This window comes from Deinococcus sp. KSM4-11, from assembly GCF_004801415.1.
Lineage (GTDB): Bacteria > Deinococcota > Deinococci > Deinococcales > Deinococcaceae > Deinococcus.
On record NZ_SSNX01000001.1, the window covers coordinates 221825 to 445793 of the forward strand.

The following is a 223969-nucleotide window of genomic DNA, read 5'->3' on the forward strand; positions in this document are numbered from 1 at the left end:
TGATCCACCCGCGCCAGGATGAAGGGGTCGCCGTACGCGGCGCGGCCGATCATGGCGCCGTCGGCCCAGGCCAGCGCGTCCTGCGCGGCATCCAGGCTCAGGAGGCCGCCGTTCAGGATGACCGTCAGGTGCGGGAAGTCGGCCTTCAATTGCCGCACCACGTCGTGCCGCAGCGGAGGAATCTCGCGGTTCTCCTTGGGCGACAGGCCCGAGAGCCACGCCTTGCGCGCGTGCACGATGAAGGTGTCGCAGCCGGCCGCCTCGACCGTCCGCACGAAGGCCGTCAGGTGGTCGTAGCTGTCCAGATCGTCGATGCCGATGCGGTGCTTGACCGTGACCGGCAGGGTGGTCGCGCCGCGCATCGCCTCCACCGCGCGGGCCACCACGTCGGGCGTACCCATCAGGCAGGCGCCGAACCTGCCGCTGCTCACGCGGTCGCTGGGGCAGCCGCAGTTCAGGTTCACCTCGTCGTACCCCATGCCCTGTGCAATGCGGGCGCACTCGGCCAGCGCGGCTGCGTCGCTGCCGCCCAGTTGCAGGGCCACCGGATGCTCCACGGCGTCGAAGCCCAGGTGCCGTTCCCGGTCGCCGTGAATGATCGCGCCGGTCGTGACCATCTCGGTGTACAGCAGCGCCCGGCGCGTCAGCGTGCGGTGGAACACGCGGCAGTGCCGATCCGTCCAGTCCATCATCGGCGCGACGGACAGCCGGTGGGGCGGCAGTGGCGTGGGCAGGAGGGAAGCGGCCATCAGCCGCACAGTGTAGGGCACGCCCCGCCTGCGGAACGTGCCCTGGTCGCAGCACTCAGCCGCCCTGGCGGTCGTCGTCGTTCGGATCGGTTCCGAAGCTGGTGCCGGTGTCCATGACCGGGCGGTCGCCATCCACGCCCGGCACTGCGTTTCCGTCCCCCGCCGTGGACGAGCCGACGGGCGTGTCGGTCGAGCCGGTCTCGGAGTCGTCATAGTATCCGGCGCGGTCGCTCATCCCGTTGCCGGCGTCTGGCGGCAGGCCGCCCTGCTCATCGTGATTTTTGGTCATGCCTGAACCCTACGCGCCGCGGGTTCCCTGTCGGGAAGCGGCGGCTTCATCAACGGTTACGGCTCCTCCAGCCCCGTCGGAACGCTGCCGCCCAGCGCCACCCAGGCTTCCAGCAGGTCGTCCGGCGCGGGCGCGTGCAGATGCAGCATGTCGCGCGTGACCGGGTGCGGAATATCGAGGAACTGCGCGTGGAGCGCGTGCCGGGGCATGATCTCGCTGCTGCGTCCGTAGACGGGGTCACCCAGCAGCGGCGATCCGAGATGCAGCAGGTGCACGCGGATCTGGTGCGTCCGGCCCGTGCGGGGCTGCGCACGGACGAGCGCCAGCGTGCGGCCATGCCCGTCCTTATGCGCGGTCAACGGCGTGAACAGGGTCTGCGCGTCGCGGGATTGACTGCCGCCCACCGTCATGCGCTGGCGCTGCACGGGATGCCTCCCGATGGGTGCGTCGACCTGTACGGGCGCGTCGGCCTTCCAGGTGCCGGCGGCAATCGCCAGGTAGGTCTTGCGGGTGTCGCGGTTCTTGAAGGCGGCGGCCAGCCGGGCGTGTGCCTGCACGGTCTTGGCCACCACGATCACGCCGCTGGTGTCCCGGTCCAGCCGGTGGACGATGCCGGGCCGGAAGCCGTCCGGGCCGTCGAAGCCCTCCTGTTCGGGCAGGGTCGTGCGGCCCAGCAGGGCGTTCACCAGGGTGCCGGTGCTCACGCCGGGAGCGGGGTGGGTGATCATTCCGGCGGGCTTGTTCACGGCGATCAGGTGCTCGTCCTCGAACAGGATCTCCAGCGGCACGTCCTCCGGGGCGACGTGAGAGTCAGGAGGAGCGGGAACCTGCACGCTCAACGGTTCGCCGCCCCGCAGCTTCGAACTGGGTTTCAGGGCAGGTACGCCGCCCACCAGCACGAAGCCCCCCGCGATCCATCCGGCCACCTGCGAGCGGCTCTGCCCGCTTAGCGCCGACAGCACCGCGTCCAGACGGCCGGGCGTGGCCGTGAACGTCAGCGGGGCGGAGGCATCGGTCATCCGGGCAGTGTACCCGCTGCTCCGCGTGGTTTCCCGGCCTGCGCGTGCCGCCGCACGGCCACCGTATACGCCTCGTCCAGCAGGGGCCGCAACGTGGCCACGGTCGCCTCACTGGGGCTCAGCACGCACACCCACGACATCGGCGCGTACATCGGGTGCGGCAGCAGCGTGTCCAGCACCGTGAAATCATGCTCGGTGTCCACCAAGCCATCCGCGCCGGACCGGGGGTGCGGCCCGAAGTGTGCCCTGTACGTCTCGGGCCGCACCCCCATGTTCAGACGGTACACGCCCGGCCGGGATAGGTTCGACACCTGATCGTGGGCGTCATCCGGCACCACCGTCACGAAGGGCTGCTTCCGCTCAGGCGGCAGGCGACCGTCCGGGTCGTACATCACAAACACCGTGCCGCCATGTTCCAGGAACTCGGCGCCCGGGTAGAGGTGGCGGAGGTGTGCCAGCAATTCGGCCTGATCCATAGCGGCTCCTCGAATGCCAGGGACAGCGTCCTGGATGGGAAGAAGGGACGTGAGGTTCTGCGCCGACGGCTCTATCGTCCATGAGTGAAGTGAGAGAAACCCGGGGCAGAAGCTTCATCCGGTCTTTAAGGAGTGGCCTCCGTCAGTGCGATCAACGCTTCCGCCAGCTCCGTCACCGTTCGCCGGGAGGTATCGAATTCCACATCTGCGCCACGGCGCAGCAGCGGCTCAACGTCCCGCAGGAAGCCGAGGATGTCCGCCCGCTCCTCCGGGGTCTTCCCATATGGATTGGTTGTCCGGCCTGCCACGCGCGCCAGGATCACCTCTGCCGGAGCACTGAGCAGCACGACCTGCTCGAACCGTGGGTAGAACGTTCCCTGGTTCGCCACGCAGCCGCTCACGAACAGTGGCCGGGTGCGCGGGCGTTCCAGCAGTTCCGCCATCCGGTCTTCCCGCCACAGCCAGCCCGCGTCCTCGGAGCCCGGCAGGGCACCCCACACGCACCAGTCGTCCACGTCCGTCTCGACGACCTCGTATCCTCGGTGCTGCAAGACCACCAGCACAGAGGATTTGCCCGTGCCGGACATGCCGGTGATCAGGAGGCGCGGGGCCATCACGGGCGGCCGAACTCCACGGCGCGGATGGCGAGCCCTCCGTCCCCAGCACCGACGACCACCGTCATGCCCTCGCTGGCGATATTCCCCCCGATGGGCACGTAGTACCAGCCCAGGTCGCCGGGCCGCGCGTCCGGCAGGAGGGTCGGGTTCATGAACATCGGCCGTTCGATGCGACCCTCCTCCCAGTCGAGCGGCACGCAGGCCTCGAACTGCCCGGCCAGTTCTTTCACGCTCAGCGTGTTTCGCACCTCCGGCGTGAGCATGGCGTGGGCCTCCCCGTACTGGCGGTCGAGCAGCAGGGAGGCGAAGCGCACGGCCAGCGCCTCGGCCGGTGGGGAAGAGGTCGTCATGGCACCAGTCTGCCGTGCATCAGCGCAGCCAGTCTCCGCCGACTTCCTCGACCTTCTTGCCCTCCAAGTCATCCACCTCGTCCTTGCGGGTGGCCCACGCGGGGAAGGGGTAGTTGATGAGCACGGGGTTGGGCACGTCCGGCTGCGACACGAGCATGGTGCCGGGTTGCAGGATGCCGGCGCGGGCGCGGAAGCTCTGCGGCAGGAAGCGGTATTCGGGCCGCTCCGCTTCGGCCAGATCGAGCCGCCCGACCACCCGGATGGCGGCGTTCGACACGATGCGGCGTTCGACCTCGCTGGCGGTCTGCTGCGCGCCGATCAGGATGATGCCCAGGCTGCGCCCGCGTTCCGCGATCTCCAGCAGGATGTCCTTGATGGGGCTGCTGTCGTCGCGCGGGGCGTACTTGTTCAACTCGTCCAGCACCACGAACACGGTGTCCTGCCGCCCGTATTTCTCCTTGTGCTCGAACACCTCGCGCAGCAGCACGCCCACCACGAACATCTGGGCCGGGCCGGACAGGTTGTGGATGTCCACCACGCTCAGTTGCGCGCCACGCAGCAGGTTCGGGCGGAACCGCTCGGCCTCAGCGGGCGTCAGGTCACCCCGGACGAGCGGGTTCAGGTGCTTCTGGACGCCCCGCAGCCGCCGCGTGAAGGCCCGCAGCGTGCCCGGCGACTGCTTGAGCACCCACTTCGGGTCGCCCTCGCCCTCCCGGTCTTCGAGCAGTTTGAATTCCATATAGCTGATGAGCTGCTCGAAGGTGCGCAGCGTGACGCCGCCCATCTCTGTGAAGCTCAGTTCCTCCAGCGGCCCGCTTCCCAGTTCGGCGCCGTCCTCGGGCGTCCAGTCCTCGACCGTCAGGCCCGGCCCGGTCTGCCCCTGCGCCAGCCGCGCGAGTTTCTCCTCGACGTTCCCGATCACGAAGCCCAGGTTCAGGCTGCTGCCCGCGTCGCTGAACACGAAGGGCAGCATGCGGCGTTCGCAGAATTCCCGCAGCGTGAACACGAAGGGGGTGACGCCCGCCGAGCGCTGATCCGTGTGCGGCGTGATCGCGCCGCTGACCGAACCGGGGCGCGGCGGCGCCAGGAACTGCGTGTCCCGGAACGGCGTGCGCGGCAAGTCCATGATGGTGTAGCGGTCGGCCGCGAGGCCCTTTTCCGTCTGGGCCGTGCGTTCCTTCTCGTCCAGCTTCCGGTTGGGCTTGTCGAGGAACATGAGGTCCTCGCCCTTCACGTTGAAGATGATGGCCTTGCCGCCCGCGCTGCCGGTCATCTGTCCGCCGCTGGCCTGCGCCACTCGGTCCATGACCCCGCTGCGGAAGATCGAGTGCAGCAGGAACAGCGCGTAACTGGTCTTGGTGGCCACCCCGGAAATCCCCGAGATGTTGATGTGCCCGCCGCTCTCGCCGTTCACGAAGCGGAAGTTCAGCGGCAGCGCCTGCCCGTCAGCCAGCAGCCCGACGGGGAAGGCGGCCTCCTGCATCTTGTCCGCGCTCAGGGCCATCTTCAGGTCATTGCCGCGCGCGTGTCGCACGAGGTCGCCCGGCTGTGGCGGAATGAAGTGCTCGGGATCGACCCGCGTGACCAGCACCCGCGCGGCGTAGCTGACGCTGGCGGGCAGCACGCCCGCGACCACATCTTCCACGTCCGACTCGAAGGTCACGCCCTCGTGCCGTTTGCGGACGTTGTCCACCAGACCGTAGAAGGTCACGGCCTTCCCGTCGGGACGCAGAGTCCGGACGGTCACCAGATCGTCGAGCTGCACGCTCGCGCCGCTGCTCACCGCGAACCAGAAGACAGTGGGGGTCACGTCCTCGGTGCCCAGCACCATGCCGATCCGGGGCGATGGGGCCGCAGTCACGGTTGCCCGCCGCTGGGGGCCGGGGGTCGCCACCGCCGGTTTGGTGCTCTGTGCGTCACGCCACCGCCTCCGGCCCGAAGGTCTGCGCGATGTGCGCGCGGATGCGGCGGGTGACGAGCTCCGGGCTGCCCATGGCGCGGCCCATGGCGTGTTCCAGGGCCGCGGTCGGGATCAGGTTCTGCGGCGCGCGGGGGTCTTTGTGGGCCTTGCTGCCCAGTTTCAGCAGCAGCGCGCCGGACAGGCTGGCGACCGCGCGCACCGCCGGCGGGAGGAAGTCCGGTTCCTCCGGCGCGTACATCTCCAGCCGCATCACGCCGCTCATGGGGTGCTGGTAGAAGGCCGCCTCGCACAGCCGGACATACCACGTGAAGCGCGTGGTCTTTCCAGTCTCGGACGTCAGGTGCATGATCGGCGTCCGCTCGCCGGGCTTCAGCGCGCTCAGCAGGCCCACGCGATCTGCCGGAAGGTACTGCGTCTGCATGGTCTTGACATAGCCGACCACCGCGCCGCCCAGATTCACGCCGCTGCGGCGCAGGGTGCCGTCCTGCAGGGTCAGGGTGCTCAGCGGCTCACGGGGGTCGTGCTCGTCGAGGGGCACGGCGGAGGCGTAGCGGTGAGACAGTTCCTGCTCGGCGTCGAGCATGAGGGCCTGCACCTTGTGCTGCGGCGCGAGCGGATCGGCCGAGGCGGCGGCCACCGGGGGGTAGTGCAGGCGCCCGGTGTGCGGGTCGCGCGGCGAGAGGTCGCACGGGTCGAGGCGCAGGCCCGGCGCGTGCGCCAGCACCCGCGAGGCCAGCACGTCACTCAGCTCGGCGGCCCGCGAGCCGTGCGGGCAGAGGTTCACGGCGCCCACCACGAAGGCCCCGAAGCCGCCCACTCCTGCCTCACCCCGCTGATCCTCGATGAACACGCGCGATTCCATGCGGGGTTTGCCGTCCACGACGTACACGGTGTGCAGTCGCTCCGGAATAGGGCGGGGCGGGATGGCGGCCCAGCGTTCGGTCTCGATGTCGATCAGTTGCCCGTCGAAGGCATTCAGGCCCAGCTGCCCGCCCTCGAAATCCACGGGCCAGGGGTCAAGGCGGATTTTCACCCGGACATTCTAGAGCGGCGTCTCCGTGGTCGCCCGACAGGGTGGCTGCAAAGACAACAACCCGCCGTGTGGGGCGGGTTGGCCGGGGGGGCTGGTGGGGTCAGCTGTGGTAGCCGCTCAGGAACCGCAGGCGCTCCTCGTCGGTCAGGGTCAGGCAGCGGTACGCGGGTGTCAGGAGGCCGTCGTCGCGCATCTCGCCGATCAACTTGCTCACGCTCTCCCGGGTAGCGCCGGTGCCCTCGGCGATCAGTTCGTGCGTGGCCCGGACGTACCGGACGCCGTCGGCGTGCTGGCCGCCCAGGGTGGAATCCGCGAGGTTCAGCAGGTACCGCGCGATGCGTTCGCGCAGGTCGCCGTCCTGAATGTGTACGCCGTCGGTCATCATGCGCTGGAGCTGTGCCGACAGACTGCGGGTCACGTCCCACACGTCGGCGGGGCTGAGGTGCTGTGGGTGGATGGGCGTCAGCACGGCGTCGGTGAGGGCCACGACCTGATGCGCCCGTGTCTGACCATGCAGCGTCTCCTCACCAAAGACATCACCGGGATGGATGTGGCGAACCGTCAGGTTGCGGCCCTGGGGCGTGAGCCGGACGGCGCGCATCAGTCCGGATTCGAGGCGGTACAGGCTGGGGGCGCTGTCGCCGGCGTAGTACAGGGTCTGGCCCCGGCGGACGGTGCGGGTGGCGTCGGTGTGGTGGGGGTGGGCGGGGGCCGTGGGGCTCGTATACGTCATATCCGCTCCTGATCCGGTGGGTCCGTGGCTGGACGCCGGTCACCGCCCCAGGGGACGGGTCGCTTGTAGATGCGACTGTATAACCTTTGTACAACCCTGGTCAACCTGTGAGAGCAAGCCTGAACACTGCCTCAAGGTTCTGGAGCGGGCCCTTCAGCTGAAGACGTCCAGGCCGTCCAGCACGACACTCGCGTGTGCCTCGACGGTCAGTGCGTGATCGCGGTTGTACCCGCCGGCCATCATTGTCACCACCGGCACATCGGCCTTCCGTGCCCACGTCAGCACCGCCCGATTCCGCTCGCGCACGCCGTCCAGGGTCAGGGCGAACCGCCCGAACCGGTCGCCCGCCAGCACGTCCACGCCCGCCAGATACAGCAGCAGGTCCGGCCGGAAGGCGTCCAGCGCCGGGAGGGCCTGGCCGCGCAGCACGGCCAGGTACGCCGCGTCCGTCACGCCGTCGCCCAGGCCCAGGTCGAGCGAACTGTGCTCCTTGCGGAAGGGATAGTTGCGCTCGCCGTGGATGCTGAGCGTGAAGGCCCGGGACTCGGCCCCCAGCAGCGCCGCCGTGCCGTTGCCCTGGTGCACGTCCAGGTCGAGCACCGCGACCCGCCGTGCCAGTCCACCGTTCAGCGCCATGCGGGTCAGGAGCGCCGCGTCGTTCACCAGACAGAGGCCCTCGGCGCGGTCGCGGAAGGCGTGGTGCGTGCCGCCCGCCAGATTCGCGCCCCAGCCCACCCGCCGCGCATCGTGCAGCGCGGCCAGCGATCCGCCCGCCGCCCGGCGTGCCCGCTCGACCACGCCCGGCGACCACGGCAGCCCGAAGGCGCGTTCCTCGGCCCGCGTCACCTCGCCCCGCCGCCAGCGCCGCAGCCACAGCGGATCGTGCACCCGCCCGGCGTCCGCCCAGGGCAGCGCGGGCGTGTCCAGCACCGGCAGCAGAGGAGACAGCCGATCCCGAACGCCGGCGTACTTGTAAGACGGAAACCGGTGGCCTTCCGGCAGAGGGAAGTCGTACGCGGCGGGCGTGTACGCACGGAACCGTCCGGTGGGCGCAGTCATCCGCCGAGTCTGCCCGGAGACGTGGCCTCCGAGAGCGTGCCCGCCGACAAAGGGCCGCTCAGCTGTCCTCACGCAGGGCCCGCAGAATCCAGAAGCCGGCCACGTCCAGCACCGCCAGGAACAGCAGCGAGCCGATCCCGGCCAGCCAGTCGCCCCGCCCCGACTGCATGACCATGCTGAAGATCCCTCCCAGGTTCACGCTCACCAGCACCAGGATCAGTAGGCCCATGATCACGTCCGTCCCTCCCCCGGAACCGCGCTCACACGTTTTCGCATGGTCTCACTGTACTGGGCCGGATCGGCCCGGTGGCAGGTGAAAGGTCCACGCTGGCGTGCTGGAACGCTGCGCGCAGAGGGCCGTGCCCGCCGATCATGCCCCGGTCATGGCCGGTGTGGACACTTGTCCCAGGATGCGGCCCCGTTCCCGGAGCCTCGGGGAGCGGCCGTGTCGGAAGGAGGGAAGTCATCGGGGATCCGCCACAGCTGATCAGACCGGGGGCCATCCGGGCCTGCCCCCGCCGTTCCCACCCCGTGCCGGTCGCCCGGCCCTAACGGCCCGGCCGTCACCGCCGGGCAGGCGGTCGGCCCAGCGTCTCCACCCACGCCTGCAGGACTGCGCCAGCCGAGCACGGATCGGCCGTGCGGGCCTGCCCCATTCCCTGAAGGAGCGCACCATGACGAACTCTCGACGCAGGAACAACGCCGACCAGCCGGGCGAGACGCGCGGCGAATTCCGCTCCGGCCCGCTGGCCGGCACGGCGATCATGACCGGCCCGCACGTCCCGCAACGCGGCCTGCCGTGGGCCGATGTGGACGGCCAGGCGATCTTCGAGGGGGACATCGTCCTCGGCAGCGCCGCCGACCTGGCCGCCGCGCAGGGCGACGAGGGCACCGGACGGGCCGAGTCGATCGGGATCACCGGCCAGAGCTTCCGCTGGCCCGGCGGACGCATTCCCTACGAGATCGACCCGGCCATGCCCAACCAGCAGCGCGTGACGGACGCGATCGCGCACTGGCACGCGCACACCTCGATCCGCTTCGCGCCGAAGGCGGCGTCGGACATGAACTTCGTGCACTTCACGGGCGGCAACGGGTGCTCGTCCATGGTCGGCATGCGGGGCGGGCGGCAGGACATCACGCTCGGCAACGGCTGTTCGGCCGGGAACGCCATCCACGAGATCGGGCACACCGTGGGCCTGTGGCACGAGCAGAGCCGCGAGGATCGCGACACCTTCATCACCATCAACTTTGCGAACGTCGATCCCAGCACGCAGCACAACTTCACGCAGCACATCCAGGACGGCGACGACCTCGGCGCGTATGACTACGGCTCGATCATGCACTACCCGGCCGACGCCTTCAGCATCAATGGGCAGCCCACCATCGTGCCGCGCCAGCCCCTCCCGGCCGGGGTGGTCATGGGGCAGCGCACGGGCCTGTCGACCGGGGACATCGCGGGCGTGCGCGCCATGTACCCGCAGGTCAAGCCCATCAAAGAAGGCATCAAGGATATCCGCAAGGATCCCATCAAGGACATCCGCAAAGAGCCGGTCAAGGAGGGCCTCAAGGACATCCGCAAGGATCCCATCAAGGACGCTCCTAAGGACGGCATCAAGGAACCCATCAAGGACCCGATCCGGGACACCATCAAGGAGATCCGCAAAGACCCGGTCAAGGACGGGCACAAGGATCCGATCCGCGACACCATCAAGGAAATCCGCAAGGATCCCATCCGGGACACCATCAAGGAAGTCCGCAAGGATCCGATCTTCGACCGCATGCCCAAGGGCCCGGCCGCCGATCCCATCGGGCCGCCCGTGGGGCCGGTGCTGCCCGGCCGTGACCTGGGCGCAGGCGCGGGCATGACGCCCTTCGTGCTTGCCACGCCCAGCCGCGTGCCGAATTACGGCCAGATGGACGCCTTCACCCAGCAGGCCGACGAGCAGGCCCAGCTCCTGAGCGACTACGACATGGCCGCGCAGCAGCTGCAGGAACTCGAGGAGATGCTGGCCGAGGCTGAGGCCCACTACGCGCAGGTGCTCGAGGCGTACGAGGCCGCCGTGCAGACCGTGCAGACCCTCGGGCAGGGCTGAAGCGTGATCGCGGTCGTCTCCTACCCGGGCGAGGAGCACACGGACGACGTCGTGGCCCGCCTGCACCGCGCCGGGCGGGATGTGGTGCGCCTCGACCTCGCGGATTTCCCGGCCGCGTCGGGCCTGAGCTGCTCGTGGGAGCCGGGCGCGCCCGACGCGTACCGCGTGCACACCGCCGCCGGCGAGGTGAACCTGGCGGACGCCCGCGCCGGGTGGTGGCGGCGCGTGCGCGCCCACACCCTCGACCCGCTGGTGCAGGATCCGGACGCCGTGGCCTTCGCGCTGTCCGAGACGAACGAGGCGGTCAGCGGCATGCTCGACGCCCTGGGCTGCCCGTGGATGAACCCCCGCGAGGCCGACGCCGCCGCGCACCACAAGCCGCTGCAGTGGTCGGTGGCCCGGCAGGTCGGCCTGACCCTGCCGCGCACCCTGGTCACCACCCGCCCCGACGACGCCCGGGCGTTCATCCAGGATCTCGGGGTGGGGAAGGTGGTGTTCAAGGCCTTCATCGCCATCCTCGAGGCGTGGCGGGAGACGCGGCTGGTCGAGCGGCAGGATCTGGATCAGCTCGACTCGGTGCGCTTCGCGCCGGTCATCTTCCAGGAGTACGTGCCGGGCGTGGACCTGCGCATCATCGCGGTCGGCGACCGGCTGTACACGGCGGAACTCGATGCGCAGGACACCTCGTACCCGGTGGACATGCGCATGGTGATCGGCGAGGCGAAGGTCAGGTCCGCCGAGCTGCCCCGCGCGCTCGAAGACCGCCTGCTGGAGCTGCAGCGCCGCCTGGGCCTGGTGTACGGCGCGATCGACATGCGCCGCACGCCGGACGGCGAGTACGTGTTCTTCGAGGTGAACCCCGCCGGGCAGTGGATGTTCGTCGAGGAGCGCACAGGCCTGCCGATCAGCCAGGCGGTCGCGGATCACCTGACCGTCATGGCCGATACAGGCGCGCCGGAGGTCGTGCGCCGGTGAGCGGCACCCTGCGCGGGCACCTGCTGCTGCCGGCCGGGCCGCTGCCGGCGCAGGCCGCGCGGGTGCGCGTGGAACTGCGGGACGTGGGCGTGCAGGACGCGCCCGCCCCGCTGCTCGCCGCCGCGCAGTGGCAGAACGTGGATCTCGCGGGTGGACGGGTCGCGTACCGCGTGCCGGACGTGCCGGACCTGACCGGCCGGCAGGTGGCGGTGCAGGTGCACGTGGATCTCGACGGCAGCGGGCAGATCACGCCCGGCGACCTGCTGACCACCCGGCACGTGCCCGTCACGGACCTGCGCGCGGACGTGGACGTGCCCCTCACGCGGGTGTAGGCAGCCCGACAGCGCCTGACCTGCCGACTCCACCGGTCGCGTGTCACGGTGGGCGGACGCGTCGGGCGCCCACACTCACGTCCCCTGTTTCCGGGCAGACTGAGGGCCATGCCATCCGCCCTGCGGTTCCTGCTGCTTCCCCTGCTGGCCGTCGGCCTGAGCAGTTGCCTGCCCATCTCGGTCGGCCCACGCAGCCTCGCGCTCACGGCCATTGCCGACGACGCCCCCTGGACGATCCAGGACCTGCTCACGGCCGGCCGCGTGCCCCGGCACCTGCTGCGCTCCCTGCCGGATACCCTGGAACTCGCCCCGTTGGGAAGCGTGATCGTGGCGTGTCAGACCCGCGGCTCTCTATGGGGCCTGTGTAGCCACGTGACGCGCAAGGTCGGCCCGAACCTGCTCAGCGAGGAACCCGGCCCGCCCGGCAGCACGTCCCGCACCCGTCCCGTGAACAGCCTGCTGGGCCGTGACGTGGTGTTCGTGCTGGACACCGGCGTCCAGCCCGGCCAGCTTCTGGCGCTGCAGGCCCGCGCCGACGCCCTGACCGGCAGCGCCTATCTGCTCAACGGCGAGACCGACGGCTTCGACTGCGTGACCTACCAGAACGCCCTGCAACGCGCCCTGGGCCTCCCGGACGTCGGGCCCCTCAATCCCCGCTGGAATGCCCATCTACCCGGCGATGTCCTGGCCGTCCCGACCAACCACCTGCTCTGGGTGGGCGTGCGTGACCTGGGGGCCGTGCATGGCCTGGGCACGGCGGCCACCACCGGCGGTGCAGACCAGCACTGACCGGTCGTCCGGCAACGCGAAGCCACACGTCCGCAGCGGCCCACATCACACGATGGGCCGCTGCGGACAGACACGAGGAGTGGACGGGAGTTCAGCCGAGAACCGGGAGCAAGCGGGTTTTCAACGACACCTCCATGGGGGGGTGAACAGAGTATGTGGGGAGGTGCCCCAGCGGCGCTGTGAGAGACCTGACCGCCGTGCCCCACGTTCGGGGGCCCTGACGGGGGGGTGCTACCCTCCGGGGCGTGATCGACCGTTACCTGACCCCCGAGATGAAGGCCCTGTGGAGCGAGGCCAGCAAGTACCGCGCGTGGCTGAAGGTCGAACTGGCCGCCATGGACGCCCAGGCGAACCACGGCGAGGTGCCCCGCCGCGCCCACACGGCCCTGGTGCAGCAGAGCCAGGACGATCCGCTGGACGACGCCTTCGCCGAGAAGGTCGCGGAGATCGAGGCCGTGACCCGCCACGACATCGTGGCCTTCACCCGCGCCCTGACCGACCGCTACGGCGACGAGGCCCGCTTCATCCACCACGGCCTGACCAGCACCGACGTCGTCGACACCGCCCAGAACCTGCTGCTCGACGAGGCGCTGGGCCTGATCGTCACGGACGTGCAGGGGCTGCGCGAGGTGTGCCGCGCCCAGGCCGTCGCGTACCGGCACACGCCTACGGTGGGCCGCACACACGGTATCCACGCCGAGCCCATGACCTTCGGGCTGAAGTTCCTGAACTGGATGGCGACCCTCGACCGCGACCTGGAACGGCTGAACGCCGCCCGCAAGCGCGTGCAGGTCGTCATGCTGTCGGGCAGCGTGGGCACCTACGCGCACGTGTCCCCCAAAGTCGAGGAGGAGGTCGCCGCCGCGTGGGGCTGGCAGGCCGCCCCGATCACCAACCAGACGCTCGCCCGCGATCGGCATGCCGAGGTGCTGAGCGCCCTGGCCATTCTGGGCACCACCCTGGAACGCATTTCCGTGGAAATCCGCCACCTGCAGCGCAGCGAGGTGCGCGAGGCCATGGAACCCTTCGGCAAGGGCCAGACCGGCTCCTCGTCCATGCCGCACAAGAAAAACCCCATCCTGACCGAGAACGTGACCGGTTTTGCCCGGCTGCTGCGCGGCTTCCTGACCACCGGTCTGGAGAACGTGGCCCTGTGGCACGAGCGCGACATCAGCCATTCGAGCGCCGAGCGCGTCATCCTGCCCGATGCCACGGCCGCCGCCAGTTACGCCACCCGCCGCCTGACTGGCGTCCTGCGCGACCTGGTCGTGTTCCCCGAGCGGATGATGAAGAACCTGAACGACCTGGGCGGCCTGGTGTTCAGCCAGCGCGTCCTGCACGCCCTGATCGACGAGCAGGGCATGAGCCGCGAGGCCGCGTACGGCCTGGTGCAGCGCAACGCCCTGAGAAGCTGGGAAACCGGCGAGGGCCTGCGCGACCTGCTGAAGGCCGATCCCGAGAATCCGCTGGACGATGCCCACCTCGACGCCGCCTTCGATCTGCAGTGGTACCTGCGCCACGTGGACGACATCTACGCGCGGTTCGGACTGTAGGGTCTCGGAACACATACGATGACGCGCATGGACGCCGTCGCCGTGCCCGACACCGTTCGCGCCTATGGCGGTAGTCTCGGAGAATTTGGCCTCGGCTGGCTGAACGCGCTTCCCGGCACCGTCGACGGGCTCTGCCAGGACTGGGGCCTGCGCCGGGAAGCGGCCCTGCCCGGTGGGAGCCGTTCCTACGTCTGCCGCGTCACGACCACGGGCGGGCAGTCGGCTGTCCTCAAGGTCGCGCTGCCTGAACCCATGCTGAGCACGCAGATGGCCACCCTGATCGCCGCGCGCGGCCAGGGCTACGTGGAGGTGCTCGCCCACGACCTCCAGCGCGGAGCCCTCCTCATGGAAGCCCTGGGGGCACCGCTGGACGAGGACAGCGCAGACGTTCACAACGCGCTGACCATCACCGCCGGAACCCTTGCCCGTGCCTGGAAAGTGCCTGCCGAGTCCGTTGCCAGTCCGGGCGGTTCGACAGAACATAAGGCCGCTGGCCTGACGGCGCTGATCCACGGGTGCGTCCCTTACGCGCCTTCCATCACCGCCCCGGACGTGGTCACCCAGGCCCTCCGATATGCCGCCGAGCGCCTGGACGATCGTGATCCTGCGCGGCAGGTTCTCGTTCATGGCGATGCCCACCTCGGCAACCTGCTGCCGGTGTCCGGCCGTCGGCCCGGTGCCGAGACCGGCTACGTCTTCGTCGATCCCGAGGGCTTCCGGTGCGAACCGGAGTACGACCTCGGTGTCGCGGTGCGTGGCTGGAATGCCCGGCTGCTGGCCGCTGCCGACGCGCGGACGGAGGTGCGCTCGTGGTGCGACCTGCTGGCGCGCGCCACCGGCACCGACGCGCAAGCCATCTGGCAGTGGGCGTACCTGGAGCGCGTCACGAGCGGCCTGTACCTGGCCCGGCACGGCCTGCCCGAGCTGGCGGTTCCGTTTCTGACGGTTGCCGGGAGATTGCTGGAAGCCTGACCTCGCGCGCTGTCGCGCTGTCCGATCCGTCGGGCAGCGCCGGTGGTCGTGGTTTAGGGACGCTCAGGTGTCTCCCAGGTTCGGATTCAGGGAAGGGAAAGCGGCATTCATGCGTCAAGGGCGGGATCCCTTATCCTGCGCGTATGGGATTTGTCATCAGACTCCTGGTCAATGCGCTGGCCCTGTACCTGCTCACGCGGGTGTACGGCGGCGTGAGCTTCGCCCCCGGCGCCGACGTGGTCAGCATCCTGATCGCGGCGCTGGTCATGGGGATCGTGAATGCGCTGATCCGGCCGGTGTTGCTGCTGCTGTCACTGCCCGTGAACGTGCTCACGCTGGGCCTGTTCACGCTGGTGGTGAACGGCGTGGTGCTGTACCTCGTGGCGGCGGTCACCGCCCTGAACGTGAACGGCTTCGGTGCGGCAGTCATCGGCGCGCTGATCCTCACCATCATCTCGTGGGTGCTGGACGCCATCGTGGGTGCGGCCGGGCTGGAGGGTCGGGACGGGTGACCGGTGGACCGGCCGCGCCGCAGCAGGAAACGCTGACCTCCGACGCGGCGACGCCGCCCCTGTACCTCGATCCGCTGCTGCTGCGCGCGGCGCTGAGCGGCCGGGGCGTGGTGGGGTTCGTGCCGACCATGGGCTACCTGCACGAGGGGCACGCGACCCTGATCCGACAGGCGCGCCGGGCATGCGACGTGGTGGTGCTGAGCATCTTCGTAAATCCGTTGCAGTTCGGGCCGAAGGAAGACCTCGCCAAGTACCCGCGTGACCTGGAACGGGACCTGCACGTGGCAGCTGAGGCTGGAGTGGACGCGGTGTTCTACCCGGAGGTCGGGACAATGTACCCGCCGGGCTTCGACACGCGGGTGGTGGTGTCCGGCGTGAGTGAGCCGCTGGATGGCGCCTCCCGGCCGGGGCATTTCGTGGGCGTGGCCACCGTGGTGCTGAAACTCCTGAATCTGGTGCGTCCGGACCGGGTGTTCCTGGGAGAGAAGGACTGGCAGCAGCTGGCGGTGCTGCGGCGCATGGTCACGGACTTGAACGTGCCGGTGGAAGTCGTGGGCGTGCCGACCGTGCGCGAGCCGTCCGGGCTGGCCATGAGCAGCCGCAACTCGTATCTGAGCGCCCCCCAGAAACAGCGTGCGGTGGTGCTGGTTCAGGCCCTGCGGGCCGTGCAGGCGGCGTACGCGGGCGGGGAGCGCCGGACGTCCGCCCTGCGCCAGGCGGGACTGGACGTGCTGGCGCACGAGCCCGACGCCGAGGTGGAGTACCTGGACGTGGTGGGCGGTGACCTGCGGGCCCCTGATTCCCTGGTCCGTGACACGGCGGAAAGGAACCGTGTGGACAATGATCCCATGACCCGCGTGCTCGTGGCCGCCCGCATGTACGGCGTGCGCCTGATCGACAACCTGCCCTTGGACGTGGGGACTGCCCCTGGAGGCGACGCATGACCCTGGACGAACTGCTCCGCGAGATGGTGACCCGCCGCGCCTCGGACGTGCACCTCCAGGCGGGCAGTCCACCGATGGGCCGCGTGGATGGGCAGCTGGTGCCTTTCGGCTCGCAGGCGCTGATGCCGCCCGACACGCTGGCCCTGGCCCAGGCGTTGATGCCGGCCGAGCAGTGGGACGATTTCGAGTACCGGCACGAGCTGGACCTGGCGTACTCGGTCTCGGGGCTGGGCCGATTCCGTTGTAACGTGTTCCGCCAGCGCGGCGCGGTCGGGATCGTCATGCGGATCGTCTCGGACGCCATTCCGGGCTTCGAATCCCTGGGCCTTCCGGCCGACCTGATGCGCAGCCTCGCGGACTCGCCGCGCGGCCTGATCCTGGTGACCGGCCCGACCGGGAGCGGCAAGAGCACCACGCTGGCCTCCCTGCTCGACCACATCAACCGGACGTTCGCTTACAACGTGATCACGGTGGAAGACCCCATCGAGATCCTGCACAAGAACAAGAAGAGCATTGTGGTGCAGCGCGAGATCGGCAGCGACACCCGCGACTTTCGCTCGGCGCTGAAGTACGCCATGCGTCAGGATCCGGACGTGATCATGATCGGCGAGATGCGCGACAAGGAGACCGTCGAGGCCGCGCTCTCGGCCGCGCAGACCGGCCACCTCGTGCTCTCGACCCTGCACACGCAGGACGCCGTGAGAAGCGTCAACCGCATCATCGATTTCTTCCCGCCCTACGAGCGCGACCAGATCCGCATCCACCTGTCCGAATCGCTGGTCGGCATCATCAGCCAGCGGCTCCTGAAGCGCTCGGACGGTGTGGGGCGGGTGCTGGCGCTGGAGATCATGCTGAACACGCCCCTGGTGCAGGATTACATCAAGGACGAGGAGAAGACGCCGCTGATCAAGGACGCCCTGATCGAGGACAACATTCGTGGCATGCACACCTTCGACCAGCACCTCGTGCAGCTGTACCGCAACCACCTGATCACCATGGACGAGGCCCTCGCGTCGGCCACCAGCCCGCACGAACTGAAGCTCATGGTCACGCGCAGCGGCATCGCCTTCTGAACGGCCCCCGCCCGCCTCTCCAGATTGTCCAGCCTGATTCCAACCTGCGTGTTATGGCGTGGTAAACTTCGCACTGTCAGACAGGCGTCAGTGGAAGTCCGGGTTTCTCGTTCACGTACCCCGGTTGCCCGATCCGCTCCACCCCGCGTGGAGCCCATTCACGGGCAAGAGTAGGGGCGAAGAGGCAGGCGAAAGAGCATGGCAGAAGTCATTCTGGAGCACATCAACAAGCGTTACGGCACCAAGCACCACGCGGTGAAGGACTTCAACCTTCACATTGCCGACCGGGAACTGATGGTGTTCGTCGGGCCGTCCGGCTGTGGCAAGTCCACCACCCTGCGCATGATCGCGGGCCTGGAGGACATCAGCGACGGCATCCTGAAGATCGGGGATCGCGTCGTGAACGACGTGCCGCCCAAAGACCGCGACATCGCCATGGTCTTCCAGAACTACGCGCTGTACCCGCACATGAACGTGTACGAGAACATGGCCTTCGGCCTGAAGCTCCGCAAGACCCCCAAGGAAGAGATCGACCGCCGCGTCCGTGACGCCGCGAAGATCCTCCAGATCGAGCACCTGCTGGGCCGCAAGCCCAAGGAGCTCTCCGGCGGGCAGCGCCAGCGCGTGGCCATGGGCCGCGCCATCGTGCGCGAACCGAAAGTGTTCCTGATGGACGAGCCGCTCTCGAACCTGGACGCCAAGCTGCGCGTCGAGATGCGCTCCCAGATCTCCCAGCTGCACCGCCGCCTGGGCGCCACGATCGTGTACGTGACGCACGACCAGGTGGAAGCCATGACGCTCGGCAACCGCATCGTCGTCATGCGCGACGGCGTGATCATGCAGGTCGACACGCCCATGAACCTCTACGATTTCCCGCAGAACAAATTCGTGGCCGGATTCATCGGCAGCCCCAGCATGAACTTCCTGACGGGCCGCGTGCAGAACGGCAACGTCGTGGTGGGTGACGGACAGGTCGCGCCGATGGGTCGCCTTGGCCAGAGCCTGAAGGCCTACGAGGGCAAGGACGTCGTCCTGGGCATCCGCCCCGAGCATGTCGGCCTGCCCGGCATTTCTGACCTGCCCGTCGGCACCAACCAGCTCAAAGGCACGGTCGTGGTGGTCGAGCCGCTCGGCGCGCAGACCGACCTGATCATCAACGTGGCCGGTCAGGATATGACCGTGAAGGTCGAAGGTCAGGCGCTCGTGCAGCCTGGCGACCACATCGACATCCTGCTCGACCAGACCCGCCTGCATGCCTTCGATCCGGCCACCGAGCTGGCCATCGACCGGGGCACGCCGGCCGGAACCCGTGGGCAGGCCGACACGCCCGGCCTGGGCTACGAGTACGCCAGCACCGCTGTCAGCGCGGACTGAACCCAGCTTCGCCGCACGCCGCCCCCGTGGGCGGCGTTTTCATGTGGCATGCAAGATCGCCGGTTTACCCTGCGGTCGCCCTTTACCGTGCCCGGACAGGCCGCTAGACTCCTCGGCATCCACTGCAGGCCAAGAAAGAACCAGCCCCAAGGAGCTTCCATGAACAAAGTGATACTGACCCTGACCGCCCTCGCGCTGCTCGCCACGACCGCCCAGGCCCGCACCTGGGACGACATCAAGAAATCCGGCACCATCAAGATCGCCACCGAGGGCGCGTTCCCGCCCTTCAACCTGCTCAAGGGCAAGGAACTCACGGGCTTCGAAGTCGACCTTGCCAACCAGCTCGCCAAAGATCTGGGCGTGAAGGTCGAGTGGATCACGCAGCCCTTCGACAATTTGCTGATCGGCCTGGGCCAGGATCGCTACGATTTCGTGATCGCCAGCCACGGCATCACGCCCGAGCGACAGAAAGCTGTGGATTTCGCCAACCCGCACTACTGCACGGGCGGCGCCATCGTCACCAAGCCCGGCGGTCCCATGACGGCCGCCGCGCTAAAGGGCAAGTCGGTGGCCGTGCAGGTCGGCACCACGTACCTGGAGAACGTGAGCAAGGTGCCGGGCGTGGGCGCCGTCAAGACCTTCCCCAAGGACACGGATGCACAGGCCGCGCTGATGGCGGGCCGCGTGGACGCCTGGGTGGGCGACAAGTTCACCGGGATCGACCTCGTGAAGGCGCAGAAGGGCAAGCTGGTGCAGGGCGCGCTGCTGTTCAACGAGCGGATCGGCATGGCCGTCAAGAAGGGCAACAGCTCCCTGCTGACGCAGCTCAATACGGCCCTGGCCCAGAGCATGAAGGACGGTACCTACGCCAAGCTCAGCAAGAGCTACTTCGGCGAGGACGTGCGCTGCAAGTAAGCGCCCCCTGACCCGGCGGGACGGCTCCAGTGGGGTCGTCCCGTTGCCATGGGCCGGGCTGGCGCCGTTCGGCCTGCCCACCGGGTCGCCGGTGTGGCATCATCCACCAAATGTCCATGCGATCACTGTCCGCATCCGGCCACCGGTCTCCGTGGGATCAGGCGTGACCGCCACGAAACCGGCCCGACCCCCCGGCGGGGGCTCGCTGCTGCTGTGGCTGGTCGGCGCGGTGCTGGCCTTTCTGGCGCTGTTCTTCGTGATCACCGTGATCCTGCGGCAGATGCCCGATCCCATCGGGCCGCGCGCCGACCTGTTCGTCGAGGGCGCGCAGATGACCCTGAAACTCACGGTCGTGAGCGGGTTCATCGGCCTGATCGTGGGGATGATCGCGGGCATCCAGAAGACGAGCGCCAGCCTGTGGGTGCGCGCCCCGGCGAACTTCTTCGTGTGGCTGGTGCGCGGCACGCCGCTGCTGGTGCAGATCCTGTTCGTGTACAACGCCCTGCCGCCCCTGCTGGCCGCGATCGGCATCAAGGTGCAGCTCGACGAGTTCTGGTCCGCCGTGATCGCCCTGGCCCTGAACGTCGGCGCGTACAACGCCGAGGTGATCCGCGCGGGCATCCTGGCCATTCCGCGCGGCCAGACGGAGGCGGCCCGCAGCCTGGGCCTGAGCGGCGCGCAGACCATGCGCACGGTCGTGCTGCCGCAGGCCCTGCGGATCGTGGTGCCTCCGCTGGTGAACAACCTCGTGGCGCTGCTGAAGGATTCCTCGCTGGCCTCGAGCATCGCGCTGCTGGAACTCACGCTGGCGGGCTCCCGCGTGTCTTCGGAGAGCTTCCAGCCGATCCCGGTGCTGACCACGGTGGCGATCGTGTACCTGGCCCTGACGAGCGTCATGACGATCTTCACGGACCAGCTCGAACGCCGCGTGAAGATCGCCACGCGCTGAGCCCTACCAGCCCCTGCGAAATTTGCCCGCGCTGGACGTCCAGTGCAAGGTCAGGGGGCGCGTCACCGCTTCCGGCAGGAGCCCGGACAGCAGGCAGGCCTGCTGCGCGGCGCGCGGCGCGACGGCCACGGCGGACAGCGTGCCGCCCTGCCGAGACGGAAGGTAGCTGACGTTCAGGGTCACGCCCCTGAGGCAGGCGGGCACTGGGCCGAGGTAGAAGTCCGTGTCCCGGATCAGGGGGATCACGGTGGCGTCCTTCACGGGTTTCAGGGTGCTTCCATCAAGCCAGCTGAAGGCCGTTCGGGTCTGACAACTGCCGGACGCGCACCACTCGCGGTTCACGACCAGCAGCGTGCGAGCGCCTGCACGGTACGTGGCGGCACGCAGGGTAGTAAAGACACTGCCGGCGGTGGTGGCCGAGTGACCGCGCCAGTCCAGGTAGCCGGCGCGGGTGTCCGTGACCTGGAGGCTGAACAGGTTCTGGAAGGCCGTCCAGTCCAGGTGTTCCCGGGCGGCGTAGGCGAGCAGCGACGTCTCGCCGGACACGGGCGTGAAGGCGTTCTTGAAGCTCCGCAGGCCGCCAAGGAGAGCGCTGTCCGGAGCTGGCGCGGGAGGGAGGGCACGGACACTGGGAACACCGCTCAGCAGCAGGGCCAGCAGGGCAGGGGCAGGGCGGAGCACATCGCCCGGTGTAGCACGCGGTATCTCACCGTTTTCTGATCGTCTGCCGGAGCCCGGACGCGGGTGTAGGGCGGTGTACTATCCTCAGACTGTCTGGAATCACTTCCACCGTCCGCGTCCTTTTCGCCCCCGTTCCCGGAGGTTCCCCATGACCATCTCCCGTTCCAGTGGCGTCCTGCTGCACCCCACCAGCCTTCCCGGCCCGTATGGCATCGGGGAACTGGGCGCGCAGACCCGCACCTTCATCGACTGGCTCACTGCCGCCGGCCAGAAGTACTGGCAGGTCATGCCGCTGGGGCCGACCGGCTATGGCGACAGCCCGTACCAGGCGTTCTCGGCCTTCGCCGGCAACCCCTACCTGATCGACCTGACCGAACTGCGTGCCGAGGGCCTGCTGCACGACGCGGATTTCCTGGCCGTACCGGACTTCAATCCGGGCAAGGTGGATTTCGGACAGCAGTTCATCTGGCGCAACCAGATGCTGGAACGCGCCTTTGCCCACTTCGCGTTCGGCGAGGGTGCGCGTCCCGAACTCGCCGAGGAGTTCGAGGCCTTCAAGGTCGCGGAGGCCTCGTGGCTCGACGATTACGCGCTGTTCATGGCCCTCAAGCGGCTGTACGGGGGCCTCCCATGGAACGCATGGGAGCCGGCGGTGCGCGACCGTGAGCCGCAGGCGCTGGCCACGGCCGCCGAGTCGCTGGGACAGGCGCTGGATCGTGTGAAGTTCACGCAGTTCCTGTTCTTCCGGCAGTGGAACGCGGCCCGCGCCTACGCGCACGATCGGGGCATCCAGATCATCGGGGACATCCCGATCTTCGTGGCGATGGACTCCAGCGACGCCTGGGCCAACCGCGCGCAGTTCTACTTCGACGACCAGGGCCAGCCGACCGTGGTGGCCGGGGTGCCGCCGGACTACTTCAGCGAGACCGGGCAGCTGTGGGGCAATCCGCTGTACCACTGGGACGTCATGCGTGAGGACGGGTACGCGTGGTGGATCGAGCGCTTCAAGGGCAGCCTGAAGCTGTACGACGTGATCCGCATCGACCACTTCCGGGGCTTCGCCGCGTACTGGGAAATTCCCTTCCCCGCCGAGACCGCCATCCACGGCCGCTGGGTGCCCGCCCCCGGCCATGAGATGTTCGAGGCCGTCCGCACGGCGCTGGGCGTCCTCCCGATCATCGCCGAGGATCTGGGCGTGATCACGCCGGACGTGGAGGCCCTGCGGGACGACTTCGAGTTCCCCGGCATGGCGGTTCTGCAGTTCGCGTTCGGCGGCGGGGACTTCAGCGTGAACGACTTCCTGCCGCACAACCTGCGTGAGAACCAGATCGTGTACACCGGTACCCACGACAACGACACCACGCGCGGCTGGTGGGCACACGCCGACGAGCAGGAGAAACACAACTTCCGCACCTACACGAACTCCGACCCCACCGAGGAGACCTTCGCGCCCCTCCTGACCCGGATTGCCTTCGAGACGCGCGCGAACCTCGCCGTGGTGCCCCTCCAGGACATCTTCAACCTGGGCACCGACGCCCGCATGAACCTGCCCGGCACGACCGGCGACCACAACTGGACATGGCGCTACAACGCCGCCGACCTGCGGCCGGATCTGGCGACCAGCCTGCGGAAGCTGACCGAGGAGACCCGCCGGGCGTAACAGACCGGGAGGCGGCCAGCCCGCTCGGGCGTGCTGCCTGCATTACCCTCAGTCCATGAAGCTCTACACGAAGACCGGCGACGGCGGCACCACGGGCCTGTACGGCGCAGACCGGGTCAGCAAGGCGAACATCCGCGTCGAGGCCTACGGCACGGTGGATGAACTGAACTCGGCCATCGGCCTCGCACGTGCGCACAACACGCGCAGCCACAAGCCCGATCCCGCCCTCGACGCTGACCTGGAGTACCTCCAGAACGCGCTGTTCGACGTGGGTGCCGACCTTGCCACCCGCAGCGGCACCACCTACGAGTCGAAGATCACACGCCTGGACGGGCAGGACGTGACCTTCGTCGAGGCCATGATCGACCGCTACCAGGAGGCCGCTCCACCCTTCACAGGCTTCGTCCATCCGGGGGGCACGCCCGCCGCCGCCGCGCTGCACGTGGCGCGCACGGTGGCCCGCCGCGCCGAACGCGAGGTGATCCGCCTGCTGCACGAGGAAGACGCCAACGCGCAGGTGCAGGTCTACCTCAACCGCCTCTCGGACCTGCTGTTCGTGATGGCCCGCGCCGCGAACCAGGCGGCCGGGATCGAGGAACACGCGTGGCTCGTGAAGGGTCGCCGGTAGGGGAGGACTTCTCAGAGAGCGATCATGGCAACAGTTTTGTAATCGCTCCTTTCTCTCACTTCATCCGCTTTGCCCTGACGACCTCTGTTCCTGTTGGACACCCGATGAGCCTTTGCGGATGACAGCGGCAATCACACGTGCCCCACGCCGCGCCTCCTCCACTGTCAGGGCACCGAAGCCCAGAACCAGCGCTTGCGGACAATCTGGGGTCAGGGCGTAGGTGTCCAGCGTCGTGACATGGACTCCCCGTCCGGCCAGGGCCGCCGCGGCCTCCTGCGCGTCCAGATCGCCGTGCAGGTGCAAGCACACGTGCAGGCCCGCCTCGATGCCGCCCAGGGTGGCGAGCGGCGCCAGAGGCGCCAGTTCCTGCGTGAGGGCCTCCCGCACCTGGGCGTGCCAGCGCCGCGCCCGGCGGATGTGCCGGTCGATGTGCCCGCCCGTGAGGAGCCACGTCACGGCCTGTTGCATAGGGAGCGGATGCCCGAAGTCGAGCAACGTGCGGGCGCGCACCAGGGCCGGAATCAGGGCCAGAGGGGCCGTCAGGAAGCCGGTGCGCACGCCCGGCATCAGCACCTTGCTCAGGCTGCCCAGGTACAGCACGCGCCCGCCTCCCGCGTCCAGACTGGCCAGGGTCGGCAGGGGTGGAGCGTCGTAGCGGAATTCGCCGTCGTAATCGTCCTCGACGATCAGGGCGTCGTGGCGTCTGGCCCACTCCAGCAGCGCCAGCCGGCGGGGCAGGCTCATCCGGCCGCCCAGCGGGAACTGGTGGCTGGGCGTCACAAACACCAGCCGCGCCGGGGGCGAATCCGGGCCGATCCTCAGGCCGCCCTCGTCCACCGGTATCGGAATAACCGTGTGCCCGGCGTCGAGCAGCACCTGCCGCGCCGCGCGGTAGCCGGGCTCCTCGAACACCACCGCCGAGCCGGGCGGCAGCAGGGCGCGCACGATCAGATTCAGGGCGTGCAGCGTGCCAGCCGTGACGACCACGGCGTCCGGCGTCACGGCCAGGCCACGCTGCCGGGCCACGAAGGCGGCCAGGGCCACCCGCAGGTCACGCTCCCCCGCCGGATCGCCGTACTGACCGCCCACGGGAAGGCGTGCGGCGACCGCCCATGCCTGCCGCCACGCCCGCAGATCGAGCATGCGGGTGGTCGTCACGCCCGACTGGAAGACCACGCCGTCCGACGGCAGCGGCCCGTCGACTGGCGGGGCCAGGAACGATGTGACCCAGGGGGGTGGGCGTATCACCTGTCCCTGAGGAGCCTGCGCGGCGCCGTCCGGCACCAGCGTGCCCCGGCCCACGCTGGCCTCCAGCGTGCCGTCCGCGACCAGGGTGGCGTACGCGTCCGCGACCACGCCCCGCGTGACGCCCAGCGACGCGGCCAGCGTGCGCGTGCCGGGCAACGCCGATCCTCCCGGCAGGGTGCCGGACAGCACCGCCGCGCGGAGCCGCCCGCTCAGCTGCGCGTGCAAGGATTCGCCTGTGCCGCGTTCCAGCGTCACCGGGAAGGGCAGGCCGTCGATCCGCGCGCCACGAAGTGGACTGCTTGAAAGATGCCGAAGTGGAGCTGTCTCGGAGTCCACCATGCGGCTAGTGTACGACCATGACCGATCTGCGCTCCCTTCGCCCGGTGGCCATCGCGGACGCTGCCCTGGCCCTGCCCGCGCTGCGGGCACTGCGACCGCATTCGCCCGCGACCGCGAGCGCCGAGGGCCTGCAGACCCATCTTCGCGCCGTGGAGCCCGAGGGGTATCGGCTGACCGGAGCCTTCGAGGCGGGCCGCCCGGAGGCCGCCGCGATTGCCGGCTACCGCGTCATCACGAACCTGTGGGAGGGCCGCACCCTCTACCTCGACGACCTGAGCACCGTCCCAGACGCGCGTGGGCGCGGGCACGCCGGGGCGCTGCTGGACTGGCTGGACGTCGAGGCCCGCCGCCTGGACTGCGTGGCGCTGCATCTGGACTCCGGCACCGGAGCGACTCGCTTCGCAGCGCACCGGCTGTACCACGCACACGGCCTGACCATCAGCGCCCACCACTTCAGCAAGGCGCTGGGGAGCGGGGAGCCGACATGACCCGGATCGTCGGCCTCCTGATCTTCGACGACATCGAGGTGCTCGATCTGGGCGGCCCCTTCGAGGTGTTGAGCGTCGCCTCGCGCCTCGCCGTGCGGAGTGGCGAAGACGCGCCGTTCCAGCCGCTGCTGATCGCCCGTGACCTCCAGCCCGTCTCGGCGCGGGGCGGGCTGCGCGTGCTGCCGCAGTTCACGCTGACGGATCACCCGCCGCTGGACGTGCTGCTCGTGCCGGGCGGTGTGGTGGATGCCGTGCAGGCCGACCCGCTGGTCGTGGCGTGGGTACGGGCCCAGGCCGCCAGGGCGGAACTGACGGCCTCGGTCTGTACAGGTGCCTTCGTGCTCGCCCAGGCCGGCGTGCTGGACGACCGCCGTGTGACCACCCACTGGGAGGATCAGGCCGATCTGGCGCGGCAGTTTCCCGCCCTGACCGTCGTGCCGGACGTGTCCTGGGTGGATACGGGCGACGTGGTGACCTCGGGCGGGATCAGCGCGGGCATCGACATGACATTGCATCTCGTCGAGCGGCTGCACTCCCGCGCCCTGGCCGAGCGCACAGCCCGGCAGATGGCCTATTCCTGGATGGATGGCAGGTGGAACGAGGCGGGCGCATGACGGATCACTATGATCCCGCCGTCCGAGACCCGTCGCTCAGCCGCCGACCCCAGAACCGCCGGGACGACGCGTGGATTCAGGCGCTCCTCCTGCGCGTCCGGATCGGGCGGGTGGCGACCGTGTGGCAGTCGGCAGACGGGCACGCCACGCTGTTCATCACGCCGCTGGCCTTCGCGTACCGCCCGCAGGAGCACGATCTCGTGTACCACACGAACATCACCGGACGCCTGCGGGCCAACACGGGTCAGGGCCACCCGGCGACCTTCGAGGCGTCCGAGATCGGTGGGCTACTGCCCAGCTCGTCTCCCCTGGAACTGTCCGTGCAGTACCGCAGCGTGATCGTGTTCGGCACCGCCCACCTCATCGACGATGTAGACGGCAAGCGCAGGGCGCTCACCACGCTGTCGGAACGCCTCTTCCCGGACCTGACGGTGGGCCGCGAGACCCGGCCGATCCTGGACAGTGATCTGGCCCGCACGTCCGTGTACTCGCTGAAGATCGAGCGCTGGAGCGGCAAGGAGAACTGGCCGGCCGCCGCCCTTCAGGACGACGGCTGGCGCGCGCTGACGCCCGAGCAGGCGCGGCTGCGCCCCGCGCAGGAGGTTCACCCATGAGCAAGCGACACGTCCCCCACCACGGAGTCCAGGCATGACCCGCCGCGACGCCCTGGACATGTTCCTGCTCTCGGCCTTCTGGGGTGTGTCGTTTCTGCTGATCCGCTACTCGGGCGAGGTGTTCCCGCCCGTGTGGGTGGCGCTGCTCCGGTCGGTGTGCGGAGCGCTGGTGCTGTTCGCGGCCCTGCGGCTGGGCCGTCATTCGCTGCCCCCAGTGCGGCTGTGGCGGCCGCTGCTGCTGGTGGCCCTGTTCAACAACGTCCTGCCGTGGACGTTCTTCGCGTGGGGCGAGCAGACGGTCAGCTCCAACATCGCTGCGATCATCAACGCGACCACGCCGCTGTTTGCCCTGCTGATCGGCCTGACCCTGCGCGAATCGCGGCTGCGCAGTCCCATAATTGCCGGAGTATTCCTGGGTCTGGGGGGCGTGGCGCTCACCGTGTCGGGTGGGCTGGGTGGCGGGCACGCCACCGTGCAGGGCGCGATCGTGCTGCTGATCGCCTCGCTCGGGTACGCGGTCGCCACGACCATCGCCAAGCGCACGCTGGCGGGCCTCGATTCGGTGGGATTGGCGACCACGCAACTCGGTCTGAGTGCCCTGATGCTGCTGCCCATCGCGCTCGGCGGAGCGCACCCGGCCACGCTGACGACCCGTGCGGTGGTGTCCGTGATCTTCCTGGGCGTGGTCGGCAGCGGTCTGGCGTACCTGCTGTATTACGGCCTGCTGGCGCGCGTGTCGCCCACCCAGCTCACGGCCGTCACGTACGCGCTGCCCGTGTGGGGCCTGGGCTGGGCCGCGCTGGCCGGAGAACCCGTGGGCGTGATCTCCCTGGTGGGCGTGATCGTGGTGCTGGCGGGGCTGGGGCTGATCAATCTGCCGCCCCGCCGGCCCCGGCCCGCGCCGTCCACCTGAGATCGGCCGGGCTGGACACCGGCCATGACGCGCAGAACCCGAACGCCTACACTGGACGGACGACCTGAGGAGGACTTCCCTATGACAACCCCAGAGGCAGCAACCCAGAGCAAGTGGCTGGACGCCGAACTGAAGTACGACAGCGGCGTGTACAACAAGCACCATGTGGTCATGACACGCGGTCTGAGCGCCACCGTGTGGGACGAGACCGGACGTTCGTACATCGACTGCGTGGCGGGCTACGGCGTGGCGAACATCGGGCACAGCCACCCGGACGTGGTGAAGGCCATCAAGGATCAGGCCGACCGGCTGATCGTGATGCCCCAGACCCTGCCGAACGACAAACGTGCCGAGTTCCTGACCGAATTGGTCGGCGTGCTGCCGCAGGGCCTCGACCGCGTGTTCCTGTGCAACAGCGGCACGGAGGCGATGGAGGCGGCCAAGAAGTTCGCCATCACGGGCACCGGCCGCAAGCGGTTCGTGTCGTTCCGGCGGGGCTTCTCCGGACGGTCGCTGGGCGCGCTGGCCTTCACGTGGGAACCCAAGTACCGCGAGCCCTTCGGCGACGCCGTGGACAACAAGAACGTGGACTTCGTGACCTACGGGAATATCGAGGAATTGCGCGCCGCCATCACCGACCAGACGGCCGCCGTGATCATGGAACCCGTGCAGGGCGAGGGGGGGGTGCGTCCGGCCAGCATCGAGTTCATGCAGGAGGCCCGCCGCCTGACCAAGGAGAAGGGCGCGCTCCTGATCCTCGACGAGATCCAGACGGGTTTCTGCCGCACCGGCAAGTTCTTCGCCTGCGAGCACTCCGGCGTGATCCCGGACGCCATGACGCTCGCCAAGGCCATGGCCGGCGGCCTGCCCGTCGGCGCACTGGCCATGACCGCCGAGGTCGCCGACCGCATGCCCGCTGGTGGGCACGGCACGACCTTCGGCGGGAACCCCCTGACCATGGCGGCGGGCGTGGCCGCGATCCGCGCCATGAAGCGCGAGGGCATGGCCGAACAGGCCCGCGAGAAGGGCGCGTACTTCATGGAGAAACTGCGCGCCATCCAGAGCCCCAAGATCCGCGAGGTGCGCGGCCTGGGCCTGATGATCGGCGTGGAGCTCAAGGAGAAGAGCGCGCCATACATTCACGCGCTGGAACACGATGAGGGCGTCCTGAGCCTCCAGGCGACGCCGCTGGTCGTGCGGTTCCTGCCGCCCATCACCATCAGCAGGGAGCAGATTGACACGGTCGTCGCGGCCTTCGAGCGTGTCCTCGGCAGCGTCAATCCTCGCGCCGAGCGGCAGGCCGAACTCGCGCAGGGTGCAGAAGACAAGCAGACCGAGTAAGTGCAGGATGGGTAGGGCGGCCGGGCGGGGGATACCCACCGGCCGCCCTACCCGTCGGGCACCCCCACACCGCCCGGACTGTGATGACCTGTGACCCATTCGCGCGCGTTATTCCCTACACTGAAGGGGATGAAGGTCTGGATTGGGGGAGCTCTGGGAGTCGCGCTGCTGGGTACGGCGCTGGCGATGGGTGTGGCGTCGCAACCGAGCGGGACGCTCGCGCCGGGCCTGCACGTGGGCGGCGTGGATGTGGGCGGAATGACCCGGGCGCAGGCGCTGGCGGCCGTCGCGCAACAGGCCCCAGCGGCGCCGCAGGTGACCGTCACGGCCGGCACCAGCACGTGGACGCTGCCCGCAGAGCAGCTCGGCTGGCACGCCGACGCGGAGGCCAGCCTGAAACCCGCCGAACTGGCCAGCGCGGGTCGGGGCATCATCGAGCGCCTCCAGGCCCTGGTCGGTCAGGCGAAGATGCAGGACTTCCCGCTCGTGACCACCGTGAACGCCGACCGGGCGCATTCCACCCTGAGCACCCTGGTGCGCGGCGTGGGCGTGTCACCCCGGAATGCCAGCGTGATCTTCGACAAGACCACCAAGCGCTACGCCGTGAAGCCCGACACGGCCGGGCAGCAGCCCGATGTGGACGCCGCCGTGAGTGCCTACACGGCCGCGCCCGTCAGCACGACGTTGAACATCCCGCTGCGGGTGCAGGCGGCCGAGCGCCCGGCGGCCCTGGTGCAGCCCCTGGTCGACCAGGGCAACGCGCTGGTGCGGCCATTCAAGGTACAACTGGCCGGCACCACCCGCACGGGCATCCTGAGTGCCCTGCAGGTCGCGAACCTGTACTGGGTTCGCCCGGACGGCATTGAGGCCGACGAGTCTGCCATGAAGGTCGCCTTCGGACAGCTGACGGGCTACATCGACCTGCCCGCGCAGGACGCCCGCTACGCGCTCAAGGGGACGCAGCTCGTCAAGGTGCCCGAGAAGGCCGGTACCGTGACGGATCGCCCCGCCGCGTACGCTGCGTTCAAGGCGGCGGTGCTGGACAGCACGAAGGCGCAGCTCCTGCTGCCCAGCAAGGCCAGCACCCCGACCCTGACGCTGGCGCAGCTGCCGGATCCTGGCAAGCTGGAGCTGATCACGGTCGGCAAGAGCACGTACTACCACTCCAGCGTGGCGCGGCGCACGAACGTCGCGAACGCCGCCGCGAAGATCAATGGCGCGGTCGTTCCGGCCGGCGAGGTCTTCAGTTTCCTGAACACCCTGGGCGGCATCAGTGCCGGGAACGGCTTCGTCAGCGGTCTGATCATCAGCGGCGGTCGCACGGTGGACGGCCTGGGCGGCGGGGTCTGCCAGGTCAGCACGACCACCTTCCGCGCGCTGTACCAGGCCGGCCTGCCCGTGGTGGAGCGCAACCAGCATTCCTACCGCGTGGGCTACTACGAGCCGCAGGTGGGCTTCGAGGCCGCCGTGTACGATCCGGGCGTCGACCTGAAATTCAGGAACGACACGGGCGCCCCCATCCTGATCAAGACCGTGAACGACAACGCGCGCAGCACGCTTCAGGTTCAGGTCTGGGGCATCAAACCCGCGCGTAGCGTGTACATCAGCCCGGCGACCATCCTGGCGCGCACGCCCCACCCACCCGCGCAGTACATCGTGAACCCGAAGCTGCGTCCCGGCGCCATGAATCAGGTGGACTGGGCCGCCGACGGCTTCAACCTGTACATCACCCGCACCATTAAGGACGGCGCCGGAGTACGCACCGACGTGACCAAGACGATCTACAAACCCTGGCGCGCCGTGTACGAGATCGGCCCCAGGGGCTGAGCCGATCTGAACATGGTCACCTAGCGCTCGCCCCGCGCGATCCGGCGCTGCGGTGAGTCCTCGGACAGTTGCATCAGTTCGATCAGGTGCCCGTCGGCATCGCGGATCCAGGCCTGGAGGTTGTGATCCTTGCCCACCTGCGGCTCGATCAGGATCGGCACGCCCCCGGCCCGCAGCGCCTCGACGTCGCCCCGCAGATCATCACTGCGCAGGCACAGGTGAAAGTACCCGGTGGGCGGCCCGAAGCTGCTGGACGGTGAAGCGTCGTCCTGGGCCGGAGCGGGAGCACCGTCTTCGGCGGGGAACAGCTCGATGAAGCGGTCACCACCCACATGCAGGTACACGAGCATCAGCGTGCCGTCGTCGTGGTGGATCCGGAAGGCCTCGTGAATGCCCAGGCGGGCGTAGAAGGCGAGGCTGGCGTCCAGGTCGTGTACCAGGAAGGCGAGATGCGCGAGATCCGTGATCATGAGACTCCCGAGGTGCTGGGGTGCAGGCGTGAGGTCGAGCGCGCCGGTTCGATCTGCTGTGGCCGCAGGGTTCGGCAAGGGAAGCCCTTGAACGGATCGTTCAGCCTCCAGGCACCATGGGAACCCTGGAATCGGTCGGTGCAGCCAGCGCGCGTGTGGTCAGGGAAAGGCCAGGTGGGGCCGTGGAGCCACGCACGATCAGTTCGGTGGTGAACAGGGGGGGCTGGGGCGGCGTCCCCCCTTCGGCGAGCTGCACGAGCAGATGCACGGCCGCCGCGCCGATCTCGTGCAGGGGCTGGCGTACGGTGGTGAGCTGAGGGTTGCTCTCGCTGGCGATGGGCAGGCCGTCGAAGCCCACCACCGAGAGGTCGTCCGGCACCCGCAGGCCCAGATCCTGCGCCACGTGGATCGCGCCGACGGCCATGGCGTCGCAGGCGGCGAAGATCGCGGTAGGCGGCCGTGTCAGGTGCAGCAGGCGCCGGGTGGCGGCCTCGCCGCTGGCCTTGGTGTAGTCCCCCTGCTGCACGTAGCCGCGCGGCACCCGCAGGCCCGCCGCGTGCATGGCGTCGTGGTAGGCGCGCAGGCGCTCCTGACCGTCGTCCCGCGCGGTGTCCCTGGTGGGGCGTCCGGTCGTGGGATCCGGGAGGTGTGCGCCCAGGCCGGTGATGGTGGCGATCCGCGTGTGGCCCAGGCCGAGCAGATGGGTCATGGCCTGCCGCGCCCCTCCGTAGTTGTCGACGCCGAGCGGACGCCCGCTCGGCCCGTCGACACTGACCACGTGTTCGGGGAGTTCGGCGGGCGAGAGCCGGGTGTGGTGGTCGGGCTGGATCAGGAGTGCGCCCACCGCCAGTCGGCTCATCACCGACAGGTCGGAGGAGGGCCGTTGACCGGCCATCAGCACCACCAAGTCGTAGGCGAGCGTGTCGGCGGCCTCAGCGGCGCCCATCAGCACCTCGCTGACATACGGCAGGTTCAGCTGCCGGGTGACGACGCTGAGCATCCGGCCCCGCCCGCCGGCCAGCGCGCGGGCCATCGGGTTGACACGGTAGCCGGTCTCCTCGATGGCGTCCAGTACGCGCTGGCGGGTCTGCGGGCGGACGTTGGGTTTGTTGTTGATGACGTTCGAGACGGTCATGGCCGAGACCCGTGCCTGATGGGCGACGTCCGCGATGGTGATGGGTCTGTGCGCCTGGGTCATGAGCAGCCTGTGACAACGGTCATGGGTGAACGCCCCTTTACTTTCTGGAGTTTATAGCGTTACACTACCCCTGCACTTACAATCCGTCAACTGGACTTGCGTCCTCAGATCCGCTCCAGCACGTCGTTTTTCGTCTTCCATCACGGTTTTTAGCGCTATAGCGATGGCGCTGTTCCGGAGGTCACCATGAAGAAAGCCCTGACGCTCACCGCCCTGGTCTCGACCCTGCTGCTCAGCACCGCCTATGCGCAGAAGACCTTCACCGTGGTACGGCCCACGCAGTGGGGGGCACAGAACATGAACCCCTTCGCGCCGAACGATCAGCGCCTGGGGGCCACCGCCTCCACCATTTACGAGTCGCTGTTCTTCGTGAACATGCTCGACGGGAAGGTGACCGAGGTGCTGGGCACCAAGTATGCCTGGAGCAAGGACAACCGCACCCTGACCATCACCACCCGTTCTGGCGCGAAGTGGACGGATGGCACGCCCTTCACCGCCAAGGACGCCGCCTTCACCTTCAACTACATCAAGCAGTACCCGGCGCTTGACCTCTCTGCGCTGTGGAAGAACGGACTGGCTTCGGCCAAGGCAACCAACGACACCACGCTGGTGCTGACCTTCAACAAGACCAACACGCCGATCTTCACGGATCTTGCCGGCCAGCTGATCGTGCCCGAGCACATCTGGAGCAAGATTACGGCCCCCATCACCGAACAGAACGCCAAGCCCGTGGGTACCGGGCCCTTCGTCTTCGACCAGTACAGCCAGCAGGCCGTGCGCGTCGTGAAGAATCCCAACTACTGGATGAAGGATAAGCCGTACATCGACGCGGTCGTGTGGGTCGCCACCAACAGCAACGACGCCGCGCAGCTGAAACTGATGAAGGGCGAGGCGGACTTCGGCTACATCGGCCTGTCCGATCCCGTCGGCGGCTTCCAGAAGAAGGGCGCAAACAATGCGTTCTACTGGCCGGTCGACAACGGCAACTACCTGTACTTCAACACCACCAAGGCCCCCTTCAACGACGCGGCCTTCCGCCGGGGCCTCTCGCAGGCGGTCAACACCGCTGACGTGGCCCTCAAGGCCTACTCGGGTGTGGCCAAGGGCTCGCACAGCAGCGGCATCATTCCCGCGCAGCTCAAGTCCTGGCTGCCGGCCGGCCTCAGCTCGATGAAGTTCGACCCCGCCGCCGCCGATAAGGCCCTCACGGACGCCGGTTACAAGAAGGACGGCAATGGCACCCGCCTGGGCAAGGACGGCAAGGCCCTGCCCACCTTCAAGATCCTGGTGGGGGCCGGCTGGACTGACTACATCACCATGGCGACGACCATCAGCGAGAACCTGAAAAAGGTCGGCATCGCCACCAGCGTGGATCAGCAGCAGTGGAGCAGCTACTCCGGCGGCCTGCAATCGGCCACCTACGACATGGGCATCAGCTGGGGCTGGGGCAACGGCCCGACGCCCTACCTGCTGTACTACAAGAGCTTCGACCCGGACTTCAGCGCGCCGGTCGGCAAGACCGCGCCCTCGAACCTGGCGCACTACACCAACCCGGTCATCACCAAAGCGCTCGAAACCTACCGCAGCAGCAGCGACATGGCCGTGCAGAAAAAGGCCATCGGGGACATCGCGAAGATCGTCATGCAGGACATGCCCTTCTTGCCGTTGACCGACCGCAGCGAGTTCGCCGACTTCAACACCAGCAAGTTCACGGGCTTCCCCAGCGCGGAAAACCCGTATAACTACGGCAACCCCGATGATTCTATCGGCGCGCGCCTGATGTACCTGAACGTCAAGCCCAAGTAAGGCGGCTGCGCAGCTCGCGCGCAGCGGCGGTCTCACGGTCAAACGGTCTAACCGCAAAAGCGTGTCTCTGACAATCTTTGTGCGGTTAGGCCTTCGACTTTAGACCCTCAGCAAGAGGTTTCTAATGGCGTACATCCTGCGAAAACTGGGCTTCCTGGTGTTCACCCTGTGGGTGGCCGCCACCCTCAACTTCATCCTGCCGCGCCTCGTGCCGGGCGACCCGGTCGGGGCCATGCTCGCCAAGTACCAGGGCAAACTCGACCCGTCGGCCGTGGACGCGCTCAAGATCGCCTATGGCCTGAACGACCAGGGCAGCGTGTTCAGCCAGTACGTGAAGTACCTGGGCAACCTGATCCATGGTGACTTCGGGCGCTCGATCAGCCAGTTCCCCACGCCGGTTCTCGACATCGTGAAGATGGCCGCGCCCTGGACGATCGGGCTGGTCGGCGTGACCACCATCCTGTCGTTCCTGCTGGGCAGCTCACTGGGCTTGTACAGCGCGTGGCGCCGCGGCAAGCCGCTGGCCGACGCCATGCCGCCCATTGCGCTGTTCCTGAACTCCATGCCGTACATGTGGTTCGGGCTGGTGCTGTTGTACCTGCTGGCCTTCAAGAACAGCATCTTTCCGCTGGGCAACGCCCTCGATCCATTCATGAAGACCTTCACGCCCGAGTGGTGGAGCAGCATGCTGCGGCATGCCATCCTGCCAGCGCTGACCATCCTGATCACCTCGGCGGGCGGCTGGCTGATCACCATGCGCAACAACGTCATGAGTGTCATGGGCGAGGACTACATCGCCTTCGCGCGCGCCAAGGGCCTCTCGGAGCGGCGGCTGCTGAACCGCTACGTGCTGCGCAACGCCCTGCTGCCCAGCTTCACGGCCTTCGGGATGGCCATCGGCTTCGTCATCGGCGGCTCCATCCTGACTGAGGTCGTGTTCTCGTACCCCGGCCTGGGCTTGCAGTTGAACAACGCCGTGCAGACGCTGGACTACCCCCTGATGCAGGCGCTCTTCCTGTTCATCGCGTTGGCTGTGCTGATCGCCAACTTCATCGTGGACATGCTCTACGTCTACATCGATCCCCGCGTGCGTGACGGGAAGGCCGGATGAACGGCGTGTGGACGATCCTGCGGCGGTCGCCGCGGGCCGCCGCGGGGGCCGGAATCCTGCTGGTGATGTTCCTGATGGCGCTGTTCGCCCCCCTCCTGACGCCCTACTCGCCCACGTCGCAGGACTTCAGCACGTGGATCGCGCCGGGCCGCGAGCACCTGCTCGGCACCACCGCGCTCGGGCAGGACGTGTGGGCGCAGATCCTGTACGGTGCGAGAAAGACCCTGCTGATCGGCCTGATGGCGGGCCTGATCGCCACCATGATCGGCACCACCATCGGCGTGGCGGGGGCCTACTTCGGCGGCCGGGTGGAGGACGTCCTGAACGTCATCACCAACGTGTTCCTGGTGCTGCCTGGGCTGCCGCTCCTGATCATCGTGAGCGCCTTCGTGCGGGGCGCGGGGGTGTGGTCGATCATCTTCGTGATCGCCTTCACCGGCTGGGCGTGGGGAGCGCGGGTGCTGCGCTCACAGGCGCTGGCCATCCGCAACCGTGACTTCGTCCAGGCGGCCATCGTGTCGGGCGAACGTCCCGGCCGCATCATCTTTGCGGAGATGCTGCCGAACATGGCGGGCCTGATTGCCGCGAACTTCTTCTCCACCGCCCTGTACGCGGTGCTCTCGGAAGCGGGCCTGTCGTTCCTGGGCTTCGGCGACGTGAGCAGCGTCACCTGGGGCACCATGCTGTACTGGGCGCAGGCGCGCGGTGCGCTGCTCCAGGGCGCGTGGTGGTGGATCGCCGCGCCGGGCCTGCTGATCGCGCTCCTGGGCACGGCCTTCGCGCTGCTGAACTTCGGCATCGACGAGGTCACCAATCCCAAGATCGTGCACTCGATCCGGGCCACCCGCGTGCTGCGGCGCGGCCGGAAGTCGGGCGCGGCCCCCTCCGTGGCTCCTGGCGGGGTGGCTCCACTGATGAGCATCGCCCACCTGGACGCCGGGTACGTGACTCCGCGCGGCAACGTGCGTGCGGTGCGGGACGTGAGCCTGGACGTGGCCCCGGGCGAATTCGTCGGGCTGGCCGGCGAATCGGGGTGTGGCAAATCGACCCTCGCCTTCGCCGCGACCCGCCTGCTCGACGCGCCCGGCGCGGTCTTCGGGGGCGAGGCCCGGCTGGCTGGAACAGACCTGCTGGAACTCTCCAACGAGGAGCTGCGCAAGGTGCGCTGGAAGGACTACTCGATGGTCTTCCAGGCCAGCATGAACATCCTCAACCCGGTCATCAAGATCCGTGAGCAGGTGTACGACGCCATGCAGGCACACGGCATCACGGATCCGGCGGCGCTGGACGCCCGCGCCCGCGAACTGTTCCGGCTGGTGGGCATCCGCGAGGGCTACCTGGACGCCTACCCGCACCAGCTTTCGGGCGGCATGAAGCAGCGCGTGATCATCGCCATCGCGCTGGCGCTGGAGCCCAAGCTCGTCGTGATGGACGAGCCGACCACGGCGCTCGACGTGGTGGTGCAGCGCCAGATCCTTCAGGAGATCGACGCGGTGCGGCGGCGGCTGGGCATCAGCATCATCTTCATCACGCACGACCTCTCGCTGCTGGTCGAGATGAGCGACCGCATCGCCATCATGTACGCGGGCGAGATCATCGAGGAGGCGCCGGCCAAGGCGCTGTACGCCGATCCCAAGCACCCGTACACGGCCCGGCTGATGAACGCCTTCCCGGAACTGGAGGGCCCGAACGAGCGCCGTGAGGGCATTCCGGGGCGGCCGCCCCCACTGACTCTGGAACAGCGGGGCTGTCCGTTCTTCGACCGCTGCCCCAGCCGCATGCCCGGCCGCTGCGACGAGCACAAGCCGGCCAGCGTGGAGATCCTGCCGGGGCACCGCGTGGCGTGCTTCCTGCACTCGCCGCTGATCAAGGAAGGAGACGTGGCCCATGCCGCCGATTGAAGCTGGAAGCGCGCCCCTGGCCCTGGAGCTGGAGAACCTGAGCAAGGTGTTCACGGTGGGCCGCAGCGGCACGAAAGTGCCGGCCGTGAGCGACGTGTCGCTGACCATCGCGCGGGGCGAGGTGCTCGGCCTGGTGGGCGAGTCCGGCTCCGGCAAGAGCACCATCGCCCGGCTGATCTGCCGCCTGCACGACCCGACCGCCGGCAGCATGCGCATGGACGGCAAGGAGATCCCGCTGCACCTGCGCGGCCAGACCCTGCGCACCTTCCGGCGCAACGTGCAGATGATCTTCCAGGATCCCTTCGCGAGCCTGAACCCGCTGCACACCATCGGGTACATCGTGGGGCGGCCGCTCCAGATCCATGGCATGGCGCGCGGCCGCGACCTGCCGGTGCGGATTAACGCCCTGCTCGATCGGGTTGGCCTGTCGCCCGGCGCGGACTACGCGGCGAAAAAGCCCCACGAGCTGTCGGGTGGGCAGCGTCAGCGCGTGGTCGTCGCCCGCGCCCTGGCCGCCAATCCCACCCTGATCCTGGCCGATGAGCCCACCAGTGCCCTGGACGTGTCGATCCGCTTGGACATCATGAACCTGCTGATCGACCTGACGGAGCAGGAGGGGTTGAGCATGCTGTTCATCACCCACGACCTGGCCGGGGCGCGCTACATGAGTGATCGGGTCGCCGTGATGTACGCCGGTTACCTCGTGGAGATCGGCCCGGCGGCGGACGTGATCGGTTCCCCGCAGATGCCGTACACGCAGCTCCTGAAGAGTGCGGCCCCGAAACCATCGGGCAACCTCGCGGCGGGGCCGCTCGACGCGCGCGGCGAGATTCCGGATCTCAAGAACCTGCCGCCCGGCTGTCCCTTCGAGCCACGTTGCCCGCACGCCCGCGCGGCGTGCCGTGACGGCCTGCCGAAGATGTACGAGGTCGGCCCCGGACACCACGCGCGCTGCATCCTGCACGATCCGGCGCTGGCCGCCTCGCCGCCACTACGCCCGGACCTTGCGCTGAACTGAGCTGACACTGATCTGGCCATCCGTCCGGCGGGGTGAACCGGAGACGTGTATCATCCCGACGGATCTGAACCGATTCAGTCTGCAGCGATCGACCCTGCACCCTGTCCCGAGGTACTCCGCATGACCGACACCCCGAACACCCCCGCCCCGGCCGTCGATCTCGACGCGCTGCTCGACCAGCTCACACTGGACGAACAGGTGTCCCTGCTGGCCGGCGCGGACTTCTGGCGCACTGTGCCCATCCCGCGCCTGAACATTCCGCCGCTGAAGGTCAGCGACGGCCCGGCCGGCGTGCGCGGCGGCGGCCCCCTGGTCGGCGGCATGAAGACCGCCGCGTATCCGGTGGGAATCGCCCTGGGCAGCACGTGGAACCCGGCGCTGGTGCGCGAGGTCGGCGCGTCTCTGGCCAGAGAGGCGCTGGACAAGGGCGCGGGCGTGCTGCTCGCCCCGACCATCAACGTGTTCCGCAGCAGTCTGAACGGCCGCAACTTCGAGAACTACGCCGAAGACCCCATCCTGACCGGCACGCTCGCCACCGCCTACGTGCATGGCCTCCAGGACAATGGCGTGGCCGCCACGCCCAAGCATTACGCTGGGAACGAGAGCGAGTACCAGCGCAATTCGATCTCCAGCAACATCCCCGCGCGGGCCATGCGGGAACTGTACCTGCGGCCCTTCGAGATGGTGGTCAAAGCGGCCCGGCCCTGGGCGATCATGACCGCGTACAACAAGCTGGACGGCACCTTCTGCTCCGAGCACCCCTGGCTGCTCCAGACGGTGCTGCGCGGAGAATGGGGCTTCGACGGCCTGGTCATGAGCGACTGGGGCGGCACCCACAGCGCCGGCCCCAGCGTCCGCGCCGGGCTCGACTTGGAGATGCCCGGCCCCGCCCGCGCCCGCTCCGGCCTGCTGGAGGAAGCGCAGCATGACCCGGCCACCGCTGCCGCCGTGAAGGAACGCGCCCGCGAGGTGCTCAGGCTGATCGAACGCACCGGCACCTTCGCAACCCCCCGCGACGTGCGCGACGAGGCCGAGAAGGACACCGAGTACCCGGACACCCGCGCCCTGATCCGCCGCGCCGGGGCCGAGGGCATGGTGCTGCTGAAAAACACCGGCATCCTGCCGCTCCCGGCGGGCAAGACGATCGCGGTGGTCGGGCCGAACGCGGCGAAGGCCCAGGTCATGGGCGGCGGCAGCGCCCAGATGAACGCGCACCGCCAGGTCTCCCCGCTGGACGGCCTGCGCGAGGCCCAGGGGGCCGGGTCAATCTCCACCGCCGTCGGCTGTGACAACGACAAGTTCCTGCCGGTACCGCAGGTGCCGGTGCAGATCGAGTACCGCGCGCAGGACGGCGGGGACGTGATTGCCCGCGAGGAGAAGGGACAGGCGGAGGTCATGTGGTTCTCGTACCCCGAGGGCGTGAACCCCATGGAGTTCCACGGCACGCTCACGCTGACCGTGCAGGCCCCACAGGACGCCGAATACGAGTTCAGCCTGGCCAGCGCGGGCCTGAGCCGCCTGACGGTGGACGGCCAGGAGGTGGTGGACAACTGGACGGCGTGGACGCAGGGCGAGACCTACTTCGGCTTCGGCTCGGACGAGGTGCGCGGGCGCCGCACCCTGAGTGCCGGTGCCCACCAGCTCAGAGTTGAGTACGCCACCAAGCCGGCGGGCGAGGGCGTGCTGTTCGCGGGCTTCAACGCCGTGCGCGTGGGCTTCCGGGCAGAGCCGGACGCGGACAGCGTGTCCCAGGCCGCCGCTCTGGCCGCGCAGGCCGACTACGCCGTGGTGTGCATCGGCACCAACGGCGACTGGGAGACCGAGGGCGTCGACCGCTGGGGCCTGGATCTGCCGGGTCGCCAGAACGAGCTGGTGGAGGCCGTGCTGGCGGCCAATCCCAACACCATCGTGCTGCTCCAGACGGGCGGACCGGTCACCATGCCGTGGCTGGGCGGCGTACCCGCCGTGCTCCAGGCGTGGTTCCCCGGTCAGGAAGCCGGGCACGCCATCGCGGACGTGCTGTATGGACGCGCGGAACCCGGCGGCCGCCTGCCCCAGACCTTCCCCATGAGCCTCAAGGACGACCCCACGCACCCTCTGAACCCGGACGTGCAGTATCCGGGCGAAGGCGGACGCGTGGAGTACCTGGAGGGCCTGTACACCGGGTACCGTCACGTGGATCAGTCGGGCCTCGCTCCGCTGTTCCCCTTCGGCTTCGGGCTGAGCTACACGACCTTCGACGTGTCGAATCCTCGGCTCAGCGCCGCGACCATCGGAGCGGGGGAGAGCGTGACCGCCAGCGTGCAGGTGAAGAACACCGGTTCCCGCGCCGGCAGTACGGTCGTGCAGCTGTACGTGCATGACCGGGTCAGCCGGCTCGACCGCCCCGCGAAGGAACTCAAGGCCTACGCCAAGGTTCAGCTCGCGCCCGGCCAGATCGAAACCGTCACCCTGCCTCTGGGCATGCGCGACCTCGCCTACTATGACGACGCCGCGCACGCCTGGATCGCGGAGGCCGGCGACTTCGACGTCTTGATCGGGCAGAGCAGCGCCGACCTGCCCCACACCCTCCGCCTCTCGCTCAGCACCGACTGGAAGGAACCCACGTCATGACCCCAGGAACCCTCTCTGTTCAGCTCTACACTTTCCGTGACGCCTACGCCGCCGATGCGGAGGGCACCATCGCCCGCATCGCCGGGCTGGGCTTCAAGTACATCGAACCCTTCGGCATCGGCAACCACGGCCTGAGCAATGCCGACAAGGTCGCGGGCGCGCAGAAGCTCCGGGCGCTGCTGGACGCCAACGGCATCCAGGCCCCCACCGCGCACACGGCCGCCCCGATGGGTGAGAACGCCGACGCCGTCCTCGACGCGATCCAGGCCCTGGGCACCACGCTGCCGGTGATTTCCTGGCCGGGCGAGGTGCCGGGCTTCGAGCGCAATGTGATGGACACCCAGGATGGCACGGAGCGCTTCGCAGACGCGCTGAACGAGGCGTCCCGCCACGCCCAGTCGCGTGGCCTGAGCCTCGGGTACCACAACCACTGGTGGGAGTGGGAGCAGTTCGGCGGGCAGTACGCCTACGACCTGCTGCTCGCGCGCCTGGATCCGGCCGTGTTCCTGGAAATCGACACGTACTGGGCCCACACCGGCGGGCAGGACATGCCGGCCCTGATCCGGCGCCTGGGAGACCGCGTGAAGGCCCTGCACCTCAAGGACGGCCCCGCCACGCCCGAGGCCGACCAGACGCCCCTGGGCACCGGCCAGGTCGATTACGCTGCCGCCGTCGCCGCCGCTCCGTCCGTCCGCTGGCACGTGCTGGAGATGGATCGCACGGCCGGTGACGTCTTCGCCGAAGTGGGCCAGAGCGCCCAGAAACTCATTCAGGAGGGCCTCTCCACATGGCAGTAACCCCGCAAGTGATCGGCATTATCGGAACCGGGAACATCAGCGCCGCCTATCTCAAGATCGCCCGAGACCTGAACCTCTTCAGGGTGAAAGCGGTTTCGGATATGGACGCCGCCCGCGCCGCCAGCGTGGCCGCCGAGTACGGCATCCAGGCCATGACGCTCGACGAGTTGCTGGCCGACCCGGAGATCGTGGCGGTCGTGAACCTCACGCCGCCCGGCGCGCACGCTGCCGTGTCTCTGGCCGCCCTGAACGCCGGGAAGCACGTGTACTCCGAAAAACCCCTGGCTGTGGAGCGCGAGGACGGGCAGGCCATCATGGATCTGGCCAAGGCCAAGGGCCTGCGGGTCGGCTGCGCGCCGGACACCGTGCTCGGCGCGGGTATCCAGACGGCCCGTGAGGTCATCGACGCCGGACGCATCGGGCGGCCCGTCTCTGCCACCGCGTTCTTCATGGGCAGCGGTCCGGAATCCTGGCATCCCAACCCGGACTTCTTCTACCAGCCCGGCGCCGGCCCACTGTTTGACATGGGGCCGTACTACCTGACCGCGCTGGTGACGCTGCTCGGCGGCGTGCAGAAGGTCAGCGCCACGGCCACCAAGGCCTTCGAGCAGCGGCCCATCACCAGCCAGCCGCGCGCCGGCGAGTTCATCACCGTGAACACGCCCACGCATGTCGCCGCGAACCTCACGCTGGACGGCGGCGCCGTCGCCACGCTGATCACCTCCTTCGACGTGCCCGGCAGCGAGGTGCCGCGCATCGAGATCCACGGTACGACCGGCACCCTCAGCGTGCCCGACCCGAACACCTTCGGCGGCCCCCTCAAGATCCGCATGAACGGCGAGAAGGAATGGACGGAGATCCCCCTCACGCGGCCCTTCGCCGAGAACTCGCGCGGCATCGGCCTGGCGGACATGCTCAACGCCCAGGCGACGGGTGGCGCGCACCGGGCCAGCGGTGACCTCGCCTTTCACGTGCTGGACGTCATGCACACCATCCTCGAATCCGCCGAGGCCGAACGGACCCTGACGCCCCGCACACATGTGGAGCGGCCCGCCGGACTGGACGTCCAGCCCGTGTGGTACACGGCGCCCCAGTCCGTCTGAAGCTGCCGCAGGCTTGACTCGACCGGGGGGTTTTGCTCCCCGGTTTATCCTGAAGCCCGACCCCATCCCCGAGCCCCCAGGAGGTACACATGCCCCGTCCCGTTACCCTGTTCACCGGCCAGTGGGCCGACCTGCCGTTAACCGAACTCGCGCCCCTGGCAAAGAAGATGGGCTACGACGGCCTGGAACTCGCCTGCTGGGGCGACCACTTCGACGTGCAGGCCGCCCTGAAAGACGACGACTACGTGAAGCAGAAGCGTGAACTGCTCGACTCGCACGGTCTGGAGTGCCTCGCGATCAGCAACCACCTCGTGGGGCAGGCCGTGTGCGATCCCATCGACGCCCGGCACCAATCCATCGTGCCCGCGCACGTGTGGGGCGATGGTGACCCTGAGGGGGTGCGCCAGCGCGCCGCACAGGAGATCATCGACACCGGCCACGCCGCCGCGAAATTTGGCGTGAAGACCGTCAACGGCTTCACCGGCTCCAGCGTGTGGCACAGCCTGTATGCCTTCCCGCCCACCGATCAGGCGTACTGGAACGCGGGCTTCGAGGACTTCGCCCGCCGCTGGACGCCCATCCTCGATGCCTTCGACGCGGACGACATCAACTTCGCGCTGGAGGTTCACCCGACCGAGATCGCCTTCGACCTTGCCACGTCGCAGCGTGCCCTAGACGCTGTGAACGGGCACAAGCGCTTCGGCTTCAATTACGACCCCAGCCACCTCGGGTACCAGCACGTGGATTACGTGCGCTTTATCCGCACCTTCGCCGACCGGATCTTCCACGTGCACATGAAGGACGTGTGGTGGGGCCACGGCAGCGGTGAGGTGGGCGTGTTCGGCGGCCACACCGACTTCGGGGATGCCCGGCGCTACTGGGACTTCCGATCTGTCGGGCGCGGCGACATCCGCTTCGAGGATGTGATCGTTGCCCTGAACGACATCGGTTACAGCGGGCCGCTGAGCATCGAGTGGGAGGACTCGCGGATGGATCGTGTCCACGGCGCGACCGAGAGCGCTGCCTATGTCCGCAAGCTCGATTTCCCCGGTTCAAACGTGGCCTTCGACGCCGCGTTCGCGAAGGACAAGTAATGCCGCGGCCCCTGAAACTCGGCATGGTCGGCGGCGGACAGGGCGCGTTCATCGGCGGCGTTCACCGCACGGCGGCCCGGCTGGACGGCCAGTACGAACTCGTCGCGGGCGCGCTGTCCAGCACGCCTGAGAAGGCGCTGGCGTCCGGCCGTGACCTGGGCCTGCCGGAAGACCGGAGTTACCCGAGCTGGGAAGCCATGCTGGAGGGCGAACTCGCCCGGCCGCAGGGCGACCGGATCGACGCGGTGAGCATCGTCACGCCCAACCACATGCACTACCCGGTGGCGCGGGCCTTCGCCGCGGCCGGGATTCACGTCATCTGCGACAAGCCGCTGGTACATACGAGTGAACAGGCCACCGACCTGCTGAACGTCGTGAAGGAGAGCGGCGTGGTCTTCGCGGTGACCTACAACTACACGGGCTATCCCCTGATCCGCCACGCCCGCGACATGATCCGCGCCGGGACGCTGGGCGAGATCCGCAAGGTGGTCGTCGAGTACCACCAGGGCTGGCTGGCCACGAACCTCGAAGCGCAGGACAGCAAGCAGGCCGACTGGCGCACCGATCCGGCCCGCAGCGGCATGGCGGGCGCGGTCGGCGACATCGGCTCGCACGCCGAGAACCTGGCGGCCACGGTCACCGGCCTGGAACTGGAGTCCATCTGCGCCGACCTGACCACCTTCGTTCCCGGCCGCCGTCTCGATGACGATGGCAGCGTTCTCCTGCGTTTTCAGGGCGGGGCACGTGGGGTGCTGCTGTGCTCTCAGGTCGAGGTCGGCGAGGAGAATGACCTGCGCCTGCGCGTGTACGGCACGCAGGGCGGCCTGAGCTGGAGCCAGGAGAACCCCAACCGCATGGAGTACACGCCGCTGGACGGCCCCCGGCAGGTGCTGACGCGCGGCCAGGGCTACCTGAGTCCCGCCGCGCAGGCCGCCACACGCATTCCCAGCGGCCACCCCGAGGCCTTCCTGGAAGCCTTCGCCAACGTCTACACCGGCGCCGCCGAAGCCATCCGCGCGAAGCAGGAGGGCCGCGACCCCGATCCGCTGGTCGCCATCTACCCCAGTCTGGAAGACGGCGCACGCGGCGTGCACTTCATCGAGAAGACTGTGGAGAGCGCCCACAGCGACCAGAAGTGGACGGACGCGCGGTGGAGTGCGCCGGGCTGACCTGCAGGAAAGTCCCTCGACCCCGCGGCCTCACGCCGGCGGGGTCGATTCTTCTTCGAGCATCCACTGGACGGCGGCCTCGACATGAATGCGCGTGGTATCGAAGACCGGCACCGTCACGTCGTCCTGGCCGACCAGCAGCATGATCTCCGTGCAGCCGAGGATGATGGCCTGTGCGCCACGCTGCACCAGCCCGGCCATGATCCGGCGGTAGGTCGCGCGCGACGCCGGGCGGACGTCGTTTTTACACAGCTCGTCGAAAATGATCCGGTGGGTTTCGGCCCGCTCGTCGGCCTCCGGCACCATGACGCCCAGTCCGTAGTTCTCCTCCAGTCGCCCCGTGTAGAAGGCCTGCTCCATCGTGAAGGCGGTCGCCAGCAGGCCCACGCGGGTCAGGCCCGCCGCACGGATGCGCTCGCCGGTGGCGTCCGCGATGTGCAGCAGCGGAATGTCGACCGCCGTCTGAATGGTGTCGGCCACGCGGTGCATGGTGTTCGTGGCGATGATCAGGCCCTGTGCCCCGACCCGCTCCAGCCCGCGTGCGGCATCGGCCAGCAGGGCGCCGGCGGCGTCCCACTCGCCCGTCCGTTGCAGGATCGCCACCTCCTCGAAATCCACCGAGTGCAGCAGCAGCCGCGCCGAATGCAGGCCGCCCTGCTGGGCCGCCACCTCCTCGTTCAGCAGGCGGTAGTACTCGGCCGTGCTCGTCCAGCTCATGCCTCCGAGGATGCCCAGCAGCTTCACAGATTCCTCCTCGGCTTCATGGATTCCAGCCGCCAGGGCACCAGACGTTCCAGCAGCTCCACCAGTGCCGCCTCCATGAATTCGTAGTCATCGGGAATGCCAAGCGTCAGGATCCGGTCGTCCGGCAAGGCTCCCCGGAATCGCTGGCGCAGGATGTCCCGGTGCCGTTTCTCCATGCACATGGCCACGTCCGCCCAGTCCAGCAGGTCACGGCTGACCGGCGTTTCCGCGTCCCGGTTCGTCCCCGCCGACGTGACCTCCCAGCCATCCACGCTCCGAAAGACCGCCTCGGCTGTAGGACTGCGGAGTTTGTTCTGCGCGCAGACGAACACCACCCGCAGAGGCCGGGTCAAGGCAACACCTGCGTGAAGTGCTCCACGGTCGGAAACGGATCATAGAAGTGGTGCAGCAATGTCCTCCACTCCTGATACCCCGCACTGCCCCGGAAGCCGACCGTGTGATCTTCCAGCGTCTGCCACCACACCAGCAGCACGTACTTGTGGTCATCCTCCACACACCGCTGAAGCTCGTGCCGAATATAGCCCTTCATGCCCGCAATGATGCCCTGAGCCTGAGCGAACGCGGCCTCGAAGTCGGCCGTCTGTCCGGCTCGGATCTGGAGCATGGCGAGTTCGAGAATCAAGGAACGTCCTTACGGACGCAGATCATCAGTCCAGTAGCGCAGTCGAGTGCAGCGCAGTGGAGGTCAGGTCGAGTGTTCAGGTTGGCCCGGAGCGCGTCGACCGTCTCCTGATGTCCATCTGGCCAATTTGGCTGGGGGACCAGATCGTCAATGACATAGATGCCACCCGGCCCGAGGAGGGCAAGTGCTTCGTCCAACAGCCAGAACTTGCCGGGCCACGTGTCCGCGAAGATCAGATCGAACTTCTGCCCGTGGTGGGCATGAATCCAGGCCGTGCCGTCCTGCACGGTGAAGGTTACGCGGGCGTCCTGAGCCACCGCGGATTGAGCGGCGGCGCTGAGCGTCACGTCCAGTTCCACCGTTTCCAGCGTGGCCTCCGTGTCCATCCCGGCCAGCAGGTGCGCGGTACCGAAGCCCAGGCCAGTGCCGAGCTCCAGAATCCGGCCGCGTGGCTTGCTGGCGGCCAGCGTGCGGAGCAGCGAGCCGGTGACCGCATCGCAACTGGCGTCGAACCCGAGCTGGACGGCCATCTGACGAAAAGGGGCGGTGTCGATCATCGTCCATCTCCTGCGTTCAGGGCGAGGGGTGGGAACCTGCGCTCCCACCCCTCGCCCTGTCATCCATTTAGATCCGGCCTGGCGCGAACTCGCCCTGCCGTCTCTCAGCACCCATACCGGCCACGACCATGTTCTGAATCCTGATCCACGCGCGCGCACTGGCCTCTACGACGTCGGTGGCGACCCCGGTGCCATGGAGAAGCGTCTCCCCGTGCCGCGCGCTGATGCTGACCTCCCCCAGGGCGTCGCCGCCGCCCGTGACGGCCTGGATGCGGTAGGTCTCCAGGGTGGGCGTGATGCCGGTGATCTTGTTGATCGCCTGGAAGGCCGCCTCGACCGGGCCATCGCCGTGCGCGGTGGCGTCCACGGTGCCGTCCGGGGTCTGCAACCGCACGAAGGCCACGGGCGTCATGTTCATGCCGGACGTGATCTGGAAGCCCTCCAGCGTGAAGGTCTGCGGCACGTCGCTGCGGGCCTCGACCAGGGCGCGCAGGTCGTCGGCGTAGATCTGGCCCTTGCGGTCGGCCAGGTCCTTGAAGCGCGCGAACAGCGACTGCACCTTGTCGTCGGGCATGTCCGTGAAGCCCAGGTCGTTCAGGGCCTTGCGGAAGGCGGCGCGGCCGGAGTGCTTGCCCATGACCAGCACGGCGGCCTCGCGGCCGACCAGTTCGGCGTTCATGATCTCGTAGGTCTCGCGGGCCTTGATCACGCCGTCCTGGTGGATGCCGGATTCGTGCGCGAAGGCGTTGTCGCCCACGATGGCCTTGTTGGGCTGCACCGGCATGCCGCTCAGGCGGCTGATCATGCGTGACGCGCGGTAGATCTCGCGGGTGCGGATGCCGGTCTCGAAGCCGTACACGTCGCGGCGGGTGTGGAAGGCCATCACGATCTCTTCCAGGCTGGCGTTCCCGGCGCGCTCCCCGATGCCGTTCACGGTGCATTCGATCTGCCGCGCTCCGCCCTCGGCGGCGGCGATGGAGTTGGCCACCGCCATGCCCAGGTCGTCGTGACAGTGGCTGCTCAGGATGATGTGGCCGGGCAGCTCCCCCTTCAGGAACGCGAACAGCTCCCGCATCTCCTTTGGCGTGGTGTAGCCCACGGTGTCCGGCACGTTGATGGTGGTCGCTCCGGCCTCCACCGCCGCCTTGAAGATCCGTACCAGGAACGGCCACTCGCTGCGCGTGGCGTCCTCCGCGCTGAATTCCACGTCGTCCACGAAGGAGCGGGCCAGCGTGACGGCCTGCACGGCGCGCTCGACGACGGCGTCCGGTTCCAGGTTCAGCTTCTTCTGCATGTGGATGGGGCTGGTGGCGATAAAGGTATGGATGCGCGGCTTCTCGGCGGCCTCCACGGCCTTCGCGGCGGCCTCGATGTCCGCTCGGCCCGCCCGCGCCAGCCCCGCGATGATCGGGCCGCGCACCTCGCGCGCAATGCGGCTCACACCCTCCAGATCGCCGGGCGAGGCGATGGGAAAGCCGGCCTCGATCACGTCCACGCCCAGCCGCGCCAGCTGGTGGGCGATCTCCAGTTTCTGCGAGTGGTTCAGGGCCACGCCGGGGGACTGCTCGCCGTCGCGCAGGGTCGTGTCGAAGATGCGGATGCGGTCATTCTGGGCTTGCTGCGTCATGTGGGGCTCCTGTGCAGGGTGGGAAAGAAGCGGCAAACGAAAAAACCCCGGAGGGCGTTCCTCCGGGGGTTCAGGCCACGTTCGCTTAGCCGTTCACTCCACCGGAGGACGGGTAAGAAGAAGCGAGCCGAAACTGAACATGGCCGGAGTGTAAGCGCGGCCGGGGGCGGAGTGCAAGCATTGTCTAACTCGGGGCGGGAACCGTTGCCCTCCACGGAACGTAACCCTGGTCATGATTCCAGATCTGCCCACGCCGCCCGAAGAGGATAGAGTCGCGCGCAGCGGCCTGCGCTACCGCATCATCGGGAAGGTGCAGCCCACCGTGATCCTCGACCTCGACGCCCGTCACGGTGTGTTCACGGACGCGGGCGGCCTGTCGTGGATGACGCCCACGCCCACCATCAGCATGACCACGAACATGCAGGGCGGCCTGCTGGGCGGCCTCACGCGGGCCTTCAGCGGCGGCACCGTGTTCCTGATCCACCTGAACACCTCCTCGCGCAGGCAGGCGGCGTTCTGCGCGGATTTTCCGGGCCGGATCGTGCCGCTGGAACTCGATGCGGGCGAGAGCATCATCACGCACAAGCACGCCTTTTTGTGCGCCGAGAGCAGCGTGAACCTCGCCGTGACCTTCACCCGGCGCCTGGGGGCCGGCCTGGTCGGCGGGGACGGCTTCGTGCTCCAGAAACTCACCGGCCCCGGCCTGGCCTTCGTCGAGATGGACGGTGACGCCATCGAATACCGCCTCAGCCCTGGCGACACCATGCTCGTTGAACCCGGTCACGTCGCCATGTTCGACCCGAGCGTGGAGTTCAGCATCGAGATGATGAAGGGCATCCGTAACCTGCTGTTCAGCGGCGAGAGCCTGTTCTTCGCCAAGCTGACCGGCCCCGGCCGCGTGTGGCTGAACTCCATGACGGTGTCCAAGGTCGCTCACCGCGTCGGCGAGTACCTGCCCGGCAAGAGCTGAGCGCACAGGGCGGGGGCCAGGCGCCGGGTTCCCCCGAAGCACCTGGCCCCCGCGCGTGTTTAGACTTCCAGCGCCTTCTTGGTGATGAACGGCATCTGGTCGCGCAGTTCCTTGCCCACCACTTCCAGCGTGTGCGTCCGCATCTTGCCGCGCTGCTCGTTCATGTACGGGAAGCCCGCCTCGGCATCGTCGATGAAGCGCTTGGCGAACGCGCCGCTCTGGATGTCGCCCAGCACGCGGCCCATCTCTGCCTTGGTCTCCTCGGTGATGATGCGCGGCCCCGTCACGTAATCCCCAAATTCGGCCGTGTTGGAAATGCTGTGGCGCATGCCCTCGAAGCCCTTCTCGTAGATCAGATCCACGATCAGCTTGACCTCGTGCAGCGTCTCGAAGTACGCGATCTCCGGCTGGTACCCGGCCTCCACCAGCGTCTCGAAGCCCGCCTGGATCAGGTGCGTCACGCCGCCGCACAGCACGCTCTGCTCGCCAAACAGGTCGGTCTCGGTCTCTTCCTTGAAGGTCGTTTCCAGCACGCCGGCCTTCGTGCACCCGATGCCACGGGCGTACGCCAGGGCGATCTCGCGCGCCTTGCCGCTCGCGTCCTGCTGCACGGCGAAGATGCCGGGCATGCCCGCGCCGTCCACGTACACGCGCCGCAGCATGTGGCCCGGGCCTTTCGGCGCGACCAGGAACACGTCCACGCCCGCCGGGGGCTTGATCCGCCCGAAGTGCACGTTGAAGCCGTGCCCGAACGCGAGCGCCTTGCCGTCCGTGAGGTGCGGCGCGATGCTCTGCTCGTAGGTCTTCGGCTGCTGCTCGTCCGGGATCAGGAGCATGACCACGTCGGCTTCCTTCGTGGCGTCCTCGATGCTCGCCACGCGCAGGCCCGCCTGCTCGGCCTTGGCCTTGCTCGACGACCCGTCGCGCAGGCCCACGACCACGTTGAAGCCGCTGTCCCGCAGGTTCTGCGCGTGTGCGTGCGCCTGGCTGCCATAGCCGATGATCGCGATCAGCTTGTTCTCGAGGATGTCGGTGCTGACGTCACGGTCGTAGTACATTTTTGCTGCCATTCGTGGATTCTCCTACAGAGCGGTGAGTTCAGGGGGAATGTGGGCTAGGGGAGGGCGTGGGGAGTGAACTCACGACGGTCGAAGTACTCGACGTAGAGTTCGGGGTTCCGAAACGTCACTTCGCAGTAGTAATACTCGGAATCACGCAGATATCCGTGAGCCTTCAGGTCAGTGCCGTCGTAGGAGAATCCGGCCAGCACGCCGATCTCCCCGGCCCAGTCCATGCTTTGGATAAGGGGTTCGGCCTTGGCATCCGCTGCCTTGTGGAAAGTGAATGCGATGCTCTCCCAGTTCCTGACATCCAGGCGTACCCCGGTCAATCTGATGTTGCCGTCTATGAACATCTCGCTGATCCCGAGGAGCCAGCGTCTGGCTGTCAGATCCATCGACGACACCAGCACGGGAACGTCGGGAGAGACATCAAGAGCTGACATCATTGAGGGTTCCAGAACCCACATCAAATAGTTGCCGGACTGGGATTTTTCGGCCATTCAGAACAGGTTCGGCACGTGCCGCGCGCGTTCTTCCCTGGCCTCGACGCCTTCCATCACGGGTTTCAGCGCCTCGGTTTCGCCCTCGTGGTAGACGTGGCTGGGCACGTCGGCGTTGCTGCCGCGCGTCAGGGCAATGCGGCCGGTGCGCATGGTCTCCAGAATCCCAAACGGCCGCATCTGCTCGATGAAGGCCGTCAGTTTGCCTTCGTCGCCGGTGACTTCGAAGGTCAGGGCGTGGCGGCCGACGTCCACGATGCGGCTTCGGAAGTCCTCGGCGATCTGCCGGACTTCCACGCGGCTTTCCGGCGTGATGGCGACCTTCACGAGCACCAGTTCACGGTCCACGAACTTCTCCAGGCTGTGGTCGATGATCTTCACGACGTCGTGCAGTTTCTCGAGTTGCTTGATGGCCTGCTCGACCACGCCCCGGTCGCCGTGGACGACGATGGTCATGCGCGACACGCCGGGGTGTTCGGTGCTGCCGACCGATAGGCTCTTGATGTTGTAGCCGCGCCGTCCGAACAGGGCGGTGATGCGCGTCAGGACACGGGGTTCGTCGCGGACGAGCAGCGAGAGGAGCTGATCCTGGGCGTGCGTCATGCTTTGTTGGCCTCCTCGGCGGCGTGTTCCATGGCGTCACTCAGGTCCGGGGTACGCCCCGGTTCGGTCTCGATCAGTTCGTACAGCGCGGCTCCGGCGGGCACCATGGGGAACACGCCGTGCTCGTGCGGCACGACGACCTCCAGCAGGGCGGATTTCGGGTCATTCAGCCACGCGTCGATCGCGCCGGGCAGGTCGTCCATGCTGGTGGCGCGGTAGCCGGGCACGTCGTAGGCGTCCGCGAGCTTGATGAAGTCCGGGTTGCTGTCGCCCAGCCAGACCTCGCTGTAGCGCTTCTCGTGGAACATCTCTTGCCACTGGCGCACCATGCCCAGGAAGGAGTTGTTGATGATGCAGATCTTGACGTTGCGGATGTCGTACATCTTCAGCGTCGCGAGTTCCTGGGAGGTCATCTGGAAACCGCCGTCTCCGGCGATGACCACGGAACGCACGCCGGGTTCCGCCATGGCCGCGCCGATGGCCGCCGGGAAGCCGAAGCCCATGGTGCCCAGCCCGCCGGAGTTGATCCAGCGCCGGGGTCGCTCGAAGCGGGCGAGCTGCGCGGCGAGCATCTGGTGCTGCCCCACGTCGGAGGACAGGATGTCGTTCCCGTCCAGGCGATCCACGACCGCCTTCACGGCGTAGCCCGCTCCCCACGTCTCCGGCGTGACCGTCCGCGACGTCCACTCGGCCAGCGTGGCCTTCCACTCGGGCGTCAGAATCTTCTCGGCGCCCCTGGTCAGCATGGCGGCGGCCACCTTCGCATCGCCGCGCACCGGCACGTGCGTCCGGATGATCTTCCCGATCTCGGCAGCGTCGAGTTCCACGTGAATGATGCTGGCGTTCGGGGCGAAGCCGTTCACACGGCCCGTCACCCGGTCATCGAAGCGCAGGCCGATGCCCAGCAGCACGTCCGCCTCGCTGATCGCGCGGTTCGCGGCCACGCTGCCGTGCATGCCCGGCATGCCCAGCCACAGCGGATCGCTGGCGGGGAAAGCTCCCAGGCCCATCAGGGTCGTGGTCACGGGCAGCTGCCACGCGCGTGCCAGGGCGGTGATCTCGGGAGCCGCGTCGAGTCCGCCGCCGCCCACCATCATCAGCGGTTTTTTAGCGCCGCGCAGCAGTTCCTTGGCCCGCTCGATCGCCTCGGCACTGGGCGCTGGGATTTCCGGCCGGGCGTGCGGTGCGGGAATTTCCCCGTGGAACGCTGCGAGCTGGATGTCCTTCGGGATGTCCACCAGCACCGGCCCCGGCCGCCCGCTGCGCGCGATCCGGATGGCCTCCGCGACGATCCGGGGCAGGTCCTCGACCTCGCGCACCACGTAGTTGTGCTTCGTGATGGGCAGCGTGATCCCCGTGATGTCCGCCTCCTGGAAGGCGTCGGTGCCCATCAGGTGCCGGGCGACGTTCCCGGTGATCGCCAGCAGCGGCACGGAGTCCAGCATCGCGTCCGCGAGGCCCGTCACGAGGTTCGTCGCGCCCGGCCCGCTGGTCGCCATGCACACGCCGATCTCACCGGTCGCCTTCGCCCAGCCCTCGGCCGCGTGCGCCGCGCCCTGCTCGTGCCGCGTGAGCACATGCCTCACTTCCGGGTAGAAGGTCAACGCGTCGTAGACCGGCATGATCGCCCCGCCGGGGTAGCCGAACACGGTCGAGATCCCGTGGTTCGCCAGGGTCGCCCACAGCGCCTTCGCGCCGGTCATGTCGCCGCGATCCGGTCCGTTCAGTTGGTCTGCACCTTCTTTGCCCATGCTGCTCAGCCTCCTATGAAAAACCCCCGCTCCGTGATCGGGCGGGGGATGCGGCAGACGGCGGTACTCAGCCTCGGCATTCCCCGATGCTTACAAGTACCACCACAATGCGCGCGCTCATGCCGGGTAGCTTACGGCGCGCGGACGGGAAATGGCAAGGCGGGTCTAGACGGGCCGAGGGCGGGCTCAGCAACTGCTCCGGCCGCAGGTGCCCGCCGCAAGCCGAAGTAGCGGGTAACAGACAACCCCCGCCACTCGGACGGGGGTCTTGAGTCAGGCCTTACTCAGCCGCGGAATTCGCGGTCGGCGAAGTCCTCGCGGGGACGGCTGGATGTCTGGCCCCGGTCGTTGCCGCCCCGGCCCTGGCTGCTGCGGTTGCCGCCGCCCTGGCTGCCGCCACCGTCGCGGCTCCAGCGGCCCTGGCCGCCACCGCCCTGGCCGCCGCCCCGGTTGCCCCGGTAGCCGCCCTCGTCACGGCCGCTGCGGCCGCCGCCCTGGTAGCTGCCACCCTGGCGTTCACGGGTGGGCGCTTCGAACAGTTCCGGAAGTTCCTGCGCGACTTCGATCTGGATCTCGCCTTCCAGGGGGTTGGCGGCGATCAGCTTGGCGATGAACTCGCTGGGTACGTCGGCGACGGTGCCGCCGCGCCACTGGCGCACCTTGCCCAGGCGGCGGGTGTCGACGTCGCCGACGCGGGCCAGCAGGGCCACGGTACGGGCCACGCCCAGGCGCTCGCCGTGCAGGATGATGGTGGTCAGACCTTCCTCGCCGCTCAGCAGGCTGGCGGCCTTCATGGGCTCGGTCACGCCGCTGATCTTCGCCAGGGCGCGGGACAGGGCTTCGAGGCCCAGTTCGCTGAAAAGACGCTCGGCCTCGGCCTGGAAGCCGCTCGCGGCGTCACTGTCGACCTTGCGCACCATGTCGGCGCTGGCCTTGGCGCTGGCCGAAGCGACTTCCTTCGGCGTGGGCAGGCCGCGCTCGGTGAAGCGCACGCCCGTGATGCGTTCCAGGCCCGCCACATCGCGCTGCTCGCGATCCGAGTACATGATCACGGCGGTGCCGGTGCGGCCCGCACGGCCCGTGCGGCCCGAGCGGTGCACGTAGGAGTCGGGATCCTGCGGCAGGTGGTACTGCACGACCAGATCGACCTCGGGAATGTCCAGGCCACGCGCGGCCACGTCGGTGGCCACCAGCACGCCCACGCGGCCGCTGCGGAAGGCGCCGAGGGCGCGTTCACGCTGCGTCTGCGCCAGGTCGCCGTGCAGCGCTTCGGCTTCCAGGCCGCGATGGATCAGTTCGTTGGCCAGTTCGTCCGCTTCACGCTTGGTGCGCGTGAACACGATGGCCTTTTCCGGGTTGTAGACGGTCAGCAGGTCGGCCAGCACGCGGGTTCGGCTGCGGCCCACCTTGATCTTCAGATGCTCCACGGTCTGCGCGGTCTGGTTGCGATCCTCGCCCACCACGTCCACCAGCACGGGGTCGTTCATGTACTTCTTGCTCAGGCGGCGCACGTCCCCGCTCAGCGTGGCGCTGAACAGCATCGTCTGGCGCTCTTCGGGCGTCTTCTGCAGGATCGTCTCGATGGCCTCGGCGAAGCCCACGGACAGCATCTCGTCGGCTTCATCCAGCACGGCGAACTTGACTTCGGTCAGGTCGAGGTTGCCGCGTTCCAGGTGGTCGATCAGGCGGCCGGGGGTGCCGACCACGATGTCCACGCCGCGGCGCAGCGCGCTTTCCTGCGGGCCGTAGGAGGCGCCGCCGTACACGGTCACGGTGACGAGTTCGCCGCCGCTCTTGGAGAACTCGTCCGCAACCTGCTTGGCGAGTTCGCGAGTCGGGGCGACGATGATGGCGCGGGGCAGACGACCACGTTCGCGGCTGGGCGCTAGCGCCTGGATGATCGGCAGCGCGAAGGCCAGGGTCTTGCCGGTGCCGGTGCGGGCCCGGCCGATCAGATCCTTGCCGGCCAGCGTCTGGGGCAGGCTCTCGACCTGGATGGAAGTGGCTTCCGTAATGCCGCGTTCAGCGAGGCGCGCCGCAAGTTCGGGCGCGATCAGTTGATCAAAATTCATTTGTAGTCCTTTTGGGAAAGTCCCCTGCGAACTACAAACGCCTTTGTCGCGAAAGCTCGTCCTGAGTGTGGGGCACTCTCCGGCCGCCGGGTGACTCCCGGTCGGCGCACAAGGAAGAAGCTTACAGGAAAGGTGGACGGAGTGCAAGTGGCAGACGGAATGGTGAGGCCACCCGATCCATTCCCGTCACGTTCTGACAACTAGCCCGGATCCGTGCCGTCCTGCTAGAATGCCCCGTTTCAGAACGTAGGGCGCAGTGTGTCTTACGCAACAGTCATAACCCGCCTGTGAGGCTGCATGCCGTCCGGGACAGGAAAAAAGGAGTATCGACCTTGCAGAGCAACCTGATCGTCCGTGGCGCGAAGGAACACAACCTCAAGGACATCACCGTGGAACTGCCACGCGACCAGTTCGTGGTGATCACGGGCGTGTCCGGCAGCGGCAAGAGTACCCTGGCCTTCGACACCATCTATGCCGAGGGCCAGCGCCGGTATGTCGAGTCGCTGAGCGCCTACGCCCGGCAGTTCCTGGGTCTGATGGAAAAGCCCGACGTGGAGAGCATCACGGGCCTGTCGCCGGCCATCTCCATCGACCAGAAGACCACAAGCCACAACCCGCGCAGCACGGTCGGCACCGTCACGGAAATCCACGATTACCTCAGGTTGCTGTACGCCCGCGTCGGCACGCCGTACTGCCCGATCTGCGGCCGCAAGATCGAGAAGCAGAGTCCCAGCGAGATCACGGATCGCCTGCTCGCGGGCTTCCTCGACAAGCGCGCGATCCTGCTCGCGCCGGTCGTGCGCGGCCGCAAGGGTGAGTACCGCAAGCTGTTCGGCGACCTGCGCCGTGAGGGCTTCGCGCGGGTGCGCGTGGACGGCACGCTGTACGAGCTGGAGGAAGCCGAGAAGCTGAAGCTGGAGAAGTTCGAGAAGCACGATGTGGACGTGGTCATCGACCGCGTGACGCTGCGCGAGAGTGACCGCAGCCGCGTGGCCGAGAGCGTGGAACTTGGACTGCGCCGGGGCGAGGGCCTGCTGCGCGTGCTGATGCCGGACGGCGCGGAGGACGGCAGCGCGCACGAGGAACTGTACTCGGAGAAATTCGCCTGCCCGGAACACGGCAGCGTGCTGGAGGAACTCGAACCGCGCAGCTTCAGCTTCAACAACCCGTACGGCGCGTGCCCGGACTGTGCGGGCCTGGGCAGCAAGCAGGAGTTCAGCCCGGAACTCGTGATCGACGAGCGGCTGAGCATCGCCGAGGGCGCCATCCTGCCGTGGAGCAAGAAGGGCACGGGCGGCGGCGTGTACTACTGGGACAAGCTCAAGGCCCTCTCGGAGCACCTGGAGTTCGACCTGAAGGCCCCGTGGCGCGACCTGAGCGCGAAGGCCCAGAAGGCCGTGCTGCACGGGCCGGGCCAGCCCTTCGAGGTCGTGTACCGGCGGGGCGGCAAGGAGACCATGCGTTTCATGACCGAGTTCGAGGGCGTCATCACGAACCTGGAGCGCCGCTACGCGGACACCGAGTCCGAGTTCATGCGCGAGAAGCTGGAAGAACTGATGGAACTGCGGCCCTGCCCGACCTGCGGCGGCACCCGCTACAAGCCGGAGATTCTGGCGGTGCGGGTGGGCGGCCTGAACATCTCGCAGGCCAGCGGCATGAGCGTGCTGGAAGCCGACGCGTACTTCCAGCAGCTTCAGGACAGCACGCTGGATCACGTGACCATCGAGCCGTTCCTGGCCGGACACCTGGGCGGCGAGGCAAAGGCCCACGCGCCCCGCAAGTACGAGTACGCCCTGAACGACTTCGGCACGGCCGTGTCCGCACCGATCCTCAAGGCGATCCGCACGCGCCTGAAGTTCCTGGTGGATGTGGGTCTGGACTACCTCTCCCTCGACCGCACCGCGAACACGCTGTCCGGCGGCGAGGCGCAGCGCATCCGCCTCGCCACGCAGGTCGGCTCGGGCCTGACCGGCGTGCTGTACGTGCTGGACGAGCCGTCCATCGGCCTGCACCCCAAGGACAACCACCGCCTGATCGGCACCCTCAAGCACCTGCGCGACCTGGGCAACACCCTGATCGTCGTGGAGCACGACGAGGACACCATGATGGAGGCCGACTACCTCGTGGATATGGGGCCGGGCGCCGGGGTGCACGGCGGTGAGGTGGTCGCAGTCGGCACGCCGGAGCAGGTCAAGCACGACAAGAACAGCCTGACCGGCAAGTACCTGCGCGGCGAGCTGAAGATCGAGGTGCCCGCCGAGCGCCGCCGGGGCAACGGCAAGAAACTGAAGGTCATCGGGGCGCGCGAGCACAACCTTCAGAACGTGGACATCGAGATTCCGCTGGGCACCATGACCGTCGTGACCGGCCCGTCGGGCAGCGGCAAGAGCACGCTGATCCACGACATCCTGCACGCCACGCTGGCGAAGGAACTCAACGGCGCCAAGACCACGCCCGGCAAGTACGACCGCATCGAGGGCATGGAGCACCTCGACAAGGTCATCGAGATCGACCAGAGTCCCATCGGGCGCACGCCGCGCAGCAACCCGGCCACCTACACCGGCGTCTTCACCGAGATCCGCGACCTGTTCACCCGCACGCCCGAGGCCAGACGCCGTGGCTACCTCGCGGGCCGCTTCTCGTTCAACGTGAAGGGTGGCCGCTGCGAGCACTGCAAGGGCGACGGCGTCATGAAGATCGAGATGAACTTCCTCCCGGACATTTACGTGCCGTGCGAGGTCTGCAAGGGCGCGCGCTACAACCGCGAGACGCTGGAGGTGAAGTACAACGGCAAGACCATTGCCGACGTGCTCGACCTGACGGTGGAGGACGCCAACACCTTCTTCGAGGCGATTCCGCCGATCCAGCGCAAGATGCAGCTGCTGCTCGACGTGGGCCTGGGCTACATGCGGATCGGGCAGCCCAGCACCACGCTCTCGGGCGGCGAGGCGCAGCGGATCAAGCTCGCCACGGAACTCTCCAAGCGCGCGACCGGCAAAACCATCTACATCCTCGACGAACCCACGACCGGCCTGCACTTCGAGGACGTCCGCAAGCTCATGGAAGTGCTGCAACGCCTCGTCGAGGGCGGGAACACCCTGGTCATCATCGAGCACAACCTGGATGTCATGAAGACCGGCGACCACATCATCGACCTCGGCCCTGAGGGCGGCGTGCGTGGCGGACTGGTCGTCGCCACGGGCACGCCTGAGGAGATGGCCGCGCACCCCACCAGTCACACCGGGGAATACCTGCGCAAGGTGCCGGGCATCGTGCCTCAGGGGCAGACTGTGGAACGGGAACTGGTCGGGGCCGCCCCCGCGCGGAAAGGACGTGCTAAGAAGGGAGCAGCATGACCGAGCTTCCGGAGCCGACCCCCACGCCACCAGCCGACGCCAGCGTGGCGTCCGTGGAGTCCCAGGCTCCGGCTCCCCAGCCACAGCCCCTCAGGCGCCGCCGCATCCGCACGCCCGCCGAACTGCGGCACCGTGGGCAGTTCCTGCACTTCCTGCGCATCTTCGGCGGCCTGATGACGCTGTTCGCCCTGGCGTACTTCATGTGGACGCCGGGCGAGTGGCCCACCATGCTGCTCGTGTGGGTGCTGCTGACCTTGCTGGCGGACGAGTTCGGCGGGTGGTTCGGGTACATCGGCCTGGTGCTCGGCGGCCTGGGGTACTTCAGTCCGGATCAACCTGCGGCGCAGTGGCTGGTGATCCTCCCGCTGGTCGGAGGGGCGCTGTTCGCCGTGCTGCTCATCAAGCACTCGGGCGGGCCGTTCGTGCTGCCCTTCGCGGCCGTGCTGTATACCGGCGTGCTCCTGGGTGTCGCCCGCTATGGCCTGAAGGTCGACCCGCAGCTCAACCTGCCCGCCAACGCGACCTTCCAGCGCACGGCGCTGCTCGCCATGGCGGTGGGCCTGGGCATCAGCTTCGTGCGGCAGTTGACCGGCATCATCTACCGCGCAGTCATCCGGCGGCAGGCGCGGCTGGACGCCGAGCAGATTCCCGCCTGACCTCACCGGCAGTCGGCCGTCGTCATGCCGGGTCGCTGGGACATCCTTCTCTGCCCGTTCATATCCGGGCGGTACACTCGATGCCACCATGACCAGACTTCAGGGAACCAACTCCAACCGCACCGTGCTGGTGATCGGCACGCTGGTCGCCGTGGCGCTGATCGCCCTGGCCCTCTTCGCCGTGCGCGGCAAACCGGCCCCCGGTGCGGGCCTCGCGCCGAACTTCAACCTCGATGGCGTGGCCTTTGCCGGGCAGGCCGGCGCCCCCGTCTCGGTCGTCGTGGTCGAGGACTTCAAGTGCCCCATCTGCAAGAACTTCGAGGACACCATCGCCCCGGAGTTGAAAACCAAGTACATCGACACCGGCAAGGCCAAGATGTACTCGCTGGTCTGGCCGTTCCTGGCCACCACGCGTGGTCTGGCCACCGACGATTCCAAGCTCGCCGGGCAGGCGGCCCGCTGCGTGTACGACCAGAGCGGCAACGACGGCTTCAATGCCTACAAGGCCATTCTGTTCCGGGCCCAGGGCGACGAATCCACCGTGTGGGCCACCAAGTCCCGCCTGAAAGACCTCGCCAGTAACGTCGAGGGCCTCGATCAGGCCAAGTTTGCCACCTGCCTGGATACCGACACCACCGCCGCGCGTGTGGACGCCGACCGGCAGCAGGTCGAGAAGGCCGGCGTGAACCACACGCCCACCGTGTTCGTGAACGGCAAGGAAGTCATGGGCGGCGGCCAGAGCTCGTACCAGCTCGCGGACGTCAGCGCGGCCATCGACGCCGCCAGCAAGTAAGACCATGACCCGAGACAACCGCCTGTACCTCGCGTGGGTGATTGCCCTGATCGCCACCCTGGGCAGCCTGTATTTCAGCGAGGTGCGTGGCTTCAGGCCCTGCATCCTGTGCTGGTACCAGCGTGTGTGCATGTACCCGCAGGCCCTGCTGCTCGGCATCGCCGCCCTGACCGGCGATCTGGGCATCCGCCGCTACGCGCTGCCGCTGTCGGGCATCGGGTGGCTGGTCGCGCTGTACCAGAACCTCGAAACCTGGGGCGTGGTGCCCACCCTCAGGGGGTGCACAGCCGATCCCAGCGCGTCGTGTGGGACGCCCTGGCCCGTGTGGGGCGCGAGTTCTCCACTGAACACGGTCATCACCATTCCGGTGCTGGCCCTGATTGCCTTCACGCTGATCATCGCCCTGCTGAGTTGGCGGCGCCCCCGGACGCTGTAGACGCCACGGAGATCAGGCACCAACGTTTCGCCGAGCAGGTCAAATCGACGGAAACCGACGACGTACCACAGGCCGACCGCCGCCGGTCGCGGATCATTCTCCGGACGATACGGGTGTGGATTCGCGGGGAGGCAGAGCGGGCAGGGGGGCGCCCAGCGCGCCGCTCAGGCTGCGGCCCTGGTAGGCCGTGCTGGTCAGCCAGTAGCGTTGCACCCAGCGTTTCCCGAGGGTGGCGATCGGTACGGCGATGATCGCGCCCAGCGCCCCGCCAAGGCTCAGGCCGACCAGCAACGCCACCAGGATCGCGGCCGGACTGAGGGCCACGGTGCGGCCCATGATCAACGGCCCGAGCACGTTGCCCTGCAACTGGTTGATCACGAAGTACACGGCCGCGACCAGGCCGACCACGACGCCGCCCTGCGGCAGCGCCTGCAACATGGCCACGGCTGCCGCCAGCACGATCCCGACGTACGGGATCAGGCTCACCAGGCCGCTCAGCAGGCCCAGGGCCAGGGCATTCGGAACCTTCAGGATCAGCAGGCCCACGTAGGCCAGCGCGGCGGCGGCCAGCATCAGCAGCAGTTGTCCGCGCATATATCCGCCGAAACTCTCGCTGACGTCCTCCGAGAGCTGGTACACAGTCGGCTGCCACACGCGGGGAAACAGGTGCAGCACGCTCAGGCCCACGCGGGCGTAATCGAACATGAAGTACAGCGCCAGGGTCACGATGAACCCCACCTGTCCCAGGTACCCGATCACGTTCGAGAGGGTGTTCAGGACGTCCGGGCCGCTGCTCAGCACCCGGTCGAGGATCGGGCCGGCGTTCTGCGTGAGGTTGGTCGTCTGCTCGCCGATGTACTTGTCGACGCTCGCCTTGAGGCCCTGCGCGCCGGGGATCTTGTCCAGGCGGTCGAGCGCACTGAACAGCACCTTCTCCAGGTTCTGCGCAATCTGCGGAATGCCGTTGATCAGCCCCGTGATCTGTGAACTCACCGCCGTGACCAGGAAGGCCAGCAGGGCCAGGGTCACGATCAGCAGCAGCATCACGCCGATCGGTCGGCCGATCCGGTGCCGTTCGAGCCACAGCAGCACCGGCTGCGCCAGGAAGGCCAGGGCGTAGGCGCTGAGCACCATGAAGATCACGCCGGCCAGCAGGCCCGATCCCCACACCAGCAGCCGCCACGCCACCCACGCCATTGCCACGTACGCCACGAGGCGCACCACCGGCCGCGCCCACATCAGGCGCAGCAGATGACGGACGTCACGGGCCTCCCACCAGCTGACGGGGTCGCGCTGCGGCCGTGGGGACGCATCGGGCAGGTCGGGCGTAGGGGTCACCACCACATCCTGCCACCAATTCTGGGGGGGTGACATGCCCGCTTTCAGGGCATGAGCCTGAGGTGAAGACTGGTGTCACCGCGGTGCCGCACTCCGCTGGAGGGTCTGCGAAACCTGGCGGTGCCCGCCCTCAGGCGGCGCTGGGCAGGGGGGTGGGCGGCTCGGTGCGGCTCCCGGCCCTCTGCCAGAAGTACACGGCGGCGATCAAGGCAAGGGCTCCCAGGTTGTACAGAATGTTCGTGGGGATGATCAGGATGAAGGAGGCGACCAGCAGCAGCAGCATCTGCACTGGGTTCGTCTTGCGGTGCAGAAAGCGCAGCGTGGCGGCGCTGAACGCCACCAGCCCGATGAACGCGAACACCACCATGAAGATCGCGTCACCAACGGGCACTCCGCCCAGGCGGCCGTCCTGGATCAGCAGCAACTGCGGGTTGAAGAACATCATGTAGGCCAGCAGGGCCGTGCGCAACTCGTACTGAAAGGCCTGGATGCCTGTGGCCACAGGATTTCCGCCGCTGATGGCCGCCGCCGCGAAGGCAGCGAGGGCCACTGGAGGCGTGCTGTCGGCCATGATGCCGAAGTAGAACACGAACATGTGGGCGGGCAGCAGCTGCGCCGGGTTCCCGGTGTCGAAGCCGGCGACCTTCACGATGATTGGGACGATCAGCGCGCTCATCAGGATGTAGTTCGCGGTGGTGGGCAGCCCCATCCCCAGGATCAGGGCGATCAGCTGCGCCATGAACAGCACGACCAGCATCTTCAGGAAGGGGTTCGTGAACACAGCCGACACGCTCTCCACGATGTCCGCCAGCCCGAAGCCCAGCCCCGTGATGGTCACGATCCCCACGATGATCCCGGCCGCGCCCGTGGCGACGGCGATCCCGACCATACTGCGCGCCGCGCCCTCGAAGGCCTCCACGATCTTCCGCAAGCCGTCCAGCGCGCCCTGCCCAGCGCTGCGGCCGCTTCGGCGGGCCAGCCAGATCTCCTGCATGACCATCATCACGAGCATCATGTACACCGTGTACAGGGCGATGCGCTCCGGCGTGGCCTCGGGGTTCATGGTCAGGGTGCCCAGCAGGTACCCGAGCGGGATCAGGTAGTACCAGCCGGACAGGAGCGTTTTGCGGACGCGCGGCAGCTCGTTGCGGGGCAGGCCCTTCAGGCCGAGTTTCAGGGCTTCGATGTGCGTCACGACCAGCAGCGCGCCGTAGCACAGAAACGCGGGGATGGCCGCTGCGGCAATCAGGGCGCGGTAGTCGATGTTCAGGTTCTGCGCCATGATGAACGCCGCTGCGCCCATCACCGGCGGCATCAGCTGCCCGTTGCTGCTGCTCGCCACCTCGATGGCGCCGGCCTTTTCGGCCGAGTACCCGACGCGTTTCATGGTGCCGATGGTGATGTTCCCACCGGTCACTACGTTGCTGATCGCGGAGCCGGAGATGATGCCGTTCAGTGCGCTGGACAGCACGCTCGCCTTTGCGGGACCCCCCCGGAAGCCGCCCAGCAGACCCTGCGCCACGTTCATGAACCAGTCTCCGGCGCCCAGTTTGTCGAACACGGCGCCGAACAGCACGAACAGGAACACGATCTGTGCCGACACGCCCAGCCCCGTGCCGAAGATGCCCTCGGTGTTCGCGAACAGCTGCCCAACCACCTGTGGCCACGTCGCTCCGGCGTGCAGCTGCAGCTGTGGGCCCAGATCGCCGTGGATCAGGCCTTTGGGACCGGTCAGGGCGTACGTGATGAACACGATCGCCACTACCGGCATGGCAATCCCGATGGTGCGCCACGCGGTCAGCAGTAGCAGCACGATCATGGCGCTGCCTACCCAGACGTCCGGAGTGGTCAGCACTCCGCCCTGGATATTGGCGATATCTGGGTACTGCCGGATCAGGTACGCCGCCGTGAGGGTCGCCCCGATGCCCAGAATCCAGTCGACCCACGGCACGCGCGTCTGCGGGTGACCCGGTGTCTTGCGGAATGGGAACACCAGATAGGCCAGCGCGAACGCGAACCCCAGGTGCGTGGCGCGCAGGGTCACGGTGTCTACATTGCCCACCTGCGTGGCGTACATCTGGTACAGGCACCATGCGACCGCCAGCAGCGTGACCAGCAGCGCCTGCCAGCCGAACAGCTTTCGGCCCCCGGTCTCGGCGGCCTCCACGATCTCGAGGGCGCGCTTCTCGCCCTCGGTCATCTCGTGGCCCGGCGGGCTCAGCGTGGCATCGGAACTGATCGGACGGGTCGGGTCACTCATGCTGTCCTCACTATGAACAAAGGGCGGCGGGGGCCAGCCGCACGCAGCGGACTGACCCCCGGTCTGTCAGGCGAACCTGGGGGCTTACTTGACGTTCAGGCCCTTTTCCTTGTAGTACTTCAGCGCGCCGGGGTGCAGCGGCGCCGGTAGCCCCTTGACGGCCTTGGCCAGCGTGAAGTTCGCCGCCAGGCTCGGGTGGATGGCCTTCAGCGCCGCCTCGTTGTCGAACATGGCCTTCATGGCCTTGTACACGGTATCGTCGCTGGCGTTCGTGGTCGTCACCAGGGTCGCCTGCACGGCCACGCTCGGCACGGTCGCGCCCACCCCCTTGTACTGCCCGCCGGGAATGTTGTAGCGCACGTAGAAGGGGTATTTCTTGATCAGGCTGGCTGCCTGGTTCCCCGCCACCGGCACCAGGCTCACGGGCAGCGTCTGCGCGATCTGCGCGATCACGCTCGCGCCCAGGCCACCGGTGAAGAACAGCGCGTCGGCGCGCTTGTCCTGCATCAGCGAGATGCCCTGCGCCGGCGACACGCGCAGCGCTTGCCCCAGATCTTCGAAGGTCACGCCGTAGGCCTCCAGTACCTGCTTTGCCGTCTGCTCGGTGCCGGAACCCAGGTCGCCAATGACCACGCGCTTGCCTTTCAGGTCGGCCACGGATTTGATGTTGCTGTCCTTCAGGGCCACCAGGTGCAGCACCTCGGGATACAGCATGGCCATCACGCGCAGCTTGGCGTTCGCCTTGCCCTCAAAGGCCGGGAGGCCCGTGCCCTTGTACGCGTAGTACGTGATGTCGTTCTGCACCAGCGCGGCGTCCAGCTCGCCCGTGCCCAGCGCGTTGACGTTGAACACGCTGCCGCCTGTGCTGCGGGCATTGGCGCGTACCCCACTGCCACTGTCGTTGATCAGCTTGGCCATGCCGGTCGCCACCGGGAAGTACACGCCGGTCGTGCTGCCGGAACCGATGGTGAGGAAGGTGCTGCCCTGCGCGAGGGCCAGCGCGGCGGTGGCCAGGGCGCCGACGGCCAGGAACTGCTTCGTGGTCTTCTTCATGTGAATCCTCCTGAGGACAGCACGTGAACCGTGCTGGGTGGGGTTGAGGGGAACGCACGACATGTTAACACACGGATGAAATCCTATTTTTGTCCCGCCCAGCCGTCCCTGCTCCCTCCTGGCTGCCCACGCGTTACAGTGACGTCATGACGTCCGAGCGATCCGTCCGCGCCAGCGATTCCGCCCCGATCATCGTGGCCCAGGACGTCCAGAAGCACTTCGGCACCTTTCACGCCCTGCGCGGCGTGACCATGAGCGTCCGCCCCGGCGAGGTCGTCGTCGTGATCGGCCCGTCCGGCAGCGGCAAGAGCACTTTCATCCGCACCCTGAATGCCCTCGACCCGCACGACGGCGGCACCATCAACGTGGACGGCATCCCCCTCAACGGCCAGGGCAACATGGACGCCATCCGGCGCGAGGTCGGCATGGTCTTCCAGAGCTTCAACCTCTTTCCCCACCTGACCGTGCTGGAGAACATCACCCTGGCCCCCACCCGGGTGCGCCGCACCAGCCGGGCTGACGCCCAGGCCCGCGGTCTGGAACTCCTGCGCCGCGTGGGCATCGAGGAACAGGCGTACAAATATCCCGCGCAACTGTCAGGGGGGCAGCAGCAGCGCGTGGCGATTGCCCGCGCCCTGGCCATGGATCCCAAGATCATGCTCTTCGACGAGCCCACCAGCGCCCTCGACCCCGAGATGATCAAGGAAGTGCTGGACGTCATGAAGGAACTGGCCCGCTCGGGCATGACCATGCTGGTCGTGACCCACGAGATGGGGTTTGCCCGCGAGGTCGCCGACCGCCTGCTGTTCTTCGATCAGGGCAACATCGTCGAGGACACCACCCCCGAGGAGTTCTACGCCAACCCCAAGCACGAACGGGCCAAGCAGTTCCTGAGCAAGATCCTGGGTCACTGATCTGGGAGCCCGCACCCACCCGGGCGATGCTCGACCCCAGTGCCCGGCGGTCGCGCACCGGCTCAGGCGTCGCGCCGCAGCTTGCCACACCGCCACCACGCCGCGGCGCTGAACAGGGCGCTCAGGACGAACACCGGGGTATAGCCGGCAGCATCGGCGATCAGGCCGCCCAGCACGGGCAGGAACAGGGCGCCACCGACCAGGGTGTTCAGGGTACCGATGTACCGGCTGCGTTCGCCGGGCGGCGCGATGTTCAGCAGGTGGTTGGTGTGCCCCAGGTTGAAGCCTTGCGCGGCCACTGACGTCAGGATGAACACGCCCAGGTACGCCCAGGTGCCCAGGTGGAGCGCCCCGACCACGATGGCGTACAGGGGAGCGATGCCGTAGAAGAAGGTGGCGTAACGGATGATACGGCGTGAGCCCTTGCGCTCCGCGACGCGTTGCCACACGACGTTCGATAGTGGGGCGGCGCCGGTCAGGGCCATCACGAAGATACCGAGCGTGGCGGGCGGAAAGTGCAGGCTGCGCAGGGCGTTCGCGGCGTAGAACGGATCGCTCATGCTGCCGCCCGCGAGGAGCAGCCGGACGATCAGGAACGCCCGGAAGTGCGGATCACGCAGCGTCTGGGGAATGGCTTTCAGCTCCCCCCGCACGCCCTGCGGTTCCTGCGGAGGATCCGGCGGTTCGTCCACCCGGCCGAGCACGCTGTACCCGAAGGTGTAGGCGATGGTCGCCAGCGCGAAGATCAGGGCGTAGTCGTAGGGGAACTGCAGCGAGGAGCCGAGGATCAGCCGGACGATCAGCCCGGCCCCGAAAGCAAGCAGGCCGCCGTACAGGTTGCGCGTGCCGAAGAAGCGGGCGCGCCGGTCGCTGGCCACGGTCTTGCTGACCACTTCCAGGAACGGCAGGCCCGACACGCCGGACGCCAGCGAGTTCACCAGCATGGCGAGCACGAAGAGCGTGAGGCACAGCGCGGGCCTGTCGGCGAGCAGGCCCGCGACCAGCACCATGGCCAGGTACGCACCGGTGCGGGCTCCGGCGGCCGAGCGGTAGACCGGCAACTTGTACGGCAGGGCCCGCACGCGCGCGGCGACCAGCAATTGCGGCAGCATCCACCCGCCGGCCGCGATCGACGGCAGCAGTCCGATCACCCAGTTCGGCGCGCCCAGGCGGGACGCGAAGCCCGCCACGACCACGGGCACGTTCAGGAAGCCGTCGCCGAGCGAGGCGCCCCAGCCGTTCAGGATGCCCAATTTCTCGTTGCGGCTCCAGTTCATGCGCGGCATCGCGGGCATTATCCGCCCTGGTCGCGCGGGCGGTTCGGCGTGGCTGGACAACGCCTCCTGCGCTGGCCGGAACCCGACCGGGAAAACTGCTCTACGCTGCTCGGCATGAGGATCCGCATCAAGGAGGTCGCCGAGCGCGCGGGAGTGAGTGCGTCCACGGTCTCCAAGGTGCTGTCCGGGCACGACGTGTATGCCGTGCGCGCCGAGACGGCCCAGCGGGTCCGGCAGGTGGCCCGTGACCTCGGGTACGTGCCGGATGTGGCCGCGCGGAACCTGCGCACACGCCGCACCGGGCAACTGGGCGTGGTGCTGGAGGCCGTGGGTGCCTCGGAACCGGATGAGCTGCTGGGGGATCCGTCGGTGAGCAGCGCAGTGCGACGCACCTTCGACGGCGCGATCATGGCGGGCCTGAGCGGCGCGGCCCGGGAGCTGGGGGTGCCCGCGCTGGTGGTGTATCCCGGGGGCGGACACGCCCTGCACACCTTCCTGGACGGCCGGGTGGACGGTCTGCTGGTGGGCTGCGATCCGCTGCGTGGACACGGGTTGCTGGCCAGCCTGGCGCAGGCGACTTTGCCGGTGGTCGCGCTGTGGACCCAGCGGGTGCCGGAGAGTGTCGGTGCGGTCGATGTGGATCATGCGGGCGGCGCGGCGCTGGCGACCGCGCACCTGATTGGGCTGGGGCACACCCGGATCGTGTTCTACGGCGGTGGCATCCGCAGTGGAGTCGAGCATTTCGCGCGCCGTCAGGAGGGCTATGCCCGGGCGATGGCGTCGGCGGGACTGCCGGCGCTGGCCGCCCTGCACGATGGCCCGAGCCTGCTCCACGCGGTGCGGGAGGGTGTGAGCGCCGTCGTGGCCGAGACGGATCTGGGGGCCGCCGCCGCGTACCGGGCCCTGCGGTCGGCGGGGCTGCGCGTGCCGGACGACGTGTCCCTGATCGGTTTCGACGACATCCAGGGCGCGGAATATATCGCCGGTGGCCTGAGCACCGTGTACCACCCGGCCGCCGAGATGGCGGCGGAGGGCGTGCAGGCGCTGATGCGCAGGCTGTCGGGAGAAGCCCCACGTCAGCAGCTGATTCCGGCCCGGCTGGTGCTGCGCCGCAGCACGGCGGCTCCGAGGCGTGCCACCGACACGTCCTGACCGGCGCCGCCATCTGGGCTTGCACGCCTGAGGCGGGCATGTAATGATGCCGGTACAGAAATCGATTTCCTTTCCGGTTCCAGGTTCTCTCAGCGCATGGGGGATTCGCGCCTCGGCCCGGTCAGGCGTGCGGCCCAGCTCGGGCCAGATGCCCGGCGGGCACAGTTTTAAGGAGTCCCATGAAACGACTTGGCATGCTCATGACCACCGTGCTCGGCGTCGCGCTGCTCGGCAGCCCCGCCCACGCCCAGAAACCCGTCGTGGTCGGGGTCAGCTGGTCGAACTTCCAGGAGGAACGCTGGAAGACCGACGAGGCCGCCATCAAGGCCCAGCTCGACAAGCAGGGCGCGAAGTACCTGAGCGCCGACGCCCAGAGCAGCAACGAGAAGCAGCTGTCCGATATCGAGAGCCTGATCACGCGCGGCGCGACCGTCCTGATCGTCCTCGCCCAGGACAGCGAAGCCGTGCTGCCTGGCATCGCCAAGGCCAAGGCCGAGGGCATTCCCGTGATCTCCTACGACCGCCTGATCGAGGATCCGTGGGCCTTCTACATCTCCTTCGACAACAAGGAAGTCGGCCGACTGCAGGCGCGCATGATCCTGGCCGCCCAGCCCAAGGGCAACTACGCCTTCATCAAGGGCAGTCCCACGGATCCCAACGCGCAGCTGCTGTACGACGGCCAGCTGGAAGTCCTGGCCAGCGCCATCAAGTCCGGCGCGATCAAGAACGTGGGCAACCAGTTCACGGAAGGCTGGAAGCCGGAAGTCGCGCAGCGCAACATGGAGCAGATCCTGACCGCCAACGCCAACAAGGTCGACGCCGTGGTCGCCTCGAACGACGGCACCGCCGGCGGCTCGGTGGCGGCGCTCGCCAGCGTGGGCCTTGCGGGCAAGGTGCCCGTCTCCGGCCAGGACGCCGACAAGGCCGCGCTGAACCGCATCGCGCTGGGGCAGCAGACCGGCACCGTGTGGAAGGACTCGCGCACGCTGGGCACCGAGGCCGCCAAGATCGCCGTGATGCTCTCGGGCGGCATGAAAGTCTCGGCCATTCCCGGCGCGAAGGTGTTCAACGGCGGGCCGCGCAAGGTGGCGGTCAGTTCCACGCTGCTCAAGCCGGTCGTGATCACCAAGGCCAACCTGGGCACCCTGATCACCGCCAAGTGGGCCACCAAGGACGAGATCTGCAAGGGGGTCACCGGCGCGGCCGCCCCGACTGCCTGCCGCTGAACGTCGCCTGATCCGCCGAACCGGGGCCTGCAGCGTTCGCTGCCCGCGCCCCGGTTCGCGCGTGCCGCCTGACCCGCCCGCCTTTTCCCTGGAGCGTCCGCATGCAGAGTGTTCGGTCTACCCCCCGCCTTCCTCTCCTGACCCGGCTCGGCCTCGATGGCCGGCTGGTGTTCATGGTGCTGGCCATCGCCGTCATCTGGCTCACCTTCCACCTGTTCACCGACGGCATCTTCATCAGCGCCCGCAACCTCTGGAACCTCTCGGTGCAGACCGCCTCGGTGGGCGTCATGGTGAGCGGAATGGTGCTGGTCATCGTGATGCGCAACATCGACCTGTCCATCGGCTCGATCCTGGGCTTCACCGGCATGTTCATGGCCGTCGTGAATACCCGCCTCATCACGGCCGATACGTGGTGGGGCACGCTGCTCACGCTGCTGCTGGGCCTGCTGCTCGGCGCGGTGGTAGGGGCGCTGCAGGGCACCTGGGTCGCGCGGCTGGGCGTGCCCTCCTTCATCGTCACGCTGGGCGGCCTGCTGATCTTCCGGGGCGGCGCGTGGCTGCTCACGAGCGGCCAGACCGTCGCGCCGCTCACCGAGTCGTACCAGGTGCTGGGCGGCGGGCTGAACGGCGCCATCGGCGGGCCGGCGAGCTGGGGCGTGGGCCTGCTGCTGATGGCCGCCATCGTGGCGTCGGATCTGTACACGCGTCGGCAGCGCGAGAACCGCGGGCTCCCCAACCGCAGCCTGCCGCTGCAACTGCTGTTCACGGGCGGCAGCCTGCTCGTGGTGCTGGGCTTCGTGCTGGTCATGAACGGCTACCCGGATCCCCGCTCTGGCGCGCCGCGCGGGATGCCCGTGCCGGTGCTGATCATGCTGGTGGTCACGGCCATCATGATGTGGGTCGTGCGCTCCACGCGTTTCGGCCGCTACGTGTACGCCTACGGTGGCAATCCGGAGGCCGCGCGGCTCGCGGGGATCAACACCGAACGGCTGACCATCACGGTCTTCGCGCTGATGGGCACGCTGGCTGCGCTGGCCGGCGCGATCCAGACGGCCCGCCTGAACGCCGGGACGAACTCCACCGGCACGCTGGCCGAACTGAGCGTGATCGCGGCGGCCGTGATCGGCGGCACCTCGCTCTCGGGCGGCACAGGCAGCATTCCCGGCGCGTTCCTGGGCGCGCTGCTGATGGCCAGCCTGATCAACGGCATGCTGCTCCTCGACCTGTCGAGTGCGTGGCAGAACGTGGTGCAGGGACTGGTACTGATGGTCGCCGTGACCATCGACGTGATCGCGCAGAAGAGGAGGACGCGGTGAGCGCCCAGACTGTCCCGGTTCCCCTGATCGAGACGCGCGGCCTCTCGAAAGCCTTCGGCGGCGTGCATGCCCTGGAGGACGTGGATGTGCAGCTCTACGCCGGCGAGGTGCTGGGCCTGCTCGGGCACAACGGGGCGGGCAAGTCCACCCTGATCAAGATGCTCTCCGGCGCGTACACGCCAGACAGCGGGCAGGTGCTCATGAACGGTGAGGAGGTGCGCCTGAGTTCCCCGCGCGCCGCGCAGAACCTCGGCATCGAGACCATCTACCAGAACCTCGCGCTGGCCGACAACCTGGACGTGGCCGCCAACATCTTCCTGGGCCGGGAGCTGATGCGGGGCTCCGTGCTCGACGAGGACACCATGGAGCTGGAAGCGCGCCGGGTGCTCGACCGCCTGAAGGTGAACCTGCCGGATCTCAAAAAGCCCGTGTTCAACCTGTCCGGGGGGCAGCGGCAGTGCATCGCCATCAGCCGCGCCATCTACTTCAAGGCGAAGGTGCTGATCATGGACGAACCGACTGCCGCGCTCGGCCCGCAGGAGACGGCGCAGGTGAACGAACTGATCGGGTCACTCCGGCAGGAGGGCGTGGGGATCTTCTTGATCAGCCACGACCTGCACGACGTGTTCGACCTCGCTGACCGCGTGACGGTCATGAAGAACGGCCGCGTGGTCGGCAGCTCGCCCACCGACCAGATCACGCAGGACGAGGTGCTGGAGATGATCATCGCCGGGAAAGTGCCTATGCGGCGCTGACCTCGGGACGCCTGACCGGAACGCGCCGCCGATGGCCTTCGCATCGGCGGCGCGTTTCTGCTGCTTCTCAGGCTCCCGGCAAGCGCAGGATGCCCTCCAGGGCCACGTACGCGTCTGGGCGCGCCAGGAACACCAGCTCGTCTTCGTCGGTCAGGCGCAGTTCCGGACGGGGAAGGCGCACGGTGCCGTCCCGGACGATACCGATCACCTCGACGCCCGGCGGGAGGCTCAGCAGGTGCAGCCGCGCGCCGCGCCACGAGGGCGGCACGCCCCGGCGGTACAGTTCCCGGTCGGAGGTGGCCTCCGGCTCGCTGTCGGTGGGCGCGTCGAAGGGCGTGGCGGGCGTGTCCGGAGCGCGGCGCGGAATGAAGCGCACGGTGTCGGGCAGCAGGGCCGGGCCACCCGCGTGCACGCCGCTGTCGCGCCGGGACGTGATCTGTGTGGGCAGCAGGCCGGACACGCCGCTCAGGCCGTGGGCGAGCCCGCTGGCGAGCAGGGCGACCGGCAGCAGCGCCTCGCCGCCCCACGCGACGCCCAGCAGCGCGGCGGCCAGCGGGACGTTCAGGGTGACGGTCAGGAACGCCACCGCCCCGACCAGGGTGGACGTGGCCGTGTCGATGCCGAGCACGCTGCCCAGTCCCGCGCCGAGCAGCCCGCCCACGCCGACCGACGGCAGGATGCCGCCCCCGAAGGCGACGGCGGTGCCCAGGGCCAGCAGCGCCCAGCGCCACGCGCCCTGTTGCAGTCCCTCCGGCCCCGTGAAGCCAGAGACGGCCAGCTGGACGAAGCCGCTGCCGTCCCCAAGCACGCTGGGCGTGACGTACCACGCGACGGCGGCTGTGATCAGGCCGAACGCCGCGCCCAGCAGCGGCCGCCACCAGCCGCCCGTCAGGCGCGTGGGCCACAGCCGCCCGGCGAGCAGGAGCAGCCAGCCGGCCAGCGTGACCAGCGCCGCGACCAGCACGAAGGCCGGCACCTGCGCCGCCGCCGGCACCTGCACGCCCTGCAGGCTCAGCAGCGGCGCGAAGCCGTACGCGAGGCCGTACACGGCGCTGCCGGCCACGGCGGCCAGCACGCAGGGCATCAGAACCTCGAACTCGAACTCGAAGCGTCGGTAGAGCACCTCGACCACGAACACGGCGGCGGCCAGCGGAGCGTGCAGCACCGCGCCCAGGGCCGCCGCCGCGCCAGCCAGCGTCAGGGCGCGCAACTCCACCGCGTCCAGGCGGGTCACGCGCTGCATGAGGCGGGTGCCGAGTTGCCCGGTCATGGTGAAGGCCGAGTCCCGCCCGACCAGCAGGCCCGAGCCGTAGCCCAGGATGGTGCCGACCAGAGTCCGCAGCTGGGTGGTGATGCCCGGCCACTGCCCGCGCGCGTGGTAGCCGCCGACCAGCTGCGTGAGCGGGCCGCCGGGCATCGCGGGAATCAACCACGCGTAGGCTGCGCCGACGACTGGTAGGGCCAGCAGGCCCCAGGGCAGGGCGGTGCCGAAGGCGATCAGCAGGCCGCCCTCGCCGGGGGTGCCCGGAGGCGAGTACCCGGTCAGGGCCGCGCCCAGGCCCATGACGCTGTCCAGCAGGGCGCGCAGCAGGATGCTCAGCCCCCCGACCAGGCCGCCGAGCAGCACGCTCAGCACGACCAGCCGCCCTGTCTCCAGGCGGGTCATGACGGCGCGGGGCAGAGGAGAACGCATCCCGGCATGCTAGAGCAAAGTGAGCGTCGGCCCGCGTGCCACGCGCATGAAGACCTCCTAAAGCCCCGTGACGTCCAAACACCGGATCAGGGGCGCGTAAGATACAACTCGCTTCGCCGGGACGCGGGTCGCCGTGGCACGCGGTTTCCGGCGTGAAAGGAGCATGCTCATGGCTTACGAACTGCCCAAACTGCCCTACGCCTACGACGCCCTGGAACCCCACATCGACGCGCGCACCATGGAGATTCACCACACCAAGCACCACCAGACCTACGTGGACAACGCCAACAAGGCCCTGGAAGGCACGGACATGGCCGACATGCCGGCCGAGGAACTGATCACCAAGCTCGATCAGGTGCCGGCCGACAAGAAGAACGTGCTGCGCAACAATGCCGGTGGGCACGTCAACCACTCGATGTTCTGGCAGGTGCTCGGCCCCCAGGGCAGCGGCCAGCCCAGCGGTGACCTGCTCCAGGCCATCACGGACGCCTTCGGCAGCTTCGACGCCTTCAAGGAGAAGTTTGAGGACGCCGCCAAGACCCGCTTCGGCAGCGGCTGGGCGTGGCTGGTCGTGAAGGACGGCAAGCTGGCCGTGGTCAGCACCGCCAACCAGGACAACCCCACCATGGGCGAGGCCGTGGCCGGCGTGAGCGGCACCCCAATCCTGGGCGTGGACGTGTGGGAGCACGCGTACTATCTGAACTACCAGAACAAGCGCCCGGATTACCTCAAGGCCTTCTGGAACGTCGTGAACTGGGCAGAAGTCCAGAAGCGCTACGACGCCGCGAAGTAACCCTGGAGTGGGTGACCCCCGGTTGCGGCCGGGGGTTTGTCGTTGGCCGGGTCAATCCACGCGGGTGACGTGCGCGATCACCGGGCCGTCGGCCTTCAGGGTCACGCTGGGGCTCAGGCCCGTGGGGCCGCCGTCCGGCACGTCGAAGCTCAGGTCGCGCAGCAGCAGCGCCGACATCAGCGTGGCTTCCAGCAGCGCGAGATGGTTGCCGATACACATGCGGGCCCCCGCCCCGAAGGGCATGAAGGCGTCGGGCGTGCGGGTGCCGTTCAGCCAGCGTTCCGGGTCGAAGTTGTCCGGACGCCGCCAGGCCAGCGGACTGCGCTGCATCAGGAAGATGTTGACCGAGACGCTGGCGCCCGCAGGCAGGGAATAGCCGGCCACCGTGACCGGCTCCGTCGCCTGACGCGGCACGATCCACGCGGGCGGATACAGGCGCAGCGCTTCCTGAATGCAGGCGTTCAGATAGGGGAGGGCCGGGGCATCCGCCGCGTCCGGGTCGCGCCCGCCCAGCACGGCGCGCACCTCGGCCCGTGCCCGCTCCTGCACGTCCGGGTGGCGGGCGAACTCCAGCAGCAGAAAGGTCAGCAGGGTCGCGGTCGTCTCGTGGCCTGCCAGGAACAGGGTCATGACCTCGTCGCGGATCTCACGGTCGTTCAGGCCGCCCTGGCCGTCCTCGTCGCGGGCCGAGAGCAGCAGGCCCAGCAGGTCGTGTCCGGGCTCCGGGGCCGCGCGGCGCTGCGCGATGATGCGGGCCACGATCCGGTCGAGCGCTGCGCCGGATGCCTGGGCCCGGCGGTTCGCGGGCGTGGGCCACTCGGTCGGGACATCTATGAATGCCCTCACGCGCTGCGTGGTGCGGTCCAGCAGCGGGGGGAGTTCGCGTTCCACCACCGCGAGCTCGGCGTCGCTCAGACCCGTGCCGAACAGGACGGCCGCGATGGCGCGCAGGGTCACACGCAGCATCTCGCCCCCGACCTCAACCGGCTGACCGCGGTCGGCGGACTGGTGCAGGCGCCCGATCGTGGGCTGTGTGGCCTCCACGATGGAGCTTGCCATGCCACTCAGGGCAGAGCGGTGAAACGCGGGCTGCATCAGGCGGCGGTGCGTGCGCCACTCCTGCCCCTCGGCGGTCAACAGGCCGGAGCCCAGGAAGTCCTGCATCTTCTGGATGCCACGGCCCTTGCGGAACGAGCTGGCCTTTTCGACGAGTACCTCGCGGGCGGCGGCCGGGTCGCAGACCATCAGCACGTCGCGTGGCCCGATCCGCAGGGTCAGCACGTCGCCGTACGCGGTGCGCAGGTGCCGCATGTAGCCCAGGGGATCGGCGCGCAGGGCGCTCGCCTGCCCCAGCGGCGAGCGGGTGCGCGGGCCGGGAGGCCGGGCAGGCGGAGTGGGACGCATGATCAGCATGGTGCACTCTGGTAACCCTCAGCACAACCTAACGACCGTTTGTTAGACTCCTGGGAACAATGACCCAGCCCGACTCCAGCACCGCCCCGGTGCCCGTCTCTCCATCCGCCTGGTCGGCCGCCCTGGCCCGCCTCGCCGCCGACCGGGCTGCCGTCCATGCTGGCGGCGGATCCAGAGCGCAGCAGCGCCAGCACGACAAGAACCGCCTGACCGCCCGCGAACGCATCCGGCAGCTCATCGACGACGGCACGCCCTTCGACGAACTGATGACCTTCGCCGGCTGGGAGATGTACCAGGACGTCGGCGGGTGCCCGTCGGGCGGCACCATCACCGGCATCGGCCAGATCGGAGGTCGCCCGTGGATGGTGATCGCCAACGACGCCACCGTGAAGGCCGGGGCGTTCTTCCCGATCACCGCCAAGAAGGTGATCCGGGCGCAGACCATCGCCCTGGAGAATCACCTGCCGGTGGTGTACCTCGTTGACAGCGCGGGCGTGTACCTGCCCATGCAGGACGAGATTTTCCCCGACCAAGACGACTTCGGCCGCGTCTTTTACCTCAACGCCCGCATGAGCGCCAGAGGGATTCCCCAGATCGCCGCGATCATGGGTAACTGCGTCGCAGGCGGCGCGTATCTGCCCGTCATGTGCGACACGCTGATCATGACCGAGGGCTCGGGTCTGTACCTCGCCGGCCCCGCCCTGGTGAGGGCCGCCATCGGACAGGTCGTGGACTCGGAAGACCTGGGGGGAGCGGGGATGCACGCCAGCATCGCCGGCACCGTCGACTACCGGGAACCGGACGACGAGCACGCCCTGCGCCGTCTTCGCGCGCTGGCTGACCTGTACGCGCAGGGCGACCTCGCGCCCTTCGCGCGCCGCCGCAAAGCCGCCGAGTCCGCCCCGGAACGCGACCTGACCGATCTCGTGGGCTTCTACGGCAGCCAGACCTACGACGCGCGCGACCTCATCACCGCGCTGGTCGACGGTGGAGAATTCCACGAGTTCAAACCCGAGTACGGCGAGACCATCGTCTGTGGCTTTGCCCGCGTGGGCGGCTATCCGGTGGCCTTCGTCGCCAACCAGCGCACCGTCATCCGCAAGAAACTCAAGGCGGGCGGCGAACCCGGCCTGCGCACCCGCATCGAGGTCGGCGGCGTCATCTACGGCGACAGCGCCGACAAGGCCGCCCGATTCATCATGGACGCCAACCAGGCGGGCGTGCCGCTGGTGTTCCTGAGCGACGTGACCGGCTTTATGGTCGGCCGCGACAGCGAACAGGAGGGCATCATCCGGCGCGGCGCGAAACTCGTGAATGCTGTGTCCAACAGCGTCGTGCCCAAGATCACGATCATCACCGGCGGCAGTTTCGGGGCCGGGAATTACGCCATGAACGGCAAGGCCTACGCCCCACGCTTCCTGTTCGCGTGGCCCAGCGCCAAGTACGCCGTCATGAGCGGCAACGCCGCCGCCAAGACCCTGCTCGACATCCAGCTCGCCGCCCTGAAACGCAGCGGAACCGAGCCCGACGACGAGGATCTCCTGCGCCTCTACGACGAGGTGAAGGCCAAGTACGACACCGAACTCGACCCCCGCTACGCGGCCGCCCGCCTGTGGGTGGACGAGATCATCGAACCGAACGACACCCGCGCGCGCCTGATCCGTGCCCTCGACGCCTGCGCCCAGAACCCGACCCAGGAGGAGTTCCGGGTCGGCGTCTTTCAGGTGTGAGGCCGTCCAGGCACCCGACCGTCTGACCTACCGCACCCCCGTTCGCCCTCCCGTCGGCCCGTTCGACGAATTGACATTTCCCAGGAGTTTCCATGACCAGCACCCTGAACCGCCCCGACGCCAGCAATCCCAATACGCAGCCCATGAACGACGACCAGCGCACGATCATCAGCGCCCTGAAGAGCTTCCTGAAGAACAAGGTGGAGCCCGGCGCCGCCGAACGTGACCAGACCAGCGAATTTCCCATGCAGATCGTCCGGGAACTGGGCGAGATGGGCATCATGGGCGCGCAGACGCCCGAGGAATACGGCGGCTCGGGCCTGGACACCGCGACCTTCGCCCTGATCATCGAGGAGGTGGCAGCGGTGGACGGCAGCCTGTGCCTGACGGTCGCCAGCCACAACAGCCTGTGCCAGGGCCACATCCTGATCGGCGGCACCGAGGAGCAGAAGCGGAAGTTCCTGCCGGATCTCGCCAGCGCGAAGAAACTCGGTGCGTGGGGCCTCACGGAACCCGGCAGCGGCAGCGACAGCGGCGGCATGCAGTCCCGCGCCGCCCAGCAGGCGGACGGCAGCTGGGTGCTGAACGGCAGCAAGAACTTCATCACCCAGGGCAGCGTGGGCGGCACCTACGTCGTCCTGGCCCGCACCGACCCCGCCCGCGACGGAAAGGGCAAGAACGACGGCATCAGCGCCTTCGTGTTCAACCGCGACGAGGTGCAGGGCTTCTCGATTGGCCGCAAGGAAGACAAGCTCGGCCTGCGCAGCAGCGACACCGCGCAACTGATCTTCGAGGACATCCACCTGCCCGCTGATGCCCTGCTCGGCGAGCGTGGCAACGCCTTCAAGGACGTCATGAAGGTGCTCGACGGTGGCCGCGTCGGCATCGCCGCCATGGGCCTCGGCCTGGGCCGCGCCGCCTTCGAGTACGCCACCCGCTACACCCTGGAACGCCAGCAGTTCGGCAAGCCCATCGCCCACAACCAAGACATCAGCTTCCGCCTCGCGGACATGGACATGAAGCTGGAAGCTGCGCGGCTGCTGATCCGCAAGGCCGCCGACCTCAAGGACGCCGGCATGCCCTTCACCGTGCCCGTCGCCCGCGCCAAGCTGTACGCCACCACGGTGGGCGTCGAAGCCTGCGACGAGGCCATCCAGATGCTCGGTGGCTACGGCTACATCAAGGAATACCCCGTGGAACGCTACTGGCGCGACAACCGCCTGACACGGATCGGCGAGGGCACCGACGAGGTGCAGCGCCTCGTGATCAGCCGGGATGTGCTCAGGCGCTTCGCGGACTGAGCGAGGGTAGTCCTAACTTCCTGGGCTGTTCCGACCTGCTGCGGAGGTCATCCACGCCTTCATGCGCGGGTGACCTCCGCAGCGGAGACTGAGGTGTGAGTCTCAAGTTCGTGGTGTTGGCGCTGATGCTTCTGGGAAGCGGCCTCGCCCGTGCGGCGTCGGCCCCGGTCATCGATGACCGCTATCTCATCCACTTCAGCGCGGAGCGGACGCGCCTGACCCTGGCGTATATCCGGCAGCACTATGACCCGCAGGCCACGTCGATCCGCATCAAGCCCGTCATGGTCGTGATTCACTGGACGGCCTCGCCTACGCTGGCGGCGGCGCTCGCGGAACTCACGCCCGACACGCTCATGGGCCGGGCGGACATCCGCAGCGGTGGGGCGCTGAACGTGGGCGCGCACTACCTGGTGGATCGGGACGGCACCATCTACCGCCTGATTGATGACACGCTGCTGGCGCGGCATGTGATCGGTCTGAACCGCTCCGCCATCGGCATTGAAAACGTGGGTTCGAACAACCTGACCGCCGCGCAACTCCGGGCGGATGCGCGGCTGGTCGCGTCTCTGAACGGCGAGTACGCCCTAGAGTATCTGATCGGGCATTTCGAGTACGGCCGCTTCAAAGGATCGGCCCTGTGGGAGGAAAAGCAGGCGGGGTACTTCACGCGCAAGACCGATCCGGGGGCGGCGTTCATGGCGGCCCTGCGGGCGAACCTCGCCGGGCAGGGGGTCATGCTGAAATCAACCCCGTGAGCGCTGGGGTATCGTTGCCGCAGGATGGGAAGCCGCCTGGACGCCCTGGTGCTGGACGTATGCGGATCGGACGATCACCCGCTCGCGGTTCGCCTGCGCGCGTGGCTGGCGGGGTCGCGGGCGTTTGGGCCGTTCGTGGAGGCGAACCTGAGCAAGGTGCGCCGCAAAGTCCGGCAGGCCAGTGGAATGGAGGAGCTGGCCGATGTGGCCGCCGAACTCGCCGTGGCCGCGTGGCTGCTGCGCGAACGGCGCTGGACGCTGGAGTACGAACCGCTCGCGGCGACAGGCGGGCGCGGGCCGGATTTCCGGGTGGCCGCGCCGGACGGCACGGGGGCGTTCTACGTGGAGGTCGCCCGCCTGCGCCCGGCCAGAGAGGGTATTGGAAGTCCATTGCCGGTGCGGCTGGCGCGGGTGCTGGCCGACAAGGTGGGCCAGCTGCCCGCCGGAGCAGTTAACGTTCTGGCGGTCGCCCTACCGGCTGGTGAGGCGGGTCGGGATCTGTTGACGGGCGCGCTGCACCTGCTCGACGAGGCGGCGGCGGGATTGCAGCCAGGCCTCGATGGGCGGGCCTTCGCGCGGGGGCGCTTCCGTCTGGGTGCTGTGCTCCTGGCGCACCTGGAGGGCGAGCCGCAGACGGAACTCGCTGCGCTGCCCGGGGCGCGGCATCCAATCCCTACAGAACTCGCACGACGGGTTCGGGCCCTGCCCTGAATTAATCCAGTGCCCGCCGCAAAAAGTCCCGCACGACGCTCAGGAACTCGTCTGGCTGCTCCACGAAGGGCATATGACCGCTGTGTTCGAACACGTGGACTTCGCCGGCGGGTGCGCGGCCGGCCACGAGTTCGCTCGCTTCGGGTGGGCACGTGCGGTCGTGCCGTCCGGCGAGCGCCAGCAGCGGCTGGGTGACCGCGCCCAGGCGATCCTCGACCTCGATCCCGCCGTATCCGGCCACGCTGAACTGGCGCAGCACGTCCGGAGCGTAACGCGGGTGCATGGCCTCCACGTGGGCCTCGTACTCCGCAATCCGGGGGTCGAGGGGATCACCGAAGTGCCAGGGCATCTGTTCGTGCATCAGGCGGGCGAAGTCCGCTTCCGTACGGACATTCGCCTCATCGGCCCAGGAGGCGCGCACCTGTTCGCGCAGCGCCAGCGGCTCGAAGGTCTCCAGTTTCGTGGGAATGCTCTCCAGCCAGCGGGCCGAGCCCACACCGCAGCACGCGATCGTGGCTGCCGCCGCGCCGGGGAAATCGGCGGCGTGTTGCAGGGCGACGAAGGCCCCGTACGAATGGCCGAGCAACGCGTACCTCCCGGCGTTCAGGGCCCGGGCCACGCTGGACACATCCGCCGCCATCTGAGCGAGCGTCCACGTGGCCTGCGGCACGTCCCGGTCGCTCTGTCCCTGGGCGCGCTGGTCGAGGATCACGAGTTGCACCGTGTCCGCCAAGCCATCCAGGTACGTGCCGAACTCCGTGTGATCCAGGCCAGGGCCACCGTGCAGCACGATCAGCGGCGGCCGGGAGGCGTCGCCCACGATGCGGGCGTACAGGCGGGTGTCGGGAAGATCCAGCAGCCGGAATTCGGTGGAGGGCATGGGCGCAGGCTACTGCCCCTTGCGGTCAGCGGTACGCCCCGATCCGCTCCACCAGCAGCGCGAAGAAGCCGTCGGCATCCACCTGGGTCATCACGTCGGCGTTCGGGGCGTGTCCGGTCACGTTCCACACGTCTGCCACGGTGCGGCCCGCGCTGGGGCCGTCCGTCAGGTCGATCTCGACGTGCATGGGCCGGGTCTCGAACAGCTCGGGGCGCAGCAGCCACGCCACGGTCAGCGGATCGTGTAGCGCGCCGCCGTCCCAGCCGTAGCGTTCCAGGTGGTGATCGGCGAAGAAGGCCAGCAGGTCTGCCACGAAGGCGCCGACCGGCGTGCCCAGATCGCGGAACGCCTGGACGCGTGCCGGGTTCGCGATGGCCTGATGGCTGGCGTTCAGGCCGATCATGGTGAGGGGCACGCCGCTGGTAAAGACGATGTGCGCCGCGTGCGGGTCGGCCAGGGCGTTGAACTCGGCGGCGGGCGTCCAGTTGCCCGTGTCGGTGCTCCCGCCCATCCACACGATCCGCGCGATCTTCCCGGCGATGTCCGGCGCGAGCCGCAGGGCCAGCGCGATGTTCGTCAGGGGGCCGGTGGGCACCAGCGTGACTGGCTGCGGGTGCGTTCGGACGGTGCGGATGATGAACTCCACGGCGTGTCCATCCTCGGTGCCCCTGGTGGGCGCGGGCAGATGTGGGCCGTCCATACCGCTCGCGCCGTGCACCGCCTCGGCGCTGATGCGGGCCTGCACGAGGGGCCGGTCAGCCCCGGCGTACACGGGCACGTCCTTGCGGCTCAGTTCCCGCGTGATCAGCGCGTTCTGGGTGGTGCGATCCAGGCCCACGTTCCCGAACACGCTGGTGATGCCCAGCACCTGCAGTTCGGGGCTGGCCAGCGCCAGCAGGAAGTTCACGACATCGTCATGGCCGGGATCGCCGTCCAGAATGACCGGCAGCGGGGCGTCTGGATGGGGCATGGCGGTCATTGTGGCAGGCACGGGCCGATTGATGAACCCAGCGTAAGATTGGTGCCATCTCTGTCAGGATTCCAGGCGTACACTTTTGCTATGAAGGGCCTGCGCGAATTCATTGACTGGCTCCGGGAGGCCCTCCAGGGAACTCCCGAACCGCGGCTGGTTCCCATCCCCGTGCGCGTGCGTGACCGGCGCTAACGGCTGCAACGACTAACTCCTTCTTGCCCACCCTGACCGGGTGGGTGTTTTCCGGCGCCGCACGGTGAGACGTGCCCCGGAACGCCGCGCGGGTGGCGCGCTATGCTCTGCGTCGTGCATGGCCGAGAGGGGATGAAGGAACTCAGACGCCTGACGGCGGATCGGCCGGAGGTCGAGCGAAGCGGCATCGAGCGTGCCTACGAATTCGCGAAGCACGCCCACCACGGCGTGAAACGCCGCAGCGGTGAGCCGTACATCACGCACCCGGTCGCGGTCGCGGTGGTGCTGGCCCAGCTCGGCATGGACACCGATTCGATCATGGCCGGACTGCTCCACGACACGGTCGAGGACGTCGAGGACGTCACCTTCGAGGGCATCGAGGAACATTTCGGGCCGGACGTGCGCCGCATCGTGGAGGGCGAGACGAAGGTCAGCAAGCTCTCCAAGCAGGGCTCGCAGGCGGCCGAGGTCAGCGACGCCGGACGCGACCTGCAGGCCGAGAACCTGCGCCAGATGCTGATCGCCATGACCGACGACATCCGCATCATCGTGGTGAAGCTCGCGGATCGGCTGCACAACATGCGGACGCTGGGCGCCATGAAACCCGAAAAGCAGGTGCGGATCGCGCGGGAGACGATGGAGGTCTTCGCGCCGCTCGCGCACCGCCTGGGGATCGGGCAGATCAAGTGGGAACTGGAAGACCTGAGTTTCCAGTACCTGTACCCGGACGAGTACGAGGAACTCCTCAAGCGGCTGCGCACCCGGCAGGACGAGCGGCAGACCCTGATCGAACAGGCGGTCGAGCAACTGAACGAAGCGCTGCTGGACGACCTGGAGCTGCCGGAGTGGGTGCTGGACATCGACATCGCAGGACGCAGCAAGCACCTGTGGAGCATCCACACGAAAATGCAGCGCGAGGGCAAGGGCCTGGAGCAGATCTTCGACCTGCTGGCCATCCGCGTGATCCTGACCCCCAAAGACCTGATCGTGCCGCCGGGCACCGACGAGAAACGCCGCGAGCGGGCCATCGAGACGCGCGAGAAGCGCATCTGCTACCACACGGTCAGCATCGTGCACTCGGCCTGGACGCCGCTTCCAGGCCGCTTCAAGGACTACATCGCCGTGCCCAAACCCAACGGCTACCAGTCGCTACACACCACCGTGATCTCGCAGAGCGGGCAGCCGATCGAGGTGCAGATCCGCTCGCGGCGTATGCACGAGGTCGCCGAGTACGGCATCGCCGCGCACTGGATGTACAAGCAGGGCTCGCAACTGGCTCAGAAGGACCGTGAGAACTGGATCGCGCAGCTCCGGGAACTCCAGAACGAGATCAACGACGCCTCGGACTACATGGACGCCGTGAAGTCCGATATCCTCTCGCAGCGCGTGCGGGTCTTCACGCCCAAGGGCATGGCCATCAGCCTGCCGCTGGGCAGCACGCCGGTCGATTTCGCGTACCACATCCATTCGCGTATCGGCGAGACGACCATCGGGGCGCGCGTGAACGGCAGCATCGTGCCACTGTCGTACCGGCTGGGCAACGGCGACATGGTCGAGATCGTGACCAGCAAGAACGGGCACCCCAGCAAGGACTGGCTGAACTTCACGGTCACCCGCAGCGCCCGCACGAAGATCCGGCATCACTTCCGCACGCAGGAACGCGCCGAGGCGCTCAAGAAGGGCCACGACCTGCTGGAACGGCACCTGCGCAAGCGTCAGCTGCCGGTGCGGCAGCTCATGCGCACCAAGCTGCTGGAGGAAGCGGCCCAGAAACTCCTGGGCACCCGCAATCCCGACGACCTGTATTTCGCGCTGAGCGCCGGGAAGATCATGCCCGCCACGGTCGGCCGGGTGCTGTCGCCCAGTCTGGCCAGCGAGCAGGGCACCGCGCCGGCCAAACGCGCCGCGAAACCGCGCCCCACGCCCGATACCGGCGGCGTGTACGTCGAGGGCTTCACCACCACCACCAAACTCAGCAACTGCTGCTCGCCCATCCGTGGCGACCAGATCATGGGCTACCTGACGCGTGGCCGGGGCGTGAGCGTGCACCGCATCGATTGCCCGAACATGATCCGACTGCTCAAGGATGAACCGGAACGCTGCGTGGCCGCGTCCTGGGACGCCGAGACGCCCGGCAGCACCCTGGTCGACGTGGACGTGATCGGCCCGGACCGCTCCGGCCTGCTGGCCGACGTGCTGGGCGTGCTCAGCAGCCAGAAACGCAGTCCACTGAAGGTCGAGGCAAAGGTGGGCGTGGACCACGTGGCGCATATCCTGCTGCGCCTCGCCGTGACCGGCAACGCCGATCTCGCCACCGTCCGCACGGCCCTGCTGCGGGTGGAGGGCGTGACGGACATGGTGCGCCTGGGCCGAGATGGCCGTGCCCGCAGCGGGAGCAGCGCGTGATGCCATGTCTCTGACCCTGCTGCCGGATCTGGGCGACCTGCTCAGGGTGCACCCGCAGTACAACGCAGGCACCGTCGTCGAACTGCTGGCGTTCCTGGGTGCGCGCGAGGTGCTGTGGGCGACCTCCGACGATCCGGACCATCCCCTGCGCGACGCGCTGCCCGCGGCGGGCGTCAGTATTCGGGAGGGCTTCATGGTCGACTGGGCGTGGGCGGATGCGGAACACGCGCAGTTGCAGGCGTTCCTGAACCAGTACCCGCAGGGCCGCGAGCGGTGGCGGGATGCGGGCCGGGCGGAGCACGCGTTCGCCGAGCGGCTGACGGCGCCCATGACCGCCGCCACTCTTCTGGCCGCAGAGACGATGGCTGCCGCAAGGGAGTACCACGGGCAGATCCGCGCGGCGTTGGACGAAGGCCCGGGAACGCGCTGGCGCGAGCGCCGTCTGGCCACCCTGGCCGAGACCCTGGCCAGCGAGCAGGGCGTGGCGCTGCTTCCCCTGGACGACGTGCCCGGCCTGCTGCCGCTGCTGCCGGATGCCTCCCTGCCGGACGTCTCCGCGTTCATGCCCGGCGAGACCAGCCGCCTGCGGGCGCTCGCAGACCGCGCGTGGAGGCTCGCCGAGGACGATGATCTGAACGCCCTGCTGGCCGCCCTGGCCCGCGAGAGCGGCGACCGGATCACCCCACGTGCGGAACTGGACGCCGCCTCCGCCAGTATCTACCTCGCGGTGGGGGATCTCCAGACGTCACGTGACCTGCTGGAACGCGCCGCGCACGGCCTCACGGACGACCAGCCGCGCAGCCTGAGCGGCCTGACCCTGGCCCGGCTGGGGCAGGTGCGTGACGCCCTGGGCGACCGCGAACTGGCCGTCCGCACCTACCGGGCGGTGCTGGCCCTGGGTTACGCGCCGCAGGTGGCGCTGGAGACCGCGCATGCGGGCCTGAACGAAGCGTTCGCGCTGAACCTGGACGGGTAGGTCACCGCACCCGCTCGACCCAGTCTGCCCTGACGTCCAGCGTCTCGGCGTGCAGCAGGTGCGGCTCACCCGCCAGGGTCACGTTCAGCGGGTCGGTCAGGGTGTTCTCCCGGATGACGGCCTCCGCGCGGCGCAGCGGCCACGCCTGGTGGTGAATCCGCCCCCGGTAGACCCGCCCGGCCGGATCCGCCGAGTACAGGTACAGGCGGTTGGTCAGCCAGTCCTCCAGGCTGCCTGGAAGGGCGGTAATTGGCTCGCCCACCGGCCGGTATGCTCCGGCGAAGCGGCCGGGCGGCGCTCCCCGGTGCGTGCGGAGGCTGGCGTACCGGGTCACGCCCTGCTCGTGGGAGGCCCACATTCGCGCGTCGAAGTACGGCAGGTGGAACAGGGCGCGGGCCAGCCGCACGGCCAGCGGACTGGCAGCGTCCAGCGAGTAGAACCACACGCCCCCGATGCCTCCCGCCGTCACGTACGTCCGGAGGTTCAGTTCCGGGAAAGTGCTCACGCCCGGCACATCCGGCACGCCACGTGGCGATACGCCCGTCATGGTGAAGGGCACCACGCCCAGCCACGCCAGTCCGTTCCGCGTGTCGAGTTCCAGGCCCCTGGGCAGGGTGGGAGCCAGGTGCTCGGGCGGAACCGGCCAGTGCATGAAGCAAAGATCGTGCCACGTCATGCGCAGCACCCACGGTCGCCGGTCGCTCATGGCTCAAGGGTACGGGCAGCCCCGAAGGGCATACGGGCAGCGCGCCGACGGTATGACGTTCAGGTCAACCTTTCGTGAACGCGGTTGAGGTCGGGTCGTACACGATGAAACGAGGATTACCGCCCTGGGCGGCGCGCCACGCGAGGATGGCAGTGTGGGGGCCGCGGTTCACCGCACCTGGCTGAACGTCCGTGACGCCGTGAATGGTCGCGAGGGTCGGATGGTCGTGTCTGAGACCGAGCGCGGAGAGGACGCTGTCTTCCAGAACTACCAGGACGTCCTGAATGAGTCGGAAAGGCCCACCGACCTCCGGGCCTTCGTTCAGGCGCAGGATGCAATGTTCAAGGCCAGCCACGACCTCAATCACGAGATGAACACCCACTGACCGAGTAACCTATCCGCTGAACCAAACGCACTGGCGGCCGGGAGGAGATGTTCCCGGCCGCCGCTTCTTCGCAGGCTATTCGCGCTTACGACGGCGCAGGCGTTCCAGGGCGGATTCCAGGCTCAGGCGCATGCGTTCCAGGGCCTGCGACAGGTCGCCAATCTCGTCGTTGCGTTCCAGCGACACCGAGCGCGACAGGTCGCCCATGCTGATCGCGTCGGCCGATTTCACGAGCTGCTCGATGGGCTGCACGATGGCCCGCGCCGCACGGTTTGCCAGGTAGGACGCGATCGCCAAGCTGAACAGGGAGGTCACGATCACCAGCAGGATGGTGTTGCGGAGGTTGGCGCTGAACACGTCGTTCTTCAGACCGACCGTGACCCGGTGGATCAGCTCGCCCTTCTCGGCGCCGACCGGCATGGCCGTGGGCTGCCCGATGGCATTCCCGACCACGGACAGGCGGGTCACGACGTACGTGCCTCCGCCCAGCCGCATGACCCCGCCGTTGGGGTGCCCGGTCGTCCAGGTGGCGACGCTCTTGTTCCATGTGTCGTTCACCTTGAGGTCCTTGGAGCGCAGGTAGGTCACGCCGCCGGGTTTCTCGATCCGAACGAAGGCCACGTTGGGGTCTTTCAGCACCGTGTCCAGCTGCATGTACGCGAGGCTCTCGCTGCCCGTGGTCAGCGTGGTGCCCAGGGTGGCCGCGAGAGTGCGGGCCTGATCCTGCACTACCTGACTCTGCAATCTGGGCAGCAGGGCGCTCAGGAGCAGCAGAGTCACGGCTGCGGCCAGCACGAGTGGCAGCAGCGTGGCCAGCAGCAGCCGCCGCGACAGCGGCACGCGGGCTCCCCGCGCGGCCGCCCGGTCGTCGGCAGCGACTGGCATCATGACAGGGACGACCTCCTCGGCCTTCACGTCGGGCACACTCGCGGGTTCGTGCATGGTCAGCGCCCCAGTGAAGTCCGACCACACGTCCACCTCGGGCGTGGGGGCCGCGACGCCGCCCAGCGCGCTCGGTGCCGGGGCGGTGAGGCGGCCGAAGGTGCCGGGTTCCAGCGTGAGCACCTCGGCCGTCGTGGCGTGCATGGCCCCGGCAGAGCCCGTTGGCGCCGGATGCACGTCCGCGAATGAGGGAAAGCCCAGATCCGCCGCCGAGTGCACGGGTTCGACCCCGAAGGCGGGTGTCGAGAGCAGCGGATTCAGGGGTTCGGCGGTGACCGGCGCGCTGGGCCACGCGGGCATTGACCCCCCGAAGGGCTCCGGGGCCAGGGGACGGCGGGTCGGGGCAAGCAGGGCGTCGTCCAGGGCCGGCGTCGCCACGTGGAACGGCGAGTGGTCCGGCACGCCCTGGAAGGATTCGTCGAGGACGCTCGTCTCGTCCCGCACGGACTCCAGGGTCACGTCGGCGCCGACCGCCTGGAACAGACCGAGCAGCAGTTCGGCGCGGGCGCGGCTGGTGGGTTTCATCAGGCGGCCGGTGCGCCGGGAAGCCAGACGACCGGCCTGCTCGGCGCTCAAGCCGAACCGCTGGGTGAGTTGGAGTTCCAGGGGTTCACGGGCCGAGTCGCCCACCGCCTGATTGATCAGAACTGTGTACTTCATGCCGCTCCCCCTGCTCGTGGTCTGTCGTGTGCGCTAAGTGTGGTGGGCGTGCCGGTCATGCCATGCCCCGTTCCCGCAGCTGCCGCGCGAACAGCTGCGCCCGGTCCTGCGTGAGTTGCGCGGCCAGGCTGGCGAGGAGCGCACTCAGGGTGGCCCGCTGTCCGAGGTCGTCGAGCACCTCGTCCACCATCACCGAGGCCAGCGGCCCTACCGCCGCCGCGAGGCACTGCGTGACGACCCGCGCGGTGGCGTCGCCAACCTGCTGCTCACGGCGGACGGCCTGGCCCACCCAGCGGTGCGCTTCGTCCACGCTGGCCTGCACGTCCGCTAGGGTGGTGTGCGCCAGCCGGGCCACCTCACCGGCCGGCCGGGAGCCGTCCACGTGGTGCATGACCCTCCACACGCGGTAGGGCATGGGGGTGGCGTCGCTGAGACCGTCGGGCCAGGTGAGGGGGTTCATAGGTTCTCCAGTCCGGCCGCTGCCCATTCAGGCCGGGCCCGCAATTCCAGGAGCGGAAGGTCGCCCAGGCGCACGCCCAGGCGGGCCAGGGCCGCGCGTAGCGCCGCCAGCAGGGCGGGACGGAATTCCTGCACCTTCAGTGAGGGATCCAGGTGCAGGTGCCCGCCGCGCAGCACGACCTCCTGCGCGAAGGGATCCAGGCAGACGTAGGTGCTGCACAGCCGCGCGCAGACCTCACGCCACGCATTTTCCAGCGGCGCGGCGCGGCTCACGGCGGCCAGCAGGGCCTGCCAGAACGCGGCCAGCTGCTCGGCACTCACGTCCTCGTAGGGAGAGCAGGTGGTGCACTGCGCGCCGGCCTTCGGCACCGTGCCGGCGATGAGCTGGCCGCCCTCCCAGTAACTGCCGTGCCCGGCCCCGACGAGGATGCCCGTGAACATGTCGCGTACCAGTGTGGCCTGCGGCGTGGGCCACGTGCCGCTCAGGGGCTGGGTGGGCCGGGCACGGCTCGACCACACGAGCTGCGCCACGCGGGGATCCTGAACGGTCAGGGTCACGCGGGCTCTGGGAAGGGCCTGCGTGGCCGTCACCCACGCGACCTCCTGCCCCCCCCAGGTGAAGCCGCCGCGCAGCTCACCGCGGATCCAGATGAAGCGGGCCCAGCTGCCCTCCTGCGAGGCGTCGAACACGCCGCTCAGGCCCTGGCCCTGGCGGGTGGCGAGGTCGATGGTGATGTCGGTCCAGGGGTAGTGGTCGGTACTCAGGCCGACGTACACGGCCTGATCCGTCGGCACGGGCAGCGGCGCGGTCATCGGGTGGGTGGGTGTGGGTCGGGTCATGAACGCGTCCAGTCGCTCGGGCAGGGCAGCGAGAAGTCGGGAATGGCAGGCGGAGTCACCCTCGGGGAACGCCCTCATGACACCGCGCAGTCTCTTACCAGCGGCTTACATGTGTACAAAAAGTCACGTCCCGCACGGCAAGGTGCGGGACGTGAAAGACGTGAATCTGCCGTTCAGCTCAGGTCGTTGAGCAGCGCCGCCACGCGCGGACGAAGGTCGCCGCGCTCCTGCGGGGCGCCCAGCTGGTGCAGGCCGCCGTGGTACGCGTCCGGATCACCGAACAGCCGCGAAAGGGCCTCGAATTCACGCTGGCTGCGCAGGCTGGCATCGTCGCGGAACATGGTCACGTACTGATCCTGGAAGGCCCAGTCGGACAGCTGGCCGTCCAGGTACGCGCGCATCAGGCGGCGGTAGGGTTCCACGCCCTCGCTTCCGGTCACGGCCGCCACGCCCTCACGCACCGGCACGTGCGCCGTGAACACCGGCGTGAGCGCCTCGGGCGTGATGTCCCAGTTGTTCACCTCGAACTGCGGCTGGCCGTCCTGGAACAGGATCAGCTGCGGGCTCTGGTGCTGGATGCCGGTCAGGTCGGCCACGTGGTTGCTCGCGGGCCGCCAGTCCACCACGCGGATGAAGCCCACCGGCAGATCATGCTTCTGGAGGAAGGTTTCCAGCACGCCGAAGCCCTGCATGGTCTTGTGGCAGGTGCCGGCCTTGAACACGGCCGCCAGCGGGTATTCCTTCAGGAAGGTATCGACGTCCTCGGGGGTGGTCAGGGGCACGAGCACCTGTTCCTGCGTCGGGGCGGCGTTCTGGGCATCGTGGGTCTGCGTCATGCCCCCAGCATACCCGCCGCTTTAGAAAACGAAGTGAGGCGGCGCACAAGTCGAGTGAAGAGGACACGTCAGTCCAGTTGCCACACGTGCACCTTCAGGTGACCTGCGCCGGGGTAGTCCTCGCCCGGCCCCAGGCTTTCCATGATCCGGCCGGAACGTCCCGCCTGTTCAAGTCCCGCGCGACACAGCCGCTCGAAGGCGCCGGACTCCACCCCCGCATGGTTCAGCAGGGCCAGCACCCGGCCGCCCGGCACGGTGACGCCCGCGGCCGACGACATCAGACCGCCATAATCGCGTTCGGCCCGCCACACCACATTTTTCCCGCGCGCGAAACTCGGCGGATCGAGGATCACCAGATCGAATTCGTCGCCCCGACGGCCCAGGCGGGTCAGCCACCCGAACACGTCGCCGTACAGGAAATCCGTGTCCGGCGCGCTCAGGCCGCTAAGGGCGTAGTTTTCCTGGCCCCACGCGAGCACCTTGCGCGACAGATCCACGTTCTTCACGCTCGCCGCGCCCCCGAGCGCCGCGTTCAGGCCGAAACCGCAGGTGTACGCGAAGGTGTTCAACACGCGCCCACCTGCGTTCGCCCGCACCCACGCGCGGGCCGGCCGGGCATCCGTGAACAGCCCCACGCTCAGGTCGGCACCTGGGCGGATCAGGAAGGGAACACCGTTCTCCATCGCGGTGACCTCGGGCCTCGCGCCGCCCCAAATCGGCTCTGGGGGCGACAGGTCATGGCGGGCCACGTTCGCCAGATGGCGCGCTTCGGGGGGACGGCGCTTCACGTACACGCCCGCCAACCCGGCCGCGTCCGCGCAGGCGGCGGCCAGCTGAACCTCGGCGGCTTCGCCCAGCGGGTCATACAGGTTCAGGATGCCCGCATCCCCGGCCACGTCCAGCGCGTACAGGCCGTCCGTCTCGGTGGTGTGCGCGGCGCGGTAGATGGTGGTGCCCTGCGCGGGCAGGTGGGCGCGGCGGACGGCCAGCGGAGCAGGATCAACGAAGGACGGTGTGCCCACTCAGGGCCGGCCGCCGAGCAGCCACCACACGCCGGCCGTGGCCAGCGCCGTGACCATCCAGAAGCGCATGACGACGTGCATTTCCGGCCAGCCGACATCCGGGTGCTCGAAGTGATGCTGGATAGGCGACATCTTGAACACCCGCTTGCCGCCGCGCGTGCGGAAGGAGATCACCTGGATGACCACGCTCAGCACGGCCACCACCGGCATGATCGCCGCGATGGGCAGCAGCCACACGTCCGCGTACAGGATGTACGCCCCGGCCGCGATGGCCCCGATCGCGTGGCTGCCCATGTCGCCCATGAAGACCCGCGCCGGGTGCGCGTTGAACCACAGGAAGCCCAGCAGCACGGCCACCAGCAGCGCCGCCGAGGGCGACAGGGCGAACAGCGGCAGCAGCACGATGATCGCGATACCCGCCAGCAGGCCGTCCAGACCATCGGCGAAATTGAAGGCGTTCACCGAGCCGACCATCACGAAGGTGATCAGGGCCATGTCCCCCCAGCGGCCCAGGCCCGGCAGCAGCTCATGGGCAGCCAGGGGCGCGGCAAAGTAGGCGAATACCACGGCCACGATGAACTGGAGCGGGAACTTCTCGCGTGCCAGCAGCTCCTTCTTACCACCCACCATGCGCGAGCGCACCTTCAGCAGGTCGTCGATGCCGCCGATCACGCCCATGGCGAGGGCGCCCAGGATGATGATCAGTTCCCGCTGGCCGCCGGCATGACCGGTGAAGTACAGCGGGAAGAACACGGCGGCCAGTGCCAGCACGAAGGGAACCCCGCCCGCCGTGGGCGTGCCTTCCTTGTGCTGGTGCGCCGGGCCGTCCACGCGGATCGGCTGGCCCCAGCCGCGGGCCTTGCTGACCCGAATGAACAGGCCCACCAGGAACCACGACAGCAGCGCGGCCATGACCGTCATGAACGGAACCTCGGGGCGATCGGTGCGGCAGTCATCTCAAGCGGCGAGGTTACCACGCCCGCCCGGCCGTCAATTCGCCAGGTACCGGATGAAGTCCCGCATGGCGTTCACACAGGAGCCGGCGCCGTCTACCGTGGCGCTGCCCGTGATGGTTCTCAGGATGCCCCGGTCACTCAGGTACAGCTGCGACACGCGGTACGTCGCTCCGTCCTGCTGGAAGTCGTAGGCGGCGAGCACACCCCACACGCCCGCCCGGTCGACCGGCTGGGTCACGACGCTGTCGAGGCGTTTGTCGAGCGACACCTGAAGCTTCAGCGCGAAGGCGCGGGCCTCCTCCGGACTGGTGAAGGTGGGGAAGGCCTGCCCGTAATGTTCCTCGCGCATCAGGCACGCCCCGGTCGAATCCGTCCAGACGTTCGCATCGCCGTTCACCGGCACCCAGCCGTGCATCGGCACGATCAGCGCCTGGGCCGCGCCGCCCAGCAGAGCCGCCAGGAGGCCCGCCCGCCGCAGGTAAGGCATGGAGGAGACGACCGGGCGGAACATACGTGCCCCACGCTAGCAGAGCCTTTCTGACAATCCTCTGCCCGTTCTCATGCGGGAGGCCGACGGTTCAGCGGCCGGCAGCCACGCGTCCCTCCAGGCCAGCCTTCACCGTCGACCACTCACTGCGCAGCACGCTGAACATCACGGAATCCCGAGCGAAGCCGTCCGGGCGGATCTGGTACTGCCGCAGGGTGCCCTCCTGCACCGCGCCGAGCTTCAGCATGGCCCTGACCGAACGGGCATTCCTGGCATCCACCTTGAACTGCACGCGGTTCGCACCCAGCACCTCGAAGGCCCGCACCATCAGCAGCAGTTTCGCGTCGGGATTGATGCCCACGCCCTGCGCGGCGGGCAACAGCATGGTGCCGATCTCCACCCAGCGGTCGCCGGGCTTCACCTCACTGAACGAGATGCGCCCCACGGCCACGCCCGTGTCGAGGCGCCGGACCGCCCAGTTCACGCGGGCCGGAATGGCATTCAGCCGCCGGATATACCCGGCCCAGGCCCCCGGCGTGTTCGCATCCGGCCCGCCGCGCGACAGGAAGCGCACGGTGTCCTCGTCCGCCCCGGCTGCCAGATCGGCCGCGTGCGCTTCTGTGAGGGCCTCCAGCGTGACCGCATGCCCGTGCAGGGTGGGAGCGTCGAGCCAGTCGGTGACGGGCTGGTCGGGGGCGGGCCGGTCGGTGAGGGGCGCTGCGTCCAACATGCCGTCCAGTGTAGGGGGCACTCCGGGAGGCTCTGCGTTACCCTCGGTGGTACGGCTCCCCGGCCGTGATCGTGGACGCGCGGTACAGGGCCTCGACCAGCACCACCATCGCCAGATCGTGCGGCAACGTCAGCTGTCCCAGACTCCACAGCGCACTGGCCGTGGCCCGCAGCTCGTCCGTATGGCCCTCCGGGCCGCCCACCGCGAAGGCCAGCTCACCGTCACCAGCGAGTGCGCGGGCCTCCAGGAAAGCCGCGAGGCCCTCCGACGTGAATTGCTGACCGCGCGGGTCGAGCAGAATGAGCGGCGCGCGGCCCGCTGCCCGGCGTACGGCTTCACTTTCCAGGGTCTGCGACTTCCCGACGACACGCGTGACCTGAAGTTTGTGGTACCGCCGCAGCCGCTTCTCGTATTCCTCCCAGCCGGCGCGGGCATACGCGAGCTTCGGTTCCCCGACGGTGATCAGGTGCAGTCGCACGCTGCGCAGCGTACTCCGGCGCACCGGGCCGCTACACTGTGCGGCATGAAGGACAGTCCACCGGCGGCGGGTTCGCTGTGAAGGGTGCGCCGTGAGGGGCAGGCCGTGAATTACGCGGCGACCCTGGCCGTACTGGTGGTACTGGCCTTCTGCTTTCCGCTGTCGGTGCGGCTGGGCGCGCAGGTGGGCGTGCCGGAGGCAGTGAGCGTGTCCATCCTGCTCGCCCTGTTGACCTTCGCGGCGGCGACCTTCCTGGTGCGCTGGCAGGTGAACCGCCACCGCCGCACCATGGAGCGGCTAGAAGCGGCGCGCGAACAGGTCCGTGCCGATCCGCAGAACCCACGCGCGTATTTTGTGGGGGGCGAACACCTGGGCATCCTGCTGCTCAGGCTGGATCGTCGGCGGGAAGCATCCGAGGTCATTGACCGCTACGCCCGGCTGGGCGGCGCGAGGGAATCCGAGATCGTGGCATTGCGCGAGGCGCTGGCCAGAGCACAGCAGCGGCAACGCCGCGCGCAGGGGAGGGAAGCATGAGGGCCTACAAGGGCGTCGTGGAGAACGGGGTGGTGGTCGTGGTGGGCGCCCGGCTGCCGGAAGGCACCATCGTGACGGTGACGGTCGGCGAGGGCGAACTGCTGCGGGCCCGGATCGCCGGGGTGCTCAAGGGGCCGCGCAAGGTTCGCATTCGCCTGAAACCCACGCCTGGCCTGGCCCTCGGGGCGCACGGCCCAGGGCATGACTGACGCGCCGACGGAACCCGACGCCGAACTGGAGCCGCGCGTGTGGCTGGTGCCCACGCCGGTCGGGAACCTGGGCGACATCACCCTGAGGGCGGTGGAGGTGCTGCGCGGTGCGGACGCGGTCGCGTGCGAGGACACCCGCCGCAGCGGCGCGCTGCTCTCGCACCTGGGCATCCGCAAGCCGCTGGTGCGGCTGGACGCGCACACCATGGGTCGTGCGGCGGCCGTGCTGGAGAAACATCCCCGCCTGGCCTACGTGTCGGACGCAGGCACGCCGGGCATCAGCGATCCGGGCGCGGAACTCGTGCAGGCAGCCATCGAAGCCGACATTCCGGTCGAGGTGCTCCCTGGCGCGACGGCCTTCGTGCCCGCGCTGGTGCTCTCGGGCCTGCCGACCGGGCGCTTCACTTTCGAGGGCTTCCTGCCGCGTTCCGGCCGCGAACGCAAGGAGCGCCTGGAGGCGGTGGCCACGCGCGCCGAGACGAGCGTCCTGTACGAGAGCCCGCACCGGCTGGCGGCCACGTTGCGCGACCTCGCGGGGGTCTGTGGCCCCGAGCGGGCGGCGAGCGTGACCCGTGAACTGTCCAAGAAGTTTGAGGAGACCGTGCGGGGAACGCTGGACGACCTGGCCGCGCATTTTGCCGGCGAGGTGAAGGGTGAGATCGTGCTCGTCGTGGACGGTCACGCTGCGTCTGTGGAGCCGGCCAGCCCGGAGGCGTACCGCGCCGAGGCCGCCGCCCTGGCGGCCGGGGGCCACGCGGCGCGAGATATACGTGACCTTCTCATGGCGCGGGGTTTGCGTAAGAATGACGCATATGCCCTGGCCCTGCAGGTCACCAGCGCGGCCAGTCCTGGCCACGAGACGTCCTAGGACGATCTGCTGGTCCGTTCGCAGGGTTCGGCCGAGCCCCACACGCCCCCAAGGGAGACGCCCATGACCGAACCCACGCCCATCCACCACCCCAACTCCGCCGGCATCAAGCGCGTCGCCGTCCTCACCAGCGGCGGCGACGCGCCCGGCATGAACGCCGCCATCCGCGCCGTCGTCCGCACCGCCACCTTCGAGGGCCTAGAGGTCGTCGGGATCCGCCGGGGCTTCTCGGGCCTGCACCGCGGCGAACTGCACCTCCTCGGTCCGCGCGACGTCGCCAACACCATCCAGCGCGGCGGCACCATCCTGCTCACCGCGCGCAGCTCCACCTGGCGAACCCCCGAAGGTCGCGAGCGCGGCGCGAAGCACCTGCGCGAGTGGGGCGTGGACGGCCTAATCGTGATCGGCGGGGACGGCAGCTTCCACGGGGGCCACTACCTCCAGCAGGAGCACGGCATTCCGGTCATCGGCGTGCCCGGCACCATCGACAACGACCTGTACGGCACGGATCACACCATCGGCTACTTCACGGCCGTCGAGACCGCGCTGGACGCCGTGGACAAGCTGCGCGACACCGGCGCCAGCCACGAACGTATCTTCGTGATTGAGGTCATGGGCCGCCACGCCGGGCACATCGCCCTGGACGTCGCCGTGGCCGGTGGGGCCGAGGAAGTGTTCATTCCCGAGGACGGCAAGCCCGTCTCGGACGCCATCGCGGTCGTGAAGGACTCGGTCGCCAAGGGCAAGCTCGGCTCAATCATCATCGTCGCCGAGGGCTACCCGGGTGGCGCGCAGGGCGTCGCCGACGCCATCCAGGCCGAGACCGGCTTTGAAATCCGCGTGAGCATCCTGGGGCACATCCAGCGCGGCGGCAGCCCCGTCAGTTCCGACCGCATCCTGGCCAGCCGCCTGGGCGAGGCGTCCGTGTACGCCCTGATGGACGGTCGCAGCGATGTGATGGTCGGCCGCGACGCCGGGGGCATCTCCTACACGCCGCTGAACCTCACCTGGGAAAAGCGCAAGGATGTCAGCCGTGACCTGTACCGCTGCGCCAAGACCCTGAGCGTCTAACGGGCAGCGTCAGGTAGGGGAGGCCAGGGCCGCAACCGCCTCGATCTCGATCAGCGCCTTGGGATTCCCCAGGCCAGCCACGAACAGGCCGCTCACGGCCGTGGGGGGGTCATGCCCGGCACGGCTGTCTGCGCGGCGGCGAACGTGGCCTGCAGGTCCTGACCGTGGACGAGGAAGATGGTCAGCTTCACCACGTCCGCCCACCCGGCCCCGCCGGCCTTCAGCGCCTCCTGCACGTTGAGGAGGGCCTGGGCCGACTGGGCGCCGATGTCTGCCCCGGCCATCGTGCCGTCCGGCCGGGTGCCGTTCTGACCGCCGACGAACAGCAGGCGTCCTGCGCCATCCACGCTCACCGCCTGGGAGAACGCCGGACTTTTCATCAGCGTGTCCGGATTCAGGTGCGTGATCTTCATAGCGTCATCGTAGGCCGCAGGGTGAACGAGGGATGACTGCCTGGTCAATGAACTGTACCCAAACGACAGCGGCCGGAACGCACTGCTCCGGCCGCTGTCGGTGCTGGGGTTCAGTCGCGTTCGACGTTGCGCAGGAACGCGGGAATATCGTAGTCCTTGGGATCGTAGCCGCCGCTACTGGCACCGCCGCGCACGGGCTTCACGAAGGTTTCCAGGCTGGGGCCGCGCAGGCCCGAGGCGATGCCGATGGTCGTGTCGTTGAAGCCGGTGGCGATCACGGTCACGCGCACCTCGTCCCCGGCGGCCTCGTCGGGCGTGATGCCGAACAGGATGTCGGGATCGTCGAAGCCGGTCGCCTCGCGGATCTTCTCGACGATTTCGTTCGCGTCGGTCATCGAAAGGTCATAGCCGCCCGTGACGTTCACCAGGATGCGCCGCGCCCCGTCGATACCGCGCTCCAGCAGCGGCGAGTGGATGGCGCTCATGGCGGCTTCCTCGGCGACCTTCTCGCCCCGGCCCGCACCGATGCCCATCAGGACGGTGCCGGAGTTGGCCAGCAGGTTGCGCACGTCCGCGAAGTCCAGGTTGATCATGCCGTCCACGTTGATGACGTCGCTGATGCCCTTCACGCCGTAATACAGCACCCGGTCGGCAATGAGGAAGGCCTCGCGGAACGAGACCTTCTTGTCCACGGCCGTGAGCAGCTTCTCGTTGTTCACGACGATCATGCCGTCCACCCGATCCGCGAGCTTGCTGATGCCTTCCTCGGCCACGCGCTGGCGCTTGGGGCCCTCGAAGCGGAAGGGCCGGGTCACGATGGCGACGGTCAGGACGCCCATCTCGCGGGCGATCTCGGCGACGACCGGCGCGCTGCCGGTACCGGTGCCGCCGCCCATCCCGGCCGTAATGAACAGCATGTCGGTGCCGTCGAGATATTCCTTGATGCGCTCGCGGTCTTCCAGCGCGGCCTTCTCGCCCACCTCGGGATCCGCCCCGGCCCCCAGGCCCCGGGTCAGGCGGTCGCCGAGCTGAATGCGGATCTCGGCGTGGCTCTTGGCGAGCACCTGCGCGTCCGTATTCCCGGCGATGAACTCGACACCCTCGAGTCCGCTTTCAATCATGCGGTTGACGGCATTGTTGCCCGCCCCGCCCAAGCCAATCACGCGAATTCTGGCCGCTTGCATCGTTTCTCCTTACATGAACTGCCTCCCCGAAGTGGGGGGCCGTTTCAACTCGGGGTAGTTTAGCGCACCTTTGAAGGAGCGGGGCGCGGCCTGCCCCTTCACGTTCCACACGGTCAGGAACGGTGATCTTCACAAGTGGTCACGTCTGAAGGTACCGGAACAGGGCACGCCCTCCTGGCTTCGCAGTGGCAGCCAGGAGGGCAGGGAGTCCGGCGTTACAGCCAGTCTTTGAACAGGTTGCGGATGCGGTCGACGAAGCCTTCACCGCTGCCCGCCTTGACCGGCTTGGGATCCGGCTGTACCGACGGCGGCAGCACCACGGGCGGCGCGACCAGCCCCTCGATCTGATCCTTGTTCGGATCGTCCTTGAAGACCGTGTGCGGCACCTTGCCATCCTGCCCGATGCCGTAGAGCACCAGGCCGACACTGGCCGCGTGGCCCGGATCGTTCACGATGTCGTTCAGGCCGCCGATGCCGCGCGGGCGACCGACGCGCACCGGAAGGCGGAAGCGGTCGCGGGCGAGTTCCGCCACGCCCCGCAGGCTGGCCGCGCCACCCGTGAGCACCACGCCCTGTGCCACGAGCTCCACGGGGCCGAGGGTGTGGTCGATCTCGTCGCGGATCAGGGAGAAGATCTCCGCGAGCCGGGGCTTGATGATGCGCGACAGCTCGAAGGCGCTGATGGCGTGCGTGCTGCCCGACGCGGTCGTGATCTCCAGCGTGAGATCCTGATCCGCGAGTTCTGGGAGGGCCGCGCCGTAACGCTTCTTGACGTTCTCGGCCTCTTCCATGGGGATCTTGAGGATCTGCGCGAGGTCTGCCGTGACGTGCTCCCCACCGATCGGAATGCACGCGGAGTGGGCGAGGTTGCCGCGCTTGAACACGCCGATGTCGGTGGTGCCGCCGCCCATGTCCACCACGATCACCGTCTGCATCTGCTCGGCGGCCTCCAGCGTGGCCAGGCCCGAGGCCAGGGCGTGCAGCACGAAGCCGCCGACCTGCAATCCGGCCTCCTGCACGCAGCGGCGCAGATTGAGCAGCGGCCCGGCCGTGCCCGCCACGATGTGCACGTCGACTTCCAGACGCACGCCGTGCATGCCGACTGGGCTCTTGATGCCCTCCTGGCCGTCCACGACGTACTCCTGCGGGAGGGTGTGGATGACTTCCAGGTTGGGATCGAGCGGCACCGCGCGGGCGTTCTCGATGGCCCGGTCGACATCGGGCTGCGCGATCTCCTGGTTGCGGCGGATGGCCGCGAGGCCGTGGGAGGTGATGGCCTTGGCGTGGTTGCCGGCGACCGACACGAACACCCGGTCGACCTTGACGCCGCTGACGCGTTCGGCCGCCTGCACGGACTGGCGGATGGCGTGGGTGGCGCGTTCCAGGTTCACGACAGAGCCGCGTTTCATGCCCTCGCTGGGTACGCTGCCCTCGCCGATGATGTCGACGTTGCCGCCCTCAGCGACCTCGCCGATGACGGTGGTGATTTTGGTGGTGCCGATGTCCAGGCCCACGATGATCGGGTTGTCCTTCATTCCTGGACGCTCACCCCCCAGGGGTAAATTGTAAGGTCTTTATTCGGGTACATGCTGATGCTCCCAGCATACTTCAGTAAGGATTCGAGGTCGCCACTCCAGAGTGATCCCGAGGGAAGTTTCACCTGCAGGCCCGCTGGCGTGTACACCACCGACCTGACATTGTACCCGGCCAGCGCCCTGAGCACCCTCAGTGCCTCGATGTGCCGATCCGGCCCCCAGCCCTGGATCAGCGGCAGGGCCGCCAGCCCCACCCCGCCCGGCATGACCGCGCCATCGGCGGCCACGGCCTGTACGCGTCCACCGGCCTGCCAGCGGGCCACGGGCCGACGCTCCACGACCGCGATCGACACGCTGTCCGGGAAGCGCCGCGTGACCACGGCCGACGCGATCCACGGTTCGGCGAGCAGCCCACCTGCCCGCCACCCACCGTAATACAGCCACCCGTACCCCGCCTGCGCGCCCGCGAGCTGCTTGATGCGTGCCGGTGACAGCTGCACGTTCCCGGTCACGCCGATCTGTCGCACCGGCAGCGCGAACCACGAGGCCGCGAGGGCGGCCCCCAGCAGCACCGCTCCAGCGATCCACGGCCAGTGGCGGCGCGTGACGCGCACTGGTTCCAGCGCCGGCGTGGTCACCGCGTTCCCTGTTCCGGCCACAGCTCGTACTCCAGTTCCAGCGGGACTGGCACCCGTTCACGGATGACGTCCAGCAGGGCATGTACGTCGGCGGCGGTCGCGCCCCCCAGATTCACGATGAAGTTCGCGTGCTCCGGCGCAATCAGGGCGTTCCCGATCCGGGTGCCCTTCAAGCCAGCCCCGTCGATCAGTTTGCCAGCGCTCACGCCACCTGGATTCTTGAAGGCGCAGCCCGGCGTTTTCATCTTCGGCTGGCCCTTGCGGGCGGTATCCGCGAGATCCATCCTCGCCAGCACGTCCTCCGGTGTGCTGCGCCGCAGCTTCAGCCGCACCCGCGTGACCACATGGTTGCGGGGAATCCCGCTGTCTCTGTAGCCCCACTTCAGATCGGCCGGCGTGACCTGGCGCACGCCGCCGGGCGTGACGATCTCGATGGTGTGCAGACCGTTGAACATCTCGCCGTAGCGGGTGCCCGCGTTCATCCATACGGCGCCGCCGACCTGGGCGGGAATGCCCACCGTGCCCTCCAGGCCCCCCAGTCCCAGCTTCTGAAGCTGCCGGATCAGGCCCGGCAGGGGCACGCCGCCACCCACCCACCCGGTGACCACATCATCGGCCGTGCTCAGTTTCGGGTCGGGCTCCAGGTCGCGCTCTGCAAGCGGCCCCACGAGCCGGATCACGCGCTCCGGCACGCCTTCGTCCGCGATCACCAGGTTGCTCCCGCCCCCGAGCACACGGTAAGGCTCGTCCATCGCCTCTGCCAGCTGCGCGAGCGATTCCACTAACCACACCTCGGCCTCGCCACCCACGCCCAGAGTCGTGTAGCGCGCCAGCGGCAGGCGCTCCACGCGCGCCCCGGTGCGGCTAGCGGCCAGCACCGTCACGCCACGACTCCTGCCAGTTCCCGCGAGAGTTTCCACACGTCGCCCGCGCCCATGGTCACGATGATATCTCCCGGCCCGGCCGTCGCGCGCAGCGTCCGGACGACCTCGTCCCGATCCGGCATGTACCGAATGCCGGTATGGCCGTTGTCCGCCATACGCTGCGAGATCAGCCGGGCATGGATGCCCTCGATGGGGGCTTCTGACGCGGCGGCGATGTCGAGCAGCAGCACCTCGTCGGCGTCCATCAGCGCGTCGGCCAGCCGCGGCCAGGACTGCTGGGTACGCAGGTAGCGGTGCGGCTGGAACACCACACGCACCCGCCGTCCCGTCTGTCGGGCCGCCTGCACCGCCGCCGCGACCTTGGTGGCGTTGTGCGCGTAATCGTCGATGACCAGCGCCCCGTTCAGCTCCCCGATGCGCTGCCAGCGCCGTCCCGGCCCCCGGAACGCCGCCAGGGCCGATGCGGCCCGCGCGAACTCCCCGCCGTGCAGGTGCGTCACCGCCAGCGCCGCCAGCGCGTTCAGGACGTTGTGCGTGCCAGGCAGTCCGACCCGCGCCTCGCCCAGCACCACTCCCCGGTACTCGACCGTGAAGTCCGTGCCCTCGGCATCCAGGCGCAGGTTCACCGCGCGGTAGTCCGCGCCCAGAGCCTGCCCGTAGCTCAGCCGCTCCGGCGCTCCGGCGCACAGTGCCTCCAGCCCCGGCCAGTCGGCGCACAGCAGCACCCGCCCGGACTGTGCCACGAAGCGCGCGAAGCCCGCGTGCTGCTCCTCCACGGTCTCCCAGTACGTCGCCTGGGCGCCGCCCACGTGATCGTCCTCGGCGTTCGTGAACACGGCCGTGGCACAGCCGAGTTCCGCGAAGGCGCGGTCGGATTCGTCCACCTCGGCCACGAAGGGGCCGCTGCCCACGCGGGCGTTGCTGCCGAACTCTGGAACGATGCCGCCCACGAAGGCCGCCGGATCCAGACCCGCGCCCAGCAGGGCCACCGCGATCATCGAGGTGGTGGTGGTCTTGCCGTGCGTGCCGATCACGCCGATGCTGTCCGGGACGCGGAGCAGCTCATCCAGCAGCGTCATGCGGGGGCGCACCTCGATGCCCGCCGACCGCGCCGCCACCAGTTCCGGATGGGTCTTGGGCACGGCCTCGGAGGCGACCAGCACGTCCACCGGCCCGAACACCGCGTCCGAAACATGGGCGGCCGCGTGACCCACCGCCACGGGAATGCCCTCGGCCTGGAGCTGCGCGGTCAGCTCGGTCGCGGAAGCGTCGCAACCGCTCACGCGCTGACCACGCGCCGCGAGGAGCCGCGCGAAGGCGCTCATGCCGATGCCGCCGATGCCCATCAGGTGGTAGTGCAGAGGGGCTGTCCCGGCAGGGCCGGAGGGGAGAGAGTGAGGGTGAGGATCAGTCATGTCGCCTTGGAGGCCACCGGCTTCAGGTTCCGCTCGACCAGGTCCGCGAAGCGCTCGGCCGCACCGGGCTGTGAGCGTTTCAGGGCCGCCGTGCGCATCGCGATCCGGGTGCCTGCTGCCGCACACTCTAACACCGCCCTGCCCAGCGCTTCCTCGACCTTTTCCTGCTCGACCACGCGGCCCGCCCCGGCGCGCTGTACGGTCATGGCGTTGTGCCACTGGTGGTTCTCGGCCGATTCCGGCAGCGGCACCATGATCAGCGGCACGCCGTGGAACGCCGCCTCCGCCAGGGTGCCCGTCCCACCTCGCGTGATCGCCAGATCGGCCGCACTCCACGCGGCCACGGCGTCCACGTAGCCGCTCACGTGGTACCAGTCCAGGTCGCGGACGCGGGGGGCGACTTCGGACATCCAGCGCGGGCCGGTCGAGTGGATGACCTGCACGCCCGCACCCAGATCCGGCCTCCCCGGCGGCTCGGTGCCTGGTTCCAGACCGAAGTCCAGGTCGATCCGCGGCGTCATGACGCCCAGTTCGTGATCCACCAGGCCCTCTCCGCCGAAGATGTTCCGCAGCGTGTCCGGCACGGCGTTGTTCAGGAACAGCGAGCCCTGCGAGCCGCCCATCACGAAGATCGTGAGTGGGCCGGCCTGCAAGCCCAGCCGGGTCAGGGCCTCGGCTCGCGCCATCCGTTCCTCGCGCACCGGCATGCCCACCAGGGTCGCCTTGCGCTGGTCGAGCCCCACCACCTCCGGGTAGGCGGTGCCCACGGCCTTCGCGCCGCGCACCGCCAGCCGCTGCGTCAGGCCCAGCCGGGCGTTCTGTTCGTGAAGCACCGTGGGAATGCCCAGCGCCTGTGCGGCCAGCACGCCCGGCAGGCTCGCGAAGCCCCCGAAGCCCACGACCACAGCGGGCCGCAGACGGGCCAGCAGTGTTCGGGCCTGCAAGACGCCTGCCCCGGCCCGCAGCAGCTCGCGCGGATCGGCACGGCCCTGTCCGCTGCGGGCCAGTTTGCCGGCCGTGACGCCCTGGAACTCCAGGCCCTGCTCGGCCGCGACACGTTGCTCCATGCCGCCCCGCTGTCCCAGGATCAGCGCGCCATGTCCCCGCGCCATCAGCGCCCGTGCGGTCGCCACCGCCGGGTAAATGTGCCCGCCCGTTCCCCCTGTTGCCAACACGACCAGACTCATCGCCGGGAAGTGTAGAGCTTCCGGCGCGGGCTGGGGTGCTGGCCCCGGGACAGGGGAGAGCCGTGTGCCCTGTAGCCCCATCCCAAAGGGGAAGCCGTGGAGCGTGCGGCTCCAGGCTTCCCCAGGTCGGTGCGGGATCAGTCGAACAGGTCGCCCAGTGCGCGGCCCACGCCGCCGCCCTGCTGGCTGCTCTCGCCGCCTAGGCCGTGCTCGAATTCCTCGTAGGGCTGCACGACTACGAAGCCGTCACCCTGGAAGACCATCTGGTAGGTTTCGCCGCCACCGCGCCCGAAGATCGAGCGCAGGCTCTGATCCATGCGGAGCTGCGGCTGGAGGTTGCCGCTCCACGCGACCGTGGCGTTCGGGTCGGTGAAGATCGGCTCGTTCGGCGTGACCCGAAGCGTCAGCGGCTTGCCGTGTGACAGGATCGCGACCAGGCCGTTGCCGGACATGCGCACGCTGAACAGCCCCCCGGCGGCGTACCCGGCGATCCGGCGCATCATGGTGATGTCGTACTGCACGCTGTCCTCGAACGCCAGCAGGTCGTTGCCGTTCACGTTGATGGTGTCGCCCTGGAGTCTCAGGATCTGGATTTCCTTGCCCTGATCGGCGAGGTACACCACGCCCCGGCCCTCAATCTTCGCCAGTGGGCTCATCTCCTGGGTCACGGCGCGCTTGAGGGCCTTCATCAGGCCACCTTCCAGGGTGCCCTCGCGCTTGAAGTTGAGGTTGCCCTTGTAGGCGATCATGGCGCCCAGCTTGCTCCACACGCGGCCGTTGACCTTGACCTCCAGCATCTTGCTGGATTCCAGTTCGAAGACGTCGCCCGGCTGGTCCCGCTCGGCGGTCTGCGCCACGAAGTCGCGGAGGGAGTAGGTGCCGTCACTTCCAGGGTGCATGTTCGTCATACAGGCCACAGTACGACGGCCGCCGCAGGAAGGTTTCCGAGGCCCCGGCGGCGTAGACAACGGGACACCCTTATCTTGACTAAACCACTCGGATTACTTGAAAATGCGCCCCCATGAAGCACCCCCTTCTGCTGTCCGCCGTGCTTGCCACCAGCGCTGCCTCCGCCCAGACCCTGACCATCACGCACGACGAGGGCAAGGCGACCGTGCCGAGCAACCCCAGACGCATCGTCGTGATGGATGAGGAATCGCTCGGCTGGATCGCCGCGCTGGGCCTCAGCGACCGCGTCGTGGGGCTGGCCAGCGCCTACCTGACCCCCAGCGACGTTGACGGCACCACCATCAAGCCGAACGTGCTGAAAGACGGCTTCTTTGGCCGCACCAGGCTGGGGAATCCCGCGTACGTCGGCGACTGGCAGAAGCCCAACCTGGAGGTCATCACGGCGCTGAAGCCCGACCTGATCGTGCGCCTGACGTGGGACGGCAACCAGAACTACGACACCCTGAGCAAGATCGCGCCCACGGTGGGTTACAAAGAGGGCGGCACCGGCTTCTGGCAGAAGGGTCTGCGCGACCTGGCCCGCGTGTTCGGCAAGCAGGTGCAGGCCGAGCAGGTGATCCGCGCCGTGGCCGAGACCAACCGCACCAACGGCCGCAAGCTGCTGGACGCCGACATCTTCCGCAAGTACCCCAAGGTGATCGTGGTCGCGCCCTTCGCGGGCGGGCAGAACTGGGTGTACACCGCCACCCGCCTGATTCCTGACCTGAAGGCCCTGGGCTTCAAGGACGGCTACAGCGCCAGCAAGACCACGCTGGGCGTCGGCGCGCAGATCAGCGACGAGGCGCTGCTGGGCCTGGACAAGCAGACCCTGGTGGTGCTGTTCCCCCCCGGCGGCAAGTACAACGGCGTGGAAGCCTTCCTGAAGACGCCCATCGGCCAGCGTCTGAGCGCCCAGAGCGTCGTGTACGTGCCCGAGGACTTCAGCGCGTACACCGGCCCGCTGGTGAGCGTGCGCAACAGCACCGACCTGACGCGCATCATCCTCGAGAAGTTGAAGTGAGCCCGGCCCTTGACCGCCGCTGATCGGCCCTCCCGTCTGCCCTTGTGCGCGGACGTCTCCCGCGCGCTGGGCGAGGATCCCATCGGCACCGCGCCGCACTGGCAGGAGGTGACGGTGCTGGAACTGGACGTGCCGGTGTGGTCGAAGGTGCGCGATGTGGCGAACTGGACGCCCCAGCACCACCGCCTGTTCGAGCGCCTGCGCGGCAAGGTCGAGGCCAGCGGTGCGGGCTTCGGCCTGCTGATGAGCGCCCCGGCCACGCGCGGGCAGCCCCTGCGCGTGAGGCACTACACGCTGGGCGCGGGCGGCTACGGGCGGCGCGACTACGCCAGCGACCTGCCGCAGGCCGAGTGGGTGCGCGGCCTGACCGACACCCTGCTCGACCCGCAGCACTTGAGCGCGTGGGAAGAACAGGCGGTGCCGCTGGGGCCGGACGTGCACGTCTGCACGCACGGCACCGTGGACGCCGCGTGCGGGCGCTACGGGGTGCCGGTCTACCACCACCTGGCAGCGGCGGGCGAGCGCGCGTGGCGCACTGGCCATTTCGGTGGGCACCGCTTCGCCGCCACCGCCGTGGAGCTGCCGAGCGGCCTGCTGTGGGCGCACCTGACGCCGGACCTGGCCGTGCAGGTGGCCCGCCGGGAGGTGCCTCCCGCCGAGGTGGCCCGGCACCTGCGGGGGTTCAGCGGCCTGCCCCCGCTGGCGCAGGTGGTGGACCGTGACCTGCTGGTGCGCCACGGCTGGGACTGGCTCGCGGCCCGCCGCTGGGCCGAGGTGGATGGGGAAGACGTCACGCTGCAGTTCGAGTGGCGCGGCGAGTGCGGCCTCGTCCGGGCCACCGTCACCCACGATCTGCTCAGCGTGCCAGGCTCCAGCCACAAGCCCGAATGGTCGGACGTCCGGCAGTACCGGCTCCAGTGGACGGCCTGACATGACGTGCTGTCCTGGACACCACCGGTCATGGCGTTGAGCCGTCCCTCCACCCTGTCCCGAGCCGTATGGCTGCCCATCACGGCGGCGCTGCTGCTGCTCGCGGCGCTGGCCTCGCTGGCGTTCGGGGCCAGTGACCTGCCCCTGGGGCACCTGCCGGGCCTGCTGCTGCACCCCGACGACAGCACTGAGAGTCTGGTGATCCACACCCTGCGGCTGCCGCGCACGCTGGTCGCCGCGCTGGCCGGGGCGGGGCTGGGCGTGTCGGGCCTGCTGCTCCAGGCGGTCACGCGCAACCCGCTGGCCGATCCCGGCATCCTGGGCGTGGAGGCGGGGGGCGCGCTGGGCATTCTGGTGATGGTCGTGTTCTTTCCGGCGGCCCCGGCGTGGCTGTTCGTGCCCGCCGCCTTCCTGGGCGGCACGCTGGCGGCGCTGGTCGCGTATGGCGTCGCCCGCTCGGTCGGCGTGACGCCGCTGCGGCTGGCGCTGGCGGGGGTGGCCGTCGCCTCGCTTGCGGGGGCCGCCACCCGCGCCATCCAGATCCTGTGGGAATCGCGCGCCCAGGGGGCGCTGTCCTCACTGGCGGGCAGTGTCGCCGGCCAGAGCTGGGCCGACGCCTCGCAGATCGCTCCCTGGGTCGTCGCTGGGCTCGTGCTCGCGCTGCTCCTCACGCCGCGCGTGAACATCCTGGCGCTGGGCGAGGACGTGGCGCGCGGCCTGGGCGCCCGCACCGAGCGCGACTCCGCCATCATCACGGGGCTGGGCGTGCTGCTGGCCGCCGCGTCGGTCAGCGTGGTCGGCCCCATCGGCTTCGTCGGGCTGGTCGTGCCCCACGCCGCCCGCGCCCTGGTCGGGCCGGATCACCGCTTTGGTCTGCCGGTGGCCGCCCTGCTGGGCGCGGCCTTCCTCGTCACCGCCGACGTGGCCGCCCGCCTGGTCGACCGCCCGGCCGAGACGCCCGTCGGGATTCTCGTGGCGGCCGTCGGAGCTCCGTTCTTCGTGTTGATCGCCCGGTGGCGGGCGAAGTGATGCCACCTGTCCGCCTGCACCCTCAAAGGAAGTCTCCATGAACAAGATCCTCAGCCTGTCCGTCCTGACGGCTCTCTCTGTCGCCGTGGCCGCCTCCGTCAGCGTGAAGCACGACCTCGGTACACTGACCTTGCCTGCTCCTGCCAAGCGCGTGGTGGCGCTGGAATATTCATTCCTGGACACGCTGGTTGCACTGGGCGTCACGCCAGTGGGTGGCTCGCTCGGCACCCAGGGCGGCGACCGGGGCGCTCCGCCGTACCTCGCGCCGCGCATGAAGGGCATCCTGGCCACGGGGAGCCGCGCCCAGCCCAGCCTGGAGGCCATCGCCGCCGCCCGGCCCGACCTGATCCTGGCCGACGCCTTCGTGCACAAGGACCTGCTGGGCCAGTTCGGGAAGCTCGCGCCCACCGCCGCGTTCCAGAGCCGCCGGGGCAGCGTGGACGACCTGAACGCCCAGACCCTTGCCATCGGGCAACTCGTGGGCCGCGAGGCCGCCGCCCGCCGGCTGCTGGCCGACCAGGCGTCGCTGAACGCCAAGGCGCGGGCCTTCACAAAGCGCGGCGCGCCAACCTTCGTCGCGGCCGTGATCACGCCCCGCACCGTCACTGTTCATACCGACGAGAGTTTCGTGGGGAGCTACCTGGAGACCCTGGGCCGCACGAACGCCCTGAAGGTCAAGGATGGGCAGACGCAGTATGAGGTCTCGCTGGAGGGCCTGGTCGCCCTGCAACCCCAGACGCTGGTACTGTTCACCGCCCCCGACGAGAAGCCGATCACCGACACGTGGCGCACGAACCCCCTGTGGCAGAAGCTGCCGGCCGTGGCGCGCGGGCGCGTGTACGTCTTCGACCGCGACAACTGGACGCGTGGACGCGGCCCCCTCGCCCTGAAGCTGATGGTGCGCGAGGCCATCGACAGCCGGTTCCTCCAGGACGCCGTGCCCGGCAGCCCATTCCGCTATTGACTGTTCCACGGTTGACTGGAGATGCACCCTTGACCGCTCTGCCCACCACACCCAGATTCACGACTGCCCGCGCCGTCGCGCTCGGGGTGCTGCTGGCCGCTGCGACCGTGGTGATCGCGGTGCTCGCCCTGGGCGTGGGCGCCGTGAAGACGCCGGTCGGCGAGGTCGTGCAGGTGATCTTCGGGCACGGCGACGCCCTGACCCGGCAGCTCGTGCTCGACCTGCGCGCGCCGCGCATCGTGGTGGCCGTGCTGGCCGGCGCGATGTTCGCCGCGTCCGGCGCGATGATGCAGGGCGTCATCCGCAATCCGCTGGCCTCGCCGGATCTCATCGGGGTGGGGGCGGGCGCGGGGCTGGCGGCCACCCTCTATCTGCTCGCGTGGCCCGGCTCTCCTCCCGGCGGCCTGCCGTGGGCGGCGCTGGTCGGCGCGTGGGTGGGCTTCGGGCTGGTGCTGCTGCTGGCGCGCGAGTGGAACGGGCAGCGGGTGAATACCCTGCACCCGGTGCGGCTGGCGCTGGTCGGGGTGGCGGTGGCCGCCGCCCTGGGCGCTGTGCAGCAGCTCGTGCTGGTGCGCGCGCCCGACGGCCTGGGCGCCGCCCTGACCTTCCTGGCGGGCAGCGTGTACGGCGCGGACGCGGCCCGCGCCGCCCGCCTGCTGCCGTGGGCGCTGGTGCTGCTGCCCGCCGCGCTGCTGCTGGCACGCACGCTGGACGTCCTGAACCTCGGCGAAGACCTTGCCACCAGCCTCGGCACCCGCGTGAACGCCGCCCGGCTGCTCAGCCTGACGGTCGCCGTCGCGCTGGCGGGCGCGGCGGTGACGGGCGCGGGCATCCTGGGGTTCGTTGGCCTGCTCGCCCCACACGTCGCGCGGCTGCTGGTGGGTGGCCGGCACGCGCGGCTGTTGCCCGTCAGCATGCTGCTGGGCGCGCTGCTGGTGCTCGCTGCCGACACGCTGGGCCGCACGCTGCTGCCCCCGCTGGAGGTGCCGGCGGGCCTGTTCACGACCCTGGTCGGCGCCCCATACTTCCTCTCACTGCTGCGGCGCAGCGCCTGAAGGCTCCATGACAGATGCAGACCACACCAGCCCCGCTCCACTCGTGACCACTGGCCTCAAGCTGGGGTACGGGCAGAGCATCATCATCCCGGATCTCGACCTGCGCGTGAGCGGCGGCCGGATCACCAGCATCATTGGCCCCAACGGCTGCGGCAAGAGCACGCTGCTGCGCGCCCTGGCGCGGCTGCTGCCCATGTCCGGCGGCCAGATCGAGCTGTACGGGCAGGCCCTGCACGCCCTGCCCAGCCGCGAGGTCGCCCGCCGACTCGCCATCCTGCCGCAGGGGCCCACCGCCCCCGAGGGCCTGAGTGTCGAGGATCTCGTGTGGTTCGGCCGCCACCCCCACCAGGGCCGCTTCCCGGTGCGCCGCCAGGAAGACCGCGAGGCGGTGCACTGGGCGCTCGACCAGACCGGCATGCGGATCTTCGCCGGACGGCCGCTCGACGCCCTCAGCGGCGGGCAGCGCCAGCGCGCGTGGATCGCCATGAGCCTCGCCCAGCAGACCGACATCCTGCTGCTGGACGAACCGACCACGTATCTCGACCTTTCCCACCAGCTCGAGGTGCTCCAGCTCGCCCAGCGCCTCAATCAGGATCAGGGCAAGACCGTCGTGATGGTGCTCCACGACCTCAACCAGGCCGTGCGCTACTCCGACGAGATCATCGCCCTGCATGCCGGACAGGTGTACGCGCAGGGGCCGGCAGCGGACATCCTGACCCACGAGTTGCTGCGCGACGTCTTTCACCTGAGGGGGCACATCCTGGCCGACCCGGATACCGGGAAGCCGCACGTGATTCCCTACGCGCTGACTCGGTAGCCCTCTCAGGCCCCGACGAGCGCTCCCAGACGCGCGAGGACTTCGCGGATGTTCTCCATGCTGGTGGCGTAGCTCAGGCGCACCTGCCCCGGCGCGCCGAAATCCGTGCCGGGCACGACCGCCACGCGCGCCTCGTCGAGTATCCGGCGGGCTGCCTCCAGCTCGTTCGGATCGATGCGGTCGGTGCCCGCCATGACGTAGAACGCGCCATGCGGGGTCGGCGTCGGCAACTCCAGGGCGTTCAGGCCTGCCACGATCACGTCCCGCCGCTCGCGGTAGGCGTTCCTCGCCATTCCGATGAAGCTCGCCGTCTCCTCGTGCTGCTCCAGCGCGGCCAGGGCGGCGTATTGACTGACGCTGCTGGCGTTGGAGGTGCTCTGAGACTGGATGGCGTTCATGGCCGCGATCACGGCCTTCGGGCCGCCCGCATAGCCAATGCGCCACCCGGTCATGGCGTAGGCCTTGCTCGCGCCGTTGACCGTCAGCGTGTGCTCCGGCGCGAAGGTTCCGATGCTGACCTGCTGCGCCCCATACACCAGATGCTCGTACATCTCGTCGGTGACGATCATCAGGCCGTGGTGCTGGGCGATGGCCGCGACCGCCTCCAGCACGTCTGGTGGGAACACCGCGCCCGTCGGGTTGCCGGGGCTGTTCAGCACGATCATGCGTGTTCTGGGCGTGACCAGCGCCTCCAGCACGCCCGGATCGAGCTGGAACCCGGACTCCGGCGTGGTCGGCACGGGTACCGGCACCGCACCCGTAAGCGCCACCATCTCCGGGTAACTCACCCAGTACGGCGCGGGAATCAGCACCTCGTCGCCGGGGTTCAGCAGCGCGAAGAAGGCATTGAACAGCGCCTGCTTGCCACCGCTGGTGACGGTCACGGCATCCGGCGCGTGGGTCAGACTGTTCTCACGGGCGAACTTCGCGCTGATCGCCTCGCGCAGTTCGGCAATCCCACTCACCGCCGTGTACTTCGTCTTGCCACTCTCAATGGCGGCGATCGCGGCAGCCTTCACGTGCGGCGGCGTGTCGAAATCCGGTTCGCCCACGCTCATCGAGATCACGTCGATGCCCTGCCGCTGGAGTTCCAGGGCGCGGCTCGACACCGCGACCGTCGAGGAGGGCTTGAGACTCAGGGACTTCTCGGACAGACGAAAGGGGCCGCTCATCCCCCGAAGGTACAGGCGACCCGGCAGGAGTGGGCCAAGAGGTTTAGAAGCGGTAGGTGATTCCGAGGTTCGCGCCGGGCAGCACCAGCCCGGTGCCCTGTCCGGCCGCAAAGGCGTACCGCAACTTACCCTCCGCAAACCAGCCCAACGAACTGGATCCGAACTGTCCTTTCAGGCCACCTACTGCGCCGACCATCAGCACGCCACCGCCGGGAACGAACGCCACCCCTGGCCCGCCGTAGACGTTCAGCGGGCCGGTTGCGCCGGAGAACAGCACATCAGCTCCCAGCAGCGTGAGCGGGCCCGGCGCGCTGGAATCGAACCACAGGGCCAGACCTGCCGTTCCCCGCACCCCAACCTTGACGTCACTGAACTGCCCCAGATCGGCGCTCAAGCCCAGTGTGGCCGTAGGCACGAGATACGCTTCCGTGCCCAAGCCGGCCCAGGCAGTGACGCCCTGTGCTGATGCGGGGGTGAGGGTGGCGACCAGAGTGAGGGCAAGTGTTCGCTTCCAAGTCATGGCCCGAGCGTACCGTCCGGTTCCAGGTCACGGAGATGCACATGCGGCGCGTGGCCCAAAGGAACCGGGAGCCACCTGCAGGCGACTCCCGGTGAGACCGACTCCGTTCTCAGTTCAGCAGGCCGATGCTGCGGGCGCGGCTCACGGCCTCGGTGCGGTCGCCCGCGTCGAGTTTGGCGTACAGGCGGGCGAGGTGGTCCTTGACGGTGTCGGGCGACACGCCCAGGTTCTTGGCGATTTCCTTGTTGCTGTAGCCCTGGGCGAGCAGCGGCAGCACCTCGGATTCGCGGGGGGTCAGGCGGGGCACGTTCACGTGCGGCAGGCGGTCGATCTCTGGGTTGGCCACGATGTCGCGCAGCTGGCGGGCCAGGCTCTCGGGATCGGTTTCTTTGCTCACGTACCCGCGGGCTCCGGCGGCGCGGGCGGCCTGCACGATGGCGGGCTCGGCGAAGGTGGTGATCAGCACCGACACGACGTGCGGGTTGCTCAGGCGCAGTCTCTCGCACACCTCGATGCCGGTCATGCCGGGCATCTTCACGTCGAGCAGCGCGGCGTCGGGTTGCAGGGTGCGGCAGGCGTCCAGGGCGGCCAGGCCGTCGGCGGCCTCGGCCACCACGTCGAAGCCCTGGTTGATCAGGGCGTACTTCAGGCCCATACGGAACAGCGGGTGATCGTCGGCGATTACGAGTCTCATGGGATGACCTCCGGGAGGACGAGGGTGAAGTGCGTGTAGGTGGCGGGCGGACGGGCGTGGCTGGGCGGTTCCGGAGGAATGTCGGGCGGGGCGCGGTCGTACTGGAGGCTGCCGCCATGTGCCTCGGCGATGCGCCGGGCGATGAACAGGCCCAGTCCGGCCGTGCCGGCGGTGTACTGCTGACCGGCGATGGTGGTGGGCTGCGTGTTGAAGGGCTGCGCGAGTTCCGAGATGGGGACGGTCAGGCCGGGGCCGTCGTCGGAGACGATGACGCCGCGCGGGGTGACGCTCAGGATGATCTCGTGCGTGGCGTAGCGCACGGCGTTCTCGGTGAGGTTGGTGATGGCGCGTTCCAGCACTTGGGCGTCCACGTCGGCTTCACCGTGGCCGTGCACTTGAACGCTCAGGCCACGGGCGTCCGCCTGGGGGTGCACGCGGCGCGCCACACCGTCGAGCAGGGCGCGCAGATCGGTGGCCTGCCGGTGCACGTTCACGTCCTCCCGCTCGAAGCGGTGGGCGTCGGCCATCTGCTGCACCAGGGCCAGCAGGCGGGTGGTTTCGGCCTGGATCTGTGCGCCCACCTCGCGCTTCTCGGCGTCTGGCAGGGGCAGCGTCGTGAGCACCCCCGTGAGGTGACCGGTGGCGATCAGCGGGGTCTTCAGGTCGTGCACCAGCGTGGCGATAAAGGCGTTGCGGCGCGTTTGCTCGACGCTCAGGCGGCCCAGCAGGTCCGCGAAGGCGGAGCGCAGCGCCAGGATCTCAGCCGGGTCGTCGGCGTGCGGCTGCGCGAAGTCACCGCGTTCCACCTCGGACTGCAGCAGGCTCAGGGATCGCAGAAGGGTGCCGCTCAGCAGGTAGCCCACGGCGGCGCACAGCCCGCCGACCACGACCATCCAGCTCACCAGACTGGCGACGGGCACGCTGGGCTGCGCCATGAAGGTCAGCACCAGGTTCGGCAGGAAGGCCAGCATGAAGATCACCAGCGTGAACTGTGAGCGCAGGGTCGCCTTCCGCGGCCGGCGGGGCGTCGTGGACGCCGCCTCGGCGGGTAGGAATACAGCGCGCGCACTCATGGGTTCAGCGTACGCAGCGGCGTCTGACAGAACCGTCACGGCTAGAAGGGCGGCCCCGCGTTTGTCAAGCCCCACCCCCGGCTGGGTGGATGGCGTGCCAGCGCGGAAAACTGACCGATGGCCCAACTGCCGGAGGACGTTCCTCACGTGTGGCGGCGCTCCAACCACCACCCCCGGCCGCGGCGCCTCACCGCGTGGCCGGGGGTGGGGAGGGGGAGTGAACCCTGCCGGGGAGGGGGTTACTCGTCGGTGCTCAGCACCGCCAGGAAGGCCTCCTGCGGCACCTCCACCGTGCCGATCTGCTTCATGCGGGCACGGCCCTTCTTCTGCTTGTTCAGCAGCTTCTTCTTGCGGGAGATGTCGCCGCCGTAGCACTTGGCCAGAACGTCCTTGCGGTAGGCCTTCACGGTCGCGCGGGCGATGATCTTCCCGCCAATGGTGGCCTGCACGGGCACCGGGAACATCTGGCGGGGGATGACCTCGGCCATCTTGTCCACGATCTTGCGGCCGATGGCGTAGGCCTTGTCCTCGTGCACGATCACGGCCAGGGCGTCCACGACCTCGTTGTTCACCATGATGTCCACCTTGCGCAGGTCGCCGTCGCGGTAGCCGGTCTGCTCGTAGTCCATGCTGGCGTACCCGCGCGAGATGGACTTCAGGCGGTCGTGGAAGTCGTACAGGATCTCGGCGAAGGGCACGTCGTACAGCAGTTCCACGCGCTTGCCCAGGTAATTCATGGTGATCATCGAGCCCCGGCGCTCCTGCAGGAGCTGCATGACCGGCCCCACGTGCTCCTCGGGCAGCATGATCGAGAGTTTGATGAACGGCTCCTCGGTGCGGCTGATGCGGTCGCGGGTGGGGAACTCGGCCGGGTTCTGCGTCTCGAACACCTCGCCGTTGGTCAGCGTCAGGCGGTAGATCACGGCGGGCGCGGTGGCGATCAGGTCGAGGTCGTACTCGCGCTCCAGGCGTTCCTGGATGATCTCGGCGTGCAGCAGGCCCAGGAAGCCGCAGCGGAAGCCGAAGCCCAGCGCCTCCGAGGTCTCCGGCTCGAAGGTGAACGCCGCATCGTTGAGCTTGAGCTTCTCCAACGCGTCGCGCATCTTGCGGTAATCCTCGGTGTCGGTCGGGTACAGGCCCGAGAACACCACCGGCTGCGCGGGCTTGAAGCCGGGAAACGGTTCGGGCGTGGGCCGGTCTTTCTGCGTGATCGTGTCGCCTACCTGCGCGTCGTGGATGTCGCGGATTCCAGCCGCGATCCAGCCGACGGACCCGGCCTCCAGCGCCTCGCCCACGACCAGCGCCGGCGTGAAGAACCCCACCCGGTCCACGTCGAAGGTCTTGCCGGAGTTCACTAGCATGATCGGCTGCCCCTTGCTCAGGGTGCCTTCCAGCACCCGCACGAACAGGATCACGCCCTGGTACGCGTCGTAGAAGGAATCGAAGATCAATGCCTTCAGGGGCGCGGCCGGATCGCCGCTCGGCGCGGGAATGCGCTCGACGATGGCCTCCAGGATTTCCGGAATGCCGATCCCCGCCTTGCCCGACGCGAACACGGCGTCCGATGCGGGAATGCCGATCACGTCCTCCAGTTCCTTGGCGGCCCCCTCAGGGTCGGCCGCGGGCAGGTCGATCTTGTTGATGACCGGGATGATCTCCAGGTTGGAGTCGATCGCCAGGTACGCGTTCACGATGGTCTGCGCCTCGACGCCCTGCGAGGCGTCTACCAGCAGCAGCACGCCCTCGCACGCGGCGAGCGAGCGGGACACCTCGTAGTTGAAGTCCACGTGTCCCGGCGTGTCGATCAGGTTGAAGGTGAAGCTCTCGCCGCTGTCTCTGGTGTACGTCAGGCGGATCGGCGTGGACTTGATGGTGATGCCGCGCTCGCGTTCGAGTTCCAGGGTATCGAGCGTCTGGTCGCGCTTGTCGCGCTCGCCCATCGCGCCCAGCCGCTCAAGGATGCGGTCGGCCAGCGTGGACTTGCCGTGGTCCACGTGGGCGATGATGGAGAAGTTCCTGACATGGTCTGGCCGAAGAGTCACGCCCCGTAGTCTAGCGGGCACCCGCTGAAATACGCAGGTGCGGCTCACCGTCGCGCGGCCGTAGCGGCGTGACCGGCCACGCGGCCAGCAGGAGCGCCAGCAGCACGACCCCGCCGCCCAGGTACCCGAGCTGCGCCAGGTGCGCGCCCGCGAAGGCCCCGCCCAGAGGAGCGCCCAGCGCCTGCCCCACGTACAGGGCGCTGGCATTCAGCGCCAGGGCCACGCCCGAGGCGTCCGGAGCGAGTTCCACGATGCGGGACTGCTGCGGCGGATTGACCATCAGCGCGCCGACGCCCCAGACGAGCACGGCCGCGCCTACCCCCCACTCGCTGCCCAGCACCAGCGGCAGCACCAGCATGGCCCCGGCGGCCAGGGCCAGCCCAAGGCGCAGCGTGCCCGGACTGCTCCAGAAGTCGGTGAGCCGCCCGCCCAGCGCGTTCCCGATTAGGCCCGCCGCGCCGAACAGCAGCAGGATCAACGTGATTCCCCCGGCGTCCAGGCCCGTCAGGCCGCGCAGCGCCGTGACGAGGTACGGATACACCGTGAACTGCCCCAGGTACAGCAGGCCCATGACTAGCAGCGTGCGGAGCAGGGCCGGGCGGCGCACCAGCGCGAACCAGGGCGTGGTGGGCGGCGTGACGGCCACGGGCCGGACGAGCGCCGCAATGCCAGCAAAGGCCAGCATGCTCAGCGCCACGACCAGCCAGAAGGCCACGCGCCATCCGAAGGTGCCGCCGATCCAGGTGCCCAGAGGCATGCCCAGCACGGTGGCCACGGGAATGCCCACGAACACCAGCGCCAGCGCCCGTCCCCGCAGGTCCGGCGTGACCAGGGCCGCCGCGACGCCCGACGCGACCGGTGTGAACAGGCTCGCGCCCACGGCGGACAGGCCGCGCGCCAGCAGCAGCAGGCCGAACGACGGCGCAAGGGCCGCCGCCAGGTTTCCCAGCGTGAACAGTCCCAGTCCCACGAGCAGTAGCGTCTTGCGGGGAACGTGGACGGTGACGCTGCCCAGCAACACGGCGCTCAGGGCGTAGGTCAGGGCGTAGGCGGTGATCACGGTGCCGGCCGAACCGAGCGGGACGTCCAGGTCGGCGGAGAGCAGGCCGAGCAGGCCGGCAATGACGAGCGCACTTGTTCCGACCGCGAAATTTCCCAGGGCGAGGATCCACAGAGACCTTGGCATGGCGTGAGCATGCGCGCTAGCTTATGGGGGTACAAGGGTTTGGTTATCCTGGTACTGCTCCTTCCCCCATGCTCCGCGAGCCTCCGAGGTGCCCATGACCACCCTTGATCCGCCTACTGCCAGCAGCCCGGCCCCACGGCGCGCGGAACTCGCGGACTTCCTGCGCTCCCGCCGCCTGCGCCTGGATCCCGAAACGGTCGGTCTGCCCCAGGGTGGCCGCCGCCGCACGCCCGGCCTGCGCCGCGAGGAAGTCGCCATGCTCGCCCAGACCAGCACCACCTGGTACACCTGGCTCGAACAGCAGCGCGATATCCGCGTCTCCGCGCCCCTCCTCGACCGGCTGGCCGACGCCCTGCGCCTCGACCCCGGCGAACGCGCCCACCTGTTCGCCCTGTCCGGCCAGCCCGCCCCGATCCGCGACGTGCCCCGCGAGGACGTGCCCCCCGCCGTGCAGCGCTTCATCCAGGGCCTGCACGACCGCCCCGCCAGCGTCCTGGGCCGCCGCTGGGATTACGTCGCCTGGAACCGCGCCGCCGAGGCCGTGTTCGGCGACATCACCCACCGCGCGCCCGAAGACCGGAATGTGCTGCGCCGCCTGTTCCTGGATCCCAGCCGCCGCAGCTTCTACACCGACTGGCCCTGCGCCGCCGCCGCCACCCTCGCGCAGTTCCGCGCCGACAGTGCCCCTCACATCGACGACCCGTGGTTCACGGAACTGATCGAGGAGATCAGTGCCCGCAGCCCCGACTTCCGCCGCCTGTGGGCCAGGCATGACGTGAAGGGCAACGCCGACGGCCTCAAGGACTTCCAGCATCCCACCGCCGGCCGCATGATCATGGAACACCTGATCCTGCGCGTTCCGGACGCCCCGCACCTGCGGATCATCGTGTACAACGCCCTTCCCGACTGGGACACGCCGGAGAAGCTGAGGCGGCTGCTCGCCGCTGACTGAGCTGTTCTCCACGTCCGACCAGCGCCCAGCGACACGCTCCGGGCCGGGGATGTCGACCGCAGTCCCTGGGCGGCAGGCCACCTGGCCGATGCCGGCTCCACCAGCTCGCCCGTACGCTGAGGCAATGACCCGCTCTCTGGCCTACTTCACAGACCTTGCCCTGCGCCGTCACGAGGGCAGCGTCGTAACCCGGGAGGGGACCCTGACCGTGATCCGTTCACCGCAGAACCAGGGGTTCTGGTGGGGCAACTTCCTGCTGATGCCCGCGCCGCCCCTGCCCGGCGACCTGGACCGCTGGGAAACGCAGTTCCAGAACCATCATTCGGCCGCCCATCACCGCGCCTTCGGTGTGGACACGCCGGACGGGAACGAGGGCGCCGCCGACGACTTCCGGGCGGCCGGCTACCAGGTCATGCACGACACGGTGCTGACCGCCGAGGTGACCCATCCGCCCCGCCGCCTGAACACGGACGCCACCTTTCGCCCGCTGGCCACGGAGGCCGACTGGGCCAGCGCCCACGCCCTGCGGATGGCCGTGAACGCCGCCGATCCGTCCGGCCACGAGGAAACCGGGTACCGCGAGTTCAGCACCCTCAAACTCGCGTCGTACCGGCGGGCGCAGGAAGCGGGCCATGGCGCGCTGCTCGGGGCGTTTGATGATACGGGCACCATGCTCTGTGGCCTGGGCATCTTTGACGCTGGTGAGGGCGTGGCCCGGTACCAGAGTGTCGAGACGCATCCCGAGGCCAGATCCCGTGGCCTGGCGGGCACGCTCGTCCATACGGCCGCCGCGTGGGCGCGCGAGCACCTGGGCACCCGCACGCTGGTCATCGTGGCCGATCCGAATTACCACGCGCAGGCGCTGTACGAGAGCGTGGGCTTCACGGCCACCGAGGTGCAGCTCGCCATTCAGAAACGTCCTGCAGGCGATTAAACCCACTTCAGCGCTTCATGCGGCTCGGGCGGCCACTCCACGGCGATGTCGTCGCCGGGCCGCACCTCGCCGCCCTGCACGATCACCCCCATGATGCCCGCCTTGAACACCGGGGTGCCGGTTCCGTCCTCGTCCAGCACGGCCCGGAGCAGTCCCGGCTGAAAGGCGTCGATCTGCGCGCAGGGATTTCTCAGGCCGGTGACCTCGACGACGGCATCCTTGCCGAGGTACAGACGGGTTCCACGTGGCAGGGCCAGCAGGTCGAGGCCGCGTGTGGTGACATTCTCGCCCAGGTCGGCCGGAGCCACGGTGAAGCCCTGACGCGCCACCTCGTCGAAGAGTTCCGCGTGGATCAGGTGCAGTTGCCGCAGGTTCGGCTGGGTCGGATCGGCCCGCACGCGCGACCGGTGCTGCACGGTCACGCCCGCGTGCGCGTCGCCCTCCACGCCCAGCCCGGCCAGCAGGCGGATCACGCGGCGGGGCTCCTTGGAAAAGCGGTGCGTGCCGTCCGAGGCCACGCCGACGACCGTCGGAGTCATGCATCCTCCTGGGATGGCGGCACGGCGAACAGGGGAGAGGGAGCTCCAAGCCGCGCCCGGATCGGGGCATACGACCGGCGGTGCACGGCGCTGACGCCCAGGTCGTTCAGGGCGGCGCGGTGGGCCGGCGCACCGTACCCTTTGTGTCCCGCGAAGCCGTAGCCGGGATACTGCGCGTCCAGTTCCAGCATGACGCGGTCGCGTTCCGTCTTGGCGAGCAGGCTGGCGGCCGCCACCGAGTAACTCAGCGCGTCGGCCCGCGGGGGGGCGCTGAGCGGCATCTCCACGCGCAACTTCAGGTAGTCGGTGACCAGCGCCTGCGGTCTGGGCTCCAGCCGCTCCAGCGCCCGGAGGGCCGCTGCGTGCGTGGCCCCCAGGATGTTCAGGCGGTCGATCTCGTCCGGCCAGGCGTGCTCCACGGCGTACGCCACCGCCACCCGCCGCACCTCCGCCGCGAACTCCTCGCGCTGCCCGGCCGTCAGCTGTTTGCTGTCCCGGAACGGGTAGTCCAGCGCGGTGCCCGGCAGGATCACCGCCGCCACGGTCACGGGTCCAGCCCACGCGCCCCGCCCGGCCTCGTCCACGCCCGCCACGCGGAAATACCCGCGCCGCCAGTGCTCCCGCTCGAACGCCCAGTCCGGCGTCACCGACGGATTCGTCATACCGGGACGGTAGCAGACGCTCCGGGTGACCGCTAGGAAGGCAGCGCGTGCCGCCGGATCCGTCCGACATCCAGGCCCCAACAAGTGAAGCCCCGCCTGTTCAGCGGGGCGGTGGAACTGGCATCACGCGGCCAAGTTGGTTGTGGGACGCCCTCACTATGAAGCGTGCGAACCTGCGCCGCATGTGAATCGATTTAGATGGCGTTCAGGGAAGCGGCCGCCTGGGCCGGAATTCACCGCTGGTGGCGAGTCCGGCCAGTCCATCTGACCGCAGCCGCCCAGTGCAGGCCGGGCATGTGATACATGGGAGGGCATGACGTCGGGCCGCAAGCAGAAGATCAAACTCAGCCGCCCTCCCGGAACCCGGCGGGGCGGCGACCCGGACGCCGGTTCTCCCGCCGGGCCGTACGCCGAGGTGCGGCCCGCCCTGCTGCCCCCAGGGCTCGACGGGTTGCGCGCCCTGACCAAACCCGGCGTGCGCGGGTTCCCCGGAATCGACGACGCCCAGGCCCTGCTGGCGCAGACGATGCGCAAGGCCCGCGTGACGGGCGACGTCCTTGACCTGACGGCCATGGGCGGCCTGCTGGCCAGCCTGCCGGGCGTGACCCTGCGGGCCGTCGAGGGCTCGGCCCCGGCGCTGGCCACCCTGAGAGCCGCTGGGCTTGACCCCATACCGGCAGTGCCGGGTGATGCCCTGACGGAACGCTGGCCGGAACGGGCCCGCACGGTGGCCCTGGTGCTCGCCGGAGACCGGGGGAACGCCTACGCACAGGCGCAAGTCGCGTGGGCACACGCCAACACCCCGCCCGGCGGCGCGCTGTACATCGCGGGCGACCGCGACAAGGGCTTCGACCGCTACGTGCGCGCGGCGGGCACGGCCTTCGGCACCGGGGAGACGATCGCCCGCGACGGTGGCATGCGCGTCGCAAAACTCATCCGGCGGCCCGGCCCCACGCCCCCCTCGCCTGAACCCGAGCGCTACGACGCGTATGGCGTGACCGTCATCGGGCTGCCCGGCGTGTTCAGCGCCGCGAAACCCGACCGGGCCACGGCGCTGCTGCTCGACCACCTGGAGCCGCTCGACCTGACCGGCCAGGCGGTGCTTGACCTGGGGTGCGGCGCGGGCCTGATCGGGGCGTGGGCGGCGCGGCGCGGGGCGCAGGTCACGCTGGCCGACGCCGACCTGCCGAGCGTCCGCAGCGCCGAGGCCACCCTGGCGGCCAGCGGCGTGGGGGGCGAGGTCATCCACTCGGACGTGGACGTGAACCTGGGCGAGCGCCGCTTCGACGTGATCCTCACCAATCCGCCCTTCCATGTGGGGCGCGGCGTGGTGCTCGACGTGGCCCGCGAGTTCATCGCGGCCGCCGCCCGCCGACTGCGGCCCGGCGGACGCCTGTATGTCGTCGCGAACGAGCCGCTGCCGTACGAGGCCGCCCTCGCCGCCGTCGGACCCGTGCGGGAACTCATACGGGACGCGGGCTTCAAGGTGCTGCTGGCCACGCGTTCCTGAACGCCCGGGCACGCCGGGAACTTCCACGCTCCGCACCTCGTATTCCTTGATCCCCGGATCGATGCTCTCCGTGCTCCGTGCACTGTGTCCTCGTCCCGGCGGAACGGAACGGGTTTGCTAGACTGACGCGTTCCGGTGCCCGGCGCGTTCCATTGCCGGACGAAACCGCTTCACATCACCCTTTCCACGCCCGACCGCAGGAGGCCGCATGGCAGAATCCACCCGAACCCGTACCAAAGTCGCGGCCACGCCCAAGGGCACCGTCGCGGCGTCCGCTGCCAGCCCGGCGGCCACCAAAGCGACCAAGCCCGTCACCAAACCCGCCAGCGCCACGGACGCTCCCGTGAAGGCCCCGGCGGCCAAGGCAGCTCCCAAGCCCACCGCGCGGGCCGCGAAGGCGAAGGCCGACCCGGCCGACGGCGTGGCTGCACCCGCCGCTCCCGCCAAGGCAGCCAAGGCGGCCTCGAAACCCGCGAAGGCCGCCGCGCCCAGCAAGGGCGGCGTTGCCGAGAAGCCCTACTACGCCCACCCCAGCATCCAGGAACTGCTCAAGAGCGGCAAGGCCGCCGGATCGCTCGCCAGCGAGGACATCGCCACCGCGCTCGCCACGGCCCTCGAGGCGAACGGCCTCGACCCGGAAAGCCCGGACGCCTTCGAGGACATGCAGCTGTACCTGGCGTCCATCAACATCGAGGTGCAGGATCTCGACGAGGACGAGGACGAGGACAGCGACGACATCGACGCGGACAGCCCGGTTCCGGCCGCCGCCGCGCAGGAAGACGACGAGGAGAAATACTTCGACGACATGCCCCGCGCGGTCAGCAACGACCCCGTGCGGCAGTACCTGCACGAGATCGGCCGCGTTCCGCTGCTGACGCTGGAAGAGGAAATCGCGCTGGCCCGCCGCATCGAGGAGGGCGAGGAAGCCCGCAAGGTGCTGGAAGAAGACCTCGACATGGACGACCGGGGCCGCCGCCGCCTGATGCGTCAGACCGAGGACGGCGCCGCCGCCCGCCAGGGCCTGATCGAAGCGAACCTGCGCCTGGTGGTCAGTATCGCCAAGAAGTACACCGGGCGCGGCCTGGGCTTCCTGGATCTGATCCAGGAGGGCAACCAAGGCCTGATCCGCGCGGTCGAGAAGTTCGAGTACCGCCGCCGCTACAAGTTCAGCACCTACGCCACGTGGTGGATCCGGCAGGCCATCAACCGCGCCATTGCCGACCAGGCGCGCACCATCCGCATTCCGGTGCACATGGTCGAGACCATCAACAAACTCACCCGCACGGCGAGGCAGCTCCAGCAGGAACTGAGCCGCGAACCCACCTACGAGGAGATCGCCGAGGCGATGGGCCCGGGCTGGGACGCGAACAAGGTCGAGGAAGTGCAGAAGGTCAGCCAGGAGCCCGTCTCGCTGGAAACCCCGATCGGCGACGAGAAGGACTCGTTCTACGGGGACTTCATCCCGGACGAGAACCTCGACTCCCCGGTCGACAACGCCGCCAAGACGCTGCTGAGCGAGGAACTCGAGAAGGCCCTGAGCAAACTCACCGAGCGCGAGGCCATGGTGCTGAAGTTCCGCAAGGGCTTGGTGGACGGCCGCGAGCACACGCTGGAGGAGGTCGGGCAGCGCTTCAACGTCACCCGTGAACGCATCCGCCAGATCGAGAACAAGGCGCTGCGCAAACTCAAGTACCACGAGAGCAGGACCCGCAAGCTCCGCGATTTCCTCGACTGAATCCAGTGTCTTCACGCCGCCCCGTGCCCTGTGGCCGGGGCGGTCGTCATTTCGTGCGGCGGGCATCCTGTGGATGGGCACCGTATCCTGAGCGGGCATGGCCACATCCCCCGCAGGAGCGTCCCGTTGAGCCTTCCGGCCGCCACTGATCCGGCGCGGTCGGGTTCAGATCCGGCCCAGTGGAGGCCGTACGGTCTGGCGCTGCTGCCCCTGTGTCTTGCGGGCCTGCTGCCCTCAGTGCAGGTGGCGCTGTTGTGTGGCGTGTACGCGCTCGGTGTCCGCTCGGCCGAGTGGGTGCACGGCCGCCTGCTGCTGGGCGTGCTTGTGGTGGCGGGTGGGTCGGCGCTACAGGCCGGCTCGGTGCTGCACGGCAGCCAGAGCGAACTGATCGGCCTCGCGGCCTCGGCCCTGCTGGGTCTGATCGCGGTGATCCTCCTGCACCTGGGCGCCACCCGGATCGAGGCCGGGCACCGGTCGGGCCTGCTCGTGCCGCTCGGGCTGGGGCTGCTGGCCCCGCAGGCGCTGCTGCTGCCCGCGCTGGCCGGCGGCGCGCTGGCCCGGCCCACCGAGGATGACCGGCCCGCCGCGTGGCATGTCGCGCCGGGCGCGGCCGCGTGGCGCTGGCCGGTAATGGGACTGCTAGGGGTCACGCTGCTCATGGCCCTCCTGCCCCGCGGTCCGTCCGTCTGGGCCATGGTGACCCGGCATCTCGAGCCAGTGCCCACGGCGGGAGCGCCAGTGCAGGTGCCTCCTCCTGCGGCTGAACCCGTTCTGGATCGGCCCCGCACGACGCTGAACCCGTCGGTGGCGCAGACGCCCCTCCAGATCACCCTGGATCACTCGATGCTGCCGCTGGAACTGGTGTTGATGGCCGCCGTCGGCCTGGGCATCTCGCTGCTGTGGCGGGCCCGTCCGCGCGCGGTGGGGGTTCCCCCGACCCTGGTCGAGCGGCTGATGGCCATCGGCCTCATCGTTGGCGGGCTGGTCGGCCTGGGCGCGGCCCTGTTGCTGTCCATCTCCTCTGGGGGGGGTGGCGGGGCCGTTGGCAGTGTCGCCGTACGCGGAGGGTCGGCGTTGGGAAGCCAGGTGCCTTCCCTGAACGTGCCGGTTCGCACGCTCGACCTCAGCCTGCTGATGAATGTGATGGTCGCGGTCAGTGTGCTGCTGCTCGCGGGTCTGACGGTGGCCGCTTTTCTCGCACGTCGGGACGAAGCACCGGACGACCTGCCGGAGCTGTCGCTGGAGGACGCGGCGGAGTCCCTGGAGCCGGGTCGTCCGGCGGCGCCGCTGCACCGCGTGCGCCGGGCGTGGCGGGCGGCGGAGGCGGCGCTGGAGGCCACCGGCCGCTCGCGTCTGCCCGCCGAGTCACCCCTCTCGTACGCGGCGCGGCTGGGCCGCGATGCCCCGCTGCTGCGCGCTCCGCTGGCCGCGCTCGCCCGCGTGTATGCTCCCGTGCGCTACGGTGCGCAGGTCTCGGAGACCGGGGCCGGCACCGCCGAACGCGCCCTGACCGAGCTGCGCGTGATCATTCCCACCCTGCCCCCGCCCCGCCCGGCGGACGCCAAAGGAACGCCATGACCATGACCCGCCCTGACCTGCTCCACACGGTTCCGCCCTTCGCTGCCCGCGTGCTGGAGAATGTCGCCCGCGTGCTGGTCGGCAAGGAAGACGTGACGCGGCTGTGCCTCGCGGGCGTGCTCGCGGGTGGGCACCTGCTGCTGGAGGACGCCCCTGGCACCGGCAAGACCATGCTGGCCCGCGCCCTGGCCCGCAGCCTGGGCCTGGACTTCGCGCGCGTGCAGTTCACGCCGGATCTGCTGCCCAGCGACGTGACCGGCGTCAGCGTGTACCGGCCCGCCACGGGCGAGTTCGAGTTCGTGCCCGGCCCGATCTTCACCGGCGTCCTGCTGGCCGACGAGATCAACCGCGCCACGCCGCGCACGCAGTCCGCGCTGCTGGAAGCCATGGGGGAAGGGCAGGTCACGGAGTCCGGCGTGACCCGGCCCCTGCGCGCACCATTCGTGGTGATCGCCACGCAGAATCCCATCGAGCACGAGGGCACGTACCGCCTGCCGGAAGCGCAACTCGACCGCTTCCTGCTCCGAACCAGCGTGGGCTATCCGACCCCCGAGGAGGAGGTGAAGATGCTCGCGCGGCTCCGCACCGAGCACCCGATCACCACCCTGGAGGCGGTCGCCACGCCGGACGACCTGCTCGGCGCGCAGGGGCAGGTGCGGGCGGTTCACGTTGCGGAAGACCTCCAGTGGTACCTCTCGTCGCTGTGCGCGCGAACCCGCCGGCATCCGATGGTGGTGCTCGGAGCCGGTCCGCGCGCCAGTCTGGCGTTGCAGGGCGTCGCGCAGGCCCTCGCGTGGCTGGATGGCCGGACGTTCGTTATCCCGGACGACATTCAACTGGCCGCGCCCGCCGTGCTCGCCCACCGTCTGACCCTCAAGATCGAGGCCCGCCTGCAGGGCACCCCGCCGGAAAGCATCGTGACCGAGGTGCTGCGCGCGGTGCCGGTGCCCGTCGAGGAGAGCGTGATCGGCCAGGATCCGGCCCGCGCTGTCCCGGCTGAGGAGCTCCCCAGGCCATGACCACGCTGTTGGTCTGGCTGGTCGTGATCGTGCTCCTGACCGCCGTGGTGTGGCTGGCCTACAGCGTGCCGCCGGGTGTGACGCTCAGCCGCGACCTGCCGGACCGGGCCTTCCAGGGCAGCCGCGTGCCACTGGGGGTGCGGGTGGAACTGCACACGCGTCTGCCGCTGCGCTTCGCGCTGGACGATCCCACCCCCCGCACCGTGGTGCCGGACATGCCCGTCACGCTGGTCGGCGCGGGGATGGGCACGGTCGCGGTGGACTTCCACACGACCCTCGACCTGAACCGCCGAGGCGTCCATGCCTGGCCGGGCGCCACGCTGCGCTGGGCAGATCCGCTCGGCCTGTTCTGGCACGCCATGCCCGTGCCGGCCCCGCAGGGCCTGCTGGTCTATCCCGGCACGCACGGCCTCGTGCTGCCAGACCTGCTGCGCCCCCTGCTCAGCGAGGGCGGCCTGAGCCGCCGCCTGGGGCTCGACGATCCCCTGAGCCTGCGCGGCGTGCGCGAGTACGTCAGCGGCGACCCGCCGGGCCGCGTGCACTGGAAACTCAGCGCCCGCACCGGCACCCTCACCGTGCGCGAACCGGAACGCACTGCCGCGAGTTCCGTGACCATCTACCTCGACACCGGCGCGGGCGGCGACGTCTACCTGGAGAGCGCCGTGCGCCTGGCCGCGAGCCTGGTGCAGGAAGCGCTTGCCATGACCCTACCCGTGTCCGTGGCCCTGCCCGGCAGCGCGTCTCCGGCGGGCACCACCCCGGACGCTGTGCAGGGCGCCCTGCGGCTGCTGGCCCGCGCGGCCCTGAATCCCGGTGATCCGGTCATCCCGCACACGCGCGCGGGCGGCAACCTGTTCATCCTGACCGCCCGCCCGCGCCCGGCCCTGATCGAGCAGGCCATGCATGCCCGCGCCCACGCGAGCCGCGTGGTGATTGTGGCCCTGCCGGAGGGCTTCTATCTGGAACCCGGCGAGACGCCCCGCCGGCAGTGGGCGGGCCTGCCGGACATGGTGCGCGACCTGGAGCGTCAGGCCGGCGCGCTGGCCGGGGCGGGCATCTTGGTGTATGTGCTGCGCGGCAACCAGAGCGTGCTGAACCTCGGCGCCTGACCGGCGGTCTTCATGACATGAAGGAAGCGCTCAGACAAGCGCCCGCACGGCCCTGCTACCGTGGTTCCATGACCCACGACGACGACAAGCGCCCCAGCGACCAGCAGGTCAGCGACCATCAGGTCAGCAACGTCGATCTGCAGTTCATGGGCCGGACGGATCAGCAGGGCGAACTCGACGCGACCGTGGATGCCGAGAGCAAGGCGCCGGGCGAATACAAGGAACGCGGCATGGACAAACAGGACGTGGCTGTCGCCCAGAGCATGGACGCCAGCGATCCCCCCAGCACGAACATGGGCGAGGACGACGCGGACAAGTAACCGTCAGGAATCTTTAGCGGCTGAACTCGGCCGTTCCCGAATCAGCCGGCCCGTTCCCCCAGAGCGAGCCGGCTGACTTCTGCCGCGATCACCGGCAGCGCGCCGCCCGGCCCGATCCGTTCCAGGCCAGCCCGCGCTGCCCTGGCCCGCCGCCGTCCGTCGGTCAACAGCGCCCTCACCTCGCTTGCGACGGCGTTCGGATCGGCGGGTACGACTGTCAGGGCCGCGCCCAGCAGGCGACCCTGACGGCGTGCAAACCCTGGCGTGAACTGGGGACCACCGGTGGCAAAGGCCACGACTGGCACACCCAGCCCGGCCAGCTGCTCGTTCGCGGTGCCCGCCGTGCCCACTGCGACGTCCGCCGCGCGGGCCACGGCACCGAACGCGCCGCGCAGCAGGGTTACCGACTGGCCCTCTTCCTCGGCGTGGGCTGTCCCGTCATCCTCAACGTGCAGCCTCCAGGCGTCGGGAAGGGTCACGTCCTCCCAGGAGTGCGGCCACGCGGCCAGCGCCTGCACGTCCGGCAGGTGCGCAGCCGCGCGCAACATGAGCGGCAGACTCTCCCGGTGATCCCCGCGCGACCCGGGCAGCAGTGCCAGCACCGGACGGCCATCCAGGTCGGGCAGGGCGCGTTCTGGGGCCGGAAGGACGTCCATCGCAAAACTCCCGGCAAACCGGGCCGGTGCACCCCTCTCCGTGAAATACCGGGCGGTCACCGCGTCCCTCACGAACACGGCGTCCGCCCGGCGGGCCAGCGCGAGTTCATACTCCATGGGGCGGTTTGCGCCCAGGGCGTTGAGTTCCCGCAGCGCCCCGCGCAGGCCGAGGCCCTCCAGGTAGTGCGCGCTGAGGAGCGGCTGCACGTGAACCAGGGGCACTCCGGCCCACCGCGCGGCGAGACTGCCCACCATCAGGGCATACGCGTCGCCCACGACGACCACTGCGCCCGCCTGCCGGGCACCGCGCACGGCGTCCGTCCACTGGCCGAGCGAATCCCGGATCAGTCCAGCCCTGAGATCTGCGCGCAGGTTCTCCACGCTCCCGAAGGGAAACCCGCCGCTCGGCAGGGTCAGCACCCGCCCGACCCGGCGTGCGCCGACCCGCGCGTACGCCTCTCCAGCGCCGACCAGCGGAGAGTAGCGAACGTCCCAGCCGCTTCCGAGCTGCTGGGCCAGGCGCGCCCCGATCAGGTCTTCGGCCGTCCCGTTCGAGACGAACAGGGCGGCGGGGCGAGGAGCGGACGCAGCGGCGGACACGCGGGCAGCATACCGGTCACCGTGGGCCGCCCGCATCCGTGGTACCAATGGAACCGGCGGGTGAACAGGGCATGAGTGAATTTGACGAACTTCAGGGAGTCATTCAGCGGCACGCCGAACGGCGGCAGGCCGAGGCGCGCGCCTGCGAGACCTTCCTCCAGGCCCTGTACCACGCGCTGCGCAGCGCAAGTGGGCCGGGCCTGCCCCTGAACAACGTCACACTGGACTTCATTCCCGATCCCATCAATCGCCTGCGGCCCACGCCCACGGGTGGCTTCCACGCTGCGTGGCTGCGCCTTGGCCTGTGCGAGGTGCTGGTTCGGGTGCGGCGCTTCGACGGGGCCTTTCAGGGTGAATACGGTGAGGGCGGGGTGTTCCGTCTGGACAGTACCGGCGAGGACGACCTGCTGAGCCTCGCGCGGCGCATCCTGCGCGACGTGGCCGCCACGTATGCGGGCGAGCACCTTGATTCGGCCCTCAGTCGGCTGAACTGAGAGCCGGCTTTATGCAAGCCGTGAAGAGGGCCGCCGTCCATCCGGATCGGCGGCCCTGCTCGGCTGTGTTCAGGGTGTCGCTCAGCCCTTGACGGCCCCGGCAGTCAGGCCGGACACGATGTTGCGCTGGAAGACCAGCACCAAGATGATCAGCGGCACCGTCACAACGATGCTCGCCGCCATGATCGGCCCCCACGGCTGGTCGTACTGCGACGCGCCGGAATAGTTGGCGATCACGACCGGCACCGTGCGGTTGGAACTCGTGAAGGTCAGGGCGAACAGGTACTCGTTCCAGCAGTTGATGAACGCCAGCAGGCCAGTCGTGACCAGCGCGGGCATCATGACCGGGAAGAGCACCAGGAACAGCGTCTGGAGGGGGCTTGCACCATCCACCAGCGCGGCTTCCTCCAGTTCGCCAGGAATGTCACGCACGAAGGATGTCAGCACCCAGACGGTGAACGGAATGGTGAAGATCAGGTACGAGAAGATCAGTGCCAGCGGGTTGTTGAAAACCCCAACCGAGCGAATCAGGGTGAACAGGCCGCCCAGCACGGCAATTTGCGGGAACACACTGACGGCCAGGATGAGGTACAGCACCGCCTGCTTGCCCGCGAAGCGGAAGCGGCCCAGCGCATACGCGGCGAACGACCCGAACAGGATACTGATTGCCACAGCGCCCACCGCTGCAATCACGCTGTACAGCAGGCCACGCTGGAAAGCGGGATTGTTGAACACCTGAATGTAATTGTCGAAGGTCTTGGGCGCGACCAAGAACGCCCCTGGTGTGAGGAACAGGTTGGCGCCCTTGCTGAACGACGTGATGACCGCCCACACGAACGGAAACAGCAGATAGAAGGTGATCGCGATGACCAGAATGTAGAAGGCGGCCCGCTGGAGGTAGAACAGGGTGGGATTGGTGCGTTGCAGGTTCATGTCGTTCTCCTCAGTCGAACTTCACGCGGAACGCGGTCACGTAGATGATGACGATCACCATGATAATCAGGAAGATTGCCACAGCGACGGCGCTACCCATGCCCAGCAGCGAGTTGTCGATCAAGGTCAGACGGGCGTAGCCGGTCATGGAGGTACTCGCAGCGTTCACCGGGCCGAGCATGACGTACATGATGTCGAACACGCGCAGCGCATCCAGCGAGCGGAAGACCAACGCGACCAGCAGCGCAGGGCGCAACAGCGGCAGTGTCATCCTCCAGAATTGCGTCCACTTGCTCGCGCCGTCCATGTCAGCCGCCTCGTACATATCGCTGGGAAGGCTCTGCAATCCCGCCAGGATCAGCAGGGCCATGAAGGACGTGGTCTTCCAGACATCCACAGCGATCAACGCCCAGATGGCCTTGTCCGGTTCGGCCAGTAGCGCCTGCCCGCCCAACAGCCCGCGCCCGATCAGACCAAAGGAATCGTTGTACATGTACGCCCACATCTGCGCGGACACGACCGTGGGAATCGCCCAGGGCACCAGCATGGCCGTCCGCAGGAACGCCCGGCCCTTGAAGCTGCCGTTCACGACCAGCGCGATAATCATCCCAAACACCGTCTCCAGGAACACCGACACGACCGTGAACAGCATGGTGTTCTTCACGGCCTGCCACCATTTGGGATCTTGCAGGAACCCAATGCCGATGCCGTCCTCGGTGGTAAACCAGAAGTTGTGGAATCCCACGTTCGTCGCGGTTTCAGGCGAGGTAAGGTTCGCATCTTTGAACGCGAAGAAGATGGTGCGCCACAGCGGATACCCGGCGACGATAGCGATCGCGATCAGGGTCGGCAGGAGCAGCCACAGGGCCTGACGGGCGCGGGCGGCCTCAATGCCCCGCGTCTTGACCACCTTGCGGGGCTCGGTGGTGGCGTTCGTGGTCATGGTGATGGCCTCCTTGTCAGGGGAAAATGAAACGGAGTAGGCGTGGACGTGCATTAGAACGCGGGCCAGCGGAAGACTGTGGTGTGCTGAACGATAGCACCGGGGGTGTCTTGAATGTCAAAAGGACGGGGGACTCCCGCGATGGGCGTCCCCCGCTGTCCTCACACCGTGGTGAGGGCGTTCAGAGGCTTACCAGCCGCTGCCTTTGATGCGGGCGAGGTTCGTGGCGAGCGAGGCCACGGCCGCCTGGCCCTTGCTCTTGCCGGTCAGCACGTCGCTGACGGCGGAGCTGAAGGCCTGCGAGACCTGGTTGTACTTGCCTTTGGTGGGGCCGGAAGGACGCGCGGCGGCCGAAGTGAACACGTCGTACAGGCTGCCGAAGAAGGGGTTGGCCTTCAGGACATCCTTGTCCTTATACAGCGTAGTGATGGTGGGGTTGTACGAGCCCTCGATCGCGCGGATCTTCTGCTCGGCGGGGCCAGCCAGGTAGCGCACGAGTTCGATCGCGGCCGTCTGGTTCTTGGAGTAGGTGCTGACACCGAGCTGCCAGCCGCCGAGGGTCGCCGCGTTACGTGCGCCACCGGAGGGCAGGGGGGCTACGCCGATCATGCCCTTGACCTTGGAATCCGTGCCCTGGCCGAGAGCCCAGGCGTAGGGCCAGTTGCGCATGAAGGCCGCATTGCCGGACTGGAAGATGCCACGGGCTTCTTCTTCACCGTAGGTGGTCACGCCCTGGGGGCTGATGGTCTTGACCCAGCTGGCTGCGGTGTCCAGGGCCTGGGCGGCCTTGGCATTGTTGATGGTGATCTTGCCGGACGAATCGACGATGGTGCCGCCGCCGAAGGAGACCAGCCATTCCATGGCGTCGCAGGTTAGGCCTTCGTAGTTTTTGCCCTGCCACACGAAGCCCGCGAAGGCCTTGTTGGTTTTCTGCTCGCCGTCCTGGATCTTCTTGGCCATGGTCGCCATTTCGGCCCAGGTCTTGGGGGCGGCGGTGTAGCCGTACTTCTTCAGCAGATCCGTGCGGTAGTACAGCAGGCCGGCGTCCGTGAACCACGGCAGCGCGACAAGTTTGCCGTCGACCGTGTTGGCTTCGATAATGCCCTTGAAGTGCGCGTTCACTTCAGCGGCGGGCACTTTGCCCTTCAGGTCGACGAAGTGCTGGGCGAGCAGGCCGGGCCAGACGACGTCGAGCTGGTACACGTCAATGTCACTGCTCTTGGCAGCCAGCTGCTGCTGGTACAGGGCGAGGCGGTCATTGGTGAGGTTAGGGCTCTCGAAGACCTTGACTTCGTTGCCGGTCTTGGCGGCCCAGCGGGCAGCGCCCGCCTTGCACAGTTCCAGTTCCTGGCCTACGGCCCCACACGCGATGGTCAGTGTGACGGCACCAGCATGGCTGGTTGAGGCGATGGCAGCGGTGAGCGTAATGAGAGCAATGGCTTTCTTCATGAATCCTCCTGCGTGGGTGTCAGGCTCAGCCCTGACCCGCTTCATCTTCGGAAGCGGTTCCACAATTGACCGGGTTTGGTAGTGAAGAGGCTACACCGCGCCGTGGGCAGTGTCAACGTGTTCTGTGGCACAGGGCCGTCAAGCAGAGGTGCGCACCAATACCCAACCTGTATGGGAAGTTGTTCACAGCGCTTTTCTCCGGAATGAAGCGCACCGGACAGGCCGCATGAGATCTGTGATCGTTAGGTCAAGACTCGATCGGAGTCGGTGTGGCTCCACGGAGGATTCGCCTCGTCGGACAAGTGGCCGTGAATCTCAGCCCGTGCAATGCTGTCGGCCCATTGTTCAGGACAGTTCTGACTCGACCCGACATAGAAAGGCCTTACCGCTCCATCTACCATCCAATCCCTGAGGGTCGGCCCGCATGTGCGCTATGCCTCCCAACGCTGGCGCTCGTGGAGGAGCGGAATTGAAGCGATCGCAGCTCGTATCCCGGCAGGGGTGGGTGCTGAATCACCGAACCCTTTGTGGCCCTCCCTTGTCAGGTGATAGGGGAAGTGCGTTCCGGACGGGCTCAGGCCACGCTGCACTCGCAGGTCAGATCTGTTCGTATGCGGCGTCGCGGGTGCCCGTGCCCAGTTTGCGGAGCAGACCATCTTTTACCAGGCCGCGCAGCATCCGCCAGGCCTGCTGGGTGTTCAGGCCACAGGCATCTCGGAGATCCACATTCCGCACCCGACCGCGTTCCCGCGCGAGGGCGAGAGCGATGGCCCTAACTTCCGCCCTGGACGGCCCAGCACCTTCGTGACGTCCTGTGGCCACGTTCTGGGCCTTCTGGCGGCCACTGGCCCCCGAGGGCACCATGGGCACGGAATGGGCCGGGTCGTGCTCGCCCGCCTGATCGGCCGGTGGAGACAATGCCGGCTGGGTGGGTTCAGCAACGGATCGGTTCAGGGCGCGCTGCACATCGACACCCAGGGCATACGAAATGCCCCGGCCCACGCCGGAACGCGCGATCAGGCCGTGCTCCTCCATGGATCGCAGCAGTCTCGGCGTCCGGTCTTCGGGGAGTTGCAGCGCGCGGGCCAGGGCGTCCCGTTTGGCCTCGCCCTCGCGTGCCAGCACGCTGAGGACGATCAGCATGTCCAGCGACAATGTCTGCATTTCTTCCTGCTTGCGGGCCACGAAGCGCACGAACTCGGCGTCGAAGCCCGGCGAGTGCAGGATCAGCGTCACGGCGTCCGGGTACGTCGTGTACTCCGGCGGTTCTTTGCCATGCCGCAGCATCAGCGAGTACATGGTGTCCACGCCCACGCCCGCCCGCTCGACCAGCCCCAGGCGCGCGAGCACCTCGGCCAGCAGCGGATTGCGGCGTTTGGGCTGGTGCCGCAGGATGTTGCCCGGCGTGATCCCCCCGGGCAGGCCGCCCGGATTCAGGATTTCCAGACGGTCCGGGTGGTGGTGCACGTGCACCACGTCCCGCAGGCGGTACTCGCGGTGCGTCAGGGCATTCAGCAGCGCTTCACGGTACACGGCCTCGTCCTGATCCCACACCTCGATCCGGAACAGCCCCACCTGCACCGGCGTGAAGCGGTTGCGGGCCTGGATCAGCTCGGCCAGCCGCGTGAGCAGCGCCGGAATCGGCCGCAGCAGATCCTCCCGGAAGTGGAAGTCCACGCCCACGCCCGCGTGGTGGTAGTAGCACACCTCCGCCTGCGGCACGTGGGCCCGCAGCGCCGCCGGGGTGCCGGCGAGCAGGATGGCCGCCAGCGTGGGCCGCAGCGCCCCGCCGCTCGGCACCAGCAGGCCCAGTTCCTGCAGGAATTCCAGGTCGGGCAGGCCGGTCGCCTGCGTCCGACGTCCCAGGCCCCGCAGGCGGGCCACCTCGGCCGGATCGAGGTCGGCCAGCGAGGCATCCGGGGGTACCACGGCCGTGTAGTCATGATCGGCCACCGGCTCGGCCCCTGGCGGCGTGACCGGCACCAGATGCGCGCCGTCCCAGGCGATCACGGAACCGTCTGGCGCGGCCAGCACGTACGGTGCCTGCGGCACGAATACCGCCAGCACCCGCGCCCCGCCGGCCAGCCGGTGGTGCTGCACGTTCACAGTCAGCCGTCCTCCGGACAGTTCGAAGATCGCATGCGTGACCATCAGCGGGTGCAGTTCCCCCGCATCCCGACCGATACCGTTCTCGCTGCCCACCACGTCCACGCCGACCAGCACGGTGCCGCCGCGCGCGTTCGCCAGCCCCACGGCATAGCGGGCCAGCTCCTGCGGCGTGACCTCCAGCGGCAGGTGCACGCAGGACGGGCCGGGCGGGGGCAGCACCCCGACCGGAGAAGCCGCGTCCTGGCCACCACTTGTCACGAGGAACCAGTATAGGGGAGGGCCGGGATGGCCCAGGCGCGGGTCAGGTGCAGGTCACCGTCCAGCCAGACGAGGGCTGTCCGGCGACCCACACCGAAGACGATGGCCGCCTGTCTGAACCTCCGCCCGAGCGTCACGGCATCGCGCAGACATGCGCCAGGCAGGAGGAGCGCCTCCTCGGCCCACGGTTCTTCCCCGTTCACCACGGGAAAGGACGGCGATGCCCAGGCGACCAGCAGGCGCCGGGCCGCCTCGGCATTGTGCGAGTCCGGGTGCCGGAGGCCGTGTGGATTCCACGCCGTTACGATCGCCCAGGATCTGCTCCCGGCGGCCCACGGGGGCGCCCACCCGGCGTCGTGCTGCCCGAGGTAAAACCGTTCTCCGGGTGGGCCGTACGCCGTGCCCTCGAAAGCGGCCCGCAGCGCTGCTCCAGTCGTGTGGAACCCGGTCAGCGCATCACCGGCGCGGTCACGTTCAGGATCAGGCCCCCGCGCAGCCGCAGCACCAGACTGATCTTCTGTCCGGCCGTGAGGTGCCCACCCAGCACCACCCGGTAACCCGAATCGCTGCCCAGCAGCAGGTTGCCCTGTACCGGCATGCTGTCCACGACCTCGCAGCGCGGCGCGCACTTCATCAGGCGGCCCCGGCCGATGCTGCTCCACACGCCAACCAGATCATCGGATTTCGGCACGCTCACGCGGCCCTGCACGATCGCGCCGCCATGCACGATCTTCAGGTTCAGGGTGGCGGACAGGCCCTGGGTGCTCTGGGCCTGGGCGCCCAGGGGCAGGAAGGGCAACAGGCTCAGCAGCAGGGCAGCGCGGTGTCTCACTCGTCTCCTTCGGCATCGTCGTCCTGATCCGCGGGGGCCAGGGTATCGACATTCGTCTTCATGATTTCACGCAGCACGCTGGTCGCAAAACTGCCGCGCGGCAGGTTAAACGCCACCCGGAATCCATCGTCCTCGGCCGTCACGCTTCCTTCGTCCAGAAACACCCGCGTGAGCCGCCGGTCTCCCCGGCGCGACGCGAAGGCCCCGGCCTCCAGCCCGAAGGCGGCCAGCGCCTCGGCTTCCAGGGCACCTGCCTCGAAGTTCAGCGGGCGCACCTTCTTGCCGAACAGGGTTCCGGTGGCGCTCACCTCGCCCCGCGCGGCCCGCTCCCCCTCCGTCAGGGGATCCTCGACCTGGAAGACGCCGCCCGTGTCGTGCTTCTTGGCCATGTCGCCGCGCAGCAGGCTGCTGAATACGCCGCGTTCCAGGCGCAGGCTCAGGAAGCGGTTGAAGACCATGCTCTGCACGCTGGACGTCAGGAAGCGCCGCACGCGGGGATCCTTCACGCGCGACTCGCCGCGCAGCACACGCAGTCCCTCCTCGGCGTTCACGCCGCCCAGTCCGAAGCGCTGCGGCCCGAAGTAGTTCGGCACCCCCTGGGCCGCCAGGGTTGCCATTACCTCGCGCGCCTGGTCTGTGCTTCCGCCCGCCTCCCGTACGCGGATCTCGAAGCGGTTGCCGCTCAGGTGACCCATCCCCAGCTTGTTCGTGTGCCGCGTGACCTGCACGACCTCCACACCCTCGAGCGCGAGGGCCTCCAGGCGGCGCTCGACCTTGCCCGGCAGGCTGAGCCACTGGGTGGTCACCGCATGACGGTCCTTCAGGCCTGCCACGCCGATGTCCCGCTCCCGCACGCCCAGCTCGGCGGCGAGCAGGCGGATCACGTGCGCGGTCGTGTGGCCAGTCTTGCGCACTTCCGCGAACAGGTGCTCGCCCTCGCCGGCCAGCGCGTACAGGGGCACCTCCTGCACCACGAAGTCCTCCGGCTGCCGACGGAGCACCCCGCCCGTTCCGGAACCGGTCGTCAGGGGATGCAATGCGGACCAGTCGAACACCAGACTCACGATGTCGCCCACCATACGCCACCCCGGCCCGCAGCGGCGTGAGAGGCTGCCGTACAGAGCACGGCGGGTGAGGGCTACGGGAACCGGTGGTGAGGGCAGAACCGCCGTCCAACACGAGACCTGATCAAAATCAGCTCCACGTCAAGGCCCCTGACGCCAGGCCGGATACCCCCACCGAGCGACCGGACGCCGTCAGTTCAGGACGCGTTCCGAGGCGCGGGCCGCCGGCGTCCAGTCGGCCCGGAACAACCGCGCGGACGGCTCCGTTCCGGCATTGCCATACCAGACCCGCACGCCGCTGTCCCACGCGGTCACCGGCAGCAGGGCGACCTGCCCGGCCCGCAGTTCGGCGAGCACCTGACCGTTCTCGCCGCGCACCCGGTACCACGCGTTCACGCCCGCTGGCGACCAGCCGGCCAGCAGGAGCTTTCCACGCGACACGTTCTTCAGGTGGGCGCCCCGCTCGGTCAGGGTGATGTTCAGCTCCGGCCACTCAGGCACCAGGGCCGTGTTCCAGCGCACCTGGAAGCCCAGCGCCGCACGGGCCGGGCGCGGATACAGAACCGCCGCGAGCAGCCCGGCCACACCCGCGAGCAGCAGCACCAGCGCGAGCACCAGCAGGAGCGGTTCGACCTGCTGCCAGGCTGCGGGCAGCACCGCCAGACCAAGGATCACGCCCACGGCGGGCCACGCGAAGGCGGGCCGGCTGCGAACCGGACGGTAGGCGTCCGGCCAGTATTCAGCCAGCGCGAGAGCCGCCAAGCCCACGCCGAACAGCGCCGGAATGTCCAGCAGGGCCGCCGTGAGGAGCGCTGCCAGGCCCGGCACCGCCCAGTACGCCACACCCGGCATGAAGCGCGAGCGCGCCTCGCGGATCACGCGCAACAGCCAGTACCCCGCGATCAGGGCCACGCTGAGCGCCAGCGCTCCACTGATGGGCAGGAGCGGCCCCAGTGGCTGTAGCAGGGACGTCACGGCACTCCCTCTCCCTTCTTGTGTCGGCCCAGGCCGGCGGCCGCGCCGCCCCCGGTGCCGGCCACCGGAAAGCCCCCCGGCAGCGGCGACAGCGGAAGGCGTTCCAGCGACACCCGGCCCTGTGGCGCGGCCACCGGCTCGGCCGGCAGCAACTCGACGCCCGTGGTCATGGCGCCCGGCTGCCCGTGGCGTTCCAGCTCGAACACCAGATGCGGCAGTTCATCACGCAGAATACCTTCCCAGGCGGTCTTCACGGCATTCAGGCTGCCCGGCATGGCGAAGACCAGCGCGCCACGCGACAGGCCTCCGACCGCGCGGGACAGCATGGCCGCGCCACCCACCTGCTGGTAACTGAGCATGCGGAACAGCTCCCCGAAGCCCGGAATGGGTTTGGTCAGGATGGACTCCACTACGGGCACGGTCACGTCCCGCCCGGTGATGCCCGTGCCGCCCGACGACAGCACGATCTGCGCCTCCCGCGAGAACTGCACGAGCGCGGCGCGGATCTCGACCGCGTCATCCTTCACGATCCGGTACGCGACCACCTCGTGCCCGCCGGCCTTCAGTTCGTCCATCAGGTACTGGCCGCTGGTGTCCGTCTCGGGGGTGCGGGTGTCGCTGATGGTGACCAGGGCCACGCGGGCCGTCCGTGGGGCCGCATTCCGGTGTTGTTGCGCCGATTCATCCGTCCGCGCCGCAGGATCGGAAGCCGGTGGGTTGAAAGGAATGGGAGCGTCGGCCATGCATCACGATACCCTGCCCGCCGGAAGGGCCGCCATGTCAGATCCCCCTTTCAGGGTCTCCTGCGCGGTGGCGGGCCGCTACTCCCGCCCGGCGTTCAGCACGTTCCGGGCGTTCTCCGGCAGACTCACCCGGTCACGGCGCAGCAGGGCCGAACGGGGGCGGCGCAGGCTCAGCGACAGGAACACCTCGGCCTGCTGGGCCAGGAACTCGCGGTAGCCGTCCTCCTTGCCGCTGCGCACGCATTCCAGCGCCAGCAGATCCAGTTGCCCTTCCAGCAACTGGAGGGCCAGGAAGCGCGCGGCGTTCGCGCCGCTGTCTCCGATGACGCCGGCCACGGCCGCAAGGCGCTCCGGGTCGCGCAGCAGCACGCGGGCCGTGCGTTTCACGTTCGGATCGTCCAGGGTCAGCGTGCACGCCCGGCACGGCTGCTCCTCGCTGGGTTCCTCGCAGACCGGGCAGGGCCGCCAGCCCTGTTCCTCGCGCCACTTGCGGGCCCGCGTGATGGCCTCGGCCGCCTGCAATGCGGCCGGGCGCAGGTCGCCCGTCACGTCCTTCACCAGCCGCCGCGCACGCGCCTTGTCGGGTGCGGGCAGGGCGGGCGGGGGTGGCGCCGTGACCGCCTCGCGCACCGGCCCGACGCTGAAGCGCAGTTCCATCACGGAATCGTCGCCCAGCAGGGCCCTGAGCGCCTTGAGGAAGTGATGGCGCTGCATGGTCAGGTGATGCGCGGTCGCGCTGTCCCGTACCTCGATGAACAGCACGCTGCCCTGCTGGGTGCGGGGTCTGGTCAGGCGCGCGATCTCCGGCCCGACCGCCTGCGGCCACGCCAGAATGGCCCGCGCCCGCCCGATCCCCTTGGCGAGTTTCGCCGTGCCGAGCGTCGCGCCCATCAGCTCCCCGATGCCGCGCGGCCCGCTCAGCCGCCGGCCTCCCTGCTTGCGGTAGGGGTTGCTCATGCGTCCGTCTCCACCATGCTTGGCTCCAGCACCTCGGGCTCCAGTTCCGCCGTCATCTCCGTGGTCAGTTCCCACAGCTCACCCTCGGGCGTGAAGCGGCCCGCGTGTGCCCTCAGGGTCAGGGCTGCCCCAGGCGCGCGCTCCGTGCCGGTCACGAGCGCCTGGGGCACGCTGGCGGCCAGCTCCAGCAGGAAGGCCCGGCGACCCGGATCGAGTTCCGCCGAGAAGTCGTCGACCAGCAGCACCGGCCGCTCCCCGAAGCGTTCGGCCAGCAGTTCCAGTTCCGCCCGCCGCAGGGCCAGCGCGATCGTGCGGCCCTCGCCCCGGCTGGCGTACTCGGTCGCCGGGAAGCCGCCCAGCGTGAGTTGCAGGTCGTCGCGGTGCGGCCCCGTGACCGTGGAGCCGCGGGCCAGTTCCTCGGCCTGTCGGGCCACCAGATCGGCCGCGAAGGTCTCGGGCGTCGTCGATTCCGACAGTTCCAGCGTCAGGGCCTTGCGGCTGCCCAGACCTGCGTTCGCCTCGGACGCCAGTTCGTTCAGGCGCGTCAGGGCCCGTCTCCGGAACAGCATGATCTCCGGCCCGAGTTTCACCAGCGCCTCGTCCCACACGTGCATCGCCCAGCTTTCCCCGCCGCGCAGGGCCGCATTGCGCTGCGACACGGTGCGCTCGTACCGCGCGAGCTGCTGCGCGTACCGGGCGCTCAGCCGCGACAGCAGCGAATCCAGATACGCCCGCCGTCCTGCTGGCGCGCCGAACACCAGTTCCGAGTCCTCCGGGCGGATCCACACCGCGCTGCCACGCGGCAGGTCGCCCGCCCGGACGCGTACGCCGTCCACCTTGAGCTGCCGTCGCCCCCGGCCCAGTCCCACTTCCTGAATGCTGAGGCTGCCGGCGGATTCCAGATCGGCGCGCACGTAGGCTTCCTTCTCGCCCTGCTGCACCAGCTGCTCCAGGCGGGTCACGTCCGTCAGGCCTGTCAGCGCCAGGAACGCTGCCTCCAGCAGGTTCGTCTTGCCGGCCCCGTTCTCCCCGTACACGCCGGTCACGCCCGCCGGAAACCGCAGCGTGCACGGAGCCAGGTTCCGGTAGTTCAGGGTGGAGAGTGAGTCCAGGCGCACCCGCGCATTCTAGGGTGCGGCGCGTGGCCGGACTGTTTCCCGTCCCGGATATCGCGGCAGCCGCAGTCCCTATGCTGCGCCCATGCCTCCTGCTCGCGACTCCCTGCTGATCGTCACGCCGCATTCCTCCGGACAGGTGCCTGCCGACGTGCTGCGCGACATGCTCGGCGACGCCGCGCTGGACACGCCCACCCGCACCGCCTTCCTGCGCCGCCTGTTCCTCGACGGCGATCCCTACACCGACCTGATCTACGCGCTGCCCGGCGCGCGGCACGTGAACGCCGCGTGGAGCCGCTTCGTGGTCGACCTGAACCGCGACCGCGACGACCGGGTGGACAACGGCGTGATCAAGCTCGTGGATTTCACCCGCACGCCCCTGTATCCGGACGGCTTCACCCTGAGCGAGGAGGCCCGCGAGGCGAGGCTGCGGCTGCTCTGGGATGCCTTCGACCGGCAGGTCACCGCCGAACTGCCCGGCGCACAGCTGCTGGTCGTGGGTCACTGCATGGGCACGCATGGCCCCGCGCTGGGCCATGACACGGGCACGCCGCGCCCCGCCATCTGCCTGATGCCCGGCGAGGACGACGCCCCCACCTTTCCCTACGAGCACTGGCCCGCCCTGCAGGCCGCGTGCGAGGCTGCCTTCGCGGACGTGATCGCCGCGAGCCCCTACGAGCGCGTGACCATCGGGGAACCGTGGCAGAGCGACACCCTGAGTCTGAACCACTTCCGCCGCAGCGGCGTGCCCGCCTTCGGCATCGAGGTCAACGCCGGGCTGTACCTGGGCGATGGGGGAGAGCCGGTGGACGCCGCGATCCGCGCCCTGAACGCCGGGTTCGCGCGCTTCGCGGACGCCGCCCTGGCGCTCCTGACCTGATCCGCCCTGAGGCCTACGCGTCGCGCGTCGCGAGATCGCGGATCACCGTCAGGAGCTCCTTCGCGGCGTCCGGATCGGCGGCGTCCCTGAAGGCGTCTTTCAGCAGATCCAGTCCCTTCGCGGCCTGAGCATGCGCGAAGTCCTGCGCGTGCGTCACGCTGCCGGAGTCCAGCAGCCACGCGTGGATGTCCGCGATGACCGCCAATTCCTTGTCCGGGCGGCTGCGGTGCATCTGCTCCAGGAACACGCGGCGCTGTTCATCCGGGGCGTGGGTCAGCCAGTGCAGCACGATCAGGGTGCGCTTGCCCTCCAGCAGGTCGCCGCCGATCTCCTTGCCGTACCTCGCCGGATCGCCTGCCAGATTCAGCACGTCGTCCCGGATCTGGAACGCTGTGCCCAGGGCCACCCCCGCCTCCGTGAAGGCCGCCGCCGGCTCCACCCCCGCTGCGAGCGCGCCCAGCCGCAGCGGCGAGATCACCGTGTAGTGCGCGGTTTTCAGCTCCACCATCTCCAGGTAGTCGGTTTCCCGCAGGTTCCACTCTCGGTGCTCCACCCACGACAGGTCGAGGTGCTGGCCCTCGGCCGTGCGGTGGATCATGCCCAGGAACTCCTCCATGGCTCCGGGCACGTCCGCGTGCCGGACGGCCTCCCACATGTACACGTGCAGGGCGTCGCCCACGTTGATGGCCAGGGGAACGCCGTGCAGGCGGTGCAGGGCGGGCTGCCCCCGGCGCTCCTCCGAGTCGTCCTCGATGTCGTCGTGGATCAGCACCCAGTTCTGGAACAGTTCCAGCGCCGCCGCGAGCCACAGCGCGCCCTCGTGGGCGGGTGTGCCGGAGGCCGCGCCGTGCGCCCGCGCACTGGCAAGCAGGAGTTCCGAGCGGATGCCCTTGCCGCCCCGCGTGGGGTAGTCGCGCAGCATGTTCGAGTAGGCCTGGAGTTCCGGCCGGGAGCCGCCCGTGGGCAGCAGCGACAGCACGCGCGACAGCAGTTCATCCCTCATCGCGTGGCAGTCTAGCGGCTCGCCCCGCTCCGCCTTCACAACGTGATGCGACCGCCAATGGTACGGACGCGAACACACGTTCCCGCCTCCGGCCGCCACGATCAGGCCATGAAACGTCCCCTGAAACTCGCGCTGCTGGTTGGAATGGTGCTGGCCGTCCTGGCTGCCTGCGCGCCCGCCCTGACCCCCGGTCCGGACGGGCAGACGCTGCGCCCCGCCCTCAGCGGCGAGCGCCGGTTCCTGACCCTGCCGGACTTCGGGAAGGTCGCGTACTACGCCGATCCGCGCGGCACAGGCCGTCCCCTGATCCTCACACCGTCCGTGAATGCCGCCGCCAGCGCCTACGAAATGAAGCCCCTGTGGGATGCCTACGTCGGCACCAGGCCCGTGTACGCGCTGGAATGGCCGGGCTTCGGCAGCAGTGACCGGCCCGACACCCGCTACACCCCGGCCCTGATGACTTCTGCCCTGAGCGCCCTGGTCGCGCAGCTCGGCACCGACGTGGATGTCGTCGGCCTGTCGCTGGGCAGCGAGTTTGCCGCCCGCGCCGCCCTGAGCGACCCGCACATTCACACGCTGGCCCTGATCAGCCCCAGCGGCCTGGGCCAGCCGCGTCCCGGTACGCAGCGCGCCAGCGCCGACGATGGCGGCCAGCGGCTCTACCGCACCCTGAACGCCATCAGCTCGCCGCTGTACGGCCTGCTGCGGCTGCGGCCCGTGATCGAGTCCTTCCTCGACCGCTCCTTCCGCGGGCCGGTCGACCAGGGGCTCGTGGACTACGGCATGGACACCACCCGGCAGCCCGGCGCGAAGTACGCGCCCGTGTACTTCATCAGCGGGCAGCTCTTCACCCCCGATGCCTACGCCGAGCTGTACGGCAAACTCACCATCCCAACCCTGGTGCTGTACGACCAGGACGCCTTCGTGTCCTTCGACCGTCTGCCGCTGTTCACCGCGCAGCCCAGCGTGCAGGCCGTCCGCATTCCCGACACTGACGGCCTGCCGCACTTCGAGAAGCTGCCCGAGGTCAGGGCCGCCCTCGACACCTTCTGGGCCGCGCACCCCTGACCCGGCCCCCCTCCCCCCGGAATCTGCACGGCCGCTAAAGGCCCGCTCAGCGCTGGGTCAACGCCCGATCATCCCCTGATCATGACGCACTCGGCACACTGCGCCCATGACCTTCTTGCTTGCACTGGCCGCCATCGCCCTGCCGCTCGTCCTCGCGCCGGTGCTCTACCCCAGAGGGGGTCAGGACACGCCGCTGGCCGACGCCTGACAGGCCTCGCTAACGCGGGGAGGCTCGTGTTCCACGGCTTCACGGCGACACCGGTCACCCGCGACGACTCCCGTTCAGGAGATCGGTCAGGTGCAACCGATCAGTCGACGCTTTCTGCCTCGGCAAGCCCGCGCACTCCGCTGCGGGCCAGCGAGATGCAATGGGTCAAGCAGAACCACAGGCGGAGGAGGCGGAGCATGAATGAATGCTCCGCCTCCTCCTTAACCGGCCGCTGAAATCGGAGGGCCGGGCGGATGGACTCAGGCCTTGGCCAAATCTGAACGCGAGCGAACCAGTCCTGTGCTGCGTCAGGCTTGCGGCACGGCGGACGTCACATCTGGCGCCCGCTCGGCGCCTTCGCGGGTGCGGTGCTCCTGGCGGCGCGCGAGGTCGGCGAGACTACCGAAAACAGTGAGCAGAACGATCAGTCCGAGCATACGGGAGCTCCTCCACGGCCCAGCCTGCCCTGGCCGGGTCAGGAGGTCGTCATGGCCCCAGCATGAAGAAGGCCGCCTGACAGCACTCTTGCACTGACCCGGCGGCACTGGTGAGGGAAGTGGTGGAAGAACCGGTCAGTCCTCGTTCTCGTCGTCGGGCAGATCGGCGTTCGAGTACACGTTCTGCACGTCGTCCAGTTCTTCCAGCGCGTCGATCACGGTCATGAGCTTGCGGACGTCGTCCCCGCCGACGGCCACCGTGTTCGTCGCGATCATGGTCAGCTGCGCGCTCTCGATCTCGTAGCCCGCGCCGGACAGGGCGTCCTGCACGGCGTACAGGTCGTTCGGGGCGGTGCTGATCTCCAGGCCCTCGTCGGATTCCTGGATGTCCTCGGCGCCGGATTCGATGGCGAGTTCCTGAACCCGCTCGCTCACGTCGCGCACCAGCAGCACGCCCTTCTTCTCGAATTGCCACGCCACTGAGCCGCTGTTGCCCATGCTGCCGCCGCGCTTGTTGAACACCGCGCGGATGTCGGCCACGGTACGGTTCACGTTGTCCGTCAGCGTCTCGATGAAGATCGCCGTGCCGCCCGGGCCGTAGCCCTCGTACGTGACTTCCTTGTACTCGGCCGCGCCACCCTCGGCCCCGACCGCGCGCTTGATGGCATTCTCGATGTTGTCGGCTGGCACCGTATCCGTCTTTGCCGCCGCGATGGCGTTCTTCAGGCTCAGGTTCCCGGCCGGGTCGCCGCTGCCGCCCGACCGGACGGCCGCCTGAATGGCCCGGATGTGCTTGGAATACATCGCGCTGCGTTTCTTGTCGTTCGCGCCCTTCTTACGCTTGATCTGTGCCCACTTGCTATGACCGGCCATGTTTCAGAACACTCCTTGCAGGATGATCGCGCCGGGCCCCAGATGGGACGGCGCGTGACGGCAGGCATTCTAGCGTGCCGCGTCCAGGGTGCCAGCACTTCATGCCGTCGCGACCCGCCCGGAGTGGGGCCTAGCCGTCCTCGTCGTCGGGTTCGGCGACCGGATGCAGGGGAAGAAGGCGCTCTTCCAGCTCGCTGGGCGTGGGGGTGCCACGTTCCGCGTTGCTGGGCCCGGTGTCCAGGCCGCTGATCAGCACCTCGCCCCCTTGCTCGGTGGCGTCGGTGGGCCGCTCCGCCGGTGTCCGTTCAGGGGATGTCATGCCGCCCAGCATACGCGCCACCCGGCGTTCACGGCCTTCACTGCTGGGCGATACTGCGGTCTCCGATCACCAGATGCAGGTCGCCCACGCCGGGCGCGGTCACCGTCGCGTGCCGCCCGACGATCGCCCGCGTGAGCGGCCGTTCCGGGTGCAGGATGCGGGCGAATTCGTCGATCAGGCTGTCCTGCACGGTCGCGCCGTGAATGCGCGCGTGGGCACCCACGCTGACGTTCGGGCCGAGCACCGAGCCCCGGATGCTGGCGTGCGGCCCGATCCACAGCGGGCCGGTCAGTTCGCTGTCCTGCACGCTCGCGCCCGGCTCAATCACGATCAGGCCGCGCAGGTCGCTGCTCAACACCCGGCCCTCGACCCGGCCGGTCTGCTCGCCCAGGAAGTGCGTGTTCGCCACCAGCAGGTCGGCGGGGGTGCCCGCATCGCTCCAGAACCCCTGGAATTCCACGGCGCGTACCACGCCGCCGCGCGCGGCCAGCGCCGTGATCGCCTGCGGGAATTCCAGTTCCCCGCGCTCGCTGGGCAGCAGGGCCGCCACGTCTTCCAGCAGTTCCGGACGGAACGCGAACACCCCGCAGGCCGCCAGATCACTTTCCGGCTCGACCGGCTTCTCGACCAGACGGAGCAGCCGACCGTTCTCGACGATGGCCACACCGTACGCCTGCGGGTTCGGCACACGTTTCACGCCGATCACGGCGTCTGCGCCGTCCTCCAGCGCCGCGCGCAGGGGCTTCAGGGAATCCTGGAAGAGGTTGTCGCCTAGGTACAGCAGCGCGGGCTGCTGTGCCAGGAACTCCCGTGCGGCCAGCACGGCATGGCCGGTGCCGAGCGGCTCCCGCTGCACGATGAACTGGAGGGGCCCCAGCTCCTGCGTGGCGTCGCGCAGATCCGGCTCGCTGCCGGGGCTGACGACCACGCCAATCCGTGCCACGCCCGCTCGGCGCAGCGCCTGCACGGCGCGGGCGATGATCGGCACGCCCGCCACCGGCACCGCGTGCTTGGGACGCGTGGCACTGACGGGCAGCAGGCGGCTGCCACGTCCGGCGGCGAGAATGAGGCCATTCATGAAATCGGTTGCACTATATCCGTCCTCGATGAGCGCCGTCCGGACTCAGCGCCCGCTCTGCCCCTGAGCGGAGCTCACCGGCGCAGCGCGTCCTCTAGGGCGTCCGCGAACCCGTCCTCGGCATCCAGCCACGGGTAATGCCCGGCATCCAGCACGGTCACGTCCCCGTCGGCCAGGTCTGCGACGTACTGCACCTGCTCCGGGTACGCGCTGCGGTCGTGCGCTCCCGCGATCACATACACCGGGCGGCGCAGTTCGGTCAGGAAGGGCGCGTACTCGAACTCCCACAGGCCCTGGTTCACGAGCGCCTGCTGAACCTCGCCCCCGCCGATCAGCTGGCCTTCGGCATCCAGGAATTCCAGGTGCATGCGGCTGGCTGCGTCCTTGAAGTGCAGGGCGTTCAGCAGGTCGCGGGCGTTCAGCAGCGCGAAGGCCTGCTCGATCCGCGCGGCACCCACCTGCGGGTGCTGTCCCTCGGGCATGCTGGCGCGCAGGTCGGGCGCCGGGTCGTTCAGGGCCACGCCCTGGCGCGCACTGGCCTCGGACAGCAGGGTCAGGGCCAGATCCGGGAAATGCACCCAGGGATTTACCACGATCACGCGCTCGGTGCGGGTCGGATACCGCCGCGCGTACTCCAGCGCCACCAGCGCCCCGAAGCCATGCCCCAGCGGCACGATCCGCTCGGCCCCCAGAAATTCGCGCAGCGCCTCCAGATCCCCGACCAGCGTGTCCAGATCCAGGGTGTCTGCGCCCTGCTCGGTGTCCTCCAGCGGGCCGCTGCGCCCGGAACCGCGCTGGTCGAGGTACACCGTGCGGCGGGGCATGCGCTCTGCGAACATGGCCTGGAACGAGTACGCGTTGTACCCGGGTCCGCCGTGCAGGAACACGACGGGCGCCTCACCGCTTTCCTCGCCCACTACCTCGAAGTACAGGTCGGCGCCGTTCAGGTGCTCCTGGTGAACCTTGACGTCGAGCAGGGCTTCGTCGTCCTGCCCGTCCAGGTCGGACAGGGTCGCTCGATCCGGGTCGCCCGGGGGGAGCGTCGGCTGGTCGCGGTCGGAAGAATCCGGAGTCATGGCGTCATTCTAGGGAGCGTGTGCGGCCCGGCGCCGACACGCGCGGCGCATGCACGCTACCCTGCCGCCATGTCCAGTCCCGACTCCGGCGCACCCCAGGGCATCGCGTTCACGCTGGACGGCGTGGACGAACTGGGCTTCGCGCGCATCCTGAACGACGTGATGCACGACGCCGCGTTCGGCCGCCCCCTGCAGGTGCAGGCCCAGGAACCCCGCGCCGGGCAGGCCGCGCGCCTGACCCTGGTGTTCCGCCCCGAGCACCGGACGGCCGCCGTGGACGCCATGCAGCGCCTGAAAACCATCCTCCTGCGCCACAGCGTGCAGGTCGATTCCATTCACGTGCCGGGCGATCGGTAGGTCGACCGGCCCTCCAACGCGGTGTGAACGCTTGACCGATTCCATCGGCTGTTAAGGGAGCCTAAATCGCGGTTGGGACTGCGCCCCCGGCGTGGCCCCTACGATTGGCAAAACTGATGTTGCACGACGGGGTGAAGGGATCATCCAGGGCGTCACCAGCCCTGAGGCGTCGGCAGTCCTTCGGGCCCTACCCCAAAAGGAGACACACGGGCACTTATGGAGCAGCGAATCCTACTGATCGAGGACAACCCGGACATCACCCGCGTTGTCCAGTACGAACTTGAACAGGCTGGATACTCGGTGCTGAGCGCCCCGGACGGCGTGACCGGTCTGACCGCGGCGCGCGAGAGCACCCCGGATCTAGTCATCCTCGACCTGGGCCTGCCGGATCTCGACGGCGCCGAGATCGCCCGCCGGCTGCGCAAGACGAGCAGCGTGCCCATCATCATCCTGACCGCCATGGACGCCGTGGATCGCAAGGTGAACCTGCTAGAGGCCGGCGCGGACGACTACATGACGAAGCCCTTCCACCCGGAGGAACTCGTCGCCCGCGTGAAGGTGCAGCTCCGCCACCAGCAGCACGGCGAGGTCATCTCGATCGGGGCGCTGGAGATTCACCCGCAGAAGCGCCTGTGCCACTACAACGGCCACGAGGTGCGCCTCTCGCCCAAGGAATTCGACCTTCTGACCTTCCTGGCCCGTCAGCCGGGCCGCGTGTACTCCCGCCAGGAGATCGAGCGCGAGGTCTGGAACGGAGAGTTGCCCAGCAACAGCAACGTCGTAGACGTCCACATGGCGAACATGCGCGCCAAGCTGCGCGACCTCGACGGGTACGGCATCATCCGAACCGTGCGCGGGATCGGATACGCCCTGAAAACCCCCTGAGCGTCAAGGATTGACCGGGCCACTCCAGTTCATGGATGTGGCCCGGTTCATGTGCTTTCCCACGGGAGGGCTATCTTCGGCGCCCGTTGGTGCGGCGGCCGAATACGACCCACGCCGCTCCAGCCGCGAGCAGTCCCACGCCCGCGTACCCCCACACGTTCGGGCCGGATGCCGCTGGCGTGACGACGTTCCCGGTGGTGGGCGCTCCGACCGGCACGACCCGGTCCGGGGCGACCGCGCCCGCGATGGCATCCACCGCCATGAAGATCACCGCGTAACGGAACAGGTCGGCACCGATGTTCCGGCTGCGGTAGTAGGACTGCGGGTAGGGGTAGTACCGACCGTTCTGAAGCTGGTACGGGTACGCGCTGCTGCGGGTGGCCGAATATGTCAGGGCCGTGCGGGGTACTCCGGCGGGCAGCGGCGCACTCTTCCACGCGCTGACCTGCGCGGGCGTGACACCGGCGGCGGCGGCCCGGTTCGCGGGGCTGGAGCGCACGCTGGCCGTGCTCGGGAGCGCCGCGCTGCGCTGGCTGGACGCCGACGAGCGGCTGGGCAGGCTTGGAGAGGGTCGGGGAGCGGTGTTGGGGGGGATCGAGACGCGCGGCACGCTGGTTCTGGGCACGCTGCGGCTACCGCCGAAACTGCCACCGCTGCGCCGGGCTGCGTCGGCCAGCCCGCCCAGCAGGGCCAGGGTCGTGAGCACGGTGGTCAGGGAACGCTTCATTCCCTCCAGTACGCGGCCCGGAGCGCGAAAGTTGCGCCTGCTGCTGCTGTCCTAGACCACCCCGGCTGCCCGACGGGGTGCGCGGCTACACTCCAGGCATGCAGTCTTGCAGCGCGTTCTTTTATTGGTTCCGGTTCCACCGGGCCTAGCCTTCGCGCTGATCACGACCCCACCGCCCGGTGAGCCCACAAGGCCGCCGGGCGCGTCTCTTCCCGCCAGCATGGCAAAGGACCGTCCCCGCATGACGCACCCCGATCCGAATATCCAGGCAGGACGCACCGAGAACCTGAACGTGTCCGGGTTCACGCCCCTGATCACGCCCCGCGCCCTGAAGGCCCTGCACCCCCTGACCGCGTCGGCCGAGCGTACCGTGCTCGCCGGGCGCCGCGCGGCGCAGGACATCCTGCACGGCCGGGACGACCGGCTGCTGGTCGTGGTGGGCCCCTGCTCGGTTCACGACCATGCACAGGCGGTCGAGTACGCCCACCGCCTGGCCGGCCTGCGCGAACGCGTGAAGGACAGGATCGAGGTGCAGATGCGGGTGTACGTGGACAAGCCGCGCACCACGGTGGGCTGGCGCGGCTACCTGCTCGATCCAGACATGACCGGCGCGAACGACATCAACCGCGGCCTGGAACTGACCCGGAAGCTGATGATCGAGGTCAGTGAACTGGGCCTGCCGGTCGCCACCGAACTCCTCGACCCCTTCGCGCCGCAATACCTGTTCGATGCCGTGGCGTGGGCGTGCCTCGGTGCCCGCACCACCGAGTCCCAGACGCACCGGGTGATGGCGAGCGCCGTGTCGGCCCCGATGGGCTTCAAGAACGGCACCGGAGGGGGTATCAAGCTCGCGGTGGACGCCATCGTGGCGGCCCGCGCGCCGCACGCCTTCTTCACGGTGGACGACGACGGACAGGCCTGCATCGTGCACACGCTGGGGAACCCCGACGGCCACGTGATCCTGCGTGGGGGCCGCAGCGGCCCGAACTCGGCCCCACAGTTTGTGAAGGAGGCCGCCGACCTGATGACCGCCGCCGGCCTGACCCCGGCGGTGATGGTGGACTGCTCGCACGCCAACAGCGGCAGCGACCACACCCGCCAGGGCCTGGTGTGGCGCGACGTGATGCACCAGCGCGCCGCCGGACAGCGTGCGATCAAGGGCCTGATGGTGGAGAGCAACCTCGTGGGCGGCAAGCAGCCCATTCCGGCGGACCTGTCCAGCCTGATCCCCGGCGTGAGCGTCACGGACGCCTGCGTGGGCTGGGACGAGACCGAGGCGCTGCTGCTGGAGGCGCACGCGGCCCTGGCCCGCGAGACCGTGCAGGGCTGAGCGCTGCCTGACTGCCAACATTGGCCCCGCCTACGGTTCCGTGGCGGGGCCTGCGTCATGGTGGGAGGATGACCGGACGAACCACTCCCGGCGGGGGCCGCCCGCCCTCGCAGCGGGCCAGCAAGGTCTGCGCGGTGTGCGGGCGACCCTTCACGTGGCGCAAGAAATGGGAACGCGACTGGGAGCACGTGAAGTACTGCTCCGACCGCTGCCGCGCCGCTGCGAAGAAGGTCGTCCCGTGACGGTGCCGTCTTCCCCGGCGCCCACCTGGGGGCTGGTGTGCATGACGGTCGGCCCGGAACTGCGCTTCCGCACGGTGACCCGCACCCGCTACCAGCAGCTCGATCCCGGCGCGCGGGAGGCCGCGTTGCGCGACATCTACGCGCACAACATCGCCCGCACCGGCTCGGCCGCCGCGTTCTGCGCCGCGCGGGGCATCGGCATGTACCGCCTGAGTTCCGCCCTGTTCCCCATGCTCGACCTGGACGGCGACGACACCGGCGCAGCCGTGCTGGACAGTCTTTCTGAGGAACTGCGTGCCGCCGGTCAGGGCTTTCTGGATGCGGGCATCCGTGTCTTGATGCACCCGGATCAGTTCATCGTGCTGAACTCGGATAGTCCGGACGTGCGGGAGCGCAGCGTGAAGGCCATGACCGCCCATGCCCGCGTCATGGACGGCCTGGGGCTGGAACGCAGTCCATGGAATTTCCTGCTGCTGCACGGCGGCAAGGGGGGCCGGAGCGCCGAACTCCAGGCCGTCATCCCGGATCTGCCGGACGGCGTGAGAACCCGCCTGGCACTGGAGAACGACGAGCGGGCGTACAGCCCCGCCGAGCTGCTGCCCGTGTGCCAGGCCACCGGCGTGCCCCTGGTGTTCGACGCGCACCACCACGTCGTCCACGATCGCCTGCCGGACTTCGAGCACCCCAGTGTGAGGTCGTGGGTGCTGGCCGCCCGTGAAACGTGGACGCCGCCCGCATGGCAGGTCGTACACCTCAGCACCGGCATCGACGGCCCTCAGGACCGCCGGCACAGCCACCTGATCACGGCCGTGCCCAGCGCCTACGCGGACGTTCCCTGGATCGAGGTCGAGGCCAAGGGCAAGGAGGAGGCCATCGCCGCGCTGCTGGGCCGGGCCTGACGCGCTACCCTGGGCCACGTGAACGTCGTCGTGTTCGACTTGGAAACCACGGGCCTGTCGCCCGAGCGTGACGGCATCGTCGAGATCGGCGCGCTGCGCGTGGTGGACGGCCGGATCGACGAGACGCTGCGCTACGAGACGCTCGTGAGACCCACGAACGCGGCGGGCGATCCGCTGCTGATTCCGTGGCATGCCGAGCGCGTGCACGGGATCAGCAACGACATGGTGTGCCGCGCGCCCACCATCGATCAGGTGCTTCCGGAATTCCTGGACTTCGTGGGCGGGGATGCCGTTGTGGCGCACAACATCGGCTTCGACGGCGGGTTCATGCGCGCCAACGCCGCCCGCCTGGGCCTGACCTGGAAACCGTCGGCCGAGCACTGCACCGTGCAGCTCTCCCGCCGCGCCTTCCCGAAAGAACGGGCGCATAACCTGACGGTACTCGCCGACCGGCTGGGCCTGAACTTCGCGCCAGGAGGCCGTCACCGCTCGTTTGGCGATGTGCAGGTGACCGCCCAGGCGTACGTGCGACTGCTGGAGATGTTGCAGGTGCGGGCGTAGGCCGGAGTGCCAAGCGTTCGCCATCGAACCGAGCGTTCGTCAGCACTTGATCCGGGTTAGTCCAGCAGTGAGTAGATGATCTCCTGAGCGTCGTCCAGCGGCAGGGTCTGCCCGACCTCGGAGACCCGCAGCGGGCCGCCCAGTTCTGCCGCCGCCCTCAGCAGCGGCCTGGTCGCCCGGCGATCCAGCGAACCCCACAGGTGTGCCGCCCCGCTGGATCGCCACAGCAGCGCGCCCACTGGTGTCCCCTCCCGGTACGCGAGCAGCAGCGCGGCGTCCCGGTCGCCTTCCAGCCGCACTGCGAGGTGCTGCGCGAGGGCGTCCGCCCAGCCCGGCGTTCCGTGGGCCTCGGCCAGCACGCGCGCCCAACTGGGCAGGGTCAGCCGGGAGACCTGCTCGACGACCACGCCGGCCTCCAGTTCGGCGTCCATGCCGGTGAGGGTGCCGACCCGCAGTCGGGCGACCGCACGCGCGCCGGGCACCGGGCCTGTGGATGCGACCAGCACCGGAACCCCCTGACCCTCGTGCCAGTCACGCACGGCCGTCATGTCCACGTCCGAAGGATCGTCTGGCAGGAACGTGGCGTTCAGGGCCAGCACGTTCACGCCCGGCGTGAGCAGGGTGGTGGCGCCGCCCTGCTCACGCTGGAACGTAGACAGTGGAGCGTGGTACGCCACGAGGTCGCCCAGACCAGCGGCCAGCATGCGGGCGTTACAGGGCGCGGCGCACCGTGCAGATCGCGCCGTCGGTGGTGGTTCCGGCCGCGACCCTCAGGACGGCCAGCGTGGACGACTGCGGCCGGTCGGCACGCACGGCCGTCCACTGCCGCCGCAGGGAGCCCAGCGCCTGCCCGAGCTGGCTGGCTGGAACAGTCACGGTCAGGCCGCTGCGCAGGGGCGGGCGATCCGTCCCGAAGGCGCAGATGCGGATCTGGCGGGGCGTTCCGGCCAGCGGAAGCAGCGCCGTGACGGTCAGTGTGCCGTCCTGGGCGTTCATGACGGTGACCACGCTGAAGGCCGCGTCGCCCCGAACCAGTCCGAAGGCGGTGGTGGTGCCCGCCGACTGCTCCACGCTCACCACCGTGAACGCTGTGCGGCTCAGGCTGCGGCCCGTGTTCGCCTGCCGGAAGTCCAGCGTCCAGCGGGTGTTCAGCGTGAACGGTGAAGGGGTCGGTGGGGCCGCCGCGCCCGCCACCGACACCAGCGCCAGCAGGAACGCCACTCGCTTCATCCCTACCAGGGTAGCGGCTCCGTGCGCCGGCAGGTGAGTGACCCGCGCCTCACCCACGGAACACCCCCGGTACCTTCAGGTGAAGGCCCGGGGGTCTCGGAGTGAAACGGCCCTCAGTTCCAGCGGCCGCCGCGCTGCTGGCGGGTTTCGGGTTCCGGCGCGGCGTACAGCTCCTCGGCACGCGAGAGCTTCTTGCGGCCGTACAGGCCCTCCAGGATGAACTCCGCGGCGGCCACGCGCACGTCGTCGCTCTGGCTCTCGGCCAGCTCGGCCGACAATTCGGTCAGGCCCGGCACTTCCTTCGTGGCCTTCATGGCGGCCCCGGCGTTCCCCGACTGCGGGAAGCGGAAGACGTTCCCGGCCTCGAACCACTTCTCCAGTTCCTTGGTGTCGGCGCTGCCCAGCAGGCGGCCGTACACGGCCCCGGCAGCCTTGCGGATCACGTCCTTGGCCACACTGTCGGCTCCCTTCAGCTCACCCTCGTACTCCAGCTCCATCTTGCCGGTGATGGCGGGCAGCCCGGCGTACACGTCGCTCACGCGCACCACGGCCTCGCCGTCCCCGACCAGGGCGCGGCGTTCGGCATTCGCGGCGGCCACCTCCAGCAGCGAGATGGGCAGGCGCTGCGACACGCCGCTCATCTTGTCCACGCGGCCGTCTTCCCGTGCCTGGAAGGCGATCTCCTCGATCAACTCGGAAATGAAGGGCGGCACGACCACGTGCTCGGCCCGCACGGACTCCTGCGCGGTGATGTCCATGCCCAGCTTCACATCGGTCGGGTAGTGCGTGCGGATTTCGCTGCCGATGCGGTCCTTCAGCGGCGTGACGATCTTCCCGCGCGCCGTGTAGTCCTCGGGGTTCGCGGAGAACACCAGCATCACGTCCAGTTCCAGGCGGATGGGGTAGCCCTTGATCTGCACGTCCCCTTCCTGAAGGATGTTGAACAGCGCCACCTGCACCTTCGGCGCGAGGTCGGCCAGCTCGTTCACCGCGAAGATGCCCCGGTTGGCACGCGGCAGCAGCCCGAAGTGCATGCTGCGCGTGTCGCCCAGGCTGGTGCCCAGGCGCGCGGCCTTGATGGGATCGACGTCCCCGATCAGGTCGGCCACCGTCACGTCGGGCGTCGCCAGCTTCTCCACGTAACGGTCGGCGCGGGGAAGCCAGCGGATCGGCAGCTCCAGCCCGTGCGCTTCCAGCAGGTGCTGGCCCTCGGCGCCCACCGGGTTCAGGGGATCGTCCGGCATGTCCACGTTGTCGATCACCGGCACCACGTCGTCCAACATGCCGGTGATGGCGCGCAGGATGCGGCTCTTCGCCTGACCGCGTAGGCCCAGCAGGATGAAGTTCTGCCGTGCCAGCAGCGCGTTCACCAGCTGCGGAATGACGGTGTCGTCGTAGCCGACCACGCCGGGGAAGAGGGTCTCGCCCGCGCGGAGCTTGCGGGTCAGGTTTTCACGCACCTCGTCCTGCACCAGGCGGATCTTGCCGTCGAAGGGTTTACGCCCGGCGTATTCGGGCGTATTGAGAAGTTCACCGAGCGTTCTGGCCCTTGCAATCACTGTCATCTTGCGCGGACGCTACCACGCACCCGTCAGGGGGAATGTGCGGGTGGTGGCGGTCCTTGTGTCAGACGGCTGCGTGGCCTCCCGTTCAGCTCGGGCTGTGGGACGCGGCCGCAGCGGCGTCCGACGCCTGCTCGTCCTCCAACGCCTTGTAGGCGCAGACGGCGGCCAGGGCGGCGACCTCGACCGGCACGCCGCCGAGTTCCAGGTGCACGTCCTTGCCGTCCACCACCCCGCCGATCCGGCCATGCAGGGAGTCGCCGTCCACCGTCAGCCGCACATCCTTGCCCGCGATGCGGCCCGAGTAGCGCCCTTCGACTCGGTCGCCCTGGATGCTCAGGTGCACGTCGTCTCCGTCAATGCGGCCGCCCAGCCGCACGTCCACCCGCTCCGGGGTCACGTCGCCATCGGCATCGAAACCCGCGAAGTGACCGCCGATGCGGCCGTCGATGTCACCGCCGCGCAGGGTCAGGTGGATGTCCTTGCCCTCGAAGCGCCCGCCGATCCGTCCGGAGAGGCGCTCGCCATTCCAGTCGCCGTGGAGGTCGTAGCCCTGGGTGATGCCGCCGATGCGTCCGTTCAGGTTCGCCATGTCAGGAGGTACGCGCCGGGGCACGCGAAGGTTGCGGCGCCGCAGCCAGGGCCACCCCCGCCACGCACAGGGCCAGCCCCGCCAGCGAGGTCACGCTCAGGCGTTCGCCGTACAGCAGCCACGATTCCAGCACGGCCAGAGGCGGCACCAGGTAGAACAGGCTGCCCACGCGGGCGGCGGGCAGGTCGCGGATCAGGGTCATCAGGAGCAGGATCGCGCCGACCGACAGCACCAGCACCAGCCATGTCAGGGACACGATGAATTCCGTGTTCCAGTGGATCACACCCCCGCCGCGCGCTGCAGTCACGAGGCCCAGCGCGGCGGCGCTCGCCACGTACTGCACCGACGTGCCCCCCAGCAGCGGCATCTCTGCCCCCACCCGCCGCTGGTACAGCGTGCCCGCCGTGGTGCACGCCAGCGCGATCACCGCGGCGACCAGCGCTCCGTGACTGATCACGCCGCCGCCCCCGACCCGGCCCTCCACGACCAGCAGCATGCCCGCGAACCCCAGCGCCAGCCCCACCCACTGCCGGGTCGACACCCGCTCACCCAGCAGCGGCCACGACATCAGACCGGTCAGCAGGGGTTGCAGGCCCACCAGCACGCTGGTGATCCCGGCGGGCAGACCCAGCCAGATGGCCGTGGTCACGCCGCCCAGGTACCCGGCGTGCAGCAGCAGGCCCGTGATCCCCGCCCGGCCCGCCTGTGCCCGGGTCGGCCACGGCGCGCGTAGGGCCACGGTCAGCAGGGCCATCAGGGCGGCAGCCACGGTGAACCGCAGGGTCAGGTAGGCGAAGGGATCGGCATTCAGCGCGGCTCCCTTGGTTCCGATGAAGCCTGTGCTCCACAGCACCACGAACAGCAGCGGCGCGGCGGCCAGGAACACGGATTTCGCACGGGACATACGGCAGGCTAGAGCATCCTGCCACCCTGGGTTCGCTTTTTGCCCGACTGGAACAGCTGCGGGGCTAGGAGTGAAGCACCCCGACGCCGCCCGCTGTGGTCGCGAAGGCTGGCAGGTGGCTCTGAAGCAACCCAGACCCGCGTGGGTTCAGGCCGACCAGGAGCGCTGGCACAGCACCAGCCGGTAGCCATCCGGGTCGGCGATGGTCACGCCCCACTGTTCCCAGTACGGATTTTCCGCCGGAACGCGCCGCCCACCGCAGTCCTCCAACCGGGCCAGCGTCTCCGGGTCGGGCACACGGCCCAGGTACAGCACGAGCAGATCCTCGCCCGTCGGTGTTGGCTGAAGAGCGTTTTTCCTGGGCCGGGTCAACTCCAGATGCCAGCCCGCGCCCGGAATTCCGAGCATGAGCAGGTCGGCGAAGGCGTCCTCGGCGCTGCGGTAGAGGACGCTCAGGCCCAGCCCCTCCACGTAGAACCGCTCGGCGGCCGTCAGGTTCAGGGAGGGTCGGGCCAGACGGACGTGCGTGCTCGCAGATAGATCGGGAATCATGCGCCGCGAAGCTCTCGGTAGTCGCCCAGGTCAGCGCGGATGCTCGGTGTGGAGAGCAGGGTGCAGTAGTCGAAGGGTTGTCCCAGCCCGAAATCGTGCGCGACGCCGGGCTGCTGGCGCAGCAGATCAGGAGTGGGCCGCACCTGTTGCACCAATTTGTCGTGTGCCGCGCTGGGCAACTTGACCTGACCGAGGCTGGAGAACCGGGCTGAAGGGATCATGGCAGGCTCCTTAGGGGGCGGGGCAGCACTTCACTACGGAGCACCTGATGTTGCGTGCCCGTGCGGAAGGCGAGTTCGAAGGGTGCGGGTAAGGCGGGCCGCGCCACGGGAATCCAGCCGCGCCCATGCGGCACGACGATCAGCATGCCGTCATGCTCGCCGATGGCCGTGAAGGTCGGACTCTGACCGTTGAAGGGCCGCAGGCCGAAGCGCTCACCCAGGTCATGGACGGCCAGGGTCACGTCCGGCACGACCAGTCCCAGCTCGCTGACGTGCAGCACACTTTCCGGGCCGAAGGGTTCGGTGTGGTCGTTCGGAAGGTCGTGCCGGGCGATGAATTCCAGCAGGTTGCCCGCCGGGTCGTCGAAGTACACGTTCGTGGTGTTCCAGCGGTCTGAGGGCAGCACGCGATCTCTGCCTGTTGAATCCCTCAGCACCGGTACCCGGCTTTCCAGCCACCGTTTCGCTTCGTCTGCTCGGTTGCGGGGAATGTCGAAGGCCACGTGCGAGAAGGCGTCGTGGGTGGGGTCGGCCGCGAAGGTCAGGAGGGTCGTTCCCGCCCGGACGGTGAGGCGCTCCGGCGTGTCTTCTAGTACCACCAGGCCCAGTGTTCCGGCGTAGAAGGTGCGCTGGGCGCTGAGGTCGCAGGCGTGCAGGGTCAGGTGCTCGATGTGCATGGGGGCTCCGGTGGGGGAGAGCGGCCTGGGGTCACGGGCGGGCGGCTGAACCGGGAGCGTGCCGTGCGGTCATGCCTCCACCCTAGAACCTCAAGTACACTTGAGGTCAAGTGTCCACCGACTCCAGCCTGCCGCCCGCCCAGCTCGCCGCCCGGTCCGGCCTGAGCATCCCGACGCTGCACTACTACGAGCGCGAGGGCCTGATCCGCAGCGTGCGGACGGCTGGAAACCAGCGCCGGTACGCGCGGGAGACGCTGCGCCGCCTCGCCTTCATCCGCGCGGCCGTGAGGCTCGGGGTGCCGCTCGCCGATATCCGCGCCGCGCTCGACACGCTGCCTGAGGGCCGGACGCCCACCCCGGCCGACTGGGCGAACCTCTCCGCGCGCTGGCGGGTCCGGCTGGACGAGCAGATCGCCGCGCTTCAGCGGCTGCGCGATGACCTGAGCGGGTGTATCGCCTGCGGGTGCCTGTCGCTGGAGACGTGCGCGCTGCACAATCCGGACGACGGGTACGCGCGCGAGCATCCGGGCGGAAACAAACTCAGCTGATTTCGGGGTGGGCGGGGACGGTGGGGCGGCGTTCCGGCAGGAAGCTCAGTGCGATCAGGAGCAGGCCGCTCCACTGCACGGCGCTCAGGGTTCGGCCCTGGAGCAGGTCGGTCACGATGGCCGTGGCCGGACTCAGGCGCGTGAGCAGCGAGACCTGCACCGGCGACGAGTGCTGGATGCCCCGGAACCACAGGGCGTACGCCAGCGCGGTGGTGATCACGACCATGTAGGCCAGCAGCGGCCATTGCGCACCCGTGGGCATGGTCGGGACGCCCTCCGAGAGCAGCGCGACCGGCAGGAGCAGCAGACCGCCCCAGGTGAGCTGCCACGCCGTGACCGACAGCATGGACGTGGCGGGCGGTGTGCCCCACGCGCTGCTCAGCAGGTACCCGCCGGAGGCCGCCACCACGCTGACCAGACCGGCGATCACGCCCCAGGTGTCCAGACGCGCCCCCGGCCCGAGCACCAGCAGGGCCACCCCCAGGAGCCCCAGCAGCGCCGCCGTCAGCGTGTGCCGGGTAGGCCGCCGGCGCAGCGCGACCAGATTGAACACGATGATCAGCAGCGGCCCGACCGCGCCCAGGGTGGCGGCCACTCCGCCGCTCAGGCGGCTGGCGCTGAGAAAGAGCGTGGAAAAGAACAGCCCGAAATTCAGCGCCCCGAGCAGCAGACTCTTCCACCACCATGCGCCGCGCGGCAGGGCGCGCACGAGCAGCAGGAGCAGGAGTCCGGCCAGCAGGGCGCGCAGCATGGCCACCGTGACCGGCCCCAGCGGGTGCAGCTGCCCCAGCACGAGGTAGCTCGTCCCCCAGCTCAGCGGAGCCAGCGCCGCCAGGGTCAGTGGATCGGGACGCTTCATATATAAAAACTTTACATATAAAATATTGTGAGGGCAAGCACCGACCTGGGTACACTCCGGGCATGACGACCCTGGCCCTGCTCGACCGCATCCGCCAGGACTGGCGGGAGCGGGAACCCGACCTGTCCACCGCGCCGATGCTCACCTTCATCACCCTCAGCCGGGCGCAGAGCCTGCTGGGGGACGCCGTCCGTGCCACCGCTGCCCGCGCCGGACTCACCTCCGGCACCCGTGACCTGTTGTTCACGCTGTACCGTTCCGCGCCCGAGGAGGGCCTTCCGGCCAGTGAACTCGCCGCACTGCTGGCCGTATCGCCCGCCACCATCACCGGGAGCACCGACCGACTGGAAGACCGTGGACTCCTCACCCGCACCCTTGACCCCGACGACCGCCGCTCCTGGCGCATCGCCCTGACCGACGCCGGACGCGACGTGATCCGCGCGCACCTCCCGGAGCATCTGGCCTTCGAGGAGAACCTGCTCGCCCCACTCACGCCTGCCGAGATCACGCAGCTCGAAACGCTGCTGCGGAAACTCATCGACCATGCCGAGACGAACGGGCTCGTCTGACGCGCTGTTCAGGAGGGAGGCGTATTCAGGGTCACCGTGAACTCCGCGCCGCCGCCCGGGTGGTTCCGGGCGTCCAGGGTGCCGCCCTGAGCCTCGGTCAGCGCGCGGGCGATGGCGAGGCCCAGGCCCGAACTGGCCCGCCCCTGCGGATCGCGCGTGCGGCTGGCATCCGCGCGGTAGAAGCGTTCGAAGGCGCGCGATAGAGAATCCGGCGCGAAGCCGGGGCCGTGATCCCGCACCGTCAGCACAGCGCGGTCCCCCGAGGTCGCGGCACCCAGCTCCACTGCCCCCGGCGCGGCGTACCGCAGCGCATTGTCCAGCAGATTCTGGAGGGTCTGCCGCAGACGATCCGGGTCGGCCTGGACGGTCACGGCGGGGCCAGCCTGGACGCTCAGACTCACGCCCGCCTCGGCGGCCCGCCGCGCGTGGGCGTCGGCCAGAGCGCGCAGCGTCTCGCCCGCGTTGACGGGTTGCAGGGCCAGGCTCAGCGCGCCCCCCTCGGCCAGCGACAGCAGGCGCAGGTCCGTCACCAGCCGCGCGAGCAGCAGCACCTCGCCGTGCAACCGTCCCAGGGCCGCGCCATTCAGCGGTTGCACACCGTCCTGCATGGCCTCGATCTCCGAGCGCATGACCGACAGCGGCGTCCGTAGATCGTGGGCGATATCGGCCACCAGCCCGCGCCGCCATGCCTCCTGCCGCGCCAGACTGACGGTGAGTTCGTTGAAGGCCAGGGTCAGGGCGCGCAGTTCGTCGTTCCTGGGCGGCACCGGGAGGGTCACGCCCCGTTCCCCCGCCTGCAGGCGTCCAGCGCCGTCGGCGAGGCGCAGCAGTGGAAGCGTGAGCTGCCGCGTGATCAGCGCCGCCACCACCGTCGAGAGCAGCGTGCTGACGATCGCTGCGCGGATCGCGCCGCCCATGATGGTGTGCCCCGCCTGCCGTACCAGCGCGTCCCAGTCGGCCGCCGTGAGTGTCACCGACGTCTCGGGCCGGAACTGCGCGAGCACCTGCATGGTCGTGCCCACCGTCATGCCGGTCGTGAGGATCACGGCCAGCAGCGCCGTCAGCGTGAAGGCCCGGCCCAGGCGGTTGCGCAGGCCCCAGCGGCGGCGTTTCCCGCGCGGGCGGCCCGGCCACCCCTCCAGGTGACGCAGCTGCACCCGGCGGCGTGCCCTCAAGCGTTCTTGCGTCTTTCCCACCCTTAGCCCACCCGCAGGCGGTAGCCGACGCCCCGCACCGTGTCCAGCAGCGCCGCGTCGTCGCCGAACTTGCGCCGCAGGTTCTTCAAGTGGGCGTCCACCGTCCGCTCGTCCGTGCCGCGTTCCAGGCCGCCCAGGGCCGCCAGCAGTTCCGCCCGCGTACGCACCACGCCCGGCTCGCGGGCCAGCAGGGCCAGCACCCGAACCTCGGCCACCGTCACGTCCAGGGCCTGCCCGCGCAGGGTCACGTCAAAGGCCGCCGTATCCACCATCAGCGGCCCGGCGTGCAGCGCCCCGGTGACCTCGGTCACGCCGCCCGCACGGCGAAGCACGGCCTTCACGCGCGCCACGACCTCGCGCGGACTGTACGGCTTCACCACGTAATCGTCGGCCCCGATCCCGAGGCCCAGCAGGCGATCCACCTCCTCGTCGCGTGCCGTCAGCATGATGATCGGCACTCCGGACTCTGCTCGCACGCGCCGCGCGACCTCCAGACCGTCGACCCCGGGAAGCATCAGATCGAGCAGGATCAGGGCCGGGCGGGCTGCGCGCCACAGTTCCAGCGCGCGGCGCCCGTCCCCGGCCCGTTCGGTGTGGAAGCCCTCGCGGCGCAGGTACACCTCCAGGATGTCGGCCAGCCGGGGTTCGTCTTCCACGATCAGGATGGTGCTCATCGCCGTTCATTCTCCCCGAAGACGGGCGGTGAAACACTCCTCACCGCCCTTTACTGCTGAGATCCTGTCAGATCTTGAGATCGCCGTCAGAACCGGCGCGATCCGGGCTGGGCCGATCCGGGCGGGGTTCGCCACCCAAGGTGCGGCGCAGCGCCTCGTACTCGTCGGCATTGATCTCACCCTTGGCGTAGCGCTCCCGGGCGATGTGCAGCGCGGAATCGTTCACGAAGCGGTCGCGGTGGCGGCGCAGCCTGTCGCGCATATCGGCGGCCATCTCTTGGCCGTCCAGAGCGCTGCCCGGGCCGCCCGCCATGAACCGGCGGCCCATGAAGCGGCGACGTTTGAACAGCAGGAAGCCGCCGAGCAGCAGCAGCGGCAGCAGGAAGCCGGGGCCGTGGTGCTCGTGGTAGGGCCCATAGGCCATTGGGCCGTAGCCGTACGGCGTGGCCTGCATCGGAGCGTAGCTCTGCGCGGGCAGTGGGGTGGCGGCGGGGTTGTTGATGATGACGTCCATGTTCAAGTTCTCCTTTAATGTCCTGAGCGGGTGCAGGGGCCATCCCTGCCTGCACAGACCTTAGTTCCAGGGGCGTGAAGCGCAGGGGGAGCGCGTGTGAACGCCGTGTGAACGGGCACGCGATAGATGGTGTGAAGGGTTGGCCTTCCCAGGCCGCCGGTGAGGTCGATTCCCCGAGAGTGACCGGATTCACCGCTGTCGTGCGAGCTGGAAGAATCCGACCGCCTGACAGTTCAGGCGGTCGGGTTCAGGCGAGTTGTAGGCGCCTACTCCAGCGTCAGGAGGGAGCACGTGGGTGGCCTGCTCTTCGACAGGTCAGCCCACGTGATCCCTTGGAGATCCTGGTGGCCGTCTTAGCCTGCTCAGCGGATGCGGCGGATGGTCTGGCTGGTGCTGTCTGAGACGTACAGCCGCTTGCCGTAGTATGCGAGGCCCACCGGTTCGTCGAAGGTCGCGGCGTTGATGTTCCCGTCGGCGGCACCACTAATGCCGCACAGGCCAGCGGCGGTGCTCACGGTACCGTCCGCGATGATAAGGCGGATGCAGTGGTTGCCGGTGTCGGCCAAGTAGATCGTGCCGTTCTCGTCCACGGCGATGCCGCCCAGCCGGCCGAACAGCGCGGCCGCGCCCTTGCCGTCCTGGAAGCCGGTCTTGTCGGTCGTGCCGGCCACGGTGCTGACCTCGCCGGTCGGCGTGACCTTGCGCACCGTGCTGTAGTCCGTGACGTACAGGTTCTCCTGACGGTCCATTGCCAGGCCCACCGGGGAGCTGAAGCGGGCCGCGCCGCCTACCCCGTCGGTGTTGCCCGATTGCCCGGCGACCCCTGCGAGCGTGCTCACGGAATTGCCGTAGATGCGCCGCAGCGTGTAGTTGGAGGTGTCGGCCACGAACACCTCGCCGGTGCGGGTGTTGGCGACGATGCCGCGCGGCCGGTTGAACTTCGCGCTGCTGACGGGGCCGTCGGCGGCGCCGCAACTGTACGGCCGGCCACGGTCACGGCCTTGCGGTTGCCGTTCAGCGGGTAGGACGTCAGCTTGCGCACCACGCAGCTGTCGTCCTCCGTCCAATACGCGTAGGCCTCGTAGGCCGGCGAGTCGTAGCCCACCGCGATGCCCTGCGGGGCGCGCACTTTGGCCGTGCTCCCGTCGCCGTCCACGCTGCCGCTCTGGCCGATGCCGATGGCCGTCCCCACAGGATTGTCGGCGTACCCCACCTGCGCGTAGCGGATGTTCTCGGTGAGTCCCGCGATGTACAGCAACACCTCGCCGTTCGTGGCGCCGGCCGCGCCGGTGGCGGCCAGACCGACCGGGTAGTTGAAGGTGGCGTCGCTGCCCTTACCATCCTGGCTTCCGCGCACGCCGACCTTCCCGGCAATGGTGTCCACAGTCGTGAAGGTCAGGGTTGGCGTGGGTTGGGGAATCGGGTTCGGCGTGGGCTTGGACGTGCCGCCGCCGCAGGCGGTCAGCATCACCAGCGACAGGACGGCCGCCGCCGTCGGAAGGCGGAGTGTGGTCATGCTCTGCACAGCTTCGACACGCTGGTCTGCTCGTCTGATCATGTGGGGTCTCCCTCATCTGGTGTGGTGAGCCTGCTCTGGCGGGCGGGATGGAAGCGGCCGACCTGATCTGCGGTGGATCGACCGGACTGCCCAGGGGATGTCGTGCATCGGGTCGTCATGGCTGTCGCTGCAATGTTCCCCCTTCTGGCATGAGCCTGAGGCCCGTCGGGTCACGCCGCAGTCAGGCGTTGCGGAGGTTGTGCCGGTGCGGTGCGTTCGGAAGGCCTAGGCCGGTTCATGCACGCGCGTTGCCTCCTAGAAAGCCCAGCTGCTGGAGAGCAGGGTATAGATATATTAATGTACAGATATACTCGAGATGAGGTGTTCCCATGACCGAACCTGATTCCAGACCGCAGAGTATCGAGCGCGTGCAGACCGGCATCCGCGTCGAAAAGCGACTCCTGAAGGTGCTCAAGGGCCTCGCCGAGTACCTCGACCTGAGTCTCAGCGACCTCGTTGAAGGCATGGCCCTGCATGCCCTGGACGGCAAGGCCGCCCTGACCAACCCGGACACGCTGAACCAGGTCGAGCGGCTGCGCGCCGTGTACGGCCTGACCCTGCGGGCCGAGGACAGCCATCGGCTCGTGGAGGACGCCCATGACGACCGGTGACTTCCAGATCGCTTTTGCTCAGGCCACCGCCCGGTTTGGCCACTTCGGGCACGCCGCGCACGTGTACGTCATCTGGACGCTGATACGGGAGCAGCCCGCGCTGTCCGCCCTGGCCGAGTTCCGCTCTGGCCTGCGGGTTCTCGCGAACAGCCTGGGCCTGAGCGACAAGTACCACGAGACGCAGACCGTCGCGTGGACGCTGCTGGTACTGGAACGACTGGACAGGGATGAAAGCTGGGAGGCCTTCGAGGCGCGGAATCCAGATCTGTTCGATGCGGGCATGCTGGCCCACTACTACCCGCCCGAGGTGATCGACAGTGCAGGGGCGCGGGCGGGTTTCGTTGTGCCACTGCCCGTGGAGAAGCGGTAGAGGCGGCGAGACCCTACCCGTCGCCTCGCCCATCAGGCAAGGGGATCGGCTCCGTCCGGTACAGACGTGGACGCCTGCTGGCCCATCTGGCCGTTCACTGTCCTGGTCAGAACGTGCCAGATGCGGCGCAGGAGCGGGGTGTGGGACACCCGATCCGCTGTGGAAGCGGCAAGCAGCCGAGCGTCGCGCGCTTCCCTGAGGAATTGAGCGTGCCGGGCCTGCGCGTGTTCGTACACCTGCCACCTGTTCCAGTCGCTGCCTATGAACTTCATCACGTGCTCCTTCGCCGGTTCGCGGGCAGGCGGCAAGAGGTCGAAGGGGGGTAAGACCATCGTGCGGCATGTCCAGTTCTGGCGCGTGGGCCACGTGGCGCATCTGGCCGCTCAGCAAGATGGCCTGTGCACTGACAGGCGACGGGCCGCGTTCACCCACCGCCGTTGGCTGCGTTCACGTGACCGGCGCTATCCTGCTGCTCATGTCGTATCAGGCGGTCATTGGCCTCGAAGTTCACCTGCAACTGAAGACGAGGTCGAAGATCTTCAGCGCGTGCCCGCAGGAGTACCACGGCGCGGAGCCGAACACCTTCACCGATCCCTTCACGCTGGGTCTGCCCGGCACGCTGCCCACGCTTAACCGCGAGGCGGTTGAGCTGGCCATGATGTTCGGCCTGGGCCTGAACTGCGACGTGAGCGGCTTCACGCAGTTTCACCGCAAGAATTACTTCTACCCGGATGCGCCGAAGAATTTCCAGCTCTCGCAGTACGACCGGCCCATCGCGCGGGACGGCTTCCTTGACGTGACATTGGACGGCGGCCAGGTGAGCCGCGTCCGGATCAAGCGCGCCCATCTGGAGGACGACGCGGGCAAGCTCACGCACCCGACGTACGCGCCGTACTCGCTCCTCGACCTGAACCGCGCCGGGTCGAGCCTGCTGGAAATGGTGACGGAGGCTGATATCACCACGGCCGAGCAGGCCCGCGCCTTTCTGGAGAGCGTGCAGGCCATCGCGCAGGCGCTGGGGGTCAGCGACGCCACGCCCGAGGAAGGCAAGATGCGCTGCGACGTGAACCTCAGCCTGCACAAGCCCGGCGAGCCGTGGGGGACGAAATGCGAGGTGAAGAACCTCAACTCGTTCCGCAGCGTGGCCCGCGCCATCGAGTTCGAGACGGTTCGGCAGGCGCGGATTCTGGACGCAGGCGGGCGGATCACGCAGGACACCCTGGGCTGGGACGAGGGCGGCCAGAAGACCTTCCTGATGCGAACCAAGGAGGGCGAGGCCGACTACCGCTACTTCCCGGAGCCGGATCTGCCGCCGCTGGACATCACGCCCGAGTGGATCGCGCGGGTGCGGGCGCGCATGCCCGAACTGCCCGTGCAGAAGCTGGCACGCTACCTCGCGGCGGGCGTGCGCGAGTCCGACGCGCAGACGCTGAGCCTCAGCGTGCCCCTGTCACACTTTTACGACCGGGCGGCGGGCGAGGGAGCCGATCCGCAGAAGCTCGCGAACTGGCTGCTGGGCGATGTGGCCGGTCTGCTCGCCGCGCAGGAACGCAGCCTTGCCGAGAGCGACCTGAAGCCTGAACATCTCGCCGCGCTGGTGAACCTGATTGACGCGGGCACCATCAGCGGCAAGATCGCCAAGGAACTGCTGCCCGACGTCATGGCCGGCCGCGATCCCGCCGCGCTGGTGCAGGAACGCGGCCTGAGCGTCGTGACCGACACCGGGGCCATCGACACGGCCATCGATGACGCCATGGCGGCCGATCCGGCCACCGTCGAGAAGGTGCGGGGCGGGAATGCCAAGGCCATGAACGCCCTGTTCGGCCCGGTCATGAAGGCCATGGGCGGAAAAGCCAAACCCGAAGTGGTGCGCGAGAGACTGCAAGCCAAGCTGGGACTGTGACGCCCACCTCGTGGCGCTCGGCGGCCCTGGCCTCCCTGTGGGCGCTGGTCGTGGCGACCTTCGGGCTGGCCGCGTACTCGCTGTGGCGGGCCGGGACGCTCGACGCTGTGGCGGTGCTCGAGGCCCTGCGTTCCATGCTGGCGGGCCTGATTCTGGTGTGGTGGACGCAGGTGTTCACCCGTTACACCGCCGAGGAGGCCGTGCCCGACACCGACGGCGTCCTGCGCGCCCTGCGCGTGGGGCTGCCATGGCTAACCTCGCTGCGCCTGTCGATGTGGTTGCTGCTGCTGCTGTCCCTCGCCTCCGGCCTGGCCGAGACAGCCAGTCCGGTCGCGGTGACGGCCCTGGTCACGATCAGCGGGGCGTTCATCTTCGCGAAGAACGCCGTGTTCGGCACCCTGGCCCGCTGGGCGGTCACGCCGAACGAGGCGCTCGGTCGAGTGCGCCTCGCGCAGTGGCTGAATGCCGCCGCCGCGCTGAGCCTCGCGCTGGGTGTGGTGAACGTGGTGCCCATCGCGGGACTGTCCGGCGGCGACTCGCTGGACGTGACCAGCATGGTCGTCTACGGCCTGCACGCCCTGCTGGACACGGCCGCCATGCTGCTCTCGCTCCGGGCCGTGCCGCCACCGATGGCCCCCTGACGCCCACCCGCTACTTCGTCCAGCCGTGCTCGTAGCAGTACGCCCAGGTCTCGCCGGGCTCCGCAGACCGGATGATCGGATGGCGCTGCGCATGCGCGTGCCGGGTCGCATGCCGGTTCTTGCTGGAATCGCAGCAGCCCACATGTCCGCAGGTCATGCACACCCGCAGGTGCACCCAGGTGTCGCCCAGCGCCACGCATTCCAGGCACACGTCCGACTCGGGCGTGATCGGCCCGGCGTTCTGTTCTGCATGCTCACACTCGGCGCGTTGCGTGGCGCTCAGCGTGACCGGCGGATGCTCCGCGAGGTGGCGCATGATGTCGGCCCGCGTGACCTCGGGGGGCGTGACGAGGTCGAGGATGCCCGCAACGATCTCCTTCTTCGCGCTGAGCACATGCTGCGCGCCCAGGGCCTGTAACCCCTGAAAGCCCTCGCTGGTGGTCGCCTGCGTGATGATCGTCAGTTGTGGGGCCACCGTGCGGGCCACGCTCACGGCGCGTTCGGTCATCTCCGTGTCGTCGTCCGCGATCACCAGCGCGCTGGCTGAACCGATGTCCAGTTCGCGCAGCAGGCCCGCGCGGGTGTAATCCGCGATCAGCACGGGCGCGCCGCGTCCCTGGAGTTCACTGGCGCCGTCGGGACTGCGGGTGATCACCGAGTACGGTTTCCCGGCGCGGCTCAGCGCGCGGGCCGCGAGACGGGCGTGCGGTCCGTACCCGGCAAAAATCACGCGCCCCGCGACCGGCAGGCCGTGCGACTCCCCCTCGTGGCCTGGCGTGCCTTGCTCTCCGTTCCCCGATCCGGACGCCGGGGCGGGAGCGGGCAGGTGTGCGGTCAGGCGACCGGCCAGAGCGCCCAGGGCGGGCGTGAAGGCCATCAGCAGCACCGTCGCGGCGATGAACACGCCGCTGCCCTGCTGGCCCATGCCCGCGAAACTCAGGCCCAGGGCGGTGCCGGTCGTGGCCAGCACGAACGAGAACTCCCCGACCTGCGCGAGCTGAAAGGCCACCGGCAGGGCGGTGCGGGTGCGTTCTCCCAGGAGGCGCACGCTGACAAACGACACCGCAATCTTCAGCAGCGCGATCAGGGCCGCCGCCCCCAGCACGAGGCCCAGGTTCCGGATCAGGAAGCCCAGGTCGAGCTGCAGGCCTACCGACAGGAAGAACGCGGCGCTGAACAGGATCTGCAGCGGCAGGATTTCACCCATGGCCTGCGCGCCGTAGCGGCTCTCGCTGACCAGCAGGCCCGCCAGGAACGCGCCCAGCGCGAGGCTCACGCCCGCCAGGGCCGTCAGGCTGGCCGTGCCGAAACACAGCGCCACCACGGTCAGCAGGAAGATCTCGGCGCTGCACGTGCGGGCCACGACTTCCATGACCGGCGGCACGATCCGCCGCGCCGCGACCAGCACGAAAGCGATGATTCCCGCCGCCTTCGCCAGCGCCAGGAGCACGCCGCCTACCCCACCGCCCTGCCCGGCCAGCATGGGAATCAGCAGCACCATCAGCACCACGGCCAGATCCTGGAAGATCAGGATGCCCAGGGACACCTGACCGGTGCGGGCGTTCGTCTCGCCGCGCTCGCCCAGCACCCGCATCACGATCGCCGTGCTCGACAGGGCGATCAGGCAGCCGGTGAACACGGCATTCTGTGCGCCTACACCGAAGGCCAGCAGCGCCCCGGCCACCGCCAGCACCGTCAGGCCGACCTGCAGGCCGCCCCCCAGGAAGATCAGCCGCGCGATCCGCGACAGGCGCTCCAGGCTGAATTCGATGCCGATGGTGAACAGCAGCAGCATCACCCCCACGTCCGACGCGGCCGTGATCAGCGCCGGGTCGCGGATCAGGCCCAGGGCGCCGGGGCCAGCGATCACGCCCGCGACCAGGAACCCGATGATCGGAATCAGCCGCAGCCGGAATGACGAGTACGCGGCCAGCGCCGAGACGCCCAGCAGCAGCGTGAGCTGCACCAGGAATTCAGGCGGGCCGGTGTGGGCGGCCCCGGCGGGAGCGGAGGCCGCCGCCGCGCCGGAGAGCAGCATCAGCAGGACAGGGCTCGGGCAAAGAAAGCGCATACCTCAGCATGCCGCACTCCGTGCCCGCTGTCAGACCGCGGCGTGCGTTAGGCCCTGCCAGTCGCGTCAACGGCGGCCGGCAGCGTCACGAAAAACGTCGCGCCTTCCCCCGGACGGCCCTCGGCCCGCACGTGCCCACCGTGCGCGATTACGATCCGCCACACGTCAGCCAGCCCCAGTCCCAGCCCCTCGAAGCGCGTCACGGTGGGCAGGCGCGCGAACGCGCCGAACAGTCGCGTGGCGTCCGATGGGTCGAAGCCCACCCCGTTGTCCCGCACCTCCACGACCACTACCCCTGGCCCACGGTCGGCCCTCACCTGCACCTGGGGCCGGGGCCGACCCCGCGTGAATTTCACGGCGTTGTGCAGCAGATTCCCGAACGCCACCCGCAGCGCTGCCGGATCGCCGCGCACCGGCGGCAAGGCGAGCATGTCCAGCTCCGCCACGGGCGGCGCGAGCCCCTGATCCAGCCACGCCAGTTCCACAGTCTGGGCGAGATCCACGTCTTGAAAGTCGACAGGAACGCCGCCACGGGTCGCGTAGGTCAACAGGCCGTCCAGCACCTCGGCCATGCGCTCGGTCGACTCGATGATCGCGTACGCGTACCGCGTCCTCGGCTCGGCAGGCACCTGCTCCAACAGCGCGGCGTAGCCCACGATCAACTGCATGGGTGTCCGCAGGTAATGACTCACGGAGCGGGAGAAGGCCCGCAACTCCTCATTCGCCAGCTGCAGTTCTCGCGTGCGTTCCTCGACCCGCGCTTCCAGGTGGGCGTACAGCTCCGCGACCTCCTCCCGGGCATCACGCAGGGCCTCGCGTTGAATCCGGGCCGTCGCCTCGATGCGCTCGTGTTCGAGCTCCGCGAAGGCCACCTCCAGCCGACGCTGTTCCTGCTGGCGATCCAGATCCTCCTGCAAGGCCCGGTGCTGCTCGCTGACCTCGTACGCCAGGCGGTAGTCGCCGGAGGCCGCGTGCGCCCGCGCCTGCAGGCGCAGGATCCGGGCCAGCTGCTCCTGCGGTGGATCGTCGCCCAGCAGTTCCAGAACCTGCCGGGTCATTGACAGGCTCAGGCTGGGATCGAACGCCAGCTCCAGTTCGGCCAGGTTCGTCAGGGGCCGAACCGTGTCCTGGGGTCCCCCGGCGGCCGTGAAGCCGTCCACGCTCCGCTGCAGAAGGTCGCGCGCCTCGTCCGTTCGCGCCAGTAGGGAGTACACACGCCCCAACGTATCCATTGCCTCCGCCGCAAGCCGCTGCCCAGGATGGAGATGCAGGCCGTGGCGCTCCACGACCTCCGCCGCCTCGGCAGGTCTCCCAAGCCACACCAGGGTATCGGCGCGGTTGGTCAGGAAGATCTGCCGGGTCACGGCCGGCAATGTCTGGCCACGGCGTTCGAGGTGCTGATCGATCACCGACAGCGTCCGCTCGAACTGGCCCAGCCGCGAGTAGAGTAGGACGTGCTGCGCCTGCACGACGTCGGCCGTCTGTGGCGAATCCGAGTAGCGGAGCGCCTCGCGGAGGGCGGTGAACGCCGCACCGTAGTGGCCGAGTTCGATATGGACGATGGCCGCGTTCGTGGCCGCGAGGGTCGCCCCGATCATGTCGTTGGACTCCAGGGCGCAGCGTCGTGCCTGATCGAGCCACCGGCCCGCTTCCGAAGGCTGCCCCTGCCGAAACGCGACTCCAGCCAGCATGTTAAAGGCAGCCGTCTTCTCGTTGGGATCGTCTAGGGCACCCAGGGTGACGGTGAGCCGCTCCGTATCGTGCTCTACGGCGCTGGTATCGCCCAGCCTCACGAAGAGCGCGAGTCTTGACGAAAGCACCCGTGCCTCACTCTGTGGATCGCCACTGGCCAGGGCCAACGCCTCGCTGAAGGTCTCGCTGGCCCGCGCATGCTCGCCTGTGAGCAGCAGCCCGGTGCCCAGGGCCGTCATGACCGCGACGGTGGCCCGGCGATCCCCGGCCTGCTGGGCTGTGGCGAGCAGCGCCGTGGCCTCGTGCACCACCGCGTCGGGCTGTTCGCGGGTACGTTCTTGCAGAGCACGCAGCTGGGCGTGGGAGAGTGACGGGATCTGGGACGGCGGCATAGGCGCCCGGCCAGCGTAGCGTCAAAGAGGGAGCAGCGTAGAGCGGCCTGCGCCGGGTCTGTGCGCTGGGACGCTATGCTGCACGCTGACCATGACTGACCGCATTCCCCTCGTGTCCCTGGGCGATCTCGCCTGGGACGTGCTCGCCAAACCTGACACCATGCTGCTGCCCGGCGGGGACACGACCGGCCGCATGGAGCTGTCCGGTGGGGGAAGCGCCGCGAACCTGGCCGTCTGGGCCCAGCGGTGCGCGTTCCCGGCGACTTTCATCGGCAAGATCGGCAAAGACCGGTTCGGTGAACTGGCCACGGCGGAACTCCGGGCCGAAGGTGTGCAGGTCGCCCTGACCCTCACTGACGAGCACCCGACCGGCGTGATTCTCGCGCTGATCGACCGGCGCGGCCAGCGCGCCATGCTCACCGGGCAGGGGGCGGACTGGGAATTGCTGCCAGAGGAGTTGCCGCTGCCGGTGCTGCGTCAAGCACGGCATCTGCACCTGACCGCGTGGAGCCTGTTCCGGGATCCGCCGCGCGCGGCCGCCCTACAGGCGGCGGTCACCGCCAAGGACGCGGGCGCCACGCTGAGCCTCGATCCGGGCTCGTTCCAGATGATTCAGCAGATGGGCCGGGAAACTTTCCTGAGGATCGTGGATGCCGTTCCCTTCGACGTGATCTTCCCGAACGACGACGAGGCGCGGGCCATGAGCGGCGAACGTCACCCGGACGGCGCGCTCGCGTGGCTCCGCGACCGGTACCCGCACGCACTGGTGGTGCTCAAGATGGACGAGGACGGCGTGATGATCGAGGGGCCGACCTGCCCGCGCGTGCAGGTGCCCGCGACCCGTGATCCCCTGATCGACGCCACCGGGGCCGGTGACGCCTTCGGTGGCGCGTTCCTGGCGGGCTGGCTGCGGCACGGCGATCCCGAACGGGCGGCCCACCTGGCCGTGCAGGTCGGCGGCTGGGTGGTGTCGCGCTTCGGGGCACGCGCTCCGGCCGATGACGATCTGCGGGCGCGGCTGATCCTGGCCCAGGCCTTGCAGGAGAGCCCGTGACCCGCCTGGCCCGGCGCCGGACACCGTGGTGGGTGTGGGTGCTGCTGGCCATCGTCCTCCTGGTCGCCGCGGCTGTGGGGGGCGTGTATGTGTATGTACGCGGCCTGTTCGGCGCGGCAGGAGGCGCTCCGTACACGCTGGACGTGAAGCCGGGCGACTCGCTGCCCATGGTCGCCCGCACGCTGGAAACGAAGCACATCGTGAAGAATGCACGGGTGCTGCGCTACGTCATGGACAGGAACGGCACGGCCGGAAAACTCAAGGAGGGTCTGTACGATCTCACGGGCCGCATGACCGTGGATCAGGTCGCGGCTACACTCGCCGGCCCGGCCCGTCTGCCCACCGTGAACGTCACCATCCCTGAGGGACGACGGATCAAGGACATGCCCGCGATCTTCGCGAAGGCCGGCTTCGATGGCGCGGCCGTGCTGACCGTGTTGAAGGATGAGGCGCTGAGTCCCTACGCGAAGGGCAAGCAGCCCGATCTCGAGGGCTTCGTCTTCCCGGACACATATGCGCTCCGCCCGAAAGAAACCCCCAGGCAGATCGTGCAGACCATGCTGGAGCGCATGAACCAGGAGTTCACGCCCGCGAACGTCGCGCTGGCCAAGGCCCAGGGCCTGAGCGTGCGCGGCTGGGTGATCCTGGCCAGCATGGTGCAGGCTGAGGCGGCCAATTCCGCGGAGATGCCCGTCGTGGCCGGCATCTTCCTGAACCGCCTGAAAGAGGGCATCGCGCTGGGCAGCGATCCGACCGTAGCCTACGGCCTGGGCAAGGACCTGCCGGACCTCGACCGCAGCGCCGGGGATTTCAAGAAGGACACGCCCTACTCCACATACACCCGCCAGGGTCTTCCAGCCGGACCGATCAACTCGCCCGGGAATGCCGCCCTGCAGAGCGTGATCCACCCCATCCTCAAGATGACGGATGGCCGCGACGCGCTGTACTTCGTCCATGGCCTGGACGGCAAGATCCACGTGAACCACGATTACGCCGCGCACCTCCGGGACGTGGCGAGGTACCGCTGAGCGGCCCGATACACTGAGGTTCATGCCTCCTCAGGTCAACCTGCGGCGCCGCAACGCGTTGTGGCAACGTCTGCGGGCCCTCGATCCCGGCACGCCGGCCTTCGAGGAGGCCGTGGCTGCCCTGATCGCCCTGACCGGTTGGAACCGGGCCCGTGTTCTCGCCGCGCTGGGACTCAGCGAATCCGATGTCCCCGCCGGGCCGAAGCGCCCATGAATCGCGCGGCCCTTCGCAGATCGGGTGCCCAGAGGTGCCAGCCTGATCGGATGACCCGGTCAGAACAGCACCGACCATGACGGCAGGTCGCTCCCTGAATCCCCGATTCCGTCTGTAGAACGCGCCTCAACTCTGCGTCGGGAGGTCGACAGCCGCGGCCCTGATCACCCCTCGGTGGACGCGCCGGGTCTTGTCGTCCAGACGGGCTCAGGTTCAATTTGCTCCGCGGGGATCTTTCCCGCCTCCAGGCCCGTGGACTGCGTGGTCTGGAGCACGCGCACGCTCATGCCGGGCGCGCACTCGATCTGACAGGACAGCCGCGCCACGCCCAGCAGGTTCTTCTCGGTCAGCTTGTCGAATTCCGCGATGGTCATGGCGCCCGGTTCACCATCCAGAAACTCCACACGGCAGGTGGTGCAGCGGGCCTGTCCTCCGCAGCGGTGCAGGATGCCGGTGCCGGCAAGATCAAGCGCCAGCACCAGCCGCTGCCCTTCATGGGCCGCCACCGGGCCGGTTCCTTCCACCTGCACGATCAAGCCTTCATCCGTCGTCTGCGCCGTCATGCGTTCAGGATGCCACGCGGGGCATCGTCGGTTGCCCGGCTACAGCAGCAGGTCGGGCACGGGACTCTCGCCGTCTACCCATACGCGGCCCTTCATGCGGCGTTTTCCACGGATCAGGGCGGTATCGGCGCGGGACAGCACGGCCGTGCGGCGCAGCGGGGTGAGCTGCGGCACCGCCGGATCGTAGAACGCGAGCCCAGCCGTGGAATGGATGTGGTGCTCGACCTGATCCACGATGACGGGCCGGCGGGCCAGATGGGCGATCATCCCCTCGACCCGCAACTGCACCTCCTCGCGGGAAGCGCCGTCGACCAGCAGGGCAAATTCGTCACCGCCGAGGCGGCCCAGGATGTCGCCCGGTCGCAGGGCCGCGAGCAGCCGCGCACCGACCGCGAGCAGCACCTCGTCGCCGGTCGGGTGGCCGTAGGTGTCGTTGATCGCCTTGAAGCCGTCCAGGTCGAAGATGGCCACGCCCAGCTGCCGTCCACTCTGGGTGGTGGTCTGCGTCCGGTCGAGCACCTCGTCAAGCTGGGCGAGGAAGCTGCCCCGGTTGTGCAGGCCGGTCAGGGGATCCGTGGTCGCCTGCCGGTGCAGGGCGCGCATGGGCTTCACGGCGCGTTCCAGCAGCGGCCACGCGATCAGGCTGCCGAGGACGCAGGCCAGCAGGATAGTGGCCAGCCGGACACGATCCGTGCGTTGCAGTCCAGCGGTGAAATCATTGACGGGGGCGTAGACGCCGACCATCCACGTCACCCCCGGCGTGAGCTCCACGGGCTGCACGACAGAGGCGTACGCCTGACCATCCACGGTGTATTCACCCGTGCCAGGGGTCACGCGACCGGACGCCCCCAGCAGCTTCAGGAGGGCCGGGTCGGCGACCTCCCTCAGGGTGGGGAGGTGACCGCTCACCTTGACCGGCCACGAGCGGGACGTGGCCACGATGTGGCCCTCACCGTCGGTCACGAAGGCGCGGCCGTTGGCGCTGAACTGCACGCCCTGGAGCAGGGTGGCCAGGTGTCGCAGCTGGACATTCGCCCCCAGGACGAGAGGGTCGCCCGGCCTCCCGGTCAGGGCCCGGGCGACCGTCACGCCGGGTTGCCCGGTGGTGGCGAAGACATACGGAGCCGTCCACACGGTGGTGTCCGGATGGGCCACCGCAAGGGTGTACCACGGTCGCGTGCGCGGATCGTAGGCGTCGTCCTTCTCGCTCTGCGAGACGATGCGTCCCCGACTGTCGAGGATTGTGGTCGTCACGCGCCGCTGCGGCCTGGTCTCGATGCTGCGCAGGGAGCGGCCGGTTTCGCCCGCGCCATCCCGGCGGGCCGACGTGAAGCTTCCGTCGGCGCGTCCGATCAGCACGCTGTTCAACTGCGGGATGGCGTTGAGCATGGTCTGGAAGGTCACGCTCAGGCTGATCGGGTCGGTGGCGCTGAGCTGGCCTGCCCGGATCAGTTCGCCGTTGATCGAGACGATCTGCGTGGGCGGTTGCAGGTACGAGCGCACGTTGTCGGCCGTGACCCGCGCGAGGTGATCGAGGGTGACGGCTGCGGCCGACTGCACCACCCGCTCGGCATTCTGGCGGTCGTTCCAGACGATCACGGTGACTGTCAGGAGCTGGGTGACCAGCACCGCCAGCAGCATCATCAGCCGCGCCCGGATGGTGGCGCGAGAAGCCTGGGTAGGGGTCAGGGTGCCGGGGGGGGGCGTCGGCTTGGTCGCGCGGCTCATGGGGAAGGGGGATGACCTCAAGTCAGTCTACCTGCGGGACTCCCCCGAAAGATATCCACATCCTTACCGCACTCTCACCTGTCTATCAGGGAATGGGGGGGATCAGCGCCCAGTTGTGCACGTCCATCAGCCCATGCGGCGTCAACTTCAGGGCCGGAATGACCGTCAGGCCCAGGAAACTCAGCGTCGTGACAGGGTAGGGCAGGGTACAGCCCAACTGCCGCGCGGCGGCGGCGATCTCACCCAGCTGTCTGGCGGCGACGTGCGGGGCCGCGTCTGTCATGAGGCCAGCGAAGGGCAGGGGCAGGCTGGCCTTCACCACGCCGTCGGACACCAGCACCACGCCGCCCCCAAGCGCCTCCAGGGCCTGGCCCGCCGCGCGGATATCCTCGTCCGTGCCGCCCAGGAACGCCGCGTGATGCGCGTCATGCAGCACGCTGATGCCCAGGGTGCCCCGCCGCAGTCCACTGCCAGAGGTCCAGCAGCTCGCCCACTGCCCGCGCCCGTACCGGTCGGCGACCACCAGCTTCGCGTCCCCGCTGCCCGGCCGGCCCACGCCCGTCGTGATCTGATCGGCCCGCACCTCGATCACGGGCCACGTCTCCGGCACCGCGAAGGACGCCGCTGGCCAGTCCGGCCCTAGATTCACCCCGCCTCCGGGCAGACTGGGTGTCGCGCGTCCAGCCACCGCTGGTTGCCCTCCCACGAAGGTCTCCAGCACCTCGAATGTGTTCAGGTCGCGCAGCAGCACGAAATCCGCGTGGTGGCCCGGCGCGACCAGCCCATGCTCGTGCAGGCCCCAGTACTCGGCCGGATGACACGTCACCAGGGCCACCGCGTCCGCCGGATGCAGGCCACCCGCGACGCACAGGCGCAGCAGCCGATCCAGGTGCCCCAGTTCCAGCAGCTCGTCCACGCTCACGTCGTCACTGACCAGCATCGCGCGGCGCGGCCGGTCGCGCAGCACCGGCAGCAACGCCTCCAGATTGCGGGCCGCCGAGCCCTCCCTCACCATCAACCACAGGCCCGCGCGGAGACGTTCCCGGGCCTCTTCGGGGGTCGTCGCCTCGTGATCGGAGTGGAGCCCCGCCGCCGCGTAACCCATCAGGTCACGGCCCCGCACGCCCGAGGCATGGCCATCCAGCCGCAGGCCCGAGCGTCGCCCGGCTTCCAGGACGTCCCACACGCCCTGATCCCCGTTCAGCACGCCCGGATAATTCATCATCTCCGCCAGGCCTAGCACCCCCGGCACCCGCAGCATGCCAGCCACCTCGTCCGCGCCCACCCGCGCTCCACCCACCTCGAATTCGCTGGCCGGTACGCACGACGGAGCCGACGCCCACACCCGCAGCCCGGACGACGCGCCCGCCCGCAGCATCCATTCCAGGCCACCCGCGCCCAGCACGTTCACCACCTCATGGGGCTCCGCCACCACGCCCGTCGTGCCATGAGGCAAGACCGCCTGCGCGAACCCCGCCGGTGTCAGCAGGCTCGACTCGATATGCACATGTCCATCGATGAACCCGGGCGCCAGGAACGCCCCGCGCGCCTCGACCACCTGCGCTGCACTGAAGCCCGAGCCCAGCGCGGCCACCCGGCCGTCGGCCACCAGCACATCCGTCTCGAACACCTCACGTGTGGCGGGCTGCACCACCTGCGCGCCCCTCATCAGCAGGTCGCCGTCCTCCAGCCCGCGGGCCACGCGCACCAGCCGCCGGCGATCCTGACGTCCTCCGTTCTCCGCTCCCGACATGGCGCAGTCTAGGGTTCACATGCCCCCACGCAAAGGCCACCGCCTAGCGCTCGGCACGGCCCGAGGCACTCTTGAACCGGTCGAGGAGCGTGCCCCGCTCTGCCAGGGCCCGGCGGAACAGGGCCTCCTGAAACGCCCGCACGTCATTCACCCGCGTGCCCGCCTCGGTCGTGGGCTTCAGGGGCTTCGACAGGGGAGACAGCGTCCCAAAGCGGCGCGCGCGGAACATGCCCGGATGCTCCTCGAACACCACCGTCACGCCATCGGGCAGGGTGGCCAGATGCGCGGCAAACACCTGCTCCTGCGCCAGCTCCGCGTGCGCCGCACCAGAACCCAGTTCTGTCAGCAGCCGGTCGATCAGGGCAAACACACTCGCCGCGTACGCCTCCACATCCACCCGCGTGGGCAGGGAGCCCCGGTGAATCACCCGGTTGCGGAAGTCCGTGCCCAGCCCCTGGGGCGTCAGGAACTCCGGCTCGCGGCCCTCTCGCAACAGGTACGCCAGCGCGAACATGCCCAGCTGCCGCTCCGACTGGCTCGCCACGTGCCGCCAGGTGCCGTCCAGCGCCGCCAGTGCGGCACTGAAATCCGCGTCAGTATCCGCTGCCCGTTCCAGGGTGGCCGCCCGCACGTAGAACTCCAGAAAGCGCTCCAGGGCCGCCGCGAAACTCGCCACCGCTTCCCGCGCGTAACCGTCCATCAACGCCCGCGTGCCCAGGTCGAACAGTACCTCGAACTTCTGCTTGCGCAGGAATACGCAATACTGTGCTCCGCATCGGGCGCAGGTCACGTCGTGGACGCTGCTGTCCGCGAACTCCACCCGGTTCTCATGGGCACAGTTCGGGCATACAGTCGGGAAGTCCATGGGTGGAGTGTAGGGGCTACCTACTCCGGCACTGCCGGTTCAGTTCACGTTACGGGCCTGCACGGCCAGCGTCATCGGGTTGTCGGCCGGCGTGAACGTGGTCACGGATTTCACATTCCTCTTGCTCTGGAAAGTGAGGATGATCGTGTTGGTCACGGTGTCGAGCGCGAACGGCGTGATCGCTGCGCCAGACTGGTCGACCGACGAGAGGTAATCCGTGACCAGTGCCGGACTCATGCTGCTGAACGCGGCATCGGAGAACGACGCCTTGTAGGCATCGACGGTGAGGGGAGGACTGCTGGCGCTGCACACGCCTCCGCTCGCCTCGATACAGTTGTCGCGGTACTCGCGGACGACCACCACGTTGTTTGCCGCATTGTCTGCCCACGTGTCGGGCACCTTGCTCACGCTCGACCAGGTGGAACGCGGCTCGACCCGGTACACCAGCCGAAACCAGGTGCGCGTCACAGTGGACGGCGTGGTCGCCGTATTCACTTCCTCTTCCAGGGCCAGCACGGCCAGGCAGGGGGTGGTCGTGTCGCATTTACCGGCGTTCACCGCCGACGCGGCGTTCACTGTGAATCCCGTGAGCCGTACCTGACTGGCCGACCGAACCCGATCCCCGATGTAGCCGCTCAGGTCATTCAATTCTGCAATCTGCGTGGCCAGCGTGTTGGTTTTTGTCGTCAGTTGCAGGGTCTGGGTTTCCCAATTCGTGACCAGGATCAAAATGATCCCCAGAATGGCCATGGCCACGAGGATTTCCACCAACGTGAGTCCACTCTGCGACTTCACAGGGGCCGCTCCAGATCCACCTGGAACACCTGGGTCGGCTGCCCACTTCGGGAGCAGGTCAGCGTGAGTCGTTTGACCATTGCGATGGAGCCAGTTTCGGCTGGACTGGTGACCTGGGTGGCGAGCGCGGTCGCGCAGGTGTACCCATTCATTTTGGCGCTGTCCGGCAGGGTGGGCAACGTGCTGGCATCGAAATTCGTCTGCCCGGCCGTGGTGGTCTTGCCGGTCGTCGGATCGGTGGAGGGAGTGGGATCGTCCCACTTGGCGCGCACCTTCTCCAGATACGCTTTGCCGGCCACCGTCACGCCCTGGTCATCCCGACTCTGCCGGTTGACTTTCAGGACTCCGGGCAGGGAACTCAGGACAGCGATGGACAGCACCGCGAAAATCGCGATCGAGACGAGTACCTCGACCAGCGTGAGGCCCTGCACGCCATGTACAGTCACTGCACGATCACCTTGCCGAACAACCCGGTCACCCGCACGGATCTCACGATGGAACTGTCGCTGGCCCACTGCACGGTGAAAGTCTTGTCCGCCGCGCTGGTGGTGCCATATGGAGGCTTGAAGATGATCGAGTTCGCGCTGCCCCCGGCCAGACTGACGGTCACGTTCGTGGGCATGGGGAACGACGCCGTGGAGGCGGCGGTGCCGGTACAGACCGTGCCGCTGAAGGTGTTGACCGTGACGGACGTGGCCCCGGTCGAGGCGGCCAACTTGACTTCCTGGCAGACATTCAGGCGCTTTGAGCCAGAGCGCGTTTCGGTGATGGCCCTGGTGAACTCCTGCGCGCCCTGCCGCACCGCGCTACTTGCCCGCCACTTGGCGTAGTTGAACAGGGCCAGGGCCAGCAGAATGCTCAGGATGGCCAGCACGACCAGCACTTCGATGAGAGTGAACCCCTGCACAGCTACTGCTGTCTCCAGGTTCCGGCAAGGGTATCGAGTTCCTTGCTTCCAGCCGAGTTCAGGAACGCCGTTCGTAGGCCGACAGCGCTGTAGTTGACGGTCAGATTCCCGGTGATGTCCGTGCTCGTACTTGCGCTGCTTCCACGTACCGCCAGTGCGCCGTTGAGCGTGAAGTTGCCGTTGACAAACTTGATGGTGCTGCCACGGACGTAGATAAAGCCATTGAGAGTGGTGTTGCCGTTCAGGCTCGAATTGATGTCACCATCCACGATGAGAACACCGGTAAAATTACTGTTCTTGACGGCATTATCAAAGTTCGCTCCGTTGATCCGGACAATTCCACCGCTTGGAATCGGGTAGGAGCCGGAATAGAGAGGTACAAGATCATTCAGTTCCTGATCTGATAGCCCCAGCATCATCTGCGTGAAGTTGGCCGACGTCCCTGTGGGCGTGAGCAACGGGTCGTTCTGTCCACGGCAGGTGGTGGCCGTCGCGCAGTCGTTCGTGGTGACCCCATTGACTGTGCCCGTATAGGCATCAAGCTTGTTGGATTTGGGCGTGATCGTTCCCGCACTTCTGAGTGCCGCCACATCGCGCAGCACCTGGGTGCCCTCAGGAAGGGTTGAGGGTTTCCCGCTGTTCCACGTGATGGTTGCCACATTGGTACTGAGGTTCAGGGCGGTAATGGTGGCGCTGCCCCCAGCGATGCCGACCGTTTCGCCGACCAGATAATCTCTGGCGTCGGACAGCTTGATGTCCATGGACGTGGTGACCGAGGCGTAACTCGCGGCGACCGCGCTGATGAGCAGGTTGACATTGCTGTTTTTGGCCATGGTCTGGGCACTCGACGACGTTCCTGGCACACGGGTGATGTTCAGGACATTTCCGCTGATCCCCGTCACCTTGAAAGTGGACGTGCCCATCTGCACGTAATCGCCCACCCGTAGGCCACTGGCATCGGTGACCGTGACGGTGGTGGAGGCGACGTTGGCAGGAAGGCTTGCTGCCGTGGCGACGGTCGTCACGGGCCCGCCATTGGCTGTGTCTGCACTCACCGTTGCACTGCCGTTGGCACTGATGGCGGGAAGCGACGTGACCGCCGAACGGGGACGAAGGGCCGGTGGCAGGATGCGGTCATTGAGCAGGTAGTCCTGTGCAATGATTTTCACCGCGAGACCGGTTGAGCCTTTGGACGAGGCATTGAATGTGGAGCCGGTCAGGGCCGTCAGGGTGAGCGTGTTTCCGGTGACGGGCGAGTTATTTTGAATGTAGGTCTTGAAGCCGGTCAGCCAGGTCTGCATCTCTGTGGTTGACGATCCTGTATAGGGAACGGTGCGGACATATTCACCGGCCCGGCGGGGCAGGGTGTTGATTCCACTCTCAGCGACCAGCATGGCCTGGTAGGCCCGGCGTTCATTGGCACCACCTTGCCGTGTGCCGGTGGCGAGCGACGCAGCGGTGCTGACCACGATCAGCAGCACGATGCCAGTGAACAACAGGGTGAGCACCAGCGCGAACCCTTCAGTTCGATTCAATGGTGAATGCTCAGCTTCGTTGGCCATAGTCCGTCCAGCCTACTCCACAATGAGTGTCTGTGAAATTTCCCCCAACAGGGGGAGAGCAAACCTTAATTTTTCATCGGTAACAAAACGTAACTCAGCCCGCCCGAATGTGTCAGCCACAGTTTTTCGAAGGCTGCACGGGGATAAGTTCGTCGTACGCTGGCGTTGTCCAGCGCGGCTGGGTCGTTCAGGACTGGATTGCCCTGGGTGTCGAAGCCGTCCAGCACCATCAGGTGTCCGCTGCTGCTCTCGATGGGGGCGCCCGGCAGTTCACCTTTTTTCCAGCCCAGGCTGAGGGCCAGCGGGTGTCCGGCCGCCGTGAACGTCTCGGCCGCTGCGAGGCTGGGGAGCCGCGTCACGTAGGCCCGCAGGCCCAACGAGCCCGCGTACGCCGCATTGAAGGGCCAGTTGCCTGTGCCGTCGTACACACGGTCGAAGGTTCCCTTCGCCGCCTGTGGCACCGTCACGTTCACGCCGTACTTCGCGAGGATCATGGACACGCTGGTCGGGCTGCACCAGACCTCACCGCCATCCGGATAGATCATCTGCGAACGCTGGGGCACATCCACGATCTTGCCCCACGCGGCCCGGTTGCCCGGTTGTCCCAGCCCAGCCGTGTGTTTTGCGCGATCGGTGGTGTTGAAGGCCAGCAGCCGGACGGTTGTCCCGGCACCGCGCAGCGTGACCCGGTACTGGTACGTGGTCGCCCGGTGGCTTAGGCGCAGGGTATCGGTCAGCACCTGTCCGGCGGCGTCTTTCTGGCCGTCCACGCTGGCGCGGTCGCCACTGCTGCTCCACGTGCCGAAACTGAACCAGCGTGACCACGCGTTACCTCCCTGGGCGCGCACCTCCACACTGACACTGCCGCCAGGGGGCGTCATGGCGTTCCAGGAGGGAATCAGTTCGTCGAAGGCGGCAACGGTCAGGGGAGAAGACAGGAGGCTGCCACTGGCATTTCCAGACGTCAGGGCCAGGGAGTCCTGCTTCACCTGCACTCCCGTGAGCGTGGCTCCGGCCCAGTCGGCGCGCCGCTCGTGGAGGATGGTGGTGCCGTTCACGTAGGTCATGGTCAGGGCTCCTGCACGGCCCATCAGGGCCAGCGCCAGCAAGAGGGAACGGGGCAGGATTCGCATGGACACGAGCACTATGCCGTCTGCGTCCCTGCGGGGGATGAGGTTGGCCCGTTCACTGGCCCTGCAGGTAGAGCAGGGCCTCGGGCAGCGCTCCCTGCCACGTGACCCAGTTGTGACCGCTCGGGTACTCGCGGTACTGGTGCTCCAGCCCGGCATCTGCGAAGAGGGCGGCCATGCGGCGGTTCGGGCCGACCAGCCACTCCAGCGTGCCCGTGTCCAGACTGGTCTTCAGGTGGGTGGGCGGCGTGGCAGTCAGGCAGTCTAATAACCACTCGCCTGCTGTGGTCGTGTTGATCACGCCACTGGCATCCCGGGCGTCCGGCCGCGCGATGAAGGCCCCGCTGTGGCTCGCCACGTGTGAGAACAGTTCTGGGTGCGCGCTGCCCAGGTGCAGGCTGATCAGACCCCCCAGGCTCGCGCCCCACAGGCCCCGCTGCGACGGCGTCACGTGCACGCCCTCCACCCTGGGCAAGACCTCGCCGGTCAGGAAGTCCAGGTACCGGTCGTTCAGGTAGTACTCCTCGTTGCGGTCGCCGGGCTCCACGAAGACCAGCACCGCGCCGCTCACCAGTCCGCGTTCGACCGCGCGGTCCATTACCTCGGCCAGACGGCCCGTGCGGTAGAAGGCCACGCCGTCCTGCACGTAGTACACCGGGGTCGGCGCTGCCGGATCGTGCCCGTGGGGCGTATAGACGATGGCGCGGCGCGTGCCGGGAAACACCTCACCAGGCCAGCTGAGCCGGTGGGCCGTGCCTTTCTGCGCGGCGTCGTCCCCCAGCCACAGCGGATGCCGGGCATATGCACCCACGACAGCGGCGCGCGGATACGTCCACCACGGATTCAGCGACTTCTGGGGATTGTCAGGATCGGCGAACGCCTCGCCTGCCCCGTCCACCCAGGCGTATTCCACCCACGCGCCGCGGGGCAGGCTCAGCACGACCGGCTCGCCCCCCGCCACCGGAATCGGCTCGCGTTTGCGCCAGTCCGTCATGTCCCCGATCAGGCCCACTGCGCCTGCCGGGGGCGAGAACGTCACGTGCTGTCCACTGACTGAAACGGCCATGCCCGGAAGTCTAGGGCAGGCGTTCGGGATCCAGTCTCAGGAAGGGCCTCTGGACGCTGGCGACGGCGCGGCGGCCATCCACAACCGGCACTCGTGGCTTCCGGCTGCTGTGCCCGTCCTTCAGGTCGTGCCCTCTCGGTGTGGGAAATTCGCCAGTCCGTACCCCCGGTATTCCTCGCGCAGTTCACGTTTCAGAAACTTGCCGGTCGCACCGATCGGGATGTGATCGGTCAGCACCGTGGCGTCCGGCAACCACCATTTGGCGAATTTCGGCGCGATGAAGGTCATGAGTTCCTCGTGCGTCACCGAGTGGCCGGGCCGGGGTACCACGACGGCCAGCGGACGCTCGTCCCACTTGGGATCGTCCATGGCGATCACGGCGCACTGCGCCACGGCCGGGTGCGCCATGATGGCGTTCTCCAGATCCACCGAGCCGATCCATTCGCCCCCGCTCTTGATCAGATCCTTGCTGCGGTCCTGAATGTGCATGTAGCCGCGTTCGTCCAGCGTGGCGATGTCGCCCGTATCGAACCAGTCCTTGTCGTCCATCCGGAAGAAGTTCGCCTGGCCCTCGCCCTTGAAGTACGCGCTGGCCACCCACGGGCCACGGGTGATCAGGCGGCCCATGGTCTTGCCGTCGTGAGGGAGTTTCTGGCCGTCGTCGTTGATAAGTTCCAGTTCGATGAGGGGGACGGTGCGGCCCTGCTTGGCCCGCAGCGCGTAGCCCTGGTCGCTGGTCGGATCGACGCCCGCCGGAATGGAACTGGTCGTGCCCAGCGGGTGCGTTTCGGTCATGCCCCAGGCGTGCAGCAGGCGCAGGCCATGCCGGTCCTCGAAGGCGCGGATCAACGCTTCGGGCGCGGCGCTGCCGCCCACGATCAGGCTGGTCAGGGCATGCAGGTCGTAGGGCGTGCCGGCAGCCTTCGCACGGTCGAGTTCACCCAGCAGGCCCATCCAGATGGTCGGCACGCCCGCCGTGATGGTGACCCGCTCGTCCTGCAGCAGGCCGGCGAGGCTGGGGCCGTCGCTGAACACCCCGGCGTAGACCTGCTGCGCGCCGTACATGGCGCAGGTGTACGGCAGGCCCCACGCGTTCACGTGGAACATCGGCACGATCGGCAGCACGGTGTCGGCCTCGCCCACGTTCAGGCAGTCCTTGGGGGCGCTCGCCAGCGAGTGCAGCACTGTCGAGCGGTGCGAGTACACCACGCCCTTGGGGTTGCCGGTCGTGCCGCTGGTGTAGCACATGGCCGCCGCCTCGTCCTCGCGCAGGTTCACAGGGACGTTCAGTGGAGCGCTGCCCTCCACGAAGGCGTCGTAGTCGAGCACGTCCGGGATGGGCTGGGGCGTAGGACCGAGCACGATGATGTGCTCCAGGTGCGGGCAGGCGGCCCTGAGCGCCGGGATCATCGCGGCGAACACGTTCTCGATGATCAGCACGCGATCCTCGGCGTGGTTCAGGATCCACGCGACCTGCTCGGGGTGCAGGCGGATGTTCACGGTGTGCAGCACCAGTCCGGCGCTGGGAATGCCCAGGTACGCTTCCAGGTGCCGGAAGGAATTCACCGCCAGCGTCGCCACGCGGTCACCCCGATTCAGGCCCAGGCCCAGCAGGCCGCCGCCGAGCTTCAGGGCGCGGTTCGCCACCTCACCGTAGGTCGTGCGGTGCTTTCGGGGGATGGGATTGCCCTTCTCGTCGCGCCCGGCGACCAGCAGGCTCACAATCTCCCGGTGTCGGTACAGCGTGCGGGCACGTTCCAGAATGAACGGCACCGTGAGTTGGACATCCATCATGCTGCCCTGCATTCCTACGTGCTGCATACCGTGACCTCCGGAGCGGCAGAAGCGAACAAGCGGCCCTCAGCCGGGCCGACCGTGCGGTTCATGTCAGTACGGCGAGTATACGTGGCGCGCCGCTTTTTGGACTCAAGCCAAGATTCGGGGGCGAGGCCCATACGGATGGAAGGTGAGGCTCAGCTCTTGACCGGTACCGGAGGTTTCGCCTGCGCGCCGTCCCGCCGGGCCTCGGCGGGGCAGGCACCCGCACCCCGGCCCCGCCCTCGCGGTCGTCACGGTCGTCCTTCCGGGGCAGGCCCGAATTCTGCCGCCGGTCTGCCAGGCGGAACAGCCAGCGGTTCACGCTACGGAACATGCCCCAGCGTGCGCGCTCGACCGGTCGGCTTCAATTCGGACTGGGCACGTTCTCACGCCCGATGCGCCGAAAACCGCTGGCCGTCACTCCCCGCCGTCCACGTCCGGCGGTGCTCTCTGTGCTTCCAGGCGCTCGAGGTACAGCTCCAGGATCTGCACGGCAGCCGCCTCGTCGAGGTCGGTCGCGCCGAGGTCACGGGCGCGGCGCGTGGTGAAGCGCTCGTCCTGATACTCGACCGCGTACCCCTGCTCGACCAGAATCCGCCCGAAGGCGCGCGCCCGGTCGGCGGCCGGACTCGGCGCGCCGTCGGTGCGCAGGGGCAGCCCCAGCAGCAGCATTCCAGCCCCGGTCTCCTTCACCTTAAGCCGGATGGCTTTCAGGTCGAGGGGCAGGCGCCGCCGATCCACGCTGCCGCGCCCGAAGGCCAGCTGGCCCGCACTGACCGCAAAGCCGATCCGGGACTTGCTGACGTCCAGCGCCAGGATGGGAGCGGCCAGAGGCGTCGTCACGCGCGGAGTGTAGCAATGTGCAGGCGGTACGCTTGAGGACATGACCCAAGTGCCCGTCCTGCTGGTGGAGACCGTGAACGGTGTCCGCACCCTGACCCTGAACCGCCCGGATCGCCTGAACGCCGCGAACGACGATCTGCTCTACGCCCTGACGGTTGCCCTGCGCGCCGCGAACGCGGAGGATGCCGTGCGCGTGGTCGTCGTGACCGGCAGTGGTCGGGGCTTCTGCGCCGGGCAGGATCTGGGCGGCGTGTCCGGCCGCAACATGGGCTTCACCGAGCACCTGCAGGCCACCTACAACCCGCTGATACGCACCATCCGCACGCTGGACAGACCCGTGATCATGGCCGTGAACGGGGTGGCGGCGGGGGCGGGCGCGAGTCTCGCGCTCTCGGGCGACATCCGCCTGTGGGCCCAGAGCGCGCGCCTGATCGAGGTGTTCTCGAACATCGCGCTGGTGCCGGATTCGGGCAGCACGTGGTTCCTGCCGCGCCTGGTCGGGTACAACCGCGCCTTCGAACTGATGGCCCTGGCCGACACGGTCACGGCCGCCGAGGGCCAGCGGCTGGGCCTGTGCGAGCAGGTCTACCCGGACGAGACCTTCGCGGCCGACGTGCAGGCGTATGCCGAGCGTCTCGCCGCGCGCCCCGCGAACGCCCTGAAACTCACCAAGCAGGCGCTCAGCGCGGCCCTGACCAGCAGCCTGGACGACGCGCTCGATCAGGAAGCCGCCCTGCAACAGCTGGCCGGTGACCACTGGGAGCACGCCGAAGGTGTGACGGCCTTCAAGGAGAAACGCGCCCCGGATTTTCGCAAACAGGGCTAAGCTCCCCTCCATAACACGAGCCGCCCAGCACGATCTGTGCGGGCGGCTCTGTGCTGGCGGAGGTCTATTTTTCCAGGGGGTCGTTGTGGCCCTTCATCGCGTCGGCCTGCTCCACCGTATTTTCACGGCGCTGCGGGTCGCGTCCCGCCTCGTTCCCCATGCTGGCGGTGTCCTTGCCGGGCACGACCTTCTCGTCGCTGTGCTGCACGGTCGGGTCGGGCGTCGTGGGCGGTTCGGTACGGGTCATGGTGGTGCCCTCCAGGGGTGTGGACGGAGCGGATGGCGTCAGCGCAGGGGCAGGCCCCGTGCCCACGTCGGACTCCGGTGGGTCACCGAGCTCCTGGATGAGCCGCTCACGGGCGCGGATCTCTTCCTCGACACGGGCGATGTCGTCACGGACGCCCTGCAACACGCTGACCTCGGCCCCAGCGTGGAAGGAGCGGCCCAGCCGGGCGTACAGGCTATCGAGTTCCCGTCCCAGTTGAAAGACCTCGACGCGCAGGCGGGCCACATGTGCGACCTCCTCACCCCGGCGCTGTACCCGTTCCGCGCCGCGTCTAACCGTGTTCAGGATGCTGTCCAGCATGCATTCAGTGTGCGGCCCGATTCTTGGCTCCGGGTGAGCGGGCGTTTAGGGATTGCCTGTACCGCCGTTCGGGCCGGGAATCGGAGTGCCCAGCCGAAACGCCAGGAATCTCCGCTACCACCTGCGAGAACTTTCCTCCAACCTGGGCGGCGCTACAGTGGCGTCACCATGAATGCTGCCGAGACCCGCGCGCTTCTGCTCGCCCTGAACGCCGCCCTGGCCCGAGGCCAGGGCGCGGCCATCGCCACGGTGGTCGGGGTGCACGGCAGCGCGTACCGCCGCGAGGGCACCCGCATGCTGGTGCTGGATGACGGCGCGCAGGTGTGCATGCTGTCCGGCGGCTGCCTGGAGGCCGAGGTGGTTGAGGTGGCCCTGGACGTCATCCGGACGGGGGTGCCGACAGTCACGCACTACGACCTGTCGGAGGATGCCACCTGGGGCCTGGGCATCGGCTGCGGTGGAAGTGTGGACGTGCGCGTGGAACGCGTGAACGTGGACGATCCTGCGACGGCGGCGTGGCTCGCCGCGCTGGATGGGGGAGAGCTGGCCGCGCTGGCCGTGCCGCTGGACGGCAGCGGTCAGCTGTTCCTCACCCCGGACGGCCCGCCGACTGGCGACCTGCCCGCAGGCCTGCGGGCCTTTGCGCAGCAGGCCGCTCTGGAACGGCTTTCACAGCGTGAACCCCGCGCGGTCACGCTGCGCGCCCCGGACGGGACACCCGTGTTCATCGACGTGAGTACGCCCCCGCCGCAGCTCGTGCTCTATGGCGCCGGGCACGACGCCATCCCGCTCGCCACCCAGGCACATGCCCTGGGCTACGACGTGCACGTGATCGACCCGAGGGACGCCTACCTGACGCCGGGCCGCTTTCCGGGCGCGACCTTACACGACCTCTCGCCCGAGGATCTCGGCGCGTTCCAGCCCTCCGGGCGGGCGCACCTCGTGATCATGAACCACCACCTGGATCGCGACCGGGTGTGCCTCGCGCACGCCCTGCGCTCCGGCGCGGCGTATGTGGGCGTGCTCGGGCCACGCAGCCGCGCCGAGGATCTGCTGCGCGACCTGGAAGCCGAGGGCGAGACCTTCACGCCCCAGGAACTCGGCCGCCTGCGCTCGCCGATCGGCCTGCGCCTGGGCGCGGAAGCGCCCGAGGAGGTCGCCATGAGCATCCTGGCGGAACTGATGGCGTGGCGGCGCGGCTACGACGGCTCCTTCCTGAGTGGGCACGCGGGTCGCATCCACGACGCCCAGACGCATGCCGAGGCGCCCACGCCCCTGACGACGGTGCGCGACGTGGCCACGTCCTCCGTTCAGTAGCCAGCGGTTGGCATCACGTCCGTTGGTGACGCAGGGTGGTCACCGAGCCGGCCGCGTTGCCCGCCACCTGTGCCTTCCAGTCTGGGTGGACGGCGCCTTACTGGCCGCGCCCGCTCCCTGGCTGGGACGGCCCGTGCTGAATTCAGCCGGCCGTCAGCGCCCCCGGCTATGGTGGGCGCATGACTGTCCGCTTGGTGCTGCGCTGCCTGCTGGCCGGAGCCGCGCTGCTGGGAGGGAGTGCCGGGGCGCATCCACCGCCCCCGCCGCTCCCGGTGGCCCCGGTGCCCGTGGGATTCGCGCAGGCCCAGCGGGTGCTGCTGGCCGCCCGGAACGTGGTGGCGGCGCTGTCGGTCAGTCGGGTCGTCAGGGCTGACCGGGCCCTGCGTGTCGTCCTGCTGTCTGTGGACGGACAGGTCGTGACGCGCGTGGCCCTGCGGCCGGACGGCACGCTGGCGCCCATGCCGGATCGTCCCCAGAAGCTCGGCCCGGCCAGCGAGGCCCTGACGGCGGCCGAACGGACTGATCTGAACGCGCAGGTTGCGGCCCTGACGGTCTCGGGAGCGGTGCAGGCCACCCGGGGGGAGTACCGCGTGCCGCTGCTGTCCGGCGGGGTGGTCGTGGCGATGCTGCGTCTGGATCGCGTGAACCTGCGCCCGCTGGCAGACCCGGTGCCCCCGCGCCCGCCGGGGCCGGGCGGCGGGTAGAATCCCCGCATGCTGCAAGGCGTCCTTTCCCGCCTGGACGAGTCCGGGAACCCCCTCCCCCGCTTCACGGCCCCCCGCTGTCTGCTGGAACGCCAGGCGGTGGGCGGCTGCGACGCCTGCCACAGCGCCTGCCCGCACGAGGCGGTGGCGTTCGGCATGCTCGGGTCATCCATCTTGATCGATCCGGATCGCTGCACCGGCTGCGGCCTGTGCGTGCAGGCCTGTCCGACCGGCGCGCTCGAATACGGCCTGGACGCGCCCCTGCAGAGTGTGCATGACCAGCGCAGCGCGGGCGAGGAGGGAGCCAGCCTGACGTGTGCCCGCAGCGGAGCGGGCGGCCCGAACGTGCCCTGCCTGGGCCGCGTGACCCCGGCACTGGTGGCGGCCAGTGGGGCGTGGGACACGCCGCTAGAACTCATCCACGGCGAATGCGGAACCTGCCCAGTGGGCTCGCCGGACGTGCCCGCACGGCTGACTGAGGTGGTCGCTCAGGCCCAGGCGCTGCGCGTTCCCACGGGGCAGCCCGCGCGGGTCACGGTACGGCCCGCCACCCCTGGAGACGCCGAGCGGGCCGTGCGCCTCACCCGGCGGGGCGCGTTCACGGCCCTGTTGCGGGCCGGGAAGCAGGGGCTGGCCCAGGCCATTCCCGAATCGCCGCTGCCCTTCCTGGACTGGAGCGTGCCGGAAGAGCGCCTGCCACAGGAATGGAAATGGCGTCGTCTGGCCCTGAAACCCGTTCCGGCCGAGGGGGCGGCGGTGCCCTGGCCCGCGCCCCTGGTGGACGAGACGTGCATCGACTGCCCAGTGTGCAGCAACGTCTGTCCAACCGAGGCGATCACCCGCGACCTGAGGCCGGACGGCGGCGTGAACCTGATCCTGAATTTGTCGGCCTGTACGGGCTGTATGGGCTGCCTGCGCTCCTGCCCGCCGCAGGCCATGCACGAGCAGCGCGAGTGGCTACCTGCCGCCTTCCGCGCCCCGATCCTGTTGCGTGAGAGCGACACGATAATGTGACCCGCTTTCTGTTCCTCCGCCCGACGACCACCGAAACAGGCTGGCGACGTGCGGCGCGCCCCCGCGCGCTCGGTGTCGTAATCGGACTGGGGGTGCTCGCCGCAGCACAGGTGCCCAGTCCGGCCACCCTCACGCTGCACCGTGACCCGGCCAACGCCGACCTGGCCCCGAGTGCCGGTGTCCGCACAGCCCTGTGCGGTCTGCCCAGGGGCACGCGCACCGGGCTGCTGGTGGTCGATCTCACGGATGGACAGGTGCTGGAGGATCTCGCGCCGGACACGCCACTCATTCCGGCCAGCGTCACGAAGCTGGTCACGGCCGCGAGCGTCCTGACGGATCGGGGCGGCGCGGCGGGCTGGTGGAGCACGGACCTGACCGTCCCGGCCGTGCAGGTCGGGCGTGCGCAGGTGACCACCCTGACGCTGCGCGGAAGTGGCGATCCCACGCTGGAGGCCACCCGCGGTGCCTACAGCCTGCGGGCGCTGGCGGTTCAGGCGTACGGACGCGGCCTGCGCGACGTGGATCACGTGCGGATCGCCGATCAGACCCTGGGCCAGCAGACCTGGGCGGGCGAGCCCATCGGGGCGCCCATGACTTCCCTGCGGCTGGCGGGCTGGCACGACCGCCCCCCAGCCACGGCAGCCCAGGCCCGCGAGCGGCTGGGCGCGGCGCTGATCGTGGAACTCCGCCAGGCCGGAATCCGTGTCGCCTCCGATCGTGTGGAATCCGCCCCCACGCCCCGGCCGTACGCCCCGCCTATCCGGAAGGACGCTCAAGGCCACGTGCTGCCCCCGGCTGTTCTGGTACCCGTCGCCCAGCGGCCCGAGCAGGGCGTGGCGAGCGTGCGGTCGGCGTCGCCCACGGTCGTGCTGGCTGCCACCCTGAGGGCCAGCGATAACCTGCGCGCCGAGGAGCTGCTGGCCACCCTGGCACGCCGCTTCGCCGCCCCCGGACGGCGGGAGGACGCCCTGTCCCGCGAACGGGCCGTGCTGCGCCGCCTGCACGTCGACCTGAGCGGCGTGATCCTGAACGACGGCAGCGGCCTCGACCGCCGGAATCGCCTGACTCCGCGCGCGCTGGTGGAGGTGCTCCGCGCGCTGTACGACGTGCCATATCCCACGCCCGGCGCAGCGGGTCTGCCCCCGGCCCTGTACCGGGCGCGGCACAATTCCTTCGCGGAACTGCTGCCGCAGGCGGGCACGGGCGAGAGCGTGCCCCTACATGATGGACGTGGCGGCACGATGGCGCTGCGCCTGCGCGGCAGTGGCCTGGACGTCCGGGCCAAGACGGGCACGCTGCCCGGCGTGAGTGCCCTGGCCGGGTACGTCACCGCCCGCAGCGGGCACGTCCTGGCCTTCGCGGTGATCATGAACGGCCCGGAGACGACGCCCATCCTGACCCTACGGGCCGTGCAGGACGATCTCGTGGCCGCGCTGGCCCGGACGCACTGATTCCCGTGTTTGCCCGCGTCAGGCCCTACACTGTGGCGGTGACGAGTGAACCAGTAGCGGGGCAGGCGGTGGTCGTGGCGACCAGCAACCCCGGCAAGATCCGTGAAATCGAGGAAGCCCTGTCTGGCCTGAACTGGACGCTCCAGGCCCTGGGTGCCGTTCCCCTGCCGCCCGAAACGGGCGCCACCTACGAGGACAACGCCGCTCTGAAGGCCTGCGCGGCGGCCATCGCCACCCACCTGCCCGCCCTGGCCGACGACAGCGGCCTGGAAGTCGCGGCCCTGGGCGGCGAACCCGGCGTGTACTCCGCCCGCTACGGCAACGTGGGCAGCGACCTGGAGCGCAACGTGCTGCTCCTCGACCGCCTGAAGAAGAAGACGGATCGCCGGGCGACATTCGTGTCCGTGGTCATCTTGGCCTACCCGGACGGACACCTGGAAACGTACCGGGGCGAGCTGCACGGCACCCTGCTCGAAGGGCCGCGTGGCGAGAACGGCTTCGGATACGACCCGCTCTTCGTGCCGGACGGCGAGACCCGGACGCTGGCCGAGATGACCGTGGCCGAGAAGCGCGCCATCAGCCACCGGGGGCTGGCCCTGGCCGCCCTGATGGACGCACACCGCCACGGGCCGCCCACCCGGCAGACCATTTCCGTCGAGTAGGCGGATCTGGGGGCGTCGATCTCAGGCCGACGGCGTCGTGGTGCCCCGGGCGTGTTCCTGTACGTCGTTCTTCAGGCGCCGGAGGATCGCGCCCATGCCCCTCAGGCGCATCGGCGTGATCAGTTCGGTCAGGCCCATGTTCAGGTAGAAGTCGTCCGGGACGTTCAGGATCGTCTCGGGACTGGCGCCGTCGAGCGCCTCGTGCAGAATACCGGCGTACCCACGGACGGTGGGCGCTTCCTCCGGCACCTTGAAGTGCAGCTTCACGCCGCTGCCCTCGGGCTCCGTGACCAGGAAGAAGGGACTGGTGCACTCCGGCACCGGCTGCAGGAACTCCGGGTGCTCCACGTACTTCTCCGGCAGGGCCGGGAGTTTCTTGGCGTACTCCAGCAGGGCCTGGAGCCGCAGCGGCTTCGGCGCCGACTTGAACAGGGTTACGATGGACTGAAGTTTTTCGGGCAGAGCCGGCGCGTCGGTCATGCTGCCACTGTACGCGCCGCGATCCCGGCGGAAGGTGCGACCTGTCCAGTTGAGCAGTTTTGTCAATTAGTCGGGATTGCAGGTAGAATCCGGAGCGGCAGACCACCAGCAGCATTTCCAAGGAGGAACGAACCATGGACTACGCGAAAGATGTGCTCGTCAACACCGACTGGGTCGAGCAGAACCTCAATACCCCCGGCATCCGCCTGATCGAGGTCGATGAAGACATCCTGCTGTACGACACCGGCCACGCCCCCGGAGCTGTGAAGGTCGACTGGCAGCAGGACTTCTGGCACCCCGTCGAGCGTGACTTCATCGGGCCGGAACAGGTCAGTGCGCTGCTGGGCAAACTGGGCATCAAGGACACCGACACCATCGTCCTGTACGGCGACAAGAGCAACTGGTGGGCCAGCTACGCGTACTGGTTCCTGTCGTACAGCGGCGTGAAGAACCTCAAGATCATGAACGGCGGCCGCCAGAAGTGGATCGCCGAGGGCCGTCCCACCACCAACGACGCCCTCAGCCACCCCGCCACGCAGTACCCAGCCCTTCACCGCGACGACTCGCTGCGCGCCTACCGCGACGAGGTGCGGGCGCACCTGCAATCGGTGAGCGGTGGCACCGGCGCCCTGGTGGATGTCCGCAGCCCCGACGAGTTCAGCGGCAAGGTCACGCACATGCCCACCTACCCGCAGGAAGGTGTGCTGCGCGGCGGCCACATCCCCGGTGCCCGCAGCATTCCCTGGGCGAAGGCCACCAACGAGGACGGCACCTTCAAGTCGGCCGACGAACTGACGGCCCTGTACGGCGGCGAGGGCGTCACGCCCGACAAGGACGTCATCGCGTACTGCCGCATCGCGGAACGCAGCTCACATACGTGGTTCGTGCTGCGCGAACTGCTCGGCTACCCCAAGGTGCGCAACTACGACGGTTCCTGGACCGAATGGGGCAACGCGGTCGGCATGCCCATCGAGAAGACCTACACCGAGGACTGAACCGAACGAGCACGAGCGGGATGGAGGGTTTAGCCCTCCATCCCGCTCTCTTCGTCTGTTCTGACGCGAACCGTTCGCCTCGTCACCACTTCACGTCGACCGTCTGGCCGCTCTCGGCACTCTCAATCGCGGCCAGCACCATGGCCAGACTCTTGATGTTGTCGCTGGCGACCGTCTCGGGCGTGCCGCCGTGCCGCAGCACGTCTACGGCGTCCCTGATCAAGCCCTCGTGACCACCGATCCGGGCCGTCGGTTCGACGGGAGGGAGGTCAAGTTCCTCGAACTCCGAGAAGAAGCCGCCTGTGGTTCTCACCAACGCGGCCCGTGGATGATCGCCGCCGTCCCAGCGCACGGTGCCCTGCGTGCCCGTGATCCGCCAGTCGGATTCCCAGGTGGTCGGGAAGCCCTCGGCGCACCACGAGCCCCGGTACGTGATGACCACGCCGCCGGTCATCTCGAAGGTCGCCACGGCATTCGCGCCGTGTGCGTACCACGAGCCCTGAGGGTTCCACTCGTGGCAGTGCACGCGCACCGGATCCTGGCCGCAGATCAGCCGCGCGGCGTCGAAAGTGTGGATCGTCATGTCGAGCAGCAGCACGTGCTGCATGGCGTCCCGGAACCCGCCGAAGTGCGCGCCGATGAAGAAGTCCGCGTGAACAGCCGTGAGGTCGCCCATGCGGCCGCCGGCCACGAAGCTGCGCACCCGGCGGATGTTCGGGTCGTAGCGCCGGTTCTGGATGACGGCATGGAACAGCCCGGCCTGCTGCCCGGCCCGCACCATCTCCTGCGCGCGTTCCAGCGTGTCGGCCAGCGGCTTCTCGCCCAGCACGCCCACACCGTGTGCGAAGGCAGTCAGGGCCGTGGCGTGATGGGCTTCGGGAATGGTGCAGTCGAAGATCAGATCGGGCCGGGTCTGGGCCAGCACGGCGTCCAGATCCGTGCCCGTCCGCGCCTGCGTCAGCTCAAACTCGGTCTGCCGGGCCACGGCGGCGGCTTCCTGAAGGTCGACCAGTCCCACGACCTCCAGACCGTCGACGGCTGCGGCGGCCCGGAGCCACGTGGCGCTCATGCCGCCGCAGCCGACCATCACGGCGCGCACCGGGCGCTCCGGCGGAACGCTGGGCTCCAGCGCCGGCGCCGTCATGCCGTCCACCACGCGGTATCCGGCGCGTCCGTCAGCAGGGCACCCCGCAGCACCTCGACCGCCTTGCGCAGTCCCTCCTGGCGCGAGGCCAGCCCGTCCTCGTGTTCGATCGACATCACAAAATCGTAGCCCACGGTTCGCAGCGCGCTGACCATGTCGCGCCAGTCCTTCTCGGGGTGTCCGTACCCGACCGAGCGGAACACCCATGAGCGCTCGGCGATGTTCGCGTAGTCGGTGTAGTCCAGCACGCCCTTGACCGGGACGTTCACCGGGTCGAGGGCCGTGTCCTTGGCATGGAAATGGTAGATGGTCGTGCCCAGATAGCGGATCGCTCGGACTGGATCGATCTGCTGCCAGTACAGGTGGCTGGGATCGAAGTTCACGCCCACGTTCTCGGCGGTCGCCTCGCGCAGACGCAGGGCCTGCTGGGGCTGGTACACGCAGAAGCCAGGGTGCATCTCGATGGCCACGCGCACCCCATGATCGGCGGCGAAGGCGGCCTCACGCTGCCAGTACGGAATGACCCGCTCGTTCCATTGCCACTCCACGGCGCGGGCATGATCAGTGGGCCACGCGCAGGTGACCCAGTTCGGCACCCGGTCGTCCGGGCCGCCGCCGGGGCAGCCCGAGAAGGTCACGACTGTCTGGACGCCCAGGCGTTCGGCCAGCCGCACGGTGTCCTGCCACGCTTGATGGTGCGGCCGGGCCTCCGCGTCGTCAGGATGGAGCGGATTGCCGTGGCAGGACAGGGCGGAAATCTCCAGCCCGCGATCCGCGATGGCGCCCCGGAAGGCGTCGAGGGCCGCCGGTTCGGCCAGCAGGCGGGCCGGATCGCAGTGGACGTTGCCCACGTAGCCGCCCGTGGCGACCTCGATGGCCTCGACCTTCAGCGCCGCCAGCGTGTCGAGCATGGTCTCGAAGGGCAGGTTGCCCAAGATGGGGTTGAAGACGCCAAGTTTCACGCGGGCTCCTTGTGCCGGTTGTCCGCCGTGCAGGCGGGGTGGGCGCAGCTCATTCCTTCACGGCGCCCGCCGTGAGCCCGGCCACCACGTAGCGTTGCAGGATCAGAGTGATCAGCATGGGCGGTAGCATGGCGATGGTCGCCAGCGACATCACGAGGTTCCAGCGGATGATGTTCGAGCCGATGTAGCTGTAGATGCCGGCGGTGATGGGCTTGTAATTGTCCTGGGTGGTGAGGGTGACGGCCAGCAGCAGGTCGCCCCAGCTGCTCAGGAACGTGAAGATGGCTGTGGTCAGCAGTCCCGGCAGGGTCAGCGGCAGGATCACGTACAGGAACGCCCCGAACACTGACGTGCCGTCGATCAGGGCCGCTTCCAGCAGTTGCCGCGAGATGCCCAGGAAGAAGGGGCGCAGCACGGTCATGGCGAAGGGCAGGGTGATGGTCGTGTTGGCGAGGATCAGACCGAACAGGTTGTTGGTCAGGCCCAGCTTGTTGAAGATCACGAACATGGGCGTGGCCAGCATGATCACCGGGAACATCAGGCTCGACAGGCTCAGGAGCAGCAGCACCCCCTTGCCCTTCAGTGGCAGGTGGGCCAGCGCGAAGGCGGCCGGCGCGCTCAGGGCCAGGGTCAGCAGGGTGGTGCCGGTGCCCACCACCAGGGAATTGCCGAAGTACCGCAGCAGCTGCGGGTTGTCGAGCGTCACGCTGCGGAAGTACCCCCAGTCGAGTACCAGCGGCAGAAAGTGCGGCGGATAGGCGAAGATCTCGCTCTGCGGGCGCAGCGCGGTGACGACCATCCAGTACAGCGGGAACAGGAACAGCATCAGGAAGATGACGCTGAAGAAGGTTTTCGAGTAGCCCACCCGCCACCACCGTGAGCGCGTCATCCCTGCTCCTCACGGCTGATGGTGCGGACGTAGAACACGGCCAGTACCAGTAGCAGGACGAACAGCAGGTTCAGCAGCGCCGCGCCCTGACCGAACTGGTACTGCTGGAACACCAGCTTGTACGCCATGGTGGACACGACCTGCGAGCTGTCGAGCGGCCCGCCGGCCGTGGTGATGAACACCACGTCGAACACCTTGATGGTGTAGATCACGCCCAGCACCAGCGTGGAGAGCAGCGCCGGCTTCAGCAGCGGCAGCGTGATCGAGCGGAACTGCTGCCCCTTGCTCGCTCCGTCGATGGCGGCGGCCTCGTACACGTCGGGCGGCAGGCCCTGCATGGCGGCCAGCAGCAGGCTCAGGTTGAAGGGAATGCCCAGCCAGATGTTGATGATGATCACGGCCGCCAGCGAGTACTTCGCGTCGGACGTCCAGTAGATCTTGTCGCTGACCAGGTGCAGGCTCCGCAGGACGTAGTTGATGACCCCGGTTTCCCCGTCGAACAGCCAGCGCCACACGGTGCCGGACACCACTATGGGAATGCTCCACGCCAGCAGATACAGGCCGCGCATGTATGACGAGCCGGGGAAGGGCCGCGAGTAGAACGCGGCCAGCCCCAGCCCGATCGCCAGCTGGAACACCAGTGACACCGCCGTGAAGATCACCGTATTGCTCATGGTGTGGGCGAAGGCCGGGTAGTGGAACACGTCCCGGTAGTTCTGGAGGCCCACCCAGGGCGCGCCGCCCAGCAGCGTGGCGGCCGTGACGCCCTTGAAGCTCATCTGGATGTTCAGGATGATCGGGTAGGCCATGAAGACCAGCAGGAACACGATGGCCGGGGCGATGAACAGGTAGTTCCCGAGATGGGCCGCCCGGCGCCGCCGGGGCCGCTGGGTGGTCTCAAGTGGCGCGGTGGACGGCGTCACGGCTTACTTGAACAGTGGCTTGATGGCCGCCGAGGCATCCTGGGCCGCCTTGTCTGGGGTCTTGGCGCCCGTGGCCACGCTCTGGAAGGCGATCCAGACCTGCTCGCTGATCTGCGGATATTTTGGCCCGTAGGCGCGCGGCTTGGCCACGGCCACGGCCTTGATGAAGGTCTCGACCACGGGATCGTTCGTGAAGCCCTTGGCGATGTCCGTGCGGTTAGGAATGCTCCCGGCGGCGACCATCAGCGGCTTGAGGTTCTCCGGCTGCACCAGCCACGACACGAACTTCCACGCGTCGGCCACGTGCGGGCCGTTGCCGAGCGCGAGGTTCTCGCCGCCCAGGATCGAGACCGCCTGCTTGTCCTTGGGCCACGGCGACACGCCCCACTTGAAGGTCACCTTGTCGCTCACGAAGTTCGGGAGCTGCCACGGACCGTTGATCATCATGGCGCACTTCTGCGCGATGAACTGCTGGTACACGTCGCCCTGCGACCAGTTCACGGCGGCGCGGCTGATGCTCTTGTCCTGGTACAGGTTGCCCCAGTACGTCAGTGCCTTCACGGTTCCGGCGTCGCCGAAACTCTGGAGGTCGCTGCCGGTGCTCCACAGGAACGGCAGGAAGGTGAAGGTGCCTTCCTCGGTGCCCACGCCGGACATGCAGAAGCCGTAGTGGTCGTTGGTCGTGAGTTTCTTGGCGGTGGCGCGCAGTTCATCCCAGGTCAGGGGCGGCTTCACGCCGGCTGCCTTCAGCATCGCGTCGTTGTAGTACAGGACGGTGGCGTTGCTGATGTACGGCAGGCCGTAGTTCTTGCCCTGGTAGATGGTCGAACTCAGCGGGCCTTTCTGGTACATGGGAATGTACTTCGAGCCTTTCAGGTAACTGGTGATGTCGGCAAGCGAGCCCTGGCTGGCCATGGCCTGGTGATCCGGGTTGTCGATGAACAGGATGTCCGGCACGGTGCGCGTGGCCGTGGCCTGGATGATGCGGTTCTTCAGGTCACCGAACTGCACGGACGTGCGCTGGATCTTGATGCCGGGGGTGGCGGCCTCGTACTTCTGGATGGCGGCGGCCATGGCCTTGTCGTAGGTGGGGTTGGAGGTGAAGTAGTCCAGGATCTGCAACGTGGTCTGGGCCTGAGCGCTCCCGAGACAGAGGGTGGCGAGGGTCAGGCTGGCAGACAGCATGGCTCCGGATACGTTCATCTGGGCATCTCCTGTAGAGCGTGAAGCGGCTGGACAGAACCCGTCGGTGTGGCCACAGCCAGGGATCAGACCCAGTCGGCCGGGGAAGCAGGCGGGCTCAGCGTTCTACGACGTGCTCTGTCCCTCCTCCGGTTGGGAAGGGTCGATTCTCGACCACGAATGGGCCAGTGTCAGCGTGACGGGCCCGGCAGCTTCGGCGCGACGAGCGATCCAGAAATTGTGCGTTGTGAACGATCACATGGTACGAACACTCACGATGACTTGTCAAGGCGATACCGACGGAGCTTCGCCGGGCCAGACGTTCGGCCCCACGGCGTCGGCAGAGGGCGACCACTGTCGGCAGCCCACCGGTGACAGATCGCCTCTAGCTGCTGCGGGAGGGCGTCCTGCGTTTCCCCTTCGCGCCCGCTCCGCCCGGCGATTGGATACCGGCTGGAACCGCTTCAGGCGACGTTGGCTGCGGGGGCGAGTACCGTGAGTCCGCCATTGAGAGGTCACCGGCGCCACACTGGGCACGATCACACTCACAGCGCGAGACCAGACCGAGCACGTAATCCCCCGGCCGTGAAGTCGCCTGACATCTCCCTGTCCTGAAGGCCCTTCAGCGGAGCCAGAGCAGCTTGACCTCCGCAGTGACCGGTCCATAGTCACTGTACACGCACACCCCTTAGAGGATCACCTTAGCTCATCCTCTGGCTGTGGCCTCGACCGTCTAGGTGTTTATTCCGGCAGCAGCAGCCGCGCGCTGCGCGCCGGCACCGGCACAGTCTTGCAGGGACACAGCTCGAAGGACTCGCCGCTCAGCACATCCCGGTAGCGGGCCTTGGGAACGTTCGGCAGGGGCAGCTCACGGTCGTCCTGGGCGGCGTTCATGGCGATCACGGCGTGGCTTGCCTCCTGTTCACGCAGGAACACCAGCCCGTTTCCCTCGGCATGCAGCACCCGGAACGTGCCGCTCCGCAGGGCGGGCGTCGCATGCCGGGCGGCGATCAATGCGCGCGTCAGGGCCAGCGTCGTTTGATCCCACTCGCTCTTGTTCCAGGGAAAGGCGCGGCGGCAGTCCGGATCCGGGCCGCCGGGCAGACCGATCTCATCCCCGTAGTAGATGCAGGGGGCGCCCACGTAGGTCATCAGGAAGGTCAGGGCCAGCCGGTACGCGCTGGCATCTCCCCCCACGGCCGTCAGGTACCGGGCGGTGTCGTGCGAGTCGAGAAGGTTCAGCTGGGCGCGCACGATGTCCGGGCGGTACATCTGCGTCACCTCGGTCATCCGCTGCCCGAAGGCGGCGGCGTCCATGGCGTCGACATGCCCGGTGCCGCTGCGTTCGTTCATGGGGTGATCCAGCGTCTGACCGCCGAAGAACGCCAGACACGGCCGGGTGAAGTGGTAATTCATGACCGCGTCGAACTGGTCGCCGGCCAGCCAGCGGTGCGCGTCGCCCCAGATCTCCCCGACGATGTAGGCCTCCGGGTTGATGGCCTTCACGCGCCGCCGGAACTCCTGCCAGAAGGCGTCGTCGTCGATCTCGTTCGGTACGTCCAGCCGCCAGCCGTCGATGCCCGCCTGCATCCAGTACTCGGCCACGTTCCACAGGAAGTCCCGCACGGCCGGGTGGTTCGTGTTGAATTTCGGCAGGGCGCGGTTCCCCCACCACGCGGCGTAATTCGCGGGCCGGGACTCGTCATACGGCTGTAGCGGCCAGCTGTCCACGTGGAACCAGTCCCGGTACGCGCTCGCCTCGCCCTGCTCCAGCAGGTCGTTGAACTGGAAAAAGCCCCGGCTGGCATGGTTGAACACGCCGTCCAGCACGACCTTCAGACCGCGCGCGTGGGCCGCGTCGATCAGGGCGCGCAGGGCGTCGTTGCCGCCCAGCATGGGATCGACCTGGTAGTAGTCGTGCGTGTGGTAGCGGTGGTTGCTGGCCGACTGGAAGACCGGACAGAAGTAGATGGCGGTCACGCCTAGACCCGCGATGTGATCCAGCTTCTCGATCACGCCCCACAGGTCGCCGCCCATGTACTTGTGGAAATGAGGCGTGTCGCCCCAGGCTTGCAGGCTCAGGCCGGTCACGCGGCCACTCCGGGCGAAGCGGTCGGGAAAGATCTGGTAGAAGACGGCGTCCTGCACCCAGGCGGGCGTGATCGGGGGGGCGTCCTGCGGCTGGGCGGGCGTACGCGTCATTGCGCGCCAGCATAGCCTGAATTCGCTTTCAGCCGTCTGACGCTTCATGCCACGACTGCAGGAAAGTCCTCGCGGCCTCCACGCTTCCGACCTCGCCCAGTGCGGTCGCCTCGGCCAGGGCCCGCAGCGCCTCCCCGACCCGTGGCCCCGGTTCCAACTGCAACAGCGCCATCACCTCCTCGCCCGTCAGCAGGGGTCTGGATGGCGTGGGCTGCTCCTCCAGCGCGGCCAGCACCCGATCCATTCCACGGGCATACGCCAGGCGTGAGGCCGATGAACTGCTTGGCCCGCGCGCCGCCTCGCGGTCGGCCAGCATGATGCTCAGCAGATCTGGTAGCAGTGCCCGACGCCGGTGCACGAAGCGCCGCGCCTCGCGCTCCGTGGACGGCAGGGGCAGCATATGTGCGCCAACCAGGGCGGCCGCCTGCCCCACGACGTCGCCCGGCAGTTTCAACCGGGTCAGGATCTGCGAGGTCAACGCCGCGCCGACCTTGTCATGCCCGTGAAACGACTTCCGTCCCGTCACGGGGTCACGCGCCAGCGTGCGGGGCTTGCCCACGTCGTGCAGCAGGGCCGCCCAGCGCAGGGCGAGGCCCGAATCCGGTCGCCGAGCCAGGAGCTGATGCAGCGCCTCCACGCCATGCTGGAACACGTCCAGGTGGTGAAATCCTCCCTGCACTAGGCCAATGCCCTCCTGTAACTCCGGCACGGTGAAGGTCAGCAGGCCAAGATCCTCCAGCCGCAGCACACCGCGCGCCGCGTCCGGATGAAGGAGCAGCGCTCCCACCTCGTCCCGCACGCGTTCCATGGCCGGCATCGGAAGGACGGTCGATGCGAGGTCAAGGGCGATCCGCCGGACGGCCGCCTCTGTGGCCGCCTCCAGACGAAACCCGAGCGTGACCTCGAAGCGGGCCGCCCGCCATGCCCGCAACGGGTCGGCCCTCAAGTTCGCCTCCGAGACCATCCGCAGCCGCCGTGCCCGCAGGTCACGCCGCCCCCCGGTCGGATCAATTACCCGACCGTCCTGCGTGAGCGCCAGGGCATTTACCGTGAAATCCCGTCGGGTCAGATCGGCCATCACGTCGGCCGGCAGCGGCACGAAGTCGTGCTGGACGCCGCCAGAGGCATGCACCCGCCAGTAGCCGCGCTCCACATCCAGAGGGAACACCGCGCCGCCCAGTAGAGCAGCACAGTCGTGTGCCGCCCGCTCCGGTTCCGGTATCGCCCAGTCGAAGTCCTTCGCCTCCACTCCACGCAGCCAGTCACGCGCCGCGCCGCCCACCAGCAGGCCGCCGGTCGGAAATGGAGGCAGGGGAGGACGGCGGCGGAACATGACGCCATGCTAGCCGCGCTCCACGCCCCGCCGCTGTATGTCATGGCCTGAGCCTTGCCTCCGCCCGCCGCACCTGCTACAGTGCGCGGCGCTGAGGGGGCTTAGCTCAGCGGGAGAGCATCCGCTTTGCAAGCGGAGGGTCTGGGGTTCGAATCCCCAAGCCTCCACCAAGATGGGACGTCGGAAACGGCGTCCTTCTTCTTTTTTGATCCCAGTTCACGACGCCGACTGTGGCGTTTAAAGGCCCAGACAGACTTCTGACGGTTGTGCATGGTGGGCACATACTGGGCTACAGCTTCGACCGAGCTCCCAAAACACAACATCGGAATACAGGCTGATCGATTGGCATCGTGAAAGGCGCCCGCCACCGGCCGGTCAGAACCGGGGAGCCTCCACTCGGGCCGCAGTGTCGGCGCACCCGTAGAACCACAACGTTGACGGTTGGGCTGAGCGCTGGGCCACAGCCCAGAGAGCCGGTTCTCTCTGAGCCGGAGACAGCCAATCCATCTAGCTGCTTTGTCCGGTATGGCGGGACGGTTTGATTCAGCCTCTGAGGTCGATGGAACCACCATCACGCTCTCTGGCATGTGCTGTCGTCGGAATGTAATTTCAGGCGGATTTGCTCACGGTGACGCACTTTCGCAAATGCACTTGAAGCTGGCAAGACCATCACGGTTGGCGCGCGGCGACCTGAACGAAGGTAGTGGCTGGCGGGAATATCTGGCGTGGCCGCGCCGCTGAGGGGCTTCTGGATCAGGTCGCGGAGCCGGCGCCGAGCAGAATCGGCCACGACCGGGATATCGTGCGGCTCGAGTCCACATGACAACTGGCGTCCTGGCTTCAGGCACCTGGCACAGCCCTGAATCCGGGCCGCTCGGGCCCAGCCCGTCCGATCTTGGACTCACGCACGCCGTAAACGTCCTCCCGCAGCCGACCGCTTTCCCAGGAGATCCGACATGACCAGCATCAACCGCTCAGCTCGCCGCTTTATCCTCGCCGGTCTGCTCACCGCATCCGTCGCCCACGCCGAGGGCACCCTGAACGTCGGCGCTAACGTCGGCAACGTACCGTGGGAGTTCCAGAATGCCAGCGGCGCCACCGTGGGCTTCGAGATCGAACTCGTGAACCAGATCGCCAAGAACCTCGGCAAGTCCGTCAATGTGGTCAATACGCCCTTCAACGGGCTGTTCGCCGCCGTGCAGTCCGGCCGCATCGACCTGGCCATCTCGAGCATCACGATCACCAAGAAGCGCCTGGAGACCGTGGCGTTCGCGCAGCCTTACTACGACTCGGATCAGTCGCTGACCGTCAAGGCGGGATCGACGCTCAAGTCCGTGGCCGACTTCAAGGGCAAGACGGTGGGCGTGGACACCGGCTCGACCGGCGCGATGTGGGCCACGACGCACCTGGCGGAATACGGCTACACCATCCGGGAGTACGTTGGCCTGAACGCCGCGATGCTCGACCTCAAGAACGGCCGGATCGACGGCTACATTTCCGATATCCCTGCCCTGCAGTACTACGCCAAGACCACCGGTGGCGTGGCGGTCATCCAGCGGCTCAAGACGGGGGAGCAGTACAGCATCATGTTCGCCAAGAACAACGACCTGGCCAAGCAGTTCAACGCCCAGATCGACATGATGAAGCGCAGCGGCTACCTGGCCGCGCTGCACAAGAAGTGGTTCGGCGTTGAGCCGGAGAAGACGACCTCGACCGTGACCGTGCTGCCGATGCCCAAGTGAGCGCGACGACACGCTGACGCCGTGAGCGGGCGCGGCCCTGTCGGTGAGACCACCGCGGGGCGGCGCCCGCAGCCTCTGGACTGTGCCCCCAGGAGGCCCCCATTCCATGGATCTGATTAACACCTTCTTCAACGTCCAGATTCTCAGAGAATCGCTGCCGGCCCTGCTGCACGGGCTCGTGCTCACCATCAGCCTGGGCCTCGTGAGCGCCGCCTTCGGAACCCTGCTCGGCATGGTGGTGGCCCTGCTGGGCCTCTACACGGCCCCACCAGTGCGCGCCGCCGTGCGCGTCTACATCGACGTTCTGCGTTCCATGCCGCTGCTGGTGTTCATGGTACTGATCTACTACGCCCTGCCCTTCGTGAAGGTGCTGCTGCCGGCCTTCACGTCTGCCGTGCTCGCCATCGGCCTGATCGCCTCCGCGTACGTGGCCGAGATCGTCCGCTCCGGCATCGAGGCCATCCCGCGCGGGCAGTTCGAGGCGGCGCGCTCGCTGGGGCTGAGCCAGTGGCAGACCATGGCCACCGTGGTGCTGCCCCAGGCGCTCAAGATCGTGGTGCCGCCGCTGACCGGCAATGCGGTGTCGATCATGAAAGACACCGCGACGGCGTCGGTCGTGGCGCTGCCGGAACTGCTGCAGCAGGCCACGTCCCGTCAGGCGCTCGCCGCGAACCCCACCCCGCTGATCGGCGCAGCGTTGATCTACGTGCTGATGCTCTTCCCGCTCGTCCGCCTGGTCAGCCGCTTCGAACGCACCTCACGCGTCAAGTCGCGCGTCTGACGTGCGCCCACCCTCCGCTCGACAAGGATGCTGATGACCACCACCGACCTCCCTGCCCTTACACCCCAACTCGACTTCGTGCGCTCGCAGTTCCCGGCCCTCACCGGACCGTGGACCTTCCTCGACAATGCGGGCGGCTCTCAGGTGCTGACCGGCGTCGCCGACCGCGTGCGCGACTACCTGGTGCAGACCAGCGTCCAGCTCGGGGCCACCTACGCGGTGTCCCAGGAGGCCGCGGCGCGGGTCGCCGACGGCACACGCGCTGCCGCCGAGCTCATCAACGCCGCCGACGTCCGCGAGGTGGTGCTGGGTTCCAGCGCCACCCAGCTCGTCTCCAACTTCGCCCAGTCCTTCGGCGCCACGCTGAAGGAGGGAGACGAGGTCATCGTGACGTCCACCGACCACGAGGCCAACATCGGCGCGTGGCTGCGAACCCGGGGCGCCGTCGTGCGCGTCTGGCGTCCCCAGCCGGACACCCTCGAGTTGCAGCTGGCCGACCTGGATGCCCTCATGACTCCCAGAACCCGCCTGGTCTGCGTGACGCACGCGTCGAACATCCTGGGGCAGATCAACCCCGTGGCCGAGATCGCGCGGCGCGTCCATGCTGGCGGCGCTCAGGTCTTCGTGGACGGCGTGGCCTACGCCCCGCACCGCCTGGTGGACGTGCAGGCGCTGGACGTGGATTACTACATGTTCAGCTTCTATAAGGTTTTCGGCCCCCACATCTCACTGCTCTACGGCCGGCTGGAGCACCTGCTGGCCCTGCCGAACATCAACCACAACTTCGTCGGTGAGCAGGCCATTCCCTACAAGCTCCAGCCGGGCAACGTGAACTACGAGCTCACCTACAGCCTGCGCGCCATCACCGACTACCTGGAGGAGCTCGGCATGCGTGTTCAGCCGGGGACGCAGGGGCGGGCGGCCCTGACGGCCGCTTACGGGGCCATTGCGGCGCACGAGTCTATGCTCGCCGGCCTGCTCCTCGACCACCTGCGCGGCAAGGCGCGGGTTCGGATCATCGGTCCGGCCACCGCAGATCCCGCCGTGCGGGTGGCGACGGTCAGCTTCGTTGTCGAGGGCCGCGCGTCGTCCGACTATCCGCAGGCCCTGGATGACCACCACATCGCCATCCGCTACGGGAACTTCTACGCCAGACGCCTCATGGACGAACTCGCCCTGGATCCGGTCGAGGGCGTAGTCCGTGTCTCGATGGCCCACTACAACACCGCCCAGGACGTGCAGCGGCTGATCGCGGGTCTCGACGCCGTTGGCCTCGACTGAGGCGAGGGAGGACAGCCATGAGCACTGTGATTGAGGGTGGAACGGTCGTGACGGCCGAGGGCACCTACCGCGCGGACGTGCGCATCGACGGCGGCGTGATCAGCGCCGTGGGCCGCGACCTTGCCGGCCCCGCCGACACCGTAATTGATGCCACCGGGCGACACGTGCTGCCGGGCGGTATCGACGTCCACACCCACCTGTCCATGCCGTCCTTCGGCACCGAGACCTGCGACGACTTCTATACCGGGCACCTCGCCGCGGCCATGGGCGGCACGACCTCGCACATCGACTTCTGCATCCAGCCGCACGGCGCGTCGCTGGGCACCGCCCTTGACCTCTGGCATGCCAAGGCGGCGGGACGCGCGCTCATCGATTATGGCTTTCACGTCGCGGTGACCGATCCCCGGCCGGACGTCATCGACGAGATAGCCACGCTTCCGGATCTGGGCGTCACGTCCATCAAGCTGTTTCTCGCGTACCGGGGCACGCTCCAAGTGGATGACGCGGCCCTGTTCAGCTGCCTGGAGCGTGCGCGGGATGCTGGAGTCCTCACCATGGTGCACGCGGAGAACGGGGACGCCATTGAGCACCTGATGGCTGGCGCGATCCGCAGGGGAGAGACCGCGCCGAAGTATCACGCCCTGACCAGACCGCCCCAGCTGGAAAGCGAGGCCACGGGCCGCGCCGCTGCCATGGCCGAGGTGCTCGGCGCGCCGCTCTACGTGGTGCACGTCAGTGGCCGCGGCGCACTCGACCGTGTCCGGGATGTCCAGTCACGCGGCGCGCCGGTGACCGCAGAGACTTGCACGCACTACCTGTTCTTCACCAGGGACGACCTCGACCGGCCCGGCTTCGAGGGGGCCAAGTGGGTATGCAGTCCACCGTTCCGCGAGGCGGCCGACCACGAGGCGCTCTGGGCCGCGCTGCGCGACGGTACCCTCAGCGTGGTGAGCACGGATCATTGCCCGTTCCGTTACGACACCCAGAAGGTGCTGGGCGAAGGTGACTTCACGAAAATCCCGAACGGTGTGCCGGGCATCGAGGAACGGATGATGGTGCTCCACCACGCCGGCGTGAACGGTGGGCGCATCACGCTCCAGCAGTTCGTGTCGCTGACCGCGACCGCCCCAGCCCGCCGCTTCGGACTCGGCGGGGTCAAGGGCAGCGTGACAGTGGGCGCCGATGCGGATCTGGTGCTGTGGGATCTGAGCCGTGATCACACCATCACCGCGGCCACCAACCACGGCGCGATGGACTACAGCCTGTACGAGGGCATGCAGGTCAGGGGCATGCCGGTGACGACCCTGCGGCGGGGAGAGATCGTTGTCGACGAGGGCCAGCTGGTTGCCGCGCCCGGCAGCGGCCAGTTCATGCGGCGACGGAGCTGACGTGGGCGGCTCTGGCCACGGCAGTCATATGACAGCGTTGGCTTAGCGGGCCGTCCGCATGATCCTGTGCAAGACATGCGGTGAGCCCAAGACGCCCCGCAGCCTCGGGGAGGCGCAGGTCTGGCGACCGGACACGCGCCGCGCGTGCTCCATGGAACTGGTTTGGCTGGCGTGCCCCACGGCTTGCTCCTTCCAGCACCGCCGTGATCCGCGCCAGACGACCCATTCCGAGGGGAGCCAGAGCATTCCTGCTCAGAATATTGCTCATCTTGGGCAACGTTTCAGCTTATACGGTTCCATGCGGCGTATGCATTGCGCAGCTGGTGCAGAAAAGCAAAGTTAACGTACCCTTGAGTGTAATCGGTTTCAATGCATCTACATCGCAACTGAAGGCGTGTTCCTGACATAAAGGGGGCATGACTTCCCCCGTCGTCACGGCCACAGCTCTGGAAATCATCTATGACCTTCCGAGCGGCACTGAACTGTTGGCCTCCGACCTTCAACGCGAGACCTCTCTGCGCCTATTTGGCAGTGCTCCACTTGGTCACACCATGCCCTTCCGCGTGCTGGCCCGCCAGCTGGCCAAGTTGGGCCGCCTGGAAGTATTGCGTGAAGGCCCCACCATGTACCGCATTCCCTGACGACAACGGCTCTGGCTTCAGCAGAGTGCAAAGATAGAGGTTGCTCCAGTTGTGACCTCTGGTCAGTAATAATCTTGTGCTCTCATGTCTATAAAATAGCCATATTAAGGAATCAGGCCGGTATCGGGAAGCACCTAAAAAAGGTGCACAGTTCGTTGCTGGGCGGCTGATAAGTACCGTCTTACCCTGCCAGTCGCGGTCGCGCCAAAGCTAGTCCAAACGGGTGCAGTCCTTCATTGAGCTCACATGCCGTGCCAGTTCGAAAGGTAGGGCGTATCCAACTACGCTCGAATCTCGCTTGGATCACGCAGACGAAGAGCTAATGCGAACGGCCGCTGTAAGCCCAGACTTCTCAGGCGTGTGACACGACGAAGAGGATAACGGCGACACCCAGGAGAAGAAACCAGAACCATATCGGGAAGGACGGTTGAGGCTGATCGCTAGGTCCGCTGTACACCTGAGGCGCAGCCCCTTTGAGTCGTGCTCGGGTGAGCGTGCCGGCACTGGAACTTAATGTGGTCGAGTGTCTGCCCATACAGTCCTCCTTCACGGTGCTTGCCTGTGGACGTGAAGGAAGGGTAAATCCGTGAGGGTCGCCGGCGCTGTGTGATTCCCGGCTTACACGGATGGGGGTAGCACCCCCCCCGACGGGAAAAACGCTTTGAAGAACGTCAAGCTTGTGAGGATTCAGGCAGGCTGTTCGAGCATGCTCAGGATCGCGCAGGCTAGGTTGTAGACCGGCGGATGCCCCTGCTCTGTGCACATGCGCTGTGAGGCACTGATCCGTGCCTGCGCGCGGCTGGCCGCCGATTCCACACGCCAGTCCCAGTTGCGCGCTTCGGCTTCCTCACGCAGACCGTACTCAAGATGGCGTTCGCCATGCACCCACCAGCCGCTGGACGAGCCGTCCTGGTACACGGGAATCCAGGTGCCGTCCGTAAAAACGCTGTAGACCTCTGAACTGCCCTGACGTTCCGCGCGGATGCGGCTGGGAATCTGCTGTGAGAGGGGCTGGAGCAGGTTCTTCATGGGATGGCCGAACCGTAGCACGGCTTCTTGCGTCCACATACTGCACTTGGGCACACCTAACGGCAAAGTCAATAAACGATGAAACTGCGCTCAGGGTCGGGGTGCATGCACCCTTCAATACCTAGTTGTGTCTCGCCATCAAGAAGGCCAATGACGCCGTAATCTCTTGACCCAGGTCTGCTGACAACGGGCGGCGTTGAGAGCACTGATCTGACCATGTCGAACTTGAACTGTCCTAGGGAGCCGGATGGAATTGATCCAGGCGTGACAGGGCGCTGATCTCGTATCCGGCCAGCGCGCGGTCGTAGAACCGCAGGTCGTCGACTGCCCCGGAGAACGGTGTACTCCCGGCCGTCGAGTTCGAGCCTCCCTGCGCGTCGGCCACCGTCCAGGCCTTGCTGGCACTTGATAGGACATACGATCCGCTTAGGGTGGCCTCGCCCACTGGGCTGGCGGGAGTGGTCTGGTCAAGCGGATTGTCCTTGCGGTACAGCGCCAGGGTCGATGCGGTCGGCCCGGTGGCAACCGTGAGCCGCACGACGTATTCCGTCCAAACGTCGCCCTGGACTGCGGCAGGGTCGGTCACGCTCAGGGCCGGGCCACCGGTGGGGGACACCAGGAGCGCACTGACCTTGCCGTCGGTTCCCAGCGTGAGGCGGAACGCGCCGCCTTGCTGGCCGACCAGCCAGCCTCCCCGGCTCAAGCGATCCGCGTCCGGACGAACCCAGACGTTGATCGTGAAGGCGCCGGGCAGTGGGATGGCCGCCGTGGTCATCCCCCCCGAGGCGCTCATGGTACAGGCGGCGCTCGAGGAGGAGTTGAAGCGCTCGGCCCCGTTCGCCACGCTGTAGCGATCCTGAGCCGGAGCGAAGCAGCCGCCGCCCGTGTATGTGCCGTTGCGCTTGTTGCCGCTGAAATCACGGGCCGGGGAACCGTTGGTCGTGCCGGCGTCCTGGAACACGAAGTGCGCCTGTGAGCGCGTGCCGAAGTTCGTGACCTCAAGACTGCGGGTGTCCGTGGTCTGCCGTCCGGTGCTGTCTCTGGCCGTGATCTTCACGATGTAGGTGCCGCTGGCTTTGAACTCATGGGTGACGCTGAAGGAGCCAGGGGTGCTGGTGACCGTGCTGGGCGTGCTGCCACTCTCCCCCCAGTCCACGATGACGCTCTGCAGGCTGCCGCTGTGGGCGCTGGCGGTGCCGCTGACCGAGACGTGTTCGGGCGTTCCCAGGATGCCGTTGACCACGTTCACGCTGTCCACGGTGGGTGCGGCTGGATCTGGGGCGGCGGTGGTCGCGGTCAGGTCGGCCGTATAGGGACTGGTGCCGGCGGCGGTGGTGACTTTCAGGCGGTAGGTGTAGGCCGTGCTTGGACTCAGGCCGGTATCCGTGAATGTCGTGTCGGAGGCGGCGGGCGTGGCCACCTGAGCGTAGGGATCGGAGCCGCTGTGGCGTTCTAGCGTGTACCCGGTCGCGCCGTCCACGGCCGACCACGCGAGATCGACGGTGGAGGTGGTCGTGGACACCACATGGAATCCCTGAGGTGCGGCGGGGGGAAGGGAATTGGCTGTACTGGGGCCGCACCCGCCGAGGACGCCTGTTCCGGCGAGGGCGATGAGGGCAGCGCTGATCTGGCGGATCGGGGATCGGTGCGTCATGGAGGTCTCCGGGTGAGGCGAGATCGGGGGCCGCAGGGGCAGGTCGTGGCGATGGAGTGGAGCCGGACGCGCTGATCGTACGGCGGCGACCTGCTCTCTGGATGGATGCTGGGTGAAGGGCCTCAACGGGTGCTGCCCCGTAGCTGGCGGGAACGTGACAATTCATAAATCACGGCATAAAATTCTGTTATGAGCGAAACGCCCCTGGCCCCTCTGCTGCTGCTCCATGTTCCGGCCGGACATGAGATCGATCCCCAGGCGCTGGACGCCCTGAAGGCCTACGCCGGCGAGCAATACGGGGCGTCCGTGCTGATCAACCCGCGCCTCCTGCCCAAGAGTGACCACCGGCCCCTGCTCCTGGGCCACTGGGGCCGCACCCTGCCCGGGCAGGTGCTGGCGGAACTGGAGCCGTTGATCGCCTGCGTGTTCTTCAACCTCGACTGGCTGGCCGATGTCATCTGAACTGAATGTGCTGCTCAGACGTTTCCTCTGGAGGACACCACAGGCCATACCACTTTTCTGAGCCATAGTAGTGGTCTGCTCAGGCGACAGGCGCCCGTGCTCCCGACCGTGGGTTGCATATCGTAGGCGTCAGGGTTTCGAGCCATCCTTGACAGCGACCAGGCGGAGCAGTTGGTGAAAAGGTATGAACCTGTCTATCGATTTCACTGGGTTCCGGATGACGTTCAGATGAAATCTGGACTCTATCTTCGTCTGGAACACTCTCACCCTGTCCGAAGGAGACCCATGCGCCCACCATTCGTTCTAGCCCTGTCCTGCACCCTGCTTGTGGCCGCGTGCAGCAGCGCTCCCACCTCCGCTCCAGCCCAGACCGCGTCGTCACCGGCTGTCATCGCCCAGGCGAACAAGGTCGCCGTGCTGAGCGTCGCCACCGCGCCCGAAGTGAAGTATGTGCAGGCTGTGCTGACGCCCACCAAGAAGGGCGATCCTCAGACACTCACCTCGGCCCCGGCCGACGGCATGGCCATCTTCCAGGTCAATGACGTCGCCAACGCGGACTACACCGCCGTGATCAGCGCCTACGACAATCAGGATCGGCTGGTGATGCTGTACGAGGGCACGAGCACCGTGGCCCTCAAGAAAGGCAGTGCGACCCAGGCTCCCGCACCCAAGCGTGTCACGGCGACCGTCACGGTCAACGCCACACCGACCCAGGCCGTCTCCACGACCTTCACGGCCACGCTGGGCGGAACCACCCTGCCCATGACCGTCAGTGGGGGCGTGGCCACCGTCACCTTCCCTGCTCAGCCCACCGCCCGCGGCCTGACCGTGAGCGTGACCGGCAGCACCAGCGACGGTCAGACCAGCCAGAGCGGATCCGCAACCTTCAACCTCACGAAGGGCGGCGCGACCGTTCCCGTCACGCTCGGCGCCCAGCCCATCTGCGCCATCGTGCCCACCACGCCCATTCCGGCCATCCAGGGCCGGGGCGACGCCAGCCCCCTGACGGGCCAGAGCGTGACCGTGCGCGGTATCGTCACCGCCGACTACCAGAGCGGCCTGAAGGGCTTCATGCTCCAGGATCCGAAGGGAGATGCGGATCCCGCGACCAGCGACGGCGTGTTCGTGTTCACCGGCACGGCTCCACAGACCGTCGCGGTCGGCGATACCGTGCAGTTCAGCGGGAACGTCAAGGAATTCGGCACGGCCCCCAACACCCTGACTGAACTCGACACCCTGACGAATTTCACGAAGTGCAACTCGGGTCAGGTCATCAAGCCCACCCAGATCAGCGCGCCCTTCGGCAGCCTGGAACGGTACGAGGGCATGCTCGTCACGTACCCCGGCACGCTGACCGTCACGAACAACTTCACCTATGGCCGGTACGGCGAACTCGGGCTGTCCGCCATCGGCCGGCAGTTCAATCCGACCAACGGCAACAGCGCCACGCTGCCCGGCCTCGATGAACTGACCGCCAACCTTATTACCCTGGACGACGGCATCAGCGCCCAGAATCCAAACCCGCTGGCCTACCTGAGCAGCGCGAACACCCGCCGTACGGGCGACACGGTCACCGGCCTGACCGGCACGCTCACGTACGCCAATGGGGCGTACAAGATCGAACCCGTCGGCACCGTGCCCTTCGTGGATGCCAATCCCCAGCCGGCGACTCCCGCGCCGGTCGGCGGCACCCTGAAAGTCGCGGGCGCGAATGTCCTGAATTACTTCAATACCTTCGGCGGCGCGAACGACCGCGGTGCCGACAGCGATTACGAATTCCAGCGCCAGCGCACCAAGGTGTTCAACGCCCTCCACGGCCTCGACGCCGATATCGTCACCCTGATGGAGGTCGAGAACAACGGCGACAGCGCGCTGAACACCCTCGTCAGCGGCCTGAACGCCACCTACGGCAGCGAGGTCTACAAGGCCATCCAGACCGGCGTGATCGGCACCGACGCCATCAAGGTCGCCATGCTCTACAAGCCCGCCAGTGTCACCCCGCTGGGCTCGTACGTCATCGACAACAACAGTGTCTACTCCCGCCCGCCCCTCGCCCAGACCTTCCAGAAGATCGGCGGCGGCACCCTGACCGTTGTCGCCAACCACCTCAAGAGCAAGGGAAGCTGCCCCACCAGCGGCGACGTGGACACCGGTCAGGGCTGCTGGAATCAGCTCCGCGTCCAGCAGGCCCAGGCGCTCCTGAACTTCGTGGGTACCCTGAAAACACGCGTGAACGATCAGGACGTCCTGTTGATGGGTGATTTCAACGCCTACGGTGCGGAAGACCCGATCACCACCCTGACTGGCGGCGGCTTCGTCAGCGAGAACCTCCGCATTCCTGCCCCCGACCGGTACTCCTACCAGTTCGGCGGACTGTTCGGGTACCTTGACCACGCCCTGGCCAGCAGCAGCCTCGACAGTCAGATCACGGGCATCACCGAGTGGCACATCAACGCCGACGAACCCACCATCGCCGACTACAACGTCGAGTTCAAGAACACCATGGGCTGCACCGCCAGCACCTGCCTGGGCGTCGACCTGTACAACCCGGCCACGCCCTTCCGCGCCAGCGACCATGACCCGGTGCTCGTCGGCCTGAACCTCGTGCAGGACTCGCCTACCAATCCCACCGAACCCCTGACCGTCACTGCCACCGGCAACGCCTCGGTCACAGTTGGACAGCCGTACAGTCTCAGCGTCGGCGTGACCGGCACTCCCGATAGCACCATCGTCACCTGGGGCGATGGCAACAGCAGCCCCGTGACCAGCAGCCCGATCCAGCACACCTACACCACCCCTGGCGCGTTCACCATCACCGTGACTGCCACGCGCGGCGCGGAAACGAAGACCGCCACGCAGGCCGTGAATGTTACGCCCGTGTCCACGGGCACCGGCAAGCTCGTGATCAGCCAGATCTTCGGGGCGGGTGGGAATGCAGGTGCCACCTTCACGAATGATTTCATCGAGATCTTCAATGCGGGCAAGGCCGCAATCAATCTGAACGGGTATTCCGTTCAGTATGGCAGCAGCACGGCGACGGCTTTCACCAGCGTCACGATCCTGCCCGACTACGTTCTCCAGCCGGGCCAGTATTACCTCGTGCATGAGGCCAAAGGAACCGGCGGCACCGTGACGCCTGTTGCCGATACAACAGGAACGATTGCCATGTCCGGCACGGCGGGCCAGGTTCTGATCGCCCAGCAGACCACCGGTGTCAGCAGCAAGGATGCATCGGCGGTCGTCGACTACGTCATGTATTCGGGTCAGTCCTCCACGGCCAGTGCCAGCCGCACCGGCAACGGCTGCTCCGACACTGACACGGCCGCCGATTTCACGGTAGGCCCGGTCAGTCCCCGCAACACCTCCACCCCCCTGAACGTCTGCCCCTGATTCCACTCCATCCACATTCAACGGACGGCCAATTCCTGGGCCGTCCGTTTCCTGTTAGCCTCGCTGGCGTGATTCAGCCTTGATCTCCGCCATGATGCTCGCTGTGATGGCCATCGGCCTGCTGGCCGGGGTGCTGGGCGCGATCCTGGGCCTGGGTGGCGGTGTGGTCGTGGTTCCTGCCCTGGAATTCGTCCTGCCTCACTTCGGGCGCGAGATCACGATTCAACAGGCGGTGGCCGTGAGCCAGATCGGGGTGCTGGCGGTGGGCCTGAGCGGCGCGGCCAGCTACCTTCAGCAGGGGCTGGTGCGCGCCCGGACGGGCTATCTGCTCTCGCCGTACACGATTGTGGGGGGCGCGGTGGGCTCGTTCCTTGGCCTCGTGCTTCCAGCGCGGGCGGTTGCCACGGTGTTTGCCCTGCTGCTGCTGTACTCGGCGTACAACCTGCTGCGTGGTCTGCGGCGCGTGGAGGTCGAACGTGAACCCTCCCGGCTCGTGCCGCCCGCCATGACCTTTGCCGGGATCATGAGCGGCCTGCTGGGCATCGGCGGGGGCACCGTGCAGGTGCCGGTGCTGAACCTGCTGGCCGGTGTGCCGATCCGGCAGGCGATCGCCACGAGCACTTTCATCATGGGGCTGACGGCGGTGGGCAATGCCCTGGTCTACCAGGCGGGCGGCCTGCTGGACGTGAAGATGGCCGCCGGGATCGCGCTGGGCGTGCTGGTGGGGGCGCGGGCCGGGGCGGTCTTGCAGAGCCGCATTCCGGCCGCGCAGCTCAAGCTGTTCTTCAGCCTGCTGCTGATCTTCACCGCGCTGCAACTGCTGTGGAAGTACTGGGGTCACGCGTGAGCGCCCCGGAGACCCGGCCCACCGGCAGGGACGAGAACCCGGAGCTGGCCGGGTTGCCGCACTGGCTGTATCCGGCGGGATTCTGGGTCGCCGTGGCGCTGCTGGCGGTCGGGGTGCTGCTGCCGGGACTGGCTGCCGTGGGCGTGATCTGGGTGGCTGCCGTCCCGGTGCTCGCAGCCGTGTGGGTGGCCCTGGCCGGGTGGCGGCTGGATCGCCGGCTGAGTGTGGCGGCGCTGTTCGCCCTGGGCGGGCTGGTGCTGGTGTTCATCGTCAAGCAGTTCATCTGACGGAACGCGGCCGAACCCGGCCGGTCACTTCTTGCAGGTCAGGTCAATCCGGAAACTGGGATCCTTCACGCTGTACTTCAGCGGGGTGCTCGCCACGCCCTGCGGATCGATGGGCACGACCAGCTTCACAGGCTGGCCCGCCGCGCCGTCGGTCGGGAAGTCGATGGTGCCAGTGTGGGCCTCGCCGGGCAGGAAGGCGTGGTCGCTCAGGTCGAGGAAGGTGCCGGCCGTCAGGGTCTTGCCGCTTTCCAGTTGCAGGCCCACGCCGCCCAGGCCGCTGCCGCTCAGGCTGTAGCCGCCGACCGTCGAGCCGTTGCGCACCTCCACCTTCGCGTGCCACGCGTCGCCGCCGCCGGAGACGTCCAGCACCTTCAGGCGCCACACGCCGTTGAACAGCTGCTGGTTCATGCACCCGGCGACCGCCGCCAGCTGATCTGCGCCGCCCAGTGGGGCCAGACTTACCACGCTGCCCTTCACGCTCACGGCGATTCCGGCGGCCTTCAGGGCATCTGAACTGATGTAGGTCTTGCCGCCCTGCACGATGGCGCTGCCGGGCACGGGTTTTCCCTGCCACTGAATGGTGTACGTCGTGGCGGCCAGGGCCACGCTGAGGCCCAGGGCTCCGGCCAGGAGCAGGGTGGGGTGAAGGGATCGGCCTGTGTTCATGATGACCTCCTGGGATGGTGCTGCCATCAGGATGCGAGGCTGGCCATGAACGGTTCGTGATCACTTCCGCCCCCTTACCATCATGGCGTGATCCTTTCAGAGTGGACGCCCGAGCAGGTCGCGCGGCGCCTGACGGCCCGCTGGCCGGAACTGTCGGGCCAGCCGGTCGCGCTGCTGGGGGAGGGCAGTGACCACCGGGCGTACGCGGTCGGTTCGGCGTGGGTCTTCCGCGTGCCGAAATACGCGGGCCAGGGAGGATCGCTCATCCGGGAGGCCCGGCTGCTGGCGTGGCTGGACGGCCGCCTCCCGCTCCCGGTGCCCGCGCCTCGGTTCGTCGCGGAACCGTCCGACGTGTTTCCGGAGGGCATCGTGGGGGCCACGCGGCTGTCTGGGCGTTCCAGGCTCGAGGTCACGCTGCCCGACGGCCTGGGACACGCTCTGGGGGCGTTCCTGCACGTTCTGCACGGTCTGGATGGAGTGGATTCAGGTCTGCCTGTGGATCACGACCCGCTGGGTGCCGAGTGGCAGGAAGCTGCGATGGCCGATCTGGACGTCGCGGTGCAGGCTGGGCTCCTGGCGCGGCCGGAGCCCTGGGACGCTGTCCTCGCTGCCCCACCACCGCTGGATCTCCCGCGCCTGAGCGTGATCCACGGGGATTTCGCGGCGGAACACGTGCTGCTCGGCCCGGCGGGCACGGTGACGGGCGTGATCGACTGGACAGACGCAGTGCTGGGCGATCCGGCGCGTGATCTGGCCGGACTGATCCACTGGGGGGGCCAAGCCCTGCTGAATGAAGCGCTGGACGGCTATGGTGCGGTGGAGGCCGCTGTGGTGCGGCGTGCGGCGTGGTTCGCGCTGTGCCGTGCGCTGGCCGATCTGGCGTTCGGCGTGCAGGAGGAACGGGGTGAGTATGTCCAGGGTGGGCTGGCGGCGCTGGCTCACCTGTCGGCCAGCTTCGCCGCAGAGCTGGACGTGCCGGATACGGTGGACAAACCCGCCCCATCCCCCTAAACTTGAACCGAGTCTAATTTTGTACATCCCCACGGGAGGCCCTTGTGAAGATTCAGAAAGCAGCCGTCATCGGCGCGGGCGTGATGGGCGCCGCCATAGCCGCGCAACTTGCCAACGCCGGCATCCCCGTCCTCCTGCTGGATATCGTGCTGCCGGATCAGAAAGACCGGAACTTCCTGGCGAAATCCGGTATCCAGCGTGCGCTGAAGGCCCGCCCGGCCGCATTCATGGATCCGGCCCGCGCCGCCCTGATCACGCCCGGCAATCTCGAAGACGACCTGAAGAGCCTGAAGGACGCCGACTGGATTCTGGAAGCCATCATCGAGAAACTGGACGCCAAGCGCGACCTGTGGGAGCGCGTCGAGAAGGTTGCCAAGAGAACCGCGATCATCTCCAGCAACTCCAGCGGCATTCCCATGCACCTGCAGGTCGAGGGCCGCAGCGACGACTTCCAGCGGCGCTTCGTGGGCGCGCACTTCTTCAACCCGCCGCGCTACCTGCACCTGCTGGAAGTCATTCCCACGCCCAAGACCGATCCTGAGGTCGTAAAGACCTTCAGCGACTTCGCAGAGACGACGCTCGGCAAGGGTGTGGTCGTCGCGAACGACGTGCCGGGCTTCGTCGCCAACCGCATCGGCGTGTACGGCATCATCCGCGCCATGCAGCATATGGAGAAGGCTGGCCTGACGCCCGCGCAGGTGGATCAGCTCACCGGCCCGGTGCTGGGCCGCGCGAACTCGGCCACCTTCCGCACCGCCGACCTGTCGGGCCTGGACATCATCTACCACGTGGCGAACGACCTCGGGAAGGCGACACCGGACGACGAGGACTTCACCCTCACGCCCGCGTTCCGTACTCTCGTTGAAGAGAAGAAGATGCTGGGCGACAAGACCGGGAGCGGCTTCTACAAGAAGACCAAGGGGCCGGACGGCAAGACGAAGATCCTCAACCTGAACCTGGGCACCTTCGAGTACGAGGACCAGGGCAAGGTCAAGGTTTCAGCCGTGGACGCCGTGAAGGGCCAGTCCCTGCCGGCCCGCGTGAAGGCCCTGTACGCCGCCGAGGGCAAGGAAGGCGACTTCCTGCGCGGCGTGATGAACGACGGCTTCTGGTACGCCGCGAAGATGGCCGGAACTGTCTCGGGCCGCCTGCAGGACATCGACAACGCCCTGAAGTGGGGCTTCGGCTGGGAGCAGGGACCCTTCGAGACGATGGACACTATCGGCGTGCAGCAGGTCATCACCAACCTGGAGGCCGAGGGCCGCACCCTGCCGCCGCTGCTGACGGCCATGAAGGCCAGCGGCCGGGACGCCTTCTACCAGGACGGCGGAACCGTCACGCCCACCGGCGAGCCCACGCCCTACCAGGCCCCGTACTTCGTCGTGACCGACCTGAAGAAGGACGCCACGAAGATCGTCAAGAAGCGTGCCGGCGCGAGCGTCGTGGACCTGGGCGACGGCGTGCTGCTCGTCGAATGGCATGCCAAGATGAACGCCCTGGGTGAGGATCAGCTCCGCGCCGTGCAGGACGCCCACAAGCTGGTGCAGGACATGGGGTACGCGGGCCTAGTCCTCGGCAACCAGGGCGAGAACTTCAGCGCGGGCGCGAACCTCCCCCTGATCCTCGCGCAGGCGCAGGCCGAGGAATGGGACGAGCTGGACGACATGATCAAGCAGTTCCAGCAGGTCACCACCAGCCTGCGCTTCAGCCCGCACCCCACCGTCGCCGCGCCCTTCGGCCTGACGCTCGGCGGCGGCGCGGAATTCACCCTGCATGCCGACCACGTGGTCGCCAGCGCGGAACTGTATATGGGCCTCGTGGAAGTCGGGGTGGGCCTGATCCCCGGCGGCGGCGGCACCAAGGAGATGCTGCTGCGCTTCACCGACATGCAGCAGCCCGGCCAGCAGCTCGGCGCCACCCTGCTCCCGGCCGTGCAGCGCGCCTTCGAACTCATCGGCACCGCAAAGGTCAGCACCAGCGCGCTCGAAGCCCGCACCCTGGGCTTCCTGCGCGATACCGACAGCATTGCCATGAACAAGAACCACATCCTGCAGGATGCCAAGCGGCAGGTGCTGGCCCTCGCGCCCGGCTACGTGCAGCCTACGCCGCGCCAGGACATCCCCGTCATGGGCGACGCCGCCATCGCCGCCATCAAGAGCGCCCTGTACGGCATGCATCAGGGCGGATACATCACCGACTATGACCTCGTGGTGTCCGAACAGCTCGTCCGCGTGCTGTCCGGCGGCACCGGCAACAACCGCACGGCGAAGGTCTCTGAGCAGCATCTCCTCGACCTCGAACGCGAGGCCTTCCTGACCCTGCTGGGCAAGAAGGGCACGCAGCAGCGCATCGACCACATGCTGAAGACCGGGAAGCCCCTGAGGAACTGAGGCATGGCAGACGGCATCGTTGTGGCACAGCTTATCGAGGTGACCTGGGACAAAGCCCAGCGTCACGCTCTTCGGGCGACCCGACGAAACCAATTGCCCGATTCCCTCCCTCTCTTGAGCTTTCAACGGGAGACAGAGGCTGAAATCGTCGTTCACAGCGTTCACATTGACCGGAACGGAACAGGTACAGAGACCATGTCTCAATATCACCGTCCGGGGCTGGCAAATCTGCAACATGTAGAGCTGAACGTTGAAGACAATGTGCTTCATGTGCTTTGCCGACCGGATCTGAAGTGGACAGAGATTCCGAGACCTCAATTGACTATTGCCACCGGTCAGTGGGGGAGGGTGATCGTCGAAGAAGGTGGTGCCACGGCTGGCTATCGTAAGATCACTCATAATATTGGCTATTTCGAAGTGATTGACCCATTGGTCTTCGCTACTCAGCCTTCTGTGCGTGAGTGGCGTGATTCCCATAGGCTAATGCGATGATCGACCGTCCTTCCCTTCGCGACCAACTCCGTTCCGTCCGCAAACGCCGCGTGCTCGCGTGGGCCGGGGTGGCGTATGCCGGACTGGTGCTGGCCGGCGCGTTCATCGGAGCGGAGATCACGCTGCGCTCCAAGACGCGCTGGGTGAAAGGGGTGTTCGTTCCGGTCGGGCGACGGGGCGACGACGTGTTCCTCCCGGCCAGTGTCGAGACCCTGTCGCGCGGGCCGTTGGGGCTCGTGCCACTCCTGCCGAACCGGGGCCACGCCGTCCTGGGACGGCACCAGATGGCCGGAACGGTCGTGAAGCGGCCCATCCTGCAACAGCGCGGCACGCTGCCGAACGGAGCGCTCGCGTGGGTCTCCACCTACGTGTACAACGGCACCCCCGCGCAACTCGGTGTTTCCTACCGGGACGCGGTCGTCCGCACTCCTGTGGGAGACATGCCCGCATGGCACGTTCCAGCCGTGAAGGGCGACAGCGACTCCATCGCCATCGTCATCCACGGACACGGAGGGCAGCGGGCGCAGGCGCTGCGGATGCTGCCCGCCCTGCTGCGCTCCGGCGTGGGCGCGTTGTTCGTCACGTTCCGCAACGCCTTCGGCGCCCCGCAGGTCGGCAAGGGCTACCTGACGCTGGGCGACGTGGAAGCCGAGGACGTCCTGGCGGCGCTCCACTGGGCGCAGGATGCCGGATACAAGCGGGCCGTCCTGTACGGCTTTTCCATGGGCGGCAACATCGCCCTCAGCGTCCTGGGCGACCGGCACCGCCCCTACCCGATTCCCGTGGTGGGCGTCATGCTCGATTCGCCCGCACTCGACTGGCGGGCGACCATCCGCTGGAACGCGCAGCGCTTCGGGCTGCCGAAACTCGTCGCGCAGCACGTCGGTACGTTCACGCAGTGGGTCGTCACGCGCCGCAGCGGGCAGGACTTCGACACGGTGGATCAGATCAGGGCGGCCCCCACCTTTGACGTCCCGATCCTGATGTGGCACGGCACCCGTGACCGCACCATTC

At 68.5% G+C, this 223969-nt stretch carries 222 protein-coding genes and 1 tRNA gene (2 of these 223 cut by a window edge); 104 read left to right on the top strand and 119 right to left on the bottom strand.

The window, feature by feature from the left end; all coding sequences use genetic code 11:
- From dusA to E7T09_RS21775, 11 genes are all read right to left on the bottom strand, one after another.
- A protein-coding gene (gene dusA / locus E7T09_RS01135) for a tRNA dihydrouridine(20/20a) synthase DusA (protein ID WP_136387307.1) crosses the window boundary here: on the bottom strand, positions 1 to 749 show its 5' portion. The gene continues 289 nt to the left of window position 1, outside the view; only the first 749 of its 1038 coding nucleotides appear in the window; its start codon is at positions 747 to 749; its stop codon lies beyond the left edge, outside the window.
- A 55-nt stretch (positions 750 to 804) separates the two neighbouring features.
- Entirely contained in the window at positions 805 to 1038 is a 234-nt protein-coding gene (locus tag E7T09_RS01140) for a hypothetical protein (RefSeq protein WP_136387308.1), read from the bottom strand.
- A 56-nt stretch (positions 1039 to 1094) separates the two neighbouring features.
- Positions 1095 to 2057 carry an RluA family pseudouridine synthase gene (locus E7T09_RS01145; RefSeq protein ID WP_136387309.1) on the bottom strand — a complete coding sequence of 321 codons (963 nt, stop codon included), beginning with the start codon at positions 2055 to 2057 and terminating at the stop codon, positions 1095 to 1097.
- Positions 2054 to 2533, bottom strand: coding sequence for a DUF6194 family protein (locus tag E7T09_RS01150; RefSeq protein ID WP_136387310.1), 480 nt, complete (start codon positions 2531 to 2533; stop codon positions 2054 to 2056). Before E7T09_RS01150 ends, E7T09_RS01145 begins: the two co-directional genes overlap by 4 nt.
- A 125-nt stretch (positions 2534 to 2658) precedes the next feature.
- Positions 2659 to 3147, bottom strand: a complete 489-nt coding sequence (locus E7T09_RS01155; protein WP_136387311.1) for an AAA family ATPase — start codon at positions 3145 to 3147, stop codon at positions 2659 to 2661.
- A complete protein-coding gene (locus E7T09_RS01160; protein WP_136387312.1) occupies positions 3147 to 3500 on the bottom strand; it encodes a hypothetical protein in 354 nt (117 codons plus the stop codon). Before E7T09_RS01160 ends, E7T09_RS01155 begins: the two co-directional genes overlap by 1 nt.
- Before the next feature lie 19 nt (positions 3501 to 3519).
- A complete protein-coding gene (locus E7T09_RS01165) occupies positions 3520 to 5331 on the bottom strand; it encodes an ATP-binding protein (RefSeq protein WP_136388414.1) in 1812 nt (603 codons plus the stop codon).
- An 85-nt stretch (positions 5332 to 5416) separates the two neighbouring features.
- Positions 5417 to 6454 (bottom strand): DNA double-strand break repair nuclease NurA, encoded by a 1038-nt coding sequence (locus tag E7T09_RS01170; protein ID WP_136387313.1) that lies wholly within the window; start codon positions 6452 to 6454, stop codon positions 5417 to 5419.
- A gap of 100 nt (positions 6455 to 6554) precedes the next feature.
- Positions 6555 to 7187, bottom strand: coding sequence for a Crp/Fnr family transcriptional regulator (locus E7T09_RS01175; protein ID WP_136387314.1), 633 nt, complete (start codon positions 7185 to 7187; stop codon positions 6555 to 6557).
- Between the two features lie 153 nt (positions 7188 to 7340).
- On the bottom strand, positions 7341 to 8246 hold the full coding sequence (locus E7T09_RS01180; protein ID WP_136387315.1) for a histone deacetylase: 906 nt from the start codon (positions 8244 to 8246) through the stop codon (positions 7341 to 7343).
- A gap of 58 nt (positions 8247 to 8304) precedes the next feature.
- Positions 8305 to 8475, bottom strand: a complete 171-nt coding sequence (locus E7T09_RS21775; RefSeq protein WP_168734630.1) for a hypothetical protein — start codon at positions 8473 to 8475, stop codon at positions 8305 to 8307.
- A gap of 445 nt (positions 8476 to 8920) precedes the next feature.
- Here E7T09_RS21775 and E7T09_RS01185 point away from each other — a divergent pair, with 445 nt between their 5' ends.
- From E7T09_RS01185 to E7T09_RS01240, 12 genes are all read left to right on the top strand, one after another.
- Positions 8921 to 10339: a M12 family metallopeptidase gene (locus tag E7T09_RS01185; protein ID WP_136387316.1), complete on the top strand. Its 1419-nt coding sequence runs from the start codon at positions 8921 to 8923 to the stop codon at positions 10337 to 10339.
- 3 nt (positions 10340 to 10342) lie between these two features.
- Positions 10343 to 11314, top strand: a complete 972-nt coding sequence (locus E7T09_RS01190; protein ID WP_136387317.1) for an MvdC/MvdD family ATP grasp protein — start codon at positions 10343 to 10345, stop codon at positions 11312 to 11314.
- A complete protein-coding gene (locus E7T09_RS01195; RefSeq protein WP_136387318.1) occupies positions 11311 to 11646 on the top strand; it encodes a hypothetical protein in 336 nt (111 codons plus the stop codon). Before E7T09_RS01190 ends, E7T09_RS01195 begins: the two co-directional genes overlap by 4 nt.
- A 108-nt stretch (positions 11647 to 11754) precedes the next feature.
- Positions 11755 to 12435: a hypothetical protein gene (locus E7T09_RS01200; RefSeq protein ID WP_136387319.1), complete on the top strand. Its 681-nt coding sequence runs from the start codon at positions 11755 to 11757 to the stop codon at positions 12433 to 12435.
- 245 nt (positions 12436 to 12680) lie between these two features.
- Positions 12681 to 13988 carry an adenylosuccinate lyase gene (gene purB / locus E7T09_RS01205; protein WP_136387320.1) on the top strand — a complete coding sequence of 436 codons (1308 nt, stop codon included), beginning with the start codon at positions 12681 to 12683 and terminating at the stop codon, positions 13986 to 13988.
- A 27-nt stretch (positions 13989 to 14015) separates the two neighbouring features.
- Positions 14016 to 14960: an aminoglycoside phosphotransferase family protein gene (locus tag E7T09_RS01210; protein ID WP_168734647.1), complete on the top strand. Its 945-nt coding sequence runs from the start codon at positions 14016 to 14018 to the stop codon at positions 14958 to 14960.
- A gap of 143 nt (positions 14961 to 15103) precedes the next feature.
- A complete protein-coding gene (locus E7T09_RS01215) occupies positions 15104 to 15472 on the top strand; it encodes a phage holin family protein (RefSeq protein WP_136387322.1) in 369 nt (122 codons plus the stop codon).
- Between the two features lie 128 nt (positions 15473 to 15600).
- Positions 15601 to 16416, top strand: a complete 816-nt coding sequence (gene panC / locus E7T09_RS01220) for a pantoate--beta-alanine ligase (protein WP_240741658.1) — start codon at positions 15601 to 15603, stop codon at positions 16414 to 16416.
- The gene (locus E7T09_RS01225; RefSeq protein WP_136387323.1) at positions 16413 to 17489 is read left to right on the top strand and encodes a type IV pilus twitching motility protein PilT; all 1077 of its coding nucleotides are present in this window, start codon (positions 16413 to 16415) and stop codon (positions 17487 to 17489) included. The genes panC and E7T09_RS01225 overlap by 4 nt, the downstream gene beginning before the upstream one ends.
- Positions 17490 to 17687: 198 nt before the next feature.
- On the top strand, positions 17688 to 18863 hold the full coding sequence (locus E7T09_RS01230; RefSeq protein ID WP_136387324.1) for an ABC transporter ATP-binding protein: 1176 nt from the start codon (positions 17688 to 17690) through the stop codon (positions 18861 to 18863).
- A gap of 159 nt (positions 18864 to 19022) precedes the next feature.
- Positions 19023 to 19778, top strand: coding sequence for an ABC transporter substrate-binding protein (locus tag E7T09_RS01235; RefSeq protein ID WP_136387325.1), 756 nt, complete (start codon positions 19023 to 19025; stop codon positions 19776 to 19778).
- A gap of 163 nt (positions 19779 to 19941) precedes the next feature.
- Positions 19942 to 20727 (top strand): amino acid ABC transporter permease, encoded by a 786-nt coding sequence (locus tag E7T09_RS01240; RefSeq protein ID WP_168734648.1) that lies wholly within the window; start codon positions 19942 to 19944, stop codon positions 20725 to 20727.
- Positions 20728 to 20730: 3 nt separating this feature from the next.
- Here the strand turns inward: E7T09_RS01240 and E7T09_RS01245 are convergent, their stop codons facing one another.
- Complete coding sequence (locus E7T09_RS01245) at positions 20731 to 21408, bottom strand: hypothetical protein (protein WP_136387326.1); 678 nt, start codon at positions 21406 to 21408, stop codon at positions 20731 to 20733.
- 148 nt (positions 21409 to 21556) lie between these two features.
- Between E7T09_RS01245 and malQ the strand changes: the two genes are divergently transcribed.
- Both malQ and E7T09_RS01255 read left to right on the top strand, forming a co-directional pair.
- A complete protein-coding gene (malQ, locus tag E7T09_RS01250; RefSeq protein WP_136387327.1) occupies positions 21557 to 23068 on the top strand; it encodes a 4-alpha-glucanotransferase in 1512 nt (503 codons plus the stop codon).
- A gap of 55 nt (positions 23069 to 23123) precedes the next feature.
- Positions 23124 to 23696, top strand: coding sequence for a cob(I)yrinic acid a,c-diamide adenosyltransferase (locus E7T09_RS01255; protein WP_136387328.1), 573 nt, complete (start codon positions 23124 to 23126; stop codon positions 23694 to 23696).
- Positions 23697 to 23756: 60 nt separating this feature from the next.
- Here the strand turns inward: E7T09_RS01255 and E7T09_RS01260 are convergent, their stop codons facing one another.
- Positions 23757 to 25283 carry a PLP-dependent aminotransferase family protein gene (locus E7T09_RS01260; RefSeq protein ID WP_168734649.1) on the bottom strand — a complete coding sequence of 509 codons (1527 nt, stop codon included), beginning with the start codon at positions 25281 to 25283 and terminating at the stop codon, positions 23757 to 23759.
- Positions 25284 to 25300: 17 nt separating this feature from the next.
- Here E7T09_RS01260 and E7T09_RS01265 point away from each other — a divergent pair, with 17 nt between their 5' ends.
- The 6 genes from E7T09_RS01265 (at position 25301) to E7T09_RS01290 (ending at position 31080) form a co-directional block, all read left to right on the top strand.
- Entirely contained in the window at positions 25301 to 25771 is a 471-nt protein-coding gene (locus E7T09_RS01265) for a GNAT family N-acetyltransferase (RefSeq protein ID WP_136387329.1), read from the top strand.
- The gene (locus tag E7T09_RS01270) at positions 25768 to 26385 is read left to right on the top strand and encodes a DJ-1/PfpI family protein (protein WP_136387330.1); all 618 of its coding nucleotides are present in this window, start codon (positions 25768 to 25770) and stop codon (positions 26383 to 26385) included. Before E7T09_RS01265 ends, E7T09_RS01270 begins: the two co-directional genes overlap by 4 nt.
- A complete protein-coding gene (locus tag E7T09_RS01275) occupies positions 26382 to 26999 on the top strand; it encodes a pyridoxamine 5'-phosphate oxidase family protein (RefSeq protein WP_136387331.1) in 618 nt (205 codons plus the stop codon). The genes E7T09_RS01270 and E7T09_RS01275 overlap by 4 nt, the downstream gene beginning before the upstream one ends.
- A 34-nt stretch (positions 27000 to 27033) precedes the next feature.
- Positions 27034 to 27912, top strand: a complete 879-nt coding sequence (locus E7T09_RS01280; protein ID WP_136387332.1) for a DMT family transporter — start codon at positions 27034 to 27036, stop codon at positions 27910 to 27912.
- Positions 27913 to 27993: 81 nt separating this feature from the next.
- Positions 27994 to 29253, top strand: a complete 1260-nt coding sequence (locus tag E7T09_RS01285; RefSeq protein ID WP_136387333.1) for an aspartate aminotransferase family protein — start codon at positions 27994 to 27996, stop codon at positions 29251 to 29253.
- Between the two features lie 129 nt (positions 29254 to 29382).
- Complete coding sequence (locus E7T09_RS01290) at positions 29383 to 31080, top strand: VanW family protein (protein WP_136387334.1); 1698 nt, start codon at positions 29383 to 29385, stop codon at positions 31078 to 31080.
- A 20-nt stretch (positions 31081 to 31100) separates the two neighbouring features.
- Here E7T09_RS01290 and E7T09_RS01295 read toward each other — a convergent pair whose 3' ends face one another.
- Both E7T09_RS01295 and E7T09_RS01300 read right to left on the bottom strand, forming a co-directional pair.
- On the bottom strand, positions 31101 to 31628 hold the full coding sequence (locus E7T09_RS01295; protein ID WP_136387335.1) for a VOC family protein: 528 nt from the start codon (positions 31626 to 31628) through the stop codon (positions 31101 to 31103).
- Positions 31629 to 31650: 22 nt separating this feature from the next.
- Positions 31651 to 32748, bottom strand: coding sequence for a LacI family DNA-binding transcriptional regulator (locus tag E7T09_RS01300; RefSeq protein ID WP_136387336.1), 1098 nt, complete (start codon positions 32746 to 32748; stop codon positions 31651 to 31653).
- Positions 32749 to 32934: 186 nt separating this feature from the next.
- Between E7T09_RS01300 and E7T09_RS01305 the strand changes: the two genes are divergently transcribed.
- The 9 genes from E7T09_RS01305 (at position 32935) to E7T09_RS01345 (ending at position 45360) form a co-directional block, all read left to right on the top strand.
- Positions 32935 to 34554, top strand: coding sequence for an ABC transporter substrate-binding protein (locus E7T09_RS01305; protein ID WP_136387337.1), 1620 nt, complete (start codon positions 32935 to 32937; stop codon positions 34552 to 34554).
- Between the two features lie 124 nt (positions 34555 to 34678).
- Entirely contained in the window at positions 34679 to 35665 is a 987-nt protein-coding gene (locus E7T09_RS01310; protein ID WP_136387338.1) for an ABC transporter permease, read from the top strand.
- A complete protein-coding gene (locus E7T09_RS01315; RefSeq protein ID WP_136387339.1) occupies positions 35662 to 37566 on the top strand; it encodes a dipeptide/oligopeptide/nickel ABC transporter permease/ATP-binding protein in 1905 nt (634 codons plus the stop codon). The genes E7T09_RS01310 and E7T09_RS01315 overlap by 4 nt, the downstream gene beginning before the upstream one ends.
- Positions 37553 to 38584: an ABC transporter ATP-binding protein gene (locus E7T09_RS01320; RefSeq protein ID WP_136387340.1), complete on the top strand. Its 1032-nt coding sequence runs from the start codon at positions 37553 to 37555 to the stop codon at positions 38582 to 38584. The genes E7T09_RS01315 and E7T09_RS01320 overlap by 14 nt, the downstream gene beginning before the upstream one ends.
- Before the next feature lie 120 nt (positions 38585 to 38704).
- Positions 38705 to 41197: a glycoside hydrolase family 3 C-terminal domain-containing protein gene (locus E7T09_RS01325; protein ID WP_136387341.1), complete on the top strand. Its 2493-nt coding sequence runs from the start codon at positions 38705 to 38707 to the stop codon at positions 41195 to 41197.
- A complete protein-coding gene (locus E7T09_RS01330) occupies positions 41194 to 41994 on the top strand; it encodes a sugar phosphate isomerase/epimerase (RefSeq protein ID WP_136387342.1) in 801 nt (266 codons plus the stop codon). Before E7T09_RS01325 ends, E7T09_RS01330 begins: the two co-directional genes overlap by 4 nt.
- Entirely contained in the window at positions 41985 to 43097 is a 1113-nt protein-coding gene (locus E7T09_RS01335) for a Gfo/Idh/MocA family protein (protein WP_136387343.1), read from the top strand. Before E7T09_RS01330 ends, E7T09_RS01335 begins: the two co-directional genes overlap by 10 nt.
- A gap of 89 nt (positions 43098 to 43186) precedes the next feature.
- Complete coding sequence (locus E7T09_RS01340; protein ID WP_136387344.1) at positions 43187 to 44191, top strand: sugar phosphate isomerase/epimerase; 1005 nt, start codon at positions 43187 to 43189, stop codon at positions 44189 to 44191.
- The gene (locus E7T09_RS01345) at positions 44191 to 45360 is read left to right on the top strand and encodes a Gfo/Idh/MocA family protein (RefSeq protein ID WP_136387345.1); all 1170 of its coding nucleotides are present in this window, start codon (positions 44191 to 44193) and stop codon (positions 45358 to 45360) included. The genes E7T09_RS01340 and E7T09_RS01345 overlap by 1 nt, the downstream gene beginning before the upstream one ends.
- 30 nt (positions 45361 to 45390) lie before the next feature.
- Here E7T09_RS01345 and E7T09_RS01350 read toward each other — a convergent pair whose 3' ends face one another.
- From E7T09_RS01350 to E7T09_RS01370, 5 genes are all read right to left on the bottom strand, one after another.
- Positions 45391 to 46104, bottom strand: coding sequence for an aspartate/glutamate racemase family protein (locus E7T09_RS01350; protein WP_136387346.1), 714 nt, complete (start codon positions 46102 to 46104; stop codon positions 45391 to 45393).
- Positions 46101 to 46457 (bottom strand): low molecular weight protein tyrosine phosphatase family protein, encoded by a 357-nt coding sequence (locus tag E7T09_RS01355; RefSeq protein ID WP_136387347.1) that lies wholly within the window; start codon positions 46455 to 46457, stop codon positions 46101 to 46103. Before E7T09_RS01355 ends, E7T09_RS01350 begins: the two co-directional genes overlap by 4 nt.
- Entirely contained in the window at positions 46454 to 46747 is a 294-nt protein-coding gene (locus tag E7T09_RS01360; RefSeq protein WP_136387348.1) for an antibiotic biosynthesis monooxygenase, read from the bottom strand. Before E7T09_RS01360 ends, E7T09_RS01355 begins: the two co-directional genes overlap by 4 nt.
- The gene (locus E7T09_RS01365; protein ID WP_136387349.1) at positions 46744 to 47304 is read right to left on the bottom strand and encodes an O-methyltransferase; all 561 of its coding nucleotides are present in this window, start codon (positions 47302 to 47304) and stop codon (positions 46744 to 46746) included. Before E7T09_RS01365 ends, E7T09_RS01360 begins: the two co-directional genes overlap by 4 nt.
- Before the next feature lie 67 nt (positions 47305 to 47371).
- A complete protein-coding gene (locus E7T09_RS01370) occupies positions 47372 to 48931 on the bottom strand; it encodes a 2-isopropylmalate synthase (protein ID WP_136387350.1) in 1560 nt (519 codons plus the stop codon).
- A gap of 232 nt (positions 48932 to 49163) precedes the next feature.
- Between E7T09_RS01370 and E7T09_RS01375 the strand changes: the two genes are divergently transcribed.
- A complete protein-coding gene (locus E7T09_RS01375; RefSeq protein ID WP_205746933.1) occupies positions 49164 to 49901 on the top strand; it encodes an AIM24 family protein in 738 nt (245 codons plus the stop codon).
- 59 nt (positions 49902 to 49960) lie between these two features.
- On the opposite strand, the gene ilvC is transcribed toward E7T09_RS01375, so the two are convergent.
- The 5 genes from ilvC to E7T09_RS01400 form a co-directional block, all read right to left on the bottom strand.
- Positions 49961 to 50971 carry a ketol-acid reductoisomerase gene (ilvC, locus tag E7T09_RS01380; protein ID WP_136387351.1) on the bottom strand — a complete coding sequence of 337 codons (1011 nt, stop codon included), beginning with the start codon at positions 50969 to 50971 and terminating at the stop codon, positions 49961 to 49963.
- A 44-nt stretch (positions 50972 to 51015) separates the two neighbouring features.
- Positions 51016 to 51462 (bottom strand): hypothetical protein, encoded by a 447-nt coding sequence (locus tag E7T09_RS01385; RefSeq protein ID WP_136387352.1) that lies wholly within the window; start codon positions 51460 to 51462, stop codon positions 51016 to 51018.
- Positions 51463 to 52065 (bottom strand): acetolactate synthase small subunit, encoded by a 603-nt coding sequence (gene ilvN, locus E7T09_RS01390; RefSeq protein WP_168734650.1) that lies wholly within the window; start codon positions 52063 to 52065, stop codon positions 51463 to 51465. It abuts the gene before it with no gap.
- The gene (ilvB, locus tag E7T09_RS01395) at positions 52062 to 53816 is read right to left on the bottom strand and encodes a biosynthetic-type acetolactate synthase large subunit (protein WP_136387353.1); all 1755 of its coding nucleotides are present in this window, start codon (positions 53814 to 53816) and stop codon (positions 52062 to 52064) included. The genes ilvN and ilvB overlap by 4 nt, the downstream gene beginning before the upstream one ends.
- Positions 53817 to 54100: 284 nt before the next feature.
- On the bottom strand, positions 54101 to 55888 hold the full coding sequence (locus E7T09_RS01400; RefSeq protein ID WP_136387354.1) for a DEAD/DEAH box helicase: 1788 nt from the start codon (positions 55886 to 55888) through the stop codon (positions 54101 to 54103).
- Positions 55889 to 56220: 332 nt separating this feature from the next.
- On the opposite strand from E7T09_RS01400, the gene uvrA reads away from it, so the two are divergent.
- From uvrA to E7T09_RS01420, 4 genes are all read left to right on the top strand, one after another.
- Positions 56221 to 59244 carry an excinuclease ABC subunit UvrA gene (uvrA, locus tag E7T09_RS01405; RefSeq protein WP_136387355.1) on the top strand — a complete coding sequence of 1008 codons (3024 nt, stop codon included), beginning with the start codon at positions 56221 to 56223 and terminating at the stop codon, positions 59242 to 59244.
- Positions 59241 to 59900, top strand: a complete 660-nt coding sequence (locus tag E7T09_RS01410; RefSeq protein ID WP_136387356.1) for a hypothetical protein — start codon at positions 59241 to 59243, stop codon at positions 59898 to 59900. Before uvrA ends, E7T09_RS01410 begins: the two co-directional genes overlap by 4 nt.
- Before the next feature lie 88 nt (positions 59901 to 59988).
- Complete coding sequence (locus E7T09_RS01415) at positions 59989 to 60693, top strand: DsbA family protein (protein WP_136387357.1); 705 nt, start codon at positions 59989 to 59991, stop codon at positions 60691 to 60693.
- A 4-nt stretch (positions 60694 to 60697) separates the two neighbouring features.
- Positions 60698 to 61129: a disulfide bond formation protein B gene (locus tag E7T09_RS01420; RefSeq protein ID WP_136387358.1), complete on the top strand. Its 432-nt coding sequence runs from the start codon at positions 60698 to 60700 to the stop codon at positions 61127 to 61129.
- Positions 61130 to 61222: 93 nt separating this feature from the next.
- On the opposite strand, the gene E7T09_RS01425 is transcribed toward E7T09_RS01420, so the two are convergent.
- The 3 genes from E7T09_RS01425 to E7T09_RS01435 all read right to left on the bottom strand — a co-directional run bounded on the left by E7T09_RS01425 (position 61223) and on the right by E7T09_RS01435 (position 65780).
- Positions 61223 to 62467, bottom strand: coding sequence for an AI-2E family transporter (locus E7T09_RS01425; protein ID WP_168734651.1), 1245 nt, complete (start codon positions 62465 to 62467; stop codon positions 61223 to 61225).
- Between the two features lie 130 nt (positions 62468 to 62597).
- Positions 62598 to 64727 (bottom strand): TRAP transporter permease, encoded by a 2130-nt coding sequence (locus tag E7T09_RS01430; protein WP_205746934.1) that lies wholly within the window; start codon positions 64725 to 64727, stop codon positions 62598 to 62600.
- An 84-nt stretch (positions 64728 to 64811) separates the two neighbouring features.
- Positions 64812 to 65780 carry a TAXI family TRAP transporter solute-binding subunit gene (locus E7T09_RS01435; protein WP_136387360.1) on the bottom strand — a complete coding sequence of 323 codons (969 nt, stop codon included), beginning with the start codon at positions 65778 to 65780 and terminating at the stop codon, positions 64812 to 64814.
- 146 nt (positions 65781 to 65926) lie between these two features.
- Here E7T09_RS01435 and E7T09_RS01440 point away from each other — a divergent pair, with 146 nt between their 5' ends.
- Positions 65927 to 66694 (top strand): amino acid ABC transporter ATP-binding protein, encoded by a 768-nt coding sequence (locus E7T09_RS01440; RefSeq protein WP_136387361.1) that lies wholly within the window; start codon positions 65927 to 65929, stop codon positions 66692 to 66694.
- A gap of 62 nt (positions 66695 to 66756) precedes the next feature.
- On the opposite strand, the gene E7T09_RS01445 is transcribed toward E7T09_RS01440, so the two are convergent.
- The gene (locus tag E7T09_RS01445) at positions 66757 to 67989 is read right to left on the bottom strand and encodes an MFS transporter (RefSeq protein WP_370293627.1); all 1233 of its coding nucleotides are present in this window, start codon (positions 67987 to 67989) and stop codon (positions 66757 to 66759) included.
- 96 nt (positions 67990 to 68085) lie between these two features.
- Here E7T09_RS01445 and E7T09_RS01450 point away from each other — a divergent pair, with 96 nt between their 5' ends.
- From E7T09_RS01450 to E7T09_RS01465, 4 genes are all read left to right on the top strand, one after another.
- Entirely contained in the window at positions 68086 to 69123 is a 1038-nt protein-coding gene (locus E7T09_RS01450; RefSeq protein ID WP_136387363.1) for a LacI family DNA-binding transcriptional regulator, read from the top strand.
- A gap of 179 nt (positions 69124 to 69302) precedes the next feature.
- Positions 69303 to 70349, top strand: coding sequence for a D-xylose ABC transporter substrate-binding protein (xylF, locus tag E7T09_RS01455; protein WP_205746935.1), 1047 nt, complete (start codon positions 69303 to 69305; stop codon positions 70347 to 70349).
- Positions 70350 to 70450: 101 nt separating this feature from the next.
- Positions 70451 to 71665: a sugar ABC transporter permease gene (locus E7T09_RS01460; RefSeq protein ID WP_136387364.1), complete on the top strand. Its 1215-nt coding sequence runs from the start codon at positions 70451 to 70453 to the stop codon at positions 71663 to 71665.
- Positions 71662 to 72420 carry an ATP-binding cassette domain-containing protein gene (locus E7T09_RS01465; RefSeq protein WP_136387365.1) on the top strand — a complete coding sequence of 253 codons (759 nt, stop codon included), beginning with the start codon at positions 71662 to 71664 and terminating at the stop codon, positions 72418 to 72420. The genes E7T09_RS01460 and E7T09_RS01465 overlap by 4 nt, the downstream gene beginning before the upstream one ends.
- A gap of 67 nt (positions 72421 to 72487) precedes the next feature.
- Here E7T09_RS01465 and E7T09_RS01470 read toward each other — a convergent pair whose 3' ends face one another.
- Positions 72488 to 74113, bottom strand: a complete 1626-nt coding sequence (locus E7T09_RS01470; RefSeq protein WP_136387366.1) for a chloride channel protein — start codon at positions 74111 to 74113, stop codon at positions 72488 to 72490.
- Positions 74114 to 74282: 169 nt separating this feature from the next.
- Here E7T09_RS01470 and sodA point away from each other — a divergent pair, with 169 nt between their 5' ends.
- Positions 74283 to 74906 (top strand): superoxide dismutase [Mn], encoded by a 624-nt coding sequence (gene sodA / locus E7T09_RS01475; RefSeq protein WP_136387367.1) that lies wholly within the window; start codon positions 74283 to 74285, stop codon positions 74904 to 74906.
- A 51-nt stretch (positions 74907 to 74957) separates the two neighbouring features.
- On the opposite strand, the gene E7T09_RS01480 is transcribed toward sodA, so the two are convergent.
- A complete protein-coding gene (locus tag E7T09_RS01480) occupies positions 74958 to 76310 on the bottom strand; it encodes a cytochrome P450 (protein ID WP_136387368.1) in 1353 nt (450 codons plus the stop codon).
- Positions 76311 to 76378: 68 nt separating this feature from the next.
- Here E7T09_RS01480 and E7T09_RS01485 point away from each other — a divergent pair, with 68 nt between their 5' ends.
- From E7T09_RS01485 to E7T09_RS21780, 4 genes are all read left to right on the top strand, one after another.
- Entirely contained in the window at positions 76379 to 78049 is a 1671-nt protein-coding gene (locus tag E7T09_RS01485) for an acyl-CoA carboxylase subunit beta (protein ID WP_136387369.1), read from the top strand.
- A gap of 92 nt (positions 78050 to 78141) precedes the next feature.
- Positions 78142 to 79350 carry an acyl-CoA dehydrogenase family protein gene (locus E7T09_RS01490; protein WP_136387370.1) on the top strand — a complete coding sequence of 403 codons (1209 nt, stop codon included), beginning with the start codon at positions 78142 to 78144 and terminating at the stop codon, positions 79348 to 79350.
- A gap of 95 nt (positions 79351 to 79445) precedes the next feature.
- A complete protein-coding gene (locus E7T09_RS01495) occupies positions 79446 to 80105 on the top strand; it encodes an N-acetylmuramoyl-L-alanine amidase (RefSeq protein ID WP_205746936.1) in 660 nt (219 codons plus the stop codon).
- 24 nt (positions 80106 to 80129) lie between these two features.
- Complete coding sequence (locus E7T09_RS21780; RefSeq protein WP_168734652.1) at positions 80130 to 80816, top strand: hypothetical protein; 687 nt, start codon at positions 80130 to 80132, stop codon at positions 80814 to 80816.
- A 1-nt stretch (position 80817) separates the two neighbouring features.
- Here E7T09_RS21780 and E7T09_RS01510 read toward each other — a convergent pair whose 3' ends face one another.
- Positions 80818 to 81696, bottom strand: a complete 879-nt coding sequence (locus E7T09_RS01510) for an alpha/beta fold hydrolase (RefSeq protein ID WP_136387372.1) — start codon at positions 81694 to 81696, stop codon at positions 80818 to 80820.
- Positions 81697 to 81721: 25 nt separating this feature from the next.
- Entirely contained in the window at positions 81722 to 82666 is a 945-nt protein-coding gene (locus E7T09_RS01515; RefSeq protein ID WP_240741556.1) for a nucleoside hydrolase, read from the bottom strand.
- Between the two features lie 327 nt (positions 82667 to 82993).
- On the opposite strand from E7T09_RS01515, the gene E7T09_RS01520 reads away from it, so the two are divergent.
- Entirely contained in the window at positions 82994 to 85267 is a 2274-nt protein-coding gene (locus E7T09_RS01520; protein ID WP_168734727.1) for a bifunctional (p)ppGpp synthetase/guanosine-3',5'-bis(diphosphate) 3'-pyrophosphohydrolase, read from the top strand.
- A 4-nt stretch (positions 85268 to 85271) separates the two neighbouring features.
- A complete protein-coding gene (locus tag E7T09_RS01525; protein WP_136387374.1) occupies positions 85272 to 86243 on the top strand; it encodes a tetratricopeptide repeat protein in 972 nt (323 codons plus the stop codon).
- Position 86244: 1 nt separating this feature from the next.
- Here E7T09_RS01525 and E7T09_RS01530 read toward each other — a convergent pair whose 3' ends face one another.
- Positions 86245 to 86949: a YqjF family protein gene (locus E7T09_RS01530; protein ID WP_240741557.1), complete on the bottom strand. Its 705-nt coding sequence runs from the start codon at positions 86947 to 86949 to the stop codon at positions 86245 to 86247.
- Positions 86950 to 87103: 154 nt separating this feature from the next.
- Here E7T09_RS01530 and E7T09_RS01535 point away from each other — a divergent pair, with 154 nt between their 5' ends.
- Complete coding sequence (locus E7T09_RS01535; RefSeq protein ID WP_240741558.1) at positions 87104 to 87334, top strand: PA2169 family four-helix-bundle protein; 231 nt, start codon at positions 87104 to 87106, stop codon at positions 87332 to 87334.
- Between the two features lie 75 nt (positions 87335 to 87409).
- Here E7T09_RS01535 and E7T09_RS01540 read toward each other — a convergent pair whose 3' ends face one another.
- From E7T09_RS01540 to E7T09_RS01580, 9 genes are all read right to left on the bottom strand, one after another.
- The gene (locus E7T09_RS01540; protein WP_136387375.1) at positions 87410 to 88936 is read right to left on the bottom strand and encodes a HAMP domain-containing protein; all 1527 of its coding nucleotides are present in this window, start codon (positions 88934 to 88936) and stop codon (positions 87410 to 87412) included.
- Positions 88937 to 88991: 55 nt separating this feature from the next.
- A complete protein-coding gene (locus E7T09_RS01545) occupies positions 88992 to 89396 on the bottom strand; it encodes a hypothetical protein (protein ID WP_240741559.1) in 405 nt (134 codons plus the stop codon).
- Positions 89393 to 90235, bottom strand: coding sequence for a hypothetical protein (locus tag E7T09_RS01550; RefSeq protein ID WP_136387377.1), 843 nt, complete (start codon positions 90233 to 90235; stop codon positions 89393 to 89395). Before E7T09_RS01550 ends, E7T09_RS01545 begins: the two co-directional genes overlap by 4 nt.
- A 173-nt stretch (positions 90236 to 90408) precedes the next feature.
- A complete protein-coding gene (locus tag E7T09_RS01555; RefSeq protein WP_136387378.1) occupies positions 90409 to 91071 on the bottom strand; it encodes a monothiol bacilliredoxin BrxC family protein in 663 nt (220 codons plus the stop codon).
- A gap of 68 nt (positions 91072 to 91139) precedes the next feature.
- Entirely contained in the window at positions 91140 to 92093 is a 954-nt protein-coding gene (locus E7T09_RS01560) for a class I SAM-dependent rRNA methyltransferase (protein WP_136387379.1), read from the bottom strand.
- The gene (locus E7T09_RS01565) at positions 92094 to 93014 is read right to left on the bottom strand and encodes a phospho-N-acetylmuramoyl-pentapeptide-transferase (protein ID WP_136387380.1); all 921 of its coding nucleotides are present in this window, start codon (positions 93012 to 93014) and stop codon (positions 92094 to 92096) included.
- A 69-nt stretch (positions 93015 to 93083) separates the two neighbouring features.
- Positions 93084 to 93560, bottom strand: a complete 477-nt coding sequence (locus E7T09_RS01570) for a hypothetical protein (protein ID WP_240741560.1) — start codon at positions 93558 to 93560, stop codon at positions 93084 to 93086.
- 67 nt (positions 93561 to 93627) lie between these two features.
- Positions 93628 to 94266 (bottom strand): GNAT family N-acetyltransferase, encoded by a 639-nt coding sequence (locus E7T09_RS01575; protein ID WP_136387381.1) that lies wholly within the window; start codon positions 94264 to 94266, stop codon positions 93628 to 93630.
- A 37-nt stretch (positions 94267 to 94303) separates the two neighbouring features.
- Positions 94304 to 94744, bottom strand: coding sequence for a 23S rRNA (pseudouridine(1915)-N(3))-methyltransferase RlmH (locus E7T09_RS01580; RefSeq protein ID WP_136387382.1), 441 nt, complete (start codon positions 94742 to 94744; stop codon positions 94304 to 94306).
- 105 nt (positions 94745 to 94849) lie between these two features.
- Here E7T09_RS01580 and E7T09_RS01585 point away from each other — a divergent pair, with 105 nt between their 5' ends.
- The 4 genes from E7T09_RS01585 to pfkA all read left to right on the top strand — a co-directional run bounded on the left by E7T09_RS01585 (position 94850) and on the right by pfkA (position 97426).
- Positions 94850 to 95278: a hypothetical protein gene (locus E7T09_RS01585; protein WP_136387383.1), complete on the top strand. Its 429-nt coding sequence runs from the start codon at positions 94850 to 94852 to the stop codon at positions 95276 to 95278.
- Complete coding sequence (locus tag E7T09_RS01590; protein ID WP_136387384.1) at positions 95275 to 95487, top strand: hypothetical protein; 213 nt, start codon at positions 95275 to 95277, stop codon at positions 95485 to 95487. The genes E7T09_RS01585 and E7T09_RS01590 overlap by 4 nt, the downstream gene beginning before the upstream one ends.
- A complete protein-coding gene (rsmI, locus tag E7T09_RS01595; protein ID WP_136387385.1) occupies positions 95480 to 96355 on the top strand; it encodes a 16S rRNA (cytidine(1402)-2'-O)-methyltransferase in 876 nt (291 codons plus the stop codon). The genes E7T09_RS01590 and rsmI overlap by 8 nt, the downstream gene beginning before the upstream one ends.
- Positions 96356 to 96418: 63 nt before the next feature.
- Complete coding sequence (pfkA, locus tag E7T09_RS01600) at positions 96419 to 97426, top strand: 6-phosphofructokinase (RefSeq protein ID WP_136387386.1); 1008 nt, start codon at positions 96419 to 96421, stop codon at positions 97424 to 97426.
- A 92-nt stretch (positions 97427 to 97518) separates the two neighbouring features.
- Here pfkA and E7T09_RS01605 read toward each other — a convergent pair whose 3' ends face one another.
- From E7T09_RS01605 to E7T09_RS01640, 8 genes are all read right to left on the bottom strand, one after another.
- Positions 97519 to 97839, bottom strand: a complete 321-nt coding sequence (locus E7T09_RS01605; protein ID WP_136387387.1) for a RidA family protein — start codon at positions 97837 to 97839, stop codon at positions 97519 to 97521.
- Between the two features lie 110 nt (positions 97840 to 97949).
- Positions 97950 to 99023 carry a cell division protein FtsZ gene (ftsZ, locus tag E7T09_RS01610; RefSeq protein ID WP_136387388.1) on the bottom strand — a complete coding sequence of 358 codons (1074 nt, stop codon included), beginning with the start codon at positions 99021 to 99023 and terminating at the stop codon, positions 97950 to 97952.
- Positions 99024 to 99238: 215 nt separating this feature from the next.
- A complete protein-coding gene (gene ftsA, locus E7T09_RS01615; protein WP_136387389.1) occupies positions 99239 to 100558 on the bottom strand; it encodes a cell division protein FtsA in 1320 nt (439 codons plus the stop codon).
- On the bottom strand, positions 100555 to 101196 hold the full coding sequence (locus E7T09_RS01620; RefSeq protein WP_240741561.1) for a cell division protein FtsQ/DivIB: 642 nt from the start codon (positions 101194 to 101196) through the stop codon (positions 100555 to 100557). Before E7T09_RS01620 ends, ftsA begins: the two co-directional genes overlap by 4 nt.
- Positions 101193 to 102080: a UDP-N-acetylmuramate dehydrogenase gene (locus E7T09_RS01625; RefSeq protein ID WP_168734654.1), complete on the bottom strand. Its 888-nt coding sequence runs from the start codon at positions 102078 to 102080 to the stop codon at positions 101193 to 101195. Before E7T09_RS01625 ends, E7T09_RS01620 begins: the two co-directional genes overlap by 4 nt.
- A complete protein-coding gene (gene murC, locus E7T09_RS01630; protein WP_136387390.1) occupies positions 102077 to 103495 on the bottom strand; it encodes a UDP-N-acetylmuramate--L-alanine ligase in 1419 nt (472 codons plus the stop codon). The genes E7T09_RS01625 and murC overlap by 4 nt, the downstream gene beginning before the upstream one ends.
- Positions 103492 to 104682, bottom strand: coding sequence for an undecaprenyldiphospho-muramoylpentapeptide beta-N-acetylglucosaminyltransferase (gene murG / locus E7T09_RS01635; protein ID WP_136387391.1), 1191 nt, complete (start codon positions 104680 to 104682; stop codon positions 103492 to 103494). The genes murC and murG overlap by 4 nt, the downstream gene beginning before the upstream one ends.
- 137 nt (positions 104683 to 104819) lie before the next feature.
- On the bottom strand, positions 104820 to 105590 hold the full coding sequence (locus tag E7T09_RS01640; RefSeq protein WP_136387392.1) for an AIM24 family protein: 771 nt from the start codon (positions 105588 to 105590) through the stop codon (positions 104820 to 104822).
- 113 nt (positions 105591 to 105703) lie between these two features.
- Here E7T09_RS01640 and E7T09_RS01645 point away from each other — a divergent pair, with 113 nt between their 5' ends.
- The 6 genes from E7T09_RS01645 to E7T09_RS01670 are packed head-to-tail and all read left to right on the top strand — an operon-like array spanning position 105704 to position 111446.
- A complete protein-coding gene (locus tag E7T09_RS01645) occupies positions 105704 to 106651 on the top strand; it encodes an iron-siderophore ABC transporter substrate-binding protein (RefSeq protein WP_136387393.1) in 948 nt (315 codons plus the stop codon).
- A 9-nt stretch (positions 106652 to 106660) separates the two neighbouring features.
- Positions 106661 to 107581, top strand: coding sequence for a sucrase ferredoxin (locus E7T09_RS01650; protein ID WP_136387394.1), 921 nt, complete (start codon positions 106661 to 106663; stop codon positions 107579 to 107581).
- Positions 107582 to 107617: 36 nt separating this feature from the next.
- The gene (locus E7T09_RS01655) at positions 107618 to 108610 is read left to right on the top strand and encodes a FecCD family ABC transporter permease (protein ID WP_370293632.1); all 993 of its coding nucleotides are present in this window, start codon (positions 107618 to 107620) and stop codon (positions 108608 to 108610) included.
- A gap of 37 nt (positions 108611 to 108647) precedes the next feature.
- The gene (locus tag E7T09_RS01660; protein ID WP_136387396.1) at positions 108648 to 109574 is read left to right on the top strand and encodes an ABC transporter substrate-binding protein; all 927 of its coding nucleotides are present in this window, start codon (positions 108648 to 108650) and stop codon (positions 109572 to 109574) included.
- A 38-nt stretch (positions 109575 to 109612) separates the two neighbouring features.
- Positions 109613 to 110629 (top strand): FecCD family ABC transporter permease, encoded by a 1017-nt coding sequence (locus tag E7T09_RS01665; RefSeq protein ID WP_370293756.1) that lies wholly within the window; start codon positions 109613 to 109615, stop codon positions 110627 to 110629.
- Positions 110630 to 110636: 7 nt separating this feature from the next.
- The gene (locus E7T09_RS01670) at positions 110637 to 111446 is read left to right on the top strand and encodes an ABC transporter ATP-binding protein (RefSeq protein WP_136387398.1); all 810 of its coding nucleotides are present in this window, start codon (positions 110637 to 110639) and stop codon (positions 111444 to 111446) included.
- A gap of 5 nt (positions 111447 to 111451) precedes the next feature.
- On the opposite strand, the gene E7T09_RS01675 is transcribed toward E7T09_RS01670, so the two are convergent.
- From E7T09_RS01675 to E7T09_RS01700, 6 genes are all read right to left on the bottom strand, one after another.
- On the bottom strand, positions 111452 to 112618 hold the full coding sequence (locus tag E7T09_RS01675) for a pyridoxal phosphate-dependent aminotransferase (protein ID WP_136387399.1): 1167 nt from the start codon (positions 112616 to 112618) through the stop codon (positions 111452 to 111454).
- 43 nt (positions 112619 to 112661) lie between these two features.
- On the bottom strand, positions 112662 to 113138 hold the full coding sequence (locus E7T09_RS01680; RefSeq protein WP_136387400.1) for a hypothetical protein: 477 nt from the start codon (positions 113136 to 113138) through the stop codon (positions 112662 to 112664).
- A 109-nt stretch (positions 113139 to 113247) separates the two neighbouring features.
- Entirely contained in the window at positions 113248 to 113832 is a 585-nt protein-coding gene (locus E7T09_RS01685) for a response regulator (protein ID WP_136387401.1), read from the bottom strand.
- On the bottom strand, positions 113829 to 114905 hold the full coding sequence (locus tag E7T09_RS01690) for a sensor histidine kinase KdpD (protein WP_136387402.1): 1077 nt from the start codon (positions 114903 to 114905) through the stop codon (positions 113829 to 113831). The genes E7T09_RS01685 and E7T09_RS01690 overlap by 4 nt, the downstream gene beginning before the upstream one ends.
- Before the next feature lie 239 nt (positions 114906 to 115144).
- The gene (gene lepA, locus E7T09_RS01695) at positions 115145 to 116947 is read right to left on the bottom strand and encodes a translation elongation factor 4 (protein WP_136387403.1); all 1803 of its coding nucleotides are present in this window, start codon (positions 116945 to 116947) and stop codon (positions 115145 to 115147) included.
- A gap of 10 nt (positions 116948 to 116957) precedes the next feature.
- Positions 116958 to 118133, bottom strand: a complete 1176-nt coding sequence (locus E7T09_RS01700) for an MFS transporter (RefSeq protein WP_136387404.1) — start codon at positions 118131 to 118133, stop codon at positions 116958 to 116960.
- Between the two features lie 94 nt (positions 118134 to 118227).
- On the opposite strand from E7T09_RS01700, the gene E7T09_RS01705 reads away from it, so the two are divergent.
- Both E7T09_RS01705 and E7T09_RS01710 read left to right on the top strand, forming a co-directional pair.
- Positions 118228 to 119085, top strand: a complete 858-nt coding sequence (locus tag E7T09_RS01705) for a helix-turn-helix transcriptional regulator (RefSeq protein ID WP_136387405.1) — start codon at positions 118228 to 118230, stop codon at positions 119083 to 119085.
- A gap of 124 nt (positions 119086 to 119209) precedes the next feature.
- A complete protein-coding gene (locus E7T09_RS01710) occupies positions 119210 to 120019 on the top strand; it encodes a GNAT family N-acetyltransferase (RefSeq protein ID WP_168734655.1) in 810 nt (269 codons plus the stop codon).
- On the opposite strand, the gene E7T09_RS01715 is transcribed toward E7T09_RS01710, so the two are convergent.
- Both E7T09_RS01715 and E7T09_RS01720 read right to left on the bottom strand, forming a co-directional pair.
- On the bottom strand, positions 120016 to 120558 hold the full coding sequence (locus E7T09_RS01715; protein WP_136387407.1) for an MOSC domain-containing protein: 543 nt from the start codon (positions 120556 to 120558) through the stop codon (positions 120016 to 120018). The genes E7T09_RS01710 and E7T09_RS01715 overlap by 4 nt on opposite strands.
- Positions 120555 to 121220 (bottom strand): ribonuclease HII, encoded by a 666-nt coding sequence (locus tag E7T09_RS01720; RefSeq protein ID WP_136387408.1) that lies wholly within the window; start codon positions 121218 to 121220, stop codon positions 120555 to 120557. Before E7T09_RS01720 ends, E7T09_RS01715 begins: the two co-directional genes overlap by 4 nt.
- 313 nt (positions 121221 to 121533) lie before the next feature.
- On the opposite strand from E7T09_RS01720, the gene E7T09_RS01725 reads away from it, so the two are divergent.
- From E7T09_RS01725 to E7T09_RS01750, 6 genes are all read left to right on the top strand, one after another.
- The gene (locus tag E7T09_RS01725) at positions 121534 to 122730 is read left to right on the top strand and encodes a class I SAM-dependent methyltransferase (protein WP_136387409.1); all 1197 of its coding nucleotides are present in this window, start codon (positions 121534 to 121536) and stop codon (positions 122728 to 122730) included.
- Positions 122731 to 122938: 208 nt separating this feature from the next.
- A complete protein-coding gene (gene rpoD, locus E7T09_RS01730; protein ID WP_136387410.1) occupies positions 122939 to 124465 on the top strand; it encodes an RNA polymerase sigma factor RpoD in 1527 nt (508 codons plus the stop codon).
- Positions 124466 to 124591: 126 nt separating this feature from the next.
- Entirely contained in the window at positions 124592 to 126043 is a 1452-nt protein-coding gene (locus E7T09_RS01735) for a DUF4129 domain-containing protein (RefSeq protein ID WP_136387411.1), read from the top strand.
- A complete protein-coding gene (locus E7T09_RS01740; protein ID WP_136387412.1) occupies positions 126040 to 127062 on the top strand; it encodes a MoxR family ATPase in 1023 nt (340 codons plus the stop codon). Before E7T09_RS01735 ends, E7T09_RS01740 begins: the two co-directional genes overlap by 4 nt.
- On the top strand, positions 127059 to 128171 hold the full coding sequence (locus E7T09_RS01745) for a DUF58 domain-containing protein (protein WP_136387413.1): 1113 nt from the start codon (positions 127059 to 127061) through the stop codon (positions 128169 to 128171). The genes E7T09_RS01740 and E7T09_RS01745 overlap by 4 nt, the downstream gene beginning before the upstream one ends.
- A gap of 68 nt (positions 128172 to 128239) precedes the next feature.
- Positions 128240 to 128491, top strand: coding sequence for an M-like protein (locus E7T09_RS01750; RefSeq protein WP_136387414.1), 252 nt, complete (start codon positions 128240 to 128242; stop codon positions 128489 to 128491).
- Between the two features lie 41 nt (positions 128492 to 128532).
- Here the strand turns inward: E7T09_RS01750 and E7T09_RS01755 are convergent, their stop codons facing one another.
- The gene (locus tag E7T09_RS01755) at positions 128533 to 129747 is read right to left on the bottom strand and encodes a lipid-A-disaccharide synthase-related protein (protein WP_240741563.1); all 1215 of its coding nucleotides are present in this window, start codon (positions 129745 to 129747) and stop codon (positions 128533 to 128535) included.
- A gap of 71 nt (positions 129748 to 129818) precedes the next feature.
- Here E7T09_RS01755 and E7T09_RS01760 point away from each other — a divergent pair, with 71 nt between their 5' ends.
- A complete protein-coding gene (locus E7T09_RS01760) occupies positions 129819 to 130241 on the top strand; it encodes a hypothetical protein (RefSeq protein WP_136387416.1) in 423 nt (140 codons plus the stop codon).
- An 81-nt stretch (positions 130242 to 130322) separates the two neighbouring features.
- On the opposite strand, the gene E7T09_RS01765 is transcribed toward E7T09_RS01760, so the two are convergent.
- From E7T09_RS01765 to recF, 11 genes are all read right to left on the bottom strand, one after another.
- Entirely contained in the window at positions 130323 to 131174 is an 852-nt protein-coding gene (locus E7T09_RS01765; protein WP_136387417.1) for a carbohydrate ABC transporter permease, read from the bottom strand.
- A 10-nt stretch (positions 131175 to 131184) separates the two neighbouring features.
- The gene (locus tag E7T09_RS01770; protein ID WP_136387418.1) at positions 131185 to 132117 is read right to left on the bottom strand and encodes a carbohydrate ABC transporter permease; all 933 of its coding nucleotides are present in this window, start codon (positions 132115 to 132117) and stop codon (positions 131185 to 131187) included.
- A gap of 189 nt (positions 132118 to 132306) precedes the next feature.
- A complete protein-coding gene (locus tag E7T09_RS01775; protein ID WP_136387419.1) occupies positions 132307 to 133566 on the bottom strand; it encodes an ABC transporter substrate-binding protein in 1260 nt (419 codons plus the stop codon).
- A 597-nt stretch (positions 133567 to 134163) separates the two neighbouring features.
- Positions 134164 to 135933 (bottom strand): helix-turn-helix domain-containing protein, encoded by a 1770-nt coding sequence (locus E7T09_RS01780; protein ID WP_136387420.1) that lies wholly within the window; start codon positions 135931 to 135933, stop codon positions 134164 to 134166.
- Positions 135930 to 136385 carry a DUF3293 domain-containing protein gene (locus E7T09_RS01785; protein WP_136388428.1) on the bottom strand — a complete coding sequence of 152 codons (456 nt, stop codon included), beginning with the start codon at positions 136383 to 136385 and terminating at the stop codon, positions 135930 to 135932. The genes E7T09_RS01780 and E7T09_RS01785 overlap by 4 nt, the downstream gene beginning before the upstream one ends.
- Positions 136382 to 136765, bottom strand: coding sequence for a hypothetical protein (locus E7T09_RS01790; RefSeq protein WP_136387421.1), 384 nt, complete (start codon positions 136763 to 136765; stop codon positions 136382 to 136384). The genes E7T09_RS01785 and E7T09_RS01790 overlap by 4 nt, the downstream gene beginning before the upstream one ends.
- Positions 136762 to 137844 carry a tRNA pseudouridine(13) synthase TruD gene (gene truD / locus E7T09_RS01795; protein WP_136387422.1) on the bottom strand — a complete coding sequence of 361 codons (1083 nt, stop codon included), beginning with the start codon at positions 137842 to 137844 and terminating at the stop codon, positions 136762 to 136764. Before truD ends, E7T09_RS01790 begins: the two co-directional genes overlap by 4 nt.
- A gap of 177 nt (positions 137845 to 138021) precedes the next feature.
- Positions 138022 to 138804, bottom strand: a complete 783-nt coding sequence (locus tag E7T09_RS01800) for a hypothetical protein (RefSeq protein WP_136387423.1) — start codon at positions 138802 to 138804, stop codon at positions 138022 to 138024.
- A complete protein-coding gene (locus E7T09_RS01805) occupies positions 138801 to 139547 on the bottom strand; it encodes a molybdenum cofactor biosynthesis protein B (RefSeq protein WP_136387424.1) in 747 nt (248 codons plus the stop codon). The genes E7T09_RS01800 and E7T09_RS01805 overlap by 4 nt, the downstream gene beginning before the upstream one ends.
- Positions 139548 to 139625: 78 nt before the next feature.
- A complete protein-coding gene (locus E7T09_RS01810) occupies positions 139626 to 140504 on the bottom strand; it encodes a DUF721 domain-containing protein (protein ID WP_240741564.1) in 879 nt (292 codons plus the stop codon).
- Positions 140501 to 141622 carry a DNA replication and repair protein RecF gene (gene recF / locus E7T09_RS01815; protein ID WP_136387425.1) on the bottom strand — a complete coding sequence of 374 codons (1122 nt, stop codon included), beginning with the start codon at positions 141620 to 141622 and terminating at the stop codon, positions 140501 to 140503. Before recF ends, E7T09_RS01810 begins: the two co-directional genes overlap by 4 nt.
- 82 nt (positions 141623 to 141704) lie before the next feature.
- Here recF and E7T09_RS01820 point away from each other — a divergent pair, with 82 nt between their 5' ends.
- Positions 141705 to 142499, top strand: coding sequence for an N-formylglutamate amidohydrolase (locus E7T09_RS01820; RefSeq protein ID WP_136387426.1), 795 nt, complete (start codon positions 141705 to 141707; stop codon positions 142497 to 142499).
- Positions 142500 to 142512: 13 nt separating this feature from the next.
- Here E7T09_RS01820 and E7T09_RS01825 read toward each other — a convergent pair whose 3' ends face one another.
- A complete protein-coding gene (locus tag E7T09_RS01825) occupies positions 142513 to 143502 on the bottom strand; it encodes a polyprenyl synthetase family protein (RefSeq protein ID WP_136387427.1) in 990 nt (329 codons plus the stop codon).
- Positions 143503 to 143610: 108 nt separating this feature from the next.
- Between E7T09_RS01825 and E7T09_RS01830 the strand changes: the two genes are divergently transcribed.
- Entirely contained in the window at positions 143611 to 144570 is a 960-nt protein-coding gene (locus E7T09_RS01830; RefSeq protein ID WP_136387428.1) for an alpha/beta fold hydrolase, read from the top strand.
- A 516-nt stretch (positions 144571 to 145086) separates the two neighbouring features.
- On the opposite strand, the gene E7T09_RS22405 is transcribed toward E7T09_RS01830, so the two are convergent.
- The 5 genes from E7T09_RS22405 to E7T09_RS01850 form a co-directional block, all read right to left on the bottom strand.
- On the bottom strand, positions 145087 to 145215 hold the full coding sequence (locus E7T09_RS22405; RefSeq protein ID WP_255578379.1) for a hypothetical protein: 129 nt from the start codon (positions 145213 to 145215) through the stop codon (positions 145087 to 145089).
- 135 nt (positions 145216 to 145350) lie between these two features.
- Positions 145351 to 146088: a YebC/PmpR family DNA-binding transcriptional regulator gene (locus E7T09_RS01835; RefSeq protein ID WP_136387429.1), complete on the bottom strand. Its 738-nt coding sequence runs from the start codon at positions 146086 to 146088 to the stop codon at positions 145351 to 145353.
- Between the two features lie 130 nt (positions 146089 to 146218).
- Positions 146219 to 146407 (bottom strand): hypothetical protein, encoded by a 189-nt coding sequence (locus E7T09_RS01840; protein ID WP_136387430.1) that lies wholly within the window; start codon positions 146405 to 146407, stop codon positions 146219 to 146221.
- A 37-nt stretch (positions 146408 to 146444) separates the two neighbouring features.
- Positions 146445 to 147485 carry a sugar phosphate nucleotidyltransferase gene (locus tag E7T09_RS01845; RefSeq protein ID WP_136387431.1) on the bottom strand — a complete coding sequence of 347 codons (1041 nt, stop codon included), beginning with the start codon at positions 147483 to 147485 and terminating at the stop codon, positions 146445 to 146447.
- Positions 147486 to 147559: 74 nt separating this feature from the next.
- Complete coding sequence (locus E7T09_RS01850) at positions 147560 to 148561, bottom strand: alpha/beta fold hydrolase (RefSeq protein ID WP_136387432.1); 1002 nt, start codon at positions 148559 to 148561, stop codon at positions 147560 to 147562.
- A 69-nt stretch (positions 148562 to 148630) separates the two neighbouring features.
- On the opposite strand from E7T09_RS01850, the gene E7T09_RS01855 reads away from it, so the two are divergent.
- The gene (locus E7T09_RS01855; protein ID WP_136387433.1) at positions 148631 to 148918 is read left to right on the top strand and encodes a hypothetical protein; all 288 of its coding nucleotides are present in this window, start codon (positions 148631 to 148633) and stop codon (positions 148916 to 148918) included.
- Between the two features lie 216 nt (positions 148919 to 149134).
- The gene (locus E7T09_RS01860; RefSeq protein WP_136387434.1) at positions 149135 to 149803 is read left to right on the top strand and encodes a response regulator transcription factor; all 669 of its coding nucleotides are present in this window, start codon (positions 149135 to 149137) and stop codon (positions 149801 to 149803) included.
- Positions 149804 to 149873: 70 nt separating this feature from the next.
- Here E7T09_RS01860 and E7T09_RS01865 read toward each other — a convergent pair whose 3' ends face one another.
- Positions 149874 to 150530: a hypothetical protein gene (locus E7T09_RS01865; RefSeq protein ID WP_136387435.1), complete on the bottom strand. Its 657-nt coding sequence runs from the start codon at positions 150528 to 150530 to the stop codon at positions 149874 to 149876.
- Positions 150531 to 150771: 241 nt separating this feature from the next.
- Here E7T09_RS01865 and E7T09_RS01870 point away from each other — a divergent pair, with 241 nt between their 5' ends.
- From E7T09_RS01870 to E7T09_RS01885, 4 genes are all read left to right on the top strand, one after another.
- Positions 150772 to 151860, top strand: a complete 1089-nt coding sequence (locus E7T09_RS01870) for a 3-deoxy-7-phosphoheptulonate synthase (RefSeq protein ID WP_136387436.1) — start codon at positions 150772 to 150774, stop codon at positions 151858 to 151860.
- Positions 151861 to 151928: 68 nt separating this feature from the next.
- Positions 151929 to 152102: a DUF2256 domain-containing protein gene (locus E7T09_RS01875; protein ID WP_136387437.1), complete on the top strand. Its 174-nt coding sequence runs from the start codon at positions 151929 to 151931 to the stop codon at positions 152100 to 152102.
- A gap of 2 nt (positions 152103 to 152104) precedes the next feature.
- Positions 152105 to 153001, top strand: coding sequence for a UV DNA damage repair endonuclease UvsE (gene uvsE / locus E7T09_RS01880; RefSeq protein ID WP_255578409.1), 897 nt, complete (start codon positions 152105 to 152107; stop codon positions 152999 to 153001).
- A gap of 18 nt (positions 153002 to 153019) precedes the next feature.
- Positions 153020 to 153562, top strand: a complete 543-nt coding sequence (locus tag E7T09_RS01885) for a PolC-type DNA polymerase III (RefSeq protein WP_136387439.1) — start codon at positions 153020 to 153022, stop codon at positions 153560 to 153562.
- Positions 153563 to 153618: 56 nt separating this feature from the next.
- On the opposite strand, the gene E7T09_RS01890 is transcribed toward E7T09_RS01885, so the two are convergent.
- From E7T09_RS01890 to E7T09_RS01925, 8 genes are all read right to left on the bottom strand, one after another.
- Positions 153619 to 154266: a hypothetical protein gene (locus tag E7T09_RS01890; protein ID WP_136387440.1), complete on the bottom strand. Its 648-nt coding sequence runs from the start codon at positions 154264 to 154266 to the stop codon at positions 153619 to 153621.
- Between the two features lie 7 nt (positions 154267 to 154273).
- Positions 154274 to 154792, bottom strand: coding sequence for a hypothetical protein (locus E7T09_RS01895; protein WP_136387441.1), 519 nt, complete (start codon positions 154790 to 154792; stop codon positions 154274 to 154276).
- 113 nt (positions 154793 to 154905) lie between these two features.
- Complete coding sequence (locus E7T09_RS01900) at positions 154906 to 156357, bottom strand: ATP-binding protein (RefSeq protein ID WP_136387442.1); 1452 nt, start codon at positions 156355 to 156357, stop codon at positions 154906 to 154908.
- Between the two features lie 85 nt (positions 156358 to 156442).
- Complete coding sequence (locus E7T09_RS01905; protein WP_136387443.1) at positions 156443 to 156946, bottom strand: hypothetical protein; 504 nt, start codon at positions 156944 to 156946, stop codon at positions 156443 to 156445.
- A 1-nt stretch (position 156947) separates the two neighbouring features.
- Complete coding sequence (locus E7T09_RS01910) at positions 156948 to 157850, bottom strand: DMT family transporter (RefSeq protein ID WP_136387444.1); 903 nt, start codon at positions 157848 to 157850, stop codon at positions 156948 to 156950.
- Positions 157851 to 157997: 147 nt separating this feature from the next.
- On the bottom strand, positions 157998 to 158402 hold the full coding sequence (locus tag E7T09_RS01915) for a VOC family protein (RefSeq protein WP_136387445.1): 405 nt from the start codon (positions 158400 to 158402) through the stop codon (positions 157998 to 158000).
- The gene (locus tag E7T09_RS01920) at positions 158399 to 158623 is read right to left on the bottom strand and encodes a hypothetical protein (protein ID WP_136387446.1); all 225 of its coding nucleotides are present in this window, start codon (positions 158621 to 158623) and stop codon (positions 158399 to 158401) included. Before E7T09_RS01920 ends, E7T09_RS01915 begins: the two co-directional genes overlap by 4 nt.
- A complete protein-coding gene (locus E7T09_RS01925; protein WP_136387447.1) occupies positions 158620 to 159300 on the bottom strand; it encodes a VOC family protein in 681 nt (226 codons plus the stop codon). Before E7T09_RS01925 ends, E7T09_RS01920 begins: the two co-directional genes overlap by 4 nt.
- Positions 159301 to 159410: 110 nt before the next feature.
- On the opposite strand from E7T09_RS01925, the gene soxR reads away from it, so the two are divergent.
- Complete coding sequence (gene soxR / locus E7T09_RS01930; RefSeq protein WP_136387448.1) at positions 159411 to 159848, top strand: redox-sensitive transcriptional activator SoxR; 438 nt, start codon at positions 159411 to 159413, stop codon at positions 159846 to 159848.
- Here soxR and E7T09_RS01935 read toward each other — a convergent pair.
- On the bottom strand, positions 159841 to 160707 hold the full coding sequence (locus tag E7T09_RS01935) for an EamA family transporter (protein ID WP_136387449.1): 867 nt from the start codon (positions 160705 to 160707) through the stop codon (positions 159841 to 159843). The genes soxR and E7T09_RS01935 overlap by 8 nt on opposite strands.
- A gap of 62 nt (positions 160708 to 160769) precedes the next feature.
- On the opposite strand from E7T09_RS01935, the gene E7T09_RS01940 reads away from it, so the two are divergent.
- Positions 160770 to 161276, top strand: a complete 507-nt coding sequence (locus E7T09_RS01940) for a MarR family winged helix-turn-helix transcriptional regulator (RefSeq protein WP_136387450.1) — start codon at positions 160770 to 160772, stop codon at positions 161274 to 161276.
- An 8-nt stretch (positions 161277 to 161284) separates the two neighbouring features.
- Here the strand turns inward: E7T09_RS01940 and E7T09_RS01945 are convergent, their stop codons facing one another.
- The 5 genes from E7T09_RS01945 to E7T09_RS22170 form a co-directional block, all read right to left on the bottom strand.
- Positions 161285 to 162472, bottom strand: a complete 1188-nt coding sequence (locus E7T09_RS01945; RefSeq protein ID WP_240741565.1) for a cell wall metabolism sensor histidine kinase WalK — start codon at positions 162470 to 162472, stop codon at positions 161285 to 161287.
- Between the two features lie 2 nt (positions 162473 to 162474).
- The gene (locus E7T09_RS01950) at positions 162475 to 163146 is read right to left on the bottom strand and encodes a response regulator (protein WP_136387451.1); all 672 of its coding nucleotides are present in this window, start codon (positions 163144 to 163146) and stop codon (positions 162475 to 162477) included.
- A 67-nt stretch (positions 163147 to 163213) separates the two neighbouring features.
- Complete coding sequence (locus E7T09_RS01955) at positions 163214 to 163660, bottom strand: SHOCT domain-containing protein (RefSeq protein ID WP_136387452.1); 447 nt, start codon at positions 163658 to 163660, stop codon at positions 163214 to 163216.
- Positions 163661 to 164022: 362 nt separating this feature from the next.
- Positions 164023 to 164580, bottom strand: a complete 558-nt coding sequence (locus E7T09_RS01960; protein WP_370293758.1) for a hypothetical protein — start codon at positions 164578 to 164580, stop codon at positions 164023 to 164025.
- A complete protein-coding gene (locus E7T09_RS22170) occupies positions 164496 to 165176 on the bottom strand; it encodes a hypothetical protein (protein ID WP_240741567.1) in 681 nt (226 codons plus the stop codon). The genes E7T09_RS01960 and E7T09_RS22170 overlap by 85 nt, the downstream gene beginning before the upstream one ends.
- A gap of 371 nt (positions 165177 to 165547) precedes the next feature.
- Between E7T09_RS22170 and E7T09_RS01965 the strand changes: the two genes are divergently transcribed.
- Both E7T09_RS01965 and E7T09_RS01970 read left to right on the top strand, forming a co-directional pair.
- A complete protein-coding gene (locus E7T09_RS01965; protein WP_136387454.1) occupies positions 165548 to 165829 on the top strand; it encodes a hypothetical protein in 282 nt (93 codons plus the stop codon).
- Positions 165816 to 166199, top strand: a complete 384-nt coding sequence (locus tag E7T09_RS01970; RefSeq protein WP_136387455.1) for a hypothetical protein — start codon at positions 165816 to 165818, stop codon at positions 166197 to 166199. Before E7T09_RS01965 ends, E7T09_RS01970 begins: the two co-directional genes overlap by 14 nt.
- A gap of 32 nt (positions 166200 to 166231) precedes the next feature.
- Here E7T09_RS01970 and E7T09_RS01975 read toward each other — a convergent pair whose 3' ends face one another.
- Positions 166232 to 166471, bottom strand: coding sequence for a hypothetical protein (locus E7T09_RS01975; RefSeq protein WP_136387456.1), 240 nt, complete (start codon positions 166469 to 166471; stop codon positions 166232 to 166234).
- A 203-nt stretch (positions 166472 to 166674) separates the two neighbouring features.
- On the opposite strand from E7T09_RS01975, the gene gatB reads away from it, so the two are divergent.
- A complete protein-coding gene (gene gatB, locus E7T09_RS01980; RefSeq protein ID WP_168734656.1) occupies positions 166675 to 168102 on the top strand; it encodes an Asp-tRNA(Asn)/Glu-tRNA(Gln) amidotransferase subunit GatB in 1428 nt (475 codons plus the stop codon).
- Positions 168099 to 168743, top strand: a complete 645-nt coding sequence (locus tag E7T09_RS01985) for a hypothetical protein (protein ID WP_136387457.1) — start codon at positions 168099 to 168101, stop codon at positions 168741 to 168743. The genes gatB and E7T09_RS01985 overlap by 4 nt, the downstream gene beginning before the upstream one ends.
- A gap of 10 nt (positions 168744 to 168753) precedes the next feature.
- On the opposite strand, the gene E7T09_RS01990 is transcribed toward E7T09_RS01985, so the two are convergent.
- Positions 168754 to 170814, bottom strand: coding sequence for a cation:proton antiporter (locus E7T09_RS01990; protein WP_136387458.1), 2061 nt, complete (start codon positions 170812 to 170814; stop codon positions 168754 to 168756).
- Positions 170815 to 170861: 47 nt separating this feature from the next.
- On the bottom strand, positions 170862 to 172898 hold the full coding sequence (locus E7T09_RS22175) for an ATP-binding protein (RefSeq protein WP_240741568.1): 2037 nt from the start codon (positions 172896 to 172898) through the stop codon (positions 170862 to 170864).
- 91 nt (positions 172899 to 172989) lie between these two features.
- Between E7T09_RS22175 and E7T09_RS02000 the strand changes: the two genes are divergently transcribed.
- The 3 genes from E7T09_RS02000 to E7T09_RS02010 are packed head-to-tail and all read left to right on the top strand — an operon-like array spanning position 172990 to position 175194.
- Entirely contained in the window at positions 172990 to 173952 is a 963-nt protein-coding gene (locus tag E7T09_RS02000) for a carbohydrate kinase family protein (RefSeq protein WP_136387459.1), read from the top strand.
- A complete protein-coding gene (gene mltG, locus E7T09_RS02005; protein WP_136387460.1) occupies positions 173949 to 174980 on the top strand; it encodes an endolytic transglycosylase MltG in 1032 nt (343 codons plus the stop codon). The genes E7T09_RS02000 and mltG overlap by 4 nt, the downstream gene beginning before the upstream one ends.
- Positions 174981 to 175002: 22 nt before the next feature.
- On the top strand, positions 175003 to 175194 hold the full coding sequence (locus E7T09_RS02010; protein WP_136387461.1) for a hypothetical protein: 192 nt from the start codon (positions 175003 to 175005) through the stop codon (positions 175192 to 175194).
- A gap of 164 nt (positions 175195 to 175358) precedes the next feature.
- Here the strand turns inward: E7T09_RS02010 and E7T09_RS02015 are convergent, their stop codons facing one another.
- The 12 genes from E7T09_RS02015 to E7T09_RS02070 all read right to left on the bottom strand — a co-directional run bounded on the left by E7T09_RS02015 (position 175359) and on the right by E7T09_RS02070 (position 188224).
- Positions 175359 to 175757 carry a 2Fe-2S iron-sulfur cluster-binding protein gene (locus tag E7T09_RS02015; protein WP_136387462.1) on the bottom strand — a complete coding sequence of 133 codons (399 nt, stop codon included), beginning with the start codon at positions 175755 to 175757 and terminating at the stop codon, positions 175359 to 175361.
- 39 nt (positions 175758 to 175796) lie between these two features.
- A complete protein-coding gene (locus E7T09_RS02020; protein ID WP_136387463.1) occupies positions 175797 to 177485 on the bottom strand; it encodes a sensor domain-containing diguanylate cyclase in 1689 nt (562 codons plus the stop codon).
- Between the two features lie 85 nt (positions 177486 to 177570).
- Positions 177571 to 179238, bottom strand: a complete 1668-nt coding sequence (locus E7T09_RS02025) for an adenine deaminase (protein ID WP_136387464.1) — start codon at positions 179236 to 179238, stop codon at positions 177571 to 177573.
- Positions 179239 to 179281: 43 nt separating this feature from the next.
- Positions 179282 to 180103, bottom strand: a complete 822-nt coding sequence (locus tag E7T09_RS02030; RefSeq protein WP_136387465.1) for a hypothetical protein — start codon at positions 180101 to 180103, stop codon at positions 179282 to 179284.
- Positions 180104 to 180142: 39 nt separating this feature from the next.
- Positions 180143 to 180898, bottom strand: a complete 756-nt coding sequence (locus tag E7T09_RS02035) for a prepilin-type N-terminal cleavage/methylation domain-containing protein (RefSeq protein WP_168734657.1) — start codon at positions 180896 to 180898, stop codon at positions 180143 to 180145.
- Complete coding sequence (locus E7T09_RS02040) at positions 180895 to 181344, bottom strand: type II secretion system protein J (RefSeq protein ID WP_168734658.1); 450 nt, start codon at positions 181342 to 181344, stop codon at positions 180895 to 180897. The genes E7T09_RS02035 and E7T09_RS02040 overlap by 4 nt, the downstream gene beginning before the upstream one ends.
- Entirely contained in the window at positions 181341 to 181805 is a 465-nt protein-coding gene (locus E7T09_RS02045; protein WP_136387467.1) for a Tfp pilus assembly protein FimT/FimU, read from the bottom strand. The genes E7T09_RS02040 and E7T09_RS02045 overlap by 4 nt, the downstream gene beginning before the upstream one ends.
- Before the next feature lie 2 nt (positions 181806 to 181807).
- Positions 181808 to 183367 (bottom strand): pilus assembly PilX N-terminal domain-containing protein, encoded by a 1560-nt coding sequence (locus E7T09_RS02050; RefSeq protein ID WP_136387468.1) that lies wholly within the window; start codon positions 183365 to 183367, stop codon positions 181808 to 181810.
- A 65-nt stretch (positions 183368 to 183432) separates the two neighbouring features.
- The gene (locus E7T09_RS02055; protein ID WP_136387469.1) at positions 183433 to 184500 is read right to left on the bottom strand and encodes a peptidase C39 family protein; all 1068 of its coding nucleotides are present in this window, start codon (positions 184498 to 184500) and stop codon (positions 183433 to 183435) included.
- A gap of 52 nt (positions 184501 to 184552) precedes the next feature.
- Entirely contained in the window at positions 184553 to 185563 is a 1011-nt protein-coding gene (locus E7T09_RS02060) for an esterase family protein (RefSeq protein WP_136387470.1), read from the bottom strand.
- Positions 185564 to 185683: 120 nt separating this feature from the next.
- Positions 185684 to 187369, bottom strand: coding sequence for a long-chain fatty acid--CoA ligase (locus E7T09_RS02065; protein ID WP_136388434.1), 1686 nt, complete (start codon positions 187367 to 187369; stop codon positions 185684 to 185686).
- Positions 187370 to 187798: 429 nt separating this feature from the next.
- The gene (locus E7T09_RS02070; protein ID WP_240741569.1) at positions 187799 to 188224 is read right to left on the bottom strand and encodes a RuvX/YqgF family protein; all 426 of its coding nucleotides are present in this window, start codon (positions 188222 to 188224) and stop codon (positions 187799 to 187801) included.
- 40 nt (positions 188225 to 188264) lie between these two features.
- On the opposite strand from E7T09_RS02070, the gene E7T09_RS02075 reads away from it, so the two are divergent.
- On the top strand, positions 188265 to 189050 hold the full coding sequence (locus E7T09_RS02075) for an enoyl-CoA hydratase-related protein (RefSeq protein WP_136387472.1): 786 nt from the start codon (positions 188265 to 188267) through the stop codon (positions 189048 to 189050).
- Between the two features lie 64 nt (positions 189051 to 189114).
- On the opposite strand, the gene E7T09_RS02080 is transcribed toward E7T09_RS02075, so the two are convergent.
- Positions 189115 to 189636 (bottom strand): hypothetical protein, encoded by a 522-nt coding sequence (locus E7T09_RS02080; RefSeq protein WP_136387473.1) that lies wholly within the window; start codon positions 189634 to 189636, stop codon positions 189115 to 189117.
- 168 nt (positions 189637 to 189804) lie between these two features.
- Between E7T09_RS02080 and E7T09_RS02085 the strand changes: the two genes are divergently transcribed.
- From E7T09_RS02085 to rdgB, 5 genes are all read left to right on the top strand, one after another.
- The gene (locus E7T09_RS02085; RefSeq protein ID WP_136387474.1) at positions 189805 to 190953 is read left to right on the top strand and encodes an XdhC family protein; all 1149 of its coding nucleotides are present in this window, start codon (positions 189805 to 189807) and stop codon (positions 190951 to 190953) included.
- A 179-nt stretch (positions 190954 to 191132) separates the two neighbouring features.
- Entirely contained in the window at positions 191133 to 191657 is a 525-nt protein-coding gene (locus tag E7T09_RS02090) for a hypothetical protein (protein WP_136387475.1), read from the top strand.
- Between the two features lie 9 nt (positions 191658 to 191666).
- Complete coding sequence (locus E7T09_RS02095) at positions 191667 to 192671, top strand: 4Fe-4S binding protein (protein ID WP_136387476.1); 1005 nt, start codon at positions 191667 to 191669, stop codon at positions 192669 to 192671.
- Positions 192668 to 194122 (top strand): D-alanyl-D-alanine carboxypeptidase, encoded by a 1455-nt coding sequence (locus tag E7T09_RS02100; RefSeq protein WP_240741570.1) that lies wholly within the window; start codon positions 192668 to 192670, stop codon positions 194120 to 194122. Before E7T09_RS02095 ends, E7T09_RS02100 begins: the two co-directional genes overlap by 4 nt.
- A 38-nt stretch (positions 194123 to 194160) precedes the next feature.
- Positions 194161 to 194784 (top strand): RdgB/HAM1 family non-canonical purine NTP pyrophosphatase, encoded by a 624-nt coding sequence (gene rdgB, locus E7T09_RS02105; RefSeq protein ID WP_240741571.1) that lies wholly within the window; start codon positions 194161 to 194163, stop codon positions 194782 to 194784.
- Between the two features lie 21 nt (positions 194785 to 194805).
- On the opposite strand, the gene E7T09_RS02110 is transcribed toward rdgB, so the two are convergent.
- Complete coding sequence (locus E7T09_RS02110) at positions 194806 to 195264, bottom strand: SufE family protein (protein ID WP_136387477.1); 459 nt, start codon at positions 195262 to 195264, stop codon at positions 194806 to 194808.
- Between the two features lie 134 nt (positions 195265 to 195398).
- On the opposite strand from E7T09_RS02110, the gene E7T09_RS02115 reads away from it, so the two are divergent.
- On the top strand, positions 195399 to 196259 hold the full coding sequence (locus E7T09_RS02115) for a sulfurtransferase (protein WP_136387478.1): 861 nt from the start codon (positions 195399 to 195401) through the stop codon (positions 196257 to 196259).
- Between the two features lie 82 nt (positions 196260 to 196341).
- On the opposite strand, the gene E7T09_RS02120 is transcribed toward E7T09_RS02115, so the two are convergent.
- From E7T09_RS02120 to E7T09_RS02150, 7 genes are all read right to left on the bottom strand, one after another.
- Entirely contained in the window at positions 196342 to 197403 is a 1062-nt protein-coding gene (locus tag E7T09_RS02120) for a Gfo/Idh/MocA family protein (protein ID WP_136387479.1), read from the bottom strand.
- Positions 197400 to 198365, bottom strand: a complete 966-nt coding sequence (locus E7T09_RS02125; protein ID WP_136387480.1) for a sugar phosphate isomerase/epimerase — start codon at positions 198363 to 198365, stop codon at positions 197400 to 197402. Before E7T09_RS02125 ends, E7T09_RS02120 begins: the two co-directional genes overlap by 4 nt.
- 49 nt (positions 198366 to 198414) lie before the next feature.
- A complete protein-coding gene (locus tag E7T09_RS02130; protein ID WP_136387481.1) occupies positions 198415 to 199254 on the bottom strand; it encodes a carbohydrate ABC transporter permease in 840 nt (279 codons plus the stop codon).
- Positions 199251 to 200177 (bottom strand): carbohydrate ABC transporter permease, encoded by a 927-nt coding sequence (locus tag E7T09_RS02135; protein WP_136387482.1) that lies wholly within the window; start codon positions 200175 to 200177, stop codon positions 199251 to 199253. Before E7T09_RS02135 ends, E7T09_RS02130 begins: the two co-directional genes overlap by 4 nt.
- Positions 200178 to 200180: 3 nt before the next feature.
- Positions 200181 to 201380 (bottom strand): sugar ABC transporter substrate-binding protein, encoded by a 1200-nt coding sequence (locus E7T09_RS02140; RefSeq protein WP_136387483.1) that lies wholly within the window; start codon positions 201378 to 201380, stop codon positions 200181 to 200183.
- Between the two features lie 720 nt (positions 201381 to 202100).
- On the bottom strand, positions 202101 to 203561 hold the full coding sequence (locus E7T09_RS02145; protein WP_136387484.1) for a glycoside hydrolase family 13 protein: 1461 nt from the start codon (positions 203559 to 203561) through the stop codon (positions 202101 to 202103).
- Positions 203562 to 203589: 28 nt separating this feature from the next.
- On the bottom strand, positions 203590 to 204894 hold the full coding sequence (locus tag E7T09_RS02150) for an HD domain-containing protein (RefSeq protein WP_136387485.1): 1305 nt from the start codon (positions 204892 to 204894) through the stop codon (positions 203590 to 203592).
- Between the two features lie 95 nt (positions 204895 to 204989).
- Here E7T09_RS02150 and E7T09_RS02155 point away from each other — a divergent pair.
- The 6 genes from E7T09_RS02155 (at position 204990) to E7T09_RS02180 (ending at position 210727) form a co-directional block, all read left to right on the top strand.
- Positions 204990 to 205064: transfer RNA gene (locus E7T09_RS02155), tRNA-Ala, on the top strand.
- A gap of 786 nt (positions 205065 to 205850) precedes the next feature.
- Positions 205851 to 206636, top strand: a complete 786-nt coding sequence (locus E7T09_RS02160; protein ID WP_136387486.1) for a transporter substrate-binding domain-containing protein — start codon at positions 205851 to 205853, stop codon at positions 206634 to 206636.
- Between the two features lie 106 nt (positions 206637 to 206742).
- Positions 206743 to 207417, top strand: a complete 675-nt coding sequence (locus E7T09_RS02165) for an amino acid ABC transporter permease (protein WP_136387487.1) — start codon at positions 206743 to 206745, stop codon at positions 207415 to 207417.
- A gap of 33 nt (positions 207418 to 207450) precedes the next feature.
- A complete protein-coding gene (locus E7T09_RS02170) occupies positions 207451 to 208698 on the top strand; it encodes a cysteine desulfurase-like protein (protein ID WP_136387488.1) in 1248 nt (415 codons plus the stop codon).
- Between the two features lie 17 nt (positions 208699 to 208715).
- Positions 208716 to 210086, top strand: coding sequence for a dihydropyrimidinase (hydA, locus tag E7T09_RS02175; RefSeq protein WP_136387489.1), 1371 nt, complete (start codon positions 208716 to 208718; stop codon positions 210084 to 210086).
- A gap of 416 nt (positions 210087 to 210502) precedes the next feature.
- Positions 210503 to 210727 (top strand): hypothetical protein, encoded by a 225-nt coding sequence (locus E7T09_RS02180; RefSeq protein WP_136387490.1) that lies wholly within the window; start codon positions 210503 to 210505, stop codon positions 210725 to 210727.
- 687 nt (positions 210728 to 211414) lie between these two features.
- Here E7T09_RS02180 and E7T09_RS02185 read toward each other — a convergent pair.
- Positions 211415 to 211756, bottom strand: a complete 342-nt coding sequence (locus E7T09_RS02185) for a hypothetical protein (RefSeq protein ID WP_136387491.1) — start codon at positions 211754 to 211756, stop codon at positions 211415 to 211417.
- A 235-nt stretch (positions 211757 to 211991) separates the two neighbouring features.
- The gene (locus E7T09_RS02190; protein ID WP_136387492.1) at positions 211992 to 213410 is read right to left on the bottom strand and encodes a LamG-like jellyroll fold domain-containing protein; all 1419 of its coding nucleotides are present in this window, start codon (positions 213408 to 213410) and stop codon (positions 211992 to 211994) included.
- A gap of 189 nt (positions 213411 to 213599) precedes the next feature.
- Here E7T09_RS02190 and E7T09_RS02195 point away from each other — a divergent pair, with 189 nt between their 5' ends.
- The 4 genes from E7T09_RS02195 (at position 213600) to E7T09_RS02210 (ending at position 218396) form a co-directional block, all read left to right on the top strand.
- Entirely contained in the window at positions 213600 to 213872 is a 273-nt protein-coding gene (locus tag E7T09_RS02195) for a hypothetical protein (protein ID WP_136387493.1), read from the top strand.
- Positions 213873 to 214157: 285 nt separating this feature from the next.
- On the top strand, positions 214158 to 217262 hold the full coding sequence (locus E7T09_RS02200) for an ExeM/NucH family extracellular endonuclease (RefSeq protein ID WP_136387494.1): 3105 nt from the start codon (positions 214158 to 214160) through the stop codon (positions 217260 to 217262).
- Positions 217263 to 217353: 91 nt separating this feature from the next.
- A complete protein-coding gene (locus tag E7T09_RS02205) occupies positions 217354 to 218109 on the top strand; it encodes a sulfite exporter TauE/SafE family protein (protein WP_205746937.1) in 756 nt (251 codons plus the stop codon).
- On the top strand, positions 218106 to 218396 hold the full coding sequence (locus E7T09_RS02210; RefSeq protein WP_168734659.1) for a hypothetical protein: 291 nt from the start codon (positions 218106 to 218108) through the stop codon (positions 218394 to 218396). Before E7T09_RS02205 ends, E7T09_RS02210 begins: the two co-directional genes overlap by 4 nt.
- 24 nt (positions 218397 to 218420) lie before the next feature.
- On the opposite strand, the gene E7T09_RS02215 is transcribed toward E7T09_RS02210, so the two are convergent.
- Positions 218421 to 219062, bottom strand: a complete 642-nt coding sequence (locus E7T09_RS02215; RefSeq protein ID WP_136387496.1) for a hypothetical protein — start codon at positions 219060 to 219062, stop codon at positions 218421 to 218423.
- A gap of 87 nt (positions 219063 to 219149) precedes the next feature.
- Between E7T09_RS02215 and E7T09_RS02220 the strand changes: the two genes are divergently transcribed.
- The 4 genes in view from E7T09_RS02220 to E7T09_RS02235 are tightly spaced (at most 44 nt apart) and all read left to right on the top strand, a layout consistent with a single transcriptional unit that may run on beyond the window.
- Positions 219150 to 220073 (top strand): phosphotransferase family protein, encoded by a 924-nt coding sequence (locus E7T09_RS02220; protein ID WP_136387497.1) that lies wholly within the window; start codon positions 219150 to 219152, stop codon positions 220071 to 220073.
- 44 nt (positions 220074 to 220117) lie between these two features.
- Complete coding sequence (locus tag E7T09_RS02225; protein WP_136387498.1) at positions 220118 to 222463, top strand: 3-hydroxyacyl-CoA dehydrogenase/enoyl-CoA hydratase family protein; 2346 nt, start codon at positions 220118 to 220120, stop codon at positions 222461 to 222463.
- A gap of 3 nt (positions 222464 to 222466) precedes the next feature.
- On the top strand, positions 222467 to 222955 hold the full coding sequence (locus tag E7T09_RS02230) for a hypothetical protein (protein ID WP_136387499.1): 489 nt from the start codon (positions 222467 to 222469) through the stop codon (positions 222953 to 222955).
- A protein-coding gene (locus tag E7T09_RS02235) for a S9 family peptidase (RefSeq protein ID WP_136387500.1) crosses the window boundary here: on the top strand, positions 222952 to 223969 show its 5' portion. Its footprint extends 167 nt past the window's final position; the window shows 1018 of its 1185 coding nt (coding positions 1-1018); it begins with the start codon at positions 222952 to 222954; its stop codon lies off the right edge, out of view. The genes E7T09_RS02230 and E7T09_RS02235 overlap by 4 nt, the downstream gene beginning before the upstream one ends.

What these genes read in the sequence shown, in the direction of transcription:
- E7T09_RS01140 (WP_136387308.1), bottom strand. Translation starts at nt 1,038, where the DNA reads ATGACCAAAAATCACGATGAGCAGGGCGGCCTGCCGCCAGACGCCGGC.
- E7T09_RS01145 (WP_136387309.1), bottom strand. Translation starts at nt 2,057, where the DNA reads ATGACCGATGCCTCCGCCCCGCTGACGTTCACGGCCACGCCCGGCCGT.
- E7T09_RS01150 (WP_136387310.1), bottom strand. Translation starts at nt 2,533, where the DNA reads ATGGATCAGGCCGAATTGCTGGCACACCTCCGCCACCTCTACCCGGGC.
- E7T09_RS01155 (WP_136387311.1), bottom strand. Translation starts at nt 3,147, where the DNA reads ATGGCCCCGCGCCTCCTGATCACCGGCATGTCCGGCACGGGCAAATCC.
- E7T09_RS01160 (WP_136387312.1), bottom strand. Translation starts at nt 3,500, where the DNA reads ATGACGACCTCTTCCCCACCGGCCGAGGCGCTGGCCGTGCGCTTCGCC.
- E7T09_RS01165 (WP_136388414.1), bottom strand. Translation starts at nt 5,331, where the DNA reads ATGGTGCTGGGCACCGAGGACGTGACCCCCACTGTCTTCTGGTTCGCG.
- E7T09_RS01175 (WP_136387314.1), bottom strand. Translation starts at nt 7,187, where the DNA reads ATGACGTATACGAGCCCCACGGCCCCCGCCCACCCCCACCACACCGAC.
- E7T09_RS01180 (WP_136387315.1), bottom strand. Translation starts at nt 8,246, where the DNA reads ATGACTGCGCCCACCGGACGGTTCCGTGCGTACACGCCCGCCGCGTAC.
- E7T09_RS21775 (WP_168734630.1), bottom strand. Translation starts at nt 8,475, where the DNA reads ATGGGCCTACTGATCCTGGTGCTGGTGAGCGTGAACCTGGGAGGGATC.
- E7T09_RS01185 (WP_136387316.1), top strand. Translation starts at nt 8,921, where the DNA reads ATGACGAACTCTCGACGCAGGAACAACGCCGACCAGCCGGGCGAGACG.
- E7T09_RS01200 (WP_136387319.1), top strand. Translation starts at nt 11,755, where the DNA reads ATGCCATCCGCCCTGCGGTTCCTGCTGCTTCCCCTGCTGGCCGTCGGC.
- E7T09_RS01210 (WP_168734647.1), top strand. Translation starts at nt 14,016, where the DNA reads ATGGACGCCGTCGCCGTGCCCGACACCGTTCGCGCCTATGGCGGTAGT.
- E7T09_RS01215 (WP_136387322.1), top strand. Translation starts at nt 15,104, where the DNA reads ATGGGATTTGTCATCAGACTCCTGGTCAATGCGCTGGCCCTGTACCTG.
- panC (WP_240741658.1), top strand. Translation starts at nt 15,601, where the DNA reads ATGGGCTACCTGCACGAGGGGCACGCGACCCTGATCCGACAGGCGCGC.
- E7T09_RS01225 (WP_136387323.1), top strand. Translation starts at nt 16,413, where the DNA reads ATGACCCTGGACGAACTGCTCCGCGAGATGGTGACCCGCCGCGCCTCG.
- E7T09_RS01230 (WP_136387324.1), top strand. Translation starts at nt 17,688, where the DNA reads ATGGCAGAAGTCATTCTGGAGCACATCAACAAGCGTTACGGCACCAAG.
- E7T09_RS01235 (WP_136387325.1), top strand. Translation starts at nt 19,023, where the DNA reads ATGAACAAAGTGATACTGACCCTGACCGCCCTCGCGCTGCTCGCCACG.
- malQ (WP_136387327.1), top strand. Translation starts at nt 21,557, where the DNA reads ATGACCATCTCCCGTTCCAGTGGCGTCCTGCTGCACCCCACCAGCCTT.
- E7T09_RS01255 (WP_136387328.1), top strand. Translation starts at nt 23,124, where the DNA reads ATGAAGCTCTACACGAAGACCGGCGACGGCGGCACCACGGGCCTGTAC.
- E7T09_RS01260 (WP_168734649.1), bottom strand. Translation starts at nt 25,283, where the DNA reads ATGGTGGACTCCGAGACAGCTCCACTTCGGCATCTTTCAAGCAGTCCA.
- E7T09_RS01265 (WP_136387329.1), top strand. Translation starts at nt 25,301, where the DNA reads ATGACCGATCTGCGCTCCCTTCGCCCGGTGGCCATCGCGGACGCTGCC.
- E7T09_RS01270 (WP_136387330.1), top strand. Translation starts at nt 25,768, where the DNA reads ATGACCCGGATCGTCGGCCTCCTGATCTTCGACGACATCGAGGTGCTC.
- E7T09_RS01275 (WP_136387331.1), top strand. Translation starts at nt 26,382, where the DNA reads ATGACGGATCACTATGATCCCGCCGTCCGAGACCCGTCGCTCAGCCGC.
- E7T09_RS01280 (WP_136387332.1), top strand. Translation starts at nt 27,034, where the DNA reads ATGACCCGCCGCGACGCCCTGGACATGTTCCTGCTCTCGGCCTTCTGG.
- E7T09_RS01285 (WP_136387333.1), top strand. Translation starts at nt 27,994, where the DNA reads ATGACAACCCCAGAGGCAGCAACCCAGAGCAAGTGGCTGGACGCCGAA.
- E7T09_RS01290 (WP_136387334.1), top strand. Translation starts at nt 29,383, where the DNA reads ATGAAGGTCTGGATTGGGGGAGCTCTGGGAGTCGCGCTGCTGGGTACG.
- E7T09_RS01300 (WP_136387336.1), bottom strand. Translation starts at nt 32,748, where the DNA reads ATGACCCAGGCGCACAGACCCATCACCATCGCGGACGTCGCCCATCAG.
- E7T09_RS01305 (WP_136387337.1), top strand. Translation starts at nt 32,935, where the DNA reads ATGAAGAAAGCCCTGACGCTCACCGCCCTGGTCTCGACCCTGCTGCTC.
- E7T09_RS01310 (WP_136387338.1), top strand. Translation starts at nt 34,679, where the DNA reads ATGGCGTACATCCTGCGAAAACTGGGCTTCCTGGTGTTCACCCTGTGG.
- E7T09_RS01315 (WP_136387339.1), top strand. Translation starts at nt 35,662, where the DNA reads ATGAACGGCGTGTGGACGATCCTGCGGCGGTCGCCGCGGGCCGCCGCG.
- E7T09_RS01320 (WP_136387340.1), top strand. Translation starts at nt 37,553, where the DNA reads ATGCCGCCGATTGAAGCTGGAAGCGCGCCCCTGGCCCTGGAGCTGGAG.
- E7T09_RS01325 (WP_136387341.1), top strand. Translation starts at nt 38,705, where the DNA reads ATGACCGACACCCCGAACACCCCCGCCCCGGCCGTCGATCTCGACGCG.
- E7T09_RS01330 (WP_136387342.1), top strand. Translation starts at nt 41,194, where the DNA reads ATGACCCCAGGAACCCTCTCTGTTCAGCTCTACACTTTCCGTGACGCC.
- E7T09_RS01335 (WP_136387343.1), top strand. Translation starts at nt 41,985, where the DNA reads ATGGCAGTAACCCCGCAAGTGATCGGCATTATCGGAACCGGGAACATC.
- E7T09_RS01340 (WP_136387344.1), top strand. Translation starts at nt 43,187, where the DNA reads ATGCCCCGTCCCGTTACCCTGTTCACCGGCCAGTGGGCCGACCTGCCG.
- E7T09_RS01345 (WP_136387345.1), top strand. Translation starts at nt 44,191, where the DNA reads ATGCCGCGGCCCCTGAAACTCGGCATGGTCGGCGGCGGACAGGGCGCG.
- E7T09_RS01365 (WP_136387349.1), bottom strand. Translation starts at nt 47,304, where the DNA reads ATGATCGACACCGCCCCTTTTCGTCAGATGGCCGTCCAGCTCGGGTTC.
- E7T09_RS01370 (WP_136387350.1), bottom strand. Translation starts at nt 48,931, where the DNA reads ATGACGCAGCAAGCCCAGAATGACCGCATCCGCATCTTCGACACGACC.
- E7T09_RS01375 (WP_205746933.1), top strand. Translation starts at nt 49,164, where the DNA reads ATGATTCCAGATCTGCCCACGCCGCCCGAAGAGGATAGAGTCGCGCGC.
- ilvC (WP_136387351.1), bottom strand. Translation starts at nt 50,971, where the DNA reads ATGGCAGCAAAAATGTACTACGACCGTGACGTCAGCACCGACATCCTC.
- E7T09_RS01385 (WP_136387352.1), bottom strand. Translation starts at nt 51,462, where the DNA reads ATGGCCGAAAAATCCCAGTCCGGCAACTATTTGATGTGGGTTCTGGAA.
- ilvN (WP_168734650.1), bottom strand. Translation starts at nt 52,065, where the DNA reads ATGACGCACGCCCAGGATCAGCTCCTCTCGCTGCTCGTCCGCGACGAA.
- ilvB (WP_136387353.1), bottom strand. Translation starts at nt 53,816, where the DNA reads ATGGGCAAAGAAGGTGCAGACCAACTGAACGGACCGGATCGCGGCGAC.
- E7T09_RS01400 (WP_136387354.1), bottom strand. Translation starts at nt 55,888, where the DNA reads ATGAATTTTGATCAACTGATCGCGCCCGAACTTGCGGCGCGCCTCGCT.
- E7T09_RS01410 (WP_136387356.1), top strand. Translation starts at nt 59,241, where the DNA reads ATGACCGAGCTTCCGGAGCCGACCCCCACGCCACCAGCCGACGCCAGC.
- E7T09_RS01415 (WP_136387357.1), top strand. Translation starts at nt 59,989, where the DNA reads ATGACCAGACTTCAGGGAACCAACTCCAACCGCACCGTGCTGGTGATC.
- E7T09_RS01420 (WP_136387358.1), top strand. Translation starts at nt 60,698, where the DNA reads ATGACCCGAGACAACCGCCTGTACCTCGCGTGGGTGATTGCCCTGATC.
- E7T09_RS01430 (WP_205746934.1), bottom strand. Translation starts at nt 64,727, where the DNA reads ATGAGTGACCCGACCCGTCCGATCAGTTCCGATGCCACGCTGAGCCCG.
- E7T09_RS01435 (WP_136387360.1), bottom strand. Translation starts at nt 65,780, where the DNA reads ATGAAGAAGACCACGAAGCAGTTCCTGGCCGTCGGCGCCCTGGCCACC.
- E7T09_RS01440 (WP_136387361.1), top strand. Translation starts at nt 65,927, where the DNA reads ATGACGTCCGAGCGATCCGTCCGCGCCAGCGATTCCGCCCCGATCATC.
- E7T09_RS01445 (WP_370293627.1), bottom strand. Translation starts at nt 67,989, where the DNA reads ATGCCCGCGATGCCGCGCATGAACTGGAGCCGCAACGAGAAATTGGGC.
- E7T09_RS01450 (WP_136387363.1), top strand. Translation starts at nt 68,086, where the DNA reads ATGAGGATCCGCATCAAGGAGGTCGCCGAGCGCGCGGGAGTGAGTGCG.
- xylF (WP_205746935.1), top strand. Translation starts at nt 69,303, where the DNA reads ATGAAACGACTTGGCATGCTCATGACCACCGTGCTCGGCGTCGCGCTG.
- E7T09_RS01460 (WP_136387364.1), top strand. Translation starts at nt 70,451, where the DNA reads ATGCAGAGTGTTCGGTCTACCCCCCGCCTTCCTCTCCTGACCCGGCTC.
- E7T09_RS01470 (WP_136387366.1), bottom strand. Translation starts at nt 74,113, where the DNA reads ATGCGTTCTCCTCTGCCCCGCGCCGTCATGACCCGCCTGGAGACAGGG.
- sodA (WP_136387367.1), top strand. Translation starts at nt 74,283, where the DNA reads ATGGCTTACGAACTGCCCAAACTGCCCTACGCCTACGACGCCCTGGAA.
- E7T09_RS01480 (WP_136387368.1), bottom strand. Translation starts at nt 76,310, where the DNA reads ATGCGTCCCACTCCGCCTGCCCGGCCTCCCGGCCCGCGCACCCGCTCG.
- E7T09_RS01485 (WP_136387369.1), top strand. Translation starts at nt 76,379, where the DNA reads ATGACCCAGCCCGACTCCAGCACCGCCCCGGTGCCCGTCTCTCCATCC.
- E7T09_RS01490 (WP_136387370.1), top strand. Translation starts at nt 78,142, where the DNA reads ATGACCAGCACCCTGAACCGCCCCGACGCCAGCAATCCCAATACGCAG.
- E7T09_RS21780 (WP_168734652.1), top strand. Translation starts at nt 80,130, where the DNA reads ATGGGAAGCCGCCTGGACGCCCTGGTGCTGGACGTATGCGGATCGGAC.
- E7T09_RS01510 (WP_136387372.1), bottom strand. Translation starts at nt 81,696, where the DNA reads ATGCCCTCCACCGAATTCCGGCTGCTGGATCTTCCCGACACCCGCCTG.
- E7T09_RS01515 (WP_240741556.1), bottom strand. Translation starts at nt 82,666, where the DNA reads ATGCCCCATCCAGACGCCCCGCTGCCGGTCATTCTGGACGGCGATCCC.
- E7T09_RS01520 (WP_168734727.1), top strand. Translation starts at nt 82,994, where the DNA reads ATGAAGGAACTCAGACGCCTGACGGCGGATCGGCCGGAGGTCGAGCGA.
- E7T09_RS01525 (WP_136387374.1), top strand. Translation starts at nt 85,272, where the DNA reads ATGTCTCTGACCCTGCTGCCGGATCTGGGCGACCTGCTCAGGGTGCAC.
- E7T09_RS01530 (WP_240741557.1), bottom strand. Translation starts at nt 86,949, where the DNA reads ATGAGCGACCGGCGACCGTGGGTGCTGCGCATGACGTGGCACGATCTT.
- E7T09_RS01540 (WP_136387375.1), bottom strand. Translation starts at nt 88,936, where the DNA reads ATGAAGTACACAGTTCTGATCAATCAGGCGGTGGGCGACTCGGCCCGT.
- E7T09_RS01545 (WP_240741559.1), bottom strand. Translation starts at nt 89,396, where the DNA reads ATGAACCCCCTCACCTGGCCCGACGGTCTCAGCGACGCCACCCCCATG.
- E7T09_RS01550 (WP_136387377.1), bottom strand. Translation starts at nt 90,235, where the DNA reads ATGACCCGACCCACACCCACCCACCCGATGACCGCGCCGCTGCCCGTG.
- E7T09_RS01555 (WP_136387378.1), bottom strand. Translation starts at nt 91,071, where the DNA reads ATGACGCAGACCCACGATGCCCAGAACGCCGCCCCGACGCAGGAACAG.
- E7T09_RS01565 (WP_136387380.1), bottom strand. Translation starts at nt 93,014, where the DNA reads ATGACGGTCATGGCCGCGCTGCTGTCGTGGTTCCTGGTGGGCCTGTTC.
- E7T09_RS01570 (WP_240741560.1), bottom strand. Translation starts at nt 93,560, where the DNA reads ATGTTCCGCCCGGTCGTCTCCTCCATGCCTTACCTGCGGCGGGCGGGC.
- E7T09_RS01575 (WP_136387381.1), bottom strand. Translation starts at nt 94,266, where the DNA reads ATGTTGGACGCAGCGCCCCTCACCGACCGGCCCGCCCCCGACCAGCCC.
- E7T09_RS01590 (WP_136387384.1), top strand. Translation starts at nt 95,275, where the DNA reads ATGAGGGCCTACAAGGGCGTCGTGGAGAACGGGGTGGTGGTCGTGGTG.
- rsmI (WP_136387385.1), top strand. Translation starts at nt 95,480, where the DNA reads ATGACTGACGCGCCGACGGAACCCGACGCCGAACTGGAGCCGCGCGTG.
- pfkA (WP_136387386.1), top strand. Translation starts at nt 96,419, where the DNA reads ATGACCGAACCCACGCCCATCCACCACCCCAACTCCGCCGGCATCAAG.
- E7T09_RS01605 (WP_136387387.1), bottom strand. Translation starts at nt 97,839, where the DNA reads ATGAAGATCACGCACCTGAATCCGGACACGCTGATGAAAAGTCCGGCG.
- ftsZ (WP_136387388.1), bottom strand. Translation starts at nt 99,023, where the DNA reads ATGCAAGCGGCCAGAATTCGCGTGATTGGCTTGGGCGGGGCGGGCAAC.
- ftsA (WP_136387389.1), bottom strand. Translation starts at nt 100,558, where the DNA reads ATGAAGGACAACCCGATCATCGTGGGCCTGGACATCGGCACCACCAAA.
- murC (WP_136387390.1), bottom strand. Translation starts at nt 103,495, where the DNA reads ATGACTGATCCTCACCCTCACTCTCTCCCCTCCGGCCCTGCCGGGACA.
- murG (WP_136387391.1), bottom strand. Translation starts at nt 104,682, where the DNA reads ATGAGTCTGGTCGTGTTGGCAACAGGGGGAACGGGCGGGCACATTTAC.
- E7T09_RS01640 (WP_136387392.1), bottom strand. Translation starts at nt 105,590, where the DNA reads ATGACGAACATGCACCCTGGAAGTGACGGCACCTACTCCCTCCGCGAC.
- E7T09_RS01645 (WP_136387393.1), top strand. Translation starts at nt 105,704, where the DNA reads ATGAAGCACCCCCTTCTGCTGTCCGCCGTGCTTGCCACCAGCGCTGCC.
- E7T09_RS01660 (WP_136387396.1), top strand. Translation starts at nt 108,648, where the DNA reads ATGAACAAGATCCTCAGCCTGTCCGTCCTGACGGCTCTCTCTGTCGCC.
- E7T09_RS01670 (WP_136387398.1), top strand. Translation starts at nt 110,637, where the DNA reads ATGACAGATGCAGACCACACCAGCCCCGCTCCACTCGTGACCACTGGC.
- E7T09_RS01675 (WP_136387399.1), bottom strand. Translation starts at nt 112,618, where the DNA reads ATGAGCGGCCCCTTTCGTCTGTCCGAGAAGTCCCTGAGTCTCAAGCCC.
- E7T09_RS01680 (WP_136387400.1), bottom strand. Translation starts at nt 113,138, where the DNA reads ATGACTTGGAAGCGAACACTTGCCCTCACTCTGGTCGCCACCCTCACC.
- E7T09_RS01685 (WP_136387401.1), bottom strand. Translation starts at nt 113,832, where the DNA reads ATGAGACTCGTAATCGCCGACGATCACCCGCTGTTCCGTATGGGCCTG.
- E7T09_RS01690 (WP_136387402.1), bottom strand. Translation starts at nt 114,905, where the DNA reads ATGAGTGCGCGCGCTGTATTCCTACCCGCCGAGGCGGCGTCCACGACG.
- E7T09_RS01700 (WP_136387404.1), bottom strand. Translation starts at nt 118,133, where the DNA reads ATGCCAAGGTCTCTGTGGATCCTCGCCCTGGGAAATTTCGCGGTCGGA.
- E7T09_RS01705 (WP_136387405.1), top strand. Translation starts at nt 118,228, where the DNA reads ATGACCACCCTTGATCCGCCTACTGCCAGCAGCCCGGCCCCACGGCGC.
- E7T09_RS01710 (WP_168734655.1), top strand. Translation starts at nt 119,210, where the DNA reads ATGACCCGCTCTCTGGCCTACTTCACAGACCTTGCCCTGCGCCGTCAC.
- E7T09_RS01715 (WP_136387407.1), bottom strand. Translation starts at nt 120,558, where the DNA reads ATGACTCCGACGGTCGTCGGCGTGGCCTCGGACGGCACGCACCGCTTT.
- E7T09_RS01720 (WP_136387408.1), bottom strand. Translation starts at nt 121,220, where the DNA reads ATGACGAATCCGTCGGTGACGCCGGACTGGGCGTTCGAGCGGGAGCAC.
- E7T09_RS01725 (WP_136387409.1), top strand. Translation starts at nt 121,534, where the DNA reads ATGACGTCGGGCCGCAAGCAGAAGATCAAACTCAGCCGCCCTCCCGGA.
- rpoD (WP_136387410.1), top strand. Translation starts at nt 122,939, where the DNA reads ATGGCAGAATCCACCCGAACCCGTACCAAAGTCGCGGCCACGCCCAAG.
- E7T09_RS01740 (WP_136387412.1), top strand. Translation starts at nt 126,040, where the DNA reads ATGACCATGACCCGCCCTGACCTGCTCCACACGGTTCCGCCCTTCGCT.
- E7T09_RS01745 (WP_136387413.1), top strand. Translation starts at nt 127,059, where the DNA reads ATGACCACGCTGTTGGTCTGGCTGGTCGTGATCGTGCTCCTGACCGCC.
- E7T09_RS01750 (WP_136387414.1), top strand. Translation starts at nt 128,240, where the DNA reads ATGACCCACGACGACGACAAGCGCCCCAGCGACCAGCAGGTCAGCGAC.
- E7T09_RS01760 (WP_136387416.1), top strand. Translation starts at nt 129,819, where the DNA reads ATGAGTGAATTTGACGAACTTCAGGGAGTCATTCAGCGGCACGCCGAA.
- E7T09_RS01765 (WP_136387417.1), bottom strand. Translation starts at nt 131,174, where the DNA reads ATGAACCTGCAACGCACCAATCCCACCCTGTTCTACCTCCAGCGGGCC.
- E7T09_RS01770 (WP_136387418.1), bottom strand. Translation starts at nt 132,117, where the DNA reads ATGACCACGAACGCCACCACCGAGCCCCGCAAGGTGGTCAAGACGCGG.
- E7T09_RS01775 (WP_136387419.1), bottom strand. Translation starts at nt 133,566, where the DNA reads ATGAAGAAAGCCATTGCTCTCATTACGCTCACCGCTGCCATCGCCTCA.
- truD (WP_136387422.1), bottom strand. Translation starts at nt 137,844, where the DNA reads ATGGTGGGCGACATCGTGAGTCTGGTGTTCGACTGGTCCGCATTGCAT.
- E7T09_RS01805 (WP_136387424.1), bottom strand. Translation starts at nt 139,547, where the DNA reads ATGGCCGACGCTCCCATTCCTTTCAACCCACCGGCTTCCGATCCTGCG.
- E7T09_RS01810 (WP_240741564.1), bottom strand. Translation starts at nt 140,504, where the DNA reads ATGAGCAACCCCTACCGCAAGCAGGGAGGCCGGCGGCTGAGCGGGCCG.
- E7T09_RS01820 (WP_136387426.1), top strand. Translation starts at nt 141,705, where the DNA reads ATGCCTCCTGCTCGCGACTCCCTGCTGATCGTCACGCCGCATTCCTCC.
- E7T09_RS01825 (WP_136387427.1), bottom strand. Translation starts at nt 143,502, where the DNA reads ATGAGGGATGAACTGCTGTCGCGCGTGCTGTCGCTGCTGCCCACGGGC.
- E7T09_RS01830 (WP_136387428.1), top strand. Translation starts at nt 143,611, where the DNA reads ATGAAACGTCCCCTGAAACTCGCGCTGCTGGTTGGAATGGTGCTGGCC.
- E7T09_RS22405 (WP_255578379.1), bottom strand. Translation starts at nt 145,215, where the DNA reads ATGCTCGGACTGATCGTTCTGCTCACTGTTTTCGGTAGTCTCGCCGAC.
- E7T09_RS01835 (WP_136387429.1), bottom strand. Translation starts at nt 146,088, where the DNA reads ATGGCCGGTCATAGCAAGTGGGCACAGATCAAGCGTAAGAAGGGCGCG.
- E7T09_RS01840 (WP_136387430.1), bottom strand. Translation starts at nt 146,407, where the DNA reads ATGACATCCCCTGAACGGACACCGGCGGAGCGGCCCACCGACGCCACC.
- E7T09_RS01845 (WP_136387431.1), bottom strand. Translation starts at nt 147,485, where the DNA reads ATGAATGGCCTCATTCTCGCCGCCGGACGTGGCAGCCGCCTGCTGCCC.
- E7T09_RS01850 (WP_136387432.1), bottom strand. Translation starts at nt 148,561, where the DNA reads ATGACTCCGGATTCTTCCGACCGCGACCAGCCGACGCTCCCCCCGGGC.
- E7T09_RS01855 (WP_136387433.1), top strand. Translation starts at nt 148,631, where the DNA reads ATGTCCAGTCCCGACTCCGGCGCACCCCAGGGCATCGCGTTCACGCTG.
- E7T09_RS01860 (WP_136387434.1), top strand. Translation starts at nt 149,135, where the DNA reads ATGGAGCAGCGAATCCTACTGATCGAGGACAACCCGGACATCACCCGC.
- E7T09_RS01865 (WP_136387435.1), bottom strand. Translation starts at nt 150,530, where the DNA reads ATGAAGCGTTCCCTGACCACCGTGCTCACGACCCTGGCCCTGCTGGGC.
- E7T09_RS01870 (WP_136387436.1), top strand. Translation starts at nt 150,772, where the DNA reads ATGACGCACCCCGATCCGAATATCCAGGCAGGACGCACCGAGAACCTG.
- E7T09_RS01875 (WP_136387437.1), top strand. Translation starts at nt 151,929, where the DNA reads ATGACCGGACGAACCACTCCCGGCGGGGGCCGCCCGCCCTCGCAGCGG.
- E7T09_RS01890 (WP_136387440.1), bottom strand. Translation starts at nt 154,266, where the DNA reads ATGCTGGCCGCTGGTCTGGGCGACCTCGTGGCGTACCACGCTCCACTG.
- E7T09_RS01895 (WP_136387441.1), bottom strand. Translation starts at nt 154,792, where the DNA reads ATGAAGCGAGTGGCGTTCCTGCTGGCGCTGGTGTCGGTGGCGGGCGCG.
- E7T09_RS01900 (WP_136387442.1), bottom strand. Translation starts at nt 156,357, where the DNA reads ATGACAGTGATTGCAAGGGCCAGAACGCTCGGTGAACTTCTCAATACG.
- E7T09_RS01905 (WP_136387443.1), bottom strand. Translation starts at nt 156,946, where the DNA reads ATGGCGAACCTGAACGGACGCATCGGCGGCATCACCCAGGGCTACGAC.
- E7T09_RS01910 (WP_136387444.1), bottom strand. Translation starts at nt 157,850, where the DNA reads ATGTCCCGTGCGAAATCCGTGTTCCTGGCCGCCGCGCCGCTGCTGTTC.
- E7T09_RS01915 (WP_136387445.1), bottom strand. Translation starts at nt 158,402, where the DNA reads ATGATTCCCGATCTATCTGCGAGCACGCACGTCCGTCTGGCCCGACCC.
- E7T09_RS01920 (WP_136387446.1), bottom strand. Translation starts at nt 158,623, where the DNA reads ATGATCCCTTCAGCCCGGTTCTCCAGCCTCGGTCAGGTCAAGTTGCCC.
- E7T09_RS01925 (WP_136387447.1), bottom strand. Translation starts at nt 159,300, where the DNA reads ATGCACATCGAGCACCTGACCCTGCACGCCTGCGACCTCAGCGCCCAG.
- E7T09_RS01935 (WP_136387449.1), bottom strand. Translation starts at nt 160,707, where the DNA reads ATGAAGCGTCCCGATCCACTGACCCTGGCGGCGCTGGCTCCGCTGAGC.
- E7T09_RS01940 (WP_136387450.1), top strand. Translation starts at nt 160,770, where the DNA reads ATGACGACCCTGGCCCTGCTCGACCGCATCCGCCAGGACTGGCGGGAG.
- E7T09_RS01950 (WP_136387451.1), bottom strand. Translation starts at nt 163,146, where the DNA reads ATGAGCACCATCCTGATCGTGGAAGACGAACCCCGGCTGGCCGACATC.
- E7T09_RS01955 (WP_136387452.1), bottom strand. Translation starts at nt 163,660, where the DNA reads ATGGACGTCATCATCAACAACCCCGCCGCCACCCCACTGCCCGCGCAG.
- E7T09_RS22170 (WP_240741567.1), bottom strand. Translation starts at nt 165,176, where the DNA reads ATGACCACACTCCGCCTTCCGACGGCGGCGGCCGTCCTGTCGCTGGTG.
- E7T09_RS01965 (WP_136387454.1), top strand. Translation starts at nt 165,548, where the DNA reads ATGACCGAACCTGATTCCAGACCGCAGAGTATCGAGCGCGTGCAGACC.
- E7T09_RS01970 (WP_136387455.1), top strand. Translation starts at nt 165,816, where the DNA reads ATGACGACCGGTGACTTCCAGATCGCTTTTGCTCAGGCCACCGCCCGG.
- E7T09_RS01975 (WP_136387456.1), bottom strand. Translation starts at nt 166,471, where the DNA reads ATGAAGTTCATAGGCAGCGACTGGAACAGGTGGCAGGTGTACGAACAC.
- gatB (WP_168734656.1), top strand. Translation starts at nt 166,675, where the DNA reads ATGTCGTATCAGGCGGTCATTGGCCTCGAAGTTCACCTGCAACTGAAG.
- E7T09_RS01990 (WP_136387458.1), bottom strand. Translation starts at nt 170,814, where the DNA reads ATGCGCTTTCTTTGCCCGAGCCCTGTCCTGCTGATGCTGCTCTCCGGC.
- E7T09_RS22175 (WP_240741568.1), bottom strand. Translation starts at nt 172,898, where the DNA reads ATGCCGCCGTCCCAGATCCCGTCACTCTCCCACGCCCAGCTGCGTGCT.
- E7T09_RS02000 (WP_136387459.1), top strand. Translation starts at nt 172,990, where the DNA reads ATGACTGACCGCATTCCCCTCGTGTCCCTGGGCGATCTCGCCTGGGAC.
- E7T09_RS02010 (WP_136387461.1), top strand. Translation starts at nt 175,003, where the DNA reads ATGCCTCCTCAGGTCAACCTGCGGCGCCGCAACGCGTTGTGGCAACGT.
- E7T09_RS02015 (WP_136387462.1), bottom strand. Translation starts at nt 175,757, where the DNA reads ATGACGGCGCAGACGACGGATGAAGGCTTGATCGTGCAGGTGGAAGGA.
- E7T09_RS02020 (WP_136387463.1), bottom strand. Translation starts at nt 177,485, where the DNA reads ATGAGCCGCGCGACCAAGCCGACGCCCCCCCCCGGCACCCTGACCCCT.
- E7T09_RS02025 (WP_136387464.1), bottom strand. Translation starts at nt 179,238, where the DNA reads ATGTCGGGAGCGGAGAACGGAGGACGTCAGGATCGCCGGCGGCTGGTG.
- E7T09_RS02030 (WP_136387465.1), bottom strand. Translation starts at nt 180,103, where the DNA reads ATGGACTTCCCGACTGTATGCCCGAACTGTGCCCATGAGAACCGGGTG.
- E7T09_RS02050 (WP_136387468.1), bottom strand. Translation starts at nt 183,367, where the DNA reads ATGGCCAACGAAGCTGAGCATTCACCATTGAATCGAACTGAAGGGTTC.
- E7T09_RS02055 (WP_136387469.1), bottom strand. Translation starts at nt 184,500, where the DNA reads ATGCGAATCCTGCCCCGTTCCCTCTTGCTGGCGCTGGCCCTGATGGGC.
- E7T09_RS02060 (WP_136387470.1), bottom strand. Translation starts at nt 185,563, where the DNA reads ATGGCCGTTTCAGTCAGTGGACAGCACGTGACGTTCTCGCCCCCGGCA.
- E7T09_RS02065 (WP_136388434.1), bottom strand. Translation starts at nt 187,369, where the DNA reads ATGCAGGGCAGCATGATGGATGTCCAACTCACGGTGCCGTTCATTCTG.
- E7T09_RS02075 (WP_136387472.1), top strand. Translation starts at nt 188,265, where the DNA reads ATGACCCAAGTGCCCGTCCTGCTGGTGGAGACCGTGAACGGTGTCCGC.
- E7T09_RS02080 (WP_136387473.1), bottom strand. Translation starts at nt 189,636, where the DNA reads ATGCTGGACAGCATCCTGAACACGGTTAGACGCGGCGCGGAACGGGTA.
- E7T09_RS02085 (WP_136387474.1), top strand. Translation starts at nt 189,805, where the DNA reads ATGAATGCTGCCGAGACCCGCGCGCTTCTGCTCGCCCTGAACGCCGCC.
- E7T09_RS02090 (WP_136387475.1), top strand. Translation starts at nt 191,133, where the DNA reads ATGACTGTCCGCTTGGTGCTGCGCTGCCTGCTGGCCGGAGCCGCGCTG.
- E7T09_RS02095 (WP_136387476.1), top strand. Translation starts at nt 191,667, where the DNA reads ATGCTGCAAGGCGTCCTTTCCCGCCTGGACGAGTCCGGGAACCCCCTC.
- E7T09_RS02110 (WP_136387477.1), bottom strand. Translation starts at nt 195,264, where the DNA reads ATGACCGACGCGCCGGCTCTGCCCGAAAAACTTCAGTCCATCGTAACC.
- E7T09_RS02115 (WP_136387478.1), top strand. Translation starts at nt 195,399, where the DNA reads ATGGACTACGCGAAAGATGTGCTCGTCAACACCGACTGGGTCGAGCAG.
- E7T09_RS02120 (WP_136387479.1), bottom strand. Translation starts at nt 197,403, where the DNA reads ATGACGGCGCCGGCGCTGGAGCCCAGCGTTCCGCCGGAGCGCCCGGTG.
- E7T09_RS02130 (WP_136387481.1), bottom strand. Translation starts at nt 199,254, where the DNA reads ATGACGCGCTCACGGTGGTGGCGGGTGGGCTACTCGAAAACCTTCTTC.
- E7T09_RS02140 (WP_136387483.1), bottom strand. Translation starts at nt 201,380, where the DNA reads ATGAACGTATCCGGAGCCATGCTGTCTGCCAGCCTGACCCTCGCCACC.
- E7T09_RS02145 (WP_136387484.1), bottom strand. Translation starts at nt 203,561, where the DNA reads ATGACGCGTACGCCCGCCCAGCCGCAGGACGCCCCCCCGATCACGCCC.
- E7T09_RS02150 (WP_136387485.1), bottom strand. Translation starts at nt 204,894, where the DNA reads ATGTTCCGCCGCCGTCCTCCCCTGCCTCCATTTCCGACCGGCGGCCTG.
- E7T09_RS02160 (WP_136387486.1), top strand. Translation starts at nt 205,851, where the DNA reads ATGACCAGCATCAACCGCTCAGCTCGCCGCTTTATCCTCGCCGGTCTG.
- E7T09_RS02165 (WP_136387487.1), top strand. Translation starts at nt 206,743, where the DNA reads ATGGATCTGATTAACACCTTCTTCAACGTCCAGATTCTCAGAGAATCG.
- E7T09_RS02170 (WP_136387488.1), top strand. Translation starts at nt 207,451, where the DNA reads ATGACCACCACCGACCTCCCTGCCCTTACACCCCAACTCGACTTCGTG.
- hydA (WP_136387489.1), top strand. Translation starts at nt 208,716, where the DNA reads ATGAGCACTGTGATTGAGGGTGGAACGGTCGTGACGGCCGAGGGCACC.
- E7T09_RS02180 (WP_136387490.1), top strand. Translation starts at nt 210,503, where the DNA reads ATGACTTCCCCCGTCGTCACGGCCACAGCTCTGGAAATCATCTATGAC.
- E7T09_RS02185 (WP_136387491.1), bottom strand. Translation starts at nt 211,756, where the DNA reads ATGAAGAACCTGCTCCAGCCCCTCTCACAGCAGATTCCCAGCCGCATC.
- E7T09_RS02190 (WP_136387492.1), bottom strand. Translation starts at nt 213,410, where the DNA reads ATGACGCACCGATCCCCGATCCGCCAGATCAGCGCTGCCCTCATCGCC.
- E7T09_RS02195 (WP_136387493.1), top strand. Translation starts at nt 213,600, where the DNA reads ATGAGCGAAACGCCCCTGGCCCCTCTGCTGCTGCTCCATGTTCCGGCC.
- E7T09_RS02200 (WP_136387494.1), top strand. Translation starts at nt 214,158, where the DNA reads ATGCGCCCACCATTCGTTCTAGCCCTGTCCTGCACCCTGCTTGTGGCC.
- E7T09_RS02205 (WP_205746937.1), top strand. Translation starts at nt 217,354, where the DNA reads ATGATGCTCGCTGTGATGGCCATCGGCCTGCTGGCCGGGGTGCTGGGC.
- E7T09_RS02215 (WP_136387496.1), bottom strand. Translation starts at nt 219,062, where the DNA reads ATGAACACAGGCCGATCCCTTCACCCCACCCTGCTCCTGGCCGGAGCC.
- E7T09_RS02230 (WP_136387499.1), top strand. Translation starts at nt 222,467, where the DNA reads ATGGCAGACGGCATCGTTGTGGCACAGCTTATCGAGGTGACCTGGGAC.